The sequence below is a fragment of the Mesorhizobium sp. M6A.T.Cr.TU.014.01.1.1 genome (assembly GCF_004022765.1).
GTDB classification, from domain to species: Bacteria; Pseudomonadota; Alphaproteobacteria; order Rhizobiales; family Rhizobiaceae; genus Mesorhizobium; species Mesorhizobium mediterraneum.
Genome location: NZ_RZPG01000006.1, coordinates 56,138 through 286,823 on the forward strand (window position 1 = coordinate 56,138; position 230,686 = coordinate 286,823).

General features: G+C 62.1%; 210 protein-coding genes and 3 pseudogenes (1 of these 213 only partly in view). 119 read left to right on the forward strand and 94 right to left on the reverse strand.

The annotated features are described in order from the left end of the window. Positions 1-1,017, forward strand: partial view of an amidohydrolase family protein gene (locus EN885_RS08555; protein WP_095484005.1) — the 3' portion only. It extends 171 nt beyond the left edge of the window; only the last 1,017 of its 1,188 coding nucleotides appear in the window; its start codon lies off the left edge, out of view; the stop codon is at positions 1,015-1,017. Between the two features lie 6 nt (positions 1,018-1,023). Here EN885_RS08555 and EN885_RS08560 read toward each other — a convergent pair whose 3' ends face one another. Both EN885_RS08560 and EN885_RS08565 read right to left on the reverse strand, forming a co-directional pair. Continuing rightward, the gene (locus EN885_RS08560; RefSeq protein WP_128241208.1) at positions 1,024-1,608 is read right to left on the reverse strand and encodes an amino acid synthesis family protein; all 585 of its coding nucleotides are present in this window, start codon (positions 1,606-1,608) and stop codon (positions 1,024-1,026) included. Continuing rightward, positions 1,605-2,189 (reverse strand): amino acid synthesis family protein, encoded by a 585-nt coding sequence (locus tag EN885_RS08565; RefSeq protein WP_095483764.1) that lies wholly within the window; start codon positions 2,187-2,189, stop codon positions 1,605-1,607. Before EN885_RS08565 ends, EN885_RS08560 begins: the two co-directional genes overlap by 4 nt. A 255-nt stretch (positions 2,190-2,444) precedes the next feature. Between EN885_RS08565 and EN885_RS08570 the strand changes: the two genes are divergently transcribed. From EN885_RS08570 to EN885_RS08600, 7 genes are all read left to right on the forward strand, one after another. Then, on the forward strand, positions 2,445-3,449 hold the full coding sequence (locus EN885_RS08570; RefSeq protein ID WP_128241209.1) for a BMP family ABC transporter substrate-binding protein: 1,005 nt from the start codon (positions 2,445-2,447) through the stop codon (positions 3,447-3,449). A 192-nt stretch (positions 3,450-3,641) separates the two neighbouring features. Beyond that, on the forward strand, positions 3,642-5,168 hold the full coding sequence (locus EN885_RS08575) for an ABC transporter ATP-binding protein (protein WP_164897811.1): 1,527 nt from the start codon (positions 3,642-3,644) through the stop codon (positions 5,166-5,168). A gap of 33 nt (positions 5,169-5,201) precedes the next feature. Next, on the forward strand, positions 5,202-6,242 hold the full coding sequence (locus EN885_RS08580; RefSeq protein ID WP_128241211.1) for an ABC transporter permease: 1,041 nt from the start codon (positions 5,202-5,204) through the stop codon (positions 6,240-6,242). Continuing rightward, a complete protein-coding gene (locus tag EN885_RS08585) occupies positions 6,230-7,216 on the forward strand; it encodes an ABC transporter permease (RefSeq protein WP_128241212.1) in 987 nt (328 codons plus the stop codon). The genes EN885_RS08580 and EN885_RS08585 overlap by 13 nt, the downstream gene beginning before the upstream one ends. Before the next feature lie 11 nt (positions 7,217-7,227). Next, positions 7,228-8,241 (forward strand): nucleoside hydrolase, encoded by a 1,014-nt coding sequence (locus EN885_RS08590; RefSeq protein WP_126103482.1) that lies wholly within the window; start codon positions 7,228-7,230, stop codon positions 8,239-8,241. Positions 8,242-8,252: 11 nt separating this feature from the next. Further along, positions 8,253-9,185: a nucleoside hydrolase gene (locus tag EN885_RS08595; protein WP_128241213.1), complete on the forward strand. Its 933-nt coding sequence runs from the start codon at positions 8,253-8,255 to the stop codon at positions 9,183-9,185. Between the two features lie 69 nt (positions 9,186-9,254). Continuing rightward, positions 9,255-9,485: an AbrB/MazE/SpoVT family DNA-binding domain-containing protein gene (locus EN885_RS08600; protein ID WP_128241214.1), complete on the forward strand. Its 231-nt coding sequence runs from the start codon at positions 9,255-9,257 to the stop codon at positions 9,483-9,485. 98 nt (positions 9,486-9,583) lie between these two features. Here the strand turns inward: EN885_RS08600 and EN885_RS08605 are convergent, their stop codons facing one another. The 14 genes from EN885_RS08605 to EN885_RS08670 form a co-directional block, all read right to left on the reverse strand. Beyond that, positions 9,584-10,669, reverse strand: a complete 1,086-nt coding sequence (locus EN885_RS08605) for an ABC transporter ATP-binding protein (protein WP_128241215.1) — start codon at positions 10,667-10,669, stop codon at positions 9,584-9,586. Positions 10,670-10,681: 12 nt separating this feature from the next. Next, positions 10,682-11,470 carry an ABC transporter permease gene (locus EN885_RS08610; RefSeq protein ID WP_128241216.1) on the reverse strand — a complete coding sequence of 263 codons (789 nt, stop codon included), beginning with the start codon at positions 11,468-11,470 and terminating at the stop codon, positions 10,682-10,684. Positions 11,471-11,473: 3 nt separating this feature from the next. Next, complete coding sequence (locus EN885_RS08615; RefSeq protein WP_245493034.1) at positions 11,474-12,394, reverse strand: ABC transporter permease; 921 nt, start codon at positions 12,392-12,394, stop codon at positions 11,474-11,476. Beyond that, complete coding sequence (locus EN885_RS34135; protein WP_245493041.1) at positions 12,387-12,560, reverse strand: hypothetical protein; 174 nt, start codon at positions 12,558-12,560, stop codon at positions 12,387-12,389. The genes EN885_RS08615 and EN885_RS34135 overlap by 8 nt, the downstream gene beginning before the upstream one ends. Continuing rightward, the gene (locus EN885_RS08625) at positions 12,533-13,687 is read right to left on the reverse strand and encodes a PotD/PotF family extracellular solute-binding protein (RefSeq protein ID WP_126103488.1); all 1,155 of its coding nucleotides are present in this window, start codon (positions 13,685-13,687) and stop codon (positions 12,533-12,535) included. Before EN885_RS08625 ends, EN885_RS34135 begins: the two co-directional genes overlap by 28 nt. Positions 13,688-13,929: 242 nt before the next feature. Continuing rightward, complete coding sequence (locus EN885_RS08630) at positions 13,930-14,610, reverse strand: GntR family transcriptional regulator (protein WP_095483756.1); 681 nt, start codon at positions 14,608-14,610, stop codon at positions 13,930-13,932. 78 nt (positions 14,611-14,688) lie between these two features. Continuing rightward, positions 14,689-16,326, reverse strand: coding sequence for a choline dehydrogenase (locus tag EN885_RS08635; protein WP_126103489.1), 1,638 nt, complete (start codon positions 16,324-16,326; stop codon positions 14,689-14,691). Between the two features lie 53 nt (positions 16,327-16,379). Next, positions 16,380-17,879, reverse strand: coding sequence for an aldehyde dehydrogenase family protein (locus tag EN885_RS08640; protein ID WP_128241218.1), 1,500 nt, complete (start codon positions 17,877-17,879; stop codon positions 16,380-16,382). Between the two features lie 93 nt (positions 17,880-17,972). Then, the gene (locus EN885_RS08645) at positions 17,973-18,884 is read right to left on the reverse strand and encodes a dihydrodipicolinate synthase family protein (protein ID WP_128241219.1); all 912 of its coding nucleotides are present in this window, start codon (positions 18,882-18,884) and stop codon (positions 17,973-17,975) included. 109 nt (positions 18,885-18,993) lie between these two features. After that, positions 18,994-20,076 (reverse strand): Gfo/Idh/MocA family oxidoreductase, encoded by a 1,083-nt coding sequence (locus EN885_RS08650; RefSeq protein ID WP_128241220.1) that lies wholly within the window; start codon positions 20,074-20,076, stop codon positions 18,994-18,996. Further along, positions 20,069-20,653 carry a DUF1349 domain-containing protein gene (locus EN885_RS08655; RefSeq protein WP_127203612.1) on the reverse strand — a complete coding sequence of 195 codons (585 nt, stop codon included), beginning with the start codon at positions 20,651-20,653 and terminating at the stop codon, positions 20,069-20,071. Before EN885_RS08655 ends, EN885_RS08650 begins: the two co-directional genes overlap by 8 nt. Before the next feature lie 76 nt (positions 20,654-20,729). Then, positions 20,730-21,758 carry a proline racemase family protein gene (locus tag EN885_RS08660; RefSeq protein WP_095483750.1) on the reverse strand — a complete coding sequence of 343 codons (1,029 nt, stop codon included), beginning with the start codon at positions 21,756-21,758 and terminating at the stop codon, positions 20,730-20,732. 322 nt (positions 21,759-22,080) lie between these two features. Beyond that, positions 22,081-23,598 (reverse strand): alpha/beta hydrolase, encoded by a 1,518-nt coding sequence (locus tag EN885_RS08665; RefSeq protein ID WP_128241221.1) that lies wholly within the window; start codon positions 23,596-23,598, stop codon positions 22,081-22,083. A gap of 102 nt (positions 23,599-23,700) precedes the next feature. Further along, the gene (locus tag EN885_RS08670; RefSeq protein ID WP_128241222.1) at positions 23,701-24,798 is read right to left on the reverse strand and encodes a lactonase family protein; all 1,098 of its coding nucleotides are present in this window, start codon (positions 24,796-24,798) and stop codon (positions 23,701-23,703) included. A gap of 191 nt (positions 24,799-24,989) precedes the next feature. Here EN885_RS08670 and EN885_RS08675 point away from each other — a divergent pair, with 191 nt between their 5' ends. The 8 genes from EN885_RS08675 to EN885_RS08710 are packed head-to-tail and all read left to right on the forward strand — an operon-like array spanning position 24,990 to position 32,514. Continuing rightward, the gene (locus tag EN885_RS08675; protein ID WP_095484001.1) at positions 24,990-25,541 is read left to right on the forward strand and encodes a MaoC family dehydratase; all 552 of its coding nucleotides are present in this window, start codon (positions 24,990-24,992) and stop codon (positions 25,539-25,541) included. 3 nt (positions 25,542-25,544) lie between these two features. Next, complete coding sequence (locus EN885_RS08680) at positions 25,545-26,705, forward strand: CaiB/BaiF CoA-transferase family protein (RefSeq protein ID WP_128241223.1); 1,161 nt, start codon at positions 25,545-25,547, stop codon at positions 26,703-26,705. Then, the gene (locus tag EN885_RS08685; RefSeq protein ID WP_128241224.1) at positions 26,702-27,868 is read left to right on the forward strand and encodes an extracellular solute-binding protein; all 1,167 of its coding nucleotides are present in this window, start codon (positions 26,702-26,704) and stop codon (positions 27,866-27,868) included. Before EN885_RS08680 ends, EN885_RS08685 begins: the two co-directional genes overlap by 4 nt. A gap of 20 nt (positions 27,869-27,888) precedes the next feature. Further along, positions 27,889-29,076, forward strand: a complete 1,188-nt coding sequence (locus EN885_RS08690; protein WP_128241225.1) for an ABC transporter substrate-binding protein — start codon at positions 27,889-27,891, stop codon at positions 29,074-29,076. 58 nt (positions 29,077-29,134) lie between these two features. Then, positions 29,135-29,872, forward strand: coding sequence for an ATP-binding cassette domain-containing protein (locus EN885_RS08695; protein ID WP_095484000.1), 738 nt, complete (start codon positions 29,135-29,137; stop codon positions 29,870-29,872). Continuing rightward, positions 29,865-30,596 (forward strand): ATP-binding cassette domain-containing protein, encoded by a 732-nt coding sequence (locus EN885_RS08700; RefSeq protein ID WP_128241226.1) that lies wholly within the window; start codon positions 29,865-29,867, stop codon positions 30,594-30,596. The genes EN885_RS08695 and EN885_RS08700 overlap by 8 nt, the downstream gene beginning before the upstream one ends. Then, a complete protein-coding gene (locus tag EN885_RS08705) occupies positions 30,593-31,543 on the forward strand; it encodes an ABC transporter permease (protein WP_095483743.1) in 951 nt (316 codons plus the stop codon). Before EN885_RS08700 ends, EN885_RS08705 begins: the two co-directional genes overlap by 4 nt. A gap of 5 nt (positions 31,544-31,548) precedes the next feature. Then, complete coding sequence (locus tag EN885_RS08710; protein ID WP_127289483.1) at positions 31,549-32,514, forward strand: ABC transporter permease; 966 nt, start codon at positions 31,549-31,551, stop codon at positions 32,512-32,514. 6 nt (positions 32,515-32,520) lie between these two features. On the opposite strand, the gene EN885_RS08715 is transcribed toward EN885_RS08710, so the two are convergent. Next, positions 32,521-33,357: an amidohydrolase gene (locus tag EN885_RS08715; RefSeq protein WP_128241227.1), complete on the reverse strand. Its 837-nt coding sequence runs from the start codon at positions 33,355-33,357 to the stop codon at positions 32,521-32,523. 67 nt (positions 33,358-33,424) lie between these two features. Next, on the reverse strand, positions 33,425-34,210 hold the full coding sequence (locus EN885_RS08720) for an IclR family transcriptional regulator (RefSeq protein WP_127289479.1): 786 nt from the start codon (positions 34,208-34,210) through the stop codon (positions 33,425-33,427). A gap of 162 nt (positions 34,211-34,372) precedes the next feature. On the opposite strand from EN885_RS08720, the gene EN885_RS08725 reads away from it, so the two are divergent. From EN885_RS08725 to EN885_RS08760, 8 genes are all read left to right on the forward strand, one after another. Further along, the gene (locus tag EN885_RS08725; protein WP_128241228.1) at positions 34,373-35,692 is read left to right on the forward strand and encodes a sugar ABC transporter substrate-binding protein; all 1,320 of its coding nucleotides are present in this window, start codon (positions 34,373-34,375) and stop codon (positions 35,690-35,692) included. 138 nt (positions 35,693-35,830) lie between these two features. Then, positions 35,831-36,727, forward strand: a complete 897-nt coding sequence (locus tag EN885_RS08730; protein ID WP_127206511.1) for a sugar ABC transporter permease — start codon at positions 35,831-35,833, stop codon at positions 36,725-36,727. A gap of 2 nt (positions 36,728-36,729) precedes the next feature. After that, positions 36,730-37,596, forward strand: coding sequence for a carbohydrate ABC transporter permease (locus EN885_RS08735; RefSeq protein ID WP_127289473.1), 867 nt, complete (start codon positions 36,730-36,732; stop codon positions 37,594-37,596). Position 37,597: 1 nt separating this feature from the next. Further along, entirely contained in the window at positions 37,598-38,695 is a 1,098-nt protein-coding gene (gene ugpC, locus EN885_RS08740; protein WP_128241229.1) for a sn-glycerol-3-phosphate ABC transporter ATP-binding protein UgpC, read from the forward strand. Between the two features lie 4 nt (positions 38,696-38,699). Beyond that, positions 38,700-39,812, forward strand: a complete 1,113-nt coding sequence (locus EN885_RS08745; protein ID WP_128241230.1) for a mandelate racemase/muconate lactonizing enzyme family protein — start codon at positions 38,700-38,702, stop codon at positions 39,810-39,812. 10 nt (positions 39,813-39,822) lie between these two features. Then, complete coding sequence (locus EN885_RS08750) at positions 39,823-40,152, forward strand: L-rhamnose mutarotase (protein ID WP_128241231.1); 330 nt, start codon at positions 39,823-39,825, stop codon at positions 40,150-40,152. Continuing rightward, positions 40,145-41,221 (forward strand): Gfo/Idh/MocA family oxidoreductase, encoded by a 1,077-nt coding sequence (locus tag EN885_RS08755; protein WP_128241232.1) that lies wholly within the window; start codon positions 40,145-40,147, stop codon positions 41,219-41,221. Before EN885_RS08750 ends, EN885_RS08755 begins: the two co-directional genes overlap by 8 nt. 1 nt (position 41,222) lies before the next feature. Next, positions 41,223-41,681, forward strand: a complete 459-nt coding sequence (locus EN885_RS08760) for a MaoC/PaaZ C-terminal domain-containing protein (RefSeq protein WP_128241233.1) — start codon at positions 41,223-41,225, stop codon at positions 41,679-41,681. 21 nt (positions 41,682-41,702) lie between these two features. Here EN885_RS08760 and EN885_RS08765 read toward each other — a convergent pair whose 3' ends face one another. The 11 genes from EN885_RS08765 to EN885_RS08815 all read right to left on the reverse strand — a co-directional run bounded on the left by EN885_RS08765 (position 41,703) and on the right by EN885_RS08815 (position 51,801). Continuing rightward, positions 41,703-42,659: a C-terminal binding protein gene (locus EN885_RS08765; protein WP_128241234.1), complete on the reverse strand. Its 957-nt coding sequence runs from the start codon at positions 42,657-42,659 to the stop codon at positions 41,703-41,705. Positions 42,660-42,674: 15 nt separating this feature from the next. After that, positions 42,675-43,430, reverse strand: coding sequence for an aldolase/citrate lyase family protein (locus EN885_RS08770; protein ID WP_128241235.1), 756 nt, complete (start codon positions 43,428-43,430; stop codon positions 42,675-42,677). A 66-nt stretch (positions 43,431-43,496) separates the two neighbouring features. After that, a complete protein-coding gene (locus EN885_RS08775) occupies positions 43,497-44,195 on the reverse strand; it encodes a hypothetical protein (RefSeq protein WP_128241236.1) in 699 nt (232 codons plus the stop codon). A gap of 26 nt (positions 44,196-44,221) precedes the next feature. Continuing rightward, positions 44,222-45,532: a TRAP transporter large permease subunit gene (locus EN885_RS08780; protein WP_127289457.1), complete on the reverse strand. Its 1,311-nt coding sequence runs from the start codon at positions 45,530-45,532 to the stop codon at positions 44,222-44,224. Positions 45,533-45,535: 3 nt separating this feature from the next. Then, a complete protein-coding gene (locus tag EN885_RS08785; RefSeq protein ID WP_126103513.1) occupies positions 45,536-46,048 on the reverse strand; it encodes a TRAP transporter small permease in 513 nt (170 codons plus the stop codon). 59 nt (positions 46,049-46,107) lie between these two features. Further along, on the reverse strand, positions 46,108-47,085 hold the full coding sequence (gene dctP, locus EN885_RS08790; RefSeq protein ID WP_127289455.1) for a TRAP transporter substrate-binding protein DctP: 978 nt from the start codon (positions 47,083-47,085) through the stop codon (positions 46,108-46,110). Between the two features lie 95 nt (positions 47,086-47,180). Next, on the reverse strand, positions 47,181-47,726 hold the full coding sequence (locus tag EN885_RS08795) for a flavin reductase family protein (protein ID WP_128241237.1): 546 nt from the start codon (positions 47,724-47,726) through the stop codon (positions 47,181-47,183). Then, a complete protein-coding gene (locus EN885_RS08800; protein WP_127205677.1) occupies positions 47,726-48,820 on the reverse strand; it encodes an LLM class flavin-dependent oxidoreductase in 1,095 nt (364 codons plus the stop codon). Before EN885_RS08800 ends, EN885_RS08795 begins: the two co-directional genes overlap by 1 nt. Continuing rightward, on the reverse strand, positions 48,820-49,536 hold the full coding sequence (locus EN885_RS08805) for a GntR family transcriptional regulator (protein WP_164897432.1): 717 nt from the start codon (positions 49,534-49,536) through the stop codon (positions 48,820-48,822). The genes EN885_RS08800 and EN885_RS08805 overlap by 1 nt, the downstream gene beginning before the upstream one ends. Before the next feature lie 387 nt (positions 49,537-49,923). Beyond that, the gene (locus EN885_RS08810; protein ID WP_128241239.1) at positions 49,924-50,571 is read right to left on the reverse strand and encodes a PQQ-binding-like beta-propeller repeat protein; all 648 of its coding nucleotides are present in this window, start codon (positions 50,569-50,571) and stop codon (positions 49,924-49,926) included. Positions 50,572-50,580: 9 nt separating this feature from the next. Further along, the gene (locus tag EN885_RS08815) at positions 50,581-51,801 is read right to left on the reverse strand and encodes a helix-turn-helix domain-containing protein (RefSeq protein WP_095483723.1); all 1,221 of its coding nucleotides are present in this window, start codon (positions 51,799-51,801) and stop codon (positions 50,581-50,583) included. A 124-nt stretch (positions 51,802-51,925) separates the two neighbouring features. Here EN885_RS08815 and EN885_RS08820 point away from each other — a divergent pair, with 124 nt between their 5' ends. Both EN885_RS08820 and EN885_RS08825 read left to right on the forward strand, forming a co-directional pair. Next, complete coding sequence (locus EN885_RS08820; protein WP_127289447.1) at positions 51,926-52,696, forward strand: DUF899 domain-containing protein; 771 nt, start codon at positions 51,926-51,928, stop codon at positions 52,694-52,696. Positions 52,697-52,703: 7 nt separating this feature from the next. After that, entirely contained in the window at positions 52,704-53,009 is a 306-nt protein-coding gene (locus tag EN885_RS08825; protein ID WP_245467579.1) for a hypothetical protein, read from the forward strand. 146 nt (positions 53,010-53,155) lie between these two features. Here EN885_RS08825 and EN885_RS08830 read toward each other — a convergent pair whose 3' ends face one another. The 5 genes from EN885_RS08830 to ehuB are packed head-to-tail and all read right to left on the reverse strand — an operon-like array spanning position 53,156 to position 56,959. Continuing rightward, entirely contained in the window at positions 53,156-53,878 is a 723-nt protein-coding gene (locus EN885_RS08830; RefSeq protein ID WP_095483720.1) for a GntR family transcriptional regulator, read from the reverse strand. Next, a complete protein-coding gene (gene ehuA / locus EN885_RS08835; RefSeq protein WP_095483719.1) occupies positions 53,875-54,654 on the reverse strand; it encodes an ectoine/hydroxyectoine ABC transporter ATP-binding protein EhuA in 780 nt (259 codons plus the stop codon). Before ehuA ends, EN885_RS08830 begins: the two co-directional genes overlap by 4 nt. Further along, positions 54,651-55,310, reverse strand: coding sequence for an ectoine/hydroxyectoine ABC transporter permease subunit EhuD (ehuD, locus tag EN885_RS08840; RefSeq protein WP_095483718.1), 660 nt, complete (start codon positions 55,308-55,310; stop codon positions 54,651-54,653). The genes ehuA and ehuD overlap by 4 nt, the downstream gene beginning before the upstream one ends. Next, on the reverse strand, positions 55,307-56,035 hold the full coding sequence (gene ehuC / locus EN885_RS08845) for an ectoine/hydroxyectoine ABC transporter permease subunit EhuC (protein WP_128241240.1): 729 nt from the start codon (positions 56,033-56,035) through the stop codon (positions 55,307-55,309). Before ehuC ends, ehuD begins: the two co-directional genes overlap by 4 nt. A gap of 54 nt (positions 56,036-56,089) precedes the next feature. After that, positions 56,090-56,959 carry an ectoine/hydroxyectoine ABC transporter substrate-binding protein EhuB gene (gene ehuB / locus EN885_RS08850; protein WP_095483716.1) on the reverse strand — a complete coding sequence of 290 codons (870 nt, stop codon included), beginning with the start codon at positions 56,957-56,959 and terminating at the stop codon, positions 56,090-56,092. Positions 56,960-57,263: 304 nt separating this feature from the next. On the opposite strand from ehuB, the gene EN885_RS08855 reads away from it, so the two are divergent. The 6 genes from EN885_RS08855 to EN885_RS08880 all read left to right on the forward strand — a co-directional run bounded on the left by EN885_RS08855 (position 57,264) and on the right by EN885_RS08880 (position 64,633). Beyond that, a complete protein-coding gene (locus EN885_RS08855) occupies positions 57,264-58,391 on the forward strand; it encodes a M24 family metallopeptidase (protein ID WP_348631594.1) in 1,128 nt (375 codons plus the stop codon). A 75-nt stretch (positions 58,392-58,466) separates the two neighbouring features. Beyond that, positions 58,467-59,615 (forward strand): Xaa-Pro peptidase family protein, encoded by a 1,149-nt coding sequence (locus EN885_RS08860; RefSeq protein WP_128241242.1) that lies wholly within the window; start codon positions 58,467-58,469, stop codon positions 59,613-59,615. A gap of 10 nt (positions 59,616-59,625) precedes the next feature. Further along, positions 59,626-60,882 carry a sarcosine oxidase subunit beta family protein gene (locus tag EN885_RS08865; RefSeq protein WP_128241243.1) on the forward strand — a complete coding sequence of 419 codons (1,257 nt, stop codon included), beginning with the start codon at positions 59,626-59,628 and terminating at the stop codon, positions 60,880-60,882. Between the two features lie 13 nt (positions 60,883-60,895). Continuing rightward, a complete protein-coding gene (locus tag EN885_RS08870) occupies positions 60,896-61,192 on the forward strand; it encodes a sarcosine oxidase subunit delta (RefSeq protein ID WP_095483712.1) in 297 nt (98 codons plus the stop codon). After that, positions 61,189-64,143 (forward strand): sarcosine oxidase subunit alpha family protein, encoded by a 2,955-nt coding sequence (locus EN885_RS08875; RefSeq protein WP_095483711.1) that lies wholly within the window; start codon positions 61,189-61,191, stop codon positions 64,141-64,143. The genes EN885_RS08870 and EN885_RS08875 overlap by 4 nt, the downstream gene beginning before the upstream one ends. Next, the gene (locus EN885_RS08880) at positions 64,136-64,633 is read left to right on the forward strand and encodes a sarcosine oxidase subunit gamma family protein (RefSeq protein WP_095483710.1); all 498 of its coding nucleotides are present in this window, start codon (positions 64,136-64,138) and stop codon (positions 64,631-64,633) included. Before EN885_RS08875 ends, EN885_RS08880 begins: the two co-directional genes overlap by 8 nt. Positions 64,634-64,660: 27 nt before the next feature. Here EN885_RS08880 and EN885_RS08885 read toward each other — a convergent pair whose 3' ends face one another. From EN885_RS08885 to EN885_RS08920, 7 genes are all read right to left on the reverse strand, one after another. Then, a complete protein-coding gene (locus EN885_RS08885) occupies positions 64,661-65,698 on the reverse strand; it encodes a phosphotransferase family protein (protein ID WP_128241244.1) in 1,038 nt (345 codons plus the stop codon). A gap of 31 nt (positions 65,699-65,729) precedes the next feature. Beyond that, positions 65,730-66,941, reverse strand: a complete 1,212-nt coding sequence (locus EN885_RS08890) for an acyl-CoA dehydrogenase family protein (protein WP_128241245.1) — start codon at positions 66,939-66,941, stop codon at positions 65,730-65,732. Between the two features lie 267 nt (positions 66,942-67,208). Then, on the reverse strand, positions 67,209-68,171 hold the full coding sequence (locus EN885_RS08900) for a 3-keto-5-aminohexanoate cleavage protein (protein ID WP_128241246.1): 963 nt from the start codon (positions 68,169-68,171) through the stop codon (positions 67,209-67,211). Beyond that, positions 68,168-69,115 carry a 3-hydroxyacyl-CoA dehydrogenase gene (locus EN885_RS08905; protein ID WP_128241247.1) on the reverse strand — a complete coding sequence of 316 codons (948 nt, stop codon included), beginning with the start codon at positions 69,113-69,115 and terminating at the stop codon, positions 68,168-68,170. Before EN885_RS08905 ends, EN885_RS08900 begins: the two co-directional genes overlap by 4 nt. Positions 69,116-69,125: 10 nt before the next feature. Then, positions 69,126-69,932, reverse strand: coding sequence for an SDR family oxidoreductase (locus tag EN885_RS08910; RefSeq protein WP_128241322.1), 807 nt, complete (start codon positions 69,930-69,932; stop codon positions 69,126-69,128). A 264-nt stretch (positions 69,933-70,196) separates the two neighbouring features. Continuing rightward, entirely contained in the window at positions 70,197-70,784 is a 588-nt protein-coding gene (locus EN885_RS08915) for a sulfocyanin-like copper-binding protein (protein WP_245493036.1), read from the reverse strand. 248 nt (positions 70,785-71,032) lie between these two features. Next, the gene (locus tag EN885_RS08920; RefSeq protein WP_095483705.1) at positions 71,033-71,704 is read right to left on the reverse strand and encodes a GntR family transcriptional regulator; all 672 of its coding nucleotides are present in this window, start codon (positions 71,702-71,704) and stop codon (positions 71,033-71,035) included. Positions 71,705-71,850: 146 nt separating this feature from the next. On the opposite strand from EN885_RS08920, the gene EN885_RS08925 reads away from it, so the two are divergent. From EN885_RS08925 to EN885_RS08960, 8 genes are all read left to right on the forward strand, one after another. Continuing rightward, positions 71,851-72,438, forward strand: coding sequence for an amino acid synthesis family protein (locus tag EN885_RS08925; protein ID WP_128241323.1), 588 nt, complete (start codon positions 71,851-71,853; stop codon positions 72,436-72,438). Next, a complete protein-coding gene (locus EN885_RS08930) occupies positions 72,431-74,224 on the forward strand; it encodes an alpha/beta fold hydrolase (RefSeq protein ID WP_128241249.1) in 1,794 nt (597 codons plus the stop codon). The genes EN885_RS08925 and EN885_RS08930 overlap by 8 nt, the downstream gene beginning before the upstream one ends. A gap of 6 nt (positions 74,225-74,230) precedes the next feature. Further along, complete coding sequence (locus EN885_RS08935) at positions 74,231-75,283, forward strand: LLM class flavin-dependent oxidoreductase (protein WP_128241250.1); 1,053 nt, start codon at positions 74,231-74,233, stop codon at positions 75,281-75,283. After that, on the forward strand, positions 75,280-76,755 hold the full coding sequence (locus tag EN885_RS08940) for an aldehyde dehydrogenase (protein WP_128241251.1): 1,476 nt from the start codon (positions 75,280-75,282) through the stop codon (positions 76,753-76,755). Before EN885_RS08935 ends, EN885_RS08940 begins: the two co-directional genes overlap by 4 nt. Positions 76,756-76,818: 63 nt before the next feature. Continuing rightward, on the forward strand, positions 76,819-77,823 hold the full coding sequence (locus tag EN885_RS08945; protein WP_095483701.1) for an ABC transporter substrate-binding protein: 1,005 nt from the start codon (positions 76,819-76,821) through the stop codon (positions 77,821-77,823). Positions 77,824-77,892: 69 nt separating this feature from the next. After that, entirely contained in the window at positions 77,893-78,753 is an 861-nt protein-coding gene (locus tag EN885_RS08950) for an ABC transporter permease (RefSeq protein ID WP_128241252.1), read from the forward strand. Between the two features lies 1 nt (position 78,754). Further along, complete coding sequence (locus tag EN885_RS08955; RefSeq protein ID WP_128241253.1) at positions 78,755-79,555, forward strand: ABC transporter permease; 801 nt, start codon at positions 78,755-78,757, stop codon at positions 79,553-79,555. Continuing rightward, the gene (locus EN885_RS08960) at positions 79,552-80,628 is read left to right on the forward strand and encodes an ABC transporter ATP-binding protein (RefSeq protein WP_126103535.1); all 1,077 of its coding nucleotides are present in this window, start codon (positions 79,552-79,554) and stop codon (positions 80,626-80,628) included. Before EN885_RS08955 ends, EN885_RS08960 begins: the two co-directional genes overlap by 4 nt. 29 nt (positions 80,629-80,657) lie before the next feature. Here the strand turns inward: EN885_RS08960 and EN885_RS08965 are convergent, their stop codons facing one another. Then, a complete protein-coding gene (locus EN885_RS08965; RefSeq protein ID WP_164897808.1) occupies positions 80,658-81,137 on the reverse strand; it encodes a cupin domain-containing protein in 480 nt (159 codons plus the stop codon). A 77-nt stretch (positions 81,138-81,214) separates the two neighbouring features. Here EN885_RS08965 and EN885_RS08970 point away from each other — a divergent pair, with 77 nt between their 5' ends. Together EN885_RS08970 and EN885_RS08975 are read left to right on the forward strand one after the other, a co-directional pair. Further along, on the forward strand, positions 81,215-82,159 hold the full coding sequence (locus tag EN885_RS08970; protein ID WP_245493037.1) for a LysR family transcriptional regulator: 945 nt from the start codon (positions 81,215-81,217) through the stop codon (positions 82,157-82,159). A 382-nt stretch (positions 82,160-82,541) separates the two neighbouring features. Continuing rightward, the gene (locus tag EN885_RS08975) at positions 82,542-83,438 is read left to right on the forward strand and encodes an arginase family protein (RefSeq protein WP_128241255.1); all 897 of its coding nucleotides are present in this window, start codon (positions 82,542-82,544) and stop codon (positions 83,436-83,438) included. A 74-nt stretch (positions 83,439-83,512) separates the two neighbouring features. Here EN885_RS08975 and EN885_RS08980 read toward each other — a convergent pair whose 3' ends face one another. Continuing rightward, positions 83,513-84,190, reverse strand: a complete 678-nt coding sequence (locus tag EN885_RS08980) for a TetR family transcriptional regulator C-terminal domain-containing protein (protein WP_095483696.1) — start codon at positions 84,188-84,190, stop codon at positions 83,513-83,515. Between the two features lie 225 nt (positions 84,191-84,415). On the opposite strand from EN885_RS08980, the gene EN885_RS08985 reads away from it, so the two are divergent. From EN885_RS08985 to EN885_RS09020, 8 genes are all read left to right on the forward strand, one after another. Next, complete coding sequence (locus EN885_RS08985) at positions 84,416-85,267, forward strand: uracil-DNA glycosylase (protein WP_245493038.1); 852 nt, start codon at positions 84,416-84,418, stop codon at positions 85,265-85,267. 2 nt (positions 85,268-85,269) lie between these two features. Next, complete coding sequence (locus EN885_RS08990; RefSeq protein WP_128241256.1) at positions 85,270-86,901, forward strand: choline dehydrogenase; 1,632 nt, start codon at positions 85,270-85,272, stop codon at positions 86,899-86,901. After that, positions 86,898-87,218, forward strand: coding sequence for an NIPSNAP family protein (locus EN885_RS08995; protein ID WP_128241257.1), 321 nt, complete (start codon positions 86,898-86,900; stop codon positions 87,216-87,218). Before EN885_RS08990 ends, EN885_RS08995 begins: the two co-directional genes overlap by 4 nt. A gap of 106 nt (positions 87,219-87,324) precedes the next feature. Beyond that, positions 87,325-88,395, forward strand: coding sequence for a BMP family ABC transporter substrate-binding protein (locus EN885_RS09000; protein WP_095483692.1), 1,071 nt, complete (start codon positions 87,325-87,327; stop codon positions 88,393-88,395). Positions 88,396-88,418: 23 nt separating this feature from the next. After that, positions 88,419-89,981, forward strand: a complete 1,563-nt coding sequence (locus EN885_RS09005) for an ATP-binding cassette domain-containing protein (RefSeq protein WP_128241258.1) — start codon at positions 88,419-88,421, stop codon at positions 89,979-89,981. Beyond that, entirely contained in the window at positions 89,978-91,024 is a 1,047-nt protein-coding gene (locus tag EN885_RS09010) for an ABC transporter permease (RefSeq protein ID WP_128241259.1), read from the forward strand. The genes EN885_RS09005 and EN885_RS09010 overlap by 4 nt, the downstream gene beginning before the upstream one ends. Continuing rightward, entirely contained in the window at positions 91,009-91,902 is an 894-nt protein-coding gene (locus tag EN885_RS09015) for an ABC transporter permease (RefSeq protein WP_126103543.1), read from the forward strand. The genes EN885_RS09010 and EN885_RS09015 overlap by 16 nt, the downstream gene beginning before the upstream one ends. A 68-nt stretch (positions 91,903-91,970) precedes the next feature. Beyond that, positions 91,971-93,482, forward strand: a complete 1,512-nt coding sequence (locus EN885_RS09020) for an amidohydrolase (RefSeq protein WP_128241260.1) — start codon at positions 91,971-91,973, stop codon at positions 93,480-93,482. 71 nt (positions 93,483-93,553) lie between these two features. On the opposite strand, the gene EN885_RS09025 is transcribed toward EN885_RS09020, so the two are convergent. The 8 genes from EN885_RS09025 to EN885_RS09060 all read right to left on the reverse strand — a co-directional run bounded on the left by EN885_RS09025 (position 93,554) and on the right by EN885_RS09060 (position 100,620). Next, positions 93,554-94,900, reverse strand: a complete 1,347-nt coding sequence (locus EN885_RS09025; RefSeq protein WP_128241261.1) for an FAD-binding oxidoreductase — start codon at positions 94,898-94,900, stop codon at positions 93,554-93,556. 92 nt (positions 94,901-94,992) lie between these two features. Then, positions 94,993-95,340, reverse strand: coding sequence for a hypothetical protein (locus EN885_RS09030; RefSeq protein ID WP_128241262.1), 348 nt, complete (start codon positions 95,338-95,340; stop codon positions 94,993-94,995). A 72-nt stretch (positions 95,341-95,412) separates the two neighbouring features. Then, on the reverse strand, positions 95,413-96,168 hold the full coding sequence (locus EN885_RS09035; protein WP_158302519.1) for a cyclase family protein: 756 nt from the start codon (positions 96,166-96,168) through the stop codon (positions 95,413-95,415). A gap of 173 nt (positions 96,169-96,341) precedes the next feature. Continuing rightward, entirely contained in the window at positions 96,342-96,776 is a 435-nt protein-coding gene (locus EN885_RS09040; RefSeq protein WP_095483684.1) for a type II 3-dehydroquinate dehydratase, read from the reverse strand. Positions 96,777-96,780: 4 nt separating this feature from the next. Beyond that, the gene (locus tag EN885_RS09045) at positions 96,781-98,082 is read right to left on the reverse strand and encodes a TRAP transporter large permease (protein WP_128241263.1); all 1,302 of its coding nucleotides are present in this window, start codon (positions 98,080-98,082) and stop codon (positions 96,781-96,783) included. Continuing rightward, positions 98,079-98,597, reverse strand: coding sequence for a TRAP transporter small permease subunit (locus EN885_RS09050; protein WP_128241264.1), 519 nt, complete (start codon positions 98,595-98,597; stop codon positions 98,079-98,081). The genes EN885_RS09045 and EN885_RS09050 overlap by 4 nt, the downstream gene beginning before the upstream one ends. A 79-nt stretch (positions 98,598-98,676) precedes the next feature. Continuing rightward, the gene (dctP, locus tag EN885_RS09055; protein WP_128241265.1) at positions 98,677-99,663 is read right to left on the reverse strand and encodes a TRAP transporter substrate-binding protein DctP; all 987 of its coding nucleotides are present in this window, start codon (positions 99,661-99,663) and stop codon (positions 98,677-98,679) included. Positions 99,664-99,711: 48 nt separating this feature from the next. Next, complete coding sequence (locus EN885_RS09060) at positions 99,712-100,620, reverse strand: shikimate dehydrogenase (protein WP_128241266.1); 909 nt, start codon at positions 100,618-100,620, stop codon at positions 99,712-99,714. A gap of 177 nt (positions 100,621-100,797) precedes the next feature. Here EN885_RS09060 and EN885_RS09065 point away from each other — a divergent pair, with 177 nt between their 5' ends. The 7 genes from EN885_RS09065 (at position 100,798) to EN885_RS09095 (ending at position 107,083) form a co-directional block, all read left to right on the forward strand. After that, complete coding sequence (locus tag EN885_RS09065; protein ID WP_128241267.1) at positions 100,798-101,484, forward strand: TetR/AcrR family transcriptional regulator; 687 nt, start codon at positions 100,798-100,800, stop codon at positions 101,482-101,484. An 84-nt stretch (positions 101,485-101,568) separates the two neighbouring features. Continuing rightward, on the forward strand, positions 101,569-103,461 hold the full coding sequence (locus EN885_RS09070; RefSeq protein ID WP_128241268.1) for a sugar phosphate isomerase/epimerase and 4-hydroxyphenylpyruvate domain-containing protein: 1,893 nt from the start codon (positions 101,569-101,571) through the stop codon (positions 103,459-103,461). 5 nt (positions 103,462-103,466) lie between these two features. Continuing rightward, a complete protein-coding gene (gene pcaD, locus EN885_RS09075; protein ID WP_128241326.1) occupies positions 103,467-104,267 on the forward strand; it encodes a 3-oxoadipate enol-lactonase in 801 nt (266 codons plus the stop codon). Beyond that, the gene (pcaC, locus tag EN885_RS09080; protein WP_128241269.1) at positions 104,264-104,668 is read left to right on the forward strand and encodes a 4-carboxymuconolactone decarboxylase; all 405 of its coding nucleotides are present in this window, start codon (positions 104,264-104,266) and stop codon (positions 104,666-104,668) included. Before pcaD ends, pcaC begins: the two co-directional genes overlap by 4 nt. Further along, on the forward strand, positions 104,665-105,423 hold the full coding sequence (gene pcaH / locus EN885_RS09085) for a protocatechuate 3,4-dioxygenase subunit beta (protein WP_128241270.1): 759 nt from the start codon (positions 104,665-104,667) through the stop codon (positions 105,421-105,423). The genes pcaC and pcaH overlap by 4 nt, the downstream gene beginning before the upstream one ends. Continuing rightward, positions 105,423-106,037 (forward strand): protocatechuate 3,4-dioxygenase subunit alpha, encoded by a 615-nt coding sequence (pcaG, locus tag EN885_RS09090; protein ID WP_128241271.1) that lies wholly within the window; start codon positions 105,423-105,425, stop codon positions 106,035-106,037. The genes pcaH and pcaG overlap by 1 nt, the downstream gene beginning before the upstream one ends. Beyond that, a complete protein-coding gene (locus tag EN885_RS09095; RefSeq protein WP_128241272.1) occupies positions 106,034-107,083 on the forward strand; it encodes a 3-carboxy-cis,cis-muconate cycloisomerase in 1,050 nt (349 codons plus the stop codon). The genes pcaG and EN885_RS09095 overlap by 4 nt, the downstream gene beginning before the upstream one ends. 17 nt (positions 107,084-107,100) lie before the next feature. On the opposite strand, the gene EN885_RS09100 is transcribed toward EN885_RS09095, so the two are convergent. From EN885_RS09100 to EN885_RS09110, 3 genes are read right to left on the reverse strand one after another with little or no spacing between them, the layout of a single operon-like run. Continuing rightward, a complete protein-coding gene (locus tag EN885_RS09100) occupies positions 107,101-107,388 on the reverse strand; it encodes a hypothetical protein (protein WP_206616815.1) in 288 nt (95 codons plus the stop codon). 1 nt (position 107,389) lies between these two features. Next, positions 107,390-108,061: a 3-oxoacid CoA-transferase subunit B gene (locus EN885_RS09105; RefSeq protein ID WP_128241273.1), complete on the reverse strand. Its 672-nt coding sequence runs from the start codon at positions 108,059-108,061 to the stop codon at positions 107,390-107,392. A 1-nt stretch (position 108,062) separates the two neighbouring features. Beyond that, positions 108,063-108,794, reverse strand: coding sequence for a 3-oxoacid CoA-transferase subunit A (locus tag EN885_RS09110; protein ID WP_128241274.1), 732 nt, complete (start codon positions 108,792-108,794; stop codon positions 108,063-108,065). 138 nt (positions 108,795-108,932) lie between these two features. Between EN885_RS09110 and EN885_RS09115 the strand changes: the two genes are divergently transcribed. After that, positions 108,933-109,694 carry an IclR family transcriptional regulator C-terminal domain-containing protein gene (locus EN885_RS09115; protein ID WP_127203908.1) on the forward strand — a complete coding sequence of 254 codons (762 nt, stop codon included), beginning with the start codon at positions 108,933-108,935 and terminating at the stop codon, positions 109,692-109,694. A gap of 189 nt (positions 109,695-109,883) precedes the next feature. Here the strand turns inward: EN885_RS09115 and EN885_RS09120 are convergent, their stop codons facing one another. Continuing rightward, the gene (locus EN885_RS09120; RefSeq protein WP_095483669.1) at positions 109,884-110,789 is read right to left on the reverse strand and encodes a LysR family transcriptional regulator; all 906 of its coding nucleotides are present in this window, start codon (positions 110,787-110,789) and stop codon (positions 109,884-109,886) included. Between the two features lie 135 nt (positions 110,790-110,924). Between EN885_RS09120 and pxpA the strand changes: the two genes are divergently transcribed. From pxpA to EN885_RS09170, 10 genes are all read left to right on the forward strand, one after another. Further along, on the forward strand, positions 110,925-111,647 hold the full coding sequence (gene pxpA, locus EN885_RS09125; protein WP_127203926.1) for a 5-oxoprolinase subunit PxpA: 723 nt from the start codon (positions 110,925-110,927) through the stop codon (positions 111,645-111,647). 66 nt (positions 111,648-111,713) lie between these two features. Beyond that, positions 111,714-111,947 (forward strand): acetyl-CoA carboxylase, encoded by a 234-nt coding sequence (locus tag EN885_RS09130; protein WP_013533152.1) that lies wholly within the window; start codon positions 111,714-111,716, stop codon positions 111,945-111,947. Further along, positions 111,947-113,311 (forward strand): acetyl-CoA carboxylase biotin carboxylase subunit, encoded by a 1,365-nt coding sequence (locus tag EN885_RS09135; protein WP_128241275.1) that lies wholly within the window; start codon positions 111,947-111,949, stop codon positions 113,309-113,311. Before EN885_RS09130 ends, EN885_RS09135 begins: the two co-directional genes overlap by 1 nt. Positions 113,312-113,320: 9 nt before the next feature. Beyond that, positions 113,321-114,196 (forward strand): carboxyltransferase domain-containing protein, encoded by an 876-nt coding sequence (locus tag EN885_RS09140; protein ID WP_095483667.1) that lies wholly within the window; start codon positions 113,321-113,323, stop codon positions 114,194-114,196. Next, positions 114,186-115,157, forward strand: coding sequence for a biotin-dependent carboxyltransferase family protein (locus tag EN885_RS09145; RefSeq protein ID WP_128241276.1), 972 nt, complete (start codon positions 114,186-114,188; stop codon positions 115,155-115,157). Before EN885_RS09140 ends, EN885_RS09145 begins: the two co-directional genes overlap by 11 nt. A gap of 249 nt (positions 115,158-115,406) precedes the next feature. Next, positions 115,407-116,159: an ABC transporter ATP-binding protein gene (locus tag EN885_RS09150; RefSeq protein WP_095483665.1), complete on the forward strand. Its 753-nt coding sequence runs from the start codon at positions 115,407-115,409 to the stop codon at positions 116,157-116,159. Further along, positions 116,156-116,890, forward strand: coding sequence for an ABC transporter ATP-binding protein (locus EN885_RS09155; RefSeq protein WP_013533157.1), 735 nt, complete (start codon positions 116,156-116,158; stop codon positions 116,888-116,890). Before EN885_RS09150 ends, EN885_RS09155 begins: the two co-directional genes overlap by 4 nt. A gap of 1 nt (position 116,891) precedes the next feature. Further along, positions 116,892-117,797 (forward strand): branched-chain amino acid ABC transporter permease, encoded by a 906-nt coding sequence (locus tag EN885_RS09160; protein WP_095483664.1) that lies wholly within the window; start codon positions 116,892-116,894, stop codon positions 117,795-117,797. Between the two features lie 4 nt (positions 117,798-117,801). Next, positions 117,802-118,893 (forward strand): branched-chain amino acid ABC transporter permease, encoded by a 1,092-nt coding sequence (locus tag EN885_RS09165; RefSeq protein ID WP_127203905.1) that lies wholly within the window; start codon positions 117,802-117,804, stop codon positions 118,891-118,893. 43 nt (positions 118,894-118,936) lie between these two features. Then, positions 118,937-120,130, forward strand: a complete 1,194-nt coding sequence (locus EN885_RS09170) for an ABC transporter substrate-binding protein (protein ID WP_126103561.1) — start codon at positions 118,937-118,939, stop codon at positions 120,128-120,130. A 155-nt stretch (positions 120,131-120,285) separates the two neighbouring features. Here EN885_RS09170 and EN885_RS09175 read toward each other — a convergent pair whose 3' ends face one another. The 10 genes and pseudogenes from EN885_RS09175 to EN885_RS34140 form a co-directional block, all read right to left on the reverse strand. Beyond that, positions 120,286-120,954: a nuclear transport factor 2 family protein gene (locus EN885_RS09175; protein WP_128241277.1), complete on the reverse strand. Its 669-nt coding sequence runs from the start codon at positions 120,952-120,954 to the stop codon at positions 120,286-120,288. Further along, complete coding sequence (locus EN885_RS09180) at positions 120,951-122,333, reverse strand: aspartate aminotransferase family protein (RefSeq protein ID WP_128241278.1); 1,383 nt, start codon at positions 122,331-122,333, stop codon at positions 120,951-120,953. The genes EN885_RS09175 and EN885_RS09180 overlap by 4 nt, the downstream gene beginning before the upstream one ends. A 95-nt stretch (positions 122,334-122,428) precedes the next feature. Then, positions 122,429-123,160, reverse strand: coding sequence for a LamB/YcsF family protein (locus EN885_RS09185; protein ID WP_128241279.1), 732 nt, complete (start codon positions 123,158-123,160; stop codon positions 122,429-122,431). Positions 123,161-123,172: 12 nt separating this feature from the next. Beyond that, complete coding sequence (locus tag EN885_RS09190) at positions 123,173-125,521, reverse strand: xanthine dehydrogenase family protein molybdopterin-binding subunit (RefSeq protein ID WP_128241280.1); 2,349 nt, start codon at positions 125,519-125,521, stop codon at positions 123,173-123,175. After that, positions 125,514-126,011, reverse strand: a complete 498-nt coding sequence (locus EN885_RS09195) for a (2Fe-2S)-binding protein (protein WP_126103566.1) — start codon at positions 126,009-126,011, stop codon at positions 125,514-125,516. The genes EN885_RS09190 and EN885_RS09195 overlap by 8 nt, the downstream gene beginning before the upstream one ends. Further along, positions 126,008-126,859 carry an FAD binding domain-containing protein gene (locus EN885_RS09200; RefSeq protein ID WP_126103567.1) on the reverse strand — a complete coding sequence of 284 codons (852 nt, stop codon included), beginning with the start codon at positions 126,857-126,859 and terminating at the stop codon, positions 126,008-126,010. The genes EN885_RS09195 and EN885_RS09200 overlap by 4 nt, the downstream gene beginning before the upstream one ends. Before the next feature lie 157 nt (positions 126,860-127,016). Then, positions 127,017-128,984, reverse strand: a complete 1,968-nt coding sequence (locus tag EN885_RS09205; protein ID WP_128241281.1) for a hydantoinase B/oxoprolinase family protein — start codon at positions 128,982-128,984, stop codon at positions 127,017-127,019. 3 nt (positions 128,985-128,987) lie between these two features. Beyond that, positions 128,988-131,015, reverse strand: a complete 2,028-nt coding sequence (locus EN885_RS09210; RefSeq protein ID WP_128241282.1) for a hydantoinase/oxoprolinase family protein — start codon at positions 131,013-131,015, stop codon at positions 128,988-128,990. A gap of 102 nt (positions 131,016-131,117) precedes the next feature. Beyond that, positions 131,118-132,098, reverse strand: coding sequence for a helix-turn-helix domain-containing protein (locus tag EN885_RS09215; protein ID WP_128241283.1), 981 nt, complete (start codon positions 132,096-132,098; stop codon positions 131,118-131,120). A gap of 154 nt (positions 132,099-132,252) precedes the next feature. Then, positions 132,253-132,342 (reverse strand): annotated as a pseudogene (locus EN885_RS34140) (ABC transporter ATP-binding protein); the annotation flags it as partial. 147 nt (positions 132,343-132,489) lie between these two features. Here EN885_RS34140 and EN885_RS09225 point away from each other — a divergent pair. The 4 genes from EN885_RS09225 to EN885_RS09240 all read left to right on the forward strand — a co-directional run bounded on the left by EN885_RS09225 (position 132,490) and on the right by EN885_RS09240 (position 142,528). Then, positions 132,490-133,191, forward strand: a complete 702-nt coding sequence (locus tag EN885_RS09225) for a 4'-phosphopantetheinyl transferase superfamily protein (protein WP_164897809.1) — start codon at positions 132,490-132,492, stop codon at positions 133,189-133,191. A gap of 80 nt (positions 133,192-133,271) precedes the next feature. Further along, on the forward strand, positions 133,272-139,598 hold the full coding sequence (locus tag EN885_RS09230) for a non-ribosomal peptide synthetase (RefSeq protein ID WP_128241285.1): 6,327 nt from the start codon (positions 133,272-133,274) through the stop codon (positions 139,596-139,598). After that, on the forward strand, positions 139,591-141,285 hold the full coding sequence (locus EN885_RS09235; RefSeq protein WP_128241286.1) for an AMP-binding protein: 1,695 nt from the start codon (positions 139,591-139,593) through the stop codon (positions 141,283-141,285). Before EN885_RS09230 ends, EN885_RS09235 begins: the two co-directional genes overlap by 8 nt. A gap of 184 nt (positions 141,286-141,469) precedes the next feature. Further along, a complete protein-coding gene (locus EN885_RS09240) occupies positions 141,470-142,528 on the forward strand; it encodes an alpha/beta fold hydrolase (RefSeq protein WP_128241287.1) in 1,059 nt (352 codons plus the stop codon). Between the two features lie 341 nt (positions 142,529-142,869). Here EN885_RS09240 and EN885_RS09245 read toward each other — a convergent pair whose 3' ends face one another. From EN885_RS09245 to EN885_RS09255, 3 genes are read right to left on the reverse strand one after another with little or no spacing between them, the layout of a single operon-like run. Then, complete coding sequence (locus EN885_RS09245) at positions 142,870-143,703, reverse strand: DeoR/GlpR family DNA-binding transcription regulator (RefSeq protein WP_128241288.1); 834 nt, start codon at positions 143,701-143,703, stop codon at positions 142,870-142,872. 55 nt (positions 143,704-143,758) lie between these two features. Continuing rightward, complete coding sequence (locus tag EN885_RS09250) at positions 143,759-144,532, reverse strand: SDR family oxidoreductase (RefSeq protein ID WP_095483647.1); 774 nt, start codon at positions 144,530-144,532, stop codon at positions 143,759-143,761. 12 nt (positions 144,533-144,544) lie between these two features. Further along, complete coding sequence (locus EN885_RS09255) at positions 144,545-145,813, reverse strand: ADP-dependent glucokinase/phosphofructokinase (RefSeq protein ID WP_128241289.1); 1,269 nt, start codon at positions 145,811-145,813, stop codon at positions 144,545-144,547. A gap of 398 nt (positions 145,814-146,211) precedes the next feature. Between EN885_RS09255 and EN885_RS09260 the strand changes: the two genes are divergently transcribed. From EN885_RS09260 to EN885_RS09285, 6 genes are all read left to right on the forward strand, one after another. Next, the gene (locus EN885_RS09260) at positions 146,212-147,228 is read left to right on the forward strand and encodes a hypothetical protein (RefSeq protein WP_128241290.1); all 1,017 of its coding nucleotides are present in this window, start codon (positions 146,212-146,214) and stop codon (positions 147,226-147,228) included. Between the two features lie 127 nt (positions 147,229-147,355). Further along, positions 147,356-148,639, forward strand: coding sequence for an extracellular solute-binding protein (locus tag EN885_RS09265; RefSeq protein WP_128241291.1), 1,284 nt, complete (start codon positions 147,356-147,358; stop codon positions 148,637-148,639). Between the two features lie 62 nt (positions 148,640-148,701). Beyond that, positions 148,702-149,640, forward strand: coding sequence for a sugar ABC transporter permease (locus tag EN885_RS09270; RefSeq protein ID WP_095483991.1), 939 nt, complete (start codon positions 148,702-148,704; stop codon positions 149,638-149,640). Then, positions 149,640-150,473: a carbohydrate ABC transporter permease gene (locus EN885_RS09275; protein ID WP_095483643.1), complete on the forward strand. Its 834-nt coding sequence runs from the start codon at positions 149,640-149,642 to the stop codon at positions 150,471-150,473. The genes EN885_RS09270 and EN885_RS09275 overlap by 1 nt, the downstream gene beginning before the upstream one ends. Before the next feature lie 4 nt (positions 150,474-150,477). Continuing rightward, a complete protein-coding gene (gene ugpC, locus EN885_RS09280; protein WP_095483642.1) occupies positions 150,478-151,608 on the forward strand; it encodes a sn-glycerol-3-phosphate ABC transporter ATP-binding protein UgpC in 1,131 nt (376 codons plus the stop codon). A gap of 53 nt (positions 151,609-151,661) precedes the next feature. Beyond that, positions 151,662-152,390: an SDR family oxidoreductase gene (locus tag EN885_RS09285; protein ID WP_128335168.1), complete on the forward strand. Its 729-nt coding sequence runs from the start codon at positions 151,662-151,664 to the stop codon at positions 152,388-152,390. A 17-nt stretch (positions 152,391-152,407) separates the two neighbouring features. On the opposite strand, the gene EN885_RS09290 is transcribed toward EN885_RS09285, so the two are convergent. From EN885_RS09290 to EN885_RS09310, 5 genes are all read right to left on the reverse strand, one after another. Further along, positions 152,408-153,229: an ATP-binding cassette domain-containing protein gene (locus EN885_RS09290; protein ID WP_095483640.1), complete on the reverse strand. Its 822-nt coding sequence runs from the start codon at positions 153,227-153,229 to the stop codon at positions 152,408-152,410. Beyond that, on the reverse strand, positions 153,229-154,215 hold the full coding sequence (locus tag EN885_RS09295; protein WP_128335169.1) for an ABC transporter permease: 987 nt from the start codon (positions 154,213-154,215) through the stop codon (positions 153,229-153,231). The genes EN885_RS09290 and EN885_RS09295 overlap by 1 nt, the downstream gene beginning before the upstream one ends. A 139-nt stretch (positions 154,216-154,354) precedes the next feature. After that, positions 154,355-155,326, reverse strand: coding sequence for a substrate-binding domain-containing protein (locus EN885_RS09300; protein ID WP_342587091.1), 972 nt, complete (start codon positions 155,324-155,326; stop codon positions 154,355-154,357). Between the two features lie 243 nt (positions 155,327-155,569). Then, on the reverse strand, positions 155,570-157,165 hold the full coding sequence (locus tag EN885_RS09305; RefSeq protein ID WP_095483637.1) for an FGGY-family carbohydrate kinase: 1,596 nt from the start codon (positions 157,163-157,165) through the stop codon (positions 155,570-155,572). Next, positions 157,162-157,368 (reverse strand): hypothetical protein, encoded by a 207-nt coding sequence (locus EN885_RS09310; protein ID WP_095483636.1) that lies wholly within the window; start codon positions 157,366-157,368, stop codon positions 157,162-157,164. The genes EN885_RS09305 and EN885_RS09310 overlap by 4 nt, the downstream gene beginning before the upstream one ends. A gap of 223 nt (positions 157,369-157,591) precedes the next feature. Between EN885_RS09310 and EN885_RS09315 the strand changes: the two genes are divergently transcribed. Further along, positions 157,592-158,833, forward strand: a complete 1,242-nt coding sequence (locus EN885_RS09315) for an ROK family transcriptional regulator (protein ID WP_095483635.1) — start codon at positions 157,592-157,594, stop codon at positions 158,831-158,833. 80 nt (positions 158,834-158,913) lie between these two features. Next, on the forward strand, positions 158,914-159,666 hold the full coding sequence (locus tag EN885_RS09320; RefSeq protein ID WP_095483634.1) for an iron-containing alcohol dehydrogenase: 753 nt from the start codon (positions 158,914-158,916) through the stop codon (positions 159,664-159,666). Here EN885_RS09320 and EN885_RS09325 read toward each other — a convergent pair. Next, entirely contained in the window at positions 159,629-160,195 is a 567-nt protein-coding gene (locus tag EN885_RS09325) for a TetR/AcrR family transcriptional regulator (protein WP_095483633.1), read from the reverse strand. The two genes, EN885_RS09320 and EN885_RS09325, sit on opposite strands and share 38 nt — an antisense overlap. Before the next feature lie 111 nt (positions 160,196-160,306). Between EN885_RS09325 and EN885_RS09330 the strand changes: the two genes are divergently transcribed. The 6 genes from EN885_RS09330 (at position 160,307) to EN885_RS09355 (ending at position 167,643) form a co-directional block, all read left to right on the forward strand. Then, positions 160,307-161,095, forward strand: a complete 789-nt coding sequence (locus EN885_RS09330; protein ID WP_128335170.1) for an SDR family oxidoreductase — start codon at positions 160,307-160,309, stop codon at positions 161,093-161,095. A gap of 62 nt (positions 161,096-161,157) precedes the next feature. Beyond that, positions 161,158-162,252, forward strand: a complete 1,095-nt coding sequence (locus tag EN885_RS09335) for an alkene reductase (protein ID WP_128241293.1) — start codon at positions 161,158-161,160, stop codon at positions 162,250-162,252. 75 nt (positions 162,253-162,327) lie between these two features. Further along, positions 162,328-162,780: a DUF2147 domain-containing protein gene (locus EN885_RS09340; RefSeq protein WP_128241294.1), complete on the forward strand. Its 453-nt coding sequence runs from the start codon at positions 162,328-162,330 to the stop codon at positions 162,778-162,780. 1,209 nt (positions 162,781-163,989) lie between these two features. Then, positions 163,990-165,204 (forward strand): glycosyltransferase family protein, encoded by a 1,215-nt coding sequence (locus tag EN885_RS09345; protein WP_095483629.1) that lies wholly within the window; start codon positions 163,990-163,992, stop codon positions 165,202-165,204. Between the two features lies 1 nt (position 165,205). After that, entirely contained in the window at positions 165,206-166,450 is a 1,245-nt protein-coding gene (locus tag EN885_RS09350; RefSeq protein WP_128241295.1) for a glycosyltransferase, read from the forward strand. Then, positions 166,447-167,643: a glycosyltransferase family protein gene (locus EN885_RS09355; RefSeq protein ID WP_128241296.1), complete on the forward strand. Its 1,197-nt coding sequence runs from the start codon at positions 166,447-166,449 to the stop codon at positions 167,641-167,643. The genes EN885_RS09350 and EN885_RS09355 overlap by 4 nt, the downstream gene beginning before the upstream one ends. Before the next feature lie 89 nt (positions 167,644-167,732). Here the strand turns inward: EN885_RS09355 and EN885_RS09360 are convergent, their stop codons facing one another. Beyond that, a complete protein-coding gene (locus EN885_RS09360; RefSeq protein ID WP_127203924.1) occupies positions 167,733-168,404 on the reverse strand; it encodes a class I SAM-dependent methyltransferase in 672 nt (223 codons plus the stop codon). An 82-nt stretch (positions 168,405-168,486) separates the two neighbouring features. Here EN885_RS09360 and EN885_RS09365 point away from each other — a divergent pair, with 82 nt between their 5' ends. From EN885_RS09365 to EN885_RS09380, 4 genes are all read left to right on the forward strand, one after another. Beyond that, positions 168,487-168,843 carry a hypothetical protein gene (locus EN885_RS09365; RefSeq protein ID WP_127203879.1) on the forward strand — a complete coding sequence of 119 codons (357 nt, stop codon included), beginning with the start codon at positions 168,487-168,489 and terminating at the stop codon, positions 168,841-168,843. A gap of 17 nt (positions 168,844-168,860) precedes the next feature. Next, on the forward strand, positions 168,861-171,575 hold the full coding sequence (locus EN885_RS09370; RefSeq protein ID WP_128241297.1) for an ABC transporter ATP-binding protein: 2,715 nt from the start codon (positions 168,861-168,863) through the stop codon (positions 171,573-171,575). A 191-nt stretch (positions 171,576-171,766) separates the two neighbouring features. Beyond that, a complete protein-coding gene (locus tag EN885_RS09375) occupies positions 171,767-172,216 on the forward strand; it encodes a cyclic nucleotide-binding domain-containing protein (RefSeq protein WP_095483624.1) in 450 nt (149 codons plus the stop codon). 121 nt (positions 172,217-172,337) lie between these two features. Beyond that, on the forward strand, positions 172,338-173,192 hold the full coding sequence (locus EN885_RS09380; protein WP_128241298.1) for an MBL fold metallo-hydrolase: 855 nt from the start codon (positions 172,338-172,340) through the stop codon (positions 173,190-173,192). Positions 173,193-173,265: 73 nt separating this feature from the next. On the opposite strand, the gene EN885_RS09385 is transcribed toward EN885_RS09380, so the two are convergent. After that, entirely contained in the window at positions 173,266-174,042 is a 777-nt protein-coding gene (locus EN885_RS09385) for a polysaccharide deacetylase family protein (protein WP_128241299.1), read from the reverse strand. Continuing rightward, the gene (locus tag EN885_RS09390) at positions 174,039-175,127 is read right to left on the reverse strand and encodes a glycosyltransferase family 4 protein (RefSeq protein ID WP_128241300.1); all 1,089 of its coding nucleotides are present in this window, start codon (positions 175,125-175,127) and stop codon (positions 174,039-174,041) included. Before EN885_RS09390 ends, EN885_RS09385 begins: the two co-directional genes overlap by 4 nt. 92 nt (positions 175,128-175,219) lie before the next feature. On the opposite strand from EN885_RS09390, the gene EN885_RS09395 reads away from it, so the two are divergent. The 8 genes from EN885_RS09395 (at position 175,220) to EN885_RS09430 (ending at position 186,036) form a co-directional block, all read left to right on the forward strand. Further along, on the forward strand, positions 175,220-176,380 hold the full coding sequence (locus tag EN885_RS09395; protein ID WP_128241327.1) for a DUF3095 domain-containing protein: 1,161 nt from the start codon (positions 175,220-175,222) through the stop codon (positions 176,378-176,380). A gap of 114 nt (positions 176,381-176,494) precedes the next feature. Next, on the forward strand, positions 176,495-177,838 hold the full coding sequence (locus EN885_RS09400) for a nucleotide sugar dehydrogenase (protein ID WP_128241301.1): 1,344 nt from the start codon (positions 176,495-176,497) through the stop codon (positions 177,836-177,838). A 97-nt stretch (positions 177,839-177,935) separates the two neighbouring features. Next, positions 177,936-179,276: an adenylate/guanylate cyclase domain-containing protein gene (locus EN885_RS09405; RefSeq protein ID WP_095483620.1), complete on the forward strand. Its 1,341-nt coding sequence runs from the start codon at positions 177,936-177,938 to the stop codon at positions 179,274-179,276. A 163-nt stretch (positions 179,277-179,439) separates the two neighbouring features. Further along, on the forward strand, positions 179,440-181,335 hold the full coding sequence (locus tag EN885_RS09410; protein WP_095483619.1) for an ABC transporter ATP-binding protein: 1,896 nt from the start codon (positions 179,440-179,442) through the stop codon (positions 181,333-181,335). Further along, positions 181,332-183,230 carry an ABC transporter substrate-binding protein gene (locus EN885_RS09415; RefSeq protein WP_126103593.1) on the forward strand — a complete coding sequence of 633 codons (1,899 nt, stop codon included), beginning with the start codon at positions 181,332-181,334 and terminating at the stop codon, positions 183,228-183,230. The genes EN885_RS09410 and EN885_RS09415 overlap by 4 nt, the downstream gene beginning before the upstream one ends. Positions 183,231-183,232: 2 nt before the next feature. Next, the gene (locus EN885_RS09420) at positions 183,233-184,231 is read left to right on the forward strand and encodes an ABC transporter permease (protein WP_095483617.1); all 999 of its coding nucleotides are present in this window, start codon (positions 183,233-183,235) and stop codon (positions 184,229-184,231) included. Continuing rightward, entirely contained in the window at positions 184,228-185,409 is a 1,182-nt protein-coding gene (locus EN885_RS09425) for an ABC transporter permease (RefSeq protein ID WP_095483616.1), read from the forward strand. The genes EN885_RS09420 and EN885_RS09425 overlap by 4 nt, the downstream gene beginning before the upstream one ends. A 147-nt stretch (positions 185,410-185,556) precedes the next feature. Next, positions 185,557-186,036, forward strand: a complete 480-nt coding sequence (locus EN885_RS09430; RefSeq protein WP_128241302.1) for a class I SAM-dependent methyltransferase — start codon at positions 185,557-185,559, stop codon at positions 186,034-186,036. Positions 186,037-186,103: 67 nt separating this feature from the next. Here the strand turns inward: EN885_RS09430 and EN885_RS09435 are convergent, their stop codons facing one another. Beyond that, the gene (locus EN885_RS09435) at positions 186,104-187,519 is read right to left on the reverse strand and encodes an adenylate/guanylate cyclase domain-containing protein (protein WP_095483614.1); all 1,416 of its coding nucleotides are present in this window, start codon (positions 187,517-187,519) and stop codon (positions 186,104-186,106) included. Between the two features lie 206 nt (positions 187,520-187,725). Between EN885_RS09435 and EN885_RS09440 the strand changes: the two genes are divergently transcribed. From EN885_RS09440 to EN885_RS09460, 5 genes are all read left to right on the forward strand, one after another. After that, on the forward strand, positions 187,726-188,547 hold the full coding sequence (locus EN885_RS09440; protein WP_128241303.1) for a hypothetical protein: 822 nt from the start codon (positions 187,726-187,728) through the stop codon (positions 188,545-188,547). Between the two features lie 73 nt (positions 188,548-188,620). Then, positions 188,621-189,145 carry a GNAT family N-acetyltransferase gene (locus EN885_RS09445; RefSeq protein WP_128241304.1) on the forward strand — a complete coding sequence of 175 codons (525 nt, stop codon included), beginning with the start codon at positions 188,621-188,623 and terminating at the stop codon, positions 189,143-189,145. Positions 189,146-189,348: 203 nt separating this feature from the next. Then, positions 189,349-190,734 (forward strand): hypothetical protein, encoded by a 1,386-nt coding sequence (locus tag EN885_RS09450; RefSeq protein WP_128241305.1) that lies wholly within the window; start codon positions 189,349-189,351, stop codon positions 190,732-190,734. 292 nt (positions 190,735-191,026) lie between these two features. Further along, a complete protein-coding gene (locus EN885_RS09455) occupies positions 191,027-194,326 on the forward strand; it encodes an adenylate/guanylate cyclase domain-containing protein (RefSeq protein WP_128241306.1) in 3,300 nt (1,099 codons plus the stop codon). Between the two features lie 18 nt (positions 194,327-194,344). Next, positions 194,345-195,025 (forward strand): redoxin domain-containing protein, encoded by a 681-nt coding sequence (locus EN885_RS09460; RefSeq protein WP_095483609.1) that lies wholly within the window; start codon positions 194,345-194,347, stop codon positions 195,023-195,025. Positions 195,026-195,074: 49 nt separating this feature from the next. Here EN885_RS09460 and EN885_RS09465 read toward each other — a convergent pair whose 3' ends face one another. After that, positions 195,075-197,936, reverse strand: a complete 2,862-nt coding sequence (locus EN885_RS09465) for a trifunctional glycosyltransferase/class I SAM-dependent methyltransferase/polysaccharide deacetylase (protein ID WP_128241307.1) — start codon at positions 197,934-197,936, stop codon at positions 195,075-195,077. Between the two features lie 914 nt (positions 197,937-198,850). On the opposite strand from EN885_RS09465, the gene EN885_RS09475 reads away from it, so the two are divergent. The 4 genes from EN885_RS09475 to EN885_RS09490 are packed head-to-tail and all read left to right on the forward strand — an operon-like array spanning position 198,851 to position 203,759. Continuing rightward, a complete protein-coding gene (locus EN885_RS09475; RefSeq protein WP_095483607.1) occupies positions 198,851-199,516 on the forward strand; it encodes a hypothetical protein in 666 nt (221 codons plus the stop codon). A gap of 7 nt (positions 199,517-199,523) precedes the next feature. Further along, positions 199,524-202,178, forward strand: coding sequence for an OmpA family protein (locus EN885_RS09480; protein WP_128335171.1), 2,655 nt, complete (start codon positions 199,524-199,526; stop codon positions 202,176-202,178). Positions 202,179-202,193: 15 nt separating this feature from the next. Further along, entirely contained in the window at positions 202,194-202,685 is a 492-nt protein-coding gene (locus EN885_RS09485) for a Rab family GTPase (protein WP_245458105.1), read from the forward strand. A 3-nt stretch (positions 202,686-202,688) separates the two neighbouring features. Further along, positions 202,689-203,759 carry an adenylate/guanylate cyclase domain-containing protein gene (locus EN885_RS09490; RefSeq protein ID WP_128241308.1) on the forward strand — a complete coding sequence of 357 codons (1,071 nt, stop codon included), beginning with the start codon at positions 202,689-202,691 and terminating at the stop codon, positions 203,757-203,759. Between the two features lie 544 nt (positions 203,760-204,303). Here EN885_RS09490 and EN885_RS09495 read toward each other — a convergent pair. After that, entirely contained in the window at positions 204,304-205,200 is an 897-nt protein-coding gene (locus EN885_RS09495; protein ID WP_128241309.1) for a LysR family transcriptional regulator, read from the reverse strand. A 268-nt stretch (positions 205,201-205,468) separates the two neighbouring features. Here EN885_RS09495 and EN885_RS09500 point away from each other — a divergent pair. The 6 genes and pseudogenes from EN885_RS09500 (at position 205,469) to EN885_RS09530 (ending at position 209,962) form a co-directional block, all read left to right on the forward strand. Beyond that, positions 205,469-206,202, forward strand: a pseudogene (locus EN885_RS09500) (SDR family oxidoreductase). A 127-nt stretch (positions 206,203-206,329) separates the two neighbouring features. Next, on the forward strand, positions 206,330-206,959 hold the full coding sequence (locus tag EN885_RS09505) for an NADPH-dependent F420 reductase (protein ID WP_281035128.1): 630 nt from the start codon (positions 206,330-206,332) through the stop codon (positions 206,957-206,959). A gap of 235 nt (positions 206,960-207,194) precedes the next feature. Continuing rightward, the gene (locus tag EN885_RS09515; protein ID WP_095483601.1) at positions 207,195-207,698 is read left to right on the forward strand and encodes an SRPBCC domain-containing protein; all 504 of its coding nucleotides are present in this window, start codon (positions 207,195-207,197) and stop codon (positions 207,696-207,698) included. A 197-nt stretch (positions 207,699-207,895) separates the two neighbouring features. Next, positions 207,896-208,654, forward strand: a complete 759-nt coding sequence (locus EN885_RS09520; RefSeq protein WP_245493040.1) for an SDR family oxidoreductase — start codon at positions 207,896-207,898, stop codon at positions 208,652-208,654. A gap of 10 nt (positions 208,655-208,664) precedes the next feature. After that, a pseudogene (locus tag EN885_RS34145) lies at positions 208,665-208,798 on the forward strand (alpha/beta hydrolase); the annotation flags it as partial. A gap of 792 nt (positions 208,799-209,590) precedes the next feature. Beyond that, on the forward strand, positions 209,591-209,962 hold the full coding sequence (locus tag EN885_RS09530; RefSeq protein ID WP_126103606.1) for an AlpA family phage regulatory protein: 372 nt from the start codon (positions 209,591-209,593) through the stop codon (positions 209,960-209,962). Between the two features lie 34 nt (positions 209,963-209,996). On the opposite strand, the gene EN885_RS09535 is transcribed toward EN885_RS09530, so the two are convergent. The 5 genes from EN885_RS09535 to EN885_RS09555 all read right to left on the reverse strand — a co-directional run bounded on the left by EN885_RS09535 (position 209,997) and on the right by EN885_RS09555 (position 214,051). After that, entirely contained in the window at positions 209,997-210,335 is a 339-nt protein-coding gene (locus tag EN885_RS09535; RefSeq protein WP_095483598.1) for a hypothetical protein, read from the reverse strand. Positions 210,336-210,345: 10 nt separating this feature from the next. Then, positions 210,346-211,455, reverse strand: coding sequence for an epoxide hydrolase family protein (locus EN885_RS09540; RefSeq protein WP_127289296.1), 1,110 nt, complete (start codon positions 211,453-211,455; stop codon positions 210,346-210,348). 259 nt (positions 211,456-211,714) lie between these two features. Then, positions 211,715-212,335, reverse strand: coding sequence for an NAD(P)-binding domain-containing protein (locus EN885_RS09545; protein WP_027152442.1), 621 nt, complete (start codon positions 212,333-212,335; stop codon positions 211,715-211,717). Between the two features lie 74 nt (positions 212,336-212,409). Next, positions 212,410-213,363, reverse strand: a complete 954-nt coding sequence (locus tag EN885_RS09550) for an SDR family oxidoreductase (RefSeq protein WP_128241311.1) — start codon at positions 213,361-213,363, stop codon at positions 212,410-212,412. Positions 213,364-213,409: 46 nt separating this feature from the next. Then, entirely contained in the window at positions 213,410-214,051 is a 642-nt protein-coding gene (locus EN885_RS09555) for an NADPH-dependent F420 reductase (RefSeq protein ID WP_348627362.1), read from the reverse strand. A gap of 134 nt (positions 214,052-214,185) precedes the next feature. Between EN885_RS09555 and EN885_RS09560 the strand changes: the two genes are divergently transcribed. Then, positions 214,186-214,773 (forward strand): TetR/AcrR family transcriptional regulator, encoded by a 588-nt coding sequence (locus EN885_RS09560; RefSeq protein ID WP_128241312.1) that lies wholly within the window; start codon positions 214,186-214,188, stop codon positions 214,771-214,773. Between the two features lie 133 nt (positions 214,774-214,906). Here EN885_RS09560 and EN885_RS09565 read toward each other — a convergent pair whose 3' ends face one another. Both EN885_RS09565 and EN885_RS09570 read right to left on the reverse strand, forming a co-directional pair. Beyond that, entirely contained in the window at positions 214,907-215,506 is a 600-nt protein-coding gene (locus EN885_RS09565; RefSeq protein ID WP_128241313.1) for an NADPH-dependent F420 reductase, read from the reverse strand. 72 nt (positions 215,507-215,578) lie between these two features. Continuing rightward, complete coding sequence (locus EN885_RS09570; protein ID WP_095483593.1) at positions 215,579-216,313, reverse strand: SDR family oxidoreductase; 735 nt, start codon at positions 216,311-216,313, stop codon at positions 215,579-215,581. Positions 216,314-216,541: 228 nt separating this feature from the next. On the opposite strand from EN885_RS09570, the gene EN885_RS09575 reads away from it, so the two are divergent. After that, complete coding sequence (locus EN885_RS09575) at positions 216,542-217,435, forward strand: LysR family transcriptional regulator (protein ID WP_128241314.1); 894 nt, start codon at positions 216,542-216,544, stop codon at positions 217,433-217,435. A gap of 440 nt (positions 217,436-217,875) precedes the next feature. Here the strand turns inward: EN885_RS09575 and guaA are convergent, their stop codons facing one another. From guaA to EN885_RS09595, 4 genes are all read right to left on the reverse strand, one after another. After that, complete coding sequence (guaA, locus tag EN885_RS09580; protein ID WP_128241315.1) at positions 217,876-219,438, reverse strand: glutamine-hydrolyzing GMP synthase; 1,563 nt, start codon at positions 219,436-219,438, stop codon at positions 217,876-217,878. A 53-nt stretch (positions 219,439-219,491) separates the two neighbouring features. Further along, a complete protein-coding gene (locus EN885_RS09585; RefSeq protein ID WP_126107241.1) occupies positions 219,492-220,157 on the reverse strand; it encodes a 5'-methylthioadenosine/S-adenosylhomocysteine nucleosidase in 666 nt (221 codons plus the stop codon). A gap of 4 nt (positions 220,158-220,161) precedes the next feature. Then, on the reverse strand, positions 220,162-220,620 hold the full coding sequence (locus tag EN885_RS09590) for a PaaI family thioesterase (protein WP_126103611.1): 459 nt from the start codon (positions 220,618-220,620) through the stop codon (positions 220,162-220,164). 97 nt (positions 220,621-220,717) lie between these two features. Further along, on the reverse strand, positions 220,718-222,007 hold the full coding sequence (locus tag EN885_RS09595) for an RsmB/NOP family class I SAM-dependent RNA methyltransferase (RefSeq protein WP_126103612.1): 1,290 nt from the start codon (positions 222,005-222,007) through the stop codon (positions 220,718-220,720). A 337-nt stretch (positions 222,008-222,344) separates the two neighbouring features. On the opposite strand from EN885_RS09595, the gene EN885_RS09600 reads away from it, so the two are divergent. Beyond that, positions 222,345-223,022 (forward strand): aquaporin, encoded by a 678-nt coding sequence (locus EN885_RS09600; RefSeq protein WP_095483588.1) that lies wholly within the window; start codon positions 222,345-222,347, stop codon positions 223,020-223,022. A gap of 77 nt (positions 223,023-223,099) precedes the next feature. On the opposite strand, the gene katG is transcribed toward EN885_RS09600, so the two are convergent. Beyond that, a complete protein-coding gene (katG, locus tag EN885_RS09605; protein WP_128241316.1) occupies positions 223,100-225,301 on the reverse strand; it encodes a catalase/peroxidase HPI in 2,202 nt (733 codons plus the stop codon). 127 nt (positions 225,302-225,428) lie between these two features. Here katG and EN885_RS09610 point away from each other — a divergent pair, with 127 nt between their 5' ends. The 3 genes from EN885_RS09610 (at position 225,429) to EN885_RS09620 (ending at position 228,171) form a co-directional block, all read left to right on the forward strand. Next, complete coding sequence (locus EN885_RS09610) at positions 225,429-226,337, forward strand: hydrogen peroxide-inducible genes activator (RefSeq protein ID WP_127289278.1); 909 nt, start codon at positions 225,429-225,431, stop codon at positions 226,335-226,337. A 187-nt stretch (positions 226,338-226,524) separates the two neighbouring features. After that, positions 226,525-227,049, forward strand: coding sequence for a hypothetical protein (locus EN885_RS09615; RefSeq protein WP_127289276.1), 525 nt, complete (start codon positions 226,525-226,527; stop codon positions 227,047-227,049). Positions 227,050-227,304: 255 nt separating this feature from the next. Next, positions 227,305-228,171 carry a haloacid dehalogenase type II gene (locus EN885_RS09620; RefSeq protein ID WP_128241317.1) on the forward strand — a complete coding sequence of 289 codons (867 nt, stop codon included), beginning with the start codon at positions 227,305-227,307 and terminating at the stop codon, positions 228,169-228,171. Positions 228,172-228,357: 186 nt separating this feature from the next. Here EN885_RS09620 and EN885_RS09625 read toward each other — a convergent pair whose 3' ends face one another. Further along, the gene (locus EN885_RS09625) at positions 228,358-228,777 is read right to left on the reverse strand and encodes a VOC family protein (RefSeq protein ID WP_128241318.1); all 420 of its coding nucleotides are present in this window, start codon (positions 228,775-228,777) and stop codon (positions 228,358-228,360) included. Between the two features lie 123 nt (positions 228,778-228,900). Further along, positions 228,901-230,673 (reverse strand): AMP-binding protein, encoded by a 1,773-nt coding sequence (locus EN885_RS09630; protein WP_095483583.1) that lies wholly within the window; start codon positions 230,671-230,673, stop codon positions 228,901-228,903. Between the last annotated feature and the right edge of the window lie 13 nt (positions 230,674-230,686).

Sequence of the window (230,686 nt, forward strand, 5' to 3'; positions counted from 1 at the left end):
ATCGATGCAATGGGCTGCGCGGTCGCGCCGGGCCTCATCGACAATCACGTCCATCCGGTAGCCGGCGACTGGACGCCGCGGCAGAACCAGATCGGCTGGATGGATTCGACCGTGCATGGCGGGGTCACCACCATCGTCTCGGCGGGGGAGGTCCACACGCCGGGCCGTCCGCGCGACCTGGTCGGATTGAAGGCGCTTGCCATCGCGGCGCAGCGGACCTTTTCCAACTTCCGCCCGAGTGGGATGAAGATACTGGCCGGTGCGCCGATTCTGGAGCCCGGCCTGGTCGAGGAGGACTTCCGCTACCTCGCCGAAGCCGGCGTCACGCTTGTCGGCGAGGTCGGCCTAGGCGGCGTCAAGGACGGGCCGACCGGACGGCAGATGGTCGCCTGGGCGCGCGAATACGGCATGACCTCAATGACCCACACCGGTGGCCCGTCCCTGCCCGGCTCCGGCCGCATCGGTGCGGATGTCGTGCTGGAGGTCGACGCCGACATTGTCGCCCATGTCAATGGCGGGCCGACGGCACTGCCCGAAGCGGAAATCCGGCAGATCTGCGAGAAGGGCTCGCGGGCGCTCGAGATCGTCCATAACGGCAATCTGCGCACCGGACTGTTCGTGCTCGATCTTGCTAGGCAGCGCGGCGAACTTTCGCGCATCGTGCTTGGCACCGACAGCCCGGCCGGGTCCGGCGTGCAGCCGCTCGGCATACTGCGGATCCTCACCATGCTGGCTTCGCTGGGCGGTGTCGCGCCGGAAGTGGCATTCTGCTTTGCCAGCGGCAACACGGCGCGCGTGCGCAAGCTGCATGATCGTGGCATGATCGAAGTCGGCCGCGCCGCCGACCTGATCTTCATGGACCAGGCGATCGGCGGCGCCGGCGACGGGCTGCTCGACAGCGTGGCGCAGGGCAACCTTCCGGGGATCGGAATGGTCGTCATCGACGGCCTGGTGCAGACCCGTCGAAGCCGCAACACCCCGCCGGCAATGCGGGTGCCTGAAGTCATTCAGGGATAGCGACGTTTAGCTGACGCCATCCTTGCCGACGATCTTGTCCTTGGTCAGCCCGCCAACGCGTGGATGGGGCCGGCCGGAATCGGTCACGGCGATGGCGATGACGATCTCGTCGGCGCGCGGTGCGTCAGGAACTCGGACCTCCATGCCATCGAAATGGCTGCGCACCCGCGCCGCATCCTTGTGGCCGAGCGGGATGTCCAGCGGCACGCCGAGGCCGCCACGCTTCTTCGACGAGGGAATGAGCGCCGCACCCTTGCCAAGCACATCGCGGAACGGGGCGCCGAGCTTGGGGTGAAGGATGGCGGCGGCGTGCTCGAGTTCGCCGTCGGCGCCGACGGCGGCTGCCTTGCCGAAGCTTTCGACTTTATTGCCGGGAAAGCCAAGTGCTGCGACCGCGCGCTTCGGCAAAATGTCGCCCAATTCCTCACCAATGTCGCTCAACGCTGACAGGTCTTCGACGTAAGTGCCTGCGTACGGGTTGCGGATCACGGCAATGGCCGCCGCGCGGCGGGTCGGCGGATCGACGGGACGGCCGCCCTCGATCAGGTTTTCCTCGATGATGGTGATGATCCGGCGGATTTCTACGCTCATCTCAATCCGTCCTCGCCTTTGATATCCGCGGCGGCAAGGCCGCCCACCCGCGCGTGAACGCGCGCGCCTGTCGTCATCGCCAGGATGACCGCCATCTCGTCTGCGCGCGGCGCGTCAGTGACGCCGACCTCGATCGCGTCGAAATGACTGCGCACGTAAGAAGCGTTTATGTGCGTGATCGGAATGTCGATCCGCGTTCCGGGGCCGCCGACCTTCTTGGTCGACGGCACGATTGCCCTAGCGTTTCCGAGCAGCTCGCGCATCGCGTAACCGCCTGGATTGTGCCAGAGCGCGCCGTGTTCGAGCTCGCCGGCAGCACCGACGATGGCGCCCTTGCCATAGCCTTCGATCGCCGAGACGCCCTCGCCGATGGCATCGATCAGGCGTCGCGCCATATCGAGACCGAGCGGCTTCAGATCGTCCATGAAGCCGGTGATTTCCTGGACATAGCGCCCGGCAAAGGGGTTGGCGATGACGGCGACGATCGCGCCGCGTTTGGGCGGACGTGCCGCAAGTGGGCCGCCCTCGTGGAATATCTCCTCGACCTGAACCAGAAATTTCCTGACCACCACAGCCGGCATTGTCCGCTCTCTTTCTTCCCGTCGTTCACACAAACTCGTTAGAGTATCAACAATTATCCCCAGCCGATATTTGTCAAGCTTCGACACGCAAGAAGCGAGAAATGGCACAACGAAACTGCCTCGCAGGACGATTGACAGCCTGCGGGGCCGCTCATAAACTCATATGACCATCAACGAAAATAGCCGCCGTCTCGGCGATAGCGCGGATGGTTAAGGCGTGGCTTCAAAAGCTGAAAAAAGCTGAAGGGGAATGACATGAAAAGGGCGCTCAAAAATCTATGTCTGGCCGGCACGATGCTTGCCGTGTCGTTCGGATCTGCCGCGGCACAGGACAAAGTGTCCGTGGCCGCCATCTCGGGATACTTTGCACAGGGCTTCGGTGTTTCCATCGTCAACGGCCTCAACAAGGCCAAGGACGAATTCGGCATCGACCTGAAGCTGGTCGACACCGGCAATCGCGCGCTCGACTACGAGGAGCAGTTCGAGAACCTTGCCAAGGCCAAGCAGTACGACCTGATCTTTGTGATGGGCTGGGAACTGGTGGACTCGCTGCAGAAGGTCAGCAAAGCCTATCCCGACCAGCGCTTCGTGTTCATCGACGGCGTACTCGACAATCCCAACATGATCTATGCCAATTTCGCGGAGGAGCAGGGATCCTTCGTCGCCGGCGCGCTCGCCGGCATGATCGAGGCCAAGGGCAGCGAATTCCCCAAGATCGGCGACGGCAGGGCGATCGGCTTCGTCGGCGGCCGTGATATCCCCGTGATCCGCAACTTCCTCGGCGGCTACGAGCAAGGCGCGAAATATGCCGCGCCCGACGTGAAGGTGAACTCCGTCTTCGCCGGAACCTTCGATGACCCGGCCAAGGGCAGCGAGCTTGCCCAGGCGCTTTACGGCCAGGGCGCCGACATCGTCTACAACGTCGCCGGCCCGACGGGCGAAGGCGTGATGCAGGCAAGTGCTGCGGTCGACAAATACTCGATCGGCGTCGACATCGACATGTGCGGCACGGCCCCCGGAAATGTGCTCGCAAGCATGCTGAAGCGCGGCGACATCGCCGTCTACACGCTGATCAAGGACGAAGTCGAGGGCCGCAAAGTGACCGCCGGCACCCGCACCTTCGACCTAGCTTCGGGCGGCGTCGAGGTCAAGGTCTGCGATGATATCGCCCCGACGATCCCGGCCGATGTGACGGCCAAGCTGGACGAGATCAAGAAGGCCATTCTCGATGGCAAGATCGAGATCGCCAAGGCGAAGTAAGACAACAACCGCGCATCCTCCCAGGAAAGCGCTACGCTGATCCGCCGCGGCTTGCCGCGACGGATCAGCGTCCAATTTGCGAGAAGCAAGGTGTCGAACGTGCCGGGGTCGCCGACCCTCCACAATGCCGGTAACAATGCTGCCGGCGCCAGTGTTGCCGGCGCCAGTGTTGCCGGCCCCAATGTCGCTGGGATGGCCGTAGCATTGACGGGCATCACCAAGCGTTTTGGCGCCTTCGTTGCCAATGACGGCATCGACCTTGCCGTGCGCCGGGGCGAAATCCACGCCATCATCGGCGAGAACGGTGCGGGCAAGACGACGTTGATGAACATCCTGTTCGGTCTCCTGCAGCCCGACGAAGGCTCAATCCGGCTGAACGACGAGGAGACGGTGGTCGCCGATCCCGCCGTCGCCATCAAGGCCGGTCTCGGCATGGTGCATCAGCATTTCAAGCTGGTTCCCTCGCTCTCAGTCGCCGACAATGTTTTTCTCGGCATGGAGATCCGCCGCCATGGGCTGATCGACCACGCCGCTCAGATCGCGCGCACGCGCGAACTGTCGGAGCGTTTCGGGCTGCGGGTCGATCCGACCGAGCGCGTCGGACTGCTCTCGGTCGGCATAGAGCAACGCATCGAAATCCTGAAGGTGCTGGTGCGTGGCGCGCGCACCATCATCCTCGACGAGCCGACCGCGGTGCTGACGCCGCAGGAGAGCCGTGAACTGTTCCAGACGCTGCGCAGCTTCGTGGCGGAGGGTATGACGGTGATCTTCATTTCGCATCACCTGGAAGAGGTGATGGAGGTCTCAGACACCGTGACGGTGCTGCGCAACGGCAGGAGGGTGGCGACGCGCCCGACAGCCGAACTCAGCAAGGACGAATTGGTGCGCATGATGGTCGGGCGCGAGGTCAGCTTCGATCGCCGTCCGCGCGAACCGCAGCATGGCGAGGTGATCCTCGAAGTCGAGCAACTGTGGGCGCGCGACGACCGCCGATTGCCGGCGCTACGCGACGTCAATTTCACCGTCCGCTCCGGCGAGGTGGTGGGAATTGCCGGCGTGGCCGGCAACGGCCAGACGGAACTGGCGGAGGTGCTTTCGGGCCTGCGTCCGGCAAGCCATGGCGTAGCCCGGCTGAAGGGCCGCAACCTTGCCACCCTCTCCCCCGCCGAAATCCGCGAGGCCGGCTTGGCGCATGTGCCAGGCGATCGGATGGTCCGCGGGGTCGACCGCAATGCATCGATTGCGGCAAACATGCTGATGGGTCGCCAGCGCCGCGCGCCATGGAGCCGCAGCGGCCTGCTCAACTGGAACGCCATCGGCCAAAACGCTTCCAAGCTGATCAAGGATTTCGATATTCGCGCGCAAGGATCGGGCGATGCCGTCAAACGGCTTTCGGGCGGCAACATCCAGAAGGTCGTGCTGGCGCGCGAGTTCACCAACGGCGCCGACTTCCTGCTGATCGATCAGCCGACGCGCGGCGTCGACATCGGCGCGCAGGAGGCCATTCATGACGAGATCATGCGCCAGCGCGCGGCCGGCCGCGCAATCCTGCTGATTTCTGTGCAGCTCGACGAACTTGCCGCCCTTGCCGATCGCATCCTGGTAATGTTCAACGGACGGATCATGGGCGAGGTCGCCGGCGATGATGCCGATGAGGACCGCATCGGCATGATGATGGCAGGCGTGGCCGTGCCGGGATTCGCCGCGGAGCCTGCATGATGCCGGAGCTTACATGATGCCGGACTCTCCAAGATGAACGACCGTTTGCGTGCCGTTTCCGGTCAGGTCATCGCCGTCGCCGTGGCGCTGCTCATGGGCGCGATCATCATCCTGATGGTCGGTGAAAGCCCGGTACGTGTCTTCATGACGCTGTTGCGCGGCGCCTTCGGTGATCAGGCAAAGATTGCCGGAACCTTGCTGCAGACGACGCCGATCCTGATCTGCGGCGTCGCTGCCTGCGTCGGCTTGCGCGGCGGCATGTTCAACGTCGGCATCGAGGGTCAGCTTTTCCTCGGCGGCTTCGCTGCTGCCTGGGTCGGCTTCGCCTTTCCCCTGCCCGCGGGCATTCACATGCTGGCGGCACTGGCGCTCGCGGTCGTCGCGGGTGCCGCCTGGGTCGCCATCCCTGCCTATTTCCGCGCCGGCTACAACACCAACGAAGTCGTCTCGACGATCCTGTCGAACTACGTCGCGGTGCTGCTGACCTCCTATTTCACGATCTTTCTGTTCAAGCGGCCAGGTGGCTGGTCGGAGACGCCGCCGATCCTGCCGACAGCCTATCTGCCGGAGATCTTCGCCTTCTCGCGGTTGAACTGGGGCCTCGTCATCGGTCTGGTGCTGGCGATCGGCGCGGCACTTGTCTTTCGCTACACAAGTTGGGGCTACGGCGTGACGATGGTCGGCTCGGCGCCGAAATTCGCCGAATATGGTGGCGTCAACGTCAAACGGCAGGGCTTTTTGGTCCTGCTCCTTTCAGGCGCCGTTGGCGGACTGGCCGGTGGCGTAGAGACGCTCGGCGTCCATCACCGGTTCATGGAAGGGTTTGCTCCCGGTTTCGGCTTCGATGGGCTGATCGCCGCCCTGCTCGCCAATGGCTCGCCGGTCGCCACCATCTTCACCGCGCTGTTCTTCGGCGCCCTGCGCAACGGGTCGCTGCTGCTCGAGGTCGATACCGGCGCGTCGCGCGAGATCATCACCGTGATCCAGGCGCTGATCATCCTCAGCGTGTCGGCGCAGGTTCTGGTCAGGCGCCGCGGCGACAGCCAGGCAGGGGAGCGGCGATGGAAATTCTAGACAAGCTCGTCAATGTCGCGCTGATCGCTGCGACGCTTCGCACCACGGCGCCCATCCTTCTGGTCGCGCTCGGCGGCTCGTTCACCACCAAGGCCGGCATCTTCAACATCGGCCTCGAAGGCCAGATGCTGGCAGGTGCCTTCTTCGCCGTCCTCGGCTCGATCTGGACAGGTTCCGCGCTGCTGGGCGTCGCCTGCGGCGTTGCGGCGGCGCTCGCCTTTGCCCTGGTTTTTGCCGTTCTGGTGGTGAGCTTCCGGGCCAATGAAGTGGTCGTTGGGCTGGCCCTCAACATTCTCGCCGGCGGCATGACGATCTCGCTGATGAAGGCGATCTTCGGCACGCGAGGCTCCATTGTCGGTCAAGGCATCGTCGGCCTGCCGAAAGTCCAGCTGCCCGGCGCCCGCGACCTTCTCGGCTCATGGGCATCGCTGATCTCCGGCTTCACGCCGATCGTCTATCTCGCGTTCATCGCGGTGCCGCTGCTGGTCCTGTTCTATAACCGCACCCGGCTCGGGCTTTATATCCGCGTCGTGGGCGAGAAGCCCGAAGCCGCCGAGGCGCTCGGCATCTCGATCACGCGTGTCCGTTACATCGCGTCGCTGCTGTGCGGATTGCTGGCGGGTCTGGCCGGTGCGCATCTGTCGCTTGGCTACATAACCATGTTCACCGAAAACATGTCATCGGGCCGCGGTTTCATGGCGGTGGCAATCCTGATCTTCTCCAATGGCGATCCGCTGAAGGTGCTGGCCGGCTGCCTGCTGTTCGGCTTCGCCGATGCCTTCTCGCTGCGCCTGCAGACATTCGGCTACCCGTCCTATCTGGTTCTCACCGTCCCCTACGTCGTCGCGCTCACGGCGCTGTTCGCGCTCTCCTATCGCGCGCGGCCAAGGATCATCATGGAAACACTGGCCTCGATGCAAAGGCTGCTGTCGGTGGACAAGAATCCCGGGCCGGACGGCAGACATCCCTCATGAAGGAACTTTCCATGGAACGCATAATCCTCGACGTGGATTCTGCCGGCGACGATATTCTCGCCGTGCTGTTTGCCGCGGCGAATCCAAATCTTCGGCTCGAAGGCGTGACCACCGTGACGGGTGCGGCCGGGCCGATCGAGCAGGTCACCAACGTCGTCCTCAACACGCTGGCCCTTGCGGGGCGCGACGACATCCCGGTTCATGCCGGTGCATGGCGGCCGATCGTCGGCAACGCCAAGGCGGATATGGAAGCGCCGGTTCATTTCGAAAAGCGGCTCGTGGCGCGCTTCGGCGACCGCCTGAAGAAATTCAATCCACCGGCGCCGACGCCGGCGCGCCAGGCAACGCCGGGGCACGCGGTCGACTTCATTATCGAGACGGTGATGGCCAATCCCGGCGAGATCACGCTGGTGACGACCGGCCCGCTGACCAACGCGGCGATGGCGCTGCTGCAGGAACCCCGGCTGACGGAGGCGCTCAAGCGCCTGCTGGTGCTCGGCGGCAACTTTCAGACGCCCGGCAACATCACGCCGCTGTCGGAATACAACATCTGGGCCGACCCGGAGGCCTCGCGCATCGTGCTGAACGCCGATGTCGACAAGATCCTCGTGCCGCTCGACATCTGCGAGGACAACCGTGTCGCCGCCTCGATGCTGACGCGCGACGACCTCGCGGACATGCAGGCCGGCGCCAAGGACAATCCCGTTCTCGAGATGATCGCCGACAGCTTTCCGATCTATATCGACATCTGGCGCGAATTCTTCGATCTGGTCGGCTTCCCGATGGACGACGTGATCACTGTAGCGCTAGCTTTCGATCCGGGCCTTGCCACGATGACCGAGCCGCTGTTCGTCGACGTCGTGCTGGACGGGCGTATAGCGCGCGGACAGATCGTCGCCTATCGCGGCCGGCAATTGCTGCCCGGCGGCGGACCGAAGACCACGCGCATCTGCACCGACCTCGACGGCCGGCGCTTCCTCAACATGTTCAAACAGACCGTCGCGCAGTACGAGCGGGCGGCGTGAGGAACGATACGATGACCACTGCAACTCCCATATTGTTCGATTGCGATCCTGGTCACGACGACGCCATTGCGCTGGTCATGGCGCATCGCTCGCCGGCCATCAAACTGCTCGGCGTCACCACGACCTGCGGCAACGCAGAGGTCGAGAAGACGACGGCCAATACGCTGCGCATCCTCGAATTCATCGGCGCCGGCGACGTTCCGGTGGCGCAGGGCTGCCATCGCCCGCTGGCACGGCCTCTGGTGCTCGGCACCGCCGACGGGCCAAGCGGCCTGGAAGGCTCCCCCTACCTGCCGCAGGCAACGATCAAGCCGGTCAAGCAGCATGCGGTCGATTTCCTCGCCGACACGTTGCGCGCCTCGCCCGAGCCGATCCTGGTTGTCGCCACCGGGCCGCTGACCAATATCGGCCTGCTGATCCTGAAACATCGCGACGTGCTGCCCAAGATCAAGGAACTGATCTGGATGGGCGGCGTGTTCTATCGCAGGAGCGAGATCATCACGCCGACCGAGTTCAATGCCTTCTGCGACCCGGAAGCGCTGAAGATCGTCCTGGACAGTAGTGTGCCGATCCTGATGGTCGGCCTCGATGTCACCATGCAGGTGCTGATCGAGGCGCCACAATATGCCGAGCTCGCAACCATCGACACGCCGCTCGGCCGGCTCGTCAACGACTGGCTGCTGTTCTACGAGAAGCTGCATCGCAACTCGATGGGCGTCGGTGGGGCGATGCACGATCCTCTGGTGCTGGCGCTGGCCATCGACCCGACGCTGGTGCGCACGCGTCCCGCCCATATCGGCGTCAATCTGTCGGGCACTTACGCATTCGGCGCGACCGTTGCCGATTTCTGGGGCGAGCGTGGCGAACAGGACAACGCCCGGATCGCGCACGAAGTCGATGCAGACCGCTTCTTCAAATTGATGTTCGATCTGCTCCGGGATTAGACTGGGTCTTTCGGTGCTAGCCTCCTGCGGATATACATCTCGCCGGACGTATATCCATGGGAGAGCGTGATGCGGGTCTCGAAGTGGGGCGACAGTCTCGCCATCCGTCTTCCCACCGTTGTCGTCGAGGCGCTCGAACTCAGGGAAGGCGATGAGATTGAAATCCATGTGACCGATGCCGGACGGCTTGGCGTCGCGCGCAAAGCTGCGCCCGAGGAATTGCTGAAACGGCTTCGCGCCTTCCACGGTCGCCTTCCCGCCGATTTCAAGTTCGACCGGGAAGAGGCGAATGCCCGGTAGAACGAGCCGCGGAATGTTTATCAGCCGGTCAGTTAGGTCTTAGCGGCACATATCCTGTGCAGGCTTCCTTTTCCGAAGATCTGACCGACAGCCGGCAATCAGGATTGCGGAAGGATGACGACATTTTCCGAGTCCCAGAAAACTTCTGCTTTCTCACCCGGTTTCGGCAAGCTGGTACGCGTGCTCCGCTGGATTTGAACGCGAACGCGAATGCCGTCAGCCAGGCGGATGGTATAGAACGATCTGCTGCCGATGAAGATGACATCCTCGACCTGCCCGGTCGCCGATTGCGTGGTGTCATTGTCTCTGGCGAAGCGGAAGGACTCCGGTCGGATTGAGACGATCACCTTGCCGCGCAATTCGCCGGCGGGAACGACAGAACTGTGAAAGCGGAGCCCCGATGCGGTGACGGCAGTCATGCCGGAAGCATCGTCGCTTGCCATTGCCGCCTCGAACAAATTGGTCTCGCCGAGGAACTTGGCGGCGAACAGCGACCTTGGCGCCGCGTACATGATTTCGGGCCGGTCGATCTGAACGATGCGGCCTTTCTCCATGAGAACGACACGGTCGGAGAGGATCATCGCTTCGTCCTGATCATGCGTGACGTAGACGAAGGTGGCGCCGGTCTCGGCGTGAATGCGCTTCATCTCGACCAGCATGTGCTGGCGGATCTTCAGATCGAGGGCGGCAAGCGGCTCATCGAGCAGCAGAACTTTCGGACCATTGACGAGCGCCCGGGCGAGCGCCACGCGCTGGCTCTGGCCGCCACTCAACTCGTTGATATAGCGGTTGGCGAAGCTGTCGAGCTGAACGATATGCAGCATGTGCTGGACCCGCTCGCGGATTTCCGCCTTGGGCGTGCCCCTGACCTTCAGGCCGAAGGCGACGTTCTCGAAAACGTCGAGATGCGGAAAAAGCGCATAGCGCTGGAAGACCATGTTCACAGGCCGCCGCTCGGGCGGCTGGTCGGCACAATCCTTGCCATCGATCTTGACGGTGCCGGCAGTCACTGTCTCGAAGCCTGCTATGAGCCGCATGAGGGTCGTCTTGCCGCAGCCGCTGGGACCAAGCAAGGTTACGATCTCGCCCTGTTCGATAGACAGGCTTATGTCGCTCAGCGCCTGAAACGAGCCGAACATTTTTTCGGCAGCGGCTATCTCGATCACGGGCGGGCGGATTGTCATGCCTGTCGATCCTTATGAAACGGTGCGGCCGGCGATGGCCGACCTTCTGCGCAGATGGCCGATGAGCCAGGCAATGAAGAGGATGGCAATCGAGAACAGAAGAGCGAGCGTCGAAATGGCATTGATGAGCGGGGTGACCGTGCGGCGCATCATCGACCAGATATACATGGGCAAGGTCGTCTCGGTGCCGGCGACGAAGGACGTCACGACGAATTCGTCGAAAGACACCGCAAACGCCAATATGGCCGAAGCGATCAGCGTCGGTGCGATCAGCGGCAGCGTCACCTTGCCGAAGGTCTGCATCTGGCTGGCGCCAAGATCGCGCGAGGCTTCCTCCAGCGACGGATCGAACAACGCCAGCCGGGCGCGCATCGCCACGATCAGGATGGGCAGGGCCAGCACCACGTGCGAGATGACGATAGTGACCGTCGACAGCTGGACGCGTGCCTGGGCGAACAGCACCAGAAGCGAGACGCCGACGAAGAGACCTGGAAGCGCGATCGGCGTCAGGCACAGCACCTCCAGCAAGGCGCGACCTCCCTGCCCCAGGCGAAGCCAGGCAAGCGAGGCAGCCGCACCGAGGACAAGCGTGATCAGCGCGGTGAAGCAGGCGACGGTGAGGCTCTTGACCAGTGCCGAGCCGAGTTGGGCATTGCCAAGCACATCGGCGTACCAGCGCAGACTGAAGCCGGCAAAGGGGAAGGATAGCGAAGGGCTCGCATGGAAAGAAAAGAGAACGATAATCACCAGCGGCATCAGCAAGAACGCCAGGATCGACCAGACGACAATTCTGAGGACCACTGGCTACGCTCCCACTTTCTTTGCAGGCCGGCGTTTCACGATCAGACCTGTTGCACGCCCAAGCCCCATCACGGCGAAGTAGATGGCGATCGACACCAGAAACATCAGGAAGGCCTGGGCGGCACCGAGGGGCCAGTTTCCGGTCTTGCGGAACTGATCGGCGATCAGCAGCCCCGTCGTCTGACCCGACGAGCCGCCCAGCATCTGCGGCGTGACATAGTCGCCCGCAACCATGACGAAGGTCAGCATGAAGGCGCCGACCAGCCCGTTGGCTGCGTTGGGCGCGATGACGCGGAAGAAGGCGCCAAGCGGCGAGGCGCCAAGGTCGCGCGCGGCGTCAACAAGGTCCTTCTTGATCTCGCTGAGCGACGACACCACCAGCAGGATGCAGAATGGCAGGTAAATGTGGATCAACGTGATCGCGACAGCAAACCGGCTGAACAGGAGTACCCCGACCGGCGTGTCGACGATGCCGGCCTGAAGCAGGATGGTGTTGAGGACGCCGCTGGTGCCAAGCAAGGTACGCCAGGCATAGATGCGCACAAGATAGCTGGAGAACCAGGTGATCAGGATGAGATAGAGGATGACCTGCGAGCGGCTGACATAGACGAGGTAATAGCCGACCGGGATCGCCAGAACCAGCGTGATCGATGCCGTGACAAGCCCGATCAGGATGGCGTTTATCGTCACCGTCCAGAATAGTGGCGACATCAGCGAATTCAGGTAGTTCGAAAACACGAAGTCCGGCACGATCTTGTACGAGGCCGCCGTCCAGAAACTGTAGACGAACAGGATCAGGCTCGGCACGACGAAAAACATGATCATGTACAGAACAGCGGGTGCCGCCAGCAGGCCGCCCATGCTAGAGCGCCGCGCGTCCTTTTGGACGCGCAAAGGACGCTCTGCCACTTTGAATCTACGCATCGCGCTTTCCGAAATCGATTCCGGCTTTCTGGCCGATGCGGTAGCGCTTAGTGCCTTCATGGATCTTCCACGTCCAGATCGCGCTATCGGCAACGCCGATAGCCAATCCCAATTCATTCAGCCAATTCAACGGGGAGTCTACATTCCCGCTTTGAATTCCTGCCATGCCGCGACCCAGTCGTCATAGGTGGCATGGGTGTCGGATGCCCGTGGTGGAATGCCGGGCAGGCCGGCTGCGAACATCGTCTCAATGGCGTCATAGTCGATGCGGCTGCGCGACTTCTCATCAAGCAATGCGACCGCCTTTTTGGAAACCGGCGCCTGAACCACAGCCATGGCGACCTTGGCCTGCACGGCGGGATCGAGCGACTGGTTGATGAAGGCGTGAGCGGCCTCGATATTGTCCGCCGAAATCGGGATGAACCAAGCATCCACCCACAGGACCGGGCCTTCTTTCGGCATGGCCATCTCGATCTTCATGTTCTGCTGGTCGGTCTGTGTGATGATAGAGGGATCGGCGCAAAGTGCTGCAACGACCTCGCCGGAAACCATGAGATTGACGAGCTCGCCCTGGTTGAGGGCGATGACGCGGGCCTGAGCGCGGTATTTGGAGAATTCCGCGAAAGTCTTGCCGAGCTCGTCTTTGGTCAGCAGCGGATATTTGTCGCCGAAACCGGCAACGCGCGCGGCGACCGGCCAGGAGCTTACCGTGTCGTCCATGATGGCGATCTTGCCCTTGAGCGAAGGATCGAGCAGGTCGGCGTAGGATGTCGGCTTGGCCAGCTTGTCGGCATTGAACAGGATCGTGTTGAACCCCCAGATATAAGGCGATCCCCAATGTTGCCCGTCGGCGAACCATGTCGGCTGGTCGTAGAACTGGCCGAAGAGGTTGTCGGGATTGTAGTTCGGCACTTTCGACATATCGATCGGATTTACGATCTTCATTTCCCGGACGTAGAGATCGGCATAGGCCTGATTGTATTCGGCCAAATCGATGGGCGGTGGATTGCCGGCCACGAATTTTGCCTGCACGTCATCCTGGTTGGCGATCGACGTGGCCTCGACCGTCACGCCGTTTGCCTTGCGCCAGTCCGAAAGCTCGTTGGTCAGGTCATAGCCTTCCCAGGCCATGACCTGGAGTTCGCCGCCCGCAGCGGCCTGCGCAGGCAGCGTGGACAGCCTCAACAGGAATGCCCCGCCTCCCAAACCGGCCATTCCGGTGAGTACGGCTCTCCTGCTGATCGCTGACGTGAACAAGCCCGAATTGACCTCGTCTCCTGCTTTGCGTGTCATTGCGAATTCCCCTTTTTGGTGGCAATTTACGGCAATCTTGCTTTACAGGATATTGGATACAATAATCTTAAGAGTCAAACGAATTCGCCCTACCACCGCTCGGCTTTGATTGTCTTGCGAAGATTTTGCGGAGGCGTCACGGCTATCCAGATCGGCTGCGCTCGCGTCAGCCGATTTTGAACGACAGGCAGATGTGCGCCCGGATTCGACGAAACGAAAAGGCCGATACGGCTGAAGCAGGATCAGCCGGCGGCTTCGCCTCGCTTCAGTTGGCTGACGATTTCTTCGGCCGCGTCGGCGACATGCTTCTTGAGCAGTCTCGATGTCTCGACGGCGTCACGCAGGCGATAGGCTTCAAAAATGTCACGATGCTCCTGCAGCGCTTTGGTCTGCGCCTTCAACGGCTCGATCTGCAGGCGCAGATAGCGATCCGCCGAACTGTAGAGCGTTTGTAGCACCGCCATCGAACGCGGTCGCATCGACGGCTCGAGCAGCGCCGTATGAAAGGCCCAGTTGAGACGGCTGAGCTCCTTCGGATCGCCCCTGGCGATAGCAGCCTCATAGTCACGAAGCGCTCGCTCGACATTGGCGATGTCCTGATTGGACAGGCGCGCTATGGCCTTTTTGACGAGGAAGGGTTCCAGCAGAAGCCGCGCATCGAACAGGTCGATCGCATCGTCAGCCGATAGATCGGAGACGACTGCGCCGCGATGCGTCCTGATGACGACAAGACCTTCGGCTTCCAGTTGCAGAAGCGCCTCGCGCACCGGAATCCGGCTGACGCCCAACTCGGCCGCTATCGCCTCTTGGCGAATCTGGTGGCCGCCAGGATAGTCGCCACCGATAATTTTGGCGGCTATATATTCGGCCACCATCGCGGTTACGGTCTGGCGCTGCAACAGAGGCTTGGGCGGTGTCGGCATGGCAGGCGCTTTCAGAATCGTTCTACTCGTCGCAGGATCGTATCCAATATTTCATTGAGGTCCAATGTCGGCGTTGCATCAACGCTGATCCGCATAATCAACCGTCTCTGGCGGCAGCGGCGCGCGCCCACGCACGCGGTCGACAAGCTTTTCCGCAATCATCATGGTCGGGCAGTGCAAATTGCCGCTGGTGATGCGCGGCATGACCGACGCATCGATGACACGCAACCCCTCGGTCTCGTGCACCTTGCCGTCGGCGTCGACGACCGACATGTCGTCGACGCCCATACGGCAGGTCGAGCACGGGTGGTACTGCGTGCCGAGGTTTTCCTTTAGCCAGGCAAGCACTTCGGCATCGGGCATCGTCCTGAGCCCTGGCGTCAGGGCTTGCCCGCGCATGCCGTCCCAGGCGCGTTGCTGGATGATCTCGTCGGTGTGACGCACGCCGTCGATCAGATCCCGCTGGTCCTGCGGATGCGCGAGGTAGTTGGAAATGATCGACGGATGCATCCGCGGGTCAGCCGATTTCAGTGTAACAGCGCCTCGGCTCTCCGGCCGCATCAGACAGGTCTGGTATTGGAACCCCTCCTCGATGTTGACCTTGCCGTGCATGAGTTCGCCCAGCATCGGCAGAAACTCATGCTGGATGTTGGCATAGTCGGCAGCCGCACTGCTCCTGAAGAACGTGCCGACCTCCCAAAGATTTGTCACGCCGAGCCCGGAGCGCATGAACAGCCATTGCGCGCCGATCAGGCCCATCTTGAACATGTTCAGGTCCATGGCGGGCGAGACGCCGCGACGCGATGCCCTGTAACGCACCGAAACGGCAACATGGTCGACCAACCCCTTGCCGACACCGGGCACGTCCGCGACCGACTTGATACCCAGACTGCCCAGTTCGTCTGGGCGACCGACGCCCGACAGCAGCAAAAGCTGCGGCGAATTGAAGGCGCCGCCGCACAGCACCACCTCGCGCCCTGCCTCAACTGTGTGGGTCGCACCATCAGCCTCGTAGGTAACGCCGACCGCGCGCTTGCCGTCGAAATTGACCCGGTGCACCAGCGCATTCAGCTTCAGCTCGACATTGCCCTTGCGGATTGCCGGCCTGAGATAGGCCCTGCCGCCGCTCGCCCGCACACCCCTGTCGATATTCGCCTGGTAGATATGGACGCCTTCCTGGCGATAGGCATTGTAGTCGGGATTGAGTGGATGACCGGCCTGTTGACCAGCCTCGAGAAACGCCTTGAAGACCGGCAGATTGCCTTTGAGCGTCGTGATCGCGATGGGGCCATCGCCGCCTCGATAGGCATTGGCGCCGTTGTCATAGGTCTCCAGCCTTTTGAAATAGGGCAGGCAATGGGCATACGACCAATCCGGCAGACCGTCCTGCGCCCACCCGTCGAAGTCGCGCGGATTGCCGCGGACGTAGACCATGCCGTTGAGCGACCCGGACCCGCCCAGCATCTTGCCCCTGACATGCGTGATCATGCGCTCGCCGAGCGCGGCCTCCGGTCCCGTCTCGAAACTCCAGGTCCGGCGCTGGTCGGTCAGCGGGTAGGACATGGCCGCCGGCATGCGCACGTAGATGGAATTGTCGCTCGGGCCGGCCTCCAGCACCAGCACTCGAACGCTCTTGTCCTCGCCTAGCCTGGCGGCGACGATCGAACCGGCGGCACCTGCCCCGACGACGATATAGTCATACGCCTTGGAAGCCATGTCGAACTTACCTTCACTTGCACCTGACCGGATGTTTCGGCCAGGCTGAGTTCCTATGTCGCCCACCAGATGCTTTTGATCCGGGAATACTGGTCGAGCGAATGAATGCCTTTGTCCTTGCCGCCGAAGCCGGACGTCTTGAAGCCGCCGAACGGCGTCGTGAAGTCGCCCTCGCAGAAGGCGTTGATCGCCACGAATCCCGCGTCGAGCGTGGCCGATGCCTCGCGAATTGCGTCTGGATTCTCGCCGAAGACATAAGCACTCAGGCCGTATTGAGTGTCATTGGCGCTGCGGATCGCGCTGTCGAGATCGTCGTAGAACCTGACGGACAGAACCGGGCCGAAAATTTCTTCCCTCCAGGCCTCGGCGCTTTCGGCGACATTGAAAAGCACGACCGGCTCGACCAGGCGTGGCGATGCGCCTTTGGTTTCGGCTGCCGACACGCTGAAATCACTGTTGTGCCGCTTCTCGTTATCGATGGCGCGATTGACCTTGGCCGCATGGGTGTCGCTGACCAGCGGCCCGATGCGTGTGGCCGGATCGAACGGATCGCCGATCGGCCATTCCTTCATCTTCGCGGCGAGCATGTCGCGAAGATCGGCTTCCAGCGTGCGCGGCGCGAGAACCCTCGATATGGACGAACAGAGCTGGCCGGAATTCATCAGGAAGCCGGTCGAAATGTCGCCGGCGAAACGGTCGAGCGATTTGACATCAGGCAGGATGATCGCAGGATTCTTGCCGCCGCATTCCAACGAAATTTCCTTCAAATTCGAATCGGCCGAATAGTGCAGGAAGCGCCGCCCTGTGGCGGTCGAACCGGTGAAATTGATCGCCGAAACGTCGCCATGCAGGCCCAGCGCCTTTCCGGCAACCGCGCCAGTGCCGGGCACGACATTGATGACGCCAGCCGGGAAACCCGCTTCGATCGCCAATTCCGCCAGCCGCAGCGTGGTGAGCGGCGTATCGTCGGCCGGCTTGCAGACGACCGTGTTGCCGGCGGCCAGCGCCGGGCCGATCTTCAGCGCCAGCGTGGTTAGCGGGTAATTCCAGGGCAGGACGATGCCGACCACGCCTTGCGGCTCGCGCACGATCTGGCTGAGCACGCCCTTGCGACGGGCAGGGCTGAGATCGTAGGCGGTTTCGGTCAGGCTGGCATACCAGCGCAGCACACCGATCGTCGTCGGCACATCGTCATTGTAGGAATGCAGGATCGGTTTGCCGACGTCGAGGCTTTCGAGAAGCGCCAATTCGAGCCGATTCTTTTCGACGGCATCCGCCAGCGCACGGATCAACGCCGCGCGTCCTTCGTGCCCCATCGTGCCCCAATCTGCCTTCAGCGCCGCGCGGGCGGCCTGCACGGCGAGATCTACCTGCCTCTCGCTGGCAAAGGCGACCTCGCTGATCGTCTCCCCATCGAAGGGAGATATGATGTTTCTGACGTCGGAGCCGCCGTCGCGGGAAAACCCGTCGCCAATCCAGGACGTGTCCAGTCGCCGCGCCGTATCGCGCGTCTGCCTCAGGTCGGACACGCCGAACATTGGAACTTTATCCATGCAATCCATCCCTGACACATCCATCGGCTGCGGCTTTCGAAGCGCAACCGACGACGCGGAGCTTTGCGTGCCGACCCAGACGTCCGCGTGGGATCAGGCGGCCCGGCGTGACTGCATCTGCTTGAGCTGCTCGATTGTCGCCTTGATCGTGGCAACGACGCGCTCGCGCTCCTCGCCGGCCAGCGGCAGTCGCGGCGCCCGGGTCCATTCCGGCGCGCCGTAGACGAGGTGTTCGGCCATTTTGATGTATTGAACGAGCTTCACATGCGTATCGAGATGGAAGGACGGCGTCATGATGCGATAGAGATCGCGTGCCCCGGCAAAATTCCCGGATGCGCACAGGGTGAAAATCTCGACGCATTCCTTCGGCCAGGCATTGGTCATGCCCGAGACCCAGCCCGTAGCGCCGAGCGACATGCTCTCGACGATCTGGTCGTCGACGCCGCAAAAGATATCGAAGCGATTGCCCAACGCGATGAACATGTCGGTGACCCGGCGCACGTCACCGGTCTCTTCCTTGACCGCCACGATGGTCGGGCAATCGGCCAGCACCTTGAGGATGGCGGGCGTGACGTCGACGCCATAGGCGATCGGGTTGTTGTAGATCATGATCGGCAGGTCGCTGGCGCCGGCGATCGCCTTGTACCATTCGGCCGTCTCGCGCGGGTCGGTTTTGTAGCCGAGGCTCGGGAACACCATCAGGCCTTCGGCGCCGTAATCCTGGAACTTGCGGGCGCTCGCGGCCGCGCCGGCGGTCGAAATCTCGGCAAGGCCGGAGAGAAGCGGAACGCGGCCGGCAACGGCTTCCCTGGCGGCCCGGATGACGGCTTCCTTCTCCTGCGGCAGCAGCGAGGCGTTCTCGCCCAGCATCGGCAGCACGATGATGCCGGAAACGCCATTGTCGATGAGGCGGTTGATGCTCGCCTGCGTCGCTTCGAGATTGATCGAACCGTCCTGGTCGAGCTTGGTGGTAACCGCCGGGAACACCCCCTGCCAATGCGTCATCGTCTGGCCTCTCCTTGGACTCGCTTTCGCAATAATGTATCCAATCTACAATATTCTATTTGAAAGTCCACTATGAAATCGACCTTGTGGCAACGCCGATACGGCCATGTCACACCACCGGAACGGGCGGATTTCCCTCGAAGCGCGGCACGGACACACGCACCCCCTCTTGCGCCGAGCGTCTGACGGCCAGCGCCGTGGCCAACGAGGCGACGCCGTCCCAACCCGTCGCCGCCGGACGTTCGCCATGAAGCACTGCCGCGTCGAACTGGGCGATCGTTGCGGCGTAGAGGTTGGCGGGCTCGACCGGGATTTCCGTCATCTCGGTGCCGCGGCGAAGATAGACCCGACCGGACGGCGCCTCATCCAGGATGCCCCGGCCATAGATCGACCCTTCGGTGCCATGGATCTCAAGCGCCGTCTCGTGATGGGCGAAGACCTGGCCCTCATGCATGTAGGCAATCAACCCGGAAGCGAAGTTGACGATGGATTGCACCTGGTCCTCGACACCATTCTCGCCGATCAGGCTGCTTGCCTTCATCGACATGACCTCGACCGGTTCGTCCGCAAGGACGAAGCGCAGAACGTCGACATTGTGCACGGTCAGGTCGTAGATGACCCCGCCCTGTTCCTTGTCCTTCGTGCGCCAGGTCTGCAACTCCTTGGGCAAGTATTCGCAATACATCGCGCGCGCGGCGAGCGGCCGGCCGATTTGGCCTGTCAGCACCAGGTCGCGGATCGCCCTGTGCGTCGCCGCGCCACGCATATGATGGTTCGTCGCCAGGACGACGCCGGCGCGGTCGCAGGCCCTGGCCATCTCGACGGCATCATACAGCGTCAGCCCGAGCGGCTTTTCGCAGAGCACGTGCAGGCCCGCTGCCGCAGCTTCGAGCGTGTCGTCGCGATGCCTGGCATTGTTGGTCGAGACGTAGACTGCGTCGATCGCGGTTTCGGCAAGAAGCGATTTGAGGCTTGTCGCGGATACCGGTATCCCGAGATCGTCCGCGAATGCGCGGCCGCGGGCGGCACTGCGGCTGACGACCGCCACCAATTCCGCATCCGGAACCGACTGGATCGCCTTGGCGACCCAGGAGCGGGCGATCTGGCTTGCCCCCACGATCGCCCAGCGGACCTTGTCCGCATCTCGACGCGCGCGGCTCGCGGCCGGCACCGCTTGGGGCGTGTCAGTCATGGAGTTCCCTCGATATCGCCGGGCCGACCGAAAAATCACTGAATGTGACTTCGAAACCTTCACGTTGCGGCGAGCAGCACATCATGCCGACATCGATCGTTTTCGAGGGTGGGAAATAGGCAAGCCGCACCGGCTTCCAGTGGCCGTCGGACGCATCCAGATACTGGATGCGGATCGCTTCGGCGTGGCGGGTCAGTCGGATCCTGACGCCGTCCGGACTTGCCGGAATGCTGACCAGCGACCAGTCGGACGCATCGTTGGTGACGACGACGGAGAAATACATCAGCCCGTCGGTGAATTCGATGCCGGCCTTGACCCAATGCGTCTCGCTCAGCCGGACCATCAATCCGGCCTGGTCGTAGAGCACCTTGTAGTCGCCCTTGACCGTGACCTCGGCGCTGAAGTCGCCCTCGACCTGGCGATAGAGGAAATGACCGCTGTCGCGCCAGAAATCGTAGAATGTCTCGCGCCAGAAATCGGTCTCCTTGCCGGTGCGCACATTCAAAGTGTTGCCGGAAAACGCGTGATGTGGTGGCGGGTTGAGCCAGGTCAGGTCGGTATTCTTAGATTTCGTCATCGGCTTTTGCCTGTTCGGTTCGCGTTGCGTGATGGGTTTTGCGCAGTCTGATTAGCCGGCAAAGTTTTGTCGGCGACTACCTGAACCAGGTGTCCGACAGGCGGTAGCCCTCGGGAAATGGATCCTCCGGATCAACCCCGTAGTGGCTCACTCCGGTCAGCCAGGCGCGCCCGGAGATCTCAGTCACCACCGCGGGCACATTGCCCGCCATCGCCGTTTCAACGATGCGGCAATCGAAGACGGTGTCGAGAATCGAAGTATGCCGGAAGCGCTCGCCCACAGCGAGATCGCCGCGCGCATGCAGCAAGGCCATCCGCGCTGAGGTTCCCGTGCCGCAGGGGCAACGGTCGAGCCGACCGGGAGAGACGACCACGGCATTCTTCGAGGTCTTCACGCCGTCGACGACCCGCAGCGGACCGGCGAACTCGGTTTGGTTGACGGTGTTGATCGACGGGTTCTCCGGATGGATCGAGGGAAGCTGTTCGGCCGCTGCCGCCTTGATGCGTTCGCCGAGCTCGATCAGGTCGCGCGCCTCGTCGCGCGCCAGGGTGACGCCGACGTCCTCGGCATCGACAATGCAGTAGATCATGCCGCCATAGGCGACATCGACCCGTAGCGATCCGATCCCGGGCACGTCGACCATCCGGTCGCGATGCATGACGAACGACGGGACGTTGCGGAACGTGATGCGACGGCACTTGCCGCCACTGCAATCCGCCGTCACCTCGACCAGGCCGGCCGGCGTGTCCACCCTGACGATAGTCTCAGCGCCGCGCATCGGGATCATGCCCGCCTCGAGGGCGACCGTGACCGTGCAGATCAGGTTCGAGCCCGACATCGGCACGAAGTAGTCCGACTCCATGACGATCATGCCGATATCGGCGTCGGCGCGTATCGGCGGCGTGATCAGGTTGACGGCTGCATTGACGCTGCCGCGCGGATCGAACAGCAGCATGTTGCGAAGCCACGCGCTTTCGCGTTCCAGATTCTCCATGCGCTCGAACATCGTAGCACCCGGCGGCGGCAGGACGCCGCCGGTGATCACCCGGCCCACCTCGCCCTCGGCATGGGCTCCGACGACGGTAATGACGCGATCCAGGTTCATTGGCTTGTATCCTCAGGTCCAGGTTTGTCGACGATCATCACGCACCTGGTGTGCTTTTGTCGCAAGTGGTCCGCGTATTGCATCCAATATATTGGATTATTGCGGCGATGATTTTTTGTCAATGCGCTCATCGAAAAGAGTTGGCGTCCGGCATTCAGGCCGGCGCCGTAGTGCCGGCTGGATCCATCCGGCTAGACGAAGACCATCAGGTGTTGATCGACTACCCGGTCGCAATCGCCACATTCATGGCCGCACGCATCGTTCGAAGGCAGCCAAAGCGTCTTTCACATTCGGAAAGCGAGAATTGCTTCACAAAACCGTTTCATTTCGGCGTTTCGTAAAGCTCGGACGCGGCCTCTCTCAGCGCGCGCCGGCTGTCTGGCCTGAAATACATCATGTGGCCGCCTTCCAGCAGGTCGACGCGGATGGGCTTTGCGCCCGGAAGCGAAGGAATCTGGCCGACAAGGTAGCGTGACACCAAATAGGGTGTCACCAGGTCGGTGTAGCCGTTGACGATCAAAACGCCGAGGCCAGGGTTCAACGCGCGCGCCTGCTGAAGGTCATCCATCACGCCGACATAGCCCTGACGCGTCGGGCTCGTCCCGTAATCCCAATTGCCGCTGACTTCACGGTTGAGGAGCCGGTAACTTAGATCGGTGCGGAATTTCAATTCGTCACGCATATAGCTGACAAAGGCGGAAGTGAGCACCGGCACGCTTCGGTCGAGGACCGGATCAGGACCGCTGTATCTCAGGCTTTCCGGCGCGATGTCCGCCGTTTCGATCGTGCCGTCATAGGCGCTGAGAACATTGCCCCTTGCCCGTGCAAACTCCCTGGCGAAGAGTGCGGTGGGAATGCGTGCAAAGTTTCGTTTGACGAGTTCAAGCGGCAGGCCGGTGATTTCGGCAACGCGCGGGCTCGCCAGGCGCCCACCCTCCTCGAGCCCGCTGGCAAGCGCGACGAGATAGTCGCCAAGCGCATAGCGTTCGACATCGGCCAGCCGCTCCTGCAACTCGGAACCGGTGACGCCTTCGCTGCGCAGGCGCACCGCCGCCAGCGACGGGAGCTCAAGCGCCCAGTGAAGCGGCTGGAACTCGTCGGGCCGCACGAGTGTGAATTCGAGCGCCGGCGAGATGAGCACGATACCGCGAGGACTGATGCCGATATCATCCTGAAGCGTCTTGGCAAGCAGTGCCGCCCGAAACCCGCCATAGCTTTCGCCGGCAAGAAACACCGGCGACACCGTGCGGCCCGCCTGTGCCAGATAGAGCCGGATGAAGGCGCCCATCGCGGCAGCGTCCTGATTGACGCCCCAGAAGCTGCGTGCCTCGGTTCCGGGTGCTTCGCGGCTGTAACCCGTTCCGACCGGGTCGACAAAGACCAGGTCGGTCATGTCGAGCCACGTGTTCGGGTTGTCCAAAAGCCTCTGCGGCGATGGAAGAAAGCTTCCATTAGCCGCCGTCGCCACCACGCGTGGACCGAGCGCGCCAAGATGCAGATAGGCGGAAGCCGCTCCGGGACCACCGTTGAATACGAAAGTGATAGGGCGCTGGGGATCAGGTTCCCGGCTTGGCTCGGGGCGTAGCGTGTAGGCGACATGAAAAACTTCTGCGGTGACGTCGCCCTTGCCGGATAGCAACGACAGCGTGCCGGCCTTTGCCTGGTAGTTCAGCGTACGTCCCGCGATCACGATCGAATGATCGGAGACCTGGGGAGGCGGAAGCAGCGACAGAACTCCACCCGAAGGCGACGGCCGCTCGGCCACTTGCGCATGGCCGGCTGGAACGCCGCCAACCAGCAGCAGCATAGCGAGGGTGATTTCTAGCAGCTTGGTACGCATGACGGCTCCGGAACGGAAACGACTGGAAGCTACCACGCCGATGGCTCAGCCAAAATCACAGGACCGTGCATGCCCTCGCTGCTCGAGGAGACAGCGTGACTTTCAACGGACGATCTTCACGCACATTGGCGTACCGACAGCGATGTATCGCCCGGTGTCGGCCAGCCGGCCGGTGGCTGCGTCGCGCGCGAAAATCGAGATGCGGTCGGCGTTCTGGTTGGCCGAGAAGAGATGGCCGCCCGAGGGTGTCAGTGCCAGATTGCGCGGCGTGGCGCCCCCACAGGGCGTGTAATCGACCAGCGCAAGCGCGCCTGTTTCCTGGTCGACGGAAAACACCGCAACGCTGTCATGGCCGCGGTTGGATCCGTAAAGGAAGCGGCCGTCGGGCGAGATCTGGATGTCGGCGCAATGATTGCCGTCGCGCGCTTCGGCAGGCACAGCCGGCTTCGTGTCGATGACCGAGAGCCTTCCTGACGTATCGTCGAGCGCAAGCGACACCACCGTCGAATCCAGTTCGTTCATGACGAACACGAAGCGGCCGCCCGGATGCAGCGCGACATGACGTGGGCCGGCGCCTGAGGCAAGCACCGACTCCGCCAGTCTGGTCAGGCTGCCATCAGGCCCGATGCGGTACGAGACAAGCCGATCGATGCCGAGATCGGCGACGATCGCTACGCCGCCGGCAATCGTCTCGGTGACGCTGTGAGCATGAGGGCGTTCCTGACGAGCTGTGTCGGGGCCAGTTCCGGCATGGGCGACGCTCGACAACGGCGCGGTCAGGCCGCCATCCTCGCGCAGCCCGTAAACCACGACCGAGCGATCGGGACCGCCTTCGCCCATGCCGTAATTGGCGACCAGCAGCTTCGTCCCGTCGCGCGTGATTGTGTTGTGCGCCGTGATGCTGCCAAGGCTCGGCTGCTTGTTGAGGTAAGACAGGGCGGCGGTTTGCCGATCGAAGCGGTAGGCCGAGACCACGCCTTCGCGCCAGGCGAACACTTCGGAGTTGGCATAGATGCGGGAGCCGTCCGGCGTCACCGAGAGAAAGGTCGGATTGTCGACGTCACCCGTCTCCGTCAGTTTCCTCGTTTCCAGCGTCTCTTCGTCGAAGCTGTAGACACCCAGCCCGACACCGCGCGCGCCCTGAAAATACGGCGCCTCACGGTTGAGGCTGCCAACGAAGACCAGACAGGCATTCTGCATCAAATCCTCCCTTGTTCCGCCGGCGTTGTCCGCCGCGGATCCGAGCAAAATTTCGCCTGTTCACGCTTGCAACACAACCCCATATGTGAAAATACTATTCACAAAAGAAGAGTGACGGGAGGATCGATCATGCAATTCGCTGGTCCGCGGCGCGCCCGGACGGATGATCCGTGTTTCCAACGGACGCCGTCATGACGGGTTTCGCGCCGACCGTCGGCGTGGCATCGACACACCCTGCCAACATGCCGAAGGACCACGCCGATCTCCCCGTCTGGAACGCGGAGAACTGGTTCTACGAAGACTGGCCGGTTGGCCAGAAAATCCGCTCGCTGCGCAGGACCATGGCCGAGGGCGACAGCCACCTTTTCAACGCGCTGGTGCTCGATATCCACCCTTACGTGCAGGACCAGATGTTCGCCGAAACAGAAGGCATTTTCGGCAAGCGGCTGGTCGCCGGCGCCTTCGTGTTCTCGGCCGGGCTCGGCCTCGTCGCCACCAATTGCGTCAACGCATTTTCCTATGGCTACGATAAATTGCGCTTCATCAAACCGGTGTTCATCGGCGACACGATCTATTCGATCCGCTCCAACCTCGACAAGAAACCCAAATATAAGGAGATGGGGCTGATCCGCGCCAGCTATGAAGTCTTCAAGGGTGAAGGAGAGCTCGTGCTTTATTGCGAACACCTGCAGACGGTGAAGTACCGCAATCCAGCCGATTTCGCCGGCAAGACGGAGAAATAGGCGATGGCCGCCATTGCCGAATTGCCGCTGACCGGGCTCGTCGTCGTCGACATGAGCCAGTTCCTGTCCGGGCCCTACTGCTCGCTGAGACTGCTCGACCTGGGCGCCCGCGTCATCAAGATCGAGCGCCCGGACGGCGGTGACCTTTCGCGCCGGCTCTATCTCAGCGACACCGAGATCGGCGGCGATTCCACCATCTTCCATGCCATCAATCGTGCCAAGGAGAGTCTCGCCATCGACCTCAAGGACGCGGCCGACCTTGCGGCGCTACGCGGCCTGCTGGCCAAGGCCGACGTGCTGATCCAGAATTTTCGGCCAGGTGTCATTGAGCGCCTGGGCCTCGACTTTGAGGCGGTGCGCAAGATCAACCCGCGCCTAGTCTATGCGTCGATCAGCGGCTATGGCGAGGAAGGTCCCTGGGTCAAGCGGCCCGGTCAGGATCTGCTGGCGCAGGCACGCTCGGGCGTGATGTGGCTCAACGGCGACGAGGACCAGGGACCGGTGCCTTTCGGCCTGGCAATTGCCGACATGCTGGCGGGCTCCGCCGCCGCGCAAGGAATTCTTGCCGCACTGGTGCGGCGCGGCGTGACCGGCACGGGCAGCCATGTCGAGACCAGCCTGCTCGAAGCGCTGGTCGACTTCCAGTTCGAGGTGCTGACCACGCATCTCAATGACGGGCGCCGCCTGCCGCGGCGATCGGCCTTCCGCAGCGCCCATGCCTATCTATCGGCGCCTTACGGCGTCTATCCGGCCAAGGACGGTTATCTGGCGATCGCCATGACGCCGATCCCGAAGCTGGCCGATCTTCTGGGGCTCGAAGAGCTTGCGCCCTACCGCGACCAGCCGTCGACATGGTTCACCGCCCGCGACGAGATCAAGGCGATCATCGCGCAAAAAATCGCGACGAAGACGGTCGACGAGTGGCTTGCCATCCTCGAGCCTGCCGACATCTGGTGCGCCAGGGTGCTGACCTGGCCGGAGATGATGGCCAGCGAAGGCTTCCAGGTTCTCGACATGCTGCAGACGGTGACGCGCGAGGATGACGTCTCGATCCTCACCACGCGCTCGCCGCTCCGGGTCGATGGTGTGCGTGCGAAGGTCGAGCGCGCCGCGCCACGCATCGGCGAGCACAGCGCAAAGATCCGCAAGGAGTTCGGGCTGTGAGCGACGTGAGGCTCAAAGGCATGACCTGGAGCCATCCGCGCGGCTACGACCCGATGGTCGCCTGTTCGGCACTGTGGAAGCAGCGGACTGGCGTTACTATCGAATGGGACAAGCGCTCGCTGCAGGATTTCGAATCCTTCCCGGTCGAGGAACTGGCCCGTGCCTATGATTTGATCGTCATCGATCATCCGCATGTCGGCCAGATCACCGCCGAGAATTGCCTGGCGCCGCTCGACGTCGCGGGCCGCGAAGCGGAACGTGCGACGCTGGCGGCGGGCAGCGTCGGCCGGTCCTATCCGAGCTACAACTGGCAAGGCCGGCAGTGGGCGTTTCCGATCGATACGGCGAGCCAGGTGCAAGCGTGGCGGCCTGATATGCTTTCCGCTCAGCCGGCGAGCTGGAGCGAAATGCTCGATCTGGCGCGGCAAGGCCACATGCTGTTGCCGCTCAGGCCGCCGCATTCGCTGATGGTGTTCTACACGCTTGCCGGCAATCTCGGCCGGCCCGCCGTCGAGGAGCCTGGCGCTCACGTAAACGCTGATGTGGGCAGCCGCGTTTTCGAGATGATGCGCGAGATCGCGGCTCTCGTAGACCCGGCCTGCCTCGGCATGGACCCGATCGACGTCCTGGAGGAAATGGCCAGGTCCGGCTCGCGGATCGCCTGCGCGCCGCTGATCTATGGCTATGTCTCCTATGCCATTGCCGGATTCCGGACCAACCGCCTTGCCTTCGCGGACATCCCGGCTGCGGGCAATGCCGATCCGGTCGGCTCGGCGCTCGGCGGCACCGGCATCGCCGTGTCGGCCTTTTCGAAGGCCAAGCAGGCGGCCATCGACTTCGCTTACTGGATCGCCAGCGGTGACGTGCAGCGCGGCCCCTATGCTTTGGCCGGCGGCCAGCCTGGCCACGCCGCAGCCTGGGACGCTGCCGCCGTCAATGCAGCCGCCGGCAATTTCTACAAGGATACGCGCGCCACACTCGAAGGCGCCTGGGTCAGGCCACGCCACGATGGCTACATGGCCTTCCAGCAGGCGGCGTCCGATCGCATCAATCTCGGCCTGACCGAAAAGCACGATGCCGGCCGCGTCGTCGCCGATCTTAATCGCCTGTTTCTGGAGAGTTTCCCGGCACGGGTGTCCGGCACTGCCGGTGGAGGAGCCTGAAACAACGAATGGAGGAGACTATGAACAGCCTGATCCGCGGCCTTATGGCTGCGACCGCCCTTGCATCGATCACGACAATTGCCTGCGCCCAGGACGTTTCGGGCGTGATCGCTGGACTGCCAACTGAACTGAAGGCGCAATATGACGGCGCGCCGCAGAAGATCCTGCCATCGGCGTGGGACAATTTCACGCCGCCGGCGAAGCCGTGGAAATGGTGCCACTCGGAATCCTACCAGGGCAATCCGTGGCGGGTCACCGTCACCAAGGAGTTGAAGCGGCTTGTCGACGGACTGATCGCCGACGGCACGGTGGCGAGCTTCGAAGTGTCGGACTCCAACAACGATGCCAGCCAGCAGATCAACCAGATCCGCGCCTTCATCGATAAGAAATGTTCGATCATCACCTCGATCCCCGGCTCGGCGACGGCGCTGGATGATGCCATCGATGCCGCCGCAAAGGCCGGCATTCCCTTCATCACGGCGGCTGGGTCGGTGACCAGCCCGAATGCCATCAACGTCGATTCCAACTATGCCCGCTGGGGCTACGACATGATGACGGCGATCGGCAAGGCACTGCCGGGTGGCGGCAGCATACTTCTGGTCGAAGGCATCGCAGGTCATCCGATCGTCGTGCAGGAGCGTCAGGGCGCCGACAAGGCGCTGGCCGAGAACCCCAAGCTCAAGGTCTCGCGCAGCGTCAACGGCAACTGGACGGCCAATGTCACCAAGACGACGGTATTGCAGGCGATCGCCACCAATCCGGCGCCGATCGATGCGGTGTGGACGACGGGCAGCGAAAGCCGCGTCGTCGCCGAGGCCTTTGCCGAGGCCGGCCGCCCTGCCCCGCTCATCACCGGCTCGATCACCGGCGACGCGCTCGGCTACTGGAAAGCCAATCCGGACAAATATCGCTTCGAAGGCCATGCGGTTCTGCCGCACTGGACCGCCGAGACATTGTTCCGCATTGGGGCGCGTATGCTCGACGGGCAAAAGCCGAAGCTCAACACGCTGCTGATCCCGATTCCGCCGGTCCACAACGCCGACCTGGGCACCTGGTACAAGGACTGTATGACGGCGGACGCAGTCTCGATCTTCCCGGTTCCGCCGGAGGATCCGATGCCGGAAGAATGGCTCGATGCCTATTTCGCCAATCCCGCGCCGACCAAGGGCTGGGATTATTCGAAGGTGCCGGACGCCTGCGCCAAGTAAGCTCATGAACGCCGGCTCCGCTCAGGCAGAGCCGGCTTTTCCCTATCAGGAATCCCTCATGCTGGAAGTCCAGGGTGTCTCGAAACGCTATGGCGAAACGGTCGCTCTCGCGAATGCCTCCATCGCGTTCCGCGCCGGCACGATCCACACCATCCTGGGCGAGAACGGTTCGGGCAAGAGCACCCTGGTCAAGCTGCTGTCGGGAATTGTCCAGCCGGACAGCGGCACGATCCTGCTCAATGGGTCGCCCTTTGCCGGCTTCGGACCGGCGGCGTTCCAGGCCGCCGGTTTCGCCACCGTGTTCCAGGAAGTGCTGATCGCACCTGACCGTTCAGTGACGGACAACATCCTGCTCGGCCTCGATGGCTTACTGACGCGCACCGTGCCGCGCGCCGAGCGGCACCAGCGCGCGCAAGCGGTGCTGAAACAATTCGCGGTTACCGAGATCCCGCTCGACCAGTTGGCCGGGCAATTGCCGCTGGCCGTTCAGCAGCTTGTGGTGCTTGCCCGCGCCGTGGTTCGCAACCCGCGCATTCTCATTCTCGACGAGGTGACGGCGGCGCTCGACTTCGCCGACCGCGAGGCGGTTTTCGCCATGATGCGCAAGCTTGCCTCCGAAGGTTGCCTGATCCTGTTCATCACCCATCGCATGGACGAGGTGATGACGCTTTCCGATCGGATTTCCGTCCTGCGCGGCGGCAGCGTGGTGACGACCGAGGAACGCGGCACGTCCACCGCCTCCGAGCTTCTCAAGGCGATGGCGCCACGCACGGCGGCGGAGCTGGCGCATGGCTGATCGCGCTACCCTTTCGGTGCGCAGCCTGGTGATCGCGCCGGGCGCAAGCCCCGTGACACAAGCCATTGCGCCGGGCGAGATTGTCGGTCTTGCCGGCCTCGACGGCCATGGACAAGAGCGGTTCCTGAAAGTGCTGGCCGGGCTGGAACGGCCGGCCGCCGGCGATGTGACCATCGAAGCCCGCGCGATCACCAGCTTCCGCAAGGCGGTCGCCAGCGGCATCGCCTATTTGCCGCGCGACCGGCGCTCCACCGGCATCTTCCCGACCCAATCGGTGCTTGATAATTTTGCCGTCTCGACATTGTCGCGTGACATGCGTTTCGGCCTGCTCAGCTTCGCAGCACGGCGGCGGCGCTACGAGGCCTACCGCGAAAAACTCTCCATCGTCGCGCCACGGCCGGATGCCTCGATCACCACGCTTTCCGGCGGCAACCAGCAGAAGGTGCTGCTGGCCAGGGCACTGGCGCTGGAGCCGGCGATCCTGCTCCTCAACGACCCGACGCGCGGTGTCGACGTGGCGACGCGCCATGTCCTCTACGATGTCTTCCGGGGACTCGCGGCGGACGGCATGGCTCTGGTCATTCTGTCGAGCGAGATCGAGGAGATCCTCCTGCTTTGCCATCGCGTGCTGGTTTTCCGCGAACAGCAGGTGGCGGCTGAAATCACCGGAGACGAGATGAAAAGCGATACGGTGATCGCCGCCATGTTCGGACGCGCGGCATGAGCGGGTTTCGGCGCATGGCGGAGCGATGGCGCGGCGCGGGTTTTGCGACGGTGCTGCTGGTCATCCTGATCGCGGTCAATCTGCTGCTCAATCCGTCACGCTTCCATCCTTCCGCCTGGGGCGCGCTGATCGGGCTCGCCGCACCGTTGATCGGCGCAGCACTTGCCTCGGCTCCGGTGATCCTGGCCGGGCGTGGCGGCATCGACATTTCCGTCGGGCCGCTGATGGGCTTCGTCAATGCGATCGTCATCCAGCTGCTGTTTCTCAAGCTCGGCATATCTTCGCCGCTGGTCATCGTGCCGGCAGCGCTTTTGATCGGCGCGATCGTCGGCGCGGCCAACGGCTTTCTGGCGACCGTCGTTCGCATCCAGCCGATCGTCGCGACGCTTGGCACCTATCTGATCCTGACCGGGATGACGCTGACTATCCTGCCGGCGCCGATCGGCCCGGCGCCAGTCTGGCTGAAGGCGATGGCCGGCCCGTGGTCGGCACTGCCGCTGGCGCTGATCTTCCTGTTCTGGTGGCTGGTGCGGCAGACCCCCTACTACGACCAGCTGATGGCGGTGGGCAGCGATGACCGCGCCGCTTACACGGCCGGCGTTCCGGTCACCAAAGTCCGTTTCATCGCCTATGTCATGACCGGCATTCTCGCCGCCTGCGCGGGCTTGATGCTGACGGCGCTGATCGGTTCGGCCGATCCCAACATCGGACCAACCTACACGCTGATCGCGATCGCGGCGGTGGCGCTCGGCGGCGTCAGCCTTGCCGGCGGGCGCGGCGGTCTTCTGGGCGCCGCGATTGGCGCCATCGATATCTTCCTGCTGCAGAGCGTGCTGACCGCCTTCAACGTCTCCACCTATGTGCTGCAGATCGCCTATGGCGTCATTCTGGTTGTAGCGGTCATCATGACGGCGCTGCAGGAACGGCTCTCCGGACGGAAAGGCTGAGAAGCATGAGCCAGACCTGGTTTCAGTCCACCAATGCCCGCGTCGCAGGCGCCTTTGCGGTCGCTGCCGCCTTGCAGATTGTCGGCACGCTGCTCATCCCGGGCTATTCCGCGCCGTTCGCCATCCGCGCGCTGCTGGTCATCGCTTCGCTGCTGGCGGTGGCATCGATCGGCCAGACCCTCGTCGTCATTCTAGGCGGCATCGACCTGTCGATCCCCTTCATTATCGGCTTCGCAAATGTCGTTGCGGCACAGCTCTACGGCGCCGGCTGGAATTTTGCCCTTGTCTGCGTGATCGTTGGCGTGCTCGCCGTGCTGATCGGGGCGCTGAACGGCCTGATCTCGCGCGGGCTCGACATCCACCCGCTGATCGTCACGCTTGGCGTTGGCATGATCGTGCAAGGCGCCGTGCTGTTGTGGACCGGCGGCTTTCCATCCGGATCGGCGCCTGCAGCTGTTTCCGCCTTCGTCTCGATCGGCGGTTCGGTCGGACCGCTGCCGGTGCCGGCGCTGGTGCCCTGCGTCGCGGTGCTGACCTTGCTGGTGGCGCTGGTGCTGGCGCGCACGGCCTACGGCCGCCGCCTTTACGCGCTTGGCAGCAACCCCGGTGCAGCCCCGCTGGCGCTGATCGATCCGGTCCGCATGTGGACGGTGACCTACGCGGCAAGCGCTTTCTTTGCTGCCGCGGCTGGCGTGCTGCTGCTCGGCTTCACCGGTTCGGCCTATGGCGATGTCGGCCAGCCCTATCTGTTCCAGACCATCGCGGCGGTCGTGGTCGGGGGCGCCGCCCTTGTCGGCGGCCGCGGCAATTATTTCGGCACCATCGCCGGCGTGCTGGTGCTGACGGAGATCAACACGCTGCTGATCGGCCTTGGCTTCCGGCCCTCAACCGTGCAGGCTGCACTTGGTCTGGTCATCGTGCTGCTGGTTTCGCTTTACGGTCGCGAGCGGCACGTATCGGCGACAATCTGAGGCGAGCTACAAACGCCACAGCCGCTTCGTGTTGGCGGAGAGCAGCTTTTGCCGTTCCTCGGCGCTTGCGCCGCCAAGCAGCGCATGCGTCGCTGCAACCCAGGTCGCCAGCCCGCCGCCAAGCGTGCAGACCGGCCAGTCGCTGCCCCACACGACGCGGTCCCAGCCGAAGCATTTGATGGTGTGCTCGACATAGGGGCGCAGGGTATCGACGGTCCATGAACCGGCATCGGCATAGGCGACCACGCCGGAGATCTTGCCGACGACGTTCGGACGCCGCGCGATCTCCGTCATATGCTCGCGCCATGGGTGCTCACCATCTCCTTTGATGTCGGGCACGCCGCAATGGTCGAGCACGAACTGCACATCCGGCGCGAGATCGGCGAGTGCGATCGCTCTTGGGATTTGATGCGGCAGAACGACGAGATCGAAGGTCAGGCCGGTGCCGGCAAGCCGCTTGATGTTCTCGCGAAACAGCGCGGCCTCCGAAAGCTCATCCGGCATGACGTGGAGGACACGGCGAAAACCCTTGACGAAGGGATTGGCGCGCTGGCGCTCGAGATAAGCGGCAAAGCCAGGCTCTTCCGGTCGGCAGGAGGCGATTGCCCCGCGCAGCAGACTAGCCCTCTGTTGTGACAGCGCTTTCACATGACCGGTCTCGGCCTCGATGTCGGCGGGATCGACATCGACCTCCATATGCAACGCACCCTCTATGCCGGCACGGCGAGCCTGGACTGCATATTCGTCGTGGGAAAAATCGCGGTTGAGCGCCGGCACGCCGGAGAGCCAGGGATAGCGCAGCACCGACTGGTCGATCAGGTGCAGATGGGTATCGAAGATCATGACGGCGCGCTCCTCCTCTGGCGTTCCAGGATCATCTCACGAAGAAATTCTTCATTCAAATAAGAATTCACTTCGAGTTGACGGCCGACCCCGCCAGTTGCGAGAGTTTTTCGCTCGCCGCCCGCAGCAATTCGATTGTCCGGGTTATGTCCGGCGCCTTGGGGGCATTGACCAGCGTTATATAAGGGATCGACAGCGCCGCGATTGCCCTGCCGTCAGAGCCAAGAACGGGTGCCGTCAGATTGAACACGCCGGCGGTCTGCAGCGACGCCATCATCTCATAGCCGCGCTCGCGGACTTGGTCGAGGCGGGCAAAGAACTCCGGTGACTGAGGCGGCCTGTCGGTGCTGCGCAGATATTCGGAGATCATCATCTGCCGCTCTTCCGGCGAGCGGAAGGCCAACAGCACATGTCCGGAGCCGGTGTCGAACAGGCTGATATGGGAGCCGACGCGGATCGAGATGCCCCAGTAGTCAGGAGCCTCCTGCTGCGCGATCACCACGGCGGAACCACGGTCGAAGACGACAAGCTGGTTTGCCTGCTGCGAGGTTTCGGCAAGCTCGCGCATCAGCGGCGTCGCGTAGGAAACCAGCCGTCGCACCGGCGCGTGCAACTGCGCCAGGCCAAACAGCTTGAGCGTCAGCGAATAACGATCGCCGTCGGGCCGCGTGACGTAGCCCCGTCGCACCAGCCGGTCCAGCATGCGGTAGAACTCGTTGGGGCTGCGGTCGAGCTTCTTGGCGATTTCCGCTTGCGTCAGGCCACCGTCGACGCCGGCCAGAAGCTCGAGAATGTCGAGCCCCTTGTCCAGCGCCGGGGCACGATATCGGTCATCGTCCTCGTCCTCCGCCATAATCGCTCCCCAGTGAATTTCAGCTTTCATATACGCACAATGGCCGGCATCCGGAAAGAACTTTCAACTTGACGACGACATAAATGTTTTGTTTGTATATGAATGAAGCGCCGCAGATCGGATCGATAGGAGTCGCCGACGCAGGCCTTTGGGAGGAACCAAATGATCAGATTGTTTTACGGCCTGTCGGCCGGCGTGGCGCTGCTTGCGCTTGGTGCAGGCACTGCTTTTGCTGCCGAACTGCCCGGCAAGTTCGACGGCGTCACCATCGACGCCAAGCTGATCGGCGGCCAGCAATATGAAGGGCTCTACGCGCGCATCGGCGAATGGGAAAAACTGACCGGCGCCAAGGTCAACGTGATCTCGAAGAAGAACCACTTCGAGCTCGACAAGGAAATCAAGTCGGACATCGCGTCCGGCAGCATCAACTGGTGCGTCGGCTCGAACCATTCGTCGTTCGCGGCGCAATATCCTGACATCTACACCGATCTCAACTCGCTGCTGCCGAAGGAGGAGGTCGCCGCCTTCGTGCCGTCGACGATCAAGGCCTCGACGCTCGACGGAAAGCTGGTGATGCTGCCGCGCGCGCAGTTCGATGTCTCGGCGCTCTATTACCAGAAGAGTCTCTATCAGGACGAAGCCAAGAAGGCCGCCTACAAGGCCAAGTACGGTGCGGAGTTGGTGCCGCCAGATACCTGGGACGAGGTTGCTCAGCAGGCGGAATTCTTCGCCAGCCCACCAGATTTCTACGGCACCCAGTTCGCCGGCAAGGAAGAGGCGATCAACGGCCGCTTCTACGAGATGCTCATCGCCGATGGCGGCGAATATCTCGACAAGGACGGCAAGCCCGCCTTCAACTCGGATGCAGGCGTGCAGGCGCTCGACTGGTTCGTCAATCTCTACAAGGCCAAGGCGGTGCCGGCCGGCACCACCAATTATCTCTGGGACGATCTTGGCCAGGGCTTTGCCTCGGGCACCGTCGCCATCAATCTCGACTGGCCGGGCTGGGCAGGGTTCTTCAACGATCCGAAGTCGTCGAAGGTTGCCGGCAATGTCGGGGTGAAGGTGGCGCCGAAAGGCTCGGCCGGTATTCGCACCGGCTGGTCGGGACATCACGGGTTTTCGGTCACCGAAAACTGTGCCAGCAAGGAAGCCGCGGCATCGCTGGTATGGTTCCTGACCAACGAGGACAGTCAGAAGCTTGAAGCAGCAAGCGGACCACTGCCGACCCGCACGGCGGTGTGGGACTGGGACATCCAGCAAGCGGCCGGAGATCCTTACAAGACGGAAGTGCTGGCGGCTTTCCAGGAACAGGCAAAACACGCATTCGCCGTACCGCAGACGCCTGAATGGATCGAAATTTCCAACGCCGTCTATCCCGAGTTGCAGGCGGCCATCCTCGGCGACAAGACTTCCAAGCAGGCGCTGGACGACGCTGCCGCCAAGGCCACCCAGATCCTCGAAGACGCTGGCAAACTTTGACATCTTTCCACGGGGCGCTGCGCTCATCGAAGAGCGGCGCCCCGACTTTTTTTGAACCATGCGCAACACGCTTTGTCTTGATCCCAGCTCGCCGATGGCGGCCTTCGGTGTCCGGGCACCAACCAGAACCGGATCGACATGAAAGGCTGGAGACCCTCGCCGCCATTGCTGCTCCTGCTTCCGGCGGTCATCGTGCTGGCGGCGGTGGTGGTCTTGCCGCTGCTGCTTTCGCTCTACTCCAGCTTCACGCCGTTCCGGCTGACCAAGCCGGAGACACTCTGGGTCTTCATCGGCGCGCGCAACTATGTCAACATCCTGAGCAACGGGGATTTCTGGATTGCCTTCGCCCGCACCGTGGTGCTGCTGACGGTCGCGCTCAACCTGGAAATGCTGATCGGGCTGGGGCTGGCGCTGCTGGTGGAGAAGGCGTCGCGCGGACAGCGTATCCTGCGCACCATCATGATGTTTCCGATGATGTTTTCGCCGATCCTGGTCGGCTTCCAGTTCAAATTCATGTTCAACGACAATATCGGCCTGGTGAACAACGCCCTGCAGGCGCTCGGCCTGACCGACCGCGCCATCCCGTGGCTGATCGACGGCAACCTCGCCTTCATCGCCATCCTCACCGCCGAGATCTGGTCGTCGACTTCGGTGTTCGCGATCCTGATCCTTGCCGGGTTGCTGGCGATGCCGCGCGAGCCGGTCGAGGCGGCCCGCGTCGACGGCTGCACACCATGGCAGACATTCCGCTATGTCACCTGGCCGTTCATCATGCCGTTTGCCTTCATCGCCATGACCATCCGTTCGCTCGACGTGGCGCGCGCCTATGACATCGTCAAGATCATGACCGACGGCGGCCCTGCCGGCCGCACCGAGCTCGTCTGGACGCTGGTCGCCCGCACCGCCTACAGCGATGCCAGGATGGGCATGGCCAACGCCATGGCCTATTTCTCGATCCTGCTGTCGATCCTGTTCACCGTTTATTTCTACCGCAAGCTCGCCGCGGCGCGCACGCAGATCGCGGCGGAGTGGTGAGGATGGACCAGAACAGCCTGCATCGCGTCCGCAACAAGGCGCTCGGCATAGCTCATGGCATCGGGCTGTTCCTGGCCATGTTGGTCATCTGCCTGCCCGGCATCTGGATCGTGCTGTCATCGCTGCGGCCGACCGTCGAGATCATGGCCAAGCCGCCGGTGTGGATCCCGCAGGAGCTCTCACTCGATGCCTACGTCGCCATGTTCAGCGGCGTCGGCAAGGGCGGCATCCCGGTGCTCGACTATTTCCGCAATTCGCTGATCATCTCGGTGACCTCGACGGTGATCGCGATCGCCATCGGCATGGCCGGCGGCTATGCCTTTGCCCGTTATCGCTTCCGTGCCAAGTCGGCGATGTTCCTCGGCCTGATGCTGACACGCACAGTGCCCGGCATTGCGCTGTCGCTGCCACTGTTCTTCGTCTTTGCGCGGCTCGGTATCATCGACACGCATTTCGGGCTGATCCTGGTCTATGTCGCACTCAACGTGCCCTTCACCATCTGGCTGATCGACGGCTTTTTCCGCCAGGTGCCGAAAGATCTCGCCGAGGCCGCGCAGATCGATGGCTGCACGCGCTGGCAGGCCTTCTGGCAGGTCGAGTTTCCGCTTGCCGGGCCTGGCATCGCCTCAGCCGGCATCTTTGCCTTCCTCACCTCGTGGAACGAGTTCGCGCTGGCCTCGCAGCTGACGCGCTCGATCAACTCCAAGACGCTGCCGGTCGGCCTGCTCGACTATACGGCCGAGTTCACCATCGACTGGCGCGGCATGTGCGCGCTGGCCGTGGTCATGATCATACCGGCTCTCACGCTTACCTTCATCGTCCAGAAACATCTCGTCGGCGGTCTCACCTCCGGCGCGGTGAAAGGCTGACATGGCAACCGTATCCCTGAAGAAACTCACCAAAAACTACGGCCCGATGGCGGTCGTGCACGGCATCGACCTCGAGGTCGCCGACCGCGAGTTCATCGCGCTGGTCGGTCCGTCCGGCTGCGGCAAGTCGACAACCCTACGCATGATCGCCGGCCTCGAGGCGATCAGCGACGGCGTCATCGAGATCGGCGGCCGCATGGTCAACGATCTGCCGCCGCGTTCGCGCAACATCTCGATGGTGTTCCAGTCCTATGCGCTCTACCCGCACATGACCGTGCGCGAAAACCTCGGCTTCTCGCTGAAAATCGCTGGCGCGGCGAAAGAGGAAATGGACCGCCGTGTCGCCGAGGCATCAGGCATTCTCGGCCTCGACCAATTGCTTAACCGCCGCCCGTCACAGCTGTCGGGCGGACAGCGCCAACGCGTCGCCATGGGTCGCGCCATCGTGCGCGATCCCGACGTCTTCCTGTTCGACGAGCCGCTTTCCAATCTCGACGCCAAGCTTCGGACGCAGATGCGCACCGAGATCAAGAAGCTGCACGCCAAGGTCAAATCGACGGTGATCTACGTCACCCATGACCAGGTCGAGGCGATGACGCTCGCCGACCGCATCGTCATCATGCGCGACGGTTTCATCGAGCAGGTCGGCACCCCCGACGAGGTCTTCCGCCGGCCCCAGACGCGCTTCGTGGCGGGCTTCATCGGCTCGCCGCCGATGAATCTGCATGAGGCAGCGATCGACGACGAACAGCTGCTGTTCGCCAGTGGCGAGAGACTGCCTCTGCCCAGCCAGTTCAAAGCCAATGTCGGAACCGGCGACAAAGTGGTGTTCGGCTTGAGGCCCGACGATATCTATCCGACGGGACACGGCATCAGTTCCGGCGAGGACGCCGATGTCCACCAGTTGGAATTGCCGGTGACCGTCACCGAGCCGCTCGGCAACGAGACGCTGGTGTTCGCCGAATTCAACGGCAGTGACTGGGTATCCCGCATGCTCAATCCGAAACCGCTGAAGGCCGGCGACCGGGTGAAAATGAGCCTGGACCTGTCGCAGGCCCATCTGTTTTCTGCCGATACCGGCAAGACATTGCGAGGTTGACGTCATGGCCAAGATCGAGAAAGTCGAACTGCGCATGGTCGACCTGGTGCCGAAGGTCAAGCGCACCGATGCGATCCAGAGTTTTGTCAGCCAGGAAACGCCGATCGTCACAATCACCGATGCCGACGGTGCGGTCGGCACCGGCTACAGCTACACGATCGGCACCGGCGGCTCCTCGGTGATGCGGCTGTTGGCCGATCACCTTGCGCCGCGGCTGATCGGGCTCGATGCAGACATGATCGAGGCGATCTGGCACGAGCTCGAATTCGCCACCCACGCCACGACGATCGGCGCCATAACGGCAATCGCGCTGGCGGCTATCGATACCGCGCTTTGGGACCTGCGGGCGAAGAAACAGGGGCTACCGCTGTGGAAGCTGGCCGGCGGCGCCAAGGACCGCTGCCCGCTCTACACGACCGAAGGCGGCTGGCTGCATATCGAGACCGAGGCGTTGGTCGAGGACGCGCTGGCCGCCAAGGCAAAGGGTTTTCGCGGCTCCAAGGTCAAGATCGGCAGGCCGCACGGCTCCGAGGATCTTGCCAGGCTTGGTGCGGTGCGCCAGGCAGTCGGCGATGCTTACGAGATCATGACCGACTGCAACCAGGGCTTTTCGGTCGACGAGGCGATCCGTCGGGCGGAGCGGCTGCGCGACCTCGACCTCGCCTGGATCGAGGAGCCGCTGCCGGCAGACGACATAGACGGCCATGTGCGGCTGTCGAATGCGACGTCGACGCCGATTGCCATAGGCGAGTCGCTCTATTCGATCCGGCATTTCCGCGAATATATGCAAAAAGGCGGCTGCTCGATCGTGCAGGTCGATGTCGGCCGCATCGGCGGCATCACGCCCTGGCTGAAGGTGGCGCATGCGGCCGAGGCGTTCGATATCCCGGTCTGCCCGCATTTCCTGATGGAACTGCATGTCAGCCTGACCTGCGCGGTTCAGAACGGCCGATATGTCGAGTATATTCCCCAGCTTGACGATCTGACCGGCAAGAAAATGCGCATCGAGAACGGGCACGCATTGGCGCCGGACGAGCCCGGCATCGGCATCGACTGGGATTGGGACGCGGTCAAAGCGAAGAGCATTGCGGAATTCACGACCGACATAACGAAATAGGGAGCCGGACATGCAGCGGATGGGAATGGTGCTCGGCCTCAAGCCGGAAAAGGTCGCAGAGTATGTGCGGCTTCACGCAGCCGTCTGGCCCGATGTGCTGGCCATGATCTCCGCCTGCAACATCAAGAATTATTCGATCTACCTCAAGGAGCCGGAGCACCTGTTGTTCAGCACTTTCGAATATCACGGCACCGACTATGCCGCCGACATGGCGAAAATGGCCGCCGATCCCAAGACGCAGGAATGGTGGGCGCTGTGCATGCCTTGCCAGGAGCCGCTGCCGACACGCAAGGACGGCGAATGGTGGGCCTCGATGGACGAAGTCTTCCATCATGACTGATGGCGTTTTCGATCCTGCCTCGCTCGCCCAGGCCTGGGCGCAGCCATCGAAGCCGAGACCGATCGTGATTTTCGGCGCCGGCTCGATCGTCGGCGATGCGCATTTCCCGGCCTATGCGAAAGCCGGCTTTCCGGTCGCCGGACTCTTCGATCCCGATCACGACAAGGCGGAAGAACTCGCGGCAAAATGGGGCGTCACCGCTTACCGGTCGGTCGAGGAAGCCGCGGCGATCGAGGATGTCGTCTTCGATCTGGCGACGCCGCCGGCTCATCATGCCGGCGTGCTCAGGGCGTTGCCCGACGGCGCCGTAGCGCTGATCCAGAAGCCGATGGGCAGCGATCTTACCGAGGCCACCGAAATCCTTGAAATCTGCCGCTCCAAAGATCTGAAGGCTGCGGTGAATTTCCAGCTCCGTTTCGCGCCGATGATGCTGGCGCTGAAGGATGCGATCGCCAAGGGCTGGCTTGGCGACGTGGTCGATTTCGACGCTTGGCTGGCCCTGGCAACGCCCTGGCAACTCTGGGAGTTCCTGCTGAAGGCGCCGCGCGTCGAGATCGCCATGCATTCGATCCATTATCTCGACCTGATCCGGCAATTGCTCGGCGATCCCCGGGGCGTTCACGCCAAGACGCTCGGCCATCCCGGCCACAAGGTTGCGCAAACGCGCACCAGTGCCATCCTCGACTACGGCGACGCGGTGCGCTGCGCGCTGTCGATCAATCACGATCATAAATTTGGCCGCCGCCACCAGGCCTGCGAGTTCCGCATCTGCGGCACCGAGGGCGCCGCCTATCTCAAGCTCGGGCTCAATCTCGACTATCCGCGCGGCGAGCCTGACATCCTTGAAATCTATCCGAAAGGCGGCTCCGACTGGGTTACGGTGCCGCTCGTCGGCGAATGGTTTCCGGACGCCTTTGTCGGCCGCATGACCAATGTCCAGCGCTACGCTTGCGGTGAAGACGCCGAACTGGTCAGTTCCGTTGAGGACGGCTGGAAAACCATGGCGCTGGTCGAGGCCGCCTACCAATCGAGCGCGGCGCCGGCGACACCGATCGCGGCGAGGCCCTGACATGGAGCAGACTATCTTTTTCGAAGATTATCAGATTGGCTCGTCGCGCATGACCAGCGGACGCACTATCACAGAGACCGACTTCGTCGTGCATGCCGGCCATACCGGCGATTTCTTCCCCCACCATATGGACGCCGAGTTCATGAAGACGACGCCGTTCGGCCAGCGCATCGCCCATGGCACGCTGGTCTTCTCGGTCGGCGTCGGGCTGACGGCAAACGTCATCAACCCGGTCGCCTTCTCCTATGGCTACGACAGGTTGCGCTTTATCAAGCCGGTGTTCATCGGCGATACGATCAAGACCCGCACCACCATCTCGGCCAAGGAAGACGACCCGAAGCGGCCGGGTTCGGGCCGGGTCATCGAGCGCTGCGAGGTGATCAACCAGCATGGCGATGTGGTCCTGGCGGCCGACCACATCTACATCGTCGAGCGCCGCGACAAGCCCAAGCGGGGCTAAGCTATTTGCAGCCGCGAGCAGTCATATCCGGTTGACCGGATAGACCGGCTTCCCGCCGCGCAGGACCGATGCGACATCGGCAAACACCTTGTTGCGAACCTCGGCGTAGGACTGGGTCGAGTAGTGCGCCGCGTGTGGACTGATCAGCACGGTGTCCAGCGCCAGCAGCGGATTGTCAGGCGAAGGCGGCTCCTGCTCGAATGTGTCGATGCCGGCGCCTGCCAAATGGCGACGCCGGATCAAATCCGCCAACGCGACTTCGTCGACTAGCCCGCCACGGGATACGTTGATGAGCATTGCCCCTTCCTTCATGCGCGACAGGGCTTCAGCCGACATGATGTTTCTGGTCTCCGGTGTAGCAGGAACGTGCAATGACACGATGTCGGCTCTGGCGAGCAGCTCGTCGAAACCGACCGGTTCGGCACCACCGGCCGTAATGCGTTCCGCCGGCATGTGCGGATCGTACGCGATGACATGATAGCCGAAGACCCGCGCCCGCTCGGCAGTCAGGCGTCCGATCTGGCCGAAGCCGATCAGGCCGAGAATCTGCCTGTCCGGCCGCGTGATGCCGGCGCCGTCGGTCATTGCCGCCCAGCGGCCGGCGCGCACTGCGCTGTCGAACTGTTTCAGCCTGCGCGTCAGGGCCAGGATCAGGGCCATGGCATGGGTGCTGACCTCTACCAGATTGGCGTCCGGCACATAGGTTACCTGAACACCGGCACGGCTGGCGGCCTCGATATCGATCGAGTCGAGCCCGACGCCGAACCGTCCGATGACCTTGAGGTTCTTCAGTTCGGCCAGCACGCGAGCCGTGATCGGCTCCCGCAATACCATCAATGCATCGGCGTCACGGCACTGCTCGATCAGGGCGTCCTCTGTGAGAAGCGTCTTTTCGATGAACTCGGCGTTCAAGCCGTCGAGGTAGCGCAGCTGCTCTTCCTCGACTGACAACACGCCGTCGGTCTTGATTATCTTCATGCCAATCTCTTGCTATCAGGCGCTGCGCGCGGAGGCCGCACCGGCGGCAAGGCCGGCGCCGAGAAACATCGTGTCGCTGGCCAGCATGTAGAAGCTGATGCCGTGCTTCGACCATTTGCCGACATCGTCTGCCGAGGGACGGAAGATGCCGACGGCCTTGTGGGCCGCGCGCGCCGCAGCCGCGATCTTGATAATCGCGGCATTGAGCTTGTCCTGGCCGGCTGGCCCCATGGCATCGATCGAGACCGACAGGTCGCCGGGACCAATGAAGATCACGTCGACGCCGTCGACCTGGACAATGTCGTCGATGTTGGCGAGGCCCTCGGCCGTCTCGACCTGGATCGCGACCGTCAGGGCCTCGTTGGCCGACTTGAGGTAGTCCGGAATCCTGTACCCATAACCGGCGGCACGGCCTGGACCAACGCCGCGTGCACCGACAGGCGGGTAACGGCAGGCCATGACCGCCATGCGCGCCTGCTCGGCCGTCGAGACGCGCGGCACCAGGACGCCTGAGGCGCCGGCGTCGAGCGCGGCCGCAATCCACTCCGGCGTGTGGCCCGGCACACGCACCATCGCAGGAACCTTGTGAACGTCGGCGGCGCGGACCAGATCCTCAAGCCGTTCGCGGCCAATCTGCGAATGCTCCCAGTCGATGCACAGGAAGTCGACCCCGCTGGCGGCCGCCACTTCGACCGCCACCGGATGCGGGATGGCGCAGAAGGTGCCTATAAGGCGATCGAGAGAGACGCATTTTTTTCGAAAGTCGTACATGAGATCTCCAGAGGTTTTTCGGCGTCGGCGAAAAACAGTTCGCGCTTACTTGGCGACGATCCGCGGCTAAGGATGCACGGCTTCCGTCGACATCGGAAAGTGCAGGCTGCCGCCTGAAAACGGCGGGAAGGTCTTGTAGTCGGCGCGCATCTCCAGCCGCGCCGACGATTGCAGTGCGTGCGTCAGCGCCGCAGGACTGTCGAACATAACCCGGTTGCGCTGCATGTAATCGACCCGCGGCCAAGGCAGCGAGCCGCACCAGTCCAGTCGCGACAGAACCTCGATGTGGCGAATGCCGGGGAAGCCCCGCATCAATTGCGGATGATGCGTCACATAGTGGTAGAGCCAGGCATTCATGTCTTCGGCCGGCCCGGGATAGTGGACAAGATAGCTGCAGGGCAGCCCAGACGTCTTCACGGCAGCGTCATCGACGGGGAACGGACGCACGCACATTGCCTGCTGCGTCGGCCTCGAACGAGCGATGCTCGACAGCACACCCGGTGCGGTGAGCGCCTGCAGATGGCCGGACGGCGCGAGCGCCGCCTCCGTGTCCGCCAGCTCGTCGAAATAGAGCTGGAAACCAAAGACCGGCGGTGGGCCGTCCTTGTTGAACATGTCCGTCGCCACTTCGGGCAGATAGATGCTTGCAAGCGCAAGACCCGGCGTTGTCGCGATTACGCGCCGCACCGCGTCAACGTCTTCACGGGCGATGGCCAGGTTTGCCTGACGGTCATCGTGAAAGAAAGCGAGATAGGCAAAGCGCATGTGGACACCTGCGGGATCGAGTTCGGCTAGATCAAATTCGGAAGGAAGAGAGCGATCTGCGGGAAGAGGACAATCAGCAGGATCAGCAGGAGCGTCAGCGCGATGTAGGGCGCCGCGGACATGGCCACCGTTTTGAGCGATGTGCCTTTTGGCGCAACGCCGATCATGATGAACAGCAGCAGACCAAACGGCGGCGTGGTGAAGCCGACTTCGTAGGCGAGTAGCAGGATCAGCCCGAACCACACAGGATCGTACCCGAATTGCTGGGCGATCGGCAGGAAGATCGGCAGCGTGATCAGCATCATCGAGACCTGATCCATGAACATGCCGAGCAGCAGGATGACGAGCACCATCATGAGCAGCATGGAATACGGCCCAAGATCGTAGCCCACGATGAACTGGATAAAGCCGTTCGACGCGCCGGAGAAGGCGAATATCTGCGAGAACGTCGTCGAAGCCGAGATGATCAGGAAGGTCATGCCCGTGACCTTCATCGCATCGTCCAGCGACTTCCAGACAACCGACCAGCTGAACCTTCGGTAGACAAACAACAACGCGAAGACGGCGGCACATCCGAGCCCTGCCGACTCCGTCGGCGTCGCTATTCCAAGGATGATCGTGCCTACCACCATGAACACGATGACGCTCATCGGAATGATGTTGACGGCAACCGCCCTCACCTTCTCGGCCGCACGAACGGCGGGCACCGGATAGTGCGGAGCGGCGTCAGGGTCGATCTTCGTCTGTGCGAAGATCAGCATCGCGTACATGACGACGAGAAGCAGCCCAGGCAGAGCCCCTGCTATGAGCAGCGCGCCAACGTCGATCTGGGCCAGCGAGCCGAGCAAGACAGCCAGCGAGGATGGCGGGATGATGACCGCAAGGCTTCCGGCACCAAGCACCGGTCCGTAGGCCATGTGCGGCTTGTAGCCCCGCTTCAGCATCTCGGGCACCATCAGCGAGCCCATCATGCCGGTATTGGCGAGGCTCGAGCCTGACAGCGCAGAAAAGATCGTGCCGGCGGCGAGCACGACATAGGCAAGACGTCCCCGCAGATTGCCGATGCACAGGTCGAGCGCGTAGATGACTTTCTCGCCAAGACCGGAGCGGAAGAACAGGCTGCCCATGACGAGGAACATCGGCAGCGGGGCGAGCGCATAGGTCGAGACGGCGTCGGAGAAGTTGGCGATCATCTGCGTCACGCCGATCGAGCCGCCGAAGAACAAATACAGCCCGATCACATTGGTGACGAAGAACGCGAAGGCGACCGGCAGCCCAAGGCCCATCAAAACAAGGATGGCGCCAACAAGCACGGCGAATGGAAACAGCCAGGCCATCGATCAGAGCCCTTCCATTTCCAGAGGATCGAGCGTGTACAGCGTGTCATGGCCCAGCAGATATCTGAGCCATTCCAGCGCCGAGAGGTAGAAGGCGAGTGTGATGGGCAGAAAGACCAGCCATTTCGGCATGTCGAAGCTGCGCGTCTCATATTCGCCGCCCGACACGGCGCTTATCAGGGAAGAGAGCGCGACGCTGCCAAGGTAGAGGCAGACGCCGATGCAGGCGAGATAGACCAGCTTTTCAAGCACAGCCCGGGCCCGTGCAGGCAGAGCCTTGCGCAGGAACTCGACGAAGACATGGCCCTTGCTGTGGACCAGCCAGGGCATCGGCAGAAATGCCGCGTAGAGCAGACCATATTCCGTCGCAGACACCGCCCAGGCAAGCGGTCTCAGGCCCAGATTGCGGACGCATACATCGGCGACCACCGCGACAATGATGAGGCCAAGCACCACCTTTGCCGCCGCCGCCAGCGCAAGGCTCAGCTTCCCGATCGCTGCAAACAACTTGTCCATTCCTGACGGCCCTCATGCCCACCTTGATAAAGGGCGCACGAAGGCGCCCTCCTATCGGACTATTGAAAGAATTTCTTCAACTGCTCGATGTTGCTGGGATCGCGTTTGGTCATTCTTGCCCAGCTCGCCTGCGTGGCAGCCGCCAGGAATTTGTCGCGGCCAGCGCCCGTCAGGCTGATCACCTTCTGCCCGCCGTCGATCATCGCCTGTGCCTGCTTTTCAGACTCGGCAAGATTGGCGTCGTAGCTCTCTCGCTCGTATTCGACGGCCGTGTCGGCAAGCAGCTTCTGCGCCTCGGGCGACAGCGCATCCCATTTCGCCTTGTTGATCGAGACCAGCACATCGGTTTTGAAGAATTGCGGGTCGACGCGGTATTTGGTGAACTTGTCCCAGCCGAACGATGAATAGCCAAACACGGTATAGGCGTTGGCATTGACGACGCCGCGCTCAAGCGAGGTGTAGACGTCTCCCGGCGCTTGCACGATGACGGTTGCGCCCAGGGATTCGAGGAAATCACGATAGAGCGGCGACGAACGTATCTTCAGGCTGCTCCAGTCGATGCTGCCTTCATCATTGAGCTTTGGTTCGTCGATGGTGAAGATGTTGAAACCCGAGCCCGCGTCGACGTGGGCCAGCAGATGGGCATTGGCCTTCTTCTCGAAAATTCCGCTGATGAAATCCCAGCCGCCATTCTCGCGAACCTCCCAGGGCGTCTTCGTCGATGCAGAGAAAACCTCGCCTTCGGGAACGAGCTCCAGGAACTGACCTGCCGGCGTGTCGATCACGTCGATCAGGCCGCTCTTGAGCGCCGCACCCTGCTGAATCGGCGGAACGACCTCCGGCCCGCCACGCACATTGATCTGAACCACGCCCTTGCCTTTTTCGTTCACCTTCTGAACGAATTTTAGGAAACTCTGTGCGTAGCCGTTCTGCGTAGGCGTAAAATGCACGGCGTTGAGGACAACTTCTTCGGCCGTGGCGAGACCCGCCACACCCGACATGAGTGCAGCCAGAACAAGGGACTTCCAAATGCGCATTGCCGTACTCCCTCTGATAGATCACTTCGCTTATGTTGGGCCCGCGATCGGGCCGATCTGAAATTGCGATCGCTGCTCCGCTGCGCGAACGGCATCTAGTTGGCCTCATCTCCTACCGTCAGGAACCGTCCATGCGCGTAGAAGACCGGCGATCGGTCAGCGCGATCCAGCGCCACCCCCGAGACGATGCCGATGACGATCATGTGCGATGCCCGAACGATGATTTCGGCTACCCGGCACTCGAACATTGCCCGCGCGCCGACAAGCAAGGGCGCGCCGGTTCCGCCGCGCACCCATGATCCGGACGAGAACCGCGCCACGCCCTTGGCTTTGGTCATGCCGCCAAAGGCACGCGCAACATTCTCCTGGTCGCCGGCCGGAAGATTGACGGAAAAGGGCACGCCTTCGCGAATGGCCGAGGCAAAGGTGCTGCCGCGGTTGACGCAGGCCAGCAGCGAAGGCGGCTCGGCGCTGAATGAGCAGACGGCTGTCGCCGTGATGCCGCAAAAGCCGATCTCGTCATGCTCCGCCGCGAGGATGGCGACCGAGCCCGCCACGGCCCGCATTGCCTGCTTGAAGGCGCGCGGATTGATGGCGTCGTGCCCATGCACCCATGGCGTCGGAATGGCGGCCGCCGGCATCAATTTACGCGAAGCCCGGCCTGGCGCATCAGCGGCAGCACGCGGTCACAGAAGAAGGGCAATTCGTAGGTGTAGTTGACGAATGTGAGGGCGGCGCCGGAATATCCCTGGTCCATGATCTTAGTGAGATCGTCGACGATCTTTTCCGGTGTGCCGATGAGCGGGAACGTTCCAGCACCGCCGGCGAACCTTTGCCGATATTCGGTGAAGGCTTTTGCGTCATGCGAGTTCGCGAATTCCTTCTTCTTGCGCATATGCTCGTCGACCGCGCCCTCGTCCGCGCATTCAAGCGCGTAGTGCCGGTAATAATCCTCGGCTTCCTGCTGGGTCTCCCGGCAGACGACATGGCAAACCGTGTAGACGCCGACCTCGCGTCCGACTTCAGCCGCCCGGTTGGTGATGTCGACCACATGCGCGCGGCCATCGGCAATTTCGGAAAAAGTAGAAAAGAGGTAGTCGCAGTGGCGCGCCGCATAGTTGCGCCCCGGCGCGCCGAAAGCGGCGTTCATGGTCACCGGGCGCGGCGCCTGCAGGCTTGGCGGACGGCTGACGACCCCCTTCAGATCATAGAATTCGCCGCCAAAGTCGAACGGCTCCCTGGACTGGTAGGCACGCTCGATGATGTTGATCCATTCTTCGGCCTGATCGTAGGTCCGGTCCCCGACCGTCTGCCCGAACATGGCGAACTCGTCCGGGTTCCAGCCGCAGACAATGTTCAAGCCGGCACGCCCGTTAGAGATGTGGTCGACCGTCGCCAGCGCTTTTGCAGCCTGCAGCGGATGAACCAGCGGCACATGCACGGTCATGAACAGGCCGATGTTCTCCGTGGCGACGGCGAGACCCGCCGCCCAGGTGAAAGTCTCGAACGACCACTCCCGCACATGCGTCAGACCGCCGAAGCCGCGCCAACGCGCGATCGGCAGCAGAAACTCCAGGCCGGCCCGATCGGCGATGCAGGCAGAATTGAGGTTGTCTTCCCAGCGGGCGCGCCAGCGCTCGGGAACGGTGGTCATTGCCAGGCCGCCATCGGCATTCATCGAAAAGACGCCGAGCTTGAATCTGTTCGGCCCTTTCAGCGGATGCTGCTTTCTGATCATGATTTTCCCTGGCGCGGAATGCTCGCAGCTTCGTCGTCGAACTGTTGCAACGGCGGGCTCAGCTTCATGAAACGCTCCTCGGCGTTCTGAATGAAGTGGGTCATGCGGTCGTAAGCCGCGACGGCGTCGCGCTTGGCGAACGCCTTGTAGATTGCGCGCATGCCGGCCACGATGACGGCCTGCGTCGGCTGGTGCGACAGCGTCTTCAACCGGACGACGAGCACGTGGTCGGCGAAGCGGGCAATCGTTTGGGAAAGGCGATCGTTCTCGACAGCGCCGAGCCAGCAACTCCTGAATGCCGAATTGGCCTGGAAAAAGAGGGCGGCATCGCCGGCGGCGGCGGCTGCCTCTGCCTCCTGAAGCGCGGCTGCCAGCGTCTTGAGGCCAGCGGCGTCAAGTGTGCGTGCGGCGTGCGCTGCGGCCCGCGGTTCGAGCAGGCGGCGGACCTCGAAGATGTCAGCGACATCCGTCGCGGTAAGCGTAGGCAGTGTGAAGCCGCGTGTCGTGCCGACGAGATAGCCTTCATGCACCAACTGCATCAACGCGTCGCGGACAGGCATTCTGGAGATGCCGAGTTGGGTGGCGATATCGACATCGACGAGCTTCTGGCCAGGCGCCAGTTCGCCGCGCTGTATCGTCAAGCGGACCTGCTGATAGACCTGGGCACGCAGATTGCCCTCGCCAACCCGTTTGAACTCTATCGCTTCCGCCATCCACGCCTTCCCATGCGAAGATTTCGTATATGGTTGCGGCTGTGCTCTCGCGGTCATCCCGTTTGAAGTGCAGCCATATGTCGGCTGAATTTGACCTGTCAGCCATGTTCCCGGCCCAAGTGGAGCATAGGCTGGATCACCTGGCAAGATATTTTAAGTCTATAATGTATACTGTTTTGATTTGGCGAGCCGGAGGACGGCCGCGGAACGGCGAAACCGCGATGAAAAGCAGAGGCGCGGTGACATGCAATCGGCGGGCAAGGGCTCCCGCGATCCAGTCCGCCATGTCGATGGCCAACCGACCTGCTGGCGGTCCCAGCAGACGGTTCGTCGAAGCTCGCCCGCGAGGGCCGCTTCGGTCACTCTGCTCACTGAGTCGATCGGGATTTAGGAGCCGGAGCCTCGCCTGGGCCGGCGGACGGCTCTCACCTTGCCGCTGTTTCCACCGCCGCAGAAAAACTGATCGCCGCCATCGGATTCGAGCCCTGACACGCCTGTTCCAGGCGGCATATCAAGCTTCTCCAGGACCTTTCCCGTCTCAGGATCTATCCGCCTGATGTCGCTCTCGTCACCTTCCCAGGTGCCGTGCCAGAGTTCGCCGTCGATCCAGGTGACCCCTGTGACGATACGGTTTGAATCGATTGTGCGAAGAACTGCCCCTGTCTGGGGATCGATCTGATGGATTTTGCGACCGCGATTCTGCCCCACCCAAAGTGTCCCTTCGGCCCAGGCGAGCCCCGAGTCGCCGCCGCCACCAGGCGCCGGGATCGTGGCCAGCACCTGGCCGGTCTTCGGATCGATCTTCTGGATGCGGTCTTCGGCGATCTGGAACAGGTGCTGACCGTCGAAGGCCGTTCCTGCGTGGGCGGCGACGTCGATCGAGCGTACCGCCTCGCCGCTCGCGGGATCGAAGGCGTTCAGCCTGTCTCCCGACGCAAACCAGACGTGCTGACCGTCGAACGTAACCCCAGCCACCTGGTCGACACCCGGGAAGGGTCCATATTCACGGAGGATTTCGGCTGCAGATCGTTCCATGCTTCTATCCTAGTAGCCCGACAGTGAACCGGGGAGTAACAAGATTGTCGGGAATCCCGGCACCGGTGGGGTCATCCAACGGCGCGCTCGCCCGCGGCCGAACGACTGCACCTTGCCTGCTGCAGCAAGCTGCTCGAGCGATCGCTGCACGGTGCGCGAGCTGGCTCCGAGCGCAATCGCCAGCGCCGAGCTCGACCACGACTCGCCGTCCGCGAGAAAGGCGAGCATCCCCGCATGCTGCTCTTCGACGGGCGGCGCCAACACGACGATCTCGGGGGCGCGACGCGGCTTAAGCGCAAAGCCTCGCTTGGTCGCGCTCAAATCCGCCAGCGACCGCAGTTCCACGCGAAGCCGCCCGATTTCGACTCGCAACCGGGCGCGATGCGATTCATCGGCGTGCTTGCCGCCGAAGGCGCGGGCGACGAGCGTGCTCCTCGGCACGTCTGCGGGCCAGGCTTCGCCCAGCGTGCGCGCAAGCGCGAACAAGACCGGGCGCGTCGCGAGCGAGACGATCATGCCGGCGCCCCGCACGACATTGCGGCACGCGTCCACGACGAGCGCCTCCGACGCCAGCAGCGCTTCGACCTCTTCAAGCAGAAGCGGGCGCTCCTCGCCACGCGCGATCAGGCGCGCCGCGGGCGTGTTCATCACGAGGGATGTGCCTTCGACCTCTGCCGTTAGTGCCGGGATATCCGCCTCGCGCGCTGCATGCTCGGCGCGAGCGAGCGCAGCGCGCGCCGCCCTGGTCTGGAGGCGTCGGATCGCGATTCCCGCAACCACCATCTCGTGGGCGGCCCTCGACGCGGGTGGGAACGGTGTGGGGTCGAACCCGGCGAGCCTGCGCTCGGCCTCGTCGAGCCGTCCGATCAGGAGCAGGCGCCGGACCTCGAGATTGAGCGCATGCGCGGCATTGACGTGGTCGCCGTGCTTTTCAAGCGTCGACCGCGCGGCGTCGAGTGCCTTCGCCGGCCAGCCCAGGTCGCGCGAGACGAGTGCGATCTCGGCTTCGGCGACGACGCACCTCGCGCGGGCCACGGCCTCTTTCGGGCCGAAGGCGCGCGCAGCACTTTTGAGGAGAGCCTTTGCTCGAACGAAATCGCCGAGCTGCGCCATCGCAATGCCGCGCAGCGCGAGCGCAGGCGCATCGTCACGCAGGGCGACCCGCTTCAATGCGCCGAGGGGATCACCCGTCGCGAGGGCGCGCGCCGCAGCGGTGATCAGCGAGTCCATCGGAATCCCGTCACACTTGTAACTCTCACCATTCGATATCCGGTCCTAATCTATCTCAAGACCAACAGCCAGCGCGCCGCATGGAAAACGGTGCGAACGACGCAGGATACAGAGGAGAAGAACGATGCCGACACACAAGACCGGAACACGTGAGCAGTGGCTGGCAGCGCGGCTTGATCTGCTCGATGCGGAGAAGGAGCTCACGCGGCAAAGTGACGAGCTGGCGCAGCGGCGGCAAGAGCTGCCTTGGGTTCGGATCGACAAAGACTACCGATTTGAGACCGACGAAGGCAGCGCCTCACTGGCGGACCTTTTCAGAGGGCGCTCGCAGCTCCTCGTCTACCATTTCATGTTCGGGCCCGACTACACGGCGGGGTGTCCGGCCTGCTCGGCGATCGCGGACGGGTTCGACGGCTTCGTCGTCCACCTCGCCAACCACGACGTCACGCTTTCGGCGGTATCGCGGGCGCCGTTGGCGAAACTGCAGGCGTACAAGCGGCGGATGGGATGGACTTTCCCTTGGGCGTCCTCGCACGGCAGCGACTTCAATTTCGACTTCGACGTCTCGTTCACCGAGGAGCAGCAACGCGAGGAGGGCATCGAATACAACTATGTGCGCGAGACGCCTCTCGCCGAGATACCCTCGCGCACGACTGCCGACGGCTCCACGACGTTCGCTGCGATGAGCGGAACAGACACGGCCACCTACACGCGCGAGAGGCCGGGCATGAGCACGTTCGTGCTCGAGGACGGCGTCGTCTACCACGCCTATTCCACCTATGCGCGCGGATTGGACGGCCTCTGGGGCATGTATCAGTGGCTCGACCGCGCGCCTCGAGGGCGCAACGAGAAGGGCGTCTGGTGGCGGCGCCACGACGAGTACGGCCAGGGCTGACGTCTCGATGACACTCCACCCCGACCACGCGCTGAAGACGCCGCCCGCACGCAGCGGATCTGCCGCTTTCCCAAGCGACAACGTCGCCGCCCGCGGCGCGGCCGACTGGCTGTCCCTGGCCGCCGCGCCAACCTTCGCAATCATGGCGCTGCTGACGGCCGTTACCGGTGATGCGGACATGGTCTGCACGGCTGCGGAAGATGCCTCGCCGCTGAGCGGAATGGTCATCATGTACTTGCTGATGAGCGCCTTCCATTTGGCGCCTTGGCTGAAGCTGGTTGCCAGCCGACGAAGCGCTGCCCACCGGTCGTGATCCGGCGTTCGCCGGATCAAACGGCAACTAGAGCAATTCTAGGAAAAGTGTGAAACGGTTTTCCGTCCGGAATTGCGCAAAAACAAAGAGCGGTTCGGCGTTTCCCTGGAACGATGAACCGATCTAGCGCGCGACCTCGCGTAGCCCTACGTGGCGATGTTGGCCTCGCCTGCATGACGCATCATGCGGCGAAAGCTCATTGAGATATGAGCGCGTCTTATGTGCCCGATGGACTCCCAGTCGCCGATTTCGGCGGCGGCAAGGACCTCTTCCATTTCGCGACGGAACGCAGTGAACTCCTCGACAAGGCCCAACTGCGGCATCAACTTCAGCACGACGCGCGCGACTTGAAAATACAGGCGCTCACTGATCTCACGCAGCGGCTGGTTACCGGTCATCGCCGTGAGCTCATAGAAAAAATCCATGTTGAGGCGCAGGAAAGCGCGCTGGTCGGGATTGAGCACATCGGAATCGCAGCGCGCGATGAGCGCCCGGATCCGGTCGAGGTCGTCCGCCGTGCGCGGGATCGGTGAAAGCTTGCCGACGAGGAGCGCCAGTTCCAGGCGCAAGTGATAGACCTGCTGCAATTCCTCGATGTCGACGTCGGTGACGATCGTGCCGACGCCATGGACTGACTGAACCAGCCCCTCGGATTCGAGGCGCGCCAGGACACGCCGAACCGGCGTGCGGCTGATCTGGAATTCCTGGGCAAGTTCTTCCTCGGAGAGATGGCTACCCGGCGCGTAGTCGAGCAGGCAGATGCGGTCGCGCAGTATCCGGTAGATACGCTCGAACCGCTCCCGCGCCGAGAGCGGGCGCGTCGGCGCGGCAGTCACGGCTATGGGCGTGGCATCTGTCTCAAGCGTCATCCAGCCTCCAGGACAGCGTGCAGGAACTGCCGTGTCCGCTCGTTCTTGGGGGCGCCGAACAACTCGGCTGGCGGCCCCTGCTCGCAGATCTTGCCCGCATGGAAGAAGCAGACGCGATCGGAGAACTCCTTGGCAAATCCCATCTGGTGGGTGACCATCAGCATGGTGAGGTCATGTTCCCTACCGAGTTTTCGGATAACTTCAAGCACTTCGCCGACGAGCTCGGGGTCGAGAGCCGAGGTCACTTCGTCGAACAGCATGATCTTGGGCCGCATGGCGCAAGCGCGGGCGATGGCGACACGCTGCTGCTGGCCGCCGGAAAGCTGCGAGGGATAGTGGTCCTTCTTCTCCGACAAGCCGACCATGTCGAGCAGTTCGGCCGCACGCGCCTCGGCATCGGCCCGCTTCATGCCGAGCACGGTTATCGGGGCCTCGATGCAGTTCTGCATCGCCGTCATGTGCGGGAACAGGTTGAAGGATTGGAACACCATGCCGATCTTGGCGCGGATCTTGCGGATATGTGCGAGATCGGCGGGAACAAGCTTGCCGTTCCTCTCCATGTGGGTGAGCGGCTGACCTTCGACCCAGATGACGCCGTCATTGATCGTCTCCAGCGTCATCAGCATGCGCAGCACCGTGGTCTTGCCGGAACCCGACGGGCCGATGATGGAGACCTTCTCGCCGCGTGCAATTTCCAGGTTGAGCCCGTCGAGAACGGTCAGCGCGCCGTAGCGCTTCGAAACATTGTCGAAGCGGACCATCGGTTGTTCCGTCATCGCATGGTCCTCCGGTTGAGCAGGCGTTCCAGGGAACGGATGAGCACGGCCGAAACCAGGCTCATGGCAAGGAAGAACAGGCCGACCAGCGTCATCGGCTCGGTGTAGCGGAAGGTATCGGAGCCGATGATCTTGGCGGTCTGCATCAGTTCCATCACGGCGATCGCGGAAAGCAATGGCGTCTCCTTGAACAAGGCGACCAGATAGTTGCCGAGCGCCGGAACGATCGGCGGAATCGCCTGCGGGATGATGATGTCGCGGAACGTCGTCCAGGACGACAGGTTGAGCGCGATCGAGGCTTCCCATTGGCCGCGATGGATGTTGTCGAAACCGGCGCGATAGACCTCGGAGCAATAGGCGGCATAGTGGATGCCGATGGCAAGCACCCCGGCGGTGAAGGCGTCGAGCACGACACCGAATTTCGGAAAGACGAAATAGAGAAAGAATATCTGGATCAGCAGCGGGGTAGAACGGATCAGCTCGACCAGCACCGAAATCGTCCAGCCGGTCCAAGGCACGGCAATGCGGACGACCGCCAGCACCAGGCCAAGCGAGGCGGCAAGCGCAAAGCCGATCAGCGTCGCTTCGATGGAGACGATGGCGGCGCGGGCGAGCACCGGCAGGATTTCAAAAGCAAATGCCCAATCCCAGATCATGCTGCCTTCCCCCGCGCCAGCCCAAGCGAAGCTCGCCTTTCGAGAAGCCGCATGCCGATGGTCACAACCAGCGACATTGCCAAATACATCAGCAGGACGAGGGTGAAAATCGGAATGGTCTTGAACGTGTTCTGGTTCATCTGCTGCGCCTTGAAGGCGAGGTCCGAGAGCGTGATCAGCGAGACCAGCGCCGTCGATTTCAAAAGCTCGATGAACAAATTGCCCCAAGGTGGGATCATGGCGACGAAAGCCTGTGGCAGTATGATCCGGCGCAGCATCTGAGGGCGGCTCATGTTCAGCGCAGTACACGCCTCCCACTGTGCGCGAGCGACGGACTGGATCGCGCCGCGCACGACTTCCGATCCGTAAGCACCAACGTTCAGGCCGAGCGCCAGAACGGCAACCAGAAATGCGTTGAGGGTGACACCGAATTGCGGCAGCACGAAAAACAACCAGAACAATTGCACCAGCGCCGACGTGCCGCGGAAGATCTCGACATAGACCGTGGCCAGCCATTTGAGCGGCGCCGGGCCGTACATCCGCGCCAGCGCTGCCAGCACACCCATGACAATTGCCAGCAGGCTGCCGAGGATGGCGATCTCGATCGTCAGGACCGCGCCTTGCAGCAGCCCCGGTAGAAACAGGCTATAGGCTTCCTGCGTAGCCAAGGCGGCGATCACGCCAAGCGCGACGATCAGCAGGGTGACAAGGGTACGGATTCCCATGCGATTCCCCTAGAAAAAAAGGGCGGCGCTTTCGCGCCGCCAGCAGTTGGGAACCTACTCGCCCGCGCAAAGCTGCGCGGTGGTCTTGTTGGGGAGATAGTCCTTGCCGAAGCCGAGCGGCTCGACCAGCGCGATGTGCTCCGGTGAACCGAGGAACGTCTTCAGCTCGGCGTTGAACGCCTCCTGCAGATCGGTATCTTCCTTGCGGAAGCCGAAGCCGCCATGGCCTTTCACCGACTTGCCGGCAACCTCGCCGAACGGCTTGGTCGATTCGACGCCGTCGGCCTTCTTGGCCATGTCGGCGATCGAAAGGGCGGTCAGTGCGGCAGCGTCCGCGCGGCCAGCCTGAACAGCGGCCACAAGGCTGGACTGGTCGGGCAAAGCGACAATCTGCCCTGCGGCGACGCCGGCGTCCTTGGCATAGCCGCCCTCGACGGCGCCGGCCATCACGGCGAGCTTGAGATCCGGATTGTCCTTGATGCTGGAATAATCCTTCACGCCCTTCGGATTGCCTTTTGCCACCAGCATGGCCTGACCGATGCCGTAGGACGGCTCGGAGAAATTGATCTCGGCGCAGCGCTTCGGATTGATGAACATGCCAGCGGCGATGATGTCGAAGCGGCCGGCCTTGAGACCCGGAATGAGCGAACCGAATTCGGTGAGCACGCCGTCGACCTGCGCGATACCCATCTTGGCGAGCACCGCCTTGGCGACTTCCGGCGCCTCACCGGTCAGCTTGCCGTCAGGCGTGGCGAAACCGAACGGCGCCTCGTTGGCGAAGCCGACGCGAATGTAGCCGTCCTTCTTGGCCCGTTCGAGAGTGGTTTCCGCATGAGCGGGCAACGACGCCAACGACGTGGCGGCGAGCGCGAGGCAGGCGGCGGCTTTGACGACCATCCGGCGCGATATCGATGATTTGAACATGCTTTTCTCCCATTGAACAACTGATGAATGGTTCCCAGGGCGCAGCCTTCTTCGAGGTCGACACCCGCCTGATAAGACGTATACAACTGCCCTAGACATTGCGCAAGTGAAGATATAAAAACGTTAGAAATTCGGCGATAATTCGCAGTCAAACGACAAATTATTGTCTAGTTGTGCACAATTTAGGCAAGTTGCCCGTGTGAAAAGGGCAAAACAGCGCATCCGTAAAGGCAGGATTTCGGTGGCGAGCGCGAGCGGTTTCGGGACATTCACGCAAGCGGAATATACGCAGCGCCTAGCTGGCGTGAAGAGACGCATGGAGAAGGCCGGCTTCGACCTCATCGTCTGTCAGGATCCCGCCAATATGTGCTGGCTGACCGGTTATAACGGATGGTCGTTCTACGTTCCGCAGTGCGTCCTCGTCCATCTGGAAGAGGACCGGCCGATCTGGTTCGGCAGGGCGCAGGACGCCAGGAGCGCACGCCTGACCACCGGCCTGCCGGAGAAAAACATCGTGCCGTTCTCGGAACGGCTGGTGCAGCAGCCCGTCGAACACCCCTATGACGAACTCGCCCAGCTGATCCGATCGCGTGGCTGGGGAAAGGCCCGCATCGGCGTCGAGATGGACGCGCATTATTACACCGCGCGCTGCCACGCCCATCTCGTCAGCGGGCTGCCTGACGCGCACTTCGCCAACAACCATGATCTCGTCAACTGGGCGCGACTGGTCAAATCCGAAGCCGAGCTGGTGCTGATCCGCGAGGCCGGTGCGATCTGCACGCACGCCATGAACCGCGCCATCGAAAAGATGCGACCTGGCGTGCCTCAGAACCACGTCATTGCGGAAATCTATCACGCGCAGATCATGGGCGTGCCCGGAGCGGGCGGCGACTATGCTGCAATCTGTCCGCTGATGCCCGTCGGCGAGGGCACCAGCACGCCGCATCTGACGTGGTCCGATGCGCCGTTGCCGGACAGCGGCCTCGCCATTCTGGAGATCGCCGGGGTGCGGCGGCGCTATCATGCGGCGCTGACGCGGACCGTGCATTTCGGCAAGCCGCCGCAAGCCATCCTCGACATGGCTAAGGCGATCGTCGAGGGCGTCGACGCCGGCCTTGAGAAGGCGCGCCCCGGCACCACCGCCGAAGAGGTGGAAGCCGCCTGGCAGGCGGTCCTGCGGAGGAACGGGCTGAAGAAGGAAAGCCGCGTCGGCTATCCGGTCGGGCTCGCCTACCCGCCCGATTGGGGCGAGCGCACCGCAAGTCTCCGTCCCGGCGACACCACCCAGATGCAGTCCGGGATGTGCTTCCATTTCATGGCCGGCGTTTGGCTCGACGATTTCGGCATCGCCATCTCGGAATCCTTCGTTGTCACGGATCGCGGCGGCGAACGCCTCTGCGATGTGGCGCGCGAACTCATCGTCATCGACTGACCATGAGGACGGGAACCCGGAACTGACGAAAGATCATGCCGGCAACGAAACCGGCACCCAGCACGAGGACGCCTGATGGACCGTAATCCGTTTTCCGAAGCCGAAATCGCCGGCCGCCTTGCCAAGGTCCGCACGGCGCTGGCCGAGCGTGAGCTCGACGCGGCGGTCTTTGCGTCGCCGGAGAACGTCTTCTACCTCACAGGGCTCGATCACTGGGGTTATTTTGCCCCTCACCTGCTGATCGTCCCGCTCGAAGGAAAACCTGTTCTGATCACCCGCTCGATGGAAAAGGTGACGATCGAGAAACAGGTGACCGCAGCGGAATTCCGCGGCCATTCCGACAGCGAAACGGCGGCCGATCTTGCCGCGCGCGTGCTTGCGGAGCTCGGCCTGTCCGGCGAGCGGATCGGCCTCGAATACTGGACGGCTGGCCTAAGCCATGGGCTTGCCATCGCACTCCAAACGCAGGCTGATGCCAGATGGAGCGATGTCTCCGGTCTGGTCGACAAAATGCGGCGGGTGAAGAGCGCCGAGGAACAGGCGCTGATGCGTCAGGCGGCACAAGTGACTGACGCTGCCGCCGGCGCCGCGATCGCGGCGATCTCGGACGGCGCCTCCGAACCGGAGGTCGCGGCCCAATGCGTTGCGGCGATGATCCGCGCCGGCGGTCATGCTCCGGGCTTCGGCCCGTTCATCCGCCCGGCCGCGCGCCTGGGCGAAGAGCATACGACCTGGGGTGACGGGATCTATCGCAAGGGCGAGCCGGTCTTCGTCGAACTGTCCGGCTGCATCGCGCGTTATCACGCGCCGCTCGGCCGGCTCGTTCGCATCGGCCACATCAGCGACGAAGATGCCGCGATGGCGGAAGTGACCGCCAAGGCCTTCAACGCGGTCGTCGAGGCGCTGCGGCCCGGCGCCAGAGCGCGCGACCTCTACGCCGCCTGGCAAGCCGTCGCCGATGAGGCCGGTCTTTCTCACTATCGCCGCCATCACTGCGGCTACCTCGTCGGCGTCGGGCAGCCGCCATCATGGACCGGCGGCAACTCGGTGACCGGCTTGAGGCACGATTCCGATCTCGAGATCGAGACCGGGATGAGCTTCCACATCCTGTCGTGGCTGATGGGCACCGGTCGCGGTGATGACTTCGTTTCCAACACGGTGCTTCTGACCGATGCGGGTGCCGAAGTGCTTACCCGCACGCCGGCCGGCCCGATCGTTCGATAGGCCCGCACGCATGGCGCGCTACTCGGCATTCTCGATTTTCCGCAACGCGCTGTCAGGCCAGAAGAACTGGCAACGCGCCTGGCGGGCAGCGGAGCCAAAACCGTCCTACGATGTGATTGTCATCGGCGGCGGTGGACACGGCCTCGCTACCGCGTTCTACCTCGCCGAGAACCACGGCATCCGCAATGTCGTTGTTCTCGAAAAGGGCTATATCGGCGGCGGCAATGTCGGCCGCAACACCACCGTCATCCGCTCCAACTACCTGCTCGACGGCAACACCCAGTTCTACGAATTCTCGATGAAGCTCTGGGAGAACATGTCGCGGGCGCTGAATTTCAACGTCATGTTCTCGCAGCGCGGCCAGCTCGTCACGGCGCATTCGGCCGACCAGCTCGATAGCTTTAGCCACCGCGCCAACATCATGCGGCTGAACGGCATCGATGCCGATATCCTCGACCGCGACGAGGTGCGACGTCTGGTGCCCTATCTCGACTTTTCCGACACCGCCCGCTTTCCGATGCATGGCGCTATCTTCCAGGGCCGGGCGGGCACGGCGCGCCACGACGCCGTCGCCTGGGGCTATGCGCGCGCCGCCGACGGCCATGGCGTCGACATCATCCAGAACTGCGAGGTGACCGGCTTCCTCCGCGACGGCGACAGTATCGTCGGCGTCGAAACGACGAAAGGCCGGATCGGCGCCGGCAAGGTCGGCCTCGCTGTTGCCGGTCATACCTCCGTGCTCGGTGCCAAGGCCGGCCTTGAACTGCCGATCGAAAGCCACGTCCTGCAGGCCTTTGTCACCGAACCGCTGAAGCCGTTGGTAGACCAAGTCGTCGCCTATGGCGCCGACCATTTCTACGTCAGCCAGTCGGACAAGGGCGGGCTGGTCTTCGGCGGCAATCTCGACGGCTACAATTCCTACGCTCAGCGCGGCAATCTCGGCGTCGTGCGCGAAGTGGCGGAGGCGGCGATTGCGCTGATGCCTTGCATTTCGCGCGTCCGTCTGCTGCGCCATTGGGGCGGCGTCATGGACATGACCCCCGATGCCAGCCCGATCATCTGCCCGACGCCGATCGGGGGCCTCTATCTCAACGGCGGCTGGTGCTATGGCGGCTTCAAGGCGACGCCGGCTTCCGGCTGGTGTTTCGCGCACACGATCGCCACCGGCAAGCCGCACCCCTTGATCGCGGCCTACGGGCTCGATCGTTTCCGCACCGGCCACACGCTCGATGAGGCTGGCGCCGGCCCCTCCGCCTGGCTGCAATAGGAGGCGCAAGACAATGCTGCGCATCGAATGCCCCTGCTGCGGTCCGCGCGACCATGACGAGTTCCGCTACGGCGGCGATGCTTCCGTCACGCGTCCGGCCCACGACGATCCCGATCCGGAGGCCTGGTACCGTTACGTGTATGTCAGGACAAATCCGGCGGGCCTGCACCGCGAATTCTGGCAGCACGTGATCGGCTGCCGCCAATGGCTGGTGGTCGAACGCGACACGCGCAACCACGCCATCGCATCCGTCGACCTCGCCCGGAAATTGTCGGCCAGGAAATCACCAGCCAGGAAACCACCGGCATGAGTTCGAACCACAAGCGGCTGTCGATGGGTGGCCGTATCGACCGCGAGCAGCCGGTCGATTTTACCTTCGACGGCCGCAAGCTGGCTGGATATCGCGGCGACACGCTCGCGTCCGCGCTGCTCGCCAACGGCGTCACCCTGGTTGGGCGCAGCTTCAAATATCATCGTCCGCGCGGCATCTTTTCCGCCGGGCCCGAGGAGCCGAACGCGCTGGTTACGCTCGGAATCGCAGGCAGGCGCGAGCCGAACCTGCCGGCGACGACACTCGAACTCGCAGACGGCATGGTCGCGGAGAGCCAGAACCGCTGGCCCTCGCTTGCCTTTGACGTGCAAAGCGCCAACGGCCTGCTGGCGCCGTTCCTTTCGGCCGGCTTCTACTACAAGACCTTCATGGGCCCGACGCGCCGTGCCTGGATGTTCTACGAGCATTTTATCCGCAAGGCGGCCGGGCTGGGCAGAGCCGGCACCGACCCTGACCCCGACCGTTACGAGGTTCGTCATGCGTTTGCCGATGTCGCGATCATCGGCGGCGGTCCGGCGGGATTGTCGGCGGCGCGTGCTGCCGCGGCCGCCGGCGCGCGGGTCGCGCTGATCGAGCAGGATTTCCTGCTCGGCGGCCAACTCCTGGCGGAACCGTCCGACAGCGCGGCGGCCGCATGGTTGAGACAGACCGAAGCCGAGCTGGAGAGCTCCGAAACCGTCGCCTTGATGAAGCGGACGACCGCTTTCGGTATCTATGACGGCAATGTCATCGGACTGGTCGAGCAACGCGACCCAACCAATCGCCAGCCGGTCGGCGAGGCGCGGCAGACGTTCACCATGCTTCGCGCCCGCTCGATCGTTTTCGCCACCGGCGCCATCGAGCGACCAATGGTATTCTCGAACAACGACCGGCCCGGCGTCATGCTTGCCTCGGCCGCCCGGACCTATCTCAACCGTTTCGCCGTCCTGCCCGGCAAAAAAATCATCGTCGCCACCAGCAATGACGGCGCCTGGCGCACCGCCTTCGACCTTGCCGCAGCCGGCGCAGAGGTGACGGTTGCCGATCTGCGCGCATCACTTCCCGCAGCACTTGTCGCGGAGGCCGCACAGTTCGGCGTGGTTGTGCGGGCCGCAACGCACATCGTCGACCTGCGCGGCGGCCATGCCGTCAGGCGTGCAACGCTCAACGGGCCGGACGGCCAATCCGAGGCCGCCTGCGACCTGGTCTGCGTGTCCGGTGGCTGGTCGCCAACCGTGCATCTCACCTCGCACCTGGGCATCAAACCTGCCTACCGCGACGACATCGGCGGCTTCGTGCCGGGCGCGTTTGCGGCGGACCGGTTCGGCGCCGGCTCGATGATGGGAGCTTATTCGACCGCCGGTGCCATCGAGGACGGTCACCGCGCCGGCACCCAGGCGGCATCGTTTTGCGGCAAGTCGGGACCGGCGCCCACTCCATCGAAACTCGATCTTGGCGAGACCGCCGCAGCCCAGCTTCGCGAGGTCCTGCCCGCTGGGCGTGGAAAGGCCTTCGTCGATTTCCAGATGGACGTGACGACCGGGGATATCGAGCTCGCCCATCGCGAGGGCTATGAATCGGTCGAGCACCTGAAGCGCTACACCACCCTCGGCATGGGCACCGACCAGGGCAAGACAAGCAATTTTCCGGCGCTTGCCGCGATGGCCACCCTGCGCAACGCAACGATCCCCGAGACCGGCGCCACGACCTTTCGCCCGCCCTACACGCCGGTCGCCATCGGTACGCTTGCCGGACGCGCCATCGGTCATCATTTCAAGCCGATCCGCCGCACGCCGATGCACGATTGGCACATGACGAACGGCGCCGAGATGCTGGAGGTCGGGCTCTGGATGCGGCCCTATTTCTATAAGCAGTCCGGACGTGACGTGAACGAAGCCTACGTCGCCGAAATGCGGAATGCGCGCCAGGCCGCGAGCCTGATGGACATTTCCACCCTCGGCAAGATCGACGTCCAAGGCCCGGATGCCGCGATTTTCCTGGATCGCGTCTACGCCAACGGCTTTGCCAAACTGCCGGTCGGCCGCGCCCGCTACGGCGTCATGCTGCGCGACGACGGCATCGTCTTCGACGACGGCACCACGACGCGGCTGGCGGAGAACCGGTTCTTCATGACCACCTCGACCGCCAAGGCCGCCGATGTGCTGTCGCGTCTCGAATTCCTGCTCGACACGGCCTGGCCGGATTTGCGCGTAGCCGTGACCTCGGTGAGCGATGAATGGGCGGCGATGTCGGTTGCCGGACCGAAAAGCCGCGCAATTCTGAGTGCGGCGTTTCCCGCTCTCGACGTTTCCGACGCGGCACTTGCGCATATGGGGTTGCTCGAAAGCGAATGGCGAGGCCGTGCGCTCCGCATCCTGCGTCTCAGTTATTCCGGCGAGCGCGCCTACGAAATCTATGTCGGCGCAACCGCCGGTGAACAGCTCTGGAGCCGCCTGCTCGAAGCTGGCAGGCCGTTCGATCTGAAGCCTTATGGCGTCGAGGCGCTCGGTGCGCTGCGCGTCGAAAAGGGCCATGTCGCCGGACCTGAAATCGATGGGCGCACGACGCTCGACGATCTTGGCCTCGGCCGCATGGCCGGCAAGCGCACCGGCTTCGTCGGCGACGTGTTGCGACGGCGCCCCGCCTTCCAGGCGCCAGACCGGCAGCGCCTGGTCGGGCTGGAATGCATCGAGGAGGGAAAACGCCTTCGCGGTGGCGCCATCCTGTTCCTGCCGGGTGAGAAACCTTACGGCCACGGGCGCGGCCGCGTGACCTCCGTCACCTTCAGCCCTGAACGCGGTCGCTATGTCGGGCTGGCCTTGCTTGCTGGCGATGTCGCTAGCGAAGGAAGCGAGATCGTGGCCGTCTATCCGATGAAGACCGAAACGGTGCGCGCCCGCATCGTCTCGCCGGTATTTCTCGATCCGCAGGGAGAGCGGCTACATGGCTAGCCCGGATTTCAGCCTGTCCGTGGCCGATTGCCCGCTCATCCAGGTCGAGGGCTGGGACGGCACGCTGGGGCAATTCGAATCGAGCCTCTCGACGTCGCTCGGCACCAAGCTTCCTGCCTCGGTTGGAGAGACTGTTCGCCACAAGGGTTTCCTTGTCATCCGCGTTGCCCCTCGCCGTCTCTGGCTGGCTCTTGACGACGGCGCGCAGGCACCTTCGCTTGCCGTCGACCCGGATCTCGGCTGTTCAGTTTCTCTCGACGAAGGTCGCGTGCGTTTCAGAATGGCTGGGGCTGACATCGCGCGGGTTCTCTCCAAATGCATCGCCGTCGACTGGCGCGCGTCGGCGGCCGCCCCGGGCCGGGCCGTGCTGACGTCCTTGCATCATGTGCCCGTGCTTTTCCTGCGCACCGGTGAGACCGCGTGCGAACTCATGGTGCCGCGAAGCTTTTCGCGAAGCCTCTCGGACTGGATTGCTGACGCCGCGAAATAGGGAAAGGACCAGGCGCGAACGCTCTCCTCAGGAGCCGCTCCACGGCCTTGCTCCTTGGATGATCTCTTGGGCACGCACGGCAAAGCGGCCGGCGAGAGGCCACTTCCCGGCGGCATCGGCCGACGCCGCGCTGCCTGCCCGCGCCCGGTCGGCGATGCCGACGAAGATCACCGCGAAACGAAACAGCGAAAAAACCAGGTGGAAGCGTTCCAGGGGCGCAGTGGGCACGGCATGCGCGAAATAATGGTCGAGGAATTCGCGCTGGCTCGGGATGCCGAGTGCGGCATGATCGAGGCCGAGGATGCCGCCATACTCGTCCGGGGTCGAATGCCAGGTCATCGAGCAAAAGCCGAGATCGGCGAGCGGATGGCCGATCGTCGACAGCTCCCAATCGAGAATGCCGATCACCTCCGGCTTGCCGGGATGGAACAGCAGATTTCCGAGGCGGAAGTCGCCATGGGCGATCGCCACGCGCCCATCATCCGCGGGCAGGTGCTGCGGCAGCCAGTCGGCGACCACTTCGAGTGCCGGAATTCTGTCACTCGGCGATTCCCTGAGCTGCCTGGTCCAGCGGCCAATCTGGCGCTCGAAATAGTTGCCGGGCCGGCCGTAGTCGCCGAGACCGACCTCGTCGGGACGGACAGCATGCAATTTGGCCATCGCTTCGGCCATGCCGAAATAGATGCCGCGTCGCTGCGCGGGCGAAAGGCCGGGCAGCGAACAGTCGTGGAAGACGCGACCATCAAGCCGCTCCATCAGGTAGAAGGGCGTGCCGAGCGGCTCGACGCCGTCGTGATAGAGCACCGGCCCGGCCACCGGCACATCGGTCGGTGCAAGCGCTTCAAGCACGCGGAATTCGCGGTCGACGGCATGCGCCCCGCGCAGGATCGGCCCGGCCGGCTTCTTGCGCAGCACCATGCGATGCGCACCATAGTCGACGAAGTAGGTTGGGTTGGACTGTCCGCCGCCAATCCGCTCAAGCGTCATGGCGGCGTCGCCGAAGCGGTTCGAGAGAAAAGCCTTCAATGCCGCAGGATCGAAATCCGCATTCGACGGCTGCGCCATCTTTTCCTCCTGAGATGCCACCGCGCGTCGCTTACGCCTCGCCTTCGACCGTCCAGCGCCAGAAGCCTCTCTCTTCCTCGTTGAGGAAACGGTTCAGCACCATCTTGTGGACCTCATCGGCACCGTCGACCAGCCGCGCCTGGCGAGCATAGCGGTAGATCCATTCGAGCACCGTGTCCTTGGAATAGCCACGCGCGCCATTGATCTGGATCGCCACATCGGCTGCGTCATGCAGCACATTGGCGACCTGGATCTTGGCCATCGATACTTCCTTGCGGGCAAAGCCGCCGCGGTCCAGCTCCCACGCAGCCTTCATCACCAGGATGCGGCCGATCTCGATGCGCATGGCGAGGTCACCGAGCTTCAGCTGGACGCTTTCGCGGTCGGCGAGGCGCTGGCCGAAACCATAGCGCTCGGCGGCGTAGGCGCGCGCGATCTCAACGCAGCGCTTGGACAGTCCGAGCCATCGCATGCAGTGGGTAAGCCGCGCTGGGCCGAGCCGCACCTGCGTCACCTTCATGCCCCTACCCTCGCCGACCAGCATGTCTTCGACAGGGATTTCGAGCCCATCGAACTCCAGCTCGCAATGCCCGCCATGCTCCTCCGGGCCCATGATCTCGATGCGGCGCATGATACGCCAGCCTGGCTGGTCCTTGTGGAACATCAGGGCCGACAGACCATGGCGCGGGTCGTCCGAGGTTCGCGCGATCAAAATGAAATGGCTGGCCTCCTCAGCGCCGGTGATGAACCATTTGCGGCCGGTCACGACATATTTGTCGCCGCGCCGCTCCGCACGCGTCATGATCATCGAAGGATCCGAGCCGCCGCCGGGGTGCGGTTCGGTCATGGCAAAGGCCGAGCGCACCTTGCCCTCGACAATCGGCTTCAGCCATTTTTCCTTTTGCGCTGGCGTGCCGAGCGCCTCCAGAACCATCATGTTGCCATCGTCGGGCGCTGCCGAATTGAACACCACGGGTCCGAAAATCGACCGGTTCATCTCCTCGTAGCAGACCGCCATGTCCATCTTGCCGAGACCGGCGCCGCCGGTTTCGGGCTTGAGTTGCAGGCACCACAGGCCCGCCATCCGCGCCTTGGCGCGAAGCCCCTCCAGCAGCGGCAAGGCGATATTTCCATGCGCGTCATAGGACGTCTTGTCGGCTTCGAGCGGCAGGATCTCACGCTCGACGAAGTCGGCAATGCGGACGCGGTAATCTTCCGTGCGAGTGGGAATATCGAAATGCATGGGCAAACTCTCAGCGATGAAACGAGGTGGCCGCCATGGTCTAGGAATCGAGCAAGCGCTCGTTTCCTTATTCGCCTCTATCCCCTTTTGCCGCCGCCGTCATCCGGCGAAGCGTGGTTCCGCAACGCCTTTGATGCCAAGGCCGGTTATTGCGAACAGGCTGCCGCAGCGCCACCCCGGCCGGTGTCGACGCGGGCGAAAGTGCGCCGGTTGCTGGCAGCACCAGTCGCGATGTCATAGTCATAAGCCCAGATCTCGCGATCCGCCTCAGAACGCGACCTTGTCGCCGCCCTTCAATGACAGGATCTCGCGCGCCTCGTCGGGCGTCGCCACCTCCATGCCGAGGCCTTCGATGATCTTGCGGGCAAGCACCACCTGTTCGACGTTCGATTTGGCAAGCTTACCCTTGCCGGCCCATAGGCTGTCCTCCAGGCCAACCCTGATGTTGCCGCCAAGGGCCGCCGACTGCGCGGCAATGCGAAGCTGGCTGGCGCCGGCACCGAGCACCGACCAGCGGAACTGGTCGCCGAACAGCCGGTCGGCGGTGCGCTTCATATGGGCGACGTCTTCAGGATGCGTGCCGATGCCGCCGAGCAGCCCGAATACCGACTGCACGAAGAACGGTGGCTTCACCAGCCCACGGTCGGCAAAGTGCGAGAGATTGTAGAGATGGGCAATGTCGTAGCACTCGAACTCGAAGCGCGTGCCGTTGTCGTAGCAGGTCGCAAGAATGTATTCGATGTCTTTGAACGAATTGCGGAAGACCAGGTCGCGCGTCGCTTCCAGATGCGGCTTTTCCCAGTCGAACTTGAAGGTCTCGTATTTGTCCGCGAGGCGATAGAGCCCGAAATTGATCGAGCCCATGTTGAGCGACGCGACTTCCGGCTTGAACTCAGCGGCTGGGCGCACGCGCTCCTTGACCTTCATGTAGGGGCTGCCGCCAGTGGTGATGTTAATGGCGGCGTTGGTGCCTTGCTTGACGCGCGGCAGGAAACGCGCGAACGCCTCCGGCGTCTGGTCGGGCTTGCCGGTCTCAGGGTCGCGGGCATGCAGGTGCAGGATCGCGGCACCCGCCTCTGCCGCCGCGATCGCCTCGGACGCGATCTGGTCCGGCGTGATCGGCAGATAGGGCGACATGGTCGGCGTGTGGATCGCCCCCGTCACTGCACAAGTGATGATAACCTTGCCCTTGGCCTGCTGAGCGCTGGGCTTGCGGTTCGTTTCCGTCATCGTCCGAACTCCTGATCCGATTTTCTCTTGTGCGCCGCCAGCGCCATCAGCCGGCGGTCGCGCCACACCTGCCGTTCGCCGAGCTCTTCCCGCGGCAGCCGCTTGCGGCGGTCGGCCTCTACTGTCTCGATGACCTCGCCGGCCCAGTCGACGCGGCGCAGCGTCTGCGGAAAAATGTTGGCATAGATCGTCTGATAGCGCTCGACATAGTCGCGCACGCCGCCCGGTGCATTGAGGTCGATCGTCTCGAACGGACCCATGAACGACCAGCGTAGCGCCAGCCCGTCGCGAATGCCGATATCGACGTCCTCGACGCTGGCATAGCCGTCGGCGACAAGGCGAAAAGCCTCCTCCAGCAGCGCGCCCTGCAGGCGGTTCATGATGAAGCCGTCGAGCTCGTGCTTCATCACCAGCGGCGCGTGGCCTGCGGCGACGAGTAAGGCGCGGGTCCTTTCGACCGTTTCGGGCGAGGTCCATGGCGCCGGCACGATTTCCGCAGCCGGAATGAGATAGGGCGGATTGATCGGATGCACGACCAGGCAGCGGTGCCGCCCTTGCAGATGATCGGTGAATTTCGACGGCAGCAGCGCCGAGGTGGAACTGGCGATCACCGCTTGCGGACCGGCCAACGCATCAATCAGAGAGAACACCTCGCGCTTCACGTCGAGGCTTTCGGGCGTGTTCTCCTGGATATGGACCGCATCGGCCAGCGCCTCTTCCAGCTCCGCAACGACGGCGATGCGGCCACGCACGGCATCGATTGCCTGTCCGCGCAGCAGATCGTTCGCGGCGAGGTCACCCAGCACGCCGGCGACGTAATCATGCGCACCGCCCGCCGCGGCCGGCGACTGATCCCACATCCGCACATCGTGGCCGGCGCGGGCGAAGCTGATCGCCCAGGCCCGTCCGATGAACCCGCTGCCGACAATTGCGACCTTTGTCATGATCGGTTCCTCAAAGCGTTTCGACGTTGCCGTCGACGCCGAGCGACTGGCCGGAAATGTTGATCCCCGCATTGGACAGCAGGAAGGCGACCATCGAGGCGACGTCATAAGGGCTGGTCATGCGGCGCAGCGAGATGTTCTGGAGATAGCGCTCCGTCATCGCCTCATTCGACACACCGAGCTGCTTGGCCCGGTCGGCGATGACCTTGTCGATGCGTGGTCCCTCGATGATGCCGGGCAGGATGGCGTTGACCCTTATGCCGTGCGGCCCGAGTTCCTTGGCGAGGCTCTGCGTGAAACCGATGACGCCAAACTTGGCCGCCGAATAGGGTGTGCGGAAAGCGTAGCCGTAGCGGCCGGCCGCCGACGACATCGAGACGATCGAGCCGCCGCCCGCCGCCTTGATCAGCGGCACGGCACGTCGGGCGCAGAGGAACTGGCCGGTCAGGCAGATGTCGATGCAGCGCCGCCACTCCGCCGGATCGATCTCATCGACGCCGCCGGTCGGCCCGGCAACGCCGGCATTGTTGATCAGCGCGTCGAGGCCGCCGAGCTTTTCCTTGGCGGTCTCGAACAGCCGGTCGACGTCGTCTTCGCGCGAGACATCGGCCTTGACCGCGGCGACGAGCGCTATCCTGTCCGGAGCAGCGGCCAGCGCCTCGTCGGAGACGTCGCAAACGACGATGCGCGCGCCGAGCCGCGACAACGTGTCGGCAATGGCAAAGCCTATACCGCCGGCGCCTGCCGTCACCAGCACGCGCTGCCCCTTCAACCCGGTCAGAAAATCGTCCGCCGATGACGGTGCCCCTTTACTCATCGCCGTCGCGCTCATCGTGTTGTCCTTTCTCATTGCAGCCGCCGTTCGCGCAGCGCCATGACAGCGCCCAGAACGACCAAGCCGTACAGAATTGCCCTTGTGGCATAGGGCAGCTGAAATAGTGGCGAAAGCATTGCCCGCTGGTGGCTAGGCGAGCAAAGGCAGCTGCTCGGGCACGCCAGACTTTCGAATTTCCGGTAAGCCGCCCTGGGTTTGCATTGATCTCCACGACCAAGCCATGGCGCTGGCTTGCTCGCGTAGCCCCTAAGGCCGTCCTGGGGGCTGCTCCTGCGGAAATTTGTTTTCGTCTATGATTGCCACGGCCTGCTCGATGCTGTCTCTCACCTCGAAACCGATCCAATGTCCGTCCATCAGATGCGTTTGCCTCCCGCAGGCGAGGAAATAGCTCCCGGCCTGCTGCGCAACAAAGTTGAGTTGCCTCCTCTCATTGATTTTAATCCCCTCTGGCGGATCGGTGTACACCCCCCAGATCGCATCCTCGGCCGTCAACTTCACGGGCATCTCTGACTGAGCGTAGACCCTGGTCAGCATCAGGCTGTGCCGGAAAGACGAGGAGCCATTGATGAACTCGATCTTTACCGACCATTCTGCTGGCACGACGATGGTAAGATTGCCGCCCCAGTAACCGTTGAAGTCGATAATGTCGGTCCGGATGTTGTCCCTGCGATACCGCTCGACTTGGTTCCAATCGGCAACAATCTCTATGGCCACTGTCTCGGCTGCAGGATCGTTCTTGATCCAGCTCGGGACGAAAGGCTCCCCAGCCAGTGCAATTCCAGGCAAAAATCCCAAGGCAACGGCGAGAAGGGCGAGGTGAGCAAGGCGCGCCATCGCAATCAGAGGCTCCTCCCGAGCGGGGCGGCCGAGCGCAAGCGACCGCCAATCGAAGTCGACCTGGCTTGTTCCCTAAGGAAGAGAATACGCTTGAAATGGCATCCACACCAGCAAACCCAGAGTGCGCTATCGTCAGCCGTCAGAAACAACGCCATTGCTGCTATATCATCGGGATGCGCGTTGGAATTGCCTGCAGTGCGTCAGTGCGAGAGCGACGGGCGATTCCGTAATGTGAAGTTTCTGCTTCAGCTGTTGCGAAGGGTCTGTTGCGCAATTCGCCACGCCTGCTCCACATGTCGCCGGGCCGCGGCTTCGGCGTCATCGCCGTTGCGCGACTTGATCGCGTTCATGATGTCGGTCATTTCGGCAATTGCGGCATCGCGGCGGTCCACCGAAGCGATGGTCATGGAACGCAGCTGGTTGATGCGGACGTTCAGACCCTGGACGATTTCCCAGGCGATGCGCTTGTCGGCGGCATCGAAAAGCACTTCATAGAATTTTGTCGTCGCCCGCATCACCTCGATCGGATTGGCTGAGGCCCACGCCGTGAGCAGCACATCGAATGCGCGCTCAAGCGCAGCGATCTGGTCCTCAGTCGCCGTCAGCGCGCAGGCGCGCGCCGCGATGCCCTCCATCAAAGCGCGGAGTTCATAAATCTCATCGGTGCGGCTGAGATCCGGCCTGGCCACCGCGGGTCCGTGGCCTGGTATCATCTGAACAAGGCCCTCAGTCTCCAACTGCCGCAGAACTTCGCGCACCACCGAGCGACTGACGCCGAGCTGGTCGCAAAGCGGCCGCTCGACCAGCCGTTCGCCGGGCTGGAAGTGAAACCCCATGATCGCGTCGCGCATGCGCTCCAGCGCCAGCGTTCTCAGCGTCTTGGTGGATCGTTCGATCCTCAGTGTGTCGTCGGCCAATTCATCTACTCCCAGCATCCGCAAACAAACAGATTCGACGATCCGTTGACAAGGGATTTGGTCTTCAATAGTATGGTATACCATAAGATGACCGGGGCGGAAGGGAGCTTTTCCGGATGCCTCGGCCGACGACCACCGAGGATTCGATGAAGCCGGCCATCCGAAAGATCGTCACCTATGTCGAGAACACGCTGATTGAAGGCGGCAAGGTGGCCCCCCGGCCGCTGCGCCTGATCGGCGTGGCGGCGGTGCTCGACAATCCTTGGGCCGAGCGCGGTTTCACTGAGGACCTTTCTCCCGAGATCCGCGCCTATGCGCCGGTTTTGGGAGAGATGCTCACCCGCGAAATCCTCGCAGTCGCGGGATCGGGCGAAGCCATCGAAGGCTACGGCAAGGCCGCAATCTGCGGCACGTCGGGCGAGATCGAGCATGCCTCGGCGCTCATCCACACGCTGCATTTCGGCAACCACTATCGGCGTGCCGTCGGCGCCAAGACCTATCTCGCCTTCACCAACCTGCGTGGCGGGCCGAACACGCCGATCATGATCCCGCTCATGGACAAGCACGATGAAGGCCGACGTTCGCACTACCTGACTGTGCATTTCCAGATCGGCGACGCGCCGGCGCCGGACGAGCTGGTGGTGGCGCTTGGCGCCTCGATCGGCGGACGACCGCATCATCGCATCGGCGACCGCTACCAGGATCTGAAGGAGGTCGGCGACCTGCATGGCTGAGCTGACGGAGCCTGCCTGGCATCGCGAAACGGCGCCTGACGGCACCGGCTTCATCCGGGCCGGATCCGGCGCGCCGGTCCTCCTCATCCACGGCGTCGGCATGAACGCGGCGATCTGGGGGCCCCAGATCGAGCTGATGCGGGACAGATGGGATGTGATCGCGATCGACATGCTGGGGCATGGCCGGTCGCCGCTACCGCCCGAGGACGCCAGCCTTGCCGACTATGCAGGACAGGCAATCCGGCTTCTTGATCACGTTGGCCTGGATGCCGTCTCGATCGTTGGCCATTCAATGGGAGCGCTGGTCGGGCAGGAAATCGCTCTCAACGCACCAGAACGGGTCCGCCGCATGGTGTCGCTCAACGCGGTCTTTCGCCGCCCGGCGGACCTTGCGCAGGCAGTGCGCGAGCGCGCCGCCGAATTGAATGGCGCGGAAAACCCGTCAGGGACGGACGCAACGATCGCACGCTGGTTCGGCAACCCCGTCCCCGACAGCCTGGCCGAGGCGGCGAGGACAACGCGCGCGGCACTGCAGAGCGTCAACCCGGAAGGCTATGCGCGCACATATCGTCTTTTCGCCCATGCCGACGCGGCGCATGGCGATCGTCTTTCCGGTCTCGCGGCGCCGGCCCTGTTCATGACCGGCTCGCAGGACAGGAATTCCTCGCCTGCGATGTCGGCGGCGATGGCGCGCCTCGCGCCGCGCGGTCGCTGCGCCGTTCTGGAGGGCGAAAGACATATGATGGCCGTAGCCTCGCCTGACACGGTCACACGGCGCATTGTCGATTTTCTCGAGAGCAATGACGGCGCAAGCGCATCGGCGCGACCGGCGATGGACACAGCCTTCGACGCAGGCGAATTCAGGCGGGCGCTCGGTTCCTTCCTGACCGGCGTTACCATCGTCACCGCGATCGGGCCGGAAGGAGAGCCTCGAGGCTTTACTGCCAATTCGTTTACATCCGTTTCGCTCGATCCGCCGCTTGTGCTGGTCTGCATCGCCAAGAAAGCGCTGGGTCATCCGGTGTTTTCGACCTCGAAGTGCTTTGCCATCAATGTGCTCTCGGAGGAACAGCGAGCCGCGTCCGGCGTCTTCGCTTCGAAATCGCAGGACAAGTTCTCGGCTGTCGAGTGGCGCTTCGGCCAGACCGGCAGCCCGCTGCTCGCTGGATCAGTGGCGACGTTCGACTGTAACATGGAGCAATTGGTCGACGCCGGCGACCATTCGATCCTCATCGGCCGCGTTCGCGAATTCTCCCACAATTCATCGCAGCCCCTCGGCTATTGCCGTGGGGCGTATGTCTCGCCCGGTCTCAGCCAGGAAGCGTTGGCGGCCGCGCCTCCGGACATGGAAGTCGGCGCCATCCTCGAAGATGAAGGCCGCGTGCTGTTCTTCGAAACCGCCGACGGCTTTTTCGAACTGCCGGCGGGCCGAGGGCTCGGAACGCCCGGCGACACGCGAAGCCTCAAGGGATGCCTCGCTGCGAAAGCCATCGAGGCTCATCTCGGATTCCTGTTTGCGGTCTGGGACGACGCCGCAAACCCATCGCGAACGCATGTCTACTACCGCGGCACGGTGGACGCGCCCCACTCCAGCAATCGCCAGGTCCGGCTCGTCGACATCGACAGGATTGCCGGACTGAACATCGCCGACGCTGCTGTGCGCTCTATGCTCGCCCGCTATGTTCTTGAATGTAGGGAGGATGCGTTTGGAGTCTATGTCGGCAACGAGGTCGAAGGTGAAGTCCGTCCGCTCGCCAAGCCGGTATCCATGAACACTTCGGGGTGAACAGGTATGAAGTTCTCGCTCTTCGTCCATATGGAACGCTCGGACCCGGCAAAGCCGCATGCCGAGCTCATCGACGAGCTTGAGGAACTGGTCCTGATGGCCGAGGCGGCAGGCTTCGAGACAGCCTGGATCGGCGAGCACCACGGCATGGAGTTCACCATCTCGCCAAACCCGTTCATCAACATCGCCTATCTCGGCGCCAGGACGAAGCGCATCCGGCTCGGCACAGGAACGGTCATCGCGCCGTTCTGGCATCCGATCAAGCTCGCCGGCGAGGCAGCAATGACCGATGTCGTCACGGCTGGCCGGCTCGACATCGGCATCGCGCGCGGCGCCTACAGCTACGAATACCAGCGCCTGTTCCCGGGGCTCGATGCCTGGGGCGCGGGCCAGCGCATGCGCGAGATCATCCCCACTATCAAGGGCCTCTGGGAGGGCGACTTCGAGATGTCCGGGGAGTTCTGGTCGTTTCCCTCGACCACCTCGTCGCCCAAGCCGGTGCAAAAACCGCACCCGCCGATCTGGGTGGCGGCGCGCGATCCGAACTCGCACGACTTCGCCGTGTCCAACGGCTGCAACGTCCAGGTGACGCCGCTCGCCTCGGGCGATGATGAGGTAACCAGCCTGATGGAGCGCTTCAACGCGGCGTGCGCGGCGCATCCAGACATCGCCCGCCCCGAGATCATGCTGCTGATGCACACATTCGTTGCCGAAGACGCCGCCGATGCAGAGCAGCTGACGAAGGACCTGTCGCTGTTCTACTGCCAGTTCGGCGCGTGGTTCCAGAACAAGAAGCCTGTTCGCCAAGGCATATTGGAAGCGCTCACCGGCGACGAGATCGCGGCCATGCCGCAATACGCGCCCGACAAAATGCGACAGAACCTGGTTATCGGCGAAGCCGAAGAGGTGATCGCCCGGCTGAAGGCATACGAGGCGCTCGGCTACGACCAATATTCGATCTGGATCGACAGCGGCCTACCGCACGAACGCAAGAAGAAGTCGCTGCAGCTGTTTGTCGACAAGGTGATGCCGGCGTTCGGGCATGGGAGGCCGCAATGACCCTTGTGGCATTCAGCAACTTCATAGATGGAGCGTTCGATACGCCGACGGCCACCTTCGAAAGCATCGATCCGTCCACCGGAGCGCCCTGGGCGACGATGCCCGCTGCAACCGAAGCCGATGTCGACCGCGCCGTCGAAGCGGCGCACCGGACTTTGCACTCCGCCGCGTGGGCATCGCTGACGGCGACGGCGCGAGGCAAGCTGCTGGCGCGCCTCGGCGACCTAGTCGTCGCCAATGCCGGCCGCCTGGCGGAACTGGAGACGCGCGATACCGGCAAGATCATCCGCGAGACCCGCGCCCAGATCGCCTATGTCGGCGACTATTACCGCTACTATGGCGGGCTTGCCGACAAGCATGAAGGCTCGCATCTGCCTATCGACAAGGCCGATATGGACGTCACCATCAGGCGCGAGCCGATCGGCGTCGTCGCTGCCGTCGTGCCGTGGAATTCGCAGCTCTTCCTTTCGGCCGTCAAGCTCGGTCCGGCACTGGCGGCCGGCTGCACGGTCGTCTTGAAAGCCTCGGAAGACGGCCCAGCGCCGTTGCTGGCCTTCGCCGAACTCGTTCACGAGGCCGGATTTCCCGCCGGAAGCGTCAACATACTGGCCGGGTTCGGGCACGATTGCGGCCGGCGCCTGACAAGTCATCCGCTGGTTTCACGCGTCGCCTTCACCGGCGGACCTTCGACCGCTCGCGCGATTATCCGCAACACGGCGGAAAATCTCGCCTACACGACGCTGGAGCTGGGCGGGAAAAGCCCGGTTGTCGTTTTCGCCGACGCAGACCTGGACAGTGCGGCAAACGCGGTCGTGGCCGGGATTTTCGCGGCGTCTGGACAAAGCTGTGTCGCCGGCTCCCGGCTGCTGGTCGAGCGTTCGATAAAGGCCGAGTTCCTCGTCAGGCTGAAGCACAAGGCCGAGGCCATCAAAATCGGTGATCCGCAGGATCCGGCCACCGAAATGGGACCACTGGCAACACTACGTCAGCGGGAATGGATCGAGAGGATCGTTGCCGAGAGCCTCGCCAGTGGCGGGACGTTGATCACCGGCGGAAAACGGCCCGACGAGCATCCGCGCGGCTTCTACTACGCACCGACCATTATCGACACCGAGGATACAGCGCTGCCCTGCGTGCGGGAGGAATTGTTCGGTCCGGTGCTCAGCGTTCTCACCTTCGACACGGAAGCCGAAGCCCTGGCGCTTGCCAACGATACGCCGTTCGGCCTGGCCTCGGGCGTGTTCACCACCAATCTCGCCAAGGCGCACCGCATGGCGCGCGACATCCATGCCGGTGTCGTCTGGGTCAACACATACCGCGCCGTTTCGCCGCTCGTGCCGTTCGGCGGATACGGTCAGTCGGGGCTCGGCCGTGAGGGCGGGCTCGACGCCATCCGCGATTACACGCGCTCGAAATCCGTCTGGATACGGATATCCGACGAGCCGATCCCGGATCCGTTCGTCATGCGATGAGGGCAGCGCCAATCGCGCAATTTCATAAAAACAAGAAACCAGCAACCAACAGAGGAGAATGACATGAAACTGATTTTGACCGGCATTTTGGCCGGACTCTTGGCAACCACCGCCGCACGGGCCGATGAAATGGTGTTCACCAGCTGGGGCGGAACCACCCAGGAGGCGCAGACCAAATCCTGGGCTGCTCCGTTCGAAGCCAATTCCGGCATCAAGGTCCTGCAGGACGGCCCGACGGACTACGGCAAGCTGAAGGCCATGGTGGAAGGCGGCAGCGTCGCCTGGGATGTCGTCGATGTCGAAATGGATTTCGCCATCAAGGCGGCTAAGGATGGCCTGCTGGAGCCGATCGATTTCAATGTCGTGCCGAAAGCCGATCTCGATCCTCGCTTCACCACCGAGCATGCGGTCGGCAGCTTCTACTATTCCTTCGTTCTTGCCTGGAACAAAGGGGCGGTGTCGGGCGAGCCAACCAGCTGGGCCGACATGTTCGACCTGACGAAATTTCCCGGCAAGCGCACGTTCTATAAATGGTCGGCGCCAGGCGTCATCGAGATCGCATTGCTGGCCGACGGCGTGCCGGCAGACAAGCTCTATCCCCTCGACCTCGACCGGGCGTTCAAGAAACTCGATACGATCAAGTCGGAAATCGTCTGGTGGGACAGCGGCGCGCAGTCGCAACAGCTGATCGCCTCCGGTGAGGCAGCCTTCGGGCAACTCTGGAACGGGCGTGTCTTCGCCCTCCAGCAGGACGGCGCCGATGTAGGGGCATCCTGGAAACAGAACATGACTGCCGCCGACGTGCTCGTCATCCCCAAGGGCTCGAAGAACAAGGCTAGCGCGATGAAATTCCTGGCCACAGCGACAAGCGCGAAAAGCCAGGCAATGTTTGCTGAAGCAAGCGGCTACGCGCCGATCAACACGGCAGCCAAGGCCGAAATGCCGGCCGATGTCGTCAAGTCATTGCCGGACGCCTATGTCGACGGGCAGATCAACCTCGACATGAACTACTGGGCTGAAAACCGCGACGCGATCGCGGAGCGTTGGTACGCCTGGCAGGCCAAATAGCCGCCGACCTCACCCATGAACCGGCGGGGCGCCGCTAGGCGTCCCGCCTGAGCTGCCGGGATCATCGCCATGTCGGGCAATTTGCTTCATCGACAGCCAATCCTCCGAAGGCCACACGGCGTCGGCGGCGCCTTGCCGGCGCTGACCCTCATCACCCTGTTCTTCGTGGTGCCGGTCGTCGCGTTGCTGTTGCGCAGCGTGACCGAGCCCGTACCGGGCCTGCAGAACTACGCCATCCTGTTTGGCGACGGCACTTATGCGCGGGTCTTCTTCAACACCTTTCTGGTCGCCACCGTCGTCACCGCCGTCACCGTGATCGTGGCGTTTCCGGTCGCCTGGATGCTGGCGATCATGCCGCCTGCCCTCGGCTCGATCGTCTTCGGCATCATCATCCTGTCGATGTGGACCAATCTGCTCACCCGCACCTATGCCTGGATGGTGCTGCTTCAACGCACCGGCGTCATCAACCGGACGCTGATGGATATTGGCCTGATCAGCGAGCCGCTGCCGCTGATCAACAACCTGACCGGCGTCACCATCGGCATGGTCTACATCATGCTGCCCTTCATGATACTGCCACTGGTCGGAACCCTGCGCGCCATTGATCCGATGACGCTGCGCGCCGCCGCCCTGTGCGGTGCGAGCCCCTTCGACGCCTTCCGCCGCATCCTGCTGCCATTGTCGCTTCCCGGAATCGCTGCAGGCGGCCTGATGGTTTTCGTCATGTCGCTCGGCTATTTCGTGACGCCGACGCTGCTCGGCGGCACCTCCAACATGATGCTCGCCGCAATGATCGCCCAGATGATCCAATCCTTGCTCAACTGGGGGCTCGGAAGCGCGGCGGCTTTCATCCTGCTTTTGGTGACCATGGCCCTCTACGCGCTGCAACTGCGCCTCGTCGGCGCCAAGCGCATGACAGGAGGCATCTGAGATGCTGCTCGACTACGACCGGCTGGGCTGGCTGCGCGCAGCACTTCTGGGTTTCACCGGCCTGGTTGCCGCGTTTCTGCTGCTGCCGGTGGTCTTCATCGTGCTTTTGTCGTTCGGATCGTCGCGGTGGCTGGCTTTTCCGCCGCCCGGCTGGACGCTGAAATGGTATGAGGAGCTCTTCGCCGATCCGGCCTGGCTCGAAGCAGCGCTGACCAGCGCGCACATTGCCACCATGGTCGCGATTCTTGCCGTCGTCATCGGGCTCCTGGCTTCTTTCGCCCTGGTCAGGGGACAGTTTCGCGGGCGCAACACGCTTCGCGGCCTGCTGCTGACGCCAATGGTGCTGCCGGTCGTGGTCTTCGCCATCGCCATCTATGCATTCTTCCTGCGGATCGGGCTCGGCGGCACCACGGCAGGCTTCGTCATCGCACACACAGTCCTGGCACTCCCCTTCGCCATCATTCCCATCACCGCGGCACTCGAAGGTTTTGACAAATCCATCGAGGATGCGGCGATCGTCTGCGGCGCAAGCCCATTCGAGGCAAAACTCCGGGTCACCTTGCCGGCGATCAAGATCGGGATTTTTTCGGCGGCGATCTTTGCCTTCCTCGCCTCGTGGGACGAGGTGGTGGTCGCGATCTTCATGGCCAGCCCAAGCTTGCAGACCTTGCCGGTCAAGATCTGGGGCAGCCTGCGCCAGGATCTCAGCCCGGTCATCGCCGCCGCCTCCAGCCTTCTGGTACTTCTGACCTTGAGCCTGATGATCGTAACCGCACTCATTCGGCGGAAACTGTCGAAATGACCGAACCGTTTCTCTCCATTCGCTACCTGCGCAAGACATTCGGCAGCTTCGTCGCCGTGCACGATGTCACGATCGATATACCCAAGGGCGAGTTCCTGACCTTCCTCGGCCCTTCCGGCTCCGGCAAATCGACGACGCTCTACGCGGTCGCCGGCTTTCAGCAGCCGACATCCGGCGACGTTCTTCTCGAAGGCAGGTCGCTGCTGTCGGTGCCGTCGCACAAGCGCAATATCGGCATGGTGTTCCAGCGCTACACGCTGTTCCAGCATCTCACCGTCGCCGAGAACGTTGCCTTTCCGTTGCGCGTGCGCCGCCGGCCGGACGCCGAGGTGAACCGAAAAGTCGCCGAGATGCTGTCGCTGGTCCGGCTCGAGAGTTTCGGCGGCCGATATCCCGGCGCGCTATCCGGTGGACAGCAGCAGCGCGTGGCGCTTGCCCGGGCGCTGGCCTACGATCCGCCGATCCTTCTGATGGACGAGCCGCTTTCGGCGCTCGACAAGAAGCTGCGCGAGGAAATCCAGGCCGAGATACGACGCATCCACCGCGAAACCGGCGTAACGATCCTTTACGTCACCCACGATCAGGACGAGGCCCTGCATCTTTCGGATCGCATCGCCCTGTTTCGGGACGGGCGCATCGAGCAGATCGGCACCGGTGAGGACCTCTATCTGAGACCTGCGAGCGAATTCGTGGCCAGCTTCATCGGAAATTCCAATTTCCTGCCGGCTGAGCATCTTGAAACCGTCAACGGCTCCGCCACGATCCGCCTGGCCGATGGCTCGGTCGTCTCCGGCGTCAGGATCGATCAGGACTTCAGCCATGGCCAGAAGACCCGGCTGATGGTGCGGCCGGAAGCGTTTCGGCTGAGGCCCGGCCCGGCCACTGCCGGGCTTGCGGTCGAATTCATCGACACCGCCTTCTTCGGCGAGCGGCGGCGAGTCATCGCGCGCACGGCCGCCGGCCAGGAGATCGACGTCAGGCCGACATCCGACATGGCAGAAGCACATGAAGGCTTCGCCTCGAGCAGACAGATTTTTTTCGATCCCGCCGCCGCATTTCTGTTTCCCGCCTGACGGGCGCGCTGGCGGTCTGGAACGAGATCTCAGGCAGCTGGCGGCTCGATGGTGACGCCGTATTTGGCGGCGATGGCCATGAGCTTTGCCATTTCCGGCATGCCGGCGGCGGTCGCGGCGTCCAATTCGCCAAACATCTGATCAAGGCCGCAACTCGGCGCGCAAAGGACGAGCACGCGAGCCGGCTTGTCGCCGACATTGCGGATGGCATGGCGCCGGCCGCGTGGGCCGAAGAAGAAGCCGCCGGGCACAATGCGATGGGGCGCGGATTCGCCCTCGAATTCGATGACGAGTTCGCCGCTCAGCGCGTAGAAGGCTTCATCCTCACGGGCATGGGTGTGCGGTGGCGTTCCCGCGCCCGGTGGAACCACGGACTCCCAGAGCGAGAAGGACCCCGCAGTCTCAGCGCCGGTGGCTTTGTAGATATGGGTGATGCCCAGAACGTTGAGCGTCGATCCGGCCGCCGGTTCGCGAACGAACGGTTCGGCTGCTGTAACTTTGGCATCCATCGTCGATCTCCTTTGTGGCTCAGGTGGCTCACCAAGAGACATAGGTCCGTTCTCGCCCGTCGATTAGCCGGAATTGTATGGACATGCTGTCCGGATTTCAGGACAATCCGACGATGGATCCGCTCGATGGAATCGCTGCGTTCGCTCGTGTCGTTGATAGCGGCAGCTTCTCAGCGGCGGCACGGCACCTTAAAATCTCCAAATCCGCTGTCAGCGCCCATGTGCAGCGGCTTGAGGAGCGCCTGGGCATTCGCCTCCTCAACCGCACCACGCGTCGGCTCTCGATGACCGAAGCGGGCGCAGCCTATTACCGCCACTGTGCGCGGATTCTCGCCGAAGCCGAAGCTGCCGAACAGGCGGCGAGCGCGCTGCAGCGCGAGCCGCGCGGCACCCTTCGCATTTCGGCGCCCGACAGCTTCGGCTGGATGCATGTGGCGCCGGCCGTCCCCGAGTTCCTGAGGCGCTATCCGGAACTTTCCGTCGATATTGCTTTGAGCCCGACGCATGTGAGTCTGGTCGATGAGGGGCTCGATCTGGCGATCCGCATCGGCGTGATTGAGGATTCGCCGCTTGTCGTGCGCAAGCTCGCACCATCCCGGCTCGTCGCCTGTGCTGCGCCCGCTTATCTCACGGAGCGTGGAGCGCCGCGCGAGCCGGGCGACCTTGCCAAGCACAACTGCCTCTGCACCAGCCTCCTGCCTTGGGGCGATGAATGGCGCCTTGCCGGCAAACGAGGCGAGGTGCGGGTGGCCGTGGGCGGCGGCTTCCGCAGCAACAATGCGGAGATGCTGCGCGTTGCGGCGCTCGACGGCATCGGCATCGCCCTACTGCCCACGTGGGCGGTAGCGGAGCCGCTGCGTACTGGCGCGCTGCGACGCGTGCTTGACGCCTGGGAGCCTCCAGCCAGCACGATTTATGCCGTCTATCCCAGCAACAGGCTCATGTCGATGAAGGTCCGTGCCTTCGTCGACCACCTTGCGCGATGCATCGGGCGCACGCCGTATTGGGATGAAGGCCTTTGAGAAGAGCGCCCGTTTTGGATCGTTTTGAGCTACGACACCCATTGATCCAGCCTCGCAACTTTCTCTCAGAACGCAGTCAAGAACAGTCTCCATATCGGTCAGAAAACTTGCGATCTTGACTTCAAAAGGGACTTGGGCGGGTTGAAATTTCCTCGGTTTTGCCCACTTTCGCTATCAATTGGCCGAGTGGTGCGATTTCCGGCGAAAACAGCGCGATCGAATTGACGAGAAAAATACCGTCAGCGGTGCTGGTCGAAGAGCGTGGCGGCCTGAAGAGCAATTTGGGATCTTGCGTACCGAGGCTGCCTTGGGCGCGCAGCGCTCAGTGGCAGAGACCGCCGGCGCTGCGCCGGTTCTCACTCGCGATACCTGGGAGCATCTGATGCCGACCCGCCCCTATGCCATTCTTGAAGCGCCGTCCGCGCTGGGTCTGGCGACCGACGGCGTGGAGGACTTGCCCAGTCGGCTGCTGGAACTGGGCCTCGCCGACCGCATCCATGCGCGCCGTGCCGGGCGGCTGGCCGTCCCGCCGAAAGACCCGAAGCCCGACCCTGCCACCCTGACGCTCAATGCCAACGCGATCGCGGCGTGGTCGCCCAAGCTCGCCAACGCGGTGGAGGAGGTGCTGGACGCAGGGGAATTCCCGGTGGTGCTGGGCGGCGACTGTACGATCGTGCTGGGCCCGATGCTCGCGCTGCGCCGGCGCGGTCGCTGCGGCCTGCTCTTCATCGACGGCCACGCCGATTTCTTCCAGCCCGAGGCCGAGCCCAACGGCGAAGGCGCGTCCATGGACCTGGCCTTCGTCACCGGCTACGGGCCGGCGCTGCTGACCGACCTGGAGGGTCGCCGCCCGTTGGTGCGCTCCGAGGACGCTGTCGCCTTCGCTTTTCGCGACCACGAGGACCAGGCCGAATTCGGCAGCCAGCCTTTGCCGGCGGAGCTCATGGCCTACGATCTCCATGCCATCCGCCACCTGGGCGTCGAAGCCGCCGCCCGGGCGGCCGTTGGCCACCTGACGCGGCCTGAGCTCGACGGCTTCTTCATCCATTTAGACGCCGATTGTCTCGACGATGCGATCATGCCGGCGGTCGATTTCCGCGTACCGGGCGGGCTGTCGTGGGACGAGCTATCGGCAGCGCTCCGAATCATCCTGGCAAGCGGCAAGGCGGTCGGGCTCGAGGTCGCCATCTACAATCCGCGCCTCGACGTCGACGGCAGCGCCGGCCGTGGCCTTGTTGATGTCCTGGCCGTAGCTCTCGGCACTTCCGCGCCCGCTTAAGGGGGCCGGGCTGCCCCGATGAGCTGCCAACTCATCAGTCGCCGCAGAGGTCGGACTCCCTGCCGTATTGTCCATCACGATGGACGGGTAAGGAGCCCCCGCAAGACCGTCTCCGTGATCGTCTTCGCAGCCAAATTGTAGTCAGCCACCTTTAGCTGGCTGACATGTAGCGCATCGCAGGCGAGAGCCTCGAACTCGGCATAAAACTGCGTCGCGGACCACAACAGAATAAACAGATGGCGCGCGTCGACTTTCTCGATCTTTCCGGCCATGGCCCAAATATCGATCACCCGGGCCTTCTCGGACGTGACGGTTCGCATGTGATCGCGAGCCTCGGTCGAGAGATGTACAGCTCCCTGCAGTATCTCGTTTGCGAAAAGGCGCGTCTCTGCGGCATTCTCCCGGGCATGGTCCAGCTTCGCTCGAATGTAAGCCTCGATTGCCTCGCCGGGCTCACGATCGGCCGATATATGCCGAAACGCGTCGTCCCAACTATGGATGAGGCGATCGATGGCGGCGTTGTAGATCTCCTCTTTCGACGAGAAGTAATAGTAGACATTGCCCTTCGGCAGCCCTGAGGCCTTCGCGATCTCAACGATGCGGGCACCATCAAGGCCCTTCCGCGAGAAGATCTCGACAGCCGCTGTCAGGATCTTGAGCACGTTCCTCGCTCTGATCGGCTCATCCGACGCGGCTTGCGACGGGTGCCCTTTTTCAGCGGAAGCACGGGGCGCGTTCAGTTCTTCTGCCATTGGTTATTCCGTTATTTTCATTGATTTTTTGCGCCTGGATGATCACCCGGGTCAACAGTTCGTTTTTGCTCAGAGACCTTTCAACCGGATTGTATGAGGCCTCGAGAATCGAAGCACCACTAAAAAAGAAGTTGACAATCTGGTCAAGTTTTTTCATGAAAAGCTGACAAAACGGTCAGGTTCCTGAAGGAGCTGCCGCAGTCGACCACCTTGGAGAGGGTGCGAATGGCAATGTTGCTAAAGACCGCCATGGAGGAATTCCTTTCAGATTGGTCCGCCGATCTGAACGGACCCTGGCGTGCACTGATCAGGCATGCGGGGCCGGATATTGACGGGATCGCGGCCGAACTAGAGCTCGAGGTCTGGGAACCGATCTTTCCCGTCCGTCGCGGCAAGCACTTTCCGGGAATGCCTGCGGGCGCGCATTGCCTGAGAGCTTTCGACGGAATCGCCCCGGATGAGGTTCACTGTGTCGTTCTGGGCCAGGACCCCTACCCCGAACCCGGGTTTGCCACCGGACGGGCATTTGAAGCTGGAAATCTGGCGGGATGGCACGAGCTCGACAAGATGTTTTCAAAGAGCATCCGTGCCTACATGCAGATGATCCTGGCAGCGCGCACCGGTGACCTGTCCTATGCCCGCAGCTTCGATGATTGGCCGAAGACACTTGCAGCCATGAAGAGCGGTGCAGCCGACATCGAGCAGCCGTCCGATATCGCGGACCGCTGGGTCTCGAAAGGCGTTCTCCTACTGAATGCCTCGCTGACGCTCACTCGCTTCAAGGTGGATGTGGATCCGCATCAGTCCAAGGGCCATCTCCGGCTCTGGCGTCCGCTGATCGTGGAAACCTTGCGCGCCCTTGCCTCGCGGGAAAAGCCGCTGGTATTCCTCGGGTTCGGCGACGCCGCCGCGGAAGCACTGGCAGAAGCGGGAATCGACGAGAACGCGGGCGGGCATCTTCGCTGCGTTCTGCGCGATCATCCCGCCCGCGCCGAAGCCGTCCTTTCCAGACCCAATCCATTCATTCTTTGCAACCGCTACCTGGAGGAGATGGGCTCTCGTCCCATCGCGTGGTGACCATGGCGGCAACGAAGACATTCGATTTCATCATCATCGGCGCCGGTTCGGCAGGCTGCGTTCTGGCAAACCGCCTGTCCGCCGATCCCGCCAACAAGGTGCTTCTGCTCGAGGCCGGCGGCAGAGACCTCAACCCGCTGTTCCGGCTGCCCATGCTGATGGGCAAGCTTTTCCATTCGGGCATCTACAACTGGCACTATCACACAGAGCCCGAGCCGCATCTGAACGGACGGTCGCTCTACTGGCCTCGTGGCAAGGTGCTCGGCGGCACATCCACCATCAACGGCATGATCTATGTTCGCGGAAACCGGCACGACTACGATCGCTGGGCGCAGATGGGCGCCACAGGATGGTCCTACGATGAGGTGTTGCCGGCTTTCCTCCGCTCGGAGACCCATGTGCAGCGCAATGGCGCCTATCACAACGCCGAAGGCGAACTGACCGTCTGCCGGGCGCGCGGCTGGAACAGCCTGCTCGATGTCTTTCACGAGGCAGGCGGACAGGCGGGATATCCTCACAACGACGATTTCAACGGCGAAGAGCAGGAAGGCTTCGGCCGTTATGACTTCACCATCGCGAAGGGCAAACGCTGCTCGGCAGCCTATGCGTTCCTGCGGCCGGCAAAGAAACGCCCGAATCTGACGATCATCACCCGCGCCCATACGAGGCGCATCCTCATCGAGAGCGGCCAGGCTGTCGGCGTCGAGTTCAGCCAAAAAGGCAACATTTCGAAAGCCTATGCAGACCGCCAGGTGATCCTGTCGGCCGGCGTCGTCAACTCGCCGCAGATCCTCATGCTTTCGGGGATCGGCGCTGCCGACGAGCTCGCACAGCATGACATCCCGGTCGTCCAGGATCTTCCTGGTGTCGGCAAGAACCTTCAGGATCATGTCGATTGCGTCATGGCCTATGAATGCCGGGAGCCGGTCACGCTCTATTCGGACCTGCGCGCCGACAAGCTCACCTGGTCGGTGATCCAGGGCATGCTGTTCGGTGAAGGCATCGCCACGACTTTCCCCTACGAAGCCGGGGCCTTCGTCAAGTCGCGCACCGATCTGGCCGCACCTGACATCCAGCTTCACTTCATGCCGGCGCTCGAAAAGACGGCAAACCTGCATTTTCCAAACCCGTTCAAGAAAGAGCGGGTGGAGGCCAACCATGGCTTCTCGTTGCGCGTCGGCCCGGTCAATCCCGAGAGCCGCGGCGAGATCAGGCTGCGCTCGGCCGATCCGATGGACCGGCCGAGCATCAACGCGAACTACCTGCAAACCGAGTTTGACGTTCGCACGATGATCAACGCGATCCGCATGACGCGCGACATCATCAAGCAGAAGGCTTTCGAGAAATATCGCGGCAAGGAACTCGCTCCGGGTCCGGCCGTCGAAAGCGATGCCGAAATGGTCAAGTGGCTGCGTAGCAATGCCATGACGACCTTCCATCCGGTCGGCACCTGCAAGATGGGCAACGACCCGATGGCCGTGGTCGACGCTCGACTGAAAGTTCACGGCATCGAGGGCCTGCGCGTAGCGGACGCCTCGATCATGCCAATCATTTCCAGCGGCAACACGAACGCGCCGTCGATCATGATCGGGGAGCGAGCCGCCGAATTCATTCTCGACGAGGCATCCAGATGATCGTGGAACACCGCACGTACACCTTTCGACCGGGAACAGTCGATGGCTGGCTGAAGAGATACGAGACCGAAGGTCTGCCGATCCAGAAGCGGCATCTCAACACCTTCCTCGGGCTCTATGTCAGCGAGATCGGCCGCCTGCACACGACGGTCCTGATGTGGCGTTATGACAGCCTCGCCGACCGCGAGAGGCGGCGGGCAGCCATGTATGCCGACCCGGAATGGCAGGCGTTCATCTCCGGCGTCTGGTCCCTCGGCGCCATTCAGAGCCAGGACGTGATGATCATGAATCCGGCGCCGTTTTCTCCCGGCGCCTGAGGAAGAAGGGTGCAAACCTTGCACCCCAATGACGACCGGGCGGCGAAAGAAGCCACCCCAATAAGAAGTTGCAGATATCGAACCTCTAGAGCAAGGAAAAGGGAACATGACCAACAAGACTTCAAATGAAATGAATGTGCTGCACCGGCCGGTCGGCCGCCGCAGCCTCCTCAAGGCCTCGGCGGGATTGGCTGCCTTTACAATGGCGGGCGGCCTGCTGACAGCTGCCGCGCACGCTTCGGGCGGCCTCGTGGCGCTGGTTCACACGCAGGCGGCAGGCGATGCCGGTCCGGTGGACTCGATGATTGCCAAGCTCAAGCAGCTCTCCGAGGAGCAAGGCTTCCAGTATCGCGCGGTATACGCTCAGGACCCGGCGACCTACGAGACCATTTTCCGTACGCTGGGCGATGCTGGTGCGGCAGTGATCGTCTCGACCTTCAACGAGGTCGCGGAACCCTTCAAGGCGCTCGCTCCCTCCTATCCCAATACCAAGTGGATCCAGCTGTTTGCAGATCCCTTCGAGCCGGCGATCCCGAATGTCGTCACCGTTTCCTATGATTACTATCTGGGCTGCTATCTCTCCGGCATTTTCGCCGCGCGTGTGAGCAAAGCAGGAAAGCTCGGCTTCATCGGTGGTGTTTCCATTCCGCCGATCAATGCCGACTACAATGCGTTCAAGGCAGGCGCCCAGTCCGTACGTCCAGACGTATCCGTCGCCATTGCATTCGCGGGCTCTTTCCAGGACCCGGCCAAGGGCCAGGAAATCGCCACGCAGATGTACTCGAGCGGTATCGACTTCATCCAGACCGACGCCGCGGCAACCGACTTCGGCATCATCGCCGCCGCAAACGAGGCGGAAGGCCGCCTGGTGAGCGTGCTCGACCCGGCCCAGTTCCCGCAGGGGCCAAAGTCCGTGATCTCGATCGTCGGCCTCGACTTCGGCACCTCGCTTTACAACGAGGTCACGAAGGCACTCGGCAGCGATTTTTCCGGTGGCACACATGAGCATACCGGCCTTGGAACAGGCGTCATCGACTTCATTCCGTCGCCCCTCTTCACGCAGCAGGGACCGGCTGACATCATCGCCAAAGGCAAGGAGGCAGGGGCAGAAATAGCGGCGGCGCGCGCAGCGATCCTCGATGGGTCGCTGAAGGTGCCGTTCAATACGAGCCTCTGACCTTCGACTGGATTCATGCTGCGGTGACCGAGGACAGATCCCCCATATTTGAATGCCGCAATGTGACCGTGCGCTACGGTCACATTGTCGCGCTCTCCGATGTCGGAGCAGTCTTCGAACGTGGCATGATCCACGCCGTGGTCGGCCAAAACGGCGCGGGCAAGACGACTTTTGCCCGAGTCCTGGCCGGTCTCGTGCGCCCTGCATCGGGCGAGCTCAAAATCGACGGCCGCCCGCTTGCGGGTGGAAACGTGAGGGATGCCCGGCGTTCGGGCGTCGAACTCGTCCACCAGAGTTTTGCCCTTCCCCCCTCTTTCACGGTTGCCGAAGCCATGCAGTTCGGTGCGGAAGGTGGAGGGCTATTCACAAAGGCAGCCCTCGAAAAGCGGTGGCAGCATCATCTCGATGCGCTCCATGTGAAGGTGAAGGCCAAGCAGCGTATCCGCGACCTGCCGGTGGAAACCCAGCAGAGTGTTGAAATCGCCAGAGCCCTCGTCTCGGATGCGAAGCTCCTCATCCTGGATGAGCCGACCGCGGTCCTGTCTCCCGAAGGCGCTGAGAAGCTTTTCGATCGGGTCCGACGTCTCAAGGAGCGCGGCGTCACGGTCATCCTCATCCTGCACAAGATACGGGAGGTTCTGGCGATTGCGGATACGGTGACGGTTCTGCGCGGTGGAAAGCTCGTCGACGGGCCACTATCCTGCGACGGGATTGATGCGGATCGGCTGGCCGAGCTCATCATCGGGCCAGCCGCCGCCCGCAATCTCAGCTCGGACGACAAGGCGGCTTTGACAGGCGCAGCAGTGATCACCCATGCCGAACAGCATGTTGCGGACACCGGTGCCGCCCCAGTCCTCAAGATGCGCGCCATTTCCACGCGACGCGATCCCGAAGGCCCGGCGCTCGACGAGGTCAGCCTCGAGGTTCGCCCCGGGGAAATCGTCGGCGTGGCCGGCGTCGAGGGCAACGGGCAGAGAACGCTTGTGCGCGCGATCTCGGCACTGGCCGATATCGTCAGCGGCGATATCTCCATCGACAGGATGGACGTGACCCGCGCACCACTCGCTGCACGACGGGCGGCCGGACTGCGCGTCATTCCCTTCGAACGGAATGTCGAAGGCCTTAGCCTGACCAGCTCTCTTTGGGAAAACTGGTCGGCGCGCGGTCTCCTTCAGAGACCGCTCCTGTCCGCCATCAGCCCCTCTGCTCTGCGCAAGCAATGCGATACCGCCCTCAAGCAATGGGATGTCCGCTATTCCGATGTCGGTCAGCGGGCCGGCTCGCTGTCGGGCGGGAACGCCCAAAAGGTGATCCTGTCGCGTGAGATGGACGAAAACGCCCGTCTTATTCTTGCGGCGCAGCCCACGCGAGGTCTCGATATCGGCGCAACGTCGTTCGTATGGCAATCGATGCTCGATGCGCGGGCGCGCGGGTGCGGTCTGCTGTTCATCTCTTCGGATCTCGACGAGATCTTCGATATCTCGGACCGCGTCGTTGTCATGCTGTCCGGGCGCATCGTCGCCGAGTTCCGTCCACCCTATGACATCACAGCCGTCGGCGCAGCCATGACAGGAGTGCTCGGATGATCGATCGGTTCGTCTCCGTTTTCCGCGCGCTGATCTTCATCCTGATCGCCCTTGCACTTTGCGGGGTTATCTTTCAGGCCGCCGGCTATTCGGCGCCCCTGATGTTCCAGTCGATCGCCGATGGCGCTTTCCTCAGACCCGGCGCCCTGCAACAGGCACTTCGTTGGGGGCTTCCCCTGTTCATCACGGCTGTCGGCGTGGCCGTCTCCTTCCGGGCGGGCTACTTCAACATCGGCGCCCAGGGCCAGTTCTACATGGGAGCCATCGCGGCCGCGTTCATGGCCGAATGGCTTGACGGCGCACCGGCGCCGATCCTCATGACCGCCTGCTTCTTCGCCGGCATGTCGGGTGGTGCGTTGTGGGCTTTCTGGCCCGGACTCCTGCGGCTGAAATCCGGCGCGGATGAGGTGATCACCACGCTTATGAGCAATTTCATTGCCGGTCTGGTGCTGCTTTATGTGACGGCCGGACCGCTCAAAGACCCATCGGGCACCGGGCAGCAGGCGTCGAGCCGCCCGCTCGACAGCGCTTACCGGATCAGCGACTCGCTCGGATTGTCTCCGACGATCATCGCCATCGCCGTTCTGGTCGGCCTGGCAATGTGGTTTCTGGTCAATAGAACCGCCTTCGGCGTGCTCTCCGGCCTTGCCGGTCGCAATCCGACGATGGTCGAGTGGCAGGGCGCGAAGACATGGCGCATCGGGCTCGCAAGTTTCCTGCTCAGCGGCGCGCTCGCCGGTCTTGCCGGCACGATAGAGTTCATGGGGCCCAACGGACGGCTGACCGGCGGTTTCCTGCCGGGCCACGGCTTCACCGCAATCCTGATCGCACTCGTCGCCAACTTCTCGGTCGTCGGCACGGCTTTCGTATCGCTGTTCTTCGGCGGGCTAGCGTCCGCCGCCCTCTACCTGCCGATCATGGCCGGCCTGCCGTCGTCGGCAATCGACATCATCAACGCAGCCATTGCTCTGTTCATCACCGCGAAATCCAGCGCCGTCGACCGGATAGCAAAACTCGGAGGACGGATATGGAAGACTTCGTAATCGCCATCCTGCGGTCGGGCACTCCGCTGATCTACGTGACCCTTGCCGGCGTCATCGCCCAGCGAGCCGGCATCTGGCATCTCGGCCTCGAAGGCCTGATGATTACCGGCGCTTGCGCAACGATCCTCGGCATCGTGCTTACGCAATCGATCTGGATCGCGCTTCTCGGTGCGATCACGGCGTGCGTCCTCGGCTCAATCCTGTTCTGGTTCGTGGTGGAGAAGCTCAAGGCCAACCAGATCATTGCCGGCCTCGGGCTTACAGGGCTCGGCCTCGGAGGAACCGCGCTTGCCGTGCAGTCGATTTTTGGAACGCAGGCCGCAGTCAGCGCACCCTTCGGCCTGCCGCGCATAGGACCCGCCTTCGGGGCGTTCGGGTCGCTTTCGATCCTCGTCGTCATGATGCCGGTGATCGTCTTCGCGATGTGGGTTGTCTTGCGGCGAACCCGTTTCGGCCTGCGTCTGGCGGCGTCGGGCGAGCATCCCTTTGCCGCGCGCGGTGTGGGTGTCAATCCGGCGGCAATGCGCCTCGTCGCGCTGATGACCGGCGGCGTGCTTTGCGCGCTCGCCGGCGCTGAGCTTGCTGCGGGGAGCCTTCAGATCTTTGCGCAGAACATGACAGCCGGCCGCGGCTTCATGGGATTTGCCGCCGTCATATTCGGCGCGGGTCATCCAATCGGCGCGACTCTGGCAGCCGTGTTCTTCGCCGTCGTTGGTGCGCTCGGCATCAGGGCGCAGCTCGCCTTCGGCGACCGCGTCCCGCACGATCTGCTGCTCGCCTTGCCTTACATAGCCACCGTTCTCGGCATCTGGCTCAGCACGCAGCTGCGCGGCGGCACCAAGGCCGCCAGCGGCTTCGGTGAGCTGCGCGACCAATAGACACCAGGCTGGCATCGCACCGGACCGGCAGCCGGGCGCGTACAGCGCGACACGAGCAGGACATGCCCATGCCCCAGACACTGATCAAGAACGCCACCCTTTTGACGATGTGCGCCCGGAACGGAAGCAAGCCGTTCCAAGGCGACATTCTTATCGAGGACGGCCGCATCTCTGCCGTCGGACAGAACCTCGTGGCTGCGCCGGATGCCACCCTCATCGACGGCCAAAACCGGCTGGTAATGCCGGGCCTCGTCAATGCCCATGCCCATTCGGGCGAAACCTTCTTTCGCGGCCGATATGAAGGCATGCCGCTAGAGCTCTGGCTTCTCTACGCCTACCCCCTGCTGATGGGCCCTGTCGTCGACGAGCGACTTCTCTACCTGCGCAGCCTTCTCCTCGCGATGGAATCGCTGCGCAGCGGCGTCACGACGATATGCGACGACTTCTTCGATCCGCCTGCGCACGACCTCTCACGGCTGTCAGCCGTCTTCAGGGCCTATGAGGACGCGGGCATCCGCGCCAATGTGTCGAGCGCGGCCATGAACGTGCATGCGCTGGACGCCCTGCCCTACGCCCGCGAGGTGATGCCGCTCCACCTGCAGCAGAAGCTCGATTTCGGGCCGCCGATGTCGACCGACGTCTATATGGACTACTGCCGTTCCGCCTTCGCGTCGCTGCATGGCAGGGCCGGCCGGCTCAATTTCATGATCGCACCGTCAGCGCCGCAACGCTGTACCCCGGACTTGCTGCAAGCCTGCCATGCACTCGCCGTTGACATGGGCGTGCCGCTACACACGCATATCCTGGAAACCAAGACACAGGCCGTGACCGGCCATGAAGTCTACGGCAAGAGCCTGATCGGCTATATGAGCGATCTCGGCGTGCTGTCGCGCAACACGACGATCGCCCATTCCGTCTGGGTGAGCGAAAAGGACATCGCGACGATGGGCGAGGCAGGGTGCTCCGTTGCCCACAATGCCATTTCCAACCAGAAGCTCGGCGCCGGCATTGCTCCCATTCGCCGCCTGATGAATGCAGGCATAACCGTTGGTCTCGGGACCGATGGCATGTCGTCGAACGACACGGCGCGCATCTTCGACGTCATGCGGGTGGCCGGGCTGATCCACAGTGTTTCCGGCCCGGATTATGACCAGTGGATCCGTGCTGAGGAAATCCTGACCATGGCGACGATCGGCGGCGCACGCAGTGCCATGCTGGAGAATGTCACCGGTTCGCTCGAAGTCGGCAAGGCCGCTGATCTGCTGATCCTCGATCTCACCACCCTCAGCTTCACCCCGCTCAACGATATCGCCAAGCATCTCGTCTATGCCGAGAACGGTTCTTCCATCGAAACGGTGATGATAGCGGGGCAGATCGTCGTCCATGACGGCCGCCTGCAAACGATCGACGAAGCCGCCATACTGGCCGAGATCCGTGAGCTTGTCCCGGCGCACCTCGCCGCGCACGCCGAACTGGAGACACGGAACGCGGTGTTCCACTCCGCCATGGCGGAAATCCATCGGCGCGCCACGTCGAAGGACATCGGGATGAACCGCTATGCCGGAAATCATGGCGCATGAGCCTGCGTAGCGGGCACCATCATTCCGCCGGCGACATGCCTCAAGCACCGTCATTATGGTCGGCATGGGGGCTACAAGGCTGGCCCCAATCGGATCGGGCTGCCGTCGCTGAATCGCGAGATGCGGAACCGATTGAGGTTGTGGCCAACCTCATTACCCTGGATCAGGTCCGACACGACGCGGCCCATGCCGGGCCCGATGCCGAAACCGTGGCCGCTCATCCCGGTCGCAACGACGAGGCCTGGAATCTCGGCTACGCGGTCGACGATGGGCACCACGTCCGGCATCGCATCGATCATGCCCGCCCAGCTCGCCTTCAGCCGCACGTCCTTGACCTGAGGGAAAAGCTCCCTGAACCCGCGCTCGATCGAAAGGAGCCCGGAGGGTTCGGGAGCGGGGTTCAGGATGCGCATCCGCTCGAACGGACTTTCCTGGGTCGCGTCCCACTTGCGCGGCGTCGACCAGGCATCCGGATATCCCATTGGCGCCGCCGGCAGGTATCGCGTGCCCAGGGGATTTGCCCTCAAGGCGGGAACGTATTTGATCGCATGCCGGAATGCGTCCGGGCCGACATAGAGCTGGCTGGCACCGCCCGACGCGAGCGTATAGCCGCCATCCTGCCGCCGCCGGAAGGCGATGTGTTCGTCGGTGGCTGCCCCCGCATAGATCTCGGGCATCGGCTCGGTCGCGGCGACGGTCGACCTGACGCTGAGCTGCGGGATCGAGATGCCATGCGCGCGTAGGAAGAGCGATGTCCACGCGCCGCTGGCGACGAGAACATTCGAGGTAGCGATGCGGCCCTTCTCGGTCCAGACGCCGCTGATCCGACCGCCGGATCGGTCAAGCATCCGCGCCGCGCAATTCTCGATGATCGTGACGCCTTCCCGGGCGGCCAGGCGAGCGATCGCCGGCACGGCAACCCAAGGCTCGGCCCGCATGTCCGACGGGGTTATCATTCCGCCCTTGTAGCGCCGCGACATGGCGGGGATCAGATCCACGACCTCATTCGGGTCGAGGAGGCGTGTGTCGACACCGTGTGCGCCGGCGATCCGCACGAACGCAGCAAACGCGGCCATCTCCGTGTCGGTCCGCGCAAGGTATGTGATCCCGGTCTGCCTCAGACCGATATCCTCGTCGCACTCTTCGGCAAGTTGCTGCCAGAGTTGGCGCGCTTCGATCATGATCGGCAGTTCGTCAGCGTCGCGGCCTTGCTGCCGGATCCAACCCCAGTTGCGCGATGACTGCTCGGCCGCGATGCGGCCCTTCTCGACAAGCGTGACCGAGATGTTCCGTCGCGCCAGAAACAGTGCCGTCATCACGCCGATGATGCCTCCGCCAACGATCACGACGTCGGATGTCTTCGGCAACAGCGCCTGAAACTGCACCGGGGTGGCTTCGCTGAACGGGAAGGTTGTCAATGGCAGCCTGTCTTTCTCTTGGTCACATCGACACCTTATCCGCACACTTCTGCCGGCGGCATCGGTCGGCAGGACATCGCAGACGATCGCATTCAGCTGTTATCCAGACAGGCCGCCAGCGTCTCCGAGAATATCCGGATACCCACCGGAATCAGTTCGTCGCGGAAGTCATATTCAGGAGGACGGACCCGTGGCCAGTCGGGGCCGGACCCGAGAAAGAGCATCGCGGCCTTTGCGCCGCTCAGCCCGAACTGCCCGATCCTCCGAACCGACCGACGGCACTTCTGGTCGCGCCGCCCAATACCCGCACGCTCCAATCCGTTGGCGAAGATAGCCGTCGCCTCGGGCTCGTTGATGGAAGCGGCGAAGACGTCGTCATACTCGTGCGCGCAGAGGAGTCCGTGGTGATTGCGCTTGGTCTTCTTGGCGATCTGGGCCATCCAGCCCTCGATTTTTCAAACGGCTCTCAAGCCCGCAGATCGTCTTTTTACCGCAGTCGCCACCGGGTGGATCTAGAGAAGCGCGATCACCCGAGTCGGCCCGCCGGTCGCGCCTCTCACCTTCGGAATCCCAAGGAAGAGACGCGCCCCGACTTCAGGAATCGCGTCTAGATTTGCAAGGCACTCGACGCCCCAGCGACCGCTTCCAAGCCATTCGTAGTGGACGGGAAATGCCCCGCCCGAATTAAGCCCCGTGTCGAGGGAGAGGGTGTCGACTCCAATGCCCTTAACATTTCGCTCGCCTATCAGGAATTGCGCAGTCTCGACGTGAAAGCCGGGGGTATGATTTCTCTTCTCGCCGTCATTGCCGGTGAACTTTGGATCGTCCAGAAGCTTGTGCCATCCGGAATTCATCACCACACAGCATCCCTCCGGAAGAGGCCCGTTTTTTGCCTCCCACGCTTTGATATCGTCGGGGGTGAGAGATGTGTCCGCATTCTCGGCCGCCCGCGAAGCAATATTGATGACTGCGACAGGCACGATCAGGTCGGAGATGGGAATCAGATCGGCCGTCAAGCCATCGGCAGAAAAATGGATGGGCGCGTCCATATGGGTGCCACTGTGTTCGACGATCGTCCAGCGGTTCAGGTTCACCTTGTCCTTTGCGAAGGTGACCAAATGCTCGACGGTGAACCATTTCTCGCCGCTAAAGGTCGGAAACCCTTCATAGAGCGCGTGCGAAAGGTCGACCGTCTCGCTGAAGCTCGTTGGAGCGGCCTGGGCTTGTGGCGTGCCAGGAAACGCCGCGGCGGCGGCGCCGAGGCCCAAAGTGAAGCCGGTTTTGAGAAGACCTCTACGTGTGGCTTTCTCACAGATTGAATGCAGGCATCCCGGAGGGCACATGTTTTTTACTTCCCATTGGCGATCTTGACGAGACGCTTGTCGTACTATCCAGTTAGTATATTCCCGCTGCGGATTTCACGCCTTGCCTGTGGCCTTACCTAACCTTCCATCAGTTGCTTCAGCGAATTGACCGCGGTGGCGTATCCTCGCGGCCCCAAACCGGCGATGACCGCCGTCGCCACCGTCGAGACGAGCGATTTGTGATAGATTTCCTCGCGTCGGTGGATGTTGGAAATGTGGAGCTCAACGATCGGTCCAGGAAACATCTTGAGCGCGTCGAGGATGGCAATCGAGGTGAACGAGAAGCCGGCCGGGTTGATGATGATGCCGGCGCCGTCGTCGATCGCCTCGTGGATCCAGCCGACGATCTCGCCCTCGAAATTCGACTGGTGAAAGCGGACTGGAAGCCCGTCTGCGGCCTTCCGGCACATCGTCTCGATCTCGGCAAGCGTCGTCGTCCCGTAGATTTCCGGCTCGCGGCTGCCCAAGCGATTGAGGTTTGGGCCGTTGAGAACGAAGATTGGCTTGGTCATGGTCCTATCCTTGATAGCCCAGCAGGCGCGGCAGCCACAGCACCAGCGATGGGAAGAAGGTGATCAGCATCAGGGCGGCAATCATGGCGTAGAGAAACGGCATTACGTCGTGCACCAGGTCGCGCAGCGGCACCTCTGCGATGCGGGTCATGATGAACAGCAGCAACCCGTATGGTGGAGTGACAAGCCCGAGCATGATGTTGACGACGACCATCACGCCGAAATGCACCGTGTCGACGCCGAGCGCCTTCGCCGTCGGAATCAGCACCGGCACGATCACCAGCAGTATAGTCGTGCCCTCCAGCACGCAGCCCAGGAGCAGCAGCAGGATGTTGACGAGGATCAGGAAACCCATCGGCGAAAGATCCCAGGACTGCAGGATCACCGACAGGGACTGCGGAATGTTCTCAACCGTGACAACGTAGTTGAACACCAGGGCGCCGGCGATGAGCATGCCGATGGAGGCCGTGGTGCGGGCGCTGTTGAGAAGCGCATGGTAGATCTGGCCCAGCGTCACGCTGCGATAGATCGCGACCGAGATGAGCAGCGCGTAGCCGGCGGCGACCGCCGCGGCCTCGGTAGGGGTCATCACGCCACCCCTTATGCCGACCAGCAGAACGACCGGCAGCATCAGCGCCGGAAACGCTCGCAAGGTGATCCCCGGAAATTCCCTGAGCGGCACCGGCTTCTCGACCGGAAAGTTCTTCCGGCGCGCATCGATGGCGACGATGATCATCTGCGACAGGGCGAGAAGAAGGCCCGGCACGATACCCGCAATGAAGAGGTAGCCGATGGATGCATCCGAGATCAGCGCATAGATGACCAGCGGAATTGACGGAGGAATGATGGGGCCGATGACGGAGGTGACGGCTGTCAGCGCTGCGGCATAGCTCGCCGGATACTTGCCATCCTTGGTCATGAGCTGCTGCATCATCTTGCCGGTGCCCGCGGCGTCGGCAATGGCCGAGCCGGACATGCCGGCGAAGATGATCGACTGCAGCACGTTGACTTGCGCCAGGCCGCCGCGGAAACGGCCGACGACAGCGTTGCAGAATTGCAGCAGCCGGTCGGTCATTGTTCCGGCGTTCATCAACTCCGCGGCGAGAATGAACATCGGCACGGCAAGCAGAATGTAGCTCGTGTAGAGCCCGTTGAGGAGCTGCTCGGCGGACGTGCCCATGTCGAGCCCTGCTAGCCAGAGATAGAGGATCGACCCGGCGATCATCGAGTGACCGATCGGCAGGCCAAGCAGGGCCAGCGCTGTGATCGCAACGACCGACAGCGAAAAGGGACTCGCGAGGCTCATACGCCGGAACTCGCTTTCGTCGGGTCAAATTCCGCCGGCGCTTCGCCCCGGAGAGCACGCCACGCGAGCCATAGGTAGCGGGCAATCACGGCGACCACGAAGACGAGGTAGATCGAGAACAGCCAGTCGAAGCGTATCTTGAGGTAGGCGGTGCTCTCGACCTTCATGAAGGTCACATAGTCGAAGACGGCCGGAAAGGACCAGCCATAGAGCGCGACGAGAGCGATCGCGAAGGCGAGCGTCATCGCTCGCCTTATGTTCGGACCGACTGCGGCATAGAGGAGATCAAAACGGATTTCCTCTTCCTCACGAACGACGAACGCTGCGCCGAACAGCACAACCCAAATCCAGAGCACGACGGTGAGCTCGTTGCTCCAGCCGGTCGGCCAGTTGAGAAGGTAACGAAAAGCAACCTGCAGAAGAAACGCGGCGAACATGGCGCCGATTGCGATGGCGATGGCGTTCTCGGCGCGCCGGTATAGCCAGCCGCCGACCTTTTTCAATCCCGGGTTCATCATGCCTCCCTGGCGTCGTCTGGCTAAACGAGTTTGGGCCAGCCGGTCACAAGCGGACCGGCTGGCGAGTTTTGTCGCGTCAAAGCGCGTTGATCTTGTCGATCATCCCGGCCGGCCATTCCTTGGCGAGGTCAGAGGCAAGATATTGCTCCTGCACGTGCTTGCGGAATGCAGCGACGTCGGGCTCGTAGATCTTCAGGCCTTTGCCCTTGAATGTTTCAACGAGTTCCTTCTCGCGCGTCAGGTGTTTTTCTGTCGAGAAGTCGATCGCCTTGTCCGCCGCGGCCTGGATCTTTGCCTGCTTCTCGGCCCCCATCTCGTCCCACAATTTTTTCGAGATGCTGAGAAGGTCGAAACCGACAAGGTGCGAGGTGAGCACGATCTGCGACATGACCTCGTAGAACTTCATGTTCTCGACGTTGGGCAGAGGGTTGTCCTGCCCATCGATCGCTCCTGTCTGCAGGCCAGTATAGACCTCTGCGTAGGCCATCGGCGTAGGATTCGCGCCGAGCGCCTGGCCGAGGAATTGCCAGGCGTCGCCACCCGGCATGCGCAGCTTGACGCCGGCCAAGTCGGCGGGAGTCTTGATTTCCTTATCGGGCTTCAGGCCGACCTGACGCAGGCCGAAATAGGTGGGGCCGAGCACCCTCACGCCGAGTTGGTCCTCGGTCATCTTCTTCAGCTCCGCGCCGGCGTCGCTGGCAAAGAAGGCCTTGAGATGCGCGGCGTCGCGGAACAGGTAGCCGGCGGTGACGATAGACCAGGCCGGAATCTGCTTGGAGATGTCCTGCGGGGCGATGTTGCCCATTTCGAGGTTGCCGCGCTGGATGGCGACAAGCTCGGTGCCCTGCTTGAACAGGTTGCCGCCGTAGTAGCCCTCGAAGGCAAAGTCGTTCTTGATGTCGTCGGCGAACATTTTCATCATCTCGGCCCGGATGTCCTGTTCCGAGAACACGGCCGAGAAACGCAGCTTTGGTTTGTCCTGCGCGAAGGCGGGGACAGCGGTTCCGGCGGCAAATGCGCCGGCAGCGACCATAAACATGCGTCGGTTCATTTTAGCGCTCATGTCGATTTCCTCCCAGTGGTCTTCATGCGGTTATAGGCGTCATTGCCTTCATGCGGCGGCCTCGAAGTGATCTGCCATGGCGCGGCGGTCGGCCTTGCGCCCGGTGAAGAGCTCGAACGCGCGGACGGCCTGATAGATCGCCATGCCGATGCCCGGCAGCGTTCTGCAGCCGATCTTACGGGCCGCGATCAACAACTCCGTTTCCATCGGAAAATAGACTATGTCGGCGACCCATTTTTCGGCCGTCAGAAGAGCCGTGTCGAACGGTGTTCCGGGGTATTTCGCCATGCCCACCGGGGTCGTGTTGACGATGCCGTTTGCCATGCGCACCGCTGCGGCCGGGTCCGGCCACGCCTCGACGCGGCCGCCGAACAAGGCGCCCATGCGCAACGCAAGATCCGAGGCGCGATCGGGTTGGCTGTCGACGACGAACAGCCGGCCAACGCCCATCTCCATCAGCGCATTTGCGACTGCGGCGCCCGCTCCGCCGGCGCCGAACATGGCGACACTGCCCATCGATGCGCCTGTCATCGCTTCGCGAAAACTCTCCGCGAAACCCCAGCCGTCGGTGTTGTGGCCTTCCTTGCGTCCGCCAGCGAACACGATCGTATTCACCGCGCCTATCGCGCGCGCTTCGGGTGACAGCGCATCGAGGACGGGAATAACAGCCTGTTTAAACGGATGAGTGACGTTGAGGCCCTGAAAGCCCGCAATTTGCGCCGCCGCGATCAAGTCGCCGATCGCCGCGTCCGGAAATCCGAGCCTATCGAAATCGAGCAAAAGGTACGAATAGCCGATGCCAAGGCGCCGGGCTTCACGCTCATGCATGCCGGGAGTGCGCGAGGACTGAATGCCGCGTCCGACAAGGCCAATCACGACCTTTTCGCTGTCGCCGCTAGCAGCGCTCTTGTGCTCGTCCGCAAGACGGCAAAGGAGGTCGACAAGGCTGTCGCCCATCTCCCGAGATTCCTCCCTGTGCGGGCCGCCTCCTGGCCCAAATGCGGCAATTCTTGGATCGCCCTTGTGTTCACGTCAAACGCGCCGGTAAATAAGTCCGTCGCGATTTGCGAATGATGTACTAACTGGTTAGTTTAGTCAATTGCCGGCTGGCGCCGGGGCGGGAACTCAAACTGCATGGCCGTTATCAAGAAGGAACGAAAGCCGAAGCCGGACGCGAGCACGACGCGTATCCAGGACCCTGAGGGCACGCGCCGCAACATCCTGGAGATCGCCTCCAAGGAGTTTGCCCTGAACGGCTTGTCGGGCGCGCGCATAGACGAGATTGCGGCGCGCACACGCTTCAGCAAGCGCATGATCTACTACTACTTCGGCGACAAAGAGGGCCTCTACCTGCGCGCGCTCGAGAACGCGTATCGCCAGGTGCGCGAGGGCGAGGCCCAACTCGATATCGAAGGTTTGCCCCCCGTGGCGGCACTGACGCGCCTAGTGGAGTTCACGTTCGACCACCATCACCGACACGAGGAATTCATCCGCATGGTGATGATCGAGAACATCCATCACGGCCAATACCTCGAACAATCGGATGCGATCCGCGAACTGAACGTGGCTGCGATCGACCATATCTCTCGCATCTATTCACGCGGTGTCGAAGAGGGGGTCTTCCGGCCGGGGCTCGACGCGGTCGAACTCCATTGGCAGGTAAGCGCGCTGTGCTTCTTCAACGTTTCCAACCGCGCCACCTTTTCGATGATCTTCGGACGCGACTTTGGCGCGCCGGCACAACTCGAGCGGCTCAAGCGCAACAGCGTGGAGATGCTGTTGCGCTTTGTCGCGAAGGACGAAGCTCCCGCAGAACGCTGAGCGCGCCAAAACTTGCGGTGCTGCCAGCGTTGCCTTAATTATGTACGAACTGGTTCGTTCATAACAACCAGGGAGGAGGCGCGTTTGAAGACTTCGATCGCGACGGTGTCGATCGCCGGTGACCTGGCGGAGAAATTCGCGGCAATTTCCGCCGCGGGCTTCGACGGTGTTGAAATCTTCGAGAACGATTTCCTCGCCTTTGATGGCTCACCGCGGGACGTCGGCCGAATGGCTGATGACGCAGGTTTGACCATAACGCTCTTCCAGCCGTTCAGGGACTTCGAGGGTTTGCCGGAGCCCCAGCGTAGCCGCGCTTTCGACCGTGCCGAGCGCAAGTTCGACGTCATGCAGGAACTCGGCACCGACCTGATGCTGGTATGCTCGTCGGTGTCGCCGGTCTCGCTTGGCGGGATCGACCGGGCGGCCATGGACTTTCACGAGCTTGGCGAGCGCGCCGCCAAGCGCGGCCTGCGCGTCGGCTACGAGGCATTGGCCTGGGGGCGTCACGTCAACGATCATCGCGATGCGTGGGAAATCGTGCGCAGGACTGCGCATCCGAACATCGGGCTGGTTCTCGATTCTTTCCACACGCTAGCCCGCAGGATTGAGCTCGGCTCCATCCGTTCGATACCCGCCGACAAGATCTTCATTGTCCAACTCGCCGACGCGCCGTTGATCGAAATGGACTTGCTCTATTGGAGCCGGCACTTCCGCAACATGCCAGGCGAAGGCGATCTGCCGGTGCGACAGTTCATGCAGGCGGTCGCGGCAACCGGTTATGACGGCTATCTGTCGCTCGAGATTTTCAACGACCAGTTCCGTGGCGGGTCGGCAAAGGCGATCTCCGTCGACGGACGGCGTTCGCTCATATGGTTGATGGACCAGGTGCGGCGTGAAGAACCGGCACTTGACATGGCTATCCCGCCCATGCCCGACCGCATCGGGGTTGGAGGGGTCGAGTTCATCGAGTTCGCGGCCGATCGCCAGGACGCCGGACAGCTTGGATCGCTGTTGCGCATGCTCGGCTTTGTCGAGGCCGGTCGACACGTCTCGAAGGACGTCACGCTCTACCGCCAGGGCGAGATCAATATTGTCATCAATACGGAGCGGCAGGGCTTCGCCCATTCTTCCTTTGTTGTCCATGGCACATCGGCATATGCGATGGGCCTGAAGGTCGAGGACGCCGCCGCCACGGTTGCGCGCGCCGAGGCGCTGGGCGCGGAGATCTTTCAGCAGCGGGTCGGCCCTGGCGAGCTGTCGATCCCGGCGATCCGCGGCGTCGGTGGCGGACTGATCTACTTCCTCGACGCCAAGACCGACCTGGCGAAGGTCTGGGACATAGAGTTCACGCCGGTCATGCCGACAAGTTCCGGCAATGGCGTCGGCCTCACCCGCATCGATCATGTCGGGCAGACCATGGCACAGGAGGAGATGTCGAGCTGGCTGCTGTTCTATGTCTCGATCTTCAGGACGACCAAGACCCCTATGGTCGACATCGTCGATCCGGCCGGCCTCGTGCGCAGCCAGGTGATCGAAGGTCTGGACAAGCGCTTCCGCCTCACGCTGAACGGCGCCGAGAGTCACCGCACCCTGGCTGGCCATTTCATCGCCGAAACCTTTGGTTCCGGCGTCCAGCATTTCGCACTCGCGACCGATGACATCTTTGCGACGGCGGCGAAGCTGCAGGCCAACGGCTTCGAACCGCTTCAGATATCGATGAACTACTACGACGACGTAGAGGCGCGCTTCGGTTTGGATCCGGAGGTCGCCGATCGGTTGCGCTCAGCCAATATTCTTTATGACCGCGACGACAACGGCGAATTTTTTCAGCTCTATGCGCCGACATTCGGAGAGGGGTTCATTATCGAGTTTGTTGAACGGCGCGGCGCGTATGCAGGATATGGTGCGCCGAACGCACCATTCCGCATCGCCGCGCAAAAGCGGCTGATGCGGCCCAAAGGAATGCCAAAGATATGACCGGTATGAACTTTGCTCGCATCAACGACGCGACGATCCACTATCGGTATCGTCCCGCAGCTGGCAGGCCGACGGTCGTCTTCGCGAACTCGCTCGGCACGGATATGCGCATCTGGAACGAGGTCGAGCGAAGGCTCGCCAACGACTGCACGTTCGTTGCATTTGACAAGCGCGGACACGGTCTGAGCGAGCTGGGTGACGCGCCGCAAACAATCGAGACCCATGCGACGGACCTTGCAGGGCTGCTCGACCATCTTGGCGTAAAACGCGCTGTGATCTGCGGGCTTTCGATCGGCGGCGTCATTGCGCAATGCCTTTACAAGACGCGGCCGGATTTGATCGAGGGGTTGATCCTTTGCGATACGGCAGCGAAAATCGGCACGGCCGAGATGTGGAACGGGCGCATCAACGCGGCGCTGTCGGAGGGCATCGCGAGCTTTGCCGACGACGTGATGCGAAAATGGTTCACACCGGATTTCCATAAGAATCGCGGCGAGGAACTGGCAGGGTATAAAACGATGCTGACGCGCCAGGATCCGGCCGGCTACGCTGCTGCCTGCGCAGCTATCCGCGACGCCGATTTGACCGCTACGACCGCCGCGATTAATGTGCCGACACTCTGCATTGTCGGCGATCAAGACGGATCGACGCCGCCTGAACTGGTGGAATCGCTGGCCCTCTCAATCCCCGCCTCACGGTTCGAGGTCATCGCCGGTGCGGGCCACATCCCATGCGTCGAGCAGCCGGGAAGGCTCGCAGGGCTGATCCGTGGCTTCCTGAACGACATGCGAAGGGAGCGCGAATGAACAAGCCACAACACGGCGCCCGATACGTCGAAGGGATGACGACGCGCCGTTCGGTGCTGGGTGACGCCCATGTCGACCGCGCAGAGGCGGCCAAGACCGAATTTGACATTCCTTTCCAGGAACTGATCACGGAGGCTGCATGGAGCCACGTCTGGTCACGGCCGAACATCACCAAGCGCGAGCGTTCTATGATCACCATCGCGCTGCTCGCCGCGCTGAAGCAGGATGAAGAAGTCGCGATGCATATCCGCGCCAGCGTCAATACCGGAGCGACGCGCGACGACATACGCGAGGCGCTGCTGCATGTGGCAATCTATGCCGGCGTGCCGGCGGCAAATCACGCGATGAAGATCGCCAGGAAGACGTTCGACGAAATGGACGCTCAAGCCGGCAAATCATGACCAAGTCGCGCTTTCCCGCCAACCGCACGCCGGAAATCGGCGCCTTCTTTCAGCGCGACCGCAACTGGCATCCGCCGGCTTTCACGCCAGCCTACAAGACTTCGGTGCTGCGCTCGCCGCAGCGGCCGCTTCTTTCCCTCGACAACACCCTGTCGGAGCTTACGGGGCCGGTCTTCGGCCACAATATTCTCGGTGAGCTGGACAGTGACCTCATATACAATTTTGCCGGGCCGGGCGAAAGCGCGATCGGGCCGCGCATCCTCGTCTATGGCCGCGTACTCGATGAGCGCGGCATCGGCGTCGCCGGTGCGCTGCTGGAGATATGGCAGGCCAACGCAGGCGGACGCTACCGACACAAGAAGGAAACCTATCTCGCGCCGCTCGATCCGAACTTCGGCGGCTGCGGCCGCACCATCACCGGCGAGGATGGCTCCTATTGTTTCCGCACGGTCCAGCCGGGGCCATATCCCTGGCCCAACGGACCCAACGACTGGCGTCCAGCTCACATCCATTTCTCGATCTTCGGGCACGGCTTCGCGCAGCGCTTGATCACCCAGATGTATTTCGAGGGCGACCCGATGATCTGGAGGTGCCCGATCGTGCGGACCATCAACGAGCGCCGCGCTATTGAAGGCCTCACCGCCGCGCTCGACATGGAGGCAACGATGCCGATGGATGCACGGGCATACAAATTCGACATCGTGCTGCGCGGCCGCCGCTCGACGCCGTTCGAAAACCGCATCGAGGGCAACTGATGGTCCAGGGTCTCAGCCGGCTGAAGGAAAGCGCCTCGCAGACTGCGGGACCTTACGTCCATATAGGGCTGACGCCCAATTTTGCCGGCATCTCGGGCATCTATGAACGCGACCTTGGCGCCGCGATGGTCAACGACAAGACCAAGGGCGAACGCATCAGGGTCAACATCCGGGTGATCGACGGCGCCGGCTCGCCGCTGAAAGACGCGCTTGTGGAGATCTGGCAGGCGGACGCCGCCGGCATCTACAATTCGCCCTCGGATCTGCGCGGCTCCGCCGACCCGAATTTTACCGGCTGGGGCCGGCTGCCCACCGACATGACGACGGGCGAATGCATGTTCGAGACCATCAAACCCGGTCGCGTGCCCTTTTTTGACGACCGCAAGATGGCGCCACATTTGACGGTCTGGATCGTCGCGCGTGGAATCAACATTGGCCTTCACACCCGCATGTATTTCGGCGACGAGGAAACGGCCAACGCCGAGGATCCCGTCCTGATGCGCATTGAACAAAGGGAGCGCGTGTCAACGCTGGTCGCGCCGCGCGCTGGCGACATCTATAAGTTCGTCATTCACCTCCAGGGCATGAACGAGACGGTCTTCTTCGACATATGATCGCAGCATTCGACAATCCCCTCCTGTCCGGGCTTCTCGGCGATGAGAAGATGGCGACGCTGCTCGGCGTCGAGACCGAACTTGCGACGATGCTGCAATTCGAGAAGGCGCTCGCCGACGCAGAAGGCGCACTCGGCATCGTCCCGGCGGCTGCAGCAAGCGCAATCGGACGCGTCCTCGACAACTTCCGGCCGGATATTTCGGCCCTGAGGGACGGGACGGCGCGCGACGGCGTCATGGTGCCGGAGCTCGTGCGGCAGATCAGGCATGCCGTGGGAGAGCCGCATTCGGAGCATGTGCATTTCGGTGCGACCAGCCAGGACGTGATCGACACGGCCATGATCCTGCGAATTCGCGCCTGTATCGACCTGTTGGAAGAACGGCTTTCGGCACTGGTGGTCGCCTTTGCCGATCTCGGCCATCGGTTTGGCGATCGCCCGCTGATGGCCCGAACCCGAATGCAGGCAGCGATCCCGATTTCCGTAGCCGACCGCGTCACAAGCTGGCGCGAACCGCTCGTGCGCCACCACGAGCGGCTTCAATCGATGCGAAGATCGGTTCTCGTCATCCAGTTCGGCGGCGCCGTCGGGACACTCGAGAAGTTCGCAGACAAGGGAGCCGCCGTCCGTGCCGCGGTGGCCGAGCGGCTGAGCCTCGGCGACGCGCCGCAATGGCACAGCCAGCGCGACCGCATCGCTGAGCTGGCCAACTGGCTGTCGCTTGTGACGGGCGGCCTCGGCAAGTTCGGGCAGGACATTGCGCTGATGGCGCAGGCAGGCGACGAGCTGCAACTGGCGGGCGGCGGTTCATCGTCGGCCATGGCGCACAAGCGCAATCCCATCGATGCCGAGATGCTGGTGACGCTCGCCCGCTACAACGCCGTCCAGCTCTCCGGGACGCATCATGCGCTCGTCCACGAGCAGGAGCGCTCTGGCGCCGCCTGGACGCTGGAATGGTTGATCCTGCCGCAGATGCTCATGGCGGCTGGAGCATCGACCTGTGTCGCGGACAGGCTGCTGAGCAACATTACGGCGATCGGAGCCTAGAGCGGGATGCATTCAAATTAAACTGGACATCCCGCTCTATCTATTTGTTTTGGCTGCATTTCTGCGACGCCAATTGATTCCACTTGGCTGCAAAATGCTCGCGCCACGTTGCGATTGTCTTCGCCCGCCTGATTGGCGCAGCCGAAGATTACATCGTCCACGGCCTCGCAATCGACGCCGCCGTTGCGCGCTAGCAACGCCTTGAGCGGAATGGCGCCGAGAACGTCGGCCCGTACCGAAGAGAGTGCCCCGCCAAAGCGGCCGATCGGCGTGCGGATATAGTCGCCAATGAAAACGTCCGTCATCCTAGAGTTCCGGGACGATCAGGTCGGCAACAGTGCCGGTCACCAGCAATTCGGCGCCAGTGACGGCCCGCAGGTCATCGAGGGACAATGCGGGCAGCTTCTCGCGCAGGACGAAGCGCCCGCCCTCGATGTCGATCACCGCAAGCGAGGTATAGACGCGCGTCACGCAGCCGACGCCGGTCAGAGGCAGGGTGCAGCGCCTCAGAAGCTTCGGCTTGCCGTCTTTCGTCACGTGATCGGTAATCACCGCAACGCGCCGGGCACCATGGACGAGGTCCATCGCGCCGCCTACCGCCGGCACCCCATTTGGCCCTGTCGACCAGTTGGCGAGGTCGCCACTCTCGGCTACCTCATAGGCGCCGAGGATCGCCACATCCAGATGGCCGCCCCGCACCATGGCGAAGCTGTCCGCGTGGTGGAAGAACGCGGCGCCAGGCTTCAGCGTCACCGCCTTCTTGCCGGCATTGATTAGATCCCAGTCCTCTTCGCCTTTCGGCGGAGGCTCGCCGAAGTTCAGGATGCCGTTTTCGGTGTGAAAGATCGCCTCCCGACCGGGCGGCTGATACTGCGCCACCTTCTCGGGAAAGCCGATGCCGAGATTGACATAGGCGCCGTCCTGAATGTCCTGCGCGGCGCGCCAGGCGATCTGGTTGTTGGTCAGCTTCACAATCATCTCAGGCAATTTCCGGATAGACGGCGTTCGCGCGGTTCAGATCTTCTTCCTGCCGCGGATGGGCGACCGCGACCACCTTCTGGACGAAGATGCCGGGGGTGATGACGATTTCGGGGTCGATCCCTCCCTCCGGCACGATCCGCGTCGCCTGCACGACGGTCTCCGCCGCCGCCATGCACATCAGCGGATTGAAGTTCCTCGCAGCCGCCCGATAGGTGAGATTGCCATGGGCGTCGGCAATCTCCGCCTTCACGAGCGCTACATCGCACTTCAGCCAGCGTTCCTGCACATAGCACCGTCCGTCGAATTCAGCGACCGGCTTGCCCTTCGCGAGATCCGTTCCGTAGGACGTCGGCGTATAGAAGGCCGGGATTCCTGCCCCACCCGCGCGGATGCGCTCGGCAAGCGTGCCCTGCGGCACCAGCTCCAGCTCGATCTTCCCGGACAGATAGAGATCGGTGAACACCACCGGATCAGCAGAGCGCGGGAAGGAGCAGATCAGCTTCTTCACCATCCCGGCCCCGATCAGCGCGGCGAGGCCGACATGGCCGTTGCCCGCATTGTTGTTGATGATCGTCAGGTCCTTCGGGTGCCCCGTGGTGCGGAAACGGTCGATGAGCGCGTGGATCAACTCGATGGGCGAACCCGCCCCCCCAAAGCCTCCGATCATCACGGTCATGCCGTCTCCGATCCCCGCCACCGCCGTGGCGGGGTCGGCGACTGTCTTGTCCATCCGAGTTCCTCTCAGTTCCGTGGCACAAAACGCCTGCGGCAAAGCGAGGGATAGGCCCGGCCCGAGCTTCCGTCCATTCAGCTTGTGCGATATGATGCATTTGTTCGCATATCGCTCAAGATTGAGGTAAGAAGCAGCATGACCGTCACCGAACGCGACCTGATGGGCGGCCTCGCCAAGGGCCTGGCTGTGATCGAGACGTTCAGCCCCAACCACCCGCGCCAGTCGATCTCCAAGGTCGCGGCGGCCACCGGGCTAGATCGGGCGACGACACGGCGGTGCCTGCTGACGCTCGCACATCTCGGCTATGCCGATTATGACGGGAAGTTCTTCACGCTGACCCCGCGCGTGCTGCGGCTGGGCACGGCTTGCCTCGCCACCATGCCGCTGCCGCAACTCGTGCAGCCGCTGCTCGACCAGTTGTCCGACGAGATCGGGGAAAGCTCCTCGGTCTCGATCCTCGATGGCGCCGAGATCGTCTATGTCGCCCGCGCGGCGCAGCGAAAGGTGATGTCGATCACGTTGATGCCCGGCTCGCGCCTGCCGGCCTATTGCACCTCGATGGGCCGTGTGCTGCTCGCCGCCCTGCCCGAGGCCCAGGCGCGGGAGCGGCTCGGTTCCGTCCCCCTGCCCCGCCGCACCCCGCATACGCTTACGGAGCCCGAGGCGGTCATGGCCGAGCTGGCTCGCGTTCGGGCAGAAGGCTATGCCGTCATCGACCAAGAGGTCGAGATCGGCCTCCGCTCCATCGCGGTTCCCCTGGTGACGGCACGCCGTGTCATCGTCGCTGCCGTCAATCTCGGGTTGCCGGCCCGCAGCGAGCCGATCGAAGAGCTCGCAGCGCGCTATCTCCCGGCGCTTCAGACCGTCAGCTCGAGAATGCAGGAAATCCTACGCTGAACATGGTCGCGCAATGGTTCAGCCCGGACGACCGCGCCGGCGGGCGCGGAACCAACTCGCGACGCCTGTAGCGTGGCTCGCCAGTGGGAAGCCGCTCCCAGAAGGACGCGATCGTCGCGGACTATTTCACGACCATCCGCTGTCCAACCAGCGAGCCTGAGGTAGAGCGTCTGTCTGACGGGCCGGCGGTTAGCCGCCGCCGCCCATGGTCACGGACATGAAGGCCCGGAAGGCCGCCGCCGCCGGGTCGATTGGTCTGTCACGCGACCAGGCCAGGCCGACATCCATAGTGGGGATCGGCTCGACAAGCCCGCGCACTTCGATGCGCTGCCCCTCCAAGGACCAGGGGCGGTAAACCATGTCGGACAGGACAGTGACCCCCATGCCGGCAGCCACGAGCGACCGCACGGCCTCGACCGAACTGGTGGTAAGGACGGCGCGGAGCGAAAGGCCCGCGGCATCCCAGTAACGGGCGGCCGTCGTGCGTGCCTCGTCCACCGTCAGCATGACATAATCTTCCGCCGCTACATCGGCGAGGCTGATTTCCTGCCGCGCGAGCAGATGATGATCAGCCGAAAGCCAGAGCCGGCGGTTCGACCGCATCAAGACCTCCTGCGCCAATTCCTCGGTGTGCTCCAGGTTGGATACCAGCATCACGGCCATGTCGATGTCCCCGCACATCAAGCCGCTTTCGAGAGCGTCTCGGGGCAGTTCCAGCACCTCGACCTCGATCTCGGGATAGGTCTTTCGAAACCGCGCGTAGTGGCGCGACATGTAGTAGCCGACGACCGTGTAGGTCATGCCCAGCCGCAGCTTGCCCGCCAGGCCTTTCCTATCGCGCAACGGGCTTCGGACGGCGGCTGCGACCGCCCCGGTGATAACACGCGCATGTTCAAGAAACCGCGCGCCCTCCATCGTCAATCTTACGCCAGCGTGGTTACGCTCCAAAAGCCGTACGCCCAGGTCAGCCTCAAGCGTCTTTATCGCCGCAGTGACCGCCGATTGTGAGATGTTGAGTTCCACCGCGGCATGACTGACCTGTCCGCTCTCGGCGGTCGCGATAAAATAATCAAGCTGTTTCAAGGTGATGGTCATGGTGCGCTCCGGCCCAGAACCATTATCTGTTTTTTTGATATGACAATCAATAAACTACTATTTCACAAATGCCCGCGCATGCGCAAAAAATGCTGCAACGCCGCAAAGACGGCAGCTTCGAGGGGTAACAATGCGATGGCGGTGACGCTAAACTGCGACATGGGCGAAAGCTTTGGCCTCTACAAGGTTGGTGATGATGTGGGCATGATGCCGATCATCGACGTTGCCAATGTCGCCTGTGGTTTTCACGCTTCCGATCCAGATCACATGCACGCCGCCGTCCGCAGCGCCAAGGCGAGTGGCGTAAAGATCGGCGCCCATCCAGGCTTACCGGACATTCAGGGTTTCGGACGGCGCGAGATGCGGATGACCCGCGACGAAGTCAGGAACACCATCGTTTACCAGGTGGGAGCGCTTGCCGGCTTCCTCAAGGCCGAGGGTGTGGAACTCCACCATATAAAGCCGCATGGCAGCCTTTACTTCATGGCCATGCAGCAGGAGGCCGTCGCCCATGGCGTGTGCGACGCGGCAGAGGTTTTCGGCGTACCCCTCTTCGGCATGACGGGCACCCTGCACGAGAAGATCTATCAAGAGCGCGGTATCCCATTCGTCGCCGAGTTCTATGCCGATCTCGACTACGATGCCTCCGGCAAGCTGATTCTGACACGCGTTCATGACGCCAAGGACCCCGCAGAGATGGCCGAGCGTTGCGTGCGCGCCATCAGCGAGGGTGAGGGCACGGCAGAGGACGGCAGTTTCTTCCCTGTGCGCTGCGAAACCATCTGCGTGCATTCCGATACGCCGAACGCCATCGAAATAGCCAGGGCCGTGCGCACTGCAATCGCCCCTTGGCACTGAAGTCGACCGAAACCGCCCGCGCAGGCGGTTACAAATTAGCCTGTCAGCAGTTTTCCGGAGCTTTTTATGGCCCAGATCCTTTCGCCTCTTCCCGGCACTTTTTATCGGAGCGCTTCGCCAGACCAGCCGCCCTACAAGGCGGATGGCGACGCGGTTTCTGCCGGAGACGTAATCGGTCTCATCGAAGTGATGAAGTCGTTCCACGAAGTGAGGGCCGAGACGGCCGGTACGAACATCCGCTTCATTGCCGACAATGAGGACCCCATCATGGCCGGCGCACCTATTGCGGATCTCGACTGATGCTGAAAAAGCTTCTGGTTGCCAACCGGGGCGAGATAGCGGTCAGGATCATCCGGGCCGCACAAGATCTGGGCATCGCCACCGTGGCGGTGTACTCGGCCGCAGACGCGGGATCGCTCCACGTCCAGCTTGCAGACGAAGCGGTCAACATCGGCCCACCGGCAGCAAAGAAGTCCTATCTCAACGTCGAAGCAATTCTGAAGGCTGCCCGCGACACCGGTTGCGACAGCGTTCATCCTGGCTATGGTTTCCTTGCCGAGAATGCCGCGTTTTCCGACGCGGTCACAGGCGCTGGATTGGTCTTCGTCGGCCCGTCGGGAGATGCGATCCGGATGATGGGAGACAAGGTCTCGGCGCGATCGGCCGCTGCCGCTGCAGGTGTCCCTGTGGTGCCTGGCTCGGCTGGCCGGGTCGAGGGCCTCAAGGCTGGCCACGAGGTGCTGACCGAAACCGGTTTTCCGGTGATGATCAAGGCTGCGGCGGGCGGCGGCGGGCGGGGCATCCGCATTGCGAACTCGCTCGCAGAGTTCGAACAAGCCTTTCCTCAGGCCGAAGCAGAAGCTCTCGCCGCCTTTGGCGACGGTGGTCTCTACATGGAAAAGGTGATCGGCAAGGCCCGCCATATCGAAGTGCAGGTACTGGCAGACGGAAGCGATGCCATCCACTGCTACGAGCGGGAGTGCTCGCTGCAGCGGCGACGCCAGAAGGTTTGGGAGGAGGCGCCGTCGCGCGCACTTTCCGACAGGCTGCGCGAGGAGCTCTGCGCTTCGGCGGTCGCTTTGGCCAAGGCGGTCAAATACTCTGGTGCCGGCACGGTGGAGTATCTTTATGACGATGAAGCAGACCGCTTTTACTTCATCGAGATGAACACCCGTATCCAGGTTGAGCACCCGGTCACCGAGGCGATCACCGGCATCGACCTCGTTGCGGAGATGCTTCGCATCGCCGGCGGCGAGAAGCTGCGGATTCGGCAAGGCGATGTCTCCGTCAAGGGGCATGCGATCGAAGTCCGGCTCAATGCCGAAGACCCGGCGAAGGAGTTCGCTCCATTCCCCGGGCAGGTGGTCGAGCTTCGCATTCCCGGCGGTCCGGGCGTACGCTTCGATTCGATGCTCTACCAAGGCTATCAGGTGCCGCCCTTTTATGACTCGCTGCTTGCCAAGCTGATCGTGCATGCAGAGACGCGCGAGGCGGCGATAGTGCGCCTGATCCGCGCGCTCAACGAGTTGAAGATCGGCGGGCTCAATACCACCAAGCCGCTGTTTCTTGCGCTGGCCGCCGATCCGGCGGTGCGGGCGGGAGACGTGCATACCCGCTGGCTGGAAGGCTGGCTCATCGAAAACGCCGCAGCATTGGCGGGTTAAGGAGGATCGATGTCGATACGATTCAACTTCGGCGGTGACGAACATATCTTCGGCGAGGTGTCCGAGGAAATGTCGCTCACCTCCTTCTTTACCGGCCTTTCGATGACCAACGCGGTGCGTACGGCAGGCATCCGAGGTGTCACCGAGATCTGCCCAGCCAACGCCAGCTTCCAGATTCGCTTCAACCCCGACATCGTCAAGCCCCAGGATTTGCTCAGCGAACTGAAGTCGATGGAAGAGGCGGCCTCAAAGGCGGACCCGGTGCTGAAGACCCGGATCATCGAACTGCCGGTTTATTTCCAGGATCCGTGGACGCGTGAAACCTGCTTGCGCTTCCGCGAGCGCCATCAGGACCCGTCCTCCACCGATCTTGAATATTCGGCACGCATCAACGGCTACGCCACGGTGGAAGAGTTTATCGCTGCCTATTCCGGCCAGCCCTGGTTCGTATCCATGGTCGGCTTCGTCGCTGGACTGCCCTTCCTGTACCAGATGGTTGAGCGCAAGAAACAGATTCAGGCGCCGAAATACTTGCGTCCACGCACCGACACTCCCAAGCTCACCATTGGCCATGGCGGCTGCTTTGCAGCGATCTATTCGGTGCGCGGCGCTGGCGGCTACCAGATGTATGGCATAACCCCGGCCCCGATCTACGACCCGACCAGGAAGGTGCGCTACCTCTCCGATGACATGTGCCTGTTCAAGCCAGGCGACATCGTCAAGTTCAAGGCCATTGGCCGCGATGACTACGACGCCACGCTGGAGGAAATCGAAGCCAATCGGTGGCAGCCGACGGTTCGCGATTGCACCTTCAGCCTAAAGGACTTCAACAGCGATATTTACGGCACCAATGCAAAGCTGATGGAGCTTATCAATGGCCGTTAAGGTAATCTCTCCCGGCCTCTCCACTTCCGTGCAGGACCTTGGCCGACCAGGCCACTATCATGTTGGCATTCCCGAAGGCGGCGGCATGGACCGCTTTGCCACACGCATCGCAAACCTGCTTGTCGGCAACGATCCGGATGCTGCGGTGCTCGAAGCCACCTTCATGGGTCCCGAACTCGAATTCACCCAATCCGCAATCATCGCCGTCACGGGAGGAGACCTCCCACCCAAACTTAATGGCGAGGAACGGCCGACCTGGGAAAGTTTTCCGGTGAAGGCGGGTGACCGGCTTTCCTTTGGCTTCCTCAAGGGCGGCGCGCGCGCTTATCTGGCCGTCTCCGGCGGCATCGACGTACCGGTGGTTCTCGGTTCGCGCTCAACTTACATTCTGGGCGCACTCGGCGGCCATCAGGGCCGCACGCTGAAGGCGGGCGATGAGCTTCCCGTCGGCGAAGGTTCCGGCAAAGCCGGTCTTTCGCTGCCTGCAAATCTGCGCCGCGCGCGGAGTAGTTTGGCGGAACTCAGAATGCTGCCCGGCATGTACTGGCATCGGATCACTGAAGCTGCCGGCAACCGGTTCTTTGAGGAAACCTGGAAGGTCGCGCCCGAAGCTGACCGCATCGGCTATCGCTTCCGTGGCGGAACGGCGCTGGAGTTCGTTGAGCGCGAGCAGCCTTTCGGTGCAGGCTCCGACCCCTCGAACATCGTCGATGCCTGCTATCCTTATGGATCCGTCCAGGTGCCGAGTGGCACAGAGCCGATCGTTCTTCACCGGGACGCAGTTTCGGGTGGCGGGTACATGATGCTGGGCGTGGTAATATCGGCCGACATGGACCTGATCGCCCAGCTCCAGCCGCACACCCCGGCGCGCTTCGTTCCGGTGACGCTGGAAGACGCGCTTGCCGCGCGAACCGAACAGCGCGCCGCGCTGGTGCGTGCTGAAGGGCATCTGGCCGGCTGACGTCAGCCGGGAAAATGCCGGCAGAGGAGCCGGAGGCGAGGAGATCGGTCGGCCAAAACCGACCGCGCGTGGCGGAAGACAAAATCCGGTGCGCGAAACGACAAGACGACGCCGGGCAACGGCGTGAATTTGGCATCCGAGCAGTCCGCTAGAGACCGCCGGAACCGACAGGGGAAGACATTTGCAACGTGACTGGCCGCAAGGCTGGATGCTTCGCGCCTTTCCGTCGGTAAAAAGAAGGAAAGGGACATGAGTCATCTGAGCGCGGAGAACGTCTCGGTATCGTTTGCGGGGCTGAAGGCCCTGTCATCGGTAGACCTCCAAATCACGCCCGGCCGCATCAGTGGCCTTATCGGCCCGAATGGCGCCGGCAAGACCACACTCGTCAACGTGCTGACCGGCTTCCAGGCACCAACGGAAGGCACCATCAAGCTCGACGGGGCAGCACTCACGGGTCTCAAGCCGCATCAGGTCCGGCGGCGCGGCATCGCCCGCACCTTCCAGGGTGGGCGGCTCTTCCGCGACCTGCCTGTGCTGGACAACCTGGAGGTAACCGGCGTTGGTCTGGGAATGAGCCGGCGCGCTGCCATCGCCGAAGCGGAAGCGATGCTCGACTGGATAGGCATCGGTGCGCTGGGCACCCGCATCGCCGGGACGTTGCCATATACGGACGAGCGCCGCGTCGCCATTGGCCGCGCCCTGATGGGACGGCCCGCATACATCCTGCTCGACGAACCCGCGGCTGGCATGAGCGCGTTGGAGGCGCGGGAGCTTTCGGCCCTGATAAGACACATCGCCGCCGATCTCGGCTGCGGTGTCCTGCTCATCGAGCACAATGTTGGGCTGGTGCTCGGCCTTTGCGAGCATATCGTCGTGCTCGATTCCGGAGCGATCATCGAGGAAGGCCCGCCTGCCGCGATCCGCGACAGCGAGAAGGTGCGCCACGCCTATATGGGCACGGCCGCGAACACCGACCTGCCTGTGCTGGAGGCGATGGAATGAGCCTGCTCGCCCTTTCCGATATCACCATCCGCTACAGCCGTCTCACGGCGGTCCGCAATGTCTCCTTCTCCATGGACGAGGGAGAAATCCTGTTCATCACCGGCCCGAACGGAGCCGGGAAGTCTTCACTGCTGCGCGCGATCGCCGGTGTTACGCCGGTTGCGGGCGGCCGAATCGATCTTGCAGGTCATGAGATCACCGGCCAGGCGCCGGAGAACATCGCCCGGCTCGGATTCTCCATGGTGCCGGAGGGGCGCGATGTCTTCGGCTCGCTGACGACCGAAGAGAACCTCCTGGTCGGAACTGGCATGCATGCCCGCGAACGCGGCTGGCGCAGCCGAGCTGCCGACGAGCTCGAGGCCGTCTACGCAACCTTCCCGATGCTGAAAGAGAGGCGGCACGGGCAGGCGGGATTGCTGTCCGGCGGGCAGCAGCAAATGCTGGTCATCGGACGCGCGCTGATGACCAATCCGCGGCTTGTAGCCATCGACGAGCCTTCGCTGGGCCTCGCCCCCAACATCAACGACCAGGTCTACGAGCGGCTGATCGCGCTGCGTGCGCAGCGCCAGCTCACGCTCCTGATCGTTGAGCAGAGCTCGGCCCGGGCGATGATGGTGGGCGGGCGGATGATCCTGATGCGTGGCGGACAGATCGTGCTCGATGGCGACGCCCGGACGCTCGGCAACGGCGAGGCGATCCAGGCTGCTTATTTCGGTTACGAGGACAATTGAGATGCTTCAGATCCTGTTCGACGCACTCTCGCTTGGTTCGCTCTACGCGCTCGGGGCGCTCGGCATTGCCCTCATCTTCGGCGTCATGCGGCTCGTGAACTTCGCGCATGGCGACGTCATCGCGTTCTGCGTCTTCGCCCTGTTGTGGCCGTCTACGGACGCAATGGCCATCGTCTTCGCTGGCCAATTGCCGTGGTACCTGCTGGTGCCCTTCGTGCTCCTCTGCGGGGCCGGGCTGTCGGTGCTGTGCGAAATCGTCGTTTTCAGGCGGTTCCGCCAGGCAAATCCGGCAACCATGATGATCGCCTCCTTCGCGCTCGGTTTCGTAATTCGCTACTTCCTGCTCATGCTTTTCTCCAGTCGGCCGAAATCGATCTCGCTGTTGCCCGAACTGTCCCAACCGGTGGAGATCCTTGGTGCCCGGCTTCCCCTCCTCCAGCTCATAACGATCGTCACTACGATGGTCATCCTGATCGGCCTGACACTGTTCCTGCGTCAAACCCGCTTCGGCCTGGAGATGCGGGCGGCGGCCGAGAACTTCTCGATGGCCCGCATGCTGGGTGTGCGTGCGAACCGGGTTATCATGGGAGCGTTCGCCCTCTCCGGCGCGTTGGCCGCAGCCATTGCGCTGATCTTTGGCGCCCAGACAGGCACGCTGGACATCCAGATGGGCGCCTCGATCATGTTGATGGCCTTCATCGCCACCGTCATTGGCGGCCTCGGCAGCCTCGGGGGGGCCGTGCTCGCCGGCTTCCTGCTGGGTGCCGCCTCGGTGATCATGCAGGTCATGCTGCCCATCGACGCCCGGCCATTCCGCGATGCCTTTGTCTATGGAGCGGTCATCCTCGTTCTCCTCTTCCGCCCGCAAGGGCTCATTGCCGCGCGCGGCACCAAGGAAAGGGTCTGATTTCATGGCTGTCGCCGCCTCCCTTGCCAACTCTACCGCTGCCGGTGCCGCGGCTGCCGAGCGAAAGCCCGCCCGCTTCGCGCTTGCCCGCCGCACAATCCTGACGCCGGTCCTGCTTTCTCTGCTGCTGCTGGCCATCGCGCTGATCACGGTGATGACCGGATCGCGGCCCTTCAACCAGACGGTGATCGACGTGTTCGTCCGTGTCATCCTCGTCGTGGGCCTATACATCTTTATCGGAAATTCGGGCGTTCTCAGCTTCGGGCATATCGGCTTCACCTGCCTTGGCGCCTACGCGGCCGCGTGGCTCACCATCAATCCGATGATGAAACGCGGTTCGTTGCCGGGACTGCCCGAATGGCTGCTGGCGACCCGTTTGCCGTACTGGCAATCGGCTGTGCTGGCGGCGTTGTTCGCCGCCCTCGCCGCTCTCATTTTCGGGCGGGTGCTGATGCGGCTATCGGGCATCGCAGCATCGATCGCGACCTTCGCGATGCTCGCCATGATCAACACAATTTATTCCAACTGGGAGAGCGTGACCGGAGCGACCTCATCGGTCGTCGGCATTCCGATCGTGCGCGTGATCTGGCCGTATCTCATCGGCGCCGTGGTCGCAATCTTCATCGCCTGGGCGCACGCGATCTCCCGGTCCGGCCTGGCCCTTCGTGCTGCCCGCGATGAGCCCACCGCCGCCGCGGCTTCCGGAGTCGACATTCCCAGGGAAAGACTGGTGGCGTTCGTCGTATCAGGCGCGGTGATGGGACTGGGCGGTGCGCTCATGGCTCATTCCATCGGCGTGGTCACACCCGATACATTCTATCTCGGTCTCACCTTCATCACCCTTTCCATGCTCGTCGTCGGCGGCATGGGCAGCCTGTCGGGGGGTGTAGTGGGTGTCGTCCTGCTGTCCGCCCTCATCCAGGCGCTGCGCTGGCTGGAGGCAGGCGTATCGCTCGGCGAGTCCACGTTCGCCCTCCCGAAAGGGGTTCAGGAAATAGCCCTCGGCGTCATCATGATCGTGATCCTCGCGCTTCGCCCGTCCGGACTCATGGGCAACCGCGAGCTCACCTTACCCCGCAGCAGTCGCAACAAGTGACCGGCGGCACAAGCCCGACCGGAAAACAAAAAAGGAGACGTGCATGACATACAAAATGAGAATTGTCGCAACCGCTCTGGCCTCGATGTCCATCGCATACCCGGCCCTGGCGGATGACGAGACTATCGTCATCGGCTTCGCCACTGCGGAGTCGGGCTTCATGGAAGCCTATGACAAGCCTGCCCAGGAGGCGGCCTTGATTCGCATCGACGAGATCAATGCGGCTGGCGGTCTGCTTGGAAAGCAGATCAAGGTTGTCAAGGCCGACACCAAGTCCGACCGGGCCGAAGGCGCCAAGGCGGGCCTCTCCGTGCTCGACCAGGACGCCGATCTCGTGGTCGTCTCCTGCGACTACGACTTCGGATCGCCGGCTGCGCTCGCGGCCGAGGACGCCGGCCATATCTCTTTCTTCCTGTGCGCGGAATCGGTCAAGGCCGGTATCCAGGGTGTCGGCCCACACAGCTTCTCTGCGTCGGTGCTGGCGGCCGTGCAGGGAGCGACCATGGCCGAGTGGGCATTCAAGGAAAAGGGCGCAAAGGACTTCTACCGTTTGCTCGATACCTGGACGGCCTACAACAAGGGCATCTGCGACGGCTTCGACTGGATGATGCCGAAGCTCGAAGCCCAGGGCGCCAAGCTTGTCGGTGAAGACACCTTCAAGAACGAGGACGCCTCCATCGCCGCGCAGATCACCCGCATCAAGTCTCTGCCGAAGGAGCCGGATGCGATCATGCTTTGCACGATGATGCCGGGCGCTGTCTCGGCCATCAAGCAGCTTCGCGCCGCGGGTATCAACTCCATGATCCTGAACGGCTCGGGCGTCGACGGTAGCTATTGGCTCTCGGCCGTGTCCGATCTGACGAACTTCTACGTCCCCGTTCAGGGATCGATCTATGGCGACGATCCCAATCCGGCCGTGTTGAAGTTCAATGCCTCATACAAGGAGAAGACAGGCGCCGATCCCTCGAGCCAGTATGTTTTTCCGGGTTACGTCATGGTCGACGTCTGGGCCAAGGCGGTCGAGCGTGCAGGCACGACCGATGCCGACGCGGTCGTCGCGGAACTGGAAAAGATGAAGAATGAGCCGACGCTGTTCGGGCCTCGCACCTTCACGCCCGAACTGCATCACCAGAACCAGACGCGGTACCTGATCGTCGAGACCAAGGCCGGCAAGCCGGGTGTTGTAGGCAACTGGACGATTTCCGAGCCGGTACCGATGGAAGCCTTGCTCAAGTAGGAGAAGATGGGGCGGATAATCCCGCCCTTGATATGCGAAAGGCCCTGTTGCTTTGGGACGACAGGGCCTTTCGTCTTTTGAGTATCTTGCCTTTGAACAAAAAAGGAGGGCGGCCCGCTTGGACCGCCCTCATTGCCGATGAATTCAGATTTTCGCTACCCTCGCGCTTTGCGGTAGGAATCCTTGAGCGCTATGAGCTCCCCCGAAAAAGCGAAGATATCGCAGCCGTCGACTTCGATTTGCTGCCCCGCTGCCGTGGTGCCGACGAAGCGCCATGATGAAAGCCCGGTGTCGCCCGTCACGACGTGTCGTCCCCTGGTCCACACGGCTTTCGGGAAGGCATCGAACAGCGCTGCATAGGCGACGCGCACGGCGTCACGCCCCATATGCTTGCGCCCTTCGGCATCGGGGCCGGCCGAGCCGTGGAAAGCGCAATTCTCAGCCATGCAGTCCATCAGCGCGCCCACGTCGCGGGCGTTCCAGGCCGCGAGGAACCGGTCGAGCACGGCGAGCCGCCTGGCTGTGAGGTCGCCAGCGTCCACGACCTCAACCTCCAAGAATGCGAGCGGCGCATTGCCGGTATTGATGACGTTGTGAGCCACACCTGTCCGCCGCGAATAGGGCACCCCTTGGGTGAGAGCGGCTTGCGATTGCGCGCCGTCCGGGCCTTCGAGACCGAGCTTGCCGTCCGTAAGCGGCACGATGACGTAGTCATAGCCATGGATGTGCCAGCCGGTCTCGGCCCCGGCGGCAAAGCGCCATTCGGTGACCCGGAAGCGTTCGTCGTCGATATGGACGACCGGTTCGGCTTTCATGCGAGTCATTCAAGTCCCTCCTTGGCGACCGCACCGGTCAGACGCTCAAGCGTCCGGCCCATGCGCGTCATGATTTCCTTCACATCGTCTTCTGTCGAGATCATCGGCGGACAGAGCGCGAGCTGGTCGCCGATGGCGCGGAAGATGAGGCCTTCCTCGTGGCCGATCCCTCCTGCGATAGTCCCTGCGCACCCAACCTTGGCGAAGGGGCGTTTCGTCGCCTTGTCTGCCACCAACTCAACGGCGCCGATAAGACCGGTGCCCCGCGCTTCGCCGACAAGTGGGTGATCGGCGAATGAGCGGATGCCGAGCTGGAACGACGTCTCAAGGCGGGCCGCGTTTCCGATCAAGTCCCGCTCCTCGAAGATGGCGAGGTTTTCGAGACCCACTGCCGTGGCGACCGGATGACCCGACGCCGTGAAGCCGTGGCCGAAATTGCCGATCGTTGCGGTGTTGTCGGCGATCGCCTGATAGATCGCCTCCGAGAACATCACCGCGGCCAGCGGCATGTAGGAGGAGGTAATTTGCTTGGAAAGCGTCATGATATCGGGCGTGAAGCTGAATTTCTGGCAGCCAAAGGGCGTGCCGAGCCGCCCGAAACCACAGATCACCTCGTCTGCTATCAGAATGATATCATTTGCCCGGCAGATTTTCTCCACGCCTTCCCAGTACCCGACCGGCGGTGGCAGAACGCCGCCGGCTGCCATAAGCGGCTCTCCTATGAAGGCTGCGATAGTGTCAGCCCCTTCTTCCGCGATCACAGCTTCCAGCTCGGCGAGCAGACGCGCCGTGAAGGCGGCTTCGTCTTCGCCTTCCAAGCCGAAACGATAGAAGTGCGGGCAGGTCAGGTGGCGAACGGGAATCGCCGGCAGATCGAAGTCGCGATGATTGATCGGCAGGCCCGTTAGGCTGCCGGAGGCGACGGTGATGCCGTGATAGCCCTTGGTCCGTGCCAGGAATTTCTTCTTTTTGGGCCGGCCCAGCGCGTTGTTCATGAACCACACCATCTTGACGATGGTGTCGTTGGCTTCCGAGCCCGACGACGTGAAGAAAACACGCGTCAGGTTTTCCGGCGTCATCTCCACGAGTTTCTCCGCGAGCCGGATGGACGGCTCATGCGCCTTGGAGGAGAAGATGTGGTAGTAAGGCAGCTTCAGCATTTGCTGATAGGCAGCGTCGGCCAACCGCTTTTCCGAAAAGCCGACGGCCACCGACCAGAGCCCGGCGAGCCCTTCGATATATTCCTTGCCGCGTTCGTCATACACACGGATGCCGTCGCCGCGGCTGATGATCAGCGGCCCGGCTTTTTCGTGCTGACGCAGGTTGGTGTAAGGATGCATGGTGGTAGCGATGTCGGCGGCGGCGAGAGAGTTGGAAAGCGCTTCCATGGAAGTCCTCAGCGGCTTGTGGAAATGGTTTGGGCTGTGAGTTCGAGATAGTCCTCGATCCCATGCGTGGAGCTTTCACGATTCGGAAAAATGAATCATGGGAGGCTTTTGGAATGGGTGTCGATGATCCGCCGCATCAGCGCGGCGACGTCGCGCGCATTCGGCGGATCGGAGTGGATGCAGACGGTGTCGAAGTCGACCGGGCGGACCGTGCCGTCTGTGGTGACGAGTTCGCGTCGGGTAAGCGCCCCCACCATGCGGTGCTCGGCAAGCGTCAGGTCGATGGCCGACTGTACGCGCGGGATGATCAGGCTGCCGCCGGGAGCGTAGGCAAGATCGGGAAAGAACTCGCCCACGAAGGCAACGCCGAGTTCAACTGCTGCCGTCTCGTGACAGGTTCCTGCCATGCCGAAGAGCGGGATGCCGAACGGCTTGACCGCCGCGGCAATCGCCCGGGCAGTGTCCATGTCGTGCGCGGCCATGCCGTAGATGATGCCATGCGGTTTGACATGGCTGAGTTGCCCGCCCTCGGCGGCCAGCATTCCTGTCAGCGCACCGATTTGGTAGAGGAAGGCGGCTGTCAGTTCCTCCGGCTGAAGTTTCATTTCGCGCCGACCGAACCCCTCGCGATCGGGAAGGGAAGGATGCGCGCCAACCTGCTTTCCATGAGAAAGCGCGAGCCGCACGGTCTTCAGCATCGTCCATGGATCGGAGGCGTGGAAGCCGCAGGCGATGTTGGCGCAATCGATATGAGGCATGATGCCGGCATCGTCGCCGAAGCGCCAGTTGCCGTAACTTTCCCCCATGTCGCAGTTCAGGGTGACCATGGTTTGCTTGCCTCAGCCCAGAGTGTTTGCTGCCCAGCCGGGGGCGATGTGCGGGAATTCCGGCGGTGGTTCGCGCTCGTGCAGCAGTCGAAGCACGCGCGGCGGCGTCAGTGGCAGTTGCTGCACCGGCTTGCCGATGGCGCGCGCCACCGCACAGCCGATCGCCGCGCCCACGGCCAGGATTGGGACCTCGCCCGCGCCCTTGGTGCCTAGAGGCCCCATCGACGGCGCGCCCTCGTAGAGGTCGGCGGCGACCGGAACCACGTCCTGCACCAGCGGCAGGCGATAGGTCTCGAAATCGTCCTGTGCGATGCGTCCGTCGGCGGTGAGCGTCACCTCCTCATGCAACGCATAGCCCAGCCCCTGCACCACGCCGCCCTGTATCTGGCCCAGGATGGCGCGTGGGTTGAGCGCGCGGCCGACATCTTGAACCACGCGATAGGCCAGCACCTCGACATGACCGGTGTCCGGATCAACCGCCACCTCGGCCTCGTGAACGACGAAGACGGGGATGTCGAGCGCATCGATGAAATGCCCCATGGCGCAGCCGGACATTGCCGGAGTGTTCCTGGCGGTAAAGGCTCCACTTCCTGTGATCGGGCCGATGGTGGCCTGCGCATGGGCGACGACGGCGGGGATCGACATGCCGGAACCGGGACGTCCGGTGATCTCGACACGACCGTCCCGCAGCACCAGGTCTTCCGGTCGGGTCTGGAGCATCTCGCCGGCGGTCCGCAGCAGCTTCTCCCGCACCTCTGCACAGGCGGCGATGCTCGCAGCACCAATGGACACGGTGGTGCGCCCACCGCCAACGCCGACATCGAGGCCGGCGGCATCTGTATCGGCTTCGCGCACGATCACCTGGTCGGGAGCGAGGCCAAGCTGCCCAGCCACCATCTGCGGCAGGGATTGCACCATCGTGCCCGATCCGATCTCCACACCCGACGTGACCAGCGTTGCGCTGCCGTCGGCGTTCAAGTTCACCGTTGCCGCCGAGGGTCCGACAAACACGAACCATGTGCCGACCGTGGTCGCAATTCCATAGAGCCTGCCGTCGGCCTTCGCTTCGGATGTGCCGGTACTGGCACGCAACGCCTCCATACGATCGAGCATCGGACCCAGCACGTCGGCCTCGAAAACCTGGCCCGTGGCACCGAGATCACCATCTCCCAGGATATTTTTCTTCCGGAACTCCATTGGGTCGAAGCCTAGCGCACCGCAGATTTCGTCGGTGTGTCGCTCCAACGCGAATGTGTTGTAGACGCCGTTGCAAGCTCGGAAAGCACCGTTGGGTGGTGTGTTGGTGTATACGGCGCGGCTGACGAGCCGCGTTGCGCCAACCCTGTAATTGCCGCCCAGCGTGTGCGCCGTCATCGTCGTCAGGAAGACCTGCTCACCGCCATACGCGCCGCAATCCATCAGCACGACCGCTTCGCGCCCGGCGATGTATCCTTCGGCGGTGACAGCGGACCGAATGCGGATTTCCGCATTCTCGCGGCAGAGGCAGGTTGCCATCTCTTCCTGCCGGGTGTTTTCCAGGACCACCGTGCGCCCGGTCATCCGCGCCAGAAGTGCCGTGATAGGCTCGATGGACGCATCGAACTTCAGGCCGAACCCGCCACCGACAGGGGGTACAGTGACCCGCACACGCCCGGGTGAAAGCTGCATGACCCTTCCGGTGACGTTGCGCACGGTCCAAGGCACCTGCGTCGAGGTCTGGATGTGAGCACGGCCGTCCTCCCAGGAGCCGATGGCAACGCGCGGTTCGAAGGGCACATGGCTCTGCCGACCGACGGTGAAGCTGCTCTCGACAATGCGTATATCGGGACGGGCGAAGGCCGCATCGACGTCACCGCGGCTGGATTTTGCCTCCCATGCGATGTTGCCGGCACGTGCACCGCCCTCCGTGATCACCTCATAGCCGCGCCAGCCCTCGTGGACGAGGCGGGCGGCGGGCTGGAGCGCTTCGGCCATGGTGAACACCGGTGCCAGCGGCTCGACCTCGAGCATGATGGCGGCAAGTGCCGCCCGCGCCTGCTCCTCCGTCTCGGCGGCGATGACGGCGATTGGCTCGCCGTGATAGCGGATCGTGTCGATCGCCAAGAGCGGATGATCGGCAATGCCGATGCCGTAGAGTCCCGGCGCATCGGCGCCGGTCGCCACCGCGCGCACGCCAGGACAGCGCAGTGCCGCCGAAACGTCGAGCTTGCGGATACGCCCCGCGGGAACGGTCGACCGCAGCAGCACGGCATGCAACATGTCGGGGCGAATCCGGTCGTTGGTGTATTTCGTCCGCCCGCGCAGCTTGTCCTGCGCATCGCGGCGGGGAAGATTCATCACCGTGGCGGACAGCTCAGACATGGGTGCCTCCCACCAACTGGCCAGCCTTCCGCGCTTGGTCGAGGCATTCGGCCACGGCGTCGACGATCCGCTCATATCCTGTGCAGCGGCAGATGTTGCCGACCATCGCCGCCTTGATTTCGGGACGGCTCGCATGCGGATTGTCACGCACGAACGCCGAAAGGCTCATGACCATTCCCGGAAAACACATGCCGCATTGCACGGCATCGGCCGCCTCGAAATTGACCTGGAGCGGGTGCAGCGCCTGGTTTCCAGAACTCATTCCCTCGATGGTCGTCACCGCGCATCCATGGACGAGTCCAACCGGCTTCAGGCAGGACGGCACCGCTTCGTCGTCGACATGCACCGTGCACGCGCCGCAAAAGCCTTCGCGGCACACGGCCTTGGTCCCCGTCAGGAATCGTTCCTGCCGCAAGATGTCGACGAGCGGCGTCATCGGATCGCCATCAAAGCGGCAGTCCTCGCCATTCAGCTGGAATCTCACGGTCATGCCACGCCCCCGGTCTTGAGAAGTGCGGCAACACCGCGCTTGACCAGCGACGGAAGAACCTGGCGCCGGTACCAACCCTCCGCTTCCTTGCCGTCGCGGCCCTGAAAATCATTGTGCTCCAGTGCAAGCTCGGCGGCGCGTTCCGGATCGAGCGCGGAGGCCGGGCCTGCCCTCATGGCCTGTTCGAGCGCCGTCCAGCGCCGCGCTACCGGCTCCACCGAGCCGACGGCGATGCGACATCGTTTGTCCTTGTCCACCCCGAGGGAGACGATGGCGACCGGATAGTCGCCAGCTTTCCGAAGCGGCAGGCGGATATGAGCACTTGCGACCAGGTCGCGGCGCAGATGAATTTTCGTCACAATCGCTTCGGCCAGCAACGTATGCCTGTCTTTGAGGAAATCCGAAATACCGAGGAGTTTTGGGCCTTCGAACGTCTCCAGTTCCACCGTCGCCTCACAGACGAGAAGCGCAGGGGCGAGATCGGCGGCGGCAAAGTCGAGGGCACAAAGGTTGCCGCCCACGGTGGCGACCCTTCGGATGCCGGGATTGGCCGCACCCTCCGCCGCGGCAACCAAACCTTCGAAACCCGCTGCCCCGTGCAACTCGCGACCAAGGACTGCGTGGGTAACAGCCGCACCGATCACGACATGGTCCGAGCCGATTTCGACCTTGGACAAGGCCGGTATTCGGTGGAGTGCGACCACCGCCTCGGGAAGGTCGACCCCACGCCGTGGATCACGCATCATCCAGGTGCCGCCGGCAAGCACCGCCGCACCTTGCCGGCGTGCGGCCATTGCCTCTTCAATAGTGCTGGCTGCGGTGAACAATCGTCCCACGCTTGTTGCCATCTGTCATACCCCTCGGAAGCAGCCGACTTTCGCAGCGTTGCAACATTGTTGCTCCAGCTTTAGGCTCCTGTGAAATAGTAATTCCTTGAAAATGGTATCTAAAAAACAGATAACTCCCTGCGAGCGCCCGCAAGGTTTGGGTCGCGCTCTCTAGCGCTCAGGCCCAGTGACTGACCGTCCGTTTCTCAAAGCTCTCACGGAACTGGGCGGTGGTTTTGGGAAGGAGTTCGCCAGTCTCCCAATCGAGGATCACGGCATAGTGCCGAACCGCATCGAGCGTATCGATCTCGCCGGAGCGGTATTTGCGCGCGACCTCCTCAGGATCCATGCGTGCCCAGTCCTTCCGTTTCGCCCGGATGTCGGCACGGCAGGCTTCGGTAGCCATATCGTCGATTTCGTACTGGCACAGGTCGCGGTCGATTTCGCGGATCACCACGCCGTAGTCAATCTTGGCGCGCTCCAGAGAAACGTAGTCGTCGATCACGTCCTCCATCACCTTGCGGGGCTCGCGCTCCAGTGGATCGCCGAAACCGCCGCCGCCGGCCGTCGGACGAGCGAATTGGTCGCCTGTGTGGACGGAGTAATCGGAGAACACGGAGCCGAGCCAGATCTCGGTCTCTTCTCCCGCGCGCTTCATGGTCAAGCCGTGTGGCATCGACGGCAGGCCTCCTTCGACACCCCAGACGACAGCGCGCTCGCGGTCGCAAATATAGGACATGACGGCATTTTCAGCCTCAAGCAACAACGAGGTTTTCTGCACGCCGACGCCGCCCCGCCATGTGCCGGGCCCGGCTGAATCCTGCTTGATCTGGAACTCGACCGTCCGAGTCGGGTTCACCCGCTCGTTGCCTTCGTTGGGTTGCGACATCAGCCCGGTTCCGAAGCAGGCGGTGGTGACATCTGCACCATCCTTGCCGTTGCGCCCGCCCCAGCCACCGGGCAGCCATTCGTAGAACATGAAGATCGGCTTTTCGGGTTTGCGCGCGTCCCGTCCCCCGGCCAGCAGATATTCGAGGTTGAAGGCGCAGGCGATAGCGCGTTCGGGCATGATCTTCGACCACATCTCGAAGATCGCGTTCATGATCTTTTCGAACGGCATCAGGAACCCGGTCACCGCCACCGGCCATTCCGCGCTGACGATGCTGTTCTTTGGCGCGGTCACCTCGATCATCCGGTAAAACCCACTGTTGAGTGGAAGGTCCGGGAAGAAGGTCTTCATGCCGGCGACCACGGCCGAGAAGGTCGCGCCCGGCGCGGAATTGTACATCGAGGCAATGGTCGAATGGCTTCCCGTAAAATCGTAGTGGATCGTGTCGCCCTTGATCGTCATCTTGATGCGGATCGGGATCATGCCTTCGCCGGCACCGAGATCCCGGTCGATGTAGTCGACCGTCTCCCAGGTGCCGTCGGGCAGCTCCGCGAGACGCTTTCGCACGGCACGTTCGACGTAGTCCTGAACCTCCTCCATACCGCGCATGACCTGGCCGCGCCCGTACTTCTTGACCAGCCGCAACAGCTCGCGTTCGGCAGCCTGCGTCGCCTGCGCCTGGGAATGGATGTCGCCAATGATCGATGCCGGATCGCGCGTGTTGGCCGCAATCATGTTGGCAACGTCGGAGCAGAAGCGGCCGCGCTGGAAAAGGCGCAACGGCGTGATCCGCAGGCCTTCGCGGAACATGTCTCGGGCGGTGACGTCGAAGGAACCCGGCACCGAGCCGCCGAGATCCGACCAGTGTCCGTTCGACTGGGAGAAGCCGATCAGTTTGTCTTCGTCGAAGATCGGCCGGACGAGCCGAACATCGCTGAAATGCGTACCGCCGGCATAAGGATCGTTGATTGCGTAGACGTCGCCGGGTGCCATATCGCCTTCGAAGACTCGGATCACCTCCTTGCACGTGTTGTGAAGCGTGCCGACATGGACCGCGATGTCATAGTTGCCCTGGGCGACTGAGTTGCCATCGGCGTCGTGCAGGGCGTTCGAAAAGTCTCGGTTGTAGATGACGAAGGAATAGCAGGTGCGAAGCATCTGTTCGGCCATCTGGTCGACAGTGGTGATGAAGGAGTTCTTCAGCACCTCGAACGTTACCGGATCGAGGCCAGGGCTCGTTTCAATCAGCTTTGTCATGTCTCAGCCTTTCGTCACGATGAGAATGTTCAGGAAGCCATCGACGGTCGCGCTCATTCCCGGCGGAACCACGGTGGTGGAATCGAACTGTTCGACAATGGCGGGCCCTGTGAAGGCAGCGCCGGCGCTGAGTTGCTCACGCTCATACACGGCCGCGTCATGGGATGCGCCGTCGAACCAGACGCTGCGGCGGCCGACCGGATCTGGCTCATGCGGCGAGACTTCGTGCCGCGGAATCTCGGCTTTCGGAACGATGCCGATCGCCTTGACCGCGATGCGGAAGATCGACACCGGCGCCTCTTCGCGGCGGTAGTTGAACTCGCGTTCGTGCTCGTTGTGGAATGCCTCGATCAGCGAGCAGATGCTCTCGATCCGCGCCGGCGCTGACACCGCAAGCGAGCGCCACTGTCCCTGGTACATCATCTCGACCGTGCGCTGCAGCGCCATGTCTTCCCGCGCCACGCCCTCATGGGTCAGACGCTCAACGGCCTGTTCTTCCATCAGAACAAAGGCTGTCTGCATCTCGGCGGGCGAGACCGTCGAAGCATCGGCCATGAAGCTTTCGGAGAAATCGTGCTGCACGTCGACGAGAAGGCAACCGAGCGCGGAGGTGACGCCGGGATTGGGCGGCACGATCACGGTTGGAATCGAAAGCTCCTTCGCCACGGCAGCTCCGTGCAAGGCGCCTGCACCGCCGAATGCGACGAGCGCAAAGTCGCGCGGGTCATAGCCTCGGCTGATGGAGAGAAGCCGGACGGCATTGCCCATATTGGCGTTGGCGACGGCGATGATCGCCTCGGCCGCTTTGTGGATTTCCATGCCGAAGGGTGCCGCCACCGTCTCCTGCACCGCCTGGGCGGCCAAGGCGGGGTCGAGCGTGATCTTGCCGCCCGCAAGGCTGGTGCCGAGACGGCCGAGCACGACATTGGCGTCGGTGTTGGTGGCAGTGCGGTTGCCATTCTTGTAGCAGGCCGGACCTGGAAAAGCGCCGGCAGACTGCGGTCCGTTGCGTAAGCTGCCGCCTTCGTCCTGCCATGCCAACGACCCGCCGCCTGCACCGATGGTCAGCACCTCGATGGAGGGGAAGCGGATCGGATATCCGAATTCGATGTACCAGTCTTTTGTGATGCGCGACTCCCCGTTCCATGCGAGCGAGACGTCGGTGCTGGTACCGCCCATGTCGAAGCCGATCGAGTTCGGGAAGCCACAGAGATTTCCGATGAAGCGGCTTGCGATCGCGCCGGCAGCGATGCCCGATCCTGCGAGCCGAGCTGAGAAATCCCTGACGCTTGCGGGTGTCATGACCCCGCCACCGCTGTGCAGCAACAGGAGATCTCGCTTGTATCCGGCCGCGGCAAGCTTTTCTCCGAGACGCGACACGTAGTCGACGACGACCGGGGCGCAGACGGCGTTCGCCATGGTGGTGGAAAAACGCTCGTGCTCGAAGATTTCCGGCATCACTTCCGAGGAGATCGAGACCGGCAGATCCGGCATGGCTTCCTTCAGGATCTCACGCATGCGGCGCTCATTGGCGCCGTTGACATAGGAGTTCATGAAGCAGACGGCTATGGACTTGACCTGCCGTTTCACGAGAATTTCCGCGACGCGGCGCGCAGCCTCTTCGTCCAGCGCTTCCAGGATCGTGCCCTCGGCACTGACCCGTTCCCGGACTGTCAGCCGGTCGCGGCGCGGGATATAGGGCTTGGCGACATCCTTGTAGGTGTCCCAGAGGTCTTCCTTGTTGGCGCGACGGATCTCGACAACGTCACGGAAACCCTCGGTGCAGACCATTGCGGTGCGTGGCAGGCGGCGGGTGATCAGCGCATTGGTGGCAACCGTCGTGCCATGAGAGAACATCGTCACCTCGGAAAGATCGATGCGGCCCTGCTCCACGCCATTCATGATGGCCTGCATGGGATCGTCAGGCGTGGAGGCGGTCTTCTCGATGCGGATCGCGCCGCTGTCTTCATCCATGATACAGATGTCGGTGAAGGTCCCTCCGACATCGACGGCAACTCTTATTCGGCTCATGACAGTTCCTTCGTAGGGTCTTTGCGGGCAAAGCCCGGCTTTCGCCGCCCTTGCCGGGTGACGTCGTAACAAATGGTGGAATTGGCCCGGATTTCGTCGGGTCTAGTGCCGCTGTCTTGAGGTCGAAGCGCGGCCTGCCCGGTTCGCTGCTTCGCGACGGGTATCCGTCGGTGCGCAGCCGAATCGCGTCCGGTAGTGCTTGCAGAACTGAGACTGGTCGGCAAAGCCCCAGCGGTAAGCGATCTCGGCAACGGTGCTGATGTTGGTCACTGACATCAGCTCCTCGGAGCAAAGCTCAAGCCGGGCGTCGCGGATGAAGCCGTTGATCGACTGGTTGCTGTCTTGAAACAGAACCTGCAGGTAACGCAGGGAGATGCCGCAGGCATCAGCCACAGCCTGCGGGCCGAGGCCGGAATTCTTCAGGTTGTCGCGAATATACTGCTCGGCGCGATGCAAATGGCCGGCCCGGATCGACGAGATGCTGCTGTCCAGCACGCGATCGTCACTCACGATCGACAGGCACAGCATTTCCAGGATGTGCCTGCCCATCATCTCACGAGCGACTTCAGTGATCTCATCGACATGGCCGATCGTGGTTCGCACCGTGTCGAGAAAGAGCGCGGCGATGCCTTGGGTAGCGTCAAAACTGAGTGCACTGAGCCGTTCGGCAGATCCGATCCGTGCCCGAACGCTCGATGACGGCACCTTCAGGACCCACAGCGCGTTTGGCTTGCCGTGCCAGAATTCGTAAGGCGCATCTCCCCTCTCAAGGAGGAAGCCCCCCGGACCGCAATTGACGGTCCTCGATCCTTGCGAGAAATTCACCTCCGACATCTCCGGGATGGTGACGAGCAGGCTGGCGTCACGCTCGTTGAGGAAGTGGCGGCGATGGCGACGATAGCTTACAGCATCGCAGCGCATTTTAGACACGCTGACGAGCCCGAGAGAGAAGGTTTCCAGCGTGCCTGAAAATTCACGACGGTTCCGATACTCGGTGTCGAGCGGAAAATAGGCTTCGGTAACAGCGGCTTGCCAGGCATCACCGCCTGCGGGACCGCCGATCGTATCGACGACGTATTTCATTCCCCGACCTTTCTGTTTGGCCCGGTTGTCCCGGTGTTTTTCTGAAGATTACAGGAATTCGCCGGCGCGTATTGGTCAAAAACGAATAAACTTATGTGGTCGTTTGGCAGTTGGCTCGCTTTCGGCAGGTTCGCGTGGAGAGCAGCATCCCGGCCACGATCTTTCCACCTTGCATGACGACAACGCGGCTGGCGATTACCGACGCCACGCGAAGATCGTGGGCGATGAAAAGCATCGACAGGCCGATTGCGTCATAACCGATCCACTACGATGACGCGCACCTTGGCGGGCCCCGCTAAACGGGCGCCCTGGGCAACCTGGCGTTGCCCGGTTCGTCGACGTTCTGTTACAACGCAAGACAGCAGCAGTTTGGATCGGTGAAGGAGTGGTATTGCCTGGTGAACCGAAAGTCCGCGACGACTCTTCGCCAGCCCGCCTGATAGCAGCCATTCGACAATTGGTTGCGGATAGCATCGTCATCGAGGGCGGCGATTTCAAACCAGCAGATCGAGATTGGCTGCTCGAAGAAGAACTGTCTCTGGGCAATGTCGTGCCGGCGCGACGTCGTGAGTTTCGCGCCGGACGCATTTACGCAAGGCAGGCATTGCGGGGCCTGGGCATTCCTGAAAGCGTCATCCCGATTGGACACGATCGGGCGCCGGTCTGGCCGACAGGTATTGTCGGTTCAATCTCTCATACCCGAAGCCTGTGCGCTGTCGCCGTCGGATTGTCCGCCGATTGCCTCGGCATCGGAATCGACATCGAGGAAGATTCTCCGCTTTCCGACGACCTGACAAAACTGGTGTCGCTTGCTTCGGAATTGAAAGAGCGGGACGTGATCGAAGGGCGCCTAGGCTACGACCTGCCAAAGCTTCTGTTCGTGATAAAGGAAGCCTTCTACAAAATGCATTTCCCGCTCAACCGGGGCTTTTTGACGTTTCATGATGTTCGTATCGAACTGGATGTGGAGAACGCCAAAGCCATGGTCATTCGATCAAGCCGCCTGGCGGCGGCCGACAATGGCTGCTTTGAAGGCCGCTTCGGCAACAGCGATGGAACCTTGTTCTCGTGTTTTGACGTCTCTGCGCATTGACAGCCACGCAGCCAGCCAGCACTCAGTGAACCCGGCATGGGCTCTATTCCTAATCAACCTCGATCCCGGAGCGGTATCTGATGGACACTATACGTGGCCATGTGGACCGGCATGCCGGACACAATCCGCAATCGGTGGCCGTTCTGGCCGCGGGACGCCCACCCCTCACCTATGAAGGGCTGGGGCGCCAGATCCACTATGTCGGCGAAAAGCTGGCGCTGGAAGCTGTCGGGCCAACGGGCCGCGTCGCGCTCATCCTGCCCGAAGGAGCGGAAGCAGCGGTTGCGATCGTGGCGGTGGCAGCCAATGCGGCATGCGCTCCGCTGAACCCGGCATGGCCCGCGTCTGAGCTTGAAGCGCAGCTCAGCGCGCTAGGTGCCCAAGTCCTGATCGTGCCGCACGGCTGGGAATCGCCGTTGCTCGCCTTGGCGGCGTCCCTGAACATACGGATCCTGCAACTCGTTTCGCAGCCCGATGCGGCGGCCGGGACCTTCTCGCTGACAGCCGCTGGTCGAGGGCATCGCGGTGACCAGCCGTTGGCAGCGCCTGACGACGCCGCACTGCTCTTGTTCACATCGGGCACGTCGGCGCGGCCCAAGCTGGTACCGCTGACACATCGAAACCTTTGCGTTTCGGCGCGCAACATTTGCTCGGCGGTGGATCTCCGGCACACCGACCGGTGCTTGGGCATGATGCCCCTGTTTCATATCCATGGCATCAGCAGCCTTTTGTCATCGCTGGTATGCGGAGGCTCTTACATCAGCGTGGAGGGCTTTTCCGCCGACCGCTTCTTTAGCTGTCTCAGCGACCTCAAGCCGACCTGGTATACGGCTTCCCCGGCCATGCATCGCACGATCCTCGATCAGATCCGTCTCTGCCGCGAAGACCCGCGCCAGAGCGGATTGCGCTTCATTCGCTCGGCTTCGGCGCCAATGCCGCCACAGCTGATCGCGGATATCGAAAGCGCGTTCGGCGTACCGTTTGTCGAAGCCTACGGGATGACCGAGGCGGCGCCGCAGATTGCGAGCAATCGCCTTCCGCCGTTCGAACGCAAGCCAGGCTCCGTGGGCAAGGCTGCCGGTCCAGAAATTGCCATTATGGATGAAGCCGGACGTCTGTTGCCGCCCGGCGGGAGTGGCGAGGTGGTCATTCGCGGCCCAAATGTCATGCACGATTATGATGATCGCACTGACAACCAAGCCGCTTTCATCGATGGCTGGCTGCGGACAGGCGACATAGGCCACCTCGATGCCGAAGGTTATCTGTTCGTCACCGGCCGCCTGAAGGATATCATCAATCACGGCGGCGAAAAGATCTCGCCGCGGCTGGTGGAGCAGATCCTGCTCCAGCATGCCGCGATCGGACAGGCGGTTGTTTTTGGCGTTCCCCACCCGGTGCTCGGCGAGACGGTCGCCGCAGCGGTCGTGCTCAAGGCGGGGCAGAAACAATTTACGCCGGTTCAGCAGATCCGCGGCTTTGTCGCCGAGCGGCTGGCACGCTCGAAGGTGCCGCAGTGGATCGTTGTGGTGGATGAGATCCCCGCCGATTCCAGCGGAAAGGTCAATCGCAAACATCTGGCCCTGACGCTCGATCCGCAACAACAGGAGGCTCAACGCGATCCGCCACAGACTGGCAAAGTGATTGCCCGAACCGCCACTGAGCGCCGGGTGGCGGCGGTTTTTGCCGAAGTTCTGGGAATCGAACCGCCCGGCATTCATGACGATTTCCTCGACCTGGGCGGTCATTCACTTATCGCCATGCAGGTTCTCGCCAGGTTGCAGGAGATATTCCAGGTTACGTTGCCGATCGATTGCATGTTTGAACGCCCGACCACTGCGCGACTTTCGGAGCGCATCGGCGAGCAGATGGCCGATCTCGTAGCGGATGGCAGAGCGCGACTGGAGCAAGGATCGACGACTTCTACGCAGGCCACGAAACACATCCCCCGGCGGCAAGGAGGAACGCTCGCACGGCTCTCCTCCGTGCAAAAGCGCGTCTATTTTCTTGATCGGATGGGTGCCGGCGGCGCCTACAATATGTCGGCCTCGCTCTGGCTGACAGGCCCGCTCGACGAGCGCGCATTGGCGCTGTGCCTCGACGAAATTCGCCGACGTCACGACATCCTGCGCACGACCTTTCACATGCGCGAGGGCGGACCAGTGCAAGTGGTTTCCGAATTTCAGGAAACCAGGCTGGTGATGATTGATCTGTCCGGCCACAAGGCGGACGCACGAACCGCCGAGGCAAGGCACCTCGCCAGCCAGGACGCTGGCGAACCGTTCGACCTGGCGCAAGGTCCCCTATTTCGCGCCAAGCTGATCCGGCTGACATCCGACGAGCACGTCCTGCTTCTGACGATGCACCACATCGTTTCCGACGGCTGGTCGATCGGCGTCCTCTACACCGAGTTGAGGCAACTGTACGAAGCATTTCATGACGACAGGGCGTCGCCGCTCGACGACTTGCCGCTTCAGTACGGCGACTTCGCAGCCTGGCAGCAGCACGGCGTCGAGGCCGGCGAATTCGAGCGCCAGACCGGTTACTGGATCCGGCAGCTCAACCAGATGCCGCCGGCCTTCACGCTTCCGACGGACCGCCCTCGCCCGGCCATTCAATCCTATCGCGGCGGCACCATACAGGCCCTGATCAACCGTCAAACGACGGATCGACTGAAGGCGCTGGGTCAAAGCCATAACGCGACCGTGTTCATGACGTTTCTGGCGGCCTTCAAGACATTGCTCCACCGCTACAACGGGCAAGACGATTGCGCCGTCGGCGTGCCGATCGCAAACCGCCCGAGCAAGGAGTTGGAGCCGCTGATCGGGTTCTTCGCCAACACGCTGGTTTTGCGAACGCCGCTTGCGGGCGACCCATCATTCCTGGAATTGCTCGGCCGCGTCCGGTCGACGGCGCTTGACGCCTACGCGCACCAGGATGTTCCTCTCGAGCGCATCGTTGAACAGTTGAATATCCCGCGCGATCCCCGCCACGCGCCATTGTTCCAAGTCATGTTCGCGTTTCAGAACATCCCGGGGTTGCCAGGCTCGGTCTTGCCCGCTCAGTCGGCAACTGATCACGTGGCGGGACCTTGCTTCGATCTCGCGCAAGGTCTCTCAGCGCAACCTGTGCGCATCGACAAGGTGACGGCGAAGTTCGACCTCACTCTGTACCTGTCGGAAACCCCGGAAGGGATGTCCGCGACTTGGCAATTCAACGCTGATCTGTACGAGCCGGCCACGATCGACCGGCTGGCACGGCATTTCCAGACCTTGCTCGAAAGCATAGGAAGCGATCCCGGGCAAAGACTGTCGGAACTGTCCCTGTTGCCTGAGGTCGACCGCCGCCAGATCGAAATCGACTGGAACCACACCGAAGCCAGCGAATTGCTGGGGCAGGATTATGTCCAGCTGTTCGAGGCGCAGGTCGAGCGAACACCTGATGCCACAGCCGTGCTGGGCGGGGACCGGCAGTTCACTTATCGGGAGCTCAACGAGCGAGCCAGCCGGTTCGCGCGGTATTTTCGCAGCCGCGGCGTTGCCCGCGAGACATTGACAGCGATCTGCCTGCCGAGGTCTGCCGAGATGCTGGCGGTGCTGCTCGGGGTGTGGAAGGCCGGCGGTGCGTTTCTGCCCCTCGACCCCGAACATCCGTCCGAACGTATTGCTTTTATGCTGCGTGACGCCGGCGTGAGCTTGCTCATCACCGAGACATCGCTGCTGCCAAAATTCCCCTCCACGTTTCAGTCGATGGCCATCGACAGCTCCGACCACACCCGAACCATCTGCATCGACGCCTGCCATGCTTCCCTAGCGCTGCAGGACAGTCACAACGTTGGCACCATCCCTGCGTCCGACGCGCTTGCCTACGTGATCTACACGTCAGGCTCCACAGGCAAACCCAAAGGCGCGATGATCACGCAGGCGAATGTCGGCCACTATGCGCAGGCGATGGTCCGCGCTGTCGCAATCCGTCCGGACGACATCTACCTGCACACGGCTTCGTTCTCGTTTTCCTCCTCGATACGGCAGTTTGCCGTTCCGCTCTCCTGCGGTGCGGCCGTGGCCGTTGCTTCTGCCGAGGAACTCCGCGATCCGCATTTGCTGTTCGAGATGGTACGCCACCAGCGCGTATCAGTGCTGGACCTTGTTCCATCATTCTCGGCCGTCTGCCTGCAGGTCTTGATGTCGCTCGATCAACCCGTGCGGGCAAGCTTGCTCGACAATCAGCTACGGCTCGTGCTTTCAGCCAGCGAGCCCTTGCCCAGCGCCTTGATCGAAAAATGGCGGCACCTCTGCAGACCCGGGACAAGATTCGTCAATATGTTCGGCCAGACCGAGACGACAGGGATCGTGATGATCTATCCCGTCCCGGCCGAGGGCGGCGCGGCGAAGGTCGTCCCGATCGGTCGGCCGATTGCCAATACGCAGGCCTATGTGCTGGACACGTCCCGCCGCCCGGTGCCGGTTGGCATCGGCGGTCACTTGTATGTCGGCGGCGCCGGTATAGGAGCCGGCTACATCAATCATCCGGAGCATACGGCGAAGAACTTCGTCCGAAATCCGTTCAGCCCGCATGACGGCGCGCGGCTCCATCGAACCGGCGATCTGGCCCGATACCGGCCTGACGGGACGATCGAAATTCTCGGCCGCGCCGACGAACAGGTGAAGATTCGCGGTTTCCGTATCGAACTGGGCGAGATCGAGGCTGCGATTCACACACACCAGGACGTGCGCGAATGTGTCGTCGGCGTGGTGGAGGATGCTGCCGCAGACGATAATATCGGCGATCGCAAACGTCTGGTGGCCTTCGTTGCGGCCAATGAGCAGCATGATGCGCCAGTGCCTGCTCTGTCCGGGCGCCTGCGCGAATTTCTGAAGCAGCAGCTCCCGGAATACATGCTGCCGCAACGCATCGTCATGCTGCAGCGCTTGCCTCGCACGTCGAACGGAAAAGTCGACCGACGGGCACTGCTCACCAAGGAGGCGCAGACGGCTCGGTCAACTGTCGCGACGCATCCCTCCAGCCGGGTCGATCTGCGCGTGGTCGCGCCAACCGATGACGAGACGATCCTGACGGGGGTCTGGAAAAAGGTGTTGCGGCTCGATGAGGTTGGGCTACACGACAACTTCTTCGACCTAGGCGGCAATTCCATCCTGAGCATCAATGTTGTTGTCGAAGCCAGCAGGGCCGGTCTGCACGTCGATCTGCGTCAGCTCTATCAGCATCAGACGATCACCGATCTGGCTCGCGCAGTCGCCCAGGCGCGGCATGACATCGGGCCAACCGTCGCGGCTGCACCGGCATCGAGCGGAAATGGCGGGAAAATTCTGGTGACGATTGAAAGCCTTCGCGCCTACGGTCGCGAAGCGCTGACACGGGCTGGATTGAGCCTCAAGGGTGCGGAAATCGTCGCGGAAGTCCAACTCGAGGCGAGCCTGCGCGGACAGCCGACGCACGACATGGTCAGCATTCCGCGTTATGCCGTGCGGATTGCCTCGGGCAAGATCAACGCCGATCCTCAAATACGGATCGAGCACGAGACCACCACCATCGCGCGGATCGATGGCGACAACGGCCCGGGCCAGTGGGTCAGCACGGTGGCGATGGACCTCGCCATTCAAAAGGCGGGCAGGCACGGCGTTGGAATTGTCGGCGTCCGCCGCTCCAACCATTTCGGCGCCGCCGGCCACTATGTCTGGCAGGCAGCGAAGAACGGTCTCATCGGGCTCTGCACGACCAACGGACCGCTGATCCTGGCACCGACGGGCGGGGTCACGCCGACATTCGGCAACAATCCGCTCGGTGTCGGCATTCCGGCAGGGCGACATTTCCCTATCCTTCTCGACGTCGCCATGAGCGTCGCGCCTCGCGGCAAGATCGGCCTGTCCGTGGCGGAAGGCAGTCCGTTGCCGCCGGGCTGGATTCTCGACCGGTCGGGGCGCCCTTCGACCGATCTCGGCGATCTCGCCGCAGGGCTTGGCGTGCCGATCGGCGGACACAAGGGATATGGCCTGGCCCTGGTGATGGAGGTGCTTGCGGGCGTGCTCAGCGGCGCGGGTTTTGGCAGCGATCACCATCAGGACAGATTGCGCGAGAGCGCCCAGGCGCCCGACTACGGCCATTTCTTCATGGCGCTGGATCCACAGCGATTCATGCCGGCGTCGGAATTCACCGAGCGCGTCGACCGCCTGATCGAGCAGACCAGGAACGGCGAACGTGCCGAAGGCGCCACCGAAATCCTGATCCCCGGCGAAATGGAATTGCGCGCCCGCGAGGAGAGCCTGAGGGAAGGTGTGCGGTTGCGCTCATCAACTTACAGGGCTCTCGTCGCCTATGGACGGAAGGCAAAGCTCGACGCCGAACTGAGTGCCGTGACCGAAAACCAGCTTGCAGAGGGCCATGGCTGAACACTTGCACGATCCCGCGCCCGATCTGAATGGTCGCATGATGGCGTTCGACCGGGCCGAGCTGGAGCAGACCATCCCGGCGCGTTTCGACACAGTGGTCCGCAGGTATGGCTCGCACGTGGCGATTGGCGGCGACCGGCATCGATGGACATACGACGACGTTGAACGACGCTCCAATCAGCTGGCCCGGGCAATCCTCGAGCACACGCAGCCCGGGCGCGGATGCGTCGCCTATCTTGTCGACCATTCGCCGGACATGGTGATCTGCGCGCTGACGGCGCTCAAGGCGGCAAAGGCATTCCTTTGCGTCCATCCTGGTATGCCGCTTGCAGCACAGCGCGACATACTCAGCGATGCGGCGCCGGATCTGCTGCTTACCGATGCGTCTCACGCGCCTGCCGCGCATGACCTTGTCGATGACCACAGGCGGGTTCTCCTGCTTGAGGACATCGACGCGCGTTATTCGGCTGATGCGTTGCATATTCCGATGGACCCGGGTGACCCGGCCGCAATCTTCTACACCTCTGGAAGCACCGGGCGGCCGAAAGGGGTCGTGAAAAGCCATCGCACCGTGCTGCATCGGGCCTGGCTTTGTGCCCGGTATGACGGGGTGAACTCCACAGACCGGCAGTCCCTCCTGACATATTGCAGTTTCGCCTCATCGGAGGCGGACGTCTTCGGCGCGCTTCTCAACGGAGCCACGCTGGAACTCTACGATGCTGCATCGGGTGGTCTCGGTGGTCTCGGGGCGTGGATTGATAAGCGTCGCGTAACCTTACTGCACCCTCCGGTGATGTTGTTTCGCAAGTATCTGTCGATGCTCGCGGGCTCGGGCCTGCATCCATCGGTACGCTTGGTGGCGCTGGCGGGTCAAACGGTCGTTGCCTCGGACGTCGAGCAATGGCGCCATCACTTCGCGACGTCCTGTGCCTTGCGCCATCGCTTCTCTTCCACCGAAGCCGGTCACATCGCGGTGGCTTCGGTAGCTCCGGGCGAGTTGCTCGCGCCAGGCACGGTACCGGCGCCGCGACCAGTCGCAGACAAGTCTCTCCTGGTCGTCGATGAAGATGGCCAGCCGGTCGAACAGGGAGGCGTCGGCGAACTCGTCGTCCGCAGCGCTTTCCTGGCAGACGGTTATTGGCGGCAGGCGTCCGAAACGGCAAAGCATTTCGGCACCGACCTCAATTTTCCCGATCAGCGTGTGTTTCACACCGGCGATATCGGGCGTTTATCGAGCAACGGTCTTGAATTCCTCGGACGGCGCGACGACCAGGTCAAGATTCGCGGGTATCGCGTTGAAACGCGGGAAATCGAGCAGGCTTTCCTGCTGCTTCCAATGGTGAATGAAGTCGCGGTCATCACCGAACTTCGCCAGGATACGCACTCCCTTGCCGCCTTCGTCGTGATAAAACAGGGAGCCTTGTTTCAGACTGACGCATTAAGGGCCAGCTTGAGGTCGATCCTCCCACAGTGGAAAATTCCGGGCCGAATCCACGCGATCGAGTCGTTGCCGCTGACGCCAACCGGCAAGATAGACAGGCTGCTTCTGCAGCAATATTTGCAGGCACCTAGTGGCCCCACCAACAACGGCCAGACCGCGCAATCGTCCGACAGGAAAGTGAACGGGCCAACTGCAAAACTGATCAAGAGATGGAAAGGGCTTTTTGCCTGGGCTGGTATTCGGTGAAAGGCGAGCGACCATTCAGGATCGGCATACCTGCTACGTCTCTCGATCAAAGGAACAGCGCCCGCTTGGTCGCTGCGATGAGTCCTTGTTAGCCGCACAGGCTGTGAGTTAAAAGCACGCAAGCATTCGATGTACCGCCACGCTTCCCAAAAGGCGGACGATCATCGATCCAGGGGGCTTGCCGATGAACGTGCGGCCAATTATCCAGCCTATCCGTGCGATACCGAGCGACGGTCCCGCGCATGTTATTGCCGGCATCTTCGCCACGGAACTGCAAATTCCGACCGCGGACATCGACGATAGTTTCTTCGATCTCGGGGGCGATTCGCTGACCGCCGAAACTCTCGTTCTTGCCGTCCAAAACCGGTTCGGCATCAAGCTCCAGACTTCGGTCCTGCTGGCGGCGCCGACGCCGCGTGAATTTGGCAGGCTGGTCGCGTCCTTGACGCCAACCCACCCCGCACGGCAACTCATTGTGCCGGTATCCGGCGGTTCCGGCCATGAGCCGATCGCAATGATCCACGGCATTTCGGGATCGGCGCTGTTCGCCAATCGCTTCGGAAAGCGCCTCAAGGAGAAATACGCGGTGATGGCCGTGCGCGGCATGGGTCTTGAGCCCGGCGAAACACCGTATTCCAATCTGGACGAAATAAGCGCCAACTATTTTGAAGGCCTGACCTCAGTGACAGGCCGACACCCACATATAATCGGCGGCATCTGCCTTGGCGGTTTGCTTGCGATCGAGGTCGGGCGCCTCACCTATGAAGTGACTGGCGAGCGGCCTGCGCTGCTGCTCATCGATCCGCCGCCGCTCGGTTCGGCCTGGCTGAAGCCGATACCGGACGACCGCATGACCGCCAGCAGGCGGCGCCAGATCACGCGCAAGGTCGTCTATTGGCGCCTGCTTCGCGACGGCTTGCATGCCGCTGGGCTGGGACAAACGCGCATCGGGCGTCACACCCGGCAGAAAGCATTCAAGAGCGCCCTCGTCCGCGCCGCTGCCGGATTCTCGCCTTCGTCTTACCCCTGCGATATCCTGGTTCTCGCCAGTTCGGAATGGAGCGCCGCAACGGTGGAGCAATACAGGGGCTGGGCGTCTGAAAAAACCAGGATAAAAACCGTTGTCGTCCCGGGCACGCACGACAAGTTTCGCGAAGCCAACATGGAGGCGATCGACGACGAGATCATCGCATTCCTCGCGGCCAGAGATGTTGCCGTGATGCGCGAACCCGCCTCGCTATAGCATCGCGGGGGATCAGCGCCCAAGCCTTCCCGATGACAAGCCTTCCCGATGAAAGGATGGAAGGATTCGAAGGTCCGCGAGACGGGCTGCAGCTGCCCGGCGACGGTGTGGAAACCGACCAGCGCCATTTCAAGCCTCAACAACTACGAGATGGAGAAGCGCGGCGAATTTCCCGCGTCGTTTCAATGTGCCAATCGACATGCAACTTACGCCTGCGCGCGGCGAGGCGCACTCTACGGGACAACGAAATTCCTGCCTGCAGCGAACAGGTCGCGACCGCCAACGCTCACTTTGCCGCGTCGGATGCACTCGAATCAACCGAGCGTCCCGTCGTCAGGCCATCACAATTTGGAACGCCCTGAAGCCGGCAAAGAGCTGGCGTTAACCACCGTCACTTTTCGCTCAGCGGAGCGCAAGGACGAAAGTGCGTCCTGGGAAATGCCCTCGTCGGTGATCACCTCGTCGATTTCGGAAATATCCGAAAGCGTGCAGAAACCAGGTGCGGTGAACTTCGAGCTGTCGACGAGCAGGATCGTCTTGCGGGCGGAAGAGATCATGGCGCGCTTGAGCGACGCCACCTCGAGCGAGGTTTCCGTCAGCAGCGTGCCCGTGACGGCCGAAGCGCCGGTCATGCAGAGGTCGGCATGAAGCGTTCTGATGAAACTCTCGCCCGGCTCACCGGCAAGGTGCCGATAGCCAGGACGGACAGTGCCGCCCGGCAGGATGATGCGCCAGGATTTGATGTCGGCCGCGAAATCGGCGATCTGGAGACTGTTCGTCACCACGGTCAGCGGCAAATCCCGCTCGGCGGCGGCGCGCACCACCTCCATGACGGTCGAGGAACTGTCGAAGATGACGCTGTCGCGAGCACTCAGGCGCTGCGCGGCCTCGCGCCCGATCGCTACCTTCTCGGCGTGCTGCAGTTCCGCATTGACGGTCATCTCGCGTTCGAAGGTGGCGCGCATCGGCTGCAGCAAATGTGCGCCACCGTGGGTGCGTTCGAGATACCCCTTTTCCACCAGGTGTTCGAGATCGCGCCTTACCGTTGATTGCGATCCGCCAATCGTGTCGGCGAGCTCCTGGATGCTGGCCGCCCCGCTGACCCGCAGGTGCTCCAGGATGAGAGCCCGCCGCTTGGCGGGAAGCATCTCGACGCGTCTGCTTGGAGAGTCCATGCTTCACCCGCTCGGTAGCCGACGGCGACGGATTTCAGGCCAGATCGTTCAATCTCTACCAAATCGTATAGCCGCAATCCACAACCACAACCGCGCCGGTCATAGCGCTCGCAGCATCCGAGGCAAGGAAGAGGATGGAAGCGGCAATCTCGTCGGGGCGCGCAACGCGCTTCATCGGCGTCATCTCCATCCACACCGGCATCAGCTTGTTGTCAGTGAAGCCGCCGCGCGACATGACAGTATCGACATAGGTCGGCGCGACACAGTTTATCCTCACGCCGCGCTCGGCCCATTCTCCGGCAAGGCTGCGTGTCATGTGGTGAACGGCGGCCTTTGCGGTGTTGTAGTGCACCTGACGCTGCGGCTTGTTGGAAATCAATCCGGACATGGAACCCAGCGTGACGATCGCGCCACGGCCACGTTCGAGCATGGGTCTTGCGAATTCCCGGCATGACCAATAGGCGCCATTCAGGTCGACGTCGATCACCTTCAGCCATACGTCGTCGCTCATATCCTCCCCGCCTGTGTCGGGCCAGGCGATCCCCGCATTGGCGATCAGGATATCGACCGCGCCGTGACGCTCATTGGCAGATCGAGCGGCTGCGGCAACGGCCTTGGAATCGGTTACGTCGAGCTGTACCGCTTCGACCTGGTGGCCCTTCCGCTTTAGCTCGTCACGCCCCGCCTCCAACACCTGAGGATCCATGTCCGATATGGTAACCCGTGCGCCAGCCTCCGCGAGCGCTTCGGCCGTCGACAGGCCGATGCCGCGGCCGCCGCCGGTGATGAAGGCAGTTTTACCGTCAAGTCGGAACCGTTCGAGAAACATGGAATTTGTCCTTCAGGCGCGTTGGAGTGCGGGACCGGCGTCGGCGTGGCGGTGTTGTCCGAGGATGAGCAGACAGCCTGCGGTGAAGCTGTCACCCAGGCCGAGCGTCGTCACTGGCTTCTCCAAGTAGGGAGAAGCGCAGGCAACGAAGGTCCAGCGTCCCTTGCGGACGGGCGTTTCGAAAGGAAGTGGATGGAATTCGGCCGTCGGTGCGATCGCGATGGTTCGCGCGGGTTCTCCATTCGCCGCCCTGGCGCTGGCGATAGCGCAGCCTGCCATCAGTGCGCGTTCCTCTTCCTTTGGATCGTTCAAGGTTGCGGCGGCGGCCCATGTATCGGCATGCACGCACACCCGCTCGAGATCGAGACGCTCGCCTAGCGCCACAAGAGCCTCCATGGGATGGTGGGCGGACGGGCTCATGGCGAGCAGTTCGGAATGGCTCATTCCGAGCGAGGTGATCGCACCGCGGGAATGGGAAAAAAGCTCCTCGACTGCCTGCTGCGTGGCATAGCCCGCCAGCTCGAAATGGATCGTCTTGAGGCCGGCTGCCTTCCAGTCGCGGCTGAGAGCGAAGACGTGCCGGCTGGCGGCGCCGACATTCTCCACCGCCTCGTCGTTCAGCCCGGCAAGAAGCCCGGCTGCGGCTGACGGCGCCAGCCGGCGCGACATGGTCTCGAAATCCTGGTCATGCTGAATTCCGCGGTCGCAGAAGCGCACGATGACACGTGAGGAGCGGGTCGGCACGACGGCGCCGATCGCGCGGCCGGCGGTGAATTCGAAGATGAAGATTTCCGGGATGTGCGGACCAGCCGGGGACACTGCATCCGGCGTCTTGAGCGTCCCGCTTTCCGCCAGCAGAACGCCGGCCGGTATCAACCGCAGCATTGCCGCGTGACGATCCTCGATGGCGACCAGGGAGCGGACCCCAAGTTGCCCTAGCACCCAAGCCGCCTGAGGACCGGTTCCGCCCAGTGCATAGCGCAGCGGCAAGCGCTCGCGCAGCCACGCCGGGCCTTCCGGCCAGTCGAACCGCACCTCGCCGCCCACCCCGCGCGCGGCACGCGAAAGAAGAAGATCGGCGAGTTGCGCCGCAGGGCTGCCGTTCGGTGCGCCCAGAAGCGGCTGCATGTCGTGCATCTCGACCCGCGCATCGATGCATGCGCTGATGCCGCACAGGAACAGGCCCGCCCACGAAAGGGCATCCGCGCCAAGCGAACCGGACCGCGGATCGATCAGGGCGCGATAGCGTTCTGCGCACGATGCGACGAAACCATCCCTCACGGCCGCGCTCCTCCTCACCTCTGCCGACACTGCCAATTGCTATCATTATCTTCCACAGCGTCAATGCAATTCTGTAGTTTCGCGCCGGAATTGCGCAGAAATGGCGTTGCGGAGCCGCTCATGGGGCATCGCAGCACGCAATTCGTGCAAATGCTCAGAGTGCGCCATTCGTTGGGGCTTCTGAATATTTTATAATGAAAACAATGTGTTAATTCTAGGCAAATCCTAACTTATGGCAGATGAATGAGATTGGCGCGCCGCCACGTGCCCTCATCACGCAAATTAGAAAGATTTAGGTAGCTATTGACAGATTGTGAGAAATATCTGCCTATGACGTTGGAACGGCGAAGCAAGAGCGCGGCAACAGAGCCGCCCAAAATGTCCACCGAGGAACAACTATGGTCACGAGACTCGACAGGAAGCTGGCAAACATTCGCGCCGGCCGCTACAAGCCGACCGATTTCGTCATTGCCGATGCCAAGGACAGCGACGTTGGCGCCGGCGTGACCGCTACAGGCTTCGACTATTCGGTCAAGCCGCCGCGCCGCCGTAGCCGCCAGGAGTTCATCGCCCAGATCGAGGAGATCATCAAACAGGACATCGTCGACATCATGCTGGTGTCGCAGTCCAACCTTGATCTTCTCGACGAGCGTGGCGCTTTCTTCGGCAGTGAGATGAAACCGGCGATCCGCGGCAATCTGGAAACGATGTGCTGGGGCGCCGTGCGTCACGGCGTCTATACCCAGAAGCCGTCGGCGCCATTCCGCGATGCCAATCTTTCGCGCGCTATCGCCAACTATCCGACGCGCGGCACGGACCTTGCTCTCTATTCAGTTTCCTTCAGCAACGATGTCGAACTCGACATCCGCACGTTGAATGCCTTTGCCGAGTTCCGCGCCGAGGCGGCTCGGACCAACTTCAAATATTTCTACGAGGTCTTCAATCCAAGCGTCGATATCGGTCTCAGCAGCGAGCAAATCGGCGAATTCGTCAACGACAACATCATCAAGTCATTGGCGAGCGTGCCGAAGGCCGAGCGTCCGCTGTTCCTGAAGACACCGTATAACGGGCCGAAGGCGATGGAAGAACTCGCCAATTTCGATTCCGAGTTGATCGTCGGCGTGCTCGGCGGCGGGGCTGGCACCACCCGCGACACGTTCGAGCTCGTCGCCCAGTCGCAGCGCTATGGCGCTCGCCTGGCGCTCTTCGGCCGCAAGATCAACCTCGCCGAGGCGCCGCTTCACCTCATCGTTTTGATGCGGGCGGTTGCTGACGGCACAATTGGCCCGGAGGAAGCCGTGCGCGCCTATCACGGCGACCTGCAGAAGCTCGGCCTGACGCCAAACCGCCCGCTCGCGGAGGACCGGGTGATCACGGAAGACGTGTTGACGGTCGCAGCCGCCAAGGCCGCCTGACGCCGGAACTGGTGAGCGGCGCATGCAAAACGCTGTCGGTTAGGAAAGCGACCCTCCAATGGGTCATTGCGCCCGCGAGTAGGAGGCTCGCGACGCTCACTACGTGGTAGAAAAAGGGAGGAATACTATGAGGAAGATGCTGTTTCTTGCGACGACGATCCTCGCCGCCGCTCTTTCTGCTTCGGCGAATGCCGAGCAGAAAGAGGTGACCGTCTGGTCATGGTTCGTGCAGAGCACGATGAACAAGTCCATCGCCGCCTTCGAGAAGGCACATCCGGACGTCAAAGTGAAATATACCTATTACAACTATTCGCCCGAATACATCACCGCCCTGAAGGCGGCGGCGGCGTCCGGGAGCCTGCCTGACGTGATCGGCCTGCAGCCGGGATCGCTCACCCAACAATATCGCGAAAATCTTGAAGCGGTGAACGAGCGCGCCGCCAAGCAGTGGGGCGACAAGTGGGCGGAAAAGATCTTCCCGGTCAACCGCAAGCAGATGCTGATGGGCAATCCGAAGGGCGACGAAAATTATTACATCATCCCCCAGGAATCCCAGGTTCTGTGCATCTGGTACAACCGCAAGGTCTTCGAAAAGCTCAATCTTTCGGCACCAAAGACCTATGACGAGTTGAAAGCTGCGGCCAAGGCGCTGACCGACAACGGCTATATTCCGATGTTCCAGGGCGCGGCCGACGGCTGGCAGAACGAGAACGTTTTCCTCATGCTCGCCAACCAGTTCTCGCCGGGCATCGTCGACAAGGCCCAGGCGGGCGAAACGCCCTGGACAGCACCGGAACTCGTCGAGGCGATGAAGGTCTGGAAAGGCCTTTTCGACGACGGCATCTTCCAACAGGGAGCGCTTGGGGCGCATGCCTATCCGACGGGCGCTCAGCTCTTTGCACAGGGCAGGGTCGGCATGATGGCGCTCGGCTCCTGGTGGATGCAGGAAAGCAAGTTCCCTCCCCCACTGTCCGAGTTTGTCCAGAACATGGACGGCTTCGACTTTTTTTATCTGCCTCCTGTCAAGGACGGCAATCCAGCGAGCCCGCCCGTCGGCGGCATCGACATCGGCTACGGCCTGACCAAGAATGGTGGCAAGAACCCCGAAGCCTGGACTTTTCTTGCCGAACTCACCAACGGCGTTGGCCTTCAGGAGGCGTTGAATGACCTCAACGACCTCCCGGCGTTCGAGGGCTATTCGCCGAAGGGCGACATTACCGATCACGTGAAGGAGATGTCGGCCCGCTTCATGGCAGACCTGCCCAAGGCGGAAAACCAGCGCTTTGCCTCGCCGGCAGTCGCCGAGGCGCTCGACAATGCGCTTGCCGGCGTCGCGGCTGGCAGCATCGAGCCGGAAGCAGCGCTCGCCACCGTGCAGGCGGCGACCGAGAAGGCACTTGCTGCAAAGTAACCTGGGACGAACGACCGGGCGCAGACGCGCCCGGTCGCTTTCATTCTGAAATGGCAAGCATCATGAGCACAGAAGCTATGCGAGCCGGATCCACCATCGCGAAGGTCGGGCGGCGATCGGCATCCAGAGCTTCGCGGCTCTATCTTTTCGTGCTTCCGGCGACGCTTCTGTTTGTCGTCTTCATCGCCTATCCGATTCTCTGGGTCGCCGGGCAGAGCCTCTATGTCGGCACAAGCGCCGGAGCGGTCTTTGCCGGACTTGCCAACTACAGGACGGTTCTCGGCGATCCGACCTTCTGGACCGTGGTGCGCAACATGTTTCTGTGGGGCGTCATCACCATACCGGTGCAGATGCTGATCGGCGGGCTGCTCGCCTATTTCATCGAGCGCCATACCCACGCCCTTCGCGGCTTCTTTCGCACCATGTTCTTCCTGCCCGTGGTGACCTCGGTTTCGGTCATCAGCCTGGTTTGGGTGCAAATTTACGCGCCCTACTATGGCATTGCCCAGGAGTATTTGAAGCGCGTCGGCATCGTCATGGCGACGTCACCGATCGGCGACCCGGAGACGGCGATCTATGCGCTGATCATCGTCAACATCTGGCAATGGACCGGCTTCTCGATGCTCATGTACATCGCCGGCATCGCCAACCTGCCGAGCGAAGTGCTCGATGCCGCCCGCATAGACGGAGCGAAGGGCTGGCGGCTTGCCGTGCATGTGATCGTGCCGATGCTTGCCCCTGCAACGAAATCCCTGCTGCTCCTGGGCGTTATCGGCACATTGCAGACCTTCCCCATCGTGCACCTGATGACCGGCGGCGGACCGAACCGGGCCAGCGAGGTCTTCGGCACATTCATCTTCAAGCAGAGCTTCGTGCTGGGCGACACAGGCAGCGGGGCCGCGCTCTCCGTCATCGTGCTGGTCATCGCGCTCACCCTCTCGCTGATCCAGATCGCAGCGCTGGGCGCCCGCCTGACGCCCGCGGCAAGGCAGCATCCGTGATGATGCCCCTCACCCGCCTCCGAATCCGCGGCATGCTCATCCATGCCGTCCTCTTCATCGTGCTCGGCTTCTGGATGGTGCCCCAGATCTACATGCTGTCGATCGGGCTGCGCACCCCGGCTCAGGCCTTCGACGCAGAGCTCTTCACCTGGCCGGTGACCTTCGACAACTTCGTCACCGTCATTCGCGACAATCCGCTGGGCGCCATTTTTCTGAACAGCCTGATCATCACGGTTGCGACAGTGGTGATCGTGGTCGCGGTCTCCTCGCTGTTCGCCTTCGCCTGCGCAATCCTGAGGCTGAAGGGCTCGATCTTCCTCTACACCACGCTGCTCACGACCTTGATGGTTCCGCTCGCCTCCATGGTCCTGCCGCTCGCCATCCTCCTTCAGAATTTCGGCTGGGTGAACACCTATATCGGACTCATCCTGCCCTACGCGGCGCTCGGCGTGCCGTTTGCCATGGTCATCCTCAAGTCCTTCATGGAAGATGCCCCGCGTGAACTCTTCGAGGCGGCGCGGGTAGATGGCTGCAACGCCTGGCAAACCTATTGGCACGTGGCCTTGCCGCTGGTGCGGCCGGCCCTGGTCTTCGTCACGATCTGGCAGTTCATCGTGACGTGGAACGAGTTCTTCCTCGCCCTCATCGTTCTCACTAAGAGCGAGATGAAGACGCTCACCATCGTGCCCATGCAGTACTCCGGCCTCTATATGGCCAATCCCGGCGCCCTCTTCGCAATCCTTACGCTCATCGCACTTCCCCTCATCCTCCTTTATGTGCTGGTGCAGCGCGCCTTCGTGCGGGGCCTGCTCGCCGGTGCGGTCAAAGGCTAGACCCATGGCAACGCTTTCGATCGACAAAGTCACCAAGGCCTTCGGCAATACGACCGTCATTCCGGAACTGTCGCTGACAATCGAGGACGGCGAGTTCTGCGTCCTGGTGGGACCGTCGGGCTGCGGCAAGTCCACACTGCTTCGGATCATCGCCGGGCTGGAGCCGATCAGCTCCGGCCGTATCCTGATCGATGGCGCGGATATGAGCGGTGCCGAGCCACCGGCAAGAGGCGTGGCCATGGTGTTCCAGTCCTACGCGCTCTATCCGCACATGGATGTCGGCCGCAACATCGGTTTCGGCCTGAAGATCGCACGGACGCCCGCCGCCGAAATCGTTGAACGCGTAAGGCGTGCTGCCGAGAAACTGCGGCTCGGTTCCTATCTCAAGCGCAAGCCACGAGAGCTTTCCGGCGGACAGCGCCAGCGTGTCGCGATCGGCCGCGCCATGACACGCAAGCCTAAACTCTTCTTGCTCGATGAGCCACTTTCCAATCTCGACGCGGCATTGCGTGTCGGCATGCGGGTGGAGATCGCGCGGCTGAAGGCTGAACTGGCATCCACCATGGTCTACGTCACGCACGATCAGGTGGAAGCCATGACGCTTGCCGACCGCATCGTGGTGATGAATGGCGGGCGCATCGAACAGGTCGGCACACCGCTCGAGCTTTACCATCGGCCAGCCAATTTGTTCGTTGCCGGATTCATTGGTTCGCCGGCGATGAATTTCCTGAACGGCAAGGTTGCTGCCATTCGCGAGATGGTCGTGACCGTGGCTCTTTCCTGGGGACCGGTACTAGACATTCCGGTCGAGCGGCATGTCGAGCCCGGCGATCGCGTTACGCTGGGCATTCGGCCGGAACATGTCGTGCTTGCGGGCCACGGACAGGCCGATGCCCATGTCGTGCAGGCTTCCATGGTCGAACTGCTTGGCAGCGACACATTCATACATGCCAATGAACGCGAGGAAAGCCTGATCATTCGTGACAGCCGAGGCCGGATCGTGCGGGCGGGCGAACGCATCGCAATCACGCTGCCGGCTGACGTCTGCCACCTTTTCAACGAGGCCGGAGACAGAATTTCCAATGCAGCCGCCGCGCATGCGGAACGCGTCCTGCTCAAGGAGCGTGTCAACTGATCGGGCTGCCGCGACACAAGCTTAAAACTTCAAACAGGGGCTAAGAGGAAATCATGACGGATTTTCAGGGAAGAAAGATTCTGGTGACGGGCGGCAGCGGCGGCATCGGCGGCGCCACCGTTCGGCACCTGGCGCGGGCGAACGCCGACGTGATTGCTGCCGGACGCTCCCGCGAAGCGCTTGATGCGATCGCAAAGGAGACGGGCTGCCGCACTGTGACCTTCGACCTTGCCTCGGAAGACGAGATTCGCGGCGCTCTCGAAGGGCTCGACCTCTGGGGAGTGGTCAATTGCGGCGGTTTCGGCGGCGAGATCGCGACGCCGATGGATACAGACATCGCCATTTTCGACAAGGTCATCACCATCAATGCGCGTGGTGCGCTATTGGTCACCAAATATGCAACGCAGCAGATGGTCCGCATCGGCAAGGGCGGGGCGATCGTCAATGTCTCCAGCCAGGCGGCGCTGGTCGCGCTCGAGGGGCACATTTCCTACGGCTCTTCGAAGGCTGCGCTCGAAAACATCACGCGCTGTTCGGCTTTGGAGTTGGGCAAATACGGAATCCGCGTCAACAGCGTCAATCCGACCGTGGTCATGACCCCAATCTCGTCCGGCCACTGGAGCCAGCCGCATGTCGCCGAACCCTTCCTGAAACAGATGCCGCTCGGCCGGTGGGCAACAGAGGACGAAATCGCCGGCCCGATCGTGTTCCTGCTCAGCGATACGGCCTCGATGATCACCGGCGTGTCGCCCCCCATCGATGGCGGCTATCCCTGCCGATGAGGCCTATGACCGCGGTCCTACCGAGAAGCTGATGCTGCCGGTTCTTCGAACTTCGCCGCGCCGGTCATGATGGCGACGACATCGGCCATGGTGTGGGTTTTCGGACTGACCACGGCCGCACGTTTGCCGAGCCGCATGATGTGGATGCGGTCGGCGATTTCGAAGACGTTCGGCATGTTGTGGCTGATCAGGACTACCGGCAGTCCACGCTGCCGGATTGCCTGGATCAGGTCGAGAACCTGGCCAGTTTCCCGCACGCCGAGTGCTGCTGTGGGCTCATCCATGATCGCAAGCTTCTTGGCGAATAGTGCCGCTCTGGCAACAGCGACGCCCTGACGCTGACCGCCTGACAGCGCTTCCACGGCGCTGCCGATCGACGGCAGGCGGAATTTCAGTTCCGCCATGCTGCGTTCTGCCTCTGCTCGCATGCCCTTCTTGTCGAGCATGCGCAGGACATTGCCGAGGAATCCGGGGCGGCGGCGTTCCCGACCCAGAAACAGATTGCTGGCGATATCGAGCGCGGCCGCAACGGCGAGATCCTGGTAGACCGTCTCGATGCCCAGCTTGCGTGCGTCCAGCGGACCCTTGAAGTGGACGGGTTGGCCGTCCAGCAGGATGTCGCCGTTGTCAGGGACGATCGCTCCGGTCAGCGCCTTGATCAGCGAGCTCTTTCCAGCGCCGTTGTCGCCGACGACCGCCAGGATTTCGCCGGAGCGCAGTTCGAAATCGACACCGTCGAGAGCGGTGATGTGCCCGTAGCGTTTGATCACGTTGCGCGCTTCGAGGACGACGCCAACTGGAGCGGTCGCCACCGGCTCTCTCGGCTCGACAGGCGTCATCACCGCCTCCCTCTGGTCAATTGATCTAGCGCGACCGCCACGATCACGAGAATGCCTGTGACCAGATCCTGCCAGAGCGGATCAATGCCGGCGAGCGTCAGCCCGTTGCGCAGGACGCCGACGATCAGCGCGCCTATCAGTGTGCCGATCAATCCGCCCCGGCCACCGAACAGGCTGGTGCCGCCGATGACGACGGCGGTGATGGAATCGAGATTGGCGGTCTGCAAGGCATTGGGGTCGGCGTTGGGGGTCCGGCCGAGCGCCAGCCAGGCCGCGATCCCATAAATGAACGCCGCAAGGACGTAGACCGAGAGGAGAAGTCGGCCGACCGGTATGCCGACAAGCCTGGCTGCTTCCGGATTGTTGCCGACCGCGTAGACATGTCGCCCCCATTGGGTCTGGTTGAGAAGGAACCAGACCATTCCATAGAGGAGGAGCATGATGATGACGCCGTAGGTGACGATGAAGCCGTTCAGGCGGACGGTGTTTCCCGTCCAGCCGAGAAATTCGTCGGTGACCGGAAATGCCCCGCCCGCCGAAATCAGCCTGAGCGCGGCGGTGATGATGCCCAATATACCGAGCGTCACGATGAAGGGCGGCAGGCGCAGACCGCTGATCAGGCTTCCAGCCGCGACACCGGCCGCCGAGCAGGCGAGAACGGCCAAGCCCATGGCCGCAATCGGATCATAGCCGCTGTTGGCCAGTTTTCCGGCAAGGATGGTGCCCAATACGCATATCGCCCCCACTGCGAGGTCGATGCCGGCCGTCAGGATGATCAAGGTTTGGCCAATGGCCAAGGTACCGATGATCACCGTCTGCTGGAGAATGATCGACAGGTTTTGTGTGGCGAGAAAACGCGGATTGGTCAGGGAAAAGATCAGGCCGAAAGCGAGCAGTACAAGCAGTGGACCAACCGATGGCGTGCCGACGAACCTCGCGGCAATCTTGGACATCCTGCCGAAAGAGAGTGCTGATGCCGAATTCATAGTGCCCTCGCCCTCTGGAACGGTCGCCACGTTTCCCGACCTCAAGGGTTGGGCCGGAAACGAACGGGACCATGCCGATACAGATACACCGCCTTGTCGACGGCCTGTCCAGCATGGTCCCGCCGGGAGGATTCAGAAATCAGTCGCCCCAGCAGTTCTTGAGGCCCCATTCGGTATTTTTGGAGTCAATCCCTTCAACCGGCTTGTCGGTGATCAGGAACGACCCCGTATTGACGAACCCACTCGGCTTCTTGCCGTTGGTCGCATAGTCCACGACCGCATCGACACCCATGGCCGCCATCTTGTAGGGGAACTGCATGACGGTCGCGGCGATCTTGCCGGCTTTGACGTCGCGAACGCCGGCACAGCCGCCGTCGATCGAGGTCAGCATGACATCGGCCTCTTTGCCGAAGGATTTCAACGCCGCGTAGGCGCCGGCGGCGGCTGGCTCGTTGATGGTGTAGACGGCATTGATCTCGCCATTCTTCGAGAGCAGGTTTTCCATGCCGACCTGGCCCTTGTCCTGCGCACCGTTGGTAATGGCCGAGCCGGCAATAGCCGGATCACCTTCGGCGAGCCCGAAGCCCTTCAGATATCCATTGTGCCGAAACGTATCGACCGTGCCGCCAGGCGTTCCATCGAGCATGGCAAGCACCGGCTTCTTGTCGCCGAGCGCCTTGCGGGCATAGGCGCCCTGCTCCACGCCGGCCTCGAAATTGTCCGTGGCAAACGTCGCGTCGACGGCATCGGCCGGCTCGGTCGCGGTATCGAGCGCGATCACGAGGACCCCTGCATCGCGCGCCTTCTTGATGACACCCAGCATGCCGGTCGAATTGTTCGGCGTCACCAATATGCCTTTGGCGCCCGCGCTGATCAAATCCTCGATCGCAGTGACCTGGCCTTCATTGTCGCCGTCGAACTTGCCGGCGCGGGCGATCAACTTGACGCCCTTGGCCTTGGCCGCCTCTTCGGCAGCCTGACGCATTTTTACAAAGAACGGGTTGACCTCCGTCTTGGTGACGAGGCCAACAATGACTTCCTCGGCCGAGGCATGGGCGGTCACTGCAAAGGCAGTCCCGAAGAACACAAGGCCCGCAACGGTTGATCTCACGACGGTTCCGGATTTGGTGCCGGTCGACATAGGCAAAGTGGACATGAAACTCCTCCCGAGTTGTTGAACCCTTCTCCCAAAGGCCCACTGAGTAACGCATACGTTTTGCATACCGTCAAACATTATATCCATGATTATGTATGTTTTTATACATTATTGTAGGTGTTAGCCGCGCCTCGGGCGCGCTCTGCATGACGAGGATGCGATTCCGCAACAGAAATCGACGGGGTGGCAATCGTCCTTTCAGGCCACCGATTTCGTTTCTTCCGCCGGCCGGTCGAGAGACGCCGCCCTGTTCAGATCGTGCATGGCCTTGCGCACGGCCTGGCTGTCGCTGAGCTGCCGATAATTCTTGTAGAGAGACCGGTAGGCGGCCGCGCTTTCGCGACGGGGCCGATAGGGCGTGAAGGTGCGCGCGCCGAACCGGGCCGTGCCCTCGGCGAAACCGTTCACCAGTTCGGCCGCGACCGCACCATGGACCGCCGCGCCGACGGCCGTTGCATGGGCAATGCTTGGAACCTCTACGACACGCCCCAGCACGTCGGCCATGATCTGCACCAGCAATGGATTGTTCTGAGCCAGCCCGCTCGTCAGGATCACGCGGTTGATAGCAAAATCGCCGGCCTCGAAGAGGTCGACCACCGTGCGAGCGCCAAAACACAGTGACTCGATCAGTGCGCGGTAGATGCCGACGCCCGTGGTCTCGGTGGTGAGGCCGACAAGCATGCCGCTGAGGTCTGAATCCGCGAGCGGCACGCGGTTGCCGTTCCACCAGTCGAGCGCTACGAGATGGTTAGCGCCGGGTTCGAGCCCGGCCGCCTCGCGATTGTAGACACGGAAACTTTCTGCTTCGTCGGCACCACGCGGAAAGGCCTTCACGAACCAGGCGAGCGTGTCGCCGAACCCGGCCTGCCCGGCCTCGTAGCACCAGAGATCACGAACCGATCCATCCTTGGCCACGCCTTCAATGCCGGGCGGCAAAGGACGGAACTGTTCGTTCAACAAGAGATAGACAGCCGAAGTCCCGAGCGCACCGACGAGACAGCCGGACGACACGGCCCCAACCGCGGGCAGCACGACGTGTGAATCAATGACCGCCACCGCGACGATCGCGCGACCGCCGACTCCGGTGCGCGCCCGCCATGCCTCAGACAGGCTTCCAGCCGGCGTGCCAATACGGTGCGGCACCGAGAGCTTTTCGGACAGGCCGGGCACGATGCCCTGCGGATAGCCTTCGGTCTCGGAATACTGGGCCTTGTACGCTGCAAATCCCAGACTTCGCACTTCGCGGCCGGTCAGCTGCCAGACAAGCCAATCGCCGGACTCGATAAACCGGCCGGCCGCGCCCCATATGTGCGGTGCTTCGCCCGCGATCTGGGCGGCCTTTGGAAGCAGCCATTCCCCGGAAAGCTTGCCGCCGAAATTGCGCAGGAAGGATCCGCCGACACGGTTGATCGCGTCCGCATAGGGCTGCGCGGCGCGATGCTTCCACAGTTTTACATAGGCATGGGGCTCGCCGGGATGAAGTTCGGAGAGGGCTGTGCCGTCGGTGGTGGTCGGCATCGGGGAGCTTGCCGAGAAGCCCAGCCCGATCGACTCGATGACCCGTCCGCGCCCCAACACACCTAGAATTTCTTCCGCCGCATCGAGATAGTCGGCGGCGTTCTGCAACGCCCATGACCGCTGCAAGGGCGTGCCGTCAAGAAGGCTTTGCGTCATGACGTCATGGCGATAGGCATGCGTGTGGCTGCCGATCTGCTCGCCGGTTGCGGCGTCAAGCAGAACGCCGCGGGCTGACCCGGTGCCGTAGTCCAGTCCGATGACGTAGGTTGCGGTCATCTCGCCTGCTGTTTCTCGAGTGGCCTGTAAACCGCCTTCTCGACTGCCTGGAGCAGCATCGAGCCGTGGCCATTGCTGAGCACGACGCGATCACGGTCAGGCCAGACGGGATTGGTGGCGTTCTCGACTGCATCCACTGACAGCGCGCGAATGGCGTTCGCCAGGAGATCTGGGTGGGCGAAGTCCTTCTGCGCTGACAACATGTGAGGGCCCGTTTGATCGAGTGACGTAGAAACGTCGGAACAGCGCGGGTCAGCCACGCAAGTTCGTTGGTTCTCCCAGAAGGCGCCCTCTTAGCCATAGATATGTCTATAAGTCAACGTAGTATTGTATATTTTTATTCAAAATATACAAGGCTTTCTTGCGGACAAGCCTTTATCTCCCTTGGGTTTGTGGCTAAATCTCGGGCAAACAGGGAAGACCGGAATGGCCAGGACAAATGGTACGGCGGAGCATCCCGCCCTTGCGAACAGCGGTGAAATTCTCTCGCTTATTGCTACCGGTGCTGCCACGTCTCGGTCGGCGTTGCTCGACGCGTCGGGATTGTCGCGAGTGACTGTCACCCAGCGCCTGAATGCGCTGATTGACTCGGGCCTGATCCGCGAGACGGCGCGCACCATGCCGAGTGGCGGGAGGCCGACGCGCGTGCTTGGGATCAATGAACGGGCGGGTTTCTTTCTCGTCGCCAATATTGGCGAAGCCTACATCCATCTCGCCGCCATGGACCTCGAACCCGCGATTGTCTCGCAAAGTACAATACCGTTCAACGCGTCGGACGGACCGGCGGCTTCCCTTGAGCAGATTGCCGATGGGTTCGACGTCCTGGCAGCGAAGGCCCGAACCAGCCACGGCTCCCTTTTTGGGGTCAGCCTCAGCATGCCCACGCCGGTCGATTTCAAACGCGGTCGCGTCGTCGGTCCTTCGGTCCTTCACGGGTGGGATGAATTCGACATCATAGGCTGGCTGCGCCGTCGCTTCGATGTGCCAATCTATGTCGAAAATGACGTTAACCTGATGGCGATCCACGAGCATCGCCAGAATTTCCCGCATGTGGATGACATGTTCTTCATCAAAGCGGGAACGGGTATCGGCAGCGGCATTATCGCAGGCGGCAGGATCTTTCGTGGCGCTCAGGGCGCGGCCGGCGACATCGGCCATATCCAGTTCAATTCCGAGAACGCGCCTTTGTGCCGCTGTGGCAAGCTCGGTTGTGTCGAAGCCCGCGCCGGTGGCTGGGCGATTGCCCGGGACCTCTCGAGCAAAGGCTTCCAGGCGGAGAACGCCCGTGATGTCATATCGCTTGTTGAAATGCAGAAGCCGGAAGCCCTGATGCTGCTGCGCAGCGCTGGGCGGGTGATCGGGGAAGTCGCCTCCGATGTCGTCAGTATTCTCAACCCAAGCCTGATCGTGGTGGGCGGCACACTCGCCAAGGGTGGAGAGTTTCTGCTGTCGGGTATCCGCGAGCTTGTCTACCAGCGATGCCTTCCACTTGCCACGCGCGAGTTGCAGATCGTACTTGCCAATCCGCAGAAGGACAGTGCGCTTTTTGGCGCTGCTTATTTGGCGCTTGAGGATATCTTCAGCCTCGGGAAAGTGGAGGAACTCATCGATCGACTTTCCATCGACCGCGCCAATCCACTTTCACAAAGCAGCATGATTTCTGGATGACGCTGTTTCAGTGACACCCATGATCATCGCGACAAGATCCTTCTGAACTCCTTGGCGCACAGTCATCTCGCCCACATTTCTTGCCGCATGACGACAGCACCTACACCAATATCAAGGCTCATCCGCTGATCGACGGCTATGCCCGCCTCGGCATCGACCTGGTGGGCCGCTACCTGGCGCGCCGTCGCCGACGGGGCGGATACCGAAGCGCGGGCCGGGATGATGCTGACCTCTTACTACGGTGGGGTGTGCTTGGGCCGGTCAATACCGCCGGTGGCCATGCTTTGGCCTATCCTCTGGGCACGCGGCTCAAGCTTCCCCATGGGCTGGCCAACGCCATCATCTTCCCACACGTGCTGGCCTTCAACGCGTCTGCCTGCCCAGACAAGACTGCTGGCGTCGCCTCTATGCTGGGCCTCGGCGCTGGTGCGCGTGCCAACGACATTCTGACGAGCGCCATGGACTATTGCCAGGCGCTCGGCATCGAAATGCGTCTGTCGCGCCATGGCGCGACAGGGGCAAGATTTGCCGATTTGGGCCGAGGAGGCCTTTGCCATAAAGCGCCTGATCGACAACAACCCCCGGCCGCTCGGGAGCCAGGACATTCTGTCGATCTATCTAAGCGCGCTCTGATCGACCTGTGGGCCTGCTCGGCGCGTCGGTGCCGGCCTTGCCGGCTGCGGCGCGTAGAACCAGCGCTGTCTTTTGGAGTGCGGATGGAAGGCCCCATTCGTGAGGTCCGTGTCGCTCGCTATGCCTGCCAGGCCGTGGCGGCGACACTAAGGGCTCCCGGCTTCATGCAGAGGCAAACTGTTGACCAAGCCCGGCATTGATCCAGGCACGTGTCTGTTCCAGCACCTCATCCGAAAGCGTGGGATCGTCGATCGCCCGAGCGATAATCACTGCTCCTACCATCGCCGCCCAGCTTCCGATCGCCACGCGGCGTCTGTCTGCCGCATCAAACTCCGGGAGCGCCTTGCCGATACGGTCGATCTGCGAGCGAAGGCCTTCGGTCATGGCCGAGCGTGTAGCCGGGGTCTGATGGCGGATGGCCGCAACAAGGCCCGCCGTTGGGCAACCACCGGCGGCATTATCGCGATGACGGGGCGAAAGATAGGCATCGACATATGCGCGAAGATCGCCCTCTCCACCTGCGTCCAGGGCGAGGACATGGGCAAGGGTCTGCGCGATCAGGTCGTCCTTCGAACTGAAATGGCCATAGAAGCCGCCATGGGTGAGCCCGGCGGCTTTCATCACCTCCGCCACGCTGACTGCATCGAACCCCTTGTCGCGAAACAGCCGGCTCGCGACATCCAGAATTCGGCGACGGTTCTCCGCCATCTGTTCTCGACTGACCTTCATTTCAAATTCTCCGCCGGACCCCTGTTGACATTTACATGATGGCTATCATATTTAACTTCAATCATGATGATCGTCATGAATATAGGTTCCATCAGAGAAAAGAGCAATGCCATGACCACCATCCCGTCAGTCCTCATTACCGGCGCCTCCACCGGCATCGGAGCCGCCTATGCCGAGCGCTTCGCGCGCCGCGGGCACGACCTCGTGCTGGTAGCCCGTGACATGGCACGAATGGAGGCTCTGGGGACCCGTCTGCGTCAGGAAAATGGCGTGGCGATCGACATCATCCAGGCTGATCTTACGCAGCCTGCCGAGCTTGCAACGGTGGAGACGAGGCTGCGCGATGACGCCCGCATCGGGATCCTCGTCAACAATGCCGGAACGGCCATCGGCGGAAGCTTCATCGAGCAGGGTACCGACGACGTCGCGCGGCTCGTTGCGCTCAACACGACCGCACTTTTGCGACTTGCCAGCGCCATGGCCCCGCGTCTTGCGAAGGCCGGCGAAGGAGCGATCGTCAACATCGGCTCCGTGGTCGGCCTGGCGCCGGAGTTCGGCATGACAGTCTACGGCGCAACCAAAGCCTTCGTGCTGTTTCTGTCGCAGGGGCTCAGCCTCGAGCTCGCGCCGAAGGGTGTCTACGTCCAGGCCGTGCTTCCCGCCACGACGCGAACGGAGATCTGGGACCACGTCGGCGCCGACATCAACACGCTTTCCAACGTGATGGAGGTGGGCGATCTGGTTGATGCGGCGCTGGTCGGCTTCGACCGCCGCGACCCGGTGGCCACCCCGCCGCTTCCCGATGCCGGGCAGTGGGACGCGCTTCAGGCCGCGCGCCAGGCCATGCTTCCGAACTATCGGAACGAACATCCCGCCGAGCGGTACCGCACGGTCGCCTGAGCATCAACGCAGCCACTTCGATAAACGACCCCGCCGCGGCGGGGACAAAACAAAGGTGACCTATGACAAGCAAAACGCTGTTTGAGCCCTATACTCTCGGCTCGCTGCCCCTCTCCAATCGTATCGTCATGGCGCCCCTGACGCGCAATCGCGCTGGCCCAGGCTTCGTTCCAGGCGATCTCGCCGCGGAGTATTACGGCCAGCGCGCGTCGGCCGGCCTGCTGATTTCCGAGGCTACGCAGATCTCGCAGCAGGGACAGGGCTACCAGGACACGCCCGGCATCTACTCCCAGGCGCAGATCGACGGCTGGCGCAAGGTCACCGACGCCGTGCACACCAAGGGTGGCCGGATCTTCCTGCAGCTCTGGCATGTCGGCCGCGTCTCGCACGTCGACCTTCAGGAGCATGGCGCCGCGCCCGTCGCGCCCTCGGCGATCCGGGCCGCGACCAAGACGTTCGTGAACAACGGCTTCGTCGAGGTTTCGGAGCCCCGAGCGCTGGCGCTCGACGAGCTTGCGGGGATCGTCAACGATTTCCGGCAAGCAGCCGCGAACGCCATTGAGGCCGGCTTCGATGGCGTCGAGATTCACGGCGCCAACGGCTATCTGCTGGACCAATTCGCCAAGGACGGCGCCAATGTCCGCACGGATGCTTATGGCGGATCGGTCGAGAACCGCGCCCGGCTGATGCTGGACGTTACGGCTGCGGTGGTCGAGGAGATCGGCGCTGAGCGTACCGGCATCCGGATTTCGCCCATCTCGCCCGCCAACGGCGTCTCGAGCGGCGCCCCCCAGGCGCAGTTCGACTATATCGTCGATCAACTCGACGCCTTGGGCATCGTCTACATCCATGTCGTCGAGGGCGCCACGGGCGGACCGCGCGATGTCGCGCCGTTCGACTTCGGATCGCTCCGCCGGCGCTTCAACAACACCTATATCGCCAACAACGGCTATGACCTCGACCTCGCTGCGTCGCAGCTTGCCGACGGCAAGGCGGACCTGTTCGCCTTCGGGCGCCCATTCATCGCCAATCCTGACCTTGTGGAACGGCTGAGGACGCGCGCGCCGCTGGCGGAGTTCAACCCGGCGACGCTCTATGGCGGCGGCTCCGCCGGCTATACCGACTATCCCGCGATCGCCGCCTCAAGCCACCCATGAGCCCATCGGGGCCGCGCCTGCGAGGCAGCCATCCCAACTCGACGGCAGCACCTTATCCTCTCGGAGAACATCGCAATGCGTATTCTGAAACAATCTGCCGTTATCGCGCTCACCGTGGTCGCCGCGCTCGCGTCCTCGGCAGCGAGGGCGGACAATGCCTCGCCAGTCGGTTTGTGGAGGAACGTCGACGACGTCAGCGGCAAACCAAGGGCGCTGATCCGCATCACGGAAGCGAATGGGAGCTTGCAGGGCAAGATCGAGAAAGTCTTCCTAGCCCCGAACGAAAGCCCGACCTGTACGAAGTGCGAAGGCGCGCTCAAGAATGCGCCCGTCTTCGGCTTGGTGATCCTGTCCGGCCTGAAAAAGGATGGCGCCGGATTTACCGGCGGCCAAATCCTCGATCCGGATAATGGCAAAACCTATAGCAGCAAGATCTACGTGACCGATAGCGGCAAGAAGCTAAACGTGCGCGGCTACATAGGCGTGTCATTGCTGGGTCGTTCGCAGATTTGGCAGCGCCAGGAATAAGCGGCCGAGATCGACGCGAAAACTGCTCTATCCAGAGAAAACTTCTTAGAAAGGAAAAACGGCTTAGCGAGATGCCGGAGCCAGCATTGCGGACTGACGATGTACTGATCGAGATCGACGCGGCCAGCTCAATCTTCTGGATTCCAGATTCGCGCTCCCTCATTCCCACTCGATTGTTCAAACAGCATATAACTCATTGACAAAAAATTACACTCTTGATTTTAAAGGGAAAATCGCCACAAACAGATATTTTGAGATTTCGCCAACTATCGGGGCCAATCGGCCGATTTTTTTGCACCTTGCAGCGTTCAACGCCGCGCCCAAGCCGTCTCGAAAAGTACCGTCACCGCCCCAGCTAAGGCATTAGCCCGAAGCCGTCGCGATCGACAAGCAACCGGTGTTGCACACATCCTACTACAGGCGGTGTGCTGTGAGCGCTGGCATCCACTCGATTCCTGCCGAATTTCCGGCTAGCCTGGGCGATAGATGGCTCAGTTCTGGTGGGTGATTCATAATCAGACCGCCCGTCAAGAGATTGATGGGCAGCACCTTTGGTCCCCCAAGACCGAGAGCAATGGCGCGCGAAGTGAGTTCTACAACAATATGCGCCGTGCGACGCCCGGCGACCTTGTCGTTTCGTATGCCGATCAAGCAATTAGGTATATTGGCAGGATAGCGGAATTCGTCTTCACCGCTCCGAAACCAATGGAGTTCGGAGAGACCGGGGCTTATTGGAATCAAGAGGGATGGCTTCTGCCGAACTTTGGGACACCGGGTTTCCCTTCGATCCATCCCCAAGACAATAATACGGAATCTAGGCCCGCTCCTGCCGAGGCGATATTCGCCATTCCATCTAGTTTCGGGCTCAGGCAATCAGAAAGCCTATCCAACAGGCATTCCACAGAATACCTTCGAGTTGGTGATAGCTTGCGCCACTTTCGGCCGCGAGGCGCTGTCACGCGGCGGCTTGAATAGCCCGAACTTTGAGGTGATTAATGAGCTTGGACGACATTGTCGAACGTCGTATAGCGGACGACGATCAGCTTGAAGACACGATCAAAAAGAGCGGCATCCTTGGACCTCCTGGGTAGTACAAATTGAAAATTGCGGCCTCATGTTTCAAACAGGTCGGTGGATGACCCGCGAGGATGGTTTCGAAGCGGGGTCGCCTACGGTCCTCAAGGCGAGAATTCTAGAAGACGTTCAGCAATGACCCATCACGTACAAAACGCTCGAATTCTCATGTACAGCCACGACACGTTCGGGCTCGGCCACTTGCAGCGCTGCCGGACAATCGCGCATTCGCTGGTCGAGGATTTCCGCGGACTTCAGGTGCTTATCATTTCGGGTGCGACTATCGCTGGCGCCTTCGACTACCGCGCCCGTGTCGACTTCGTGAAGATCCCCAGCGTCATCAAGTTGCGCAACGGCGAATACACCTCGCTGGAAAAGGATATCGATCTGCATGAGACGCTAAGGATGCGCCAGTCGATCATCCGCCACACCGCCGAGACCTTCCGGCCGGATATCTTCATCGTCGACAAGGAACCGCTCGGCCTGCGCGGTGAGATTGAGGACACTCTGTCCTACCTCAAGACGCGGGGCACCACGCTCGTGCTTGGCCTGCGCGAGGTGATGGACGCGCCGCATCTGCTCGAAGCGGAGTGGGCACGCAAAGATGTGATGCGCAAGATAGGCCTGTTCTACGACAAGGTCTGGGCCTATGGTCCGCCGGATTTCTACGATCCGTTGACTGGCTTGGATGTGCCGCCGGCTATCAGGGCAAAGATGAGGTTCGTCGGGTTCCTGCAACGGAGCCTGCAGCGGAACGAGTTGCCCGGCCACCGGCCCGAGGGCGACTATATCCTCGTTACCACCGGTGGCGGCGGTGACGGCGCCGACCTGATCCACGACGTCATCGATGCCTATCACCAGGATCCGCAATTGCAGCATAGGGCGCTGATCGTGCTTGGGCCTTACATGCCGGCGCGCAAGCGCAACAAGCTGCTCAAGAAGGGGTGCAAGATCCCCTACATCAAGATGATCGAGTTCGACAACCGCATGGAAGACCTGATTGCCGGCGCCAAGGCGGTAGTGGCGATGGGCGGTTACAACACCTATTGCGAGATACTATCTTTCGACAAGCCGGCGCTGATCGTGCCGCGCGTCACGCCCCGCGAGGAACAACTGATCCGCGCACGGCGCGCAGCCGAACTCGGCCTCATCGAGATGCTTTTGCCGGAAGAAGCCGAGGATTCCCAGCGGTTTGCCAATGCACTGAAGGTGCTGCCGGAGCGGCCCCGCCCATCGCAGAGCAATCCGCATCTGACGCTGGAAGGGCTGCCTCATATTTCCGAAATCGTCGCGGAACTGCTCGACCGGCGGGCCGGCCATCACCTTTCGGTCATTGAAGGCATGAACTGAGTTGCAACATCGCAAGATCGTCGTGGTTCTGAAGGGCTATCCGCGGCTGTCGGAAACCTTCATCGCGCAGGAACTGCTCGGTCTGGAGCGTGCGGGGTTCGACCTGATACTCGTCGCGCTCAGGCGGCCGACCGACTCAAAACGCCACCCCGTGCATGACGAGATCAAAGCGCTCGTCCACTATCTGCCGGAATATCTGCATGAAGAGCCGCTGCGCGTGGTTCGCTCGCTGTTTGCCTGTATGCTGTGGCCGGGCTTCTGGCGCGCGCTCGGATCGCTGGCTAGCGATATCCCCCGCGACTTTACGCGCAATCGCGCGCGCCGTTTCGGGCAAGCGCTCGTGCTGGCGGCCGAATGGCCGGAAGGCGCGGGCTGGCTGCATGCACATTTCGTGCACACGCCGGCATCGGTGACGCGCTATGCCAGCCAGCTTCGTGGACTGCCCTGGAGCTGCTCAGCCCATGCAAAGGACATCTGGACTTCGGCGGACTGGGATCTGGCCGGCAAGCTTTCCTCGGCGCGCTGGACAGTCACTTGCACGAAAACCGGCTTCGACCGTCTGAAAAAACTCGCTAACGGCAGCTCGTCTGTGCATCTGAGCTATCATGGCCTCGACCTTGATCGCTTCGGCAGTTTCGGCGAGACGCGAAAACACCATGACGGCTCGGCGCCGGACGAACCGGTTATCGTTCTGAGTGTCGGGCGCGCCGTTGAAAAGAAAGGTTACGATACCTTGCTGGAGGCCCTCGCCCTCTTGCCTGGTGATTTGGCGTGGCGTTTCGAGCATATCGGCGGTGGCGAGGAACTGGAACGGCTCAAGGCGCTGGCGCAAAAGCTCGGACTGGATGGTCGCGTCTCTTGGAAAGGCGCGCTTGCGCAGGAGGAGGTGCTTGCGCACTACCGAGGCGCCGACATCTTCGCCCTGGCCTGCAGGATCACCGCAAATGGCGACCGGGACGGTCTGCCGAATGTTCTGGTGGAGGCGGCCAGCCAGCGGCTTGCCTGCGTGTCGACCGATATTTCCGGCGTGCCGGAGCTTTTATCGCCGGATGAAACCGGGCTGCTGGTTCCGACGGAAAACCCAATTGCCCTGGCACAGGCGCTGGAGCGCCTGATCCGTGATCCCGTGCTGCGCGCCCGCCTCGGCGAGGCCGCGGAGCGGCGCGTGCGCGGCAATTTCGATCATATGGCAAGCATTGGACAGCTCAAGGAACTGTTCGAGCGGGAGTGGCGGGCCGCCGAATGAAGCCGCTGCGGGCTTTCTTCTATGTCCAGCACCTGCTCGGCATCGGCCATCTCGCGCGTGCCAGCCGCATTGCGGCGGCTCTGGTCGATGACGGGTTTGACGTAACCGTCGTGACCGGCGGAGCGCCGATCGCGGGGTTTCCGGGACTAGGTGTAAAATCTGTAACCCTGCCACCTGTCACCTCCGGTGATGAAGGATTTTCCGGACTTGTCGACCTGCAGGGCAAACCCATCGACGATGATTTCAAGAAATGGCGTTCAGAGATGCTGCTGCAGGCATTCCGGGATTGCAGGCCTGATATCGTCATTGTCGAGGCGTTTCCATTTGGACGCCGGCAGATGCGTTTCGAACTCTTGCCGCTGATCGAGGCCATCGACGCCACGTCGCCCAGACCGCTGCTGGCGACGTCCGTCCGTGATATCCTTCAGGAGCGCGTCAAGCCGGGCCGAAACGAGGAAACGGTCGATCTCATCAACAGGCATTTCGACCTCGTTATGGTCCACGGCGATCCGGCTTTCGCAACCATCGACAAGACATTTCCACTAGCTGGGGCGATCAGGGCCGAGGTCACCTACACCGGGCTCGTTGCCGCGCCGCCAGCGCCCACGGCCTCCGAGCGCTTTGACGTTCTGGTGTCGGTTGGCGGCGGGGCTGCCGGAAAGAGCCTTGTCAGCACCACCATCGCAGCGGCGCGGAATGCCAACAACGGTTGGAAATGGTGTTTGATCACCGGCCCAAACCTGCCGAAAGACGAGTTTGACGCGATCGCACGCGATGCCACGCCGGGCCTGTCCATCTTCCGGTTCCGCGAGGATTTCGCCAGCCTGCTGACCGGCGCCCGCCTGTCAGCCTCGCAGGCGGGTTACAACACGGTCTGCGATGTCCTGCGCGCGGGTTGTCGCTCCCTGCTCGTTCCATTTGCAGCCGGCGGGGAAACCGAACAGACGGTTCGCGCCCTGATGCTCGAAGAACTCGGTCTTGCAACGGTGCTGATGGAAAATGACCTGACGCCTGAAGGTTTGGCGCAAGCGATCGAACAGGCGCTGGTGGGACCGACGCCATCCGCGCATCGTCTCGATCTGGAAGGCGCGCGTCACTCGGCGCAAATCCTGCGTGAGCGGTATCGAACCTGGTCCCTAAAAGTGAGGCCCGGTTTCGGAAAAGTATATGATCAAACAGACGATGGATTCTAACGCGCGTCTGGCGAGGTTCGTGCGACGCGCTTCAAGTCCTTGTTTTTATCCACGTCGTTGTCCCAAAACCGCTACGCGGGCGAAATGCATCAGACAGTTCCAATCAGCATGAAGCGCGTATAATTTTTTGTCGGCAGTTCGCCGGAGAACCGCACCTCCCGTAGCGCCGCCATTGCTTCGAAGGCGGCAAGTGAAGCCACGCAGTTGATGTGCGTTGGCTCGCTGAAATAATCGTTCGATTGCAGCAGTACATTCATGCCCCGCGGAAGCAGAGCAAGCCAGGCGCGCAGATCGGCTATGTGTTCGCAGCTCGTATTGACCGTCAGGTCGGGCCGCCCGGCCGCATAGTCGAGTGCGTACATATCTGCCGTCAGCGCCCGGAACCGGTCGCCTGCTTCCCGGTTGAGGGTCCGGGCGACCGGCGCGACTTCGGGATCGATGTCGATGCTATCGACCGCCGCGATGTCGAAGCGGGCGTCGTTGAAAAGCATTGCCGGCAATATGCCGTACCATCCACCCAGAACCCATATGCGCTCGAACCGGCCGCCGCAGCTTTCGAACAGCCTATCAAGCGCCCACATCTTGCAGGCGACCTGCTTGTGGTTGAAGGCGTTGGCGATATCGGCCTTCGGATGCTTGGTAACGACGCGCGCCAGCCCTGCCACGAGAGGGCAGTTGACATAGGCAGCAATTCCCCGCGTGAGGTCCAAGGCTTGCTCGTGCCAGTCCATGCCGGCATTGCGTGGTTGCGTGACATCCATCATATTCGCCTTGTATGTTGGGATTTCGGGCGACACAACGCAATCTTGCCTCGCGCAAGGCTGTTGATTCGCGGATGTGATTATGCTGCAAGCTGCTTCGCCATTGCCCGGTGCCGGAGAGAGCCTGTTGCATCTGTCCGGAGCATCGGCGTCCATCTGCCAGCACCAGCCGCGCAGCCGGGGCCTCGGCTATTCGCCAAAAACCTACGGAAGCCGCGAACCGTTCGGCCAGCTGCTTTCTTCGCTGATCAACAATGCCCATGTCGTTGTCATCGACCATGCGCCGGAACTGGGTCGCGCCGCCTCGCGGGTTCCTTCCATCGTTGAGCGCAGGACAATCTCCCTGCACTGCAGCTTCGAGCTTGCCGCTGGCGACGAAGAAATCGCCGATACGCCATTCGCCAGCAGGTGCTTTTACATCCTGCATCTTTCCAACTGAAGGGTCCACAGCCGCATATGGAACCCAGCCTAGCCCGCTATATCTGGACGCACACCAAGAAGCAGCAACTCTGGATATTGATGATCGTCGTGCTTTCGATGATCCCGTATTTCATGTCCTTCGACCTGCCGAAGCTGATCGTCAACGGCCCGATCCAAGGTGGCGGCTTCGAGCAACCGGGCGCGACCCAGCCATTCATGAGGCTACACTATAACCTGCCGTTCATTGGAGAGGTCCAGTTCTTCTCCGGTTTTCAGCTCGATCGCAAGGAGACGCTGTTTGCGCTGAGCGTTGTGTTTCTCTTGCTAGTCATCATCAACGGCCTGTTCAAACTCTACATCAACACCTACAAGGGCCGCCTCGGCGAACGCATGCTGCGGCGTATCCGTTTCGATCTGGTCGATCGTGTGCTGCGGTTTCCGCCGGTTTACTTCAAGCGGGTGAAATCCGCCGAAGTGGCGACCATGGTGAAGGACGAGGTGGAGCCGCTGGGCGGCTTCATCGGCGATGCCTTCGTGCAGCCGGTGCTGCTCGGCGGCCAGGCGCTGACGGCCATGCTGTTCATCATGGTCCAGAACGTCTGGCTGGGAATGATAGCGGCCGTGATCGTGGGGATCCAGATCGTGCTCATCCCGCGAATGCGGCGGCGGCTGATCGTGCTCGGGCGCGAGCGGCAGTTGACGGCGCGCGCGCTTTCGGGCCGGGTTGGCGAAATCGTCGACGGCATCGGCGCGGTGCACGTCCACGACACATCAAACTACGAGCGGGCCGACATAGCTGCCCGGCTCGGGCTTATCTTTAAAATCCGTTTCGATCTTTACCAATGGAAATTCATGGTGAAGTTCCTCAACAATTTTCTCGCGCAGGTCACGCCCTTTTTGTTCTACATGATCGGCGGGTACCTGGTCATCCAGGGCCGGTTGGACGTCGGCCAGCTCGTGGCCGTGATCGGCGCCTACAAGGACCTGCCCGGACCGATGAAAGAACTGATCGATTGGGATCAGGCGCGGCAGGATGTCCAGGTCAAATATCAGCAGGTCGTTGAACAGTTTACCGCCGAGGGTCTCATTGCGCCGACAATCGGGGCATTGACGATCGACGATCCCGCTCCGATGACCAACCCCCTGTCGGCCATCAATCTGTCCATGGCAGACGATGGCGGTGCAATGCTCCTCGATCATATCTCCCTCCAGGTCAAGCCGGGTGAGACGGTGGCGCTGGTCAGCACCACAACAGGTGGAGCGGAGGCGCTAGCAGAAGCCTTCGCGCGGCTGAATCGGCCGGACAGCGGAAGGGTCGCTTCGGGCGCCGACGACCTGCTTGAACTCCCCGAAGCAGTGACCGGCCGGCGCATGTCCTATGCCTCTTCGGATGTTTTCCTGTTCCAGGCAAGCCTCCGCGATAACCTGCTCTACGGGTTGAAGCATGCGCCGCTGACATCGGTGACTTATGAGGGTGCTGCGGCAGACCAGCGCCGCTGGAACATCGACGAGGCGCGTCGGTCGGGCAATCCGGAGCTTGATATCCACAGCGACTGGATCAACTATGCTTCCGCTGGCGCTACCGGCCCGCACGACCTCTTTGAAGCCGTGCGCCGGGTGCTCGACGCGGTTGTTCTGTCGCGCGACATTCTGGATCTTGGCTTGCGCTCTTCGGCCGACCTCACGCGTCACACGGAGCTTGCCAGGCGGATCATCGAACTGCGTGCGGCGCTGCGAACCCGGCTGGAGCACGAAGGGCTGAGCGGACTGGTGGCTCCTTTCGAACCGGGCGCGTACAACAAGGAAGCAACGATTGGCCAAAACCTGCTCTTCGGCGCTGCCGCCGGCCCCGAACTGGCCGACAGGGCTCTGGCGGCCAATCCCTATTTTGCTTCTGTGCTGAAGCAAGTCGGCCTCGACCGCACGTTCTACGAAATGGGCATGGAGATCGCCGAACAGGCGATCGAGCTGTTCGCCGACCTGCCGCCCGATCACCAGTTCTTCCAGCAGCTCGCCTTCATGAGCGCCGAGGAGATACCCGCCTACGAAAGCTTGCTGCAACGGCTCAAGAACCGTCCCTACGAGGCGGTTTCGGAGAACGACCGCGCCATGATCATCACCTTGAGCTTTAACTATATCGAGCCCCGGCACCGCTTCGGTCTGCTGAGCGACGAGCTCATGAGCAAGATCGTCGCTGCACGCAACCGTTTCTATGAAAACCTGCCGCCCGAGCTGCAAAATGCAGTCGAACGATATGATCCTGCCAAATACATTGCCGCGGCTACCGTCATGGACAATGTCCTGTTCGGGCGTGTGGGCACCAACCATCCCGACGCGCCGGACCGTATACGGTCTATCGTCTATGACATCCTTGACGAACTGGGGCTTTATGACGAACTTCTGGATGTCGGCCTGGACTTCAACGTCGGCTCCGGTGGCAGGCGGCTGACCGGTGGACAGCGACAGAAGCTCGATGTTGCCCGGGCCCTGATCAAGCGTCCCGATTTTCTCATTCTCAACCGGCCGCTGTCGGCGCTCGACCAGCGCATGCAGGATAAGGTGCTGCGAAACGTTCTCGAGGAAGCCAGACGCGACGGCCATTCGCCGGCAATTGTGTGGGTCGTGACGAATCCGGCAATGGCGATGATGTTCGATCGCGTTGTCGTCTTCGACTCGGGTCGTTTGGTGGAAGACGGAACACACGAGACACTTTTGGCAGGGGACGGTATCTTCAAGGAACTGCTGTCATAGAGCTTTGGACATTCCGATGGGATCATTCTGCCGGTGGGAACTTGTTGCAAGGTCAAGGGATTGAGGTTTGCACCTGATCCGGGCTCGCTACCATTCGCGTGGTTCGTCTCGCCATCCCGGAAACAGAATTGATTCCATCTGGGCGTCCGTTGGTCTAGTCTGGCAAAAGCGAATTGGGAAGGTTTGCGACAATGCTGCTCAAGGATGAAGTTGGAATGCTGCAACGCGTTCCCTTGTTCGCTGCCATCGAGCCGACAAAGCTCAAGCTGCTTGCGTTCACATCCGATCGTGTGAGCTACAGCGCCGGCCAGATCCTTTTCCGGCAGGGCGACGAGGGAGACGCCGCCTATGTCATCCTTTCAGGCAGGGCGGATATTCTGGTCGATTCCGACAGCGGACCGATAAAAGTTGCCGAACTGGAGTCAAATTCGATTGTTGGCGAGATCGCCATATTGTGCAACAGCTCCCGCACTGCCACCGTCAGAGCGGCAAGTCCGCTGGAAGTCTTGAGAATCCGTAAGGATCATTTCCTGAGGCTTATGAGGGAGTTCCCGGAAATGACCATCGAGATATTGCGGGTTCTTGCCGATCGCCTAAGCCATACGACCGCGGATCTGATCGACGCACGAAGCGCCAAATAACGAAGACGTGCACTCAATTCTCGCCGTCGTGATGGCATTGTCCTCTTGCTGAGAAGGTCGCCCGGAGAAAGCCTGTCTCGCATAGCAGCAGTTGTTTGGCTAAGATGGGCGAAGGGGTAGCATGGACGACGACGTTTTCCTGGTCAGGTTTTGGGGTGTGCGCGGCAGCATTTCGGTATCAGGGCCAGAATTCTCTCGCTATGGCGGCAACACAATCTGCATTGAGATGCGATGCGGTAAGCATACGCTTCTGTTCGACGCGGGCTCTGGCCTACGGCCTGCCGGCGGGGCGCTTCAGGCGTTGGCCGTGACCGATTTCGACCTGCTTTTCACCCATTGCCACTACGATCACATCATCGGGTTGCCTTCTTTTGCGCCGATCTATGACCGGAGCGCCAAGGTTACGCTTTGGTCCGGGCATCTTGCAGGACACATGACGACCCGGCAGATGGTCGATGAGTTCATGCGGCCGCCGTGGTTTCCGGTGAAACTGGAGATCTGCAAGGCAAGCCTCGACTATCGCGATTTCGTATCCGGAGACGTGCTTCGGCCGCGCGAAGGGGTGGTGATCCGAACCGGCAGCCTTATCCATCCGGGCGGCTGCATAGGCTACCGGGTCGAATGGGGCGGCCGCGTCGTGGCGGTGATCACAGACACTGAGCACGAGCCGGACAAACTCGATCAGGCGGTGCTCGGCCTGATCGAAGATGCCGACCTCGTCATTTACGATTGCACCTATACCGAGGAGGAAATGGAACGCCGCCGCGGTTACGGGCACTCGACATGGCAACAGGGCGTCAAGCTCTGTGAGGCGGCCGGTGCGCGGGGGCTTGCGCTGTTTCACCACGATCCGACACGGACCGACGAGGAACTGGACGAGATCGAGAAACTGGCCAAAGACAGGTTTACCGGCGCTTTTGCCGCGCGGGATGGCCAGACGCTCAAATTTCCAGTCTCATTGCGCAAAAAGCGCTGAGCTATTTTCCTCTCTATCTGTTTTGACGCAATTCCCAAGGGAAAGCGCTACGCGCTTTTCCCGGGAAAACCGCTCACACTTTTCCTGGAATTGCTCTAGCGGCGCTGCGCCCGATCAATGTCCTGATCGGAAGCCATGCGCAGGCTTCAGTCTGTGTGGTGACTGTGAACAGCCGTTCGAGGAAGAGCCAGGCCGATTCATCATGCACGAGATGGTGGGTGAGCAGGCCGACCGGTTCGCCGCCGTCGATTGCATGCTGCAATTGCGCGATGATAGCCTGAACCAATAGGCCATGATCGCGGCAGCCGCGCGTGCCATGCCAATCCATGATGTCGACATTGCTGTTGATGACTGCAAGTGAAGCCGGCCTCGGCGGCCCATAGACCGACAATGCCGAAAATCCTATCGATCCAAGGTCGGATACCAAGCCGGCGTCGATCCTGTTCCAAGGTGGCACCAGCATCGGAACGGCACATGCGCGGTGCAGGTCGGTTACGTGCGTCAGCCCTCGAGCCAGATCATCGAGCACCGCCTCGCGTGGCCGATGCGCGCCGAGTTCCTGCTTTTTCTGGTCCTCGGGCGCATGATTTCGGTGCGCCCAGCCATGGATGGCGACCGTGGCATGCGGCGCCTCGGCAAGCCGGACGACAAGCTTCTCATCAGTCAGGGCCGGAATGACGGCCAGAGTGACCGGAACCGCGAATTTACCGGTAAGGTCGAGCAGCCGATCGAGCGCAGGCGTCGGATCCACGGCGTCGTCGTCGCGCAGCCAGAACTCTGCCTTACGGTCCGCCCGTTGCAGGCACGCCAGTTCTTCCACCAAGGGCTGCCAGATCTGATCGGATGTCATGAAACCGGGATCTTCGCAAGAAGTTTGGCCAGACGCGCCGCTGCAACACCGAGGGAACGTTCTTCGAGGATGAAACGCCTGGCTTCCGCGGCCATGATGGTTCTTTCGTCATTGCCGGCCAGAAGCCTTTCAATGGCAGAAGCGAACGCCGCCACATCGCCCGGCGGGGTGAGAAACCCGGTCTGGCCATCCCGCACGACCTCCGGCACGCCGGCGATGTCCTGAGCCACCACCGGAAGGCCGGCGGCCTGCGCTTCAAGATAGGCAACGCCATAGGCCTCGCCATAACCCGGCCAGACGTAAATTCCCCCACGGTAGAGGACATCCGGCACGGCGGCTGGCTCAATCGCGCCAAGCCATTCGATACGGTCGGCGGGCAAGCCGGCGAATTGCGCTTTGACCTCGTCACGGGCAGGCCCATCCCCGACGACCGACATGGTCCAGGGCACGTGGCCGATCGGACCGAGCGCCTGCGCCAGCATGCGATAGCTTTCGACTTTGTCGCCCGGGCGCATCATGGCGACGGTAACGAGGCGCGTCGGACAACCCCGTGCCGGCAGTTCCCGGAATACCGATGTGTCGATGAATGGCGAAAGCATGCCGAGAGCGGCGTCGGGAATCGCATCTGTCAGTCCCTGACGATCCCTTTGCGTGAAGCAGATGTTCAGCGCTGCCTGTTCGACGGCTCGCGCCACCAACGCTTGCGTATCGGCCCACAAGCCGGCGTTGCGCCGCCTCGAATAGGAGGCTTCCGCTGTCACGTAGGGGACAGCAAAGGCCGACGCCAGCTCGGGCCCGATCAGGTCGGGCGCCTTGTAATAGGGATGATAGGAGAACCAGAGATCGGGCTTGCCGTCACGATCCCAAAGCTTGGTCAGCCGCGCAGCCTCCTCTCGGGCCTCGGTCTTGAGCGCATCGAAACTCTTCGACTCCGGTCCGCGTAGATACAAGCGCAATTCGGATGCCAGTTCGACGCTATGCCCACCATGCTCCAGCGCCTTGACCAGCATCCGTGCCATCTGGCGGTCGCCGGAGGCAACGGGATGATTGGGTGACTTCAGCGGCGCGTAGAAAGCAATTCGCATCGCCGGACCCTATCATCGGAAAGCCTGCGCAAGTCAATTTCGAACCATGATCGACTTCACCTTCAAGCACTGGAATGTGCTATCTGATGCTCATGGAAACAGCTGCCGCGTCCGACCCGTTTGTCGCTTCTTTGCCGGTCTTCGCAAGGTTCGAAAGCGTTGCCGATATCGATAACTATCGGCCTCTCCCCGATGGCTGGGCGCTGGCCACCGCAGACATCGTCGGCTCGACCAAGGCGATCGAGGCGGGGCGCTATAAAACCGTCAATATGGCCGGTGCCAGCGTCATTTCGGCGCTGCTCAATGCGCTGGGTAGGCAAGATCTTCCCTTTGTCTTCGGCGGCGACGGCGCGCTCGTGGCGTTTCCTGGCTCGGCGCTGGAGATCATCCGCAACGCGCTGGCGGCTGTCCAGAGATGGGTGGCGGACGAACTGGATCTGACCTTGCGTGCCGCAATCGTGCCGATAAAGGATATAAGAGCGCAAGGCCTCGACGTTCGCGTGGCGAGGTTCCAGGCCTCCGAAGCGGTCTTCTATGCCATGTTCGCCGGAGGTGGCGGCAGTTGGGCGGAAGCCGAGATGAAAGCCGGGCGCTACCGCATCGATCCTGCGCCGGCCGGCGCGCGGCCGGATCTGACCGGCCTCTCCTGCCGCTGGAACCCGATCGAAGCCCGGCATGGCGAAATCGTCTCGATCATAGCCGTACCGGGGGCGTTGCGCGACCTGCGCGGTTTTCAGTTTCTGGCTTCCGACATCATCGCCCTTGCCGGCAGGCAGGAACGCGATGGCCACCCGGTGCCGGTGAACGGGCCGAGCTACAGTTTTCTGCCCGCCGGCCTCGATATCGAGGCGCGGGCCATGGCACCCGCAGGATGGCGGTGGCTATCGAAGCTGTGGGTAGTGTTCCTGATGACGCTTACGGCTGTTACGGATAGATATGGCTGGACGATCGGCAGTTTCGATCCGAAGATCTACAAACGCGACGTGGCCAGCAATTCGGATTTCCGGAAGTTCGACGACGGCTTGAAGATGACCATCGACGTTGACGCGGATGTGATGCAACGGATCGAGAACCGGCTGAAACAGGCGGAAGAGGCGGGCATCTGCAACTATGGCCTGCACCGCCAGAAATCGGCCTTGATGACATGCCTCGTCGCATCGCCGCTGCAGCGCGATCACGTTCATTTCATCGATGGCGCCGCCGGCGGCTATGCGATTGCTGCCGCAAGCCTGAAGGCGAAGGTGCCGGTCTGATGACGGCTTGCGGAAACCGATTTTCCGCAATATGCCTCGGCAATGGTTCTTGGGACCATGGTGCGCCTCGCCATGGGCGCGGACAGCCTGTCCGAATTGACGGGAAGCAGATTTTTGGACGCCTCACGATCGACATATGACCGTCTTCTGAACCGGATTTCGACGCGTGCCGCGCAAGTCGGCGTGATCGGACTGGGCTATGTCGGGTTGCCGCTGGCGGTTGCGATCGCACGCGCCGGCTTCCCGGTTTCCGGCTTCGACGTCGAAGCCCAGAAGGTCGAGAGCCTGAACAACGGCCAGTCCTATATTGAGGCGGTGACGTCCACAGCCCTTGCCAGCGAGGTGGCGATCGGACGGTTCCGCGCCACTGCGGATTTTGCCGAACTGGCCGTCTGCGATGTCATCATCATCTGCGTTCCGACACCGCTGACGAAACACCGAGAGCCGGACCTCTCCTTTGTCAGAAACACGGCAGGCACCATCGCGAAGCATTTACGTCTCGGCCAGCTGATCGTGCTGGAATCGACCACCTATCCTGGCACCACCGACGACGTGATCAAGCCCATACTGGAAAAGACCGGCTTGCAGTCGAAGATAGACTTCTTCCTCGGCTTCTCGCCCGAGCGCGAGGATCCCGGCAACCGCAGCTTTGAAGTCGCGACGATCCCCAAGGTCGTGGCAGGTGACGGCATTGAAGCGGCGACGCTCGTGCAGGCTTTCTACCAGGGCGTGGTCAAGACCGTCGTTCCGGTTTCCACCACGGCGACCGCCGAGGCGGTCAAGCTGACGGAAAACATCTTCCGCTCGGTCAACATAGCCCTCGTCAACGAGTTGAAGGTCGTGCTCGGTGCGATGGGCATCGACATCTGGGAGGTGATCGAGGCGGCAAAGACCAAGCCCTTCGGCTACATGCCTTTCTATCCTGGCCCTGGACTTGGCGGGCACTGCGTTCCGATCGATCCCTTCTACCTGACGTGGAAGGCGCGCGAATACGAACTGCCGACCCGCTTCATCGAGCTGGCCGCAGAGATCAACACGGCTATGCCGCGTCATGTGGTCGATGAACTGGCGAAGGCGCTGGACCGGCGCCACGGCAAGGCGCTCAGCCGCTCGCGCATTCTCATCATCGGGCTCGCCTATAAGAAGAATGTGCCCGACATCCGCGAAAGCCCCTCATTGCGGCTCATTGAACTCATCGAGGAATGGGGCGGCAAGGCGGAATTCCACGATCCGCATGTTACCGAAATCCCGACCACACGGGAGCATATGGCGATCAAGGGGCGTCGCTCGGTCGACTTGACCGAGGCGGCCTTGAAGGATTTCGACGCTGTCGTCGTTGCAACCGACCACGACGCGATCGACTATCAGGCGATCGCTGATCACGCTCCTCTGATCGTCGACACACGCAATGTTTTTGGCCGCCTCGGGCTAGCCCGAGAGACGGTGGTGAAGGCCTGATGGCGTCCGAGCCGGCGAATTTTTTGCCCGCTGTCAGGATCGTGATTGCATCCCGCCGGCAGCCTCGCCACATGAGGCCCAAGAGTTCGGAGACAGCATGAGCACAGCGCAAGCAGAAATTTCTGCCATTCTCATGGATAAGGTTGCCGATTGGCTGACCCAATCGGCGCTGGCGGGCGACGACCTGGAAACATTGGTAAAGGGCTTTTGTGAACGGCTGGCTGCTGCCGGCCTGCCGTTGAAGCGGGTGCATTTGAGCTTTTCGATGCTTCATCCGCTTTATGACGCGCTTGGCTTCACCTGGCTCCGCGGCCAGGGCCTGGAAGTGGAAGGCTTCCGCAAGGAGGACGGCGTTCATTCTGACAGATTCCTGACCAGCCCATACTATCATCTGCTCAGCAACAAGCTCGACCATCTGCGGCGCCGGCTCGACCCGTCAGTGTCGTCGGAATTTCCTGTTTTCGATGACCTCAGGCTTATGGGCGTCACCGATTACATGGCTTTCGTGCATCCCTTCAGCGGCAATACCAGTCAGGGCATGCTGGGATCTTGGTCCACCGACAGTGCTGCAGGCTTCAGCGACAGCATGATTTCGGCGCTGCTGCGCATCCAGAACCATCTCGCCATCGCAACCAAGATGGCGGTGCTCACCAAGCTCGCCGACAACATGATGACCACTTATCTCGGCGGCGACGCCGGCAGGCGCGTGCTGGACGGCCAGATCAAGCGCGGCGAGGGCGATACAATCCGGGCCGCACTGGTCATGGCCGATATGCGCGGGTCGTCAAGGCTTGCCGAAACCTCCGGCCGCGAAATCTATATCGATACGCTGAACCAGTTTTTCGACGCCGTTGCCGCACCTTTCAATCGCAGCGGCGGGCAGATCATGAGTTTCATAGGTGATGGCTTCATTGCCGTCTACCCTTGCGAAAGGCATCGCTCGCAGTCCGAGATCGCTTGCCAGGCTGCTCTTGCGGCAGCGCACAAGGCTAGCGCGCGCATAATGGATCTCAATCTGCGCAGAAAGGAGCAGGGGTTAGGCGACATAAAGTTTGGTATCGGCCTGCATGTCGGCAATGTGATGTTTGGCAATGTCGGGCTTACAGACCGGCTCACATTCTCTGTCTTCGGCTCGGCTGTAAACGAGGTCCAGCGCCTCCAGACCCTGACCAAGAAACATCCGCACAGCGTTCTCGCCAGCAAAGACTTCGCCAGCTATTGCGGCGCCAACAGCTGGCTGACGCTCGGCAAGGAGGAACTGGCGGGCATCAAGCAGAAGCTGACGGTGCTTTCACCCGATCTGTCGGGTGCTCTCGCGCTCGATGAAGACGGTGCGCTGGAGCCGATTTACGACCGAATATCGGACGCCGAGCAGGTCATGCTGCTTCATCGCGATGCCGCGCGGCTGTCGGCGGCCGACCCGAGGAAGCTCCAGTAACCGCCGCGATCTGATCCGAACGCCTTGGTATGCAGTCCGGTCGCCGGTTCCGCCAGGGAACTGGCGACCGTTTCGAATCCAAGTTGCTCTAGGCTGGCAATACGCTAGTCTCGCTTTTTGGGCCTGCCGCCTGGCAGGCCGCCAGAGTGGGGCTGGTCTGAGAATGAATTCGGGTGTTGATCTGCTGCGGATCGAGGATGTTGGCATCTCTTTTGCCATTATCGGGGGACCCTTGCATGCCGTCAGGCGTGCAAATCTTCGCGTCCTGCCCGGCAAGGTTACCGCGCTTGTGGGCGAGTCCGGTTCCGGAAAATCGGTTCTCAGCCAGGCAGTGATGGGCATTTTGCCGAACACAGCCCATGTTCGCGGCCGTATCCTGTTTTCCGATCCTGAAAAGCCCGGCACGACGCAGGATATCCTGCAGATGCCGCGTGACGGACCCGAAATCCGGGCGTTGAGAGGCAGCCGCATCGGCAAGATCTTTCAGGAGCCGATGACATCACTGTCGCCGCTGCACACGATCGGCAATCAGGTCAGCGAATCCCTGCAGATTCATACGCCCATGGCTCGGGTGGAGCGCAAGGCGCGGACCGAGAAAATGCTCGGCCTTGTCGGCTTTCCCAACCCCAAGCGCGCCTATGACATGTATCCCTTTGAACTTTCGGGAGGATTGCGTCAACGCGCCATGATCGCCATGGCGCTTATCTGCCGGCCCGCCCTGTTGATCGCCGACGAGCCGACGACGGCGTTGGACGTCACCATCCAGGCGCAAATCCTGCAATTGCTGCGCGAGCTTCAGACGAAGCTGAACATGGCGATGCTGCTGATCACGCACGACCTTGGCGTGGTCGCCAATGTCGCCGACGAGGTGGTGGTCATGTACCAGGGCGAGATCATGGAAGCGGGACCTGTGGAGGCGATATTCCGCCGGCCAGGCCACCCTTACCTGAAGGGCCTGATGGCAGCCGTTCCGCATTTCGACCTGAAGCCTGGCGAAAGGCTAAAGGCGCTCCGCGAGGTGCCGGTGAATGTCGGGAACCTGCTCGGCAAGCAGACGGCGCCGGCATCGAAGGGGCCGGACGACATCCTGCTGTCGGTCAGGGATCTGACAAAGACCTTCACCATCCGCAAGTCCGGATGGTTCGGCGAAGATCATCAAGCCTCTGTTCGCGCCGTGGACGGCGTGAGCTTCGATATCAGGCGGGGTGAGTGCCTGGGTCTTGTCGGCGAAAGCGGCTGCGGCAAAACCACCGTCAGCAAGATCCTCATGCGGGCTGTCACCCCTAGCGGCGGCTCTGTGATCTTCAACGGCCGCGATGGTCCGATCGACGTCTTGGAAGCCGAGGGAGACGCCCTGCGCATGCTGCGCGCGAAAATCCAGATGGTCTTCCAGGATCCGGTTTCGTCGCTTTCACCTCGCATGACGGTGGAGAACATCTTGAGCGAGCCGCTGGAAATCCATCAACGTGGCAATGCCGCGTCCCGACTCGCCACGGTCAAGAGCCTGATGCAGGCAATCGGGCTCGATCCGCGCTTCATCAAGCGTTATCCGCACAGTTTCTCCGGCGGGCAGCGTCAGCGTATCGGCATCGCGCGCGCGTTGGCGCTGGGGCCTGAACTCCTGATCTGCGACGAGCCGGTTTCGGCACTCGATGTCTCTGTCCAGGCGCAAATCCTGAACCTTCTGAAGGACCTGCAGACGGAACTGGGCCTGACCTACCTGTTCATATCCCACAACCTGGCGGTGGTGGACTACATGGCAGACCGCATCGCGGTGATGTGCGGCGGGCGTATCGTCGAGCTCGCGCCGCGCGAAATTCTGCTTAGGAAACCGGTCCACCCCTACACGCGCTCACTAGTAGCTGCAGTACCTTTCCCCGATCTCGACAGGCCGATGGATTTCAAGACGCTGCAGCTCGGCGGCGCATCCGACACCAGCGCATGGGGACCGCAATTCCGCGACGAAGGCGACGAGGGCATGCTGTCGCCGCTCGACCTTGGCGGCGGCCACCTCGTGCTGGCCCGGCGTACGGCCGATGTCAGCGAGTTACGCCATTGATCAGCCGGCGCACCGTCCTTGGACTCATGGCTTCGGCATTTCTGCCGGGCACGTCGCGCGCCGGCGATCTGGAGCCGGAATTTCTTCAGCCGCGGCTGAAGGCCAGGGCGCTGCCGGCACTCGCCGAACGCTTGCCCAAGAGCCCGCGCGCGTTGAACCTCGCCGCGATGGGCCGGCAGCCCGGCCAGTATGGCGGCACGCTGCGCACGATCATCGGCAGCCAGAAAGATATCCGGATGATGACGATCTACGGATATGCTCGCCTGGTCGGCTATGACGAAAAGCTTAACTTGCAACCCGACATTCTCGAAAGTTTCGACGTAGCGGATGATCGCGTCTTCACTTTCAAGATTCGGGAAGGGCATAAATGGTCTGATGGTAGCCTGCTGACGCCGGAGGATTTTCGCTATTGCTGGGAAGATGTCTGGCTGAATGATGAGCTTTCGCAGGGCGGGCTTGCCCCGACCCTGCTGGCGGACGGCAGGCCGCCACGCTTCGAGATCGTCGATCCGTTGACGGTCCGCTATAGTTGGAATGCGCCCAATCCCGACTTCCTGCCCAAGCTCGCTGCTGCTTCGCCGCTATCGCTTGTTCTGCCGGCCGCCTATCTCAAGCAGTTCCACAAGAAATACCAGGATCCATTCCGGCTCGCCGGCCTGATGAAGGAGAACCGGGCCAAGAAATGGACGCTCCTGCATATCCGCATGTCGCGGCAGTATCGCCCGGAGAACCCGGAACTGCCGACGCTCGATCCCTGGCAGAACCGGACCAAACCGCCGGCCGAGCAATTCGTCTTCGAGCGCAACCCGTTCTTTCATCGAATGGACGAGAATGGCCGGCAACTGCCCTATGTTGACCGGATCGTCATGAATGTCAGCTCGTCGGCGATCATCTCGGCCAAGACCGGTGCGGGCGAGAGCGACCTGCAATGCATGGGAATTGACTTCAGCGATTACTCCTTCCTGAAGGACGCGGAGAAGCGCTACCCGGTGAAGATGCATCTCTGGAAACGCACACAGGGTTCGCGGCTGGCGCTGCTGCCCAATCTGAATTGTTCCGACCAGGTGTGGCGTGGCCTTTTTCGTGACGTGCGCGTGCGCCGTGCCCTTTCGCTCGCTGTGGACAGGCGCGAGATCAATATGGCTGTGTTCTACGGATTGGCACAGGAAAGTGCCGATACGGTCCTGCCGGAGAGCCCGCTCTACCGGCCGGAATTCGCGAAAGCCTGGGTCGCCCATGATCCAGACCAGGCCAACGCCCTGCTCGACGAGGTCGGGCTTCAGACGCGTGACGATGACGGCCTGCGGATACTTCCCGATGGACGCCCTGCGCAGATCATAGTGGAAACGGCCGGCGAAAGCACGCTGGAAACCGACGCGCTCGAACTCATCACCGATCACTGGCGCAAGATCGGCATCGCCCTGTTCATCCGGACTTCGCAGCGCGATATCTTCCGCAGCCGCGCGCTTGGCGGCCAGGTCATGATGTCGATGTGGTCGGGCATCGACAATGGCGTGCCGACCGCCGACATGAACCCGTACCAGCTGGCCCCCACCATCGACGACCAGCTGCAATGGCCGCTCTGGGGTGCCCACTACTTGTCTCATGGCAAGGTCGGTGAGGCGCCCGATCTTCCGCCTGTGGTCGAGTTGATGGCTTTACTCAAGCGCTGGAACGCATCTACCGAAGCCACGGAGCGCGCCGAAATCTGGAACTCGATGCTGTCGATCTACACCGATCAGGTGTTTTCCATCGGCACCGTGAACGGAACGCATCAGCCGGTTCTGGCGTCCTCGCGGCTGCGCAATCTGCCTGACAAGGCTCTCTACGGCTACGACCCGACCGCCTATTTCGGTGTCTACATGCCGGATACATTCTGGCTTGGAGACTCCTGAGCGTGCTTCGATATCTTGTCTGGCGCATTGCCGTGATGGTTCCAACGCTGCTGGTCATATCGGCACTGGTGTTCACGATCATCGAACTTCCACCAGGCGACTATTTCGACAGCTATGTTGCCGAGCTTCGGGCTCAGGGCGAAGCGGTGGATTCCGACCGCATCGAGATGATGCGCGAGGAATATGGTTTCGACCAGCCACCGCTCATTCGCTACTTCTACTGGGTCGGCGGGATGCTACACGGCGATTTCGGCTATTCCTTCGAATATGAGCTGCCGGTTCGCGATGTCGTCGGGGACCGAATGTGGCTCACGGTGCTGGTTTCCTTCGTCACGATCATCTTCACCTGGCTCATCGCCTTTCCGATCGGCATGTACTCCGCCACGCATCAATACAGCTGGGGCGACTACGGCCTGACTTTCTTCGGCCTTCTCGGCCTTGCGATTCCGAACTTCATGCTGGCGCTGATCCTGATGTATTTCGCCAACATCTGGTTCGGCACATCCATCGGCCATCTCATGGACCAGCAATATCTCGGCGAGCCGATGAGCTGGGCCAAGGCGAAGTCGATCCTCGCCCATCTCTGGATTCCGGTCTTGATCATCGGCACCGGAGGCACGGCAAGCATGATCCGGCGGCTGCGCGCCAATCTTCTCGACGAGCTACACAAGCAATATGTCGTGACCGCGCGCGCCAAAGGACTTCATCCGTTCAAGGCGCTGGTCAAATATCCGCTGCGCATGGCGCTCAATTTCTTCATTTCCGACATCGGCTCTATCCTGCCGGCCATCATCTCCGGCGCCGAAATCACCGCGATAGTGCTGTCTTTGGAAACGACCGGGCCGATGCTGATCAAGGCGCTGCAAAGCCAGGACATGTATCTGGCAGGGTCGTTCCTCATGTTCCTCGCCTTCCTGACGGTCATCGGTGTCCTGATTTCCGACCTAGCGCTGGCGCTGCTTGATCCACGAATTCGTTTGCAGGGCGGCAGCACCAAATGAACACGCATTCGCCCCTGCCCGCTCCGGGTGCTCCACTGCAGCACTATGTTTCCACCGCGCCCTTTGACCTGCAGTCGGTCGAGGCGATGACGCCGGAGCAGTCGAAAGTCTTTCAGGCGTCGCAGTTGCGGCTGATGTGGTGGAAATTCCGGAAGCACCGGCTTGCCGTTATATCCGGCATATTCCTGGCGGCGCTTTATTTCGGGATACTGATCTGCGAGTTCCTGGCGCCCTACAATCTGCACACGCGCAACATGGACTACATCTATTCGCCGCCGCAGCGGGTGCACCTGTTCCACGACGGCCAGTTCGTCGGTCCGTTCGTCTATGGCCGCCAGATGACGCTGGATATGGACACGCTCAAGCGGAACTACATCGAGAAAAAGGATGATGTTCAGCGGATCCGTTTCTTCTGCAAGGGCGACAGTTATCAGTTCTGGGGCTTGATCGAAGGTGACAGGCATTTTGTCTGCCCTGCCGAAAACGGCCAGCTCTTTCTAGCCGGCACTGACAGGCTGGGACGCGATGTGCTCTCGCGCATGATCTATGGCGCACGCATTTCACTGACAATCGGCCTCGTCGGCATCAGTTTCAGCTTCCTGCTCGGCATTGTCATCGGCGGACTGGCCGGCTATCACGGCGGTATCTTCGACCTGATCGTTCAACGGATAATCGAAGTTCTGCAATCGATCCCCAGCATTCCGCTGTGGCTGGCTCTGGCGGCGATCATGCCGATAACCTGGAGTCCGATCCTGATCTATTTCGGCATCACCGTCATCCTCGGGCTGCTCGACTGGACCGGACTGGCGCGGGCCGTGCGTTCAAAGCTTCTAGCCTTGCGCGAGGAGGATTATGTTCTGGCCGCGCAATTGATGGGCGCCAGAAGCAGCCGCATCATCGGGCGGCATCTCATTCCCGGCTTCATGTCGCATCTGATCGCGACGGCGACGATCTCCATCCCCGGCATGATCCTGGGCGAGACGGCGCTGAGCTTCCTCGGGCTCGGCCTGAGGGCCCCGATAACCAGCTGGGGCATCCTGCTCACCGAGGCGCGCAGCGTCAGCGTCATCGCTTTCTATCCATGGCTGCTTTTGCCGATGCTCCCCGTCATTCTCGTCATCATGGCGTTCAACTTCCTCGGCGACGGCTTGCGGGACGCCGCAGACCCCTACAAGTGAGATCGCTGTTCCGCCGCGCGCCGGGCCGCCGACTCCACCCGGTATGACGCTTGTCGGCGGCCGGTTGGGTTATTGCAGGGTTTGTCGTTCGCCTCTATATGCGACAAGCCTCGATCGGGGCTGCTGGTTCAGGACATAAAATCGCATATGAGTCGCCTTGATAATTTCATCAGCAGGATGACCGCACAGCGCGACATTCTCAATCAAATCTGCCCCGAGGTGGCGAAGATGGAGGGGCTTGTGCTCGAGCTCGGCCTCGGCAATGGCCGGACGTTCCACCATCTGCGCGAGCGCCTGCCCGGGCGCCGGATCGTGGTGTTCGACCGCGAAGTTGGCGCACACGCCAGCTCAATTCCCGAAGCTGAAAACCTCGTGCTCGGCGAAATAAGCGAGACGGCCCGCAAGTTCATTGGCATCGACGCCGCTCTTGTTCATGCCGACATCGGCACCGGCTATGACGATCGCGATGCAGTGACCGCTACCTGGCTTCCCGATCTGATTGCGCGCCTGCTTCGCGTCGGCGGCTTCGCGGTCAGTGGCACGCCGCTCGATCACCCGCTGCTGCAACGCCTCCCGCCGCCGACTTCGGAGCCCGCCGATCGTTATTTCCTCTGCAGGCGCGTCTGAGGGGCCGAGACGACCCAAATCTTCAGGGGCCAAATCTTCAGGGGCCAAGTCTTCAGGGGCCAAGTCTTCAGGGGATCGTATAGACTGCTATCTCCCGCTCAATGCCGCGCAGCGAGACCTCGTGGGGCACGGGCGTCAGCGCGTTCCTGTGCAACAGATCGGCGGTGAGATTGTCGTCGACCACCGCACGAGTGGCGAAGATCGCCTGTGCGTTGGCAAGGTTCTGAACCCGTGAAGCAATGTTGACCGTCTGGCCGAAATAGTCCTGTCGCTCGTTCATGGACACGGCGATGCAGGGGCCGGCATGGACTCCGATCTTGAGCAGCAGATCCTCGCGCCCGCTCTTGTCGTTGAGCTCACGCATGGCATCGCGCATCCTGAGGGCCGCGGCAATCGCACGATCAGGCGTCGCGAAGGTCGCCATTACCGCATCACCGATCGTCTTCACCACCGCGCCTGCCTCCGCCGCGACGATCTCATGCAGAACCTGGAAATGCTCGCGCACGAGATCGAAGGCTGAAAGATCGCCCACCCGCTCGTAAAGCTCGGTCGATCCGCGCAGGTCGGTGAACAGGAAGGTCAGGCTGGTGATTTTCAGGCGCTGGTTGATGTCGAGCGTATCCGTGCGATAGAGATCGCGAAAAGTCTGGTTGGTGAGCAGGCGCTTGGCGGTCAGGAAGGGCCGGCGTTTGCCCAGGAAGTCATGCAATTCCTGGCCGGCGATGAAGACCGTCGGCAGCACGCGGGCATCGGTCCTGTTCTCCAGCGAAATGCGCAACGGGCCGGGTTGCATCTCCAGCGTCTGGTTCTGGACATGGTCGCGGTCGAACACCAAAGAGAGGCTTCGGCGCTCTTTTGTTGGTTCGCCCTTCCCGTCGATGAACTGCACTGAATGGGTGACCGGCTCGAAGACGATGACGAATTCAGACGGAAGCTGTATGGGCAGAACCGCCTTTTCACCAGGGGCAAGCTCGATATCCTCCAGCGAGAATGCTTCCATCTTCTTCGCGAAATCCTCTTCCGGCAGATCGACGCCGGACGCCCAGTAGATCTGGCGAAAATATTCCATCAACGGCAATTCGTGTGGATTGTGAGCGGCAATCCTGCGCACGCGGGGGCTGACGGTGAATGTCACCTCGACCATCTCGTCGAGGGTCGGCGAATAGCCCTCGGAGCATAGCGCGCAGGTGTATTCGTCCTTCTGCAAGGTTTTCAGCGTGGCGTTGGTGTCGAGCACGCCGCCACAGCCGGGGCATAGAACATTCCAGGAAATGTCGAAGATGCCCACCCGTGCCGCATGGAGAAAGGCGCTTATGGCGCGCTCCTCGTCGAGGCCATGCTTGCTGGCGAAGGCTGGCACATTGATGCGACAAAGCTCGCGGTCGTTACCCTCCTCGATGGTTCGCTTGATCGCGTCGATTGCCAGTAGATCGACATCGGTCGATTGCCGCAGAAGCGAGAACAGATCCTGAGCTTCGTTCATCGTGCAGGCTCCGGGAAATGCACCCTAGAGGCGTGTTGGCCGGACCGGTTTTCGGTCCGAGCGCTCCATCTTACTTCGAAACGGACCGTACGGCCATTCGAATGGATAAGCCGGTGACAGCTCAATTTCCATTCGGCCGGATTTTCACCGGCCGCAAGCGGCACTATGATGGGTCCATGAGGCATTCATCTTTGGGACTTTCTCCCATGCCGACATCCGACAACCCGCCATTTCCCGCGGCCCTGCGCCTTTTCTCGGTGGTGGTCATCATCGTCCTGATCGTAGGCGCCGGCCTGTTTTTTTCGCCGGTGCTGGTCAAGCCGCGCTGGCCTTGGGCCGTCACGCCGTTCAATGCCCGCTTCCTCGGCGGCTTCTACACCGCCGAAATGGTCATGATGGTGGCGTTGCTGGTCTGGAACCGCTGGTCGCCCGGCAGGCTCGTGCTCGTCATGGCCTTCATCTTCACCGTCATCGTGTCGGCGGCTTCGTTCATCAATCTCGGCTATTTCAACTTCGAGCGCAAAGCGCCCTGGCTCTGGTTTTTGGTCTATCTTGCTTCGGTCGCGGTATCCGGGCTGTTCCTGTGGCGGACCAGGGCCCGTCCTTCTGCAAAAGGCGTGATCTTAAATCCCGCATGGCGCGGCTACATGCCGGTGGAATCGGCGATCCTTGGGCTCTATGGAGTCGGCCTGTTGCTGTTTCCCCTGACATTCAGCGGCTTCTGGCCATGGCCGATCGATGCCTTCCACGCTCAGGTCTACAGCGCTATCTTCCTCGCCGGTGCGGGCGGTGTGTATCTCGTCTGGAGAAGCGCGCCGCGCGAGGAACTGCTGGTGCTCGGCTTGGCGCAGTTTCTGGTTGGCCTCCTTGCCATCCTTGGCCTCGTCATCACCGACGCTGCGGTGCACCGGATCGACTGGACGGCGACCGGGACATTGCGCTGGCTCGCCCTTTTCGGCTGGATCGGCATCAGCGGCGTCTTCAAACTCTACGCCGCCTCCCGGTATATTAGCTCACAATTGGCATAGGTTGCGGAGACGGCTGGATTTTTAGGTGACGTCCGGTGCATCGTGCCGGGCCGATTGCTTTGCCGGGAGCGCCATGACCAGCACGACCTCGCCATCCTCCGAGAAGATCCAGCCGCAGCTCCGGGCCGTCCGGCCAAGCGATGCGGAGGCGCTCTGCGCTATCTTCAACATGCCGGGCTTCCGCTGGGGCACGCTCAGGATGCCCTTCGAGATGGTGGAGCAGGTGGAGCGGCGCATCGCCAAGTCCGGCCAGGAAACCACCTGGATCGTTGCCGAGTTGGACGGCAAGGTCGTCGGCCATGGCAGCCTGGTTGTGCAGGGTTCGCCGCGCCGTTCGCATATCGGCGAGATCAATATCGGCCTTGACGATGCCTTTGTCGGCAAGGGCATCGGCTCTGCCATACTTGGCGCGCTGCTTGACGTGGCCGACAACTGGCGCGCCCTGAAGCGGGTCGAATTGACCGTCTATGCCGACAACGAACCGGCCGTCCGTCTCTACACAAGCCACGGCTTCGAGGTCGAAGGCCGGCATGTGAAGGCCGGCTTTACCGACGGGCAGTACCACGACCTCCTGAGCATGGCCCGGCTGCGGTTCTGAGATCCGCTGTTTGGCCTTAACTGTTTGGCCAATCTAACAATTCGTGCCGGCGAACAGGTGATTGCTCATGGAGAGCTCCGTAGGATACGGTCAATTTCGTCTCACACCATTTTGATCGAGTTGACAATCTACGTGTGGGCCGGCTGCATCCAGCAAGTCTGGTCTCCCTTGGCGTTTGCGCCGCAAGTGGCTAGACGGGACCAATGACCGCTGTCTTTGACCCAACCCCTACGCCTCCGGTGGAAATTCTGGCAGTGCTGTCGCTGCTCTGCCCGGAAGTTGTGCGTGACATAGAGCAGAACTGGAATGCACCGGTTTCCGATTATGCCCGCCATCTGTGGCGGCCGGTGGCAAGGCCTGCATCGGGCCCGGCGATCGCTGCCCGCTCGATCCTGCGCGAAGTCCTGCGTCAGCGCCTTGGGGTGATCATGCAGCCTGAAGAGATCGGCAAGGCCCTCGAAGAGTTCGAGCACAGACCGGTGATTCAGTCCGGCCTGCACTGCCTGCTTCTGATGGACCGGATCACCTTCGATGCCCTCCTGCTTGCCTGGGTCGGCGCGGTCGAAAACGGGCTCTCGGCCTTCTTCAGCTTCATGGGAACGACGATGACCATGGAGACAATTGGCCGGGAGGGGCCGGGATGGCTCGATGTCGGTGACGACAAGGTCAACCTGTTTGGCATGGGGCGCCACAAACTGTGCCGCAAAAGCGCCTGCGTGGCCGGTCCCGTCACCCTCAACAAGCGCGCGCTCGAAGCGGTGGGCGACGAAACGGATGCCAGCCGCTGGCTGGGCACACTGCTTGCCAGCCAGGACAAGGTGTTTGGAACCGCCGCCGATGCGCTGACAGCCCTCAACGAGGATCTGGTCGCCGATTGGGATCGTTCCGGCATGGCCCTGCCGGTTTTCATCGATGATCGGCTCGCCGCGGCTGCCGTGGCGCGGCATCTAGAACATGATGGCAGCCTTCTTTCCGGGCTGCTCATTGAGCCCGCAAGGCGCCAGCGTCTGGAATGTGCCTTGCAAGCGGCCGCATCGAGCCCATTTGGCAGATTTCTGCCCAATGCCACGGCCTATTTCTGGGGCATCCGCGAGGAGCGCGTGCGCAAGCTCGTCCTCGAGAACGGGCACCTAATCGAGCCTGACAGGCCGCATGGTCTTTCCATCCCGTTCGAGCGACCGCATCTCAGGCAGGCGCTGCTGGACGGCGTGCTGCTGCCGAACTTGTTCCTGATGTTCCTCGTCCTTGCCATATTGCCGCGCGTGCGGGTTGTGGGCGGCCTGAGACAGATTGGTTATGTAGCGCTTTTCCACTCTATCCTGCTGGCTGCGCTAGATGAAAACTCGCCGGAAGAGCGCGATCTGGCTGCGGAGCTGCAGGTTCGGGAAAATGCCTGGGGCATGCGGGTCATCGACGAAAATATCTCGGTCCGCGAGCAGCTTGCCGGCCTACCGGAAGGGGCGCTCTTCCCGGACCTGCTCCGGCAATACCGTTTGCGGACACTTGCCGAGACGACCGACGACCTGAAACTGGTTCGCGAAAACGCCCGATGGCGCAAGATCGGCCAGGCAGAGATCAAGGCGAGCTGAGCCTCGCTTCAGGTTGATTTTCTGGTCCGCAACCCCAAAGCGACGGCGATCTATGGGTGAGCCTCTGGCGTCTGATCCGGCCGCTTCCTTGACGCTGATGCCTTTCGGGATTTCGACGACGGCTTCCGCCTTGATCGGCGGCGCTCTGCCACCGGACCCACACTGACCGTTCGATGCCCATTTGCGCTGCCGCTTGCTGGTCGACGGTTATCGGTTCATCCTTGTGAAATACCCTGGCCGTGAAGTGCGTAGTGAGATCACGCCGGCACGGCCCCTAGTGAGGTCTTGTCCTATGGACTGCTCGGGCTGCGGTTTCGAGGTTGAGGGCGGTTACGCTTTCTGTCCGAGGTGTGGCAGGCGCCAGCCCGTGCCATGCGCCAGTTGCGGCTACCCCTGCGCACCTGATTTCGAGTTCTGTCCGAAATGCGGGGCAAGCGTCGGTGCGCCCGCAAAAACCGTCGAACGGCCTGCTCCCACACCAAGCCGGACCGTTGTGCCGCCTTCTCGAACTCCGTCGCTGCTTCCGAACATCGAAAGCGAAGATGGGCTGCATCCCGTCTCTGACGCCGATCGCCGGACGGTAACAGTCCTGTTCGCCGACCTTTGCGGCTTCACGACACTCAGCGAGCAGCTCGACCCCGAGGTCATGCAAGCGCTGCAGAACGAACTGTTCAAGGAATGGACGGCGGCCGTGCGAAACTTTGGTGGTTTCGTCGACAAATTCATCGGCGATGCACTGCTCGCCTTGTTCGGTGCGCCGGTTGCGCATGAGGACGATCCGGAACGTGCGCTTCGCGCCGCTCTCGACATGATCGCCCGGACGGCGCGGCTCGGCGAAAGCACCCCGCACTCCGGCTCGCCTCTGTTACTCCACATCGGCATAAACACTGGTCCGGTCGTTACTGGTGGATTGGGCATCGGCACCGCCAAATCCTATTCGGTGACCGGCGACACAGTGAATACGGCGCAACGCCTGCAATCGCTGGCCGCACCGGGTGAGGTGCTGGTGGGCGAGCTCACTCACAGGCTGACCCGGCATGCCTTCTCTTACGAGCCGCTGGGTGATGTCGTGTTTCGCGGCAAGGCTGGCAGTGTGCTCGTCCATCGACTGGATGCACCGCTTGCGGCGCCGCGTGCAGCGCGTGGGCTCGAGGCGCTCGGCCTCAGTGCGCCGATAATAGGTCGTGGTGCGGAGTTCAATAGAATGCTGGCGAGCCTTGACCAGGCCTGCGGCGGCTCGGCCCAACTTGTCCGCCTCGTCGGAGAAGCCGGTATCGGGAAATCGCGGCTGGTGAAGGAGTTCGTCGCCCGCGTCGGCGACGAGGATCGTTTTCGCAACGTCGCCGTGCGGCTGGCCACCTGCTCACCGCTGGGCGAACAATCATTTGGCGCCTTGGGCGCAGTGGTGCGCAGCGCTGCCGGGATGATGCAAAATGACAGTGGGGACGAAGTGCGGGGGAAGCTCGCAGGCTTGCTTACCGATCTCGGCCTACAGGGCGAGGAGGCGAAGCGGCTGATGCCTTTGCTCTACCATGTGCTCGGCCTTGGCGACCCGGATGCCACCTTGCAGCATGTCGAGCCCGAGCAGTTGCGGCGGCAAATTCTCTACGCAGTCCGCACAATCATCGAACGGCGGCTTGCGTTGTCGCCGCTGTTAATTGTCGTCGAAGACCTGCACTGGGCCGACGCCGTGTCGCTCGAGGCACTACGTTTCGTGATGGACAGGTTGGAACGCACGCGGTTGATGTTGCTGGTCACGCATCGTCCGGCGCCGGACAACGGCCAGCTCGACTCTAGTCGGGTCAGTCACACAGCGCTCAGGCTTTCGCCGCTCAACAATGATGACGGACGCAGCCTGCTGGCGGCGCTTTTCGGCGAGAGCTGGGTAAACTCCGCAGGAGGGCTTCTCGACCAGATCCTCGAGCGCGCGGGCGGCAACCCCCTTTTTGTAGAGGAGATCGTTCGCGGCCTTATCGATCGCGGTGTACTGATGCGCGAGGGCCAGCGATGGCGGACTGTGGCAGGCGAAGTCGCAACCGGCATTCCCGCCACTATCCAGGCAATGTTGCTTGCTCGCGTCGACCGGCTGCCCCAAGAGGTGCGCCGGTTAGCCCAGGAAGCCGCGGTAATCGGCCCGCGCTTCGATGCCACACTTCTGAAAGCCGTGACAGCCGACCCCGGCCGGCTAGAAGCCGGCTGCGAACTGCTTTGCGATGCGGAAATCATCGAGGAAGTTGCTGGATCAGGCTCGGTCTCGTCGCAAAGCTACCGCTTTACGCAAACATTGCTGCAGGACGTGATCTACCAGAATCTGCTCCTGCAACGCCGGACCGACATCCATGGGCGGGTCGGTGCTGCCTTGGAGCAACTGTGCGGCGACAAGCCGGAACGGCTCGAGGATTTGACCGTGCTCGGTCATCATTTCGCACAGAGCGCCGAGCGGGAGAGGGGCGCGCATTACCTGCAGGCGGCGGGCGATCGCGCTCGCATGATATACGCCAACGACGACGCCCTTCGTTTCTACGAGCGAGCACTGGCTGCGTTGGGCGCGATCGGGCAAACACCGCTCAAACTGGCAATTGCAGAGCGCATTGCCGATTTGAGCGGCCCGGTAGGCCGCCGCGAGATCGCGCACCATCACTACGAGACGGTGTTGCAGGCATACCGCGAGTCAGCCGATCGTGTCGCTTCGGCGCGCGTTTTACGCAAGATCGGTCGGCTGCTCTGGGACGTCGGCAAGCGGGACAACGCAGAATCCCGCTATGCTGAAGCGGCAGCGCTCCTCGATGGAGCGGATGCCCCGATCGAGCAGGCGCATCTCTGGCAAGAACGTGGCCGACAGGCGTTCCGTAGCGGAGATCACGCTCTCGCGGCAAAATGGGCAGACGCGGCGCTGGATTGCGTACGCTCTCTGACAACGGAGCATGTCTCCGAGGTAGGGTGTGATGCCACTCTCGTGACCGCCGAGGCACTTAATACCAAGGCTGTCGCGCTGGCTCGCCTTGGGCAAAACCGTGAAGCCGTGCGTCAGGTTGAGCGTAGCATTGAATTGGCCGAAGCCGCCGGTCTACTGGGCGCGGCGTGCCGCGGCTACACCAATCTCGGCGTGCTTTACACGACCATCGATCCGGCACAGGCGATGGAGGTCTGTAGGCGCGGTCTTGAAGTGGCGCGCCATATTGGTGATTTGGGTTTCCAGGCGCGCCTCCTCGCCAATCTGGCGGTCGCTTGTTGTACTTTCACGGATCGCTGTCCAAGGGAGGGCGTGCCTGCTGCCGAGAAGGCCATCGAGATCGACCGGGCGCTCGACCAGCGCGAGCACCTGCCGGTGCCGTTGATCGTGCTTGGGCAGATCCACCAGTGCAACGGCCGTCCGGAACTGGCGATTGGCTTGTTCCACGAAGCACTCGACGTAGCCCGCGAAACGGGCGAGCCCCAACTGCTGTTTCCGTGCTATGATGGGCTCGCAACGCTTAATCTCGACCTCGACAATCTGGCCGAGGCCGAACGCTACTTTTCCCTGGCGCAGGGAATATGCGCCCAGCACGGGCTCGACCCGGAAGCGCTTGTGGTGCTGCCTTTTCTCGACTAGCCGGGTTGGAGGTTGGAAATGTCCGCGCGTGCTGACTTGGTGCCGCTTCAACCGGGCGACCGTGCGCCGAACTTGGTTCTCGACGCCATTACCCAGGAAGGCAAGATTGCGCTTGACGACTTTCGCGGACAAAAACCGGTGCTGGTCGGCCTGTTTCGAGGTCTGCATTGTGCGTTTTGCCGGCGCCATATCGCCGCCCAGGCGCGGCTTGATCCGGAACTGCGCGAAAAGGGCGTGGAGAGCCTGACGGTGGTCAACACGCCGATCGAACGGGCGCGTCTCTATTTCCGCTACCACCCGATACCGAATCTGCTCGCGGCCTCCGACCCTGAACGCGCTTCACATCGTGCTTTTGGACTGCCCAATCTCGAATTCACCCAAAACGAGACGAAATGGCCGTACAAGGTCTCGATGGCAGCGGTAATGGATATGCGGGTCGACATACCAAGCGAGTTGCCCGGTCCTATGGATCCTCTTGCGGCCGGCGAAATCCTCGACAAGAAGGACAATTACGAAATGACCGAAGCCGACGAGCAGATGATGGCAACGGGACACGGACAACTGGTCGGTCAGTTCCTGCTGGACCGGCAGGGGATCGTCCGCTGGAGCTTCACGGAGGTTCCAGAGGGTGGGCGATACATGTTTGGGGCGCCAAACCCGCAGGAGCTGATGTCAGCCGTGTCCCAAGTCGCCCAATAGATTTGCGAACGAGGTAAACGAGCGGGACACTGAAATGACACTGACAAGTTCACCGCTCTTCGAGCACAGCCTCGACAATGGCAACAAAGTCATCGAGTGAGCGGTCTCCGCGAATCTCGATGCGCGGAAGGTCGATGGGATCGCAGTCGAGGCCCGCCGGCCCGTGTCTGCCGCCGAAGCCGATTCGATAGCCGCACTCCTTGGCCAGCCTGCCAAGCCGTCGGTCGGTGACAGAGAAGGGTGCCGCGAACGCCGTGGTTGGCCGACCGGTCCACCGTTCGATAAACATACGAGAGCGCAGGAGCTCAGCGGCTAAGTCAGAACTCGACAGACCATCGATTGCGCGATGCGTCGCCAGATGGCTTCCGAAGAACGCACCTTCGGCGGAGAGGCGCCGCACCGTCCCGGCGTCCATAAGCTGCGTCGGCGGACCGGTATAGGCGTCCCACTGTGCACTTTCACCCACCAAGTCCGTCACCAGGAACACTTCCGCGGTCAGGTCGTTCGTGCGCAAGGTCGGCCAGGCGTGGTCAGCAAAGTTCTGGAAGCCGTCATCGAAGGTGATGAGCACTGGGCGACCAACGAAAGGGCGACGGTTGGCGATGAACTCTTCCAACTGCTCAGACCCAATCGCGTGAAAGCCATTGGAGCGCAGCCATGCCATCTGGCTGCCGAATGCGGCGGGCGTGAGCCGAAAACGGGCGAGAGCGGCCGGACCATCATCGGAGACGCTGTGATACATGAGGACAGGAATACGCTGCCGCCGCTCGCTACGCGCAACGTCGCGGCGCAAGGCCCGCGCGCCGCCCCAGACGATATTTCGCGCGACCCCGATTTCGATGCGCGCGCGGATTGGCACATGATCTATCATCGGTTCCGTCGCCACGTCGTCGGGTGACAGGCGGCGGAAGCGGTCTATGCGATAGAGCTCGGTCTGGATCGATTGCTCCAAGACGAGGCCTTCAGTCGCTGCCAGCGTCTCCGAGATCGCTTGTGCACCGAATGTGTTCCAGTCGAAGCCCGTCCTTTCAACATTGTCACGCAGCACGAATGCGTGTGCGCTGATGAAACTGCCGCCAGGCGCCAACGCCTCTGCGAATTTTTTGGCGATGCGCGGCAACTCGGCCAGATCATCCAGATAGTAAAGCACTTCCGAACAGAAGATCAGATCCATCTCACCCGGCAGCGTGTCGGCAGAGAAATCCAGTACGCCGAATTCAATATTCGGCTGATCGCCGCATCGCGCGCGGGCCCGTTCGATGGCTATGGCGGAGATGTCGGTTGCGGTCAAATGGCCCACTCGCGGCGCCAGCTGCCGCGTGAAATGGCCCTCCGCGCAGGCCAGCTCAAGCGCCCGTTCGATGGGACCGGCAGGCAGAATTTCGAGTTGCCGCTGATATTTTTCCTGCTCATAGGGCGAACCGTAGTTCCAGGGATCCTCGGTCGCGAAATAGCCATTCCAGAACGACGTGCGATCCTTGTCGTGCCTGACCCGTGCGCGGCGCGGCGCCGCGGGAGGCTCCGCAGGTTCGGCGCTCGACCTAACCAGCTCCCGCGCTTCCTCGGCCAATTGGGCGAGTCTGCCGAAGTGACTGTCCGGATCGGACCGGCGTTCAAGCCGCTCAGGGGGCACGACATTCAGGAGCAATTCAATCCAATGACGCCTTGTCACTGTCCCGAGCACGCCGAATTGCACGACAGCCTCGATCTGGCCATCCATCATCAGATAGGCATAGATTTGATCGATTCCTTGCGGAATTTCGGTCGAGGCCGGATTTCGACCGTCGACGCGAATTCCAAGTGTCCGCGCCAGCCTGCGCGGCGCGGCAAGATCGTCGACGTCGAGAAGCATTTGCTCAAGGTGATACTGGACGCGGCGACCCGCGACGGGGTTGTCCCAGAGCTTGCCGAGTTCGATGATCAACTCGGTGAAGGAGCCGCCGAACCTGTCCCACCTGGCAGCCAATTGCGCTGGCACCGATAAGCTTCCTACCATAAGGCCATCGAAGGCCACCTTGGCGATCTCACGCGCCCACTTACGTCCTGCCGGGAGCGCGCGCAGCGACTGCGGGTTGATCGAGCGTGAGCCGCAGCCGCATTCCGACGCGGCGTTCCACAACGCGAACCACGCGAGTGCCTCGGAAGCGGTGTGGCCGCTCGCCTCGATCGCTCCATTGGCGTGTGCTGATGCTGGGTGTTTGACCCTGGGATCAGGAGAAAAGCCGCGGGTGATCACGATTTCCGCATCTACCAGCATCTGCGCCGAATTGCGGCTGAGCGAGTTGGGGCTGGCTCGATAGAAAGCGAGCGGCTCGTCGACCATCACCCAATTTTTGCCTAGACGCGCGAGGCGCTGCCACAGATCCCAGTCCTCGCAGGTGCGCAGCGACACATCGAAACTGCCCAACTCGACAATTGTCTCCCGGTCGACTAGCAGCGCGTGAGTGCGGATGGCACACCGACGGGCGAGTGTTTCGAAGGGCTGGGTCGCAACCTCCGTCGAGATGCTCGGCGGGGTGAGTTCGCCATCGGGCATCACGCGCCGAGAACCGCAATAGGCCGCCACTGCATCGGGAGCTGTTTTCAGCGCGGCCAGCATTTTCGCAAGGAAGCTGGCATCCACCCAATCGTCCGCATCCAGAAACATCAGCCAATGGCCGCGCGCTGTCGAAATCCCGCTATTGCGCGCGCCGGCGGCGCTATACGCGCAAGAGTTCAATGTCCGAAATCGGGCATCGCGCTCCACATAACCGGCGATGATCGCGGAGGTGCGGTCAGTGGAGGCGTCGTCGATGATGATCGCCTCCCAATCCACTATTTCCTGATCGAGAAGGCAATCGAGTGCGCGCGCCAGCGTTGCCTCCGCGTTGTGCGCAGGAACCACGATTGAAACCAAGGGATTATGCGCCACGCCGTCTTACCCGCGCCTGGTTCGAAGGTAGAACAAGGCTCCCGGAACATAGCCCGCGAATTCCTGGCAAAGGAAACGGTCCTTAGGGACGCTGTGTCCAAACAGTGTTCTGCGAATTCTTCCGAGCCGCCGCGACGCCACTATTGGGCTGCAAAGGGAGCTTGCTCCTGTCGTGGTACCGATGCTGGAAGCCTGGCGCAGCATTCGCATCCGTGCCGCCGAGCTTGGGCGCCAGCTGTCGCAGATGCACGTCAAAGCAAGCACGCCGCATACTCATGTCGATCCCCGGAATCGGCGCCATGACCATAAGCTGCGGTCCCTGGCGCCGTACGAGTGAAATAGCTATGGCAAACTGACGTCCTTTGCAATCGGGGCGCAACAAAGCAAGCCCACGGAAGCTTGGTGTGAATGACTGCAGTTGTCGGGACTACTGTTCCCCTCCTATCGACCGAAATGCCTCGACACCGAGGTGCACTCTCGAACAGCCATTCTCCGTGCGAAAGAACACCTTCCTTCTACGGTTGGGCCCGCATCGGAAACCGATCGTCGCAGTATACAGCCGGATGCGAGGCAGTATGTGTACCGCCATATCATCTAATTTAGATATTTCTAATGAGTCAGCGCTACTTAATTGCGCTCCAGTAGATATAGCCTAATATTGTATTGCTCAATTCGATAGTAGATTTCATCCAATGGTCGATTAGATTAGCTGATTGTGGCATCTATAACAAGAGATGCGAAATCTACACCATTCGGAGCTCGTTTATTTGCTGCTAGTCCAAGAGATGTAAAAGGGACGCACGAATTGGCTTAGGTCAAGAAGATTCCGGCTTGCGAGCCGGGTATTTTGCTGACATTCTTGTCCGTTTCTGAGTTTCGCACTGTGGCAGTTGTTCAAAAGAAGGGGCACAAGGATGGCCAAGGAATCTTCGAATAGCGCTTCTCCAGCAAATAAAGCGGACGTAAATCTGATAGGTAATGCAGACGGAAACGGGCTGGCCTTCATGGCGGCCCAGGCTCGCGAGAGCGGAGGCCCCGGCGACGCTGTAGGTGTCGACAAGATACGTGATCTGCTGTTCGGCAACCAGATGCAGGACTATGACCGCCGTTTTTCCAAGCTTGAAGAACGGTTCTTGCAGCGCTTCAAGGATGTCGAATCCGAGGCCAAGCGCAATCTTGAAATGTACGAGTCAAATGCAAAGAAGCAGGTCGAATCGCTTGCGGGGCAATTGCGGAACGAAAAAGATGCACGAGCCGAGGCCGACAAGGAGATTGACCGGAATCTTCGCGAGCAAAATCAGGCGCTTGAAAAGCAGGTGCGCGCGTTGTCGGATCAATTGAGCGAGCTTGAGCGCGAAGTTGCGGACCGGATAAATCGAAGCGATCAATTGCTGCGTGAGGAAATCAAGCAAAAGAATGAAACCATTCAGATGGTAATGGAGAAAATGTTTTCCGATCTCAGCAACGTCAAGACCGACCGAAATCTTTTGGCTGGCCTGTTTGTCGAGGTTGCAAAATGTCTAAATCAGGATCCCGTCGGCAGCAAGAGCAACTCGGAACGTAGCTGGAAAGTGAGTTGATCGGAACTTGACGTCGACCGTCGACCCAATCAGCCTTCCTCAAGCGGCTTCGAACGATACAGAGATTGATCGCGAGGCTCTGGCTAGTCTGTTGGTCGAAATTGCCCGGAACGTTGATCCGGACTATCGTGCGCGTTTCGACGGAGTTCCAACCGCCGATCCTCGCATGGAAACGCTGCGCCAATTGCTGGTCGGCCGCGAAATTTCGGAGCTTTCACGAGTTACGCACCTGCTCGACGAACCTGAGCAGCTTGCGTCTGCAGTTGGGGGTGTTCTCCCCAGTGCAGCCGCACGCGCGCCTTATGCGCAACTCGGCGAGGCCCTTGCGCCAGCTGTCGAGAGGGCCGTGCAACGGTCCATCCAGAAGAGCCCGCGCACGCTTACGGATATATTATATCCGGTGTTTCTGCCGGCAATTCGCAAGTCGATCGGGGAAAAGATCGATCAGACCTTTCAGTCGCTGAATGAAACTTTAAGACATATATTTACCTGGCATGGGCTCAAGTGGAGATTTGAAGCTTGGAGAACGGGTGCAAGCTTCTCAGAAGTTGTTCTTAAGCATTCACTTGTCTACCGTGTAGAACATGTCTTTCTCATTAACCGCAATTCCGGGCTTTTGATAGCGCATGTAACTGCCGATAATGCAACGAGCGAAGACCCTCAACTCATTTCTTCGATGCTTAGTGCAATTCAAGATTTTGTGAAAGATTCATTTAACGAGAAAGAACAGAGCGGCCTGGACACTATCCGTTTTGGGGAGCTTCGTCTCTGGTCAGAAGTTGGACCGTTTGCGACGTTGGTTGCGGTGATCCGCGGAAATCCGCCAGAGGAATTACATGAAATAATTCGCGATGTGTTGCTTCGCATCCATGATGAATGCTCACAGGCTTTAGAGCAGTTTGACGGCGACAGTTCGCAGCTGGCCGGCGTAGAGACGCAGTTGCAGACCTGCGTTGAACTGAAGCAGGAGGACTCAAACCAGGGATTCCCGTGGCTGGTGGTGGCTGCAGTCCTGCTGGTTTTGATTCCGGCAGGCGGTTGGTTCTTTCTTTCCTGGCAATCCGGGCAGCGCTGGCAGGCCTATGTGTCGCGGCTGAGTACCCAGCCGGGCATAATCGTTGCCGAACAAAAAATGCGCGATGGCCAATTCTATATTGCCGGCCTGAGAGACCCGCTTGCCGCCGACCCGCAGTCACTGTTGTCCGGAACGCAGGTCGATCCCGCCCGCGTTCATTCAGACTGGCAATTCTATCAGAGCCTTGAGCCGGAGTTCGTGCTGAAGCGGCTAACGGCGTCGCTGGCTCCGCTGGATTCAGTACGACTTTCGATCGTCAATGATCGCATCATTGCCGAGGGTGAGGCTCCCGACACCTGGATAGATCGGGCACGCGCAGCGGCCCGACAGCTTTCGGCAGGCGGACCGGTATTCGACATCTCCAAGGTTCGTGATGTGAGCCCCGAAGCACGCGCGGCGGAGCACTGGCAGGCCTATGTGTCGCAGCTGAGTACCCAGCCGGGCATCATTGTTGCCGAACAAAAGGTGCGCGATGGCCAATTCTATATTGCCGGCCTGAGAGACCCGCTTGCCGCCGACCCGCAGTCACTGTTGTCCGGAACGCAGGTCGATCCCGCTCGCGTTCATTCGCAGTGGCAATTCTATCAGAGCCTTGAGCCGGAGTTCGTGCTGAAGCGGCTAACGGAGTCGCTGACCCCACCGAAATCAGTTCGACTTTCGATCGTCAATGATCGCATCATTGCCGAGGGTGAGGCTCCCGACACCTGGATAGATCGGGCACGCGCAGCGGCCCGGCAGCTTTCGGCAGGCGGACCGGAATTCGACATCTCCAAGGTTCGTGATGTGAGCCCCGAAGCACGCGCGGCGGAGCACTGGCAGCATTATGTGTCGCGACTTGAGGCCCAAGCGGGGATCATCGTCGCCCAACAAACGGCGAGGGGCGGACATTTCTACATTTCCGGCCTGAGAGACCCGCAGGCCGCCGACCCGCAGGCTCTGCTGTCCGGAACAGGGGTTGATCCGGCTCGCGTTCATTCGCAGTGGCAATTCTATCAGAGCCTTGATCCGAAGTTCGTGGTGAAGCGGCTGATGGCATCGCTGGCCCCGCCGGATTCAGTACGATTTTCGATCATCAAGGATCGCATCGTTCTCGTGGGTGAGGCTCCTGCCGCCTGGATAGATCGGGCGCGGGTCGCCGCCCAACAACTGGCCGCGGACGGACTCTCTCTAGAAATTTCCGAGCTGCGCGAGTTGACCCCTCAGGAACTCACTCGTTTGAGGGAGGCTATCCAAGCGGTCGACATTTTCTTCGATTCTGGCAAGGCTGTACCGGGACCAGAGCAACTGCCAGTTCTCGACAAATTGGCGAATCAGTTGAAGGAATTGGCCAAGGACGCCCGCAAGGCGGGCGTAACAGCACAGTTCATGTTGACTGGCCATTCGGACGCCGTGGGCCGTGAGACGACCAACGCGTCAATCAGCGCCGCCCGCGCCGAGACAGTTCGTGCGCTTCTCAAGAAGCGCGGCGTCGCTCCGGAATCGCTTTTGGTTCGCGGCGCGGGCACCTTTGAGCCGGCGGAGACTGAGAATAGCCGAACCGGGAGCTCCGCCAATCGCAGAGTTTCGGTTACGGTAAACTTCCACTAGGCGGAGCCCAGGATATTGCAAAAGAAGATCTGCATGTTGGGCGGGTTCGCTGTCGGAAAGACGAGTCTGGTTCGCAGGTTTGTGCAAAGCATCTTTTCAGAAACCTACTTGACCACCGTGGGCGTGAAAATCGACAAGAAGAGCGTCGCATTCCCGGACAAAACCGTGGATCTGATTCTGTGGGATTTGGCCGGCGAAGACGATATCGGCTCATTTCGCGTCAGCTATGTGCGAGGTGCGAGCGGGCTCGTGCTTGTCGTCGATGGAACCCGCGCCGCTACACTTGCCGTGGCGCTCACGCTGCGCGAGCGGGCCGAGGCCGAATTCGGCGCTATGCCGTTTGTATTGCTGTTCAACAAATCCGATCTGGCCGATCGGTGGGCAATAACGGATAGTGAGATTAACGAACTGAGGCAACTTGGATGGCAAATCTATCTAACAAGCGCGCTTTCGGGTGAACATGTTGATGATGCATTTCGTCAGCTTGCTTCGATGGTCACCAAATAGACCATGCATGGATTGCCAAGAGAAGTCAGAAGCTGGATTTACGATTTCTTCTACAACGATCACTCTGTCGCATACCTGAAAATTGACGCCCAGCTTTGCATCGCTGCGAAGGGCGGTAGTGTTGAACATTACGGACTCTCATCACTTCGCATTGGTAGGCCTGTTGCCGAGCAACTTGAATTCATGGAAGGCTTGCTGCCTTGCCCGGAGCTGCCATATCATATGGCCATGGTCGAACTGCCCAGCGGGCGTGTCGCGGACCTTCATCTTTTTGCTGACAATGCCTGCGTGTGGCTGCTCTTTCTTGACGCCACCGCCGAACGCGACAATAGGCAGCGGCTTCAACAGAAGGCTTATGAAATGACACTCCTGCAAGAGAGGGAGCGTCAACTCAACGAAAAATTACAATTGGCGAACGAGGCGTTGAGGCAGAGCCAAGAGGGATTGTCGCGTGAATACCAGCGCGCCGAAAGCCTACTCCTCAACATTCTTCCAGCGTCGATCGCGGAGCGGTTAAAAGCGGACGAACAAATTGCAGACAACCACGCTGAGGTGAGTGTGCTTTTTGCCGACATCGTCGGCTTTACGGAAAGAGCGCGGAGCGTCGGAGCCGAGACAACGCTCGCTATTTTAAATTACTTCTTCAAGGCGGCGGATCTGCTCTCGGAACGATACGGCTGCGAAAAGATCAAGACAATTGGCGATTGTGTGATGGTGGTCGCTGGCCTCCCCGTCGCGCGATCAGATCATGCGGAAGCCCTTGCGCACTATGCACTTGAACTGCGGAAGGCGGTTAAGCTCGAGCGCTTCGCAGGAGAACCGCTAAGACTCAGAATTGGAATTCACTCAGGACCAATCGTCGCGGGCGTCATAGGCAAAAGGCGGTTTGCCTACGACCTGTGGGGCGAGACCGTTAATCTCGCAGCACGTATTCAAACGTCCGCGGAGCCCGATGAAATCCGTATTTCGGATGCAACTCACAAACTGCTTGGACCGGATTTTGCTTGCGACCCACTCGCGGAAACGGAATTGCGTGGTACAGGTCGTGTACGAATGTGGCGGCTCCCGGCCTGATTTGCCGCTTGGCAGTGCCGACCCTGGAGCGCAGCTTGCTCGATCCATCGGCATCAGCTTTCAGCAGCTCCGAAAAACAAGAACGCTAAGAACAGCCGAGATGCGGACGGAACGGAGCTTAAAGTCCGCCGAACCTACACTATCGCCGCCGATTCCCCCTACTCCCACTCGATTGTTCTGAAGCAGAACGCATTGACCCATCGAGGAAAATCTTTCCGCTGACGATGAAGAACCGTATCCCGGATCCGTCAGAAATTCTCGCTCTTGAATTCAAAGGAGAATTTCGGCGATCCGCGATTTGCTCGGTTTCACAGACTATCGATATCGGTTGGTCTATTCTCCTCGGAGTCCTCCGCAAAAGCGGCGTCTCCAGCCTGGCAAAAAAACCGTCAGCGATGATGAAGTCCGTCGTCCGTCGGTAGTGTGGCCCTCGCGCCGGTTGCGATACGGCGCTCCATTCGCGGATTGAACGACGCCGCTTCAAGCGATCGCAGCTCGGCTTCCGACCGGACTACGGCAAGCGTCGCCGGCGACCTGCCGGGCGTCAGTCGCGCGATATGGACAGCCCCGTGAGAAGCGGAGCGTACGCGGCGAGCCTGCGGGATACGAACTCCGTGAAGAGCCGCACGCGCTTCGTCTTGCGTGTTTCCCCCTGTGTGAGAAGCCAGAGCGTTCCGTACATGTGCAGGTCTGTGCCCGGCACCCTCACCAGCAGGGGGTCGGCATCTCCGACGAAGCACGGCAGTGTCGTGATCCCGAGGCCCTGCCGCACAGCAACGATCTGCGCGTCGGCGCCCGTAGTCCTGAACGGAACCTCCGTGGTGCGAACCTCACCCTCGCTGGCCCAATCCGGAATTCCATGCATGCTTATGACGATCCACCGGATGGGATCAAGCGCGCCCGCACGCCATGCGGCTAGTCTATCCCGGGACATGTAGACGCCGCCGAACACCTCCGGTCCCTTCAGTCCGTGAAGATTGAGCGGCAGGGTTTTGCGGTCGTAGACGACGCGGATCGCCACGTCGGCCTCTCGGTTGGTCAGATTTGCCAGCTCGCCGGACGACACGATTTCCATCTCGATGTCCGGATGCAGACGCGCGAAATCGGCGAAGTCCGGCATGAGCAGGTGTGTCGCAAGGGTCGGAGCCAACGTCACCCGCAGAAGCCCGCGCACGCTCTGGTCGCGACCGAAGACGCGCGTCTCCAACTGGTGCGACGACGCTTCCATCTGGTTCGCGAGCTCGAGGACCTCCTCGCCCGCAGCCGTCAGGCGGTAGCCCGAAGGCAGCTTTTCGAACATCTGCGCCCCGAGGCGTTCCTCGAGCTGAGCGATGCGTCGCAGCACGGTCGAGTGATACACCCCGAGGCGCTCGGCGGCAGCCCGCACTGAGCCTCCGCGCGCGACGGCAAGAAAGTAGCGAATGTCATCCCAGTCGATCATGGTGCAATCCGGCACCGCGCGGTGCGCCTTCCAAAGTCTGTATCTAACACATCGAACAGCAATACAGGCGGTCATCATAGCCTATGTCGACGAGCGCGACCCAATTGCGAAAAGCGGACACCGATCGTCGCGGCTGGCGTCGGTCGTCCAGCCGGATCGATTTTGCACCACCGATGTGCGCGCTTCCGCACTCAACAACTGACGCCGGCGGACCCATTTCGAGGGTCTCGGAGGCAGATGCTGTCCCGACACCACGACAGGAGAAGTCATGGGAAAGCTTGACGGTAAGGTTGCAGTCATCACGGGTGGATCGAGCGGCTTGGCGCTGGCGAGCGCCAAGCGGTTCGTTGAAGAAGGCGCCTATGTTTTCATCACGGGCCGGAGGCAGGAGGCGCTGGACGAAGCCGTCAAGCTGATCGGCCGGAACGTGACCGGCGTGCGCGGCGACGCGTCCAATCTCGACGACCTCGACCGCCTGTTCGATACAGTCAAGCGGGAAAAGGGCAAGATCGACGTCCTGTACGCGAGCGCCGGCACGGGCGAAGCCGTCCCACTGGGCGAGATTACCGAGCAGCATTTCGATGCGACCTTCGGCCTGAATACGCGTGGCACGCTGTTTACGGTTCAGAAGGCGTTGCCGCTGTTCAACGATGGCGGATCGATCTTCATGACCGGGTCAGTTGCTTCGATCAAAGGTTTTCCTGGTTACAGCGTGTATGCGGCGAGCAAGGCGGCGCTGCACGCATTCGCGCGCGGGTGGCTCAACGAGCTGAAGGGCAGGAATATTCGGGTGAACGTGCTGCACCCGGGGCCGATCGCCACACCGATGCAGGACCAAGTTCTCACCGAGGAGGCGAAGCAGATGTTCGAATCCCTGATCCCGCGGGAAGGATGGGTCGTCCTGAGGAAATTGCGGCGGTCGCGCTGTTTCTTGCTTCAGACGATTCGAGCTTCGTGAATGGGGTGGAGTTGTCTGTCGACGGCGGCTTCTCGGCTATCTGAAATCGCGCCGGATCGCGGGAGGCGGCTGACCGGCGGGAACTAGCGTGTCCATGGTTCACGACACGACGTCTACGCAAAGGTCGCCACACAGCAGAACGGATAACCCAGCGCCGTTGAAGGCCGGGGAATCAATACCAACACGGATCGGAGAAGTATTATGAGCTACGCAATTGTAGGATTCGGTAAGGTAGGCCAGGCCCTCGCCCACGCCTTTGCCCGTAAAAACATCAAGGTGACCGTCGCGAGCCGCCGTCCGCCCGAGGCGTTGGCGCCGCAAGCTCGGGCGATCGGACCCACGGTCGTCGCCAAGTCGCTGCGGGATGCGCTTGAGGCCGACACAATCATCTTGGCGGTCCCGTTCGGGGAGCATCGCGAGGTTGCGAAGGCCCTGCCGAGCTGGGAAGGCAAGACAGTCATCGACGCGACGAACATGTTTCCAGTCCCTGAAGAGCTGGACGGCCTCCCGTCCTCCGCCGTCATCGCGAAAGCGTTCACCGGCGCCAAGCTCGTGAAAGGTTTCAATCACCTGATTGCGGCCACCCTGGCTACCGATCCGCTCGTCGAGGGCGGCCACCGGGTCGTCTTTCTGACGAGCGACGACGAGGACGCGATCGCTCCCGTGGCGACCTTGGCCAAACAACTCGGGTTCGCACCCGTCAAGCTGGGAAAGCTCAACGAGGGTGGCGCGCTGGTGCACGCACGCGGCCGCACTTGGGGCCAGCTCATCTTCCAGGATTTGTTCAAGAAGGAGCCGTAATCAATCTACGACCGTGCGATCGGCGCCGAGAACTGGTCGCGCGCGCCAATTTCTTCGAGCAGCGCGCGACCGAATATTTGAACGCCACAAAGTCGCGAAGGTTAGGCTGGGCCTGACGGCGTATGGGCCGGTTAGCCTCGGCAAGATCGCGGAAGGCGGTCAGCTAGTGCAGGCGCGGGACAAGAGCTGGGCGCCATTGATCTTCCAGGACCTGTTCAAAAAGGACAAATGAACCATGTACGACCATGTAATCTGGCCGGAGCGGTATGACCCCAGAACGTCGGCCATCTATGCGCTGAACGACATCGACGTTAAGGCGCCGCCTGAAGTGGTCTGGAAGCTGCTCGTCGATGCCGAGAATTGGCTGAGCTACTTTCCTGCCGAAGACCAGGTCAAGATCCTGACAGGTGAGGCGGAACTGGCGCTCGGAACCACGTACAGTCGAGTCACCGTCGGATTCCCGATGAGCCTTGTCGTGACCGAGTTCGAGCCCTTGCGCCGGCTCGCTTGGGCGACGACAGTCGACGGCGATGAGACCGGCTCGAGCGCATATCACGGCTGGGTTATCACGCCGACTAACGATGGCTGCCATGTCCTGACCGAGGAGACGCAACAGGGAGCCTGGTTTCTGGACCTTCTCGGGCACAAGCATCCCGGCGCGCTCTACCGCTATCACCAGGAGTGGGTCGAAAGCCTCGCCCGCGCAGCGGAAGCTGAAGCAGCAAAGAAAGCGAGCTGACGCCCCTGTCCTGGCGCTATCCACGCTTCCCAACGCTGCCTTCGTCCGGATGTTGCCCGTACTCGACGGGCGACAATCTGCGCTTCCAGCCTGGATCAGTGGATCGATCGCCTTGTTCACCTATAATTTGGAGATGAAATAACATGAATATCGAACTGAAGGGCCGCAAGGCGATCGTTACGGGGTGAACGGCAGGCATCGGCCGTGCTACCGCGGAGGGACTAGCCCGTGCCGGCGCATCGGTCGTCATCAACGGCCGTGGATACGTCCGGATTGACGAGGCGGTACGGCAGATGCGACAGGCCTTTCCCGGAAGCGACATCTCGGGTATCGCCGCCGATCTTGCGACAACGGAGGGTGCCGAAGCCTTGATCGCGCAGGCGCCGGACGCCGATATCCTTGTGAACAACGTGGGCACGGCTCACATCCGGGGCTACAGTGGCGTCGAGGACATCGCGAAGATCCCCGACGAGGACTGGCTTGGTCTCTTCCAGTTGAATGTAATGAGTGGCGTGCGCGTGACCCGTCATTATCTGCCGCGGATGGTGGCGAAAGGCTGGGGCCGCGTCGTGTTTGTAAGTAGCGAGTCCGCAGTCAACATCCCTAAGGAAATGCTTGACTACGGCATGACTAAGACAGCTCAACTCGCGATCTCGCGCGGGCTTGCCGAGGCGGTCGCGGGCACGGGCGTCACCGTCAACGCCGTCCTGCCGGGACCCACCCGCTCTGAGATCCTGGGCGACTTCATGGCGAAGCAGGCTGACGCAAATGGGATCACGCTTCAGGAAGCCGAGCAGGGCTTCCTGAAGGCGATGCGTCCGACCACCCTCATCCAACGCTTCGCGACCACCGATGAGGTCGCCAACATGATCATCTACGCATGCTCGGAGCAGGCTTCGGCGACAACCGGCGCGGCTTTACGGGTGGATGGCGGCGTGGTCCGTTTCGTCGCGTAGCAGGACGCTCGCCGACTTAGGTCCGCCGTCGGCCAAGCTGCTGAAGAACGGCACGCCGAAGGTCTACAAGAATCTGCCGCACGGCAGCCCACGACCCACGCAGACATCATCAAGGCGGACCTGCTGGCCTTCTTTAAGGCCTGATGCCGCGGTTGCCGACTTCAACGTTCGCCGCGGATTTTGTGCCAGCATCTGCGGGCAAGCGGCATTGGCTGGTACAGCACGACGGTCGGCGTCATGCAGCTCGTCGCCAGCCTCATTGCGGGAGCACTCTGGAACTACGGGGGCACGAGAGCGTATTCAGCTATGGCGCCCTTTTCGCTGTGCTCGGCGGCCTTGTGCTCGTCTCGTTGGTCTCGACCGGGCTTAGACCCTGATACAAATCCCCGGAACATGAGGTCTATTGTCCGAGGATTTTTATCGGCGCTCCAATCCCAATCCGAAGCATGTGCCGTGAACGGCGCGGTGTATCGATCCCCTTGAACATCTCGACACACAATCGCAAGGTCTATCGCCGATCTGCAAAACTGCTGCTCGTTCTTGCAGAATCGCCCGCGAACTATCGCCCACTATCGGGGACCAACAATTTCCGAATGTATCCGACAGTACTCCAATCTACTCCACGGTACTTCACTCCCACTCGATCGTTCGGCCCTATGCTAACTAATTGAATTTTCCCAAGAAAATATTTTTTCGGTCCAAATACTACCGGCCTAGGACCCGTCAGGATCCTACCGTTCTGATTTAGTTGGCGAATTTTGGCCAACCCCCACGAGCGATCTATCGACTACTATTGGCTCTCGGCCTGCCTTTCCAGGCCTGACATTCGAAACGTGAGCACACCCAAAAGTACCGTCAGGTTCCCGACCAACGATAGCTACGCGACCAGGCAAAGCCGCAGCGGCATCAAACATCCTTCAACCACGGAGGATAAACATGACCAAGAAGCCAGATCGCGTTCGCATCCTGACGATACCGTATCAGGATTACGACGACAAAGACCCGGTGGGATATTCCGGTCCCGCCACCGTGCTGACCGGGCTACCACGAAACATCCGACGGAATGAGCTCCGGCTCATCGTACCGCTCGCCGACAGCACGATCTATGAAATGGAAAAACGCGAGGAATTCCCTCGCCGCTTCAATCTCACGCCGCGATGCATCGTGTGGGACCTGGAGGAGGTCGAAGCGTGGCTGGAGCAGCGCCGCCAGACCTGTCTTGAGGGCCGAGCGAAGATCGCGCCCGGGCCGGATGTCCATCAGCGCAAAGCCCGGCCGGTCAAACAGACTGATAGGTCATCGGACTAAGACTGAAGCCATCGCATCCCATGGATGCGATGGCTTATCGTTGCAGACCGTTGGCATCGTCAGTTGGTGCGAAGGCTTCCATTTCCGCCGCCTCAGCGGCAATCGTCGCGAGTTGCAGTTGGGCGTCCATCTTCTTCAGCCGCGGTCGGGCCCATTCGATGAAAGCATGAAAGGCGGACGCTTCCTCGGAGACGGGGTCAGCGGGAAGCGTCGTCAGAAACGTCCGTAGTCGATCACGCGGCTCTGCCTGCGCGAGCTTGCGATCGAGATATTCCACCCGCTGTTCTTCGAGCTTGGCCAGCCGCGCCTGCTCGGCACACCGCTGGCGGGCAATCTCCACGAGCCGTGCCCGCTCGTGAGTGAAGCGGAACACGCTTGTTCGTTCAGATCGCGGCGAGCGCGATCTTTCGCAAATCGTCGGCGTAGAGTTCCGGCGTTTCCCAGGCCGGAAAATGCCCGCCACGCGGAAAGACGGTGTAGCTCCGCACATTGTAGAGCCGCTCGGCCCGCTCGCGCGGCGCGAGCGTCAGATCATGTGGCCACATAGCGACGGCGGTGGGGACATGCACGAAGTCATCTGCCCGCAGCGGCGGCCGCAGCCGGGCGGCGTCGTAATAGTAGCGGACAGACGACCCGATCGTGTTGGTCATCCAGTAGATCGTCAGAGTGTCAGTCAAGGCTTCGAGTGGCCAGACAGAGAGGATGTCGCCATCGCAGTCCGTCCAGGCCCGAAATTTCTCGACAATCCACGAGGCGAGGCCAACAGGACTGTCGGCAAGCCCAAAGGCGAGAGTTTGTGGCCTCGAGCTCTGGATCGCCTGATAGCCCCCTTCCTCCCGGCTCCACAGTTGGAGGCGCTCGTCATAGTCGATCTCGGCTTTCGACAGGGGCGACGCATCTTCTGGAATCGGCTTTAGCGCGACCGCCGAGACATGCAGAGCCAGCAAACGCGCCGCATGCCGAAGGGCTATCCGGGTGGCAAGGCCGGAGCCGATGTCAGTCCCGGCCACGACGAACCGCCCATAGCCCAGCATCGTCATTAGCTTCGGATAAAGGTCACTGGGCTCCGCCTCGTAGGGCCGGGTTGGCCTGTCCGAGTAGCCGAAGCCGGGCATGGTGGGGATCACGACATCGAATGCCGGCGTTCCCTGGGTAAGCAGCGGCGCTATGCGCTGAAACTCCACGAAGCTGGACGGCCACCCGTTCATCAGCAGTAGCGGGATAGATCCACTTTGTCCGCTGCGAAAATGCAGAAAGTGTATGCCATGGCCGTCGACCGTCGTCCAGAAATGGGGAAGCTGGTTAAGCCGGTCTCGCCGCTGCGCCCAGTCATAGCCGTCACGCCAGAAATCGATGAACTGGTTGAGGACGCCGCGCTCGGTTCCCATGGTCCAGTCGTCAGTTACTGCGTCGGCCCAACGCGTCCGTGCGAGGCGGCTACGAAGGTCAGCGGCCTGGTCCGCATCATAGGGAATCTGGAAGGGAGTGATCATGATCGATTCCTTGGCTGTAGTGCAGCAGAAGACCGGCCGACCGGTCTAATTCGAATTGACCTCCGATGTGCGCTTCAGCCTATTAGCATGGCTCGAACGTCGGGCGGTGCTATTGCCGAGTATGTGTTTCCGAGCCGCATTGACCATGCGAACCACATGGCACCCGACAGTACGCCCGACTCATCGGGTGACGACAGCCATCGGATGACTTGCTTCCAGTGGTGTTGCGGATCTGCCGGTGAGGGCTGATGTCGGTGATTCAGCCGATATCGACGTTCATGGCGAAGTCCCAGGTGCCAGCGCCGTTTTTGGCGAGGCCAATCATCATCAAACCGAGCGCCTCCAGCGTCTGGGCCATGTGCAAGCCGCCCACGTCGAGCGGACGCAGCCCGAGACTTTCGAGGAACGTCGAGACGCGCGCTTTCGCCTCCGCATCGTCGGCTGCGATGAAAGCGTCGAGGCGTCCACCCTTCGCAAGCACGTGACCAAAGATCGTGTTGAACGCCTTCACAACATGCGCGCCGGCGGGGAGGCCCTTTGCGGTCTCCTGCGCGCCAGAACTGCCGTGGGGCGTGACGAGGCCCGAGAGGTCGGGGGCAACCGGGTTGGCGATGTCGACGATCACCTTGCCATCGAGCGCTTTCCCAAAGTCGGCCACCGCCGCCGCTGCACCGCTGTACGGCACGGCGAGGATGACGATGTCGCCCGCGGGGGCGGCTCCGTATGTCCCAGTGGTCGCTCCGGCTCCAAGTTGGTCGGCGAGCGCCCGCGCCTTGGCGGGGTCGCGGCCGACCACCTCGACAGTGTGTCCAGCCTTGGCGACACGGCCGGCAATCGCCGTGGCCATAGTTCCAGAGCCAATGATGCTGATAATGCTCATGTGCAGTCTCCTATTGAGATGGGGTTATTGCTGGTGGTCTCTAGACGGGGGATCCCGTTTATTGGTTTGACGAATTACGGGATCGCGATACAGCCCGCCGGGAAGTAATGGCCGTTGTCGAGGTCCTCGATCAGGCCCGGCTGAACTGGATCCCAGCCGAGAGTCTGGCGGGTGATGGCGTTGGACGCCGGAAGGTTCAGCGTGACCAAATTCGCGAGAAAGCCGAAGAAGCCAGGCAACATCAGTACGTCCGCAGGGATGGGCACGGCGGGTACGCCCATACGGCTGCCAATGGCCTCAGCGATCTCGCGGAACCGGATGCCGTCGCGCTCAATCCCGTGCCAATATTTGCCAGCCGGCCCCTTCTCCAGCGCCAGGCGGAACAGGGAGGCCAAGTCGCGGGCATGCACAGCCGGCCAGAGGTTCGCGCCGTCTCCGGGGTAACCGATAACGCCCTTCTCCTTCGCGAGACCGATCAGCAGCTGGAGGAAGCCGGCATCGGTCGTGCTGTGCGCGATGGGAGGAATTCGGACGACCGAAGACCGCACGCCCCGTCCCGCTAAGCCGATCACGGCGAGTTCCACGGCGTTACGAACCCGCAGGGTGCCCTTGTATGCATCGCCGCCGGGAAGAGCCGGATCTTCCTCGGTGGCTGGCCGGCCCAGGTTTTCCCACCCCGGCGAGCCGATGCTCCCCGAGACGACGAGCGGCTTTCCGGTCCCCGCCAGCGCCTCGCCGTAGGCGAGCATGATCTGGAGTTCCGCGGCGGCCACGGCGTCGATCCCGCCAGAGGGCAGCAGGTCTTGCCGGTGCGCGACGTGGATGACGCCGTCGGACTCCGCCGCCGCGGCCTTGAGCCCGTCGAGGTCGGTGATATCCCCGCGACGTGCCTTGGCGCCGAGCGCCGACACCGCAGTCGCGGATGTGTCCGATCGGGCCAGGCCAATGACCTCATGTCCGGCCGCGATGAGCTCGGGGATGATATACGAACCGATATGGCCGGTCCCGCCAGTAACTAAAACGCGCATACTGCTGCTCCTTGGGTAATGTGATGCGAGACGTGGTGCCGTGGGCTCAGCCGAGGAGGCTGACGCGGATTGAGAAGTTGGTGTGTTTGATGGAGTGGGTCATGAGGCCCAGCCACAGCATGCAGGCGTGCTCTAACGTCCGCGCCATAATCAGCCGCCCGGTATCCATCGGACGTAGTCCGAGGCTGTCGATGAACGCCGAGACGCGCGCCTTCGCCTGAGAGTCGTCCCCGGCGATGAACACGTCCAATGGATGGCCCCCGATTGGACCGACAGCCAGGACCTGGGCGTTCTGGGTGTTGAACGCCTTGACGATAGTGGCATTGGCAGGAGCAACCTTGGCGATCTCCTGCGCGCCGAAACTGTCTTCAGGAGTCAAGAAAACCCTGAAGTCGGATTTGATGGGGTTGGTGATGTCGACGAGGAGCTTGCCTGCCAGCTTCTCGCCGTACTGCTTCACCACGTCGAGAACGGCCGAAAAAGGCACCGCCAGGATGACGATGTCCCCGACCGGAGCGGCGCCAAACGTTCCGGTCGTCGCGCCGGCTCCAACCTGCTCGGCCAGCGCCCGCGCCTTGGCGGCGTCGCGACTCATCACCTCGACGCTGTGTCCGGCTTTGGCGGCAAGGCCGCCGATCGCTGCGGCCATACCGCCTGAGCCGATGATGCTGATAGTGCTCATGTTCATTTTCCTCGCGGGGCGGGCAGCGCCTTTGTTGCCATTTGTGCAGACGCACTCTATTTAGTGGTTCACCGATCCGCTTAACAATCGGATCACCGATCCACATATACGGATCACCGATCCGGTTATCAAGGCATCTCATGCGAGCCGACGCAAAAAAAAATTACAACCATATCCTCGCGGTCGCGCGTGACGTCGTCACCGAGCACGGTATCAATGCGTCCATGCGCGATATCGCCCGCCGGGCCGACGTCGGGTTGGCCACGCTGCTGCGTCATTTCCCGACGCGAGAAGCCTTGTTCGAAGCGTTGCTGTGTACGAATCTGGACGCACTGACTCAGAGGGCAGATGAACTCGAAACGTCGAACTCACCTGACGAAGCGCTCATCTCCTGGTTCCAGGAATGGTTGGTGTTCGCCCAAAGCTATAGGGGCGTCGTCGCCATGATGGCCGCCGCCCACACGAACCCGGACTCCGCTCTTTATGCTTCATGCGCTGCGGTGCACTCGGCGAGCGCGCGACTGCTGCTCCGTGCACAGGCCGAGGGCGCGGCGCGGCCCGACATGAATGGGGATGACCTGTTCGCCCTGATGACGGCTCTCGGCTGGGCGGTCGACCAACCCTCATTCGCGCCGCGGTCCGATCATCTCTTTCGCATCATTACGGGCGCCATCTTGGCGAACCCGTCGACCGGATCGGCTTCTGCTGCGCTCGACCGTCAAAACTGAGTATCCATCATACTGCTGACGAGAGGCGGAGCACTTCATCCTTTGCTTCCAGGCGTCACCTCGGCCGCACGCATCGGATCGAGCACGATCCGATGCGTGCATCGTGTCCCTGCCGGTGGGGACGTCATGTTCATCAGTCGAACTTGACCAGGTCCTTGAAGATCAGCCGGCCCCAGCTGTTTCCGCGCGCCTGCACGAGCAGTCCGCCTTCCGAAAGCCCGCCTAGCTTGATCGGCGCGAAGCCGAGATTTTCCGCGAGCGTACCAATCTGCACTGCAGCGCCTTCATCATCGCTCGCGAGGAATATGACTCTCCTGCCACCCTTTACGGCCGGATCCTGGTCAAGGACCGCGGCGACCAAATGGTTGAAGCCCTTGACCAGTCTTCCACCAGAGAACGCCTGCGCAATGAACCTGGAAGAAGGCTGTCCGCCCAGTTGCTCAGGGGGCACGCCATAGGCATTGGTCACATCGACGATGGTCTTCCCCTGCCAGGTGGGAAGTGCCTTCGCGACGTCCGGGTGCGAGTCGAAACGCACGGCCAAAAAGATGATGTCTGCCTTGACCGCTTCCGCCAGCTTTTTGGGAACGATCGTAGGCCCGATCGCGGCCGCATCGGATGCAAAGCTTTCCGGGTCGCGCGTGGTTGCGACGGATACTTCGATGCCCTTGCGGGCAAATGCCTTGGCTAGGGCCTTGCCGATATTGCCGAAGCCGACAATTGCGTAGCTCATATTTATTCTCCTTTATTTTCCCACGCCGGTCGGGCTCCGAGTATCGAACGGAACCCGTCCAGGTGTAGCGCGTCAGAGTTGCGCTAGGCCGCCGTCAACGGCTACCTCGCTGGCGGTCATGAAGCTGCTGTCCGATGAGGCGAGGAAGGCAGCAGCCGCCCCGAGCTCCGTCGGATTGCCCATGCGCTGGAATGCAGTCATCGAGCCGTAGGCCTTCAGGCCCTCCTCGCCCAACGCTTCGGTCGCGAGTTCGGTCGCTATCGCCCCGGGCGACAGCACGTTTACGCGGATGCCGGTGCCCTTCAGATCCTCCGCCCAGGTCCGCGCGAGGTTGCGCACTGCCGCCTTGCTCGCGCTGTAGGCAGTGAATGCCGGGGCGCCCGTGGTGCCTGCGCTCGATCCGGTCAGGATGATCGAGCCGCCTTCGCCCATCAGCGGCAGCGCCTTCTGGATGGTGAAGATCGTACCCTTCACATTGACGTCGAAGGTTTCGTCGATGTGCTCGGCGGTGATCTCGCCGAGCTTAAGCTGGCTTCCTACCCCAGCGTTCGCAAAGACGATGTCGAGGGTTCCACGCTCGGTCTTCACCGCCGCGTAAAGCTTGTCGAGATCGGCCTCATCGGAGACCGAGCCCTGCACCGCGCGGGCATTGGACCCGAGCTCGACGAGGGCGGCGTCGAGCGCATCCTGCCGACGGCCGAAGATGAAGACGAAAGCGCCCTCCTCGATGAAGCGCTTTGCAGCGGCGAGGCCGATGCCGGTGGCGCCTCCGGTGATGACGGCGGTCTTTCCATTCAATCTGGTCATATCGTGTATCCTTCGTTTCGCCATCTCGGGACTTTGGCTGTACGGGAGGTCTTTCCGAGAGGCTCAACATGGCCCTGCCGAAGTCAGCCAGGCAGTGAGCAATCGCACACATCGGTGGTGCGAAAACGATCCGCACCGATAACCAGACGCCGCGATGTTCGCGCAAAATCCGACTCTGTATGTTAGAGTGAGCTTCGGAAGCCTCACTGCGCGGCGCGGGAATGCACCATGATCGACTGGGATGACGTTCGCTACTTTCTCGCCGCCGCGCAAGGAGGCTCAGTGCGGGCCGCCGCCAAACGTCTCGGAGTGAACCACGCGACCGTGCTGCGACGCATCGCCCAGCTCGAGGACCGCCTCGGGGCGCAGATGTTCGAAAAGCTGCCTTCGGGCTACCGCTTAACAGCTGCGGGCGAGGAGGTCCTCGAGTTCGCGGACCAGATGCAAGCGTCGTCGCACCAGCTGGAAACGCGCGTCTTGGGGCGCGATCAAAGCGTGCGCGGGCTTCTGCGGGTGACGCTGCCGGCGCCCCTCGCAGCACACCTGCTAATGCCGAACTTCGCGGATTTCGTACGCCTGCATCCGGACATCGAGATGGAAATCCTGTCGTCCGGCGAGCTGGCAAATCTGACCAACCGAGAGGCCGACGTGGCGATCCGTGTCGTCTATGACCGCGAAGCCTTGCCGCTCAATCTTCACGGTCTGAAGGGACCGGAGCTGTACGGCGGCTTCTACATGTCCGGCGATCGACTGGCCGAGTGGCAGGCGGGCGGGCCGGATCCCAGGTGGATCGCCATAAGTGGTCATGGAGTACCGGACTGGACCCGCCAGGGAGAACTTCGCACGACTGGGACTCCGTTCCGGACTATGGATTTCGAAGCGCAGATCGCGGCGGTCCGGCAAGGTATAGGCATCACGACGCTCCCGTGTTTCGTCGGAGATGCCGATCCCTTATTGGAGAGGGTGCCAGGTACCAACCTACACCTGTATGGACCGATCTGGGTTCTCACTCAGGGGGAGACACGCAAGACGAAGCGCGTGCGGCTCTTCACCGAGTTCGTGTCCCGCAGACTCGCCGCCTACACCCCACTTTTAGCGGGGCTGTCCATATCGCGCGACTGACGCGCAGTAGATCGCGGCGACGCTTGCCGGGTCTTGCTCGTTTAGGGGAAGAATGAGGGTAAATGCGGGAACGTCGGCTTCTGTCGCAAACCGACGTACAACGGTGCAAGCGGGAATGGCTGCAAAGTCCAAGCTGAAAACGTGAGTGTACCGCTTCTCAGGCCGCATGCGGAACGGCCGGTTTCGGGATCGCCGTGCACACTCCTGACCGACGACAACAACGGGGCTCGAAGCAGACCCGCCTTTGTGCACGCTATTCTACGCCAGAGCACTCCCGCCAATGGAAGCGGCTTTACACCATCCTGAAGCGGGCGCAGATCGATCCTGTAGGAAAGAAATGGAGTAGGCGAATTCAATGGAAGTGAAAGACGGATGGGAGCGGCTATTAAGCGGAGGCGAAAAGCACCGCCGAAACTACGCTATTGCCGCCGTTTTTATCCTCACTCCCACTCGATTGTGCCGGGCGGCTTGCTGGTCACGTCGTAGACGACGCGGTTGATGCCGCGCACCTCGTTGATGATGCGGGTGGCGGCGGTGCCTAGGAACGCCATGTCGTAGTGGTAGAAATCCGCGGTCATGCCGTCGACCGAGGTGACGGCGCGCAGCGCGCAAACGAATTCATAGGTGCGGCCATCACCCATCACACCGACGGTCTGCACCGGCAGCAGCACGACGAAAGCCTGCCAGATGGCGTCGTAAAGGCCGGCCTTGCGGATCTCATCGAGATAGATGGCGTCGGCCTCGCGCAGTATCTCCAGCTTTTCGCGAGAGATGCCGCCCGGGCAGCGGATGGCGAGACCAGGACCGGGAAACGGGTGCCGGCCGATGAAGCTGTCGGGCAGGCCGAGCTCCTTGCCGAGCGCCCTCACCTCGTCCTTGAACAGTTCGCGCAGCGGCTCGACCAACTGCATGTTCATGCGCTCAGGCAGGCCGCCGACATTGTGGTGCGACTTGATCGTCACCGAGGGGCCGCCGGTGAAGGAGACGCTTTCGATGACATCGGGATAGAGCGTGCCCTGCGCCAGGAAATCGGCGCCGCCGAGTTTCTCGGCCTCTTCCTCGAACACCTCGATGAACAGCCGGCCGATGGTCTTGCGCTTCTTTTCCGGGTCCGACTCGCCTTCGAGCGCGCCGATAAAACGGTCCGAAGCGTCGACCAGGATGAGCGGCAGATTGTAGTGCTGGCGAAACATCTCCACCACGCCAGCAGCCTCGTCCTTGCGCATCAGCCCGTGGTCGACGAGGATACAGGTAAGCTGATCGCCGACCGCCTCGTGGATCAGGAGTGCTGCGACCGAGGAATCGACGCCGCCCGAAAGCGCGCAGATGACCTTGCCCTTGCCGACCTGCTTACGGATCGTCTCGACCGCGTGCTCGCGGTAGGCGCGCATGGTCCAGTCGCCTTCGATGCCGGCGATCTTGTGGACGAAGTTTTGGAGCAGCCGGGCGCCGTCCGGCGTGTGCACCACTTCGGGGTGGAACATGATGCCGTACATCTTGCGCTCGATATTGCCGAAGATGGCGCAGGGCGAGCCTTCCGATTTTCCGAACACCTCGAAGCCCTTGGGCAAGGAGATGACGCGGTCGCCGTGGCTCATCCACACCTGATGGCGCTGGCCGGGCGCCCACAGGCCCTCGAACAGCGGGCTGTCCTTTTGGATCTCGACGAAGGCGCGACCGAATTCGCGATGGTCGGAGCTTTCGGCGACGCCGCCCATCTGCACGCACATGGCCATCTGGCCATAGCAGATGCCGAGCACCGGCACACCGGCATCGAAGACGATCTGCGGGGCGCGCGGGCTGCCGATGTCGCCGGTCGAGGCCGGGCCGCCGGACAGGATCACCGCCTTCGGCTTGATGCGCTTGAACGCCGCTTCGGCCGACTGGAACGGCACGATCTCGGAAAACACGCCGGCCTCGCGGATGCGCCTGGCGATGAGCTGCGTGAACTGGCTGCCGAAATCGACAATCAGGACGGTGTCGGGATGATTGGCTATCTTCATGGCGAGCGTTTAGAGAAAGAAACGAGTCGGCGCAATGGGCTGAGAGGCGGCTCTCAATCCGATTTCGCGTCCTCATGCGATGGTCCGAATTCCAGCGCGCCGGACCCGATCGCCTGTTCCAGCCGCATGACCGCATCCGCCAGCTTCTCGTCGATGACGTGGAGATACTCCTTCCAGTCGCCGACATGCCTGAGATCGGCAGCCCCGTCGGAAATGCCGCGCAGGCCGACGAGCGGCACGCCGAACAGTTGGCAGGCACGCAGGCAGGCGAAGGTCTCCATGTCGACCATGTCCTGCGCAATCGCATCGTAGGCGCTGCCGGAAATGATCGCCGCGCCGGTCGACAGCGTCGCCTCTCTTATATCAGGAATCCTGAACGGCAGCGGCACGGTCACCGGCAGGTCGAGAAACGGCGTCGCGCCCTTCTCGAACCCCAGTGGCGAGGCGTCGATGTCGCGGTAGGCGACCGAAACGGCCTGGTAGATTTCCGTCTGCTCCAGCGTCCGGCTCCCAGCCGAACCGAGCGACACGACGAGGTCCGGCAGCGCCTTTTCAGACTTCAGCCATGACAGTTCCGCGCCCAGCCTGACACCCGCCTCGACCGGCCCCACCCCTGTCATGACAGGCGTGAAAAGCCGCTGCAGATGCGGACCGTATTCGGCCTGCGCCGCCATCACGAAGAGGACGTCCCTACCCGCAATCCTGACCGCCTTGCGCATCGGATCAGCCTTCGATGCCATCGCGACCGACCACCGTCATCATCGTTCCGGTCATAGTGGCGATCAGCTTGGCCTCGCCGTCGACAGCGAAGGCATAGGCCTGGCCGTCGGCGACGATGATGGTGCGGCCGGGCTTTGTCACCGAGCCGCGGAACAGGAAGCGCTCGCCCCGGCCCGGCGCCAGCAGGTTGACCTTGAACTCGATGGTCAGCACGCCGGAGTTCTCCGGCATCAGCGAGAATGCTGCATAGCCGCAGGCCGAGTCCAGCGCCGTCGAAATGACGCCGGCATGGAGGAAGCCATGCTGCTGGGTCAGCGCCGCCGAATAGGGCATCTCGATCTCGATGATGCCGGGCGTCACCAGCGTCAGCTCGGCGCCGATGGTCATCATGGCGTTCTGCCGCGCGAAGGACGTCCTGACGCGATCCTCATAGTCGGGGGCGGGTACGATCTTTGCAGCCATGGCTTGTCACGCTCCTGTCTGAAAAGCTTATTGCAGAGGCATGAGCGGCAGGCAATCGCTATTGCTGCACTGCAACAATCAAGTCCGCTGGCAAGATTCAGCCGCCCTTGCGTAGCGCGCAGACATAAAACCCATCGGTACCGCTCAGCGCCGGCGACAGCGAAATGCCGCCTGCGGCGCCGATCCGCGCGGCCGCCTCGTGGCCCGGAAAGCGGCTGTCCCAGAGCTGGCGGTGATCGACTGGAATAAAGTCGCTGTTACGATCCTGGAAGGCTGCGACCTGTTCTCCATTCTCCTCGTCGAACACCGAGCAGGTGATATAGACCAGCAGCCCGCCCGGTTTGACGAAGGCGTTGGCCGCGTCGAGGATCGCCGATTGCTCGCCTTTGCGTGCATCGAGCTGTCTCTGCGTCAGCCGCCATTTGGCATCGGGCCGGCGCCGCCAAGTGCCGCTGCCGGTGCACGGTGCGTCGACCAGGACGATATCCATGTGGCCCGAGAGGGTGCTGAGCTCCGTCGGCTTGGTGACGATTTGCACGTTGCGGTTTTCCGAGCGGCGGATGCGGTCGAAGATCGGCGCCAGCCGCGCCTTTTCGACATCATGGGCAAACACCTGGCCGCGATTGTCCATCGCCGCCGACAGTGCCAGCGTCTTGCCGCCGGCGCCGGCGCAAAAGTCGAGGACCTGCATCCCAGCCTCCGCGCCAGCCAGCGTGGCGGCGATCTGCGAGCCTTCGTCCTGAACCTCGAACCAGCCTTTCTGGAAGGCCGGTTCCGCCTGCACGTTCGGATGCCTGCCGTCACCTGCGATCGGCGGGATGCGGATGCCGTGCGGCGCGATCCGTGCAGCCTTGGCATCGGTCTCGGCCAGTTCGGCGAGCACCTTGCTGCGATCGGCCCGCAGCGTGTTGACCCTGAGGTCGAGCGGCGGACGCGTCGCAAGTGCAGCGCCTTCATCGACCCAGCTGGCGCCGAAGGCCCGTTCGAAAAGCGGTTCGCACCAGTCCGGAATGTCGGCGCGCACCGCGGGCGGCGCATCGGCAAGCCTACTATCGGCGACCGCCTTCAGCTCGTCGGCGCTGAGCAGCGGCGGCGCGAATTTGTCGCCGTCGAGCGCTTCGTTCAGCGACTGCGCGGTCTGGTTCCATTCGAGCAGCAGCGCGCCGAAGCCGATGGCGCGCGGCGTGTCCTCGCCCAGCAAAAAGCCGGCCGAGCGCTTCCGGCGCAGCGCGTCATAGACGATGTTGCCGATCGCAGCGCGATCGCCGCCGCCGGCGAAGCGATGCGACAGGCCCCAGTCCTTCAGCGCATCGGCGACCGGTCGGTGCCGCCGGCCGATATCCTCCAGCACTTCGATGGCCGCCGCCAGCCGTCCGCCCAGTCGCATCTTCTTATTCCGTTATTCAGCAAATTACTTCCGCCCTGCTCTAAAGCGCGCGACTGGCGCACACAAGCGGGGAGAGCCTCGGACACCAGATCGAGCGCAGATATGTCGGCACCCACAGCTCTAGCGCACGACCCCGAAAATCGGAATCGATTTTTCGGTAAGGGATCATGCGCAAAATCAAACTGCTACAGCGTCCTTTGCGCGTCCCAAAGGACGCGCGGCGCTGTAGTCGGCGCAATGCTTGTGCTTCCAAACTTTTGAAGTTGCGATACTCTTTCGCTGCGTGATTCGCCAAGAACTGCAAGCGGATCGGCGGGAAAATTACGAGGAGAGGGCAATGAAGACTTATCTGGCGGAAGTTCTAGGAACATTTCTACTGGTGTTCATCGGCACGGCTTCGGTGGTGACGGGCGGCTTCGGCGGCGCGCTGCCGCTCGGCCAGGAAGGCATCGGTCTTGCATTCGGCATCGGCTTGATTGCGGCTGCCTATGCGATCGGCCCGATCTCGGGCGCGCATCTCAACCCGGCGGTGACGCTCGGCGTGTTCCTTGCCGGCCGAATGCAGGCCAAGGACGTCATCCCCTATTGGATCGCGCAGATCATCGGAGCCATCATCGCGTCGCTGGCGCTGTGGATCATCGTCTCCGGACAGGTCGGCGGACACACCGGCGGCTTCGGCGCCAATGGCTGGGATGCGACGAAATGGGGCGTCAGCTCGGCGTTCCTGTGGGAGCTGATCGGAACCTTCACCTTCGTGACGGTGATCCTCGGCGTCACCAGCGGCAGCCACACGACAGCCTTTGCCGGCCTTGTCATCGGCCTGACGCTGGCGGGGCTGCACTTCGCCATCATCCCGGTGACCGGCACGTCGCTCAATCCGGCCCGCTCGATCGGCCCGGCGCTGTTTTCAGGAAGTGTCGCGATTGGCCAGCTCTGGCTGTTCATTGTCGCACCGCTGATCGGCGGCGCCATCGCCGGCGTGGTCGCCAAGACCCGCATCTTCGAGAAAGACTGATTTTCGAAGGCTTCAATACAAAAAGGCGCGGGTCAAGGCCCGCGCCTTTTTGTTAAATTGGAGAATCACTTGCCGCCTCAGCCCCGGGCAAGATCGAAGCGGTCGGCGTTCATCACCTTGGTCCAGGCCGCGACGAAATCCCTAACGAACTTCTGCCCGGCGTCCGCCGACCCGTAGACCTCGGCAAGCGCACGCAACTGCGCGTGCGAGCCGAAGATCAGATCTGCGCGGGTGCCGATCCACTTGACCGCCTTGGTCTTGCGGTCGCGCGCTTCGTAGACTTCATCGGAGCCGGCGGCCGGATCCCAGACCGTGTTCATGCTGAGCAGGTTGACGAAGAAATCGTTGGTCAACGTGCCCGGCCTGTCGGTGAACACCCCGTGCTTCGACTTGCCGGTGTTGGCGCCGAGCACCCGCAACCCGCCGACGAGCACCGTCATCTCGGGCGCCGTCAAGGTCAGCAGCTGCGCCTGATCGACCAGCATCGCTTCGACCGACATCGGCTGCTTGCCCCTGACATAATTGCGGAAGCCATCGACTTTTGGCTCGATCGCGGCAAAGGACTGGACGTCCGTCTGCTCTTGCGAGGCGTCCATGCGGCCTGGCGTGAAAGGCACCTCCACGTCATGGCCGCCGTCCTTGGCGGCCTTCTCGATCGCGGCGACGCCGCCGAGAACGATCAGGTCGGCAAGCGAGACCTTCTTGTCGCCCGTCTGCCCGGCGTTGAACTCGCTCTGGACGCCTTCGAGCTGCGCAAGCACCTTCGACAGTTCGGTCGGCTGATTGACTTCCCAGTCCTTCTGCGGCGCCAGACGGATGCGTGCGCCGTTGGCGCCGCCGCGCTTGTCGGAACCGCGGAACGTCGAGGCCGAGGCCCAGGCGGTCGAGACCAGTTCGGAAACGGACAGGCCAGAGGTCAGTATCTTCGCCTTCAGCGAGGCGATGTCCTGCTCGCTGATCAGTTCGTGATCGACGGCCGGGATAGGGTCCTGCCAGATCAGCTCTTCCTTCGGCACGAGCGGGCCGAGATAGCGGACAACCGGCCCCATGTCGCGATGGGTCAGCTTGAACCAGGCGCGGGCGAAGGCATCGGCGAACTGATCCGGATTCTCGTGGAAACGCCGCGAGATCTTCTCATAGGCCGGGTCGACCCGCAGCGCGAGGTCGGTGGTCAGCATCGCTGGCGCGCGGCGCTTCGACGGATCGTGCGCGTCCGGCACCGAGCCTGTACTGGCGCCGCCCTTCGGCGTCCACTGATGGGCGCCGGCCGGGCTCTTGGTCAGTTCCCATTCGTAGTTGAACAGATTATCGAAGAAGTTGTTGCTCCATTTGGTCGGCGTCGTGGTCCAGGTCACTTCGAGGCCCGAGGTGATGGCGTCGCCGGCAATGCCGGTGGCGTGCTTGCTCGACCAGCCGAGGCCCTGCGCCTCGATGCCGGCGCCTTCCGGCTCCGGCCCCACCAGCGATGCATCGCCGGCGCCGTGGGTCTTGCCGAAGGTGTGACCGCCGGCGATGAGCGCCACAGTTTCCTCGTCGTTCATAGCCATGCGTGCGAAGGTTTCACGGATGTCGCGTGCCGAGGCCAACGGATCGGGCGTGCCATTCGGCCCTTCCGGGTTGACGTAGATCAGCCCCATCTGCACGGCGCCGAGATGGCCCCGAAGTTCGCGGTCGCCGGAATAACGCTCGTCGCCGAGCCACTTGGTTTCCGACCCCCAGTCCACGTCCTGCTCGGGCTCCCAGACATCGGCGCGCCCGCCGGCGAAGCCGAACGTCTTGAAGCCCATCGATTCCAGCGCGACGTTGCCGGTGAGGATCAACAGATCGGCCCAGGAGATCTTCCTGCCGTATTTCTGCTTGATCGGCCACAGCAGCCGGCGTGCCTTGTCGAGATTGGCGTTGTCCGGCCAGCTGTTGAGCGGCGCGAAACGCTGCTGGCCGGCGCCGGCGCCGCCACGGCCATCGCCTATGCGATAGGTGCCGGCGCTGTGCCAGGCCATGCGGATGAAGAGCGGGCCGTAATGGCCGAAATCGGCCGGCCACCAATCTTGCGAATCGGTCATCACCTGGTGCAGGTCCTTGATCACCGCATCGAGATCGAGGCTCTTGAATTCCTCGGCGTAGTCGAAGTTCTCGCCCATCGGATCCGAGAGGCTCGACTGCTGGTGGAGAACGGCAAGGTCAAGCTGGTTTGGCCACCAGTCACGGTTGGTCCTGCCGGCCGATCCATGCGCGACCGGGCATTTTCCCGCGCTCTTGTCATCGGTCTTTGCGTCCATCGTTCTCTCCGATTTGTTGATTTTCCGGACGGGCCTTGAGCCACGCCATTCTGGAATGGTTCCAGACTAGGCCGCATTGCCGATAAAAACAAATTGCCTTTCCTGTTTGTCGCGATAGGTTTTCCTTATGATTGGTCTCACTGTCCGGCAGATGCAATATTTCGAGGCGCTGGCGCAGACGCTGCATTTCGGCCGCGCCGCAAAGCTCGCCGGCGTCAGCCAGCCGGCGCTGTCTTCGCAGATCGCCGAGATGGAGCTGCGGCTCAACTGCCGGCTGTTCGAGCGCGGCGGCAAATCGGTTCGGATGACCGACGAGGCGCAGGCCATGCTGCCGCGCATCGAGCGTATTCTTGCCGATATCCGCGAGATCGAGACCACGGCCCGGCGCGGGCGTCCCGCCATGGAAGGACGCTTCCGGCTCGGCATAATCCCGACGGTGGCGCCCTATCTCCTGCCGCATGTGCTGCCGGAGCTGAGACGGCATTTTCCGGCCTTGCAGCTCGAATTGCGCGAAGCGGTGACCGCATCGCTGGTCGAGGACACCGCCTTGGGAAAGCTCGACGCCTTCATCGCAGCCCTTCCCCTCGATCAGCCAGGGCTGATCACCGAGGCGCTTTTCTCCGACCGGTTCTTCCTTGCCGTGCCGGCCGGCGATCCCGCCTTCGCCTCGCCGCCGGTTCCGCCGGAAAGCCCGGCGCTGGAAAGGCTGATGCTGCTGGAGGAAGGCCATTGCCTGCGCGAACAGGCGCTTGCCGTCTGCGGCAGCGTGCGGCCGGTGGCAATGGCAAGCTATGGCGCGACCAGCCTGACGACGTTGCTGCAGATGGTGGCGCACGGGCTCGGCGTCACGCTCATCCCGGAAATGGCGGCAGGACCGGCCAGCACTATCCCCGATTTGAAGATCGTGCCTTTCCAGGAGCCAATGCCGCAGCGCACGATCTGCCTCGCCTGGCGGCGCAACAAGGTCCGCCACGACGAATGCGTGGAACTGGCGAAGATTATTCGCGGGCTGGATGCGGCGGTGCTGGCGGCCTGAGGCGAAGTGTAGTGTAGTATCTGGCGGAAAGTCTGCTGGCCCATCGCTGGCACCCGCTCGAGTCCGCTCGGCCTGAGAACCCCAACTTAATCAAATCCCCGTGAATTGCACCGAACGCCCGGAACCGCCGACGCGCATCCCGCATTGGTCTTATGGAGGAGTCTGCGTTCCAGAAGGGAGCAGTATCATGGCTTACCGTGATTACATCCATACACCAGTGACGCCGCGCGACATCCGATGGGGACTCCAGCAGGGGGCCGTTGCGGGTATTGTCGCGGGTCTCGTCTTTGCGGCGTTCGAAATGACGGCGAGTGCGTTCATGATGGGGGCGGAAGCGTTTTTCATGCCCCTGCGCATGATCGGCGCCATCGCGCTTGGACCGGAAGCTCTCGATCCCGGCTATTCGCTCCTGACGGCCAGCATCGCTGGCGTGATCGTCCATATGATCCTGGCTATCGTCTATGGGATCGTGTTCGGGGAGATTGCCGCAATGCTGCGAGGGTCAGCCGCATTCATTGGTCTCGGCAGCGTCTTTGGCCTCGCCTTGTGGCTCGTCAATTTCTATGTGATCGCGCCGACCGCATTCCCCTGGTTCCTGCAAGCAAGCCCGGTCGTGCAGTTCATCGCCCACACATTCTTCTTCGGTTCCGTCCTTGGCTGGTTCCTGTGGAAATCGCACGAGAGAAGCGGACTCGAAGGACCGGCGGTTTAGACTTTGCCAACGCCGACCTGGCGCCGTCGGATTGAAAGCGGAATGACAGCGGTGGTCACCGGCGCCTCTGCTCGCCCGCCACAGCGCGCTCAGCCAGTTGACAGCGGAAATCGAAAGCAAGGGTGGCGAGGGCCTCGCCTTCGCCGCCGATGTTTCCGACGCACTCAAGGTATTCGCAGCGGCCGATAGATCGAATCAGTACTGGGAGGCCGACCGACTGGCAACCGCTCACTGTCATGTCCGGCGATCTGGGTCATGTCCGACGATCTGGCGCTGAAAACAGCGGACGGCTGGCTGCTTTACAACGATCAGGCTTTCACGCATTTCGACTATTTCAAGCGGCAACAAGATCGATCCCTCTTACCGCGACTGACGGACCACCAGACCGACGAGCATGGAGAGCTAAAAGTGACGAAAGTTGAGGTATTGTTCTTCGACGTCTTGGGAACCGTTGTCGATTGGCGCGGCAGCATAGCGGCGGAGGCGAGTTCGTTTCTTAAGCGCCATGACGCCCTGCATATCGACGCCGGTGCTTTTGCCGATGCTTGGGTTGGACGCTATGACCCATCGGTTGAAGCCGTCCGGTGTGGTCAGCGGCCCTTTGTCCCGCTCGATCTGCTCAATATGGAGAACCTGGAAGCGTGCCTGAAGGGGTTTGGGCTGACGCCATCGGCTTTTCCGAGCGCCGAACTGGAAGACCTCAATCTGGCCTGGCACCGCCTCAAGCCGTGGCCGGATTCGGTGGAAGGCCTCTCCAGATTGAAGGAACGCTTCATCGTCGCGCCGCTGTCCGATGGGAACACCCGACTTCTGGTGGACATGGCAAAACATGCCGGGCTGCCATGGGATACGATCCTGGGCGCTGATGTCTCCGAGACCTATAAGCCGATGCCACAGGTGTATCTTCGTGCCTGCGAGCTGCTGGGCGTGGAGCCGAACAGAGCGATGCTGGTTGCCGCCCACGACTACGATCTGGACGCCGCGCGTCGATGCGGATTGAAGACGGCATATGTCGTTCGCTCAAATGCGCACGACCCGTCGAAGGCTGCCGCCATCGAGCCGCTCGGTGGTTGGGAATACATGGCAAATAACTTGACCGAACTTGCTGCGATTCTGAAGTAGGTTGCGAGGGCGCGTTCCGGCAGCCGGTAGCAAAAGGCCGCGTTGTCCGCGAAGCGGACAAACTTCCCGACCCAGACAACAACACGCCACGAAACGTTCCCAACGGGGAGCGCCCCTCAAGCAGTCGTCGCCGTCGCAAGTCCGAGTTCTTCGACCACGGGTTGTTGGGGGCTCCTGCAGGCCCAGTTAAGCCTCGTGCATCCAGGGTGCATAGGAGATGCCGACGATCGCTCCTTCAATTGTTTGGAGTCGGGCGACGGCCTGGCCCCAGGGTTCGGTGCGTACGCCATGGAGCAGGTCATACCCTTTTTCCTGAAGCTCCTGCGCGGCGGCAGCGACGCCGTCCGAGTCCTCGACTTCGAACTCGATACAGGCTTGCGGTATCGGCCGATCCGTCGGCCACTCGCGTGTGCCAAAGCACGCTTCGGCAGCCTGCGAGAGCGGCCATACGCCAAAATGCTTGCTGCCGCCGATGCTCTCGCTGAAGTAGTACTCATCGCCCTCGTGGCGCTTGAGCGGCAAGTCCAGCACGTCGATGAAGAGCTTGCGGCTCTCGGCTGGATCCGGCGCAACGATGGCCATACTCGAAATGAACAAGACCTTCATTTTGGACACTCCATCCTGACGGCAATTCTATTGCTGATTTGGCCAGATCGCGGTGACCGAACCCCGCCTTGGAATCGTGGGCGCGTAACGGCCGCTTGTGGCGCGACGCGGCACCCCGCTCCTTTACGCCGTCTTCGCCGCCACCAGCCCCAGCTCCTCGACCATCGCCTTGCGCATGAGAAATTTCTGCGGCTTGCCGGTCACCGTCATCGGCAATTCGGTGCGGAAGCGGATGTGGCGCGGGATCTTGTAGTGGGCGATCTGGTCCGTACAGAAGGCCTTGATCTCCTGCTCGGTGGCGATCTGGCCGGGCTTGAGCACGATCCAGGCGCAAAGCTCCTCGCCATATTTCGGGTCGGGAATTCCGAACACCTGCACTTCCCTGACCTTGGGATGGCGATAGAGGAATTCCTCGACCTCTCGCGGATAGACGTTCTCGCCGCCGCGGATGACCATGTCCTTGACCCGGCCGACGATGTTGCAATAGCCCTCGGCATCGATGGTGGCGAGGTCGCCTGTGTGCATCCAGCCATCGGCGTCGATCGCCTCGCGGGTCTTTTCGTCGTCGTCCCAATAGCCCTTCATCACGGAATAGCCGCGCGTGCAGAGTTCGCCCGGCGCGCCGACTGCAACGGTGGCGCCGTCGGCATCGATGGCCTTGACCTCGACATGGGGGTGGACGCGCCCGACCGTCGAGACGCGCCTTTCCAGAGGGTCGTCGACGCTGCTCTGGAACGAGACCGGGCTGGTCTCGGTCATGCCATAGGCGATGGTTACCTCCGCCATGTGCATCATCGACACCACCTTCTTCATCACCTCGATCGGGCACGGCGAGCCGGCCATGATACCAGTGCGCAGGCTGGTGAGATCGAACGCCTCGAAATCCGGATGGTCGAGCAGGCCGACAAACATGGTCGGCACGCCGTAAAGACCGGTGCAGCGTTCGCCCGCCACCGCTTTCAGTGTGGCGCCGGCATCGAACCCCTCGCCTGGGAAAACCATGGCGGCGCCCTTGGTGACGCAGCCGACCGTGCCCATCGACATGCCGAAGCAGTGATAGAGCGGCACCGGGATGCACAGCCGGTCGTCGGCGGTCAGCCTGATCGCCGAGGTGACGAAATTGCCGTTGTTGACGATGTTGTTGTGGGTCAGCGTCGCGCCCTTGGGCGCGCCTGTCGTGCCCGAGGTGAACTGGATGTTGATGGCGTCGCCGGGCTTCAGCCCCTCGGAGATCCGGTCGAGGCTGTCATGCTCGTCGCGCCCGGCCATCGCCAGCACATCGGCGAAATTGAACATGCCGGGCGAATTCTCCTCGCCCATGCGGATGACGATCTTCAGCGCCGGCAATTTCTTCGCGTCGAGCTTGCCGGGCGTCGCTGTCGCGATCTCCGGCGCCAGTGTCTCGATCATACCGAGATAGTCGGAGCTCTTGAATTCGGCTGATGTGACCAGCGCCTTGCAGCCGACCTTGTTCAGCGCATAGTCCAGCTCGACCAGCCGATAGGCTGGGTTGATGTTGACCAGGATAAGGCCGATGCGCGCGGTGGCGAACTGCGTCACCAGCCATTCCCAGCGGTTGGGTGACCAGATGCCGACCCTGTCGCCTTTTGCCAGGCCGAGCGCCAGGAAGCCGGCGGCCAGCGCGTCCACCGTGTCTGAAAGCTCGCTCCAGGTGAAGCGCTTGTCCTGCTCGACGAAGACGGCGGCATCGAGCGTGCCGTATTTGCTGACGGTGTCAGAAAGCAACGCCGGGATCGTCTGCTGCAGCAGCGGCACGGTGCGCTCGCCCGACACATGCGCCCTGCCGTCTACCGGCGCGACAAACGAGGCGCCATTGCGCGGGCGGCGGCTGCGCAGATTGGTGGCATTCTTCAACTCGTCGAGATTGATCGGCATCGCCGTCTCCTCC

Coding starts and splice junctions, on each gene's coding strand:
- EN885_RS08560 (WP_128241208.1), bottom strand. CDS start 1,608: ATGAGCGTAGAAATCCGCCGGATCATCACCATCATCGAGGAAAACCTG.
- EN885_RS08565 (WP_095483764.1), bottom strand. CDS start 2,189: ATGCCGGCTGTGGTGGTCAGGAAATTTCTGGTTCAGGTCGAGGAGATA.
- EN885_RS08570 (WP_128241209.1), top strand. CDS start 2,445: ATGAAAAGGGCGCTCAAAAATCTATGTCTGGCCGGCACGATGCTTGCC.
- EN885_RS08575 (WP_164897811.1), top strand. CDS start 3,642: ATGGCCGTAGCATTGACGGGCATCACCAAGCGTTTTGGCGCCTTCGTT.
- EN885_RS08580 (WP_128241211.1), top strand. CDS start 5,202: ATGAACGACCGTTTGCGTGCCGTTTCCGGTCAGGTCATCGCCGTCGCC.
- EN885_RS08585 (WP_128241212.1), top strand. CDS start 6,230: ATGGAAATTCTAGACAAGCTCGTCAATGTCGCGCTGATCGCTGCGACG.
- EN885_RS08590 (WP_126103482.1), top strand. CDS start 7,228: ATGGAACGCATAATCCTCGACGTGGATTCTGCCGGCGACGATATTCTC.
- EN885_RS08595 (WP_128241213.1), top strand. CDS start 8,253: ATGACCACTGCAACTCCCATATTGTTCGATTGCGATCCTGGTCACGAC.
- EN885_RS08600 (WP_128241214.1), top strand. CDS start 9,255: ATGCGGGTCTCGAAGTGGGGCGACAGTCTCGCCATCCGTCTTCCCACC.
- EN885_RS08605 (WP_128241215.1), bottom strand. CDS start 10,669: ATGACAATCCGCCCGCCCGTGATCGAGATAGCCGCTGCCGAAAAAATG.
- EN885_RS08615 (WP_245493034.1), bottom strand. CDS start 12,394: ATGCGTAGATTCAAAGTGGCAGAGCGTCCTTTGCGCGTCCAAAAGGAC.
- EN885_RS34135 (WP_245493041.1), bottom strand. CDS start 12,560: ATGGCAGGAATTCAAAGCGGGAATGTAGACTCCCCGTTGAATTGGCTG.
- EN885_RS08625 (WP_126103488.1), bottom strand. CDS start 13,687: ATGACACGCAAAGCAGGAGACGAGGTCAATTCGGGCTTGTTCACGTCA.
- EN885_RS08630 (WP_095483756.1), bottom strand. CDS start 14,610: ATGCCGACACCGCCCAAGCCTCTGTTGCAGCGCCAGACCGTAACCGCG.
- EN885_RS08635 (WP_126103489.1), bottom strand. CDS start 16,326: ATGGCTTCCAAGGCGTATGACTATATCGTCGTCGGGGCAGGTGCCGCC.
- EN885_RS08640 (WP_128241218.1), bottom strand. CDS start 17,879: ATGGATAAAGTTCCAATGTTCGGCGTGTCCGACCTGAGGCAGACGCGC.
- EN885_RS08645 (WP_128241219.1), bottom strand. CDS start 18,884: ATGACGCATTGGCAGGGGGTGTTCCCGGCGGTTACCACCAAGCTCGAC.
- EN885_RS08650 (WP_128241220.1), bottom strand. CDS start 20,076: ATGACTGACACGCCCCAAGCGGTGCCGGCCGCGAGCCGCGCGCGTCGA.
- EN885_RS08655 (WP_127203612.1), bottom strand. CDS start 20,653: ATGACGAAATCTAAGAATACCGACCTGACCTGGCTCAACCCGCCACCA.
- EN885_RS08660 (WP_095483750.1), bottom strand. CDS start 21,758: ATGAACCTGGATCGCGTCATTACCGTCGTCGGAGCCCATGCCGAGGGC.
- EN885_RS08665 (WP_128241221.1), bottom strand. CDS start 23,598: ATGCGTACCAAGCTGCTAGAAATCACCCTCGCTATGCTGCTGCTGGTT.
- EN885_RS08670 (WP_128241222.1), bottom strand. CDS start 24,798: ATGCAGAATGCCTGTCTGGTCTTCGTTGGCAGCCTCAACCGTGAGGCG.
- EN885_RS08675 (WP_095484001.1), top strand. CDS start 24,990: ATGACGGGTTTCGCGCCGACCGTCGGCGTGGCATCGACACACCCTGCC.
- EN885_RS08680 (WP_128241223.1), top strand. CDS start 25,545: ATGGCCGCCATTGCCGAATTGCCGCTGACCGGGCTCGTCGTCGTCGAC.
- EN885_RS08690 (WP_128241225.1), top strand. CDS start 27,889: ATGAACAGCCTGATCCGCGGCCTTATGGCTGCGACCGCCCTTGCATCG.
- EN885_RS08695 (WP_095484000.1), top strand. CDS start 29,135: ATGCTGGAAGTCCAGGGTGTCTCGAAACGCTATGGCGAAACGGTCGCT.
- EN885_RS08700 (WP_128241226.1), top strand. CDS start 29,865: ATGGCTGATCGCGCTACCCTTTCGGTGCGCAGCCTGGTGATCGCGCCG.
- EN885_RS08705 (WP_095483743.1), top strand. CDS start 30,593: ATGAGCGGGTTTCGGCGCATGGCGGAGCGATGGCGCGGCGCGGGTTTT.
- EN885_RS08710 (WP_127289483.1), top strand. CDS start 31,549: ATGAGCCAGACCTGGTTTCAGTCCACCAATGCCCGCGTCGCAGGCGCC.
- EN885_RS08715 (WP_128241227.1), bottom strand. CDS start 33,357: ATGATCTTCGATACCCATCTGCACCTGATCGACCAGTCGGTGCTGCGC.
- EN885_RS08720 (WP_127289479.1), bottom strand. CDS start 34,210: ATGGCGGAGGACGAGGACGATGACCGATATCGTGCCCCGGCGCTGGAC.
- EN885_RS08725 (WP_128241228.1), top strand. CDS start 34,373: ATGATCAGATTGTTTTACGGCCTGTCGGCCGGCGTGGCGCTGCTTGCG.
- EN885_RS08730 (WP_127206511.1), top strand. CDS start 35,831: ATGAAAGGCTGGAGACCCTCGCCGCCATTGCTGCTCCTGCTTCCGGCG.
- EN885_RS08735 (WP_127289473.1), top strand. CDS start 36,730: ATGGACCAGAACAGCCTGCATCGCGTCCGCAACAAGGCGCTCGGCATA.
- ugpC (WP_128241229.1), top strand. CDS start 37,598: ATGGCAACCGTATCCCTGAAGAAACTCACCAAAAACTACGGCCCGATG.
- EN885_RS08745 (WP_128241230.1), top strand. CDS start 38,700: ATGGCCAAGATCGAGAAAGTCGAACTGCGCATGGTCGACCTGGTGCCG.
- EN885_RS08750 (WP_128241231.1), top strand. CDS start 39,823: ATGCAGCGGATGGGAATGGTGCTCGGCCTCAAGCCGGAAAAGGTCGCA.
- EN885_RS08755 (WP_128241232.1), top strand. CDS start 40,145: ATGACTGATGGCGTTTTCGATCCTGCCTCGCTCGCCCAGGCCTGGGCG.
- EN885_RS08760 (WP_128241233.1), top strand. CDS start 41,223: ATGGAGCAGACTATCTTTTTCGAAGATTATCAGATTGGCTCGTCGCGC.
- EN885_RS08765 (WP_128241234.1), bottom strand. CDS start 42,659: ATGAAGATAATCAAGACCGACGGCGTGTTGTCAGTCGAGGAAGAGCAG.
- EN885_RS08770 (WP_128241235.1), bottom strand. CDS start 43,430: ATGTACGACTTTCGAAAAAAATGCGTCTCTCTCGATCGCCTTATAGGC.
- EN885_RS08775 (WP_128241236.1), bottom strand. CDS start 44,195: ATGCGCTTTGCCTATCTCGCTTTCTTTCACGATGACCGTCAGGCAAAC.
- EN885_RS08780 (WP_127289457.1), bottom strand. CDS start 45,532: ATGGCCTGGCTGTTTCCATTCGCCGTGCTTGTTGGCGCCATCCTTGTT.
- EN885_RS08785 (WP_126103513.1), bottom strand. CDS start 46,048: ATGGACAAGTTGTTTGCAGCGATCGGGAAGCTGAGCCTTGCGCTGGCG.
- dctP (WP_127289455.1), bottom strand. CDS start 47,085: ATGCGCATTTGGAAGTCCCTTGTTCTGGCTGCACTCATGTCGGGTGTG.
- EN885_RS08795 (WP_128241237.1), bottom strand. CDS start 47,726: ATGCCGGCGGCCGCCATTCCGACGCCATGGGTGCATGGGCACGACGCC.
- EN885_RS08805 (WP_164897432.1), bottom strand. CDS start 49,536: ATGGCGGAAGCGATAGAGTTCAAACGGGTTGGCGAGGGCAATCTGCGT.
- EN885_RS08810 (WP_128241239.1), bottom strand. CDS start 50,571: ATGGAACGATCTGCAGCCGAAATCCTCCGTGAATATGGACCCTTCCCG.
- EN885_RS08815 (WP_095483723.1), bottom strand. CDS start 51,801: ATGGACTCGCTGATCACCGCTGCGGCGCGCGCCCTCGCGACGGGTGAT.
- EN885_RS08820 (WP_127289447.1), top strand. CDS start 51,926: ATGCCGACACACAAGACCGGAACACGTGAGCAGTGGCTGGCAGCGCGG.
- EN885_RS08825 (WP_245467579.1), top strand. CDS start 52,704: ATGACACTCCACCCCGACCACGCGCTGAAGACGCCGCCCGCACGCAGC.
- EN885_RS08830 (WP_095483720.1), bottom strand. CDS start 53,878: ATGACGCTTGAGACAGATGCCACGCCCATAGCCGTGACTGCCGCGCCG.
- ehuA (WP_095483719.1), bottom strand. CDS start 54,654: ATGACGGAACAACCGATGGTCCGCTTCGACAATGTTTCGAAGCGCTAC.
- ehuD (WP_095483718.1), bottom strand. CDS start 55,310: ATGATCTGGGATTGGGCATTTGCTTTTGAAATCCTGCCGGTGCTCGCC.
- ehuC (WP_128241240.1), bottom strand. CDS start 56,035: ATGGGAATCCGTACCCTTGTCACCCTGCTGATCGTCGCGCTTGGCGTG.
- ehuB (WP_095483716.1), bottom strand. CDS start 56,959: ATGTTCAAATCATCGATATCGCGCCGGATGGTCGTCAAAGCCGCCGCC.
- EN885_RS08860 (WP_128241242.1), top strand. CDS start 58,467: ATGGACCGTAATCCGTTTTCCGAAGCCGAAATCGCCGGCCGCCTTGCC.
- EN885_RS08865 (WP_128241243.1), top strand. CDS start 59,626: ATGGCGCGCTACTCGGCATTCTCGATTTTCCGCAACGCGCTGTCAGGC.
- EN885_RS08870 (WP_095483712.1), top strand. CDS start 60,896: ATGCTGCGCATCGAATGCCCCTGCTGCGGTCCGCGCGACCATGACGAG.
- EN885_RS08875 (WP_095483711.1), top strand. CDS start 61,189: ATGAGTTCGAACCACAAGCGGCTGTCGATGGGTGGCCGTATCGACCGC.
- EN885_RS08880 (WP_095483710.1), top strand. CDS start 64,136: ATGGCTAGCCCGGATTTCAGCCTGTCCGTGGCCGATTGCCCGCTCATC.
- EN885_RS08885 (WP_128241244.1), bottom strand. CDS start 65,698: ATGGCGCAGCCGTCGAATGCGGATTTCGATCCTGCGGCATTGAAGGCT.
- EN885_RS08890 (WP_128241245.1), bottom strand. CDS start 66,941: ATGCATTTCGATATTCCCACTCGCACGGAAGATTACCGCGTCCGCATT.
- EN885_RS08900 (WP_128241246.1), bottom strand. CDS start 68,171: ATGACGGAAACGAACCGCAAGCCCAGCGCTCAGCAGGCCAAGGGCAAG.
- EN885_RS08905 (WP_128241247.1), bottom strand. CDS start 69,115: ATGACAAAGGTCGCAATTGTCGGCAGCGGGTTCATCGGACGGGCCTGG.
- EN885_RS08910 (WP_128241322.1), bottom strand. CDS start 69,932: ATGAGTAAAGGGGCACCGTCATCGGCGGACGATTTTCTGACCGGGTTG.
- EN885_RS08915 (WP_245493036.1), bottom strand. CDS start 70,784: ATGGCGCGCCTTGCTCACCTCGCCCTTCTCGCCGTTGCCTTGGGATTT.
- EN885_RS08925 (WP_128241323.1), top strand. CDS start 71,851: ATGAAGCCGGCCATCCGAAAGATCGTCACCTATGTCGAGAACACGCTG.
- EN885_RS08930 (WP_128241249.1), top strand. CDS start 72,431: ATGGCTGAGCTGACGGAGCCTGCCTGGCATCGCGAAACGGCGCCTGAC.
- EN885_RS08935 (WP_128241250.1), top strand. CDS start 74,231: ATGAAGTTCTCGCTCTTCGTCCATATGGAACGCTCGGACCCGGCAAAG.
- EN885_RS08940 (WP_128241251.1), top strand. CDS start 75,280: ATGACCCTTGTGGCATTCAGCAACTTCATAGATGGAGCGTTCGATACG.
- EN885_RS08945 (WP_095483701.1), top strand. CDS start 76,819: ATGAAACTGATTTTGACCGGCATTTTGGCCGGACTCTTGGCAACCACC.
- EN885_RS08950 (WP_128241252.1), top strand. CDS start 77,893: ATGTCGGGCAATTTGCTTCATCGACAGCCAATCCTCCGAAGGCCACAC.
- EN885_RS08955 (WP_128241253.1), top strand. CDS start 78,755: ATGCTGCTCGACTACGACCGGCTGGGCTGGCTGCGCGCAGCACTTCTG.
- EN885_RS08960 (WP_126103535.1), top strand. CDS start 79,552: ATGACCGAACCGTTTCTCTCCATTCGCTACCTGCGCAAGACATTCGGC.
- EN885_RS08965 (WP_164897808.1), bottom strand. CDS start 81,137: ATGGATGCCAAAGTTACAGCAGCCGAACCGTTCGTTCGCGAACCGGCG.
- EN885_RS08970 (WP_245493037.1), top strand. CDS start 81,215: ATGGACATGCTGTCCGGATTTCAGGACAATCCGACGATGGATCCGCTC.
- EN885_RS08975 (WP_128241255.1), top strand. CDS start 82,542: ATGCCGACCCGCCCCTATGCCATTCTTGAAGCGCCGTCCGCGCTGGGT.
- EN885_RS08980 (WP_095483696.1), bottom strand. CDS start 84,190: ATGGCAGAAGAACTGAACGCGCCCCGTGCTTCCGCTGAAAAAGGGCAC.
- EN885_RS08985 (WP_245493038.1), top strand. CDS start 84,416: ATGGCAATGTTGCTAAAGACCGCCATGGAGGAATTCCTTTCAGATTGG.
- EN885_RS08990 (WP_128241256.1), top strand. CDS start 85,270: ATGGCGGCAACGAAGACATTCGATTTCATCATCATCGGCGCCGGTTCG.
- EN885_RS08995 (WP_128241257.1), top strand. CDS start 86,898: ATGATCGTGGAACACCGCACGTACACCTTTCGACCGGGAACAGTCGAT.
- EN885_RS09000 (WP_095483692.1), top strand. CDS start 87,325: ATGACCAACAAGACTTCAAATGAAATGAATGTGCTGCACCGGCCGGTC.
- EN885_RS09010 (WP_128241259.1), top strand. CDS start 89,978: ATGATCGATCGGTTCGTCTCCGTTTTCCGCGCGCTGATCTTCATCCTG.
- EN885_RS09015 (WP_126103543.1), top strand. CDS start 91,009: ATGGAAGACTTCGTAATCGCCATCCTGCGGTCGGGCACTCCGCTGATC.
- EN885_RS09020 (WP_128241260.1), top strand. CDS start 91,971: ATGCCCCAGACACTGATCAAGAACGCCACCCTTTTGACGATGTGCGCC.
- EN885_RS09030 (WP_128241262.1), bottom strand. CDS start 95,340: ATGGCCCAGATCGCCAAGAAGACCAAGCGCAATCACCACGGACTCCTC.
- EN885_RS09040 (WP_095483684.1), bottom strand. CDS start 96,776: ATGACCAAGCCAATCTTCGTTCTCAACGGCCCAAACCTCAATCGCTTG.
- EN885_RS09045 (WP_128241263.1), bottom strand. CDS start 98,082: ATGAGCCTCGCGAGTCCCTTTTCGCTGTCGGTCGTTGCGATCACAGCG.
- EN885_RS09050 (WP_128241264.1), bottom strand. CDS start 98,597: ATGAACCCGGGATTGAAAAAGGTCGGCGGCTGGCTATACCGGCGCGCC.
- dctP (WP_128241265.1), bottom strand. CDS start 99,663: ATGAGCGCTAAAATGAACCGACGCATGTTTATGGTCGCTGCCGGCGCA.
- EN885_RS09060 (WP_128241266.1), bottom strand. CDS start 100,620: ATGGGCGACAGCCTTGTCGACCTCCTTTGCCGTCTTGCGGACGAGCAC.
- EN885_RS09065 (WP_128241267.1), top strand. CDS start 100,798: ATGGCCGTTATCAAGAAGGAACGAAAGCCGAAGCCGGACGCGAGCACG.
- pcaD (WP_128241326.1), top strand. CDS start 103,467: ATGAACTTTGCTCGCATCAACGACGCGACGATCCACTATCGGTATCGT.
- pcaC (WP_128241269.1), top strand. CDS start 104,264: ATGAACAAGCCACAACACGGCGCCCGATACGTCGAAGGGATGACGACG.
- pcaH (WP_128241270.1), top strand. CDS start 104,665: ATGACCAAGTCGCGCTTTCCCGCCAACCGCACGCCGGAAATCGGCGCC.
- pcaG (WP_128241271.1), top strand. CDS start 105,423: ATGGTCCAGGGTCTCAGCCGGCTGAAGGAAAGCGCCTCGCAGACTGCG.
- EN885_RS09095 (WP_128241272.1), top strand. CDS start 106,034: ATGATCGCAGCATTCGACAATCCCCTCCTGTCCGGGCTTCTCGGCGAT.
- EN885_RS09100 (WP_206616815.1), bottom strand. CDS start 107,388: ATGACGGACGTTTTCATTGGCGACTATATCCGCACGCCGATCGGCCGC.
- EN885_RS09105 (WP_128241273.1), bottom strand. CDS start 108,061: ATGATTGTGAAGCTGACCAACAACCAGATCGCCTGGCGCGCCGCGCAG.
- EN885_RS09110 (WP_128241274.1), bottom strand. CDS start 108,794: ATGGACAAGACAGTCGCCGACCCCGCCACGGCGGTGGCGGGGATCGGA.
- EN885_RS09115 (WP_127203908.1), top strand. CDS start 108,933: ATGACCGTCACCGAACGCGACCTGATGGGCGGCCTCGCCAAGGGCCTG.
- EN885_RS09120 (WP_095483669.1), bottom strand. CDS start 110,789: ATGACCATCACCTTGAAACAGCTTGATTATTTTATCGCGACCGCCGAG.
- pxpA (WP_127203926.1), top strand. CDS start 110,925: ATGGCGGTGACGCTAAACTGCGACATGGGCGAAAGCTTTGGCCTCTAC.
- EN885_RS09130 (WP_013533152.1), top strand. CDS start 111,714: ATGGCCCAGATCCTTTCGCCTCTTCCCGGCACTTTTTATCGGAGCGCT.
- EN885_RS09135 (WP_128241275.1), top strand. CDS start 111,947: ATGCTGAAAAAGCTTCTGGTTGCCAACCGGGGCGAGATAGCGGTCAGG.
- EN885_RS09140 (WP_095483667.1), top strand. CDS start 113,321: ATGTCGATACGATTCAACTTCGGCGGTGACGAACATATCTTCGGCGAG.
- EN885_RS09145 (WP_128241276.1), top strand. CDS start 114,186: ATGGCCGTTAAGGTAATCTCTCCCGGCCTCTCCACTTCCGTGCAGGAC.
- EN885_RS09150 (WP_095483665.1), top strand. CDS start 115,407: ATGAGTCATCTGAGCGCGGAGAACGTCTCGGTATCGTTTGCGGGGCTG.
- EN885_RS09155 (WP_013533157.1), top strand. CDS start 116,156: ATGAGCCTGCTCGCCCTTTCCGATATCACCATCCGCTACAGCCGTCTC.
- EN885_RS09160 (WP_095483664.1), top strand. CDS start 116,892: ATGCTTCAGATCCTGTTCGACGCACTCTCGCTTGGTTCGCTCTACGCG.
- EN885_RS09165 (WP_127203905.1), top strand. CDS start 117,802: ATGGCTGTCGCCGCCTCCCTTGCCAACTCTACCGCTGCCGGTGCCGCG.
- EN885_RS09170 (WP_126103561.1), top strand. CDS start 118,937: ATGACATACAAAATGAGAATTGTCGCAACCGCTCTGGCCTCGATGTCC.
- EN885_RS09175 (WP_128241277.1), bottom strand. CDS start 120,954: ATGACTCGCATGAAAGCCGAACCGGTCGTCCATATCGACGACGAACGC.
- EN885_RS09180 (WP_128241278.1), bottom strand. CDS start 122,333: ATGGAAGCGCTTTCCAACTCTCTCGCCGCCGCCGACATCGCTACCACC.
- EN885_RS09185 (WP_128241279.1), bottom strand. CDS start 123,160: ATGGTCACCCTGAACTGCGACATGGGGGAAAGTTACGGCAACTGGCGC.
- EN885_RS09190 (WP_128241280.1), bottom strand. CDS start 125,521: ATGTCTGAGCTGTCCGCCACGGTGATGAATCTTCCCCGCCGCGATGCG.
- EN885_RS09195 (WP_126103566.1), bottom strand. CDS start 126,011: ATGACCGTGAGATTCCAGCTGAATGGCGAGGACTGCCGCTTTGATGGC.
- EN885_RS09200 (WP_126103567.1), bottom strand. CDS start 126,859: ATGGCAACAAGCGTGGGACGATTGTTCACCGCAGCCAGCACTATTGAA.
- EN885_RS09205 (WP_128241281.1), bottom strand. CDS start 128,984: ATGACAAAGCTGATTGAAACGAGCCCTGGCCTCGATCCGGTAACGTTC.
- EN885_RS09210 (WP_128241282.1), bottom strand. CDS start 131,015: ATGAGCCGAATAAGAGTTGCCGTCGATGTCGGAGGGACCTTCACCGAC.
- EN885_RS09215 (WP_128241283.1), bottom strand. CDS start 132,098: ATGAAATACGTCGTCGATACGATCGGCGGTCCCGCAGGCGGTGATGCC.
- EN885_RS09230 (WP_128241285.1), top strand. CDS start 133,272: ATGGACACTATACGTGGCCATGTGGACCGGCATGCCGGACACAATCCG.
- EN885_RS09235 (WP_128241286.1), top strand. CDS start 139,591: ATGGCTGAACACTTGCACGATCCCGCGCCCGATCTGAATGGTCGCATG.
- EN885_RS09240 (WP_128241287.1), top strand. CDS start 141,470: ATGAACGTGCGGCCAATTATCCAGCCTATCCGTGCGATACCGAGCGAC.
- EN885_RS09245 (WP_128241288.1), bottom strand. CDS start 143,703: ATGGACTCTCCAAGCAGACGCGTCGAGATGCTTCCCGCCAAGCGGCGG.
- EN885_RS09250 (WP_095483647.1), bottom strand. CDS start 144,532: ATGTTTCTCGAACGGTTCCGACTTGACGGTAAAACTGCCTTCATCACC.
- EN885_RS09260 (WP_128241290.1), top strand. CDS start 146,212: ATGGTCACGAGACTCGACAGGAAGCTGGCAAACATTCGCGCCGGCCGC.
- EN885_RS09265 (WP_128241291.1), top strand. CDS start 147,356: ATGAGGAAGATGCTGTTTCTTGCGACGACGATCCTCGCCGCCGCTCTT.
- EN885_RS09270 (WP_095483991.1), top strand. CDS start 148,702: ATGAGCACAGAAGCTATGCGAGCCGGATCCACCATCGCGAAGGTCGGG.
- EN885_RS09275 (WP_095483643.1), top strand. CDS start 149,640: ATGATGCCCCTCACCCGCCTCCGAATCCGCGGCATGCTCATCCATGCC.
- ugpC (WP_095483642.1), top strand. CDS start 150,478: ATGGCAACGCTTTCGATCGACAAAGTCACCAAGGCCTTCGGCAATACG.
- EN885_RS09285 (WP_128335168.1), top strand. CDS start 151,662: ATGACGGATTTTCAGGGAAGAAAGATTCTGGTGACGGGCGGCAGCGGC.
- EN885_RS09290 (WP_095483640.1), bottom strand. CDS start 153,229: ATGACGCCTGTCGAGCCGAGAGAGCCGGTGGCGACCGCTCCAGTTGGC.
- EN885_RS09295 (WP_128335169.1), bottom strand. CDS start 154,215: ATGAATTCGGCATCAGCACTCTCTTTCGGCAGGATGTCCAAGATTGCC.
- EN885_RS09305 (WP_095483637.1), bottom strand. CDS start 157,165: ATGACCGCAACCTACGTCATCGGACTGGACTACGGCACCGGGTCAGCC.
- EN885_RS09310 (WP_095483636.1), bottom strand. CDS start 157,368: ATGTTGTCAGCGCAGAAGGACTTCGCCCACCCAGATCTCCTGGCGAAC.
- EN885_RS09315 (WP_095483635.1), top strand. CDS start 157,592: ATGGCCAGGACAAATGGTACGGCGGAGCATCCCGCCCTTGCGAACAGC.
- EN885_RS09325 (WP_095483633.1), bottom strand. CDS start 160,195: ATGAAGGTCAGTCGAGAACAGATGGCGGAGAACCGTCGCCGAATTCTG.
- EN885_RS09330 (WP_128335170.1), top strand. CDS start 160,307: ATGACCACCATCCCGTCAGTCCTCATTACCGGCGCCTCCACCGGCATC.
- EN885_RS09335 (WP_128241293.1), top strand. CDS start 161,158: ATGACAAGCAAAACGCTGTTTGAGCCCTATACTCTCGGCTCGCTGCCC.
- EN885_RS09340 (WP_128241294.1), top strand. CDS start 162,328: ATGCGTATTCTGAAACAATCTGCCGTTATCGCGCTCACCGTGGTCGCC.
- EN885_RS09345 (WP_095483629.1), top strand. CDS start 163,990: ATGACCCATCACGTACAAAACGCTCGAATTCTCATGTACAGCCACGAC.
- EN885_RS09355 (WP_128241296.1), top strand. CDS start 166,447: ATGAAGCCGCTGCGGGCTTTCTTCTATGTCCAGCACCTGCTCGGCATC.
- EN885_RS09360 (WP_127203924.1), bottom strand. CDS start 168,404: ATGGATGTCACGCAACCACGCAATGCCGGCATGGACTGGCACGAGCAA.
- EN885_RS09365 (WP_127203879.1), top strand. CDS start 168,487: ATGCTGCAAGCTGCTTCGCCATTGCCCGGTGCCGGAGAGAGCCTGTTG.
- EN885_RS09370 (WP_128241297.1), top strand. CDS start 168,861: ATGGAACCCAGCCTAGCCCGCTATATCTGGACGCACACCAAGAAGCAG.
- EN885_RS09375 (WP_095483624.1), top strand. CDS start 171,767: ATGCTGCTCAAGGATGAAGTTGGAATGCTGCAACGCGTTCCCTTGTTC.
- EN885_RS09380 (WP_128241298.1), top strand. CDS start 172,338: ATGGACGACGACGTTTTCCTGGTCAGGTTTTGGGGTGTGCGCGGCAGC.
- EN885_RS09385 (WP_128241299.1), bottom strand. CDS start 174,042: ATGACATCCGATCAGATCTGGCAGCCCTTGGTGGAAGAACTGGCGTGC.
- EN885_RS09390 (WP_128241300.1), bottom strand. CDS start 175,127: ATGCGAATTGCTTTCTACGCGCCGCTGAAGTCACCCAATCATCCCGTT.
- EN885_RS09395 (WP_128241327.1), top strand. CDS start 175,220: ATGGAAACAGCTGCCGCGTCCGACCCGTTTGTCGCTTCTTTGCCGGTC.
- EN885_RS09405 (WP_095483620.1), top strand. CDS start 177,936: ATGAGCACAGCGCAAGCAGAAATTTCTGCCATTCTCATGGATAAGGTT.
- EN885_RS09410 (WP_095483619.1), top strand. CDS start 179,440: ATGAATTCGGGTGTTGATCTGCTGCGGATCGAGGATGTTGGCATCTCT.
- EN885_RS09425 (WP_095483616.1), top strand. CDS start 184,228: ATGAACACGCATTCGCCCCTGCCCGCTCCGGGTGCTCCACTGCAGCAC.
- EN885_RS09430 (WP_128241302.1), top strand. CDS start 185,557: ATGAGTCGCCTTGATAATTTCATCAGCAGGATGACCGCACAGCGCGAC.
- EN885_RS09435 (WP_095483614.1), bottom strand. CDS start 187,519: ATGAACGAAGCTCAGGATCTGTTCTCGCTTCTGCGGCAATCGACCGAT.
- EN885_RS09440 (WP_128241303.1), top strand. CDS start 187,726: ATGCCGACATCCGACAACCCGCCATTTCCCGCGGCCCTGCGCCTTTTC.
- EN885_RS09445 (WP_128241304.1), top strand. CDS start 188,621: ATGACCAGCACGACCTCGCCATCCTCCGAGAAGATCCAGCCGCAGCTC.
- EN885_RS09450 (WP_128241305.1), top strand. CDS start 189,349: ATGACCGCTGTCTTTGACCCAACCCCTACGCCTCCGGTGGAAATTCTG.
- EN885_RS09455 (WP_128241306.1), top strand. CDS start 191,027: ATGGACTGCTCGGGCTGCGGTTTCGAGGTTGAGGGCGGTTACGCTTTC.
- EN885_RS09460 (WP_095483609.1), top strand. CDS start 194,345: ATGTCCGCGCGTGCTGACTTGGTGCCGCTTCAACCGGGCGACCGTGCG.
- EN885_RS09475 (WP_095483607.1), top strand. CDS start 198,851: ATGGCCAAGGAATCTTCGAATAGCGCTTCTCCAGCAAATAAAGCGGAC.
- EN885_RS09490 (WP_128241308.1), top strand. CDS start 202,689: ATGCATGGATTGCCAAGAGAAGTCAGAAGCTGGATTTACGATTTCTTC.
- EN885_RS09495 (WP_128241309.1), bottom strand. CDS start 205,200: ATGATCGACTGGGATGACATTCGCTACTTTCTTGCCGTCGCGCGCGGA.
- EN885_RS09515 (WP_095483601.1), top strand. CDS start 207,195: ATGTACGACCATGTAATCTGGCCGGAGCGGTATGACCCCAGAACGTCG.
- EN885_RS09530 (WP_126103606.1), top strand. CDS start 209,591: ATGACCAAGAAGCCAGATCGCGTTCGCATCCTGACGATACCGTATCAG.
- EN885_RS09540 (WP_127289296.1), bottom strand. CDS start 211,455: ATGATCACTCCCTTCCAGATTCCCTATGATGCGGACCAGGCCGCTGAC.
- EN885_RS09545 (WP_027152442.1), bottom strand. CDS start 212,335: ATGAGCATTATCAGCATCATTGGCTCTGGAACTATGGCCACGGCGATT.
- EN885_RS09550 (WP_128241311.1), bottom strand. CDS start 213,363: ATGCGCGTTTTAGTTACTGGCGGGACCGGCCATATCGGTTCGTATATC.
- EN885_RS09555 (WP_348627362.1), bottom strand. CDS start 214,051: ATGAACATGAGCACTATCAGCATCATCGGCTCAGGCGGTATGGCCGCA.
- EN885_RS09560 (WP_128241312.1), top strand. CDS start 214,186: ATGCGAGCCGACGCAAAAAAAAATTACAACCATATCCTCGCGGTCGCG.
- EN885_RS09565 (WP_128241313.1), bottom strand. CDS start 215,506: ATGAGCTACGCAATTGTCGGCTTCGGCAATATCGGCAAGGCCCTAGCC.
- EN885_RS09570 (WP_095483593.1), bottom strand. CDS start 216,313: ATGACCAGATTGAATGGAAAGACCGCCGTCATCACCGGAGGCGCCACC.
- EN885_RS09575 (WP_128241314.1), top strand. CDS start 216,542: ATGATCGACTGGGATGACGTTCGCTACTTTCTCGCCGCCGCGCAAGGA.
- guaA (WP_128241315.1), bottom strand. CDS start 219,438: ATGAAGATAGCCAATCATCCCGACACCGTCCTGATTGTCGATTTCGGC.
- EN885_RS09585 (WP_126107241.1), bottom strand. CDS start 220,157: ATGCGCAAGGCGGTCAGGATTGCGGGTAGGGACGTCCTCTTCGTGATG.
- EN885_RS09590 (WP_126103611.1), bottom strand. CDS start 220,620: ATGGCTGCAAAGATCGTACCCGCCCCCGACTATGAGGATCGCGTCAGG.
- EN885_RS09595 (WP_126103612.1), bottom strand. CDS start 222,007: ATGCGACTGGGCGGACGGCTGGCGGCGGCCATCGAAGTGCTGGAGGAT.
- EN885_RS09600 (WP_095483588.1), top strand. CDS start 222,345: ATGAAGACTTATCTGGCGGAAGTTCTAGGAACATTTCTACTGGTGTTC.
- katG (WP_128241316.1), bottom strand. CDS start 225,301: ATGGACGCAAAGACCGATGACAAGAGCGCGGGAAAATGCCCGGTCGCG.
- EN885_RS09610 (WP_127289278.1), top strand. CDS start 225,429: ATGATTGGTCTCACTGTCCGGCAGATGCAATATTTCGAGGCGCTGGCG.
- EN885_RS09615 (WP_127289276.1), top strand. CDS start 226,525: ATGGCTTACCGTGATTACATCCATACACCAGTGACGCCGCGCGACATC.
- EN885_RS09620 (WP_128241317.1), top strand. CDS start 227,305: ATGTCCGACGATCTGGCGCTGAAAACAGCGGACGGCTGGCTGCTTTAC.
- EN885_RS09625 (WP_128241318.1), bottom strand. CDS start 228,777: ATGAAGGTCTTGTTCATTTCGAGTATGGCCATCGTTGCGCCGGATCCA.
- EN885_RS09630 (WP_095483583.1), bottom strand. CDS start 230,673: ATGCCGATCAATCTCGACGAGTTGAAGAATGCCACCAATCTGCGCAGC.